Source organism: Streptomyces hazeniae (genome assembly GCF_031845485.1).
Lineage (GTDB): Bacteria > Actinomycetota > Actinomycetes > Streptomycetales > Streptomycetaceae > Streptomyces > Streptomyces hazeniae.
Map to the genome: position 1 here is coordinate 1 of NZ_JAVREQ010000008.1, position 229,855 is coordinate 229,855.

Consider the following 229,855-nt stretch of genomic DNA (forward strand, 5'->3'; position numbering starts at 1 on the left):
AACGAGCGAAGCGAGAAGACGAAAGCCCGGCCACGGGGCGGCAGCAGCCCGACACGGCACCCCGGAAAGAGACCAACCGCCAAGATCGGCGCTGGCCCGCCACGTCAGAGAGGTGTGGACGCCAGCCCACCACCCCACCCGTCACCAGCGCCCTGAACGCGCCTGCCACCCCCCGCCCCCCTCCCGTAGCCCGCCTCTACACCCGCACCACCCCCAAACCCGCCACCCGGCACGACACCCACACCACGACTCACTGAAGCCTAAAAACATGCAAGCACGCTTGATTCTTTCCGGGTCGCCTGCCACGCTGAAGCTCCGACCCCTTCCTGGAGAGGTGCGTGGTGGCAGGAGCAGCCGATCAGGTGCTCGCGGATCTGCGGGCCGAGGGCGAGGAGCTGGACGCCCTGGTCGCGGACGCCTCCGCCGCACAGTGGTCCGCGCCGACGCCCGCGTCCGGCTGGACGGTCGCGCACCAGATCGCCCACCTGGCCTGGACGGACCGGCGCGCGCTGCTCGCCGCACGGGACGAGGCCGCGTTCCGGCAGGAGGTGGAGGAGGCGCTCGCCGCGCTGCCGGACGGTGGCTCGCTGACCGATTTCGTCGACGAGGGCGCCGCGCAGGGCGCCGCCGAAGCGCCGCACGCCCTGCTGGCGCGCTGGCGCGTCGGGCGTCTGGAGCTGGCTCGCGCACTGGCCGAACTGCCCAGGCCGCACCGTATTCCGTGGTACGGCCCGCCGATGGGCGTCGCCGGCATGGCCACCGCACGGCTGATGGAGACCTGGGCGCACGGCGAGGACGTGGCCGCCGCCCTCGGGGTGCGCCGGGAGCCGACCGTGCGGCTGCGGCACGTCGCCTGGCTGGGCGTGCGCACCCGCGACTTCGCGTACGCGGTGCGGGGGCTGGAGCCGCCGGGGGAGCCGTTCCGCGTCGAGCTGGGCTTCCCCGGGCCCGGCGGCGACGAGACGGCCTGGGCGTACGGCCCGGAGGACGCGGCGCAGCGAGTGACCGGTCCGGCGCCGGACTTCTGCCTGCTCGTCACCCAACGCGTCCACCGTGGCGACACCGCCCTTCGCGCCGAAGGCGCGGACGCGGAGCGCTGGCTGGACATCGCCCAGGCGTTCGCCGGGCCGCCCGGAGCAGGACGCAGGCCGACGACCGGAGGTGCACGGTGAACGCAGGTGATCCCCACGCAGGTGATCCCCACGCAGGTGATCCCCACGCACGTGATCCCCGCCCAGGCGATCCCCGCCCACGCGATCCGGAGGTGCTGCGTGTCGGCAACGCCTCCGGCTTCTACGGCGACCGGTTCGACGCGCTGCGCGAGATGCTCACCGGCGGCCCGCTGGACGTGCTGACCGGCGACTACCTGGCCGAACTGACCATGCTCATCCTCGGGCGCGACCGGATGAAGGACCCCTCGCGGGGCTACGCCCGCACCTTTCTGCGGCAGTTGGAGGAAGGGCTCGGGCTGGCCCGTGAGCGGGGTGTCGCCCTGGTCGCGAACGCGGGCGGCCTCAACCCCGCCGGACTGGCCGACGCCGTACGGGAGTTGGCCGACCGCGTCGGGGTCCCGGCGCGGGTGGCGCACGTGGAGGGCGACGACCTGCGGGCGCGGGGAGGCTGGGGCGAGGGGGTGCTCACCGCCAACGCCTACCTGGGCGGCGGCGGCATCGCCGCCTGCCTGCGCGCGGGCGCGGACGTGGTGGTGACGGGCCGGGTCACGGACGCGGCGCTGGTCGGCGGCGCGGCCGCCGCCCACTTCGGCTGGGCGGAGGACGACCTGGACGCCCTGGCCGGGGCGGTCGTCGCCGGGCACGTGCTGGAGTGCGGGGCGCAGGCCACCGGCGGCAACTACGCGTTGTTCGCCCGCGAGGGTGTCGACGTGCGCCGGCCGGGCTTCCCGCTGGCGGAGATACGGCGCGACGGGTCGTCCGTCGTCACCAAGCACCCCGGCACGGGCGGCGCCGTCACCGTCGGCACGGTCACCGCGCAGCTCCTCTACGAGACCGACCGGCCCCGCTACGCCGGGCCGGATGTCACCGCGCGGCTGGACACCGTACGGCTGGCGCCGGACGGGCCGGACCGGGTGCGGATCGAGGGGGTGCGGGGCGAGGCGCCGCCGCCCACGCTGAAGGTCGGGCTGACCCGGCTGGGCGGACACCGCAACGAGGTGGTGTTCGTCCTCACCGGCCTCGACGTGGCGGCGAAGGCGGCGCTGGTGCGGGAGCAGATGGAGGCGCACTTCGCCGCCGCACCCGAGGGCCGCCCGCGTGAGGTGCGCTGGACGCTCGCCCGCACGGACCGGGTGGACGCCGACGTGCAGGAGGAGGCGAGCGCGCTGCTGCGGCTCGTCGTCCGCGACCCCGACGAGGCGCGGGTCGGGCGTGGGGTGAGCGGCGCCGCCGTCGAGCTGGCGCTGGCGAGCTACCCCGGCTTCCACGTCACCGCACCGCCCGGGAAGGGCGCGCCGTACGGCGTGTTCGAGGCCGCGTACGTGCCGGCGGGCGACGTGCCGCACACCGCGGTGCTGCCGGACGGCCGCCGCGAGGAGGTCCCGGCCCCGCGGCGGACCCGGGAGCCGGCCGAGCTGCCGGAGCCGCCGCTGCCGGAGCCGTACGTGTCCCGCGGGCGGACCCGGCGGGCGCCGCTCGGCGCACTGGTCGGAGCGCGCAGCGGCGACAAGGGCGGCAGCGCGAACATCGGGGTGTGGGTCCCGGACGGCGCACGGGCGGAGGAGGTGTGGCGCCTCCTGGTGCACGAGCTGACCGCCGACCGGCTGCGCGCCCTGCTCCCCGAGGTCGCCGACCTGCCGGTGACGCGGTACGTGCTGCCGAACCTGCGGGCGCTGAACTTCCGCCTCGACGGCGTCCTCGGCGAGGGCGTCGCCGCACAGGCCCGCTTCGACCCGCAGGGCAAGGCGCTGGGGGAGTGGCTGCGCGCCCGGCACGTCGAGATACCCGAGGAGTTGCTGTGACCGCGCTGCGTTCCACGCTGGACGTCACCGGGGCGGACTACGCCGCGAACCGGGAGGCCATGCTGGAGAAGCTGGCCGCGCTGGAGACCGAGCACGCGGGCGCGGTCGCCGGCGGGGGCGAGAAGTACGTCGCACGGCACCGGGAGCGCGGCAAGCTGCTCGCCCGGGAGCGCATCGAGCTGCTGCTCGACCCGGACACCCCGTTCCTGGAACTGTCGCCGCTGGCCGGCTGGGGCAGCGACTACACCGTGGGCGCCTCGCTGGTGACGGGCGTCGGCGTGGTCGCGGGCGTCGAGTGTGTGATCAGCGCCAACGACCCCACGGTGCGCGGCGGGGCCAGCAATCCGTGGACGTTGCGGAAGGCGCTGCGGGCGCACGAGATCGCGCGCGCCAACCGGCTGCCGGTGATCAGCCTGGTGGAGAGCGGCGGCGCGGACCTGCCCAGCCAGAAGGAGATCTTCATCCCCGGCGGCGCGCTGTTCCGCGATCTGACCAGGCTGAGCGAGGCCGGAATCCCCACCGTGGCCGTGGTGTTCGGCAACTCCACCGCCGGCGGTGCGTACGTGCCGGGCATGTCGGACCACGTGATCATGGTCAAGGAGCGGGCGAAGGTCTTCCTCGGCGGTCCGCCGCTGGTGAAGATGGCCACCGGGGAGGAGTCCGGCGACGAGGAACTGGGCGGCGCCGACATGCACGCCCGCGTCTCCGGGCTCGCCGACCACTTCGCCGTCGACGAGCCGGACGCGCTGCGGCAGGCACGCCGCGTCGTCGCCCGCCTCCACCACCGCAAGGCGCAGCCCGACCCGCCGCCGGACGCCGTACGGCCGCCGCGGTACGACGCGGACGAACTGCTCGGCGTGGTGCCCGGTGACCTGAAGGTGCCGTTCGACCCGCGGGAGGTGATCGCCCGTCTCGTCGACGACTCCGACTTCGACGCGTTCAAACCGCTGTACGGGACGAGCCTGACGACCGGCTGGGCCCGGCTGCACGGCTACCCGGTCGGCATCCTCGCGAACGCGCGCGGCGTGCTCTTCAGCGAGGAGTCGCAGAAGGCCACCCAGTTCATCCAGCTCGCCAACCAGCGGGACGTGCCGCTGGTCTTCCTGCACAACACCACCGGCTACATGGTGGGCCGGGAGTACGAGCAGGGCGGCATCATCAAGCACGGCGCGATGATGATCAACGCGGTGTCCAACTCGAAGGTGCCGCACCTGTCGGTGCTGATGGGCGCCAGCTACGGCGCCGGCCACTACGGCATGTGCGGCCGGGCGTACGAGCCGCGCTTCCTCTTCGCCTGGCCCAGCGCCAAGTCCGCGGTGATGGGTCCGCAGCAGCTCGCCGGGGTGCTGTCCCTCGTGATGCGCGAGTCCGCGGCGGCGAAGGGCAAGCCGTACGACGAGGAGAACGACGCGGCGCTGCGCGCCATGGTGGAGGAGCAGATCGAGTCCGAGTCGCTGCCGATGTTCCTCTCCGGTCGGCTCTACGACGACGGCGTCATCGACCCCCGCGACACGCGGACGGTCCTCGGCCTGTGCCTGTCGGCCGTGCACAACGCCCCGGTGGCGGGCGCGCGCGGCGGCTTCGGCGTCTTCCGGATGTGAGGCGGGATGACTGCAGAGATCACCAGTGTGCTGGTCGCCAACCGGGGTGAGATCGCCCGGCGGGTCTTCCGCACCTGCCGCGAACGGGGCCTGGCCACCGTCGCCGTGTACGGCGACCCGGACGCCGACGCGCCCCACGTACGGGAGGCCGACGCCGCCGTACGACTGCCGGGCGACGCGCCCGCCGACACCTACCTGCGCGGCGACCTGCTGGTGAAGGCGGCGCTGGCCGCGGGCGCGGACGCCGTCCACCCGGGGTACGGATTCCTCTCCGAGAACGCCGGCTTCGCGCGGGCCGTGCGGGACGCCGGGCTGGTGTGGATCGGGCCGCCCCCGGAGGCGATCGAGGCGATGGCCTCCAAGACGCGGGCCAAGCGGGTCATGGCGGAGGCCGGGGTGCCGCTGCTGGCCGCGCTGGACCCGGAGGACGCGACGCCGGACGACCTTCCGCTGCTGGTCAAGGCCGCGGCGGGCGGCGGCGGACGCGGGATGCGGGTGGTGCGCGAACTCGGCGCCCTGGACGGCGAGATCCGCGCCGCCTCGACGGAGGCGGCGTCCGCCTTCGGCGACGGCGAGGTGTTCGTCGAGCCGTACGTCGAGCGCGGCCGGCACGTCGAGGTGCAGGTGCTCGCGGACGCGCACGGCCGCGTGTGGGTGCTCGGCACGCGGGACTGCTCGCTCCAGCGCCGGCACCAGAAGGTGATCGAGGAGGCGCCGGCGCCGGGGCTGGGCGAGGAGACCCGGGACGCGCTGCACCGGGCCGCCGAGGCCGCTGCGCGGGCGGTGGCCTACGAGGGCGCGGGAACCGTCGAGTTCCTCGTGGCGGACGACGGGCGGGCGTACTTCCTGGAGATGAACACCCGCCTCCAGGTCGAGCATCCCGTCACCGAGCGCGTGTACGGGCTGGACCTGGTGGCGCTGCAACTCCACGTCGCGGAGGGCGCCCCGCTGCCGGAGGAGGGCCCGCCGGTACCGCGCGGACACGCCGTCGAGGTCCGCCTGTACGCGGAGGACCCGGCGCGCGGCTGGCAGCCGCAAACCGGGCGGCTGCACCGCCTGCACGTGCCGGGCGCGCTGCCGTTCGGCGGCCGGGGCCGCGACGGCGAGGGGCGTGACGGCGAGGGGCGTGACGGCGAGGGGCGTGACGGCGAGGGCGCGGGCGGACCCTCCTCCGGCAGCAGCGGCAGCGGCGCCGGGCTGCGGCTGGACGCGGGCCTCGCCGACGGCGACCTGGTCACCGTCCACTACGACCCGATGCTCGCGAAGGCCGTCGCCTGGGCGCCGACGCGGCGGGAGGCCGTACGGCGTCTGGCGGGTGCGCTGGAACGGGCGCGCGTGCACGGGCCGGTGACCAACCGCGACCTGCTCGTCCGCTCGCTGCGGCACCCGGACTTCGCCGCCGGCCGTGTGGACACCGGCTTCTACGACCGGCACCTTCCGGACCTGGTCGCCGCCGGGGACGACCCGCGCGCGGCACGGCTCGCCGCACTGGCCGCCGCACTGGCCGACGCGGCCGCGCGGACCGCCGCGCCCGGCGCCGGAACGGCGGCGCGGATGGGCGGCTGGCGCAACGTGCCCTCCCGGCCGCACCGGAAGGCGTACCGCGCCGTTCCCGGGCCGGGAGGCGGCGACGCTGACGCCGGCGATCCGGACGGCGGCGACCTGGAGATCCGCTACCACTGGTCGGGCGGCCGGCCGGCCCCGCCGGCCGAGGACTTCCCCGGCGTACGGGTGACCCGGCCGCCCACCCCGGAGCGCGTCGTACTCGAAGCCGACGGCGTGGAGCGGGCGTTCGACGTCGCCCGGTACGACGACGGCCAGGTCTGCGTCGACGCGTCCCCCGGGGCCTGGACGTTCACCGCCCGGCCGGCGTTCCCCGACCCCGAGGACCGTACGGAGCCGGGCTCGCTCCTCGCCGAGACGCCCGGCACGGTGGTGCGGCTGGCCGAGGGGATCGAGGTGGGCGCCGAAGTGGCCGCCGGGCAGGCGCTGTTGTGGCTGGAGGCGATGAAGATGGAGCACCGCGTCACCGCTCCCGCCGCAGGCATCCTCCGCTCCCTCCCCGTCGCCCCCGGCGACCAGGTCCAGCCCGGCACCACTCTCGCCGTCGTCACCCCACCGGACACCGCGCAGTGAGCCACTCCGAGGAGAGGACCCGCTCATGACCACGCAACCCGCCGTCGCCGGCGGCCTGCTGGAGACCGAGGAGCAGCGCGCCCTGCGCGACGCCGTCGCCGCGTTCGGCAGGCGGTACGGGCGCCCGTACTTCGAGGAGGCGCTCCGCGCCGGCCGGCACACCCACGAGCTGTGGCAGGAGGCCGGCAAGCTCGGCTACCTCTCCGTCAGCCTTCCCGAGGCGTACGGCGGCGGGGGCCAGGGCATCACGGAGCTGTCCGTCGTCCTGGAGGAACTGGGCGCGGCGGGCTCGCCGCTGCTGATGCTGATCGTCACCCCGGCCATCACCGGCACCGTGATAGCCCGCTTCGGCACGCACGCGCAGAAGCGCGCCTGGCTGCCCGGTCTCGGCGACGGCACGCGGAAGATGGCGTTCGGCATCACCGAGCCGGACGCCGGCTCCAACGCGCACCGCATCACCACCACCGCCCGCCGGGACGGGACGGACTGGGTGCTCAACGGCCGCAAGGTGTTCGTCTCCGGGGTCGACATCAGCGACGCCACGCTCATCGTCAGCCGCACCGAGGACGCCCGCACCGGCAGGCTCAAGCCCTGCCTGTTCGTCGTGCCGCGCGACACCCCGGGCTTCTCCCGCCACCTCATCGACATGGAACTCGCGGCGCCGGAGAAGCAGTTCGAGCTGGTGCTGGACGAGGTGCGGCTGCCCGCCGACGCACTGGTCGGCGACGAGGACGCGGGCCTCCTCCAGCTCTTCGCCGGGCTCAACCCGGAGCGCATCATGACGGCCGCGTTCGCGCTCGGCATGGCCCGTTTCGCGCTCGACCGGGCGCTGGACTACGCGCGCACCCGCCAGGTGTGGAAGGAACCGATCGGCGCCCACCAGGCCATCGCCCACCCGCTCGCGCAGGCGCACATCGAGATCGAGCTGGCCCGCCTGATGATGCGGAAGGCGGCCGTCCTCTACGACGCCGGGGACGACACGGGCGCGGGCGAGGCGGCCAACATGGCGAAGTACGCGGCCGCCGAGGCGTGCGTGAAGGCCGTCGACCAGGCCGTGCACACCCTCGGCGGCAACGGCCTCACCCGCGAGTACGGTCTCGCCTCCCTGGTCACGGCCGCCCGCGTGGCCCGGATCGCCCCGGTGAGCCGGGAGATGATCCTCAACTACGTCTCGCACCAGAACCTCGGCCTGCCCAAGTCCTACTGATCCCGTCCGCCGCGCCGGTCCCCCCTTGTCCCGTCCGCCGCGTCCCCCCGGAGAAGACACCGTGAACGCCACCCCGAACCCGGACGAACCCCTGGTCCGCACCACGCGCACCGGCGGCATCGCCACCCTCACCCTCGACTCGCCGCACAACCGCAACGCGCTGTCCCGGCGCCTGGTCGCCGAGCTGTACGAGGCGCTGGCCGCCGCGGAGACGGACGACGCGGTCCGCGCCGTCGTCCTCACGCACACCGGCGGTACGTTCTGCGCGGGCGCCGACCTCGCCGAGGCGGGCCGTGCGGAGGGGCCGACGGACGCCCCGCTGGGCCTGGCCCGGCTGCTGCGGACCCTCGTCGCGTTCCCCAAGCCGGTCGTCGCCCGGGTCGCCGGCCACGTCCGCGCCGGCGGCACCGGCCTGGTCGCCGCCTGCGACATCGCCGTGGCGGGGCCGGGCGCGAGCTTCGCCTTCACCGAGGCGCGGCTCGGCCTGGCCCCGGCCGTCATCTCCCTGCCCCTGCTGCCGCGCGTCGACCCACGTGCCGTGGGGCGCTACTTCCTCACCGGCGAACGCTTCGACGCGCCCGAAGCCGCACGCATCGGGCTGGTGACGGCCGCCGCGCAGGACGTGGACGAGGCGCTGCAACCCGTACTGGACGGGCTGCGTCGCGGCTCCCCCCAAGGGCTCGCGGAGTCGAAACGGCTGGCCACGGCCGAGGTGCTGCGGGCCTTCGACCGCGACACCGATAGCCTCGCAGAACTCTCCGCGCGGCTCTTCGCCTCCGACGAGGCGCGGGAGGGCATGACCGCCTTCCTCGAACGACGGGACCCGGGATGGGTGCACTGACCGACGGCCCCAAGCAGGACCGCAGCCGCGTCACCCGCCGTCGGCTGCTGGAGTCCGCCGTGACCTGCCTCGCCGAGCACGGCTGGTCGGGCAGCACGGTCACGGTCGTCGCCGAGCACGCCGGCGTCTCGCGCGGCGCCGCCCAGCACCACTTCCCCACCCGCGAGGACCTGTTCACCGCCGCCGTCGAGTACGTCGCGGAGGAACGCTCGGCGATCCTGCGGGACCTCCCGTCCCCGGCCACCACGCGGGCGGCCGTGGAGACGGTCGTCGGCCTCTACACCGGGCCGCTGTTCCGGGCCGCCCTGCAGCTGTGGGTCGCGGCCTCCAATGAGCCGCAGCTCGGCCCCAGGGTCACCGCGCTGGAGGCGCGGATCGGGCGGGAGACGCACCGCATGGCGGTGGAGCTGCTCGGCGCGGACGAGAGCGTGCCGGGCGTACGGGAGACGGTGCAGGGGCTGCTCGACATGGCGCGCGGGCTGGGTCTCGCGAACCTGCTCACCGACGACAGCGCCCGCCGCGCCCGTGTCGTCGCCCAATGGGCCGCCCTGCTCGACACCGCGCTGTCCCGCCCGGTGAGCTGACCGTCCGTCCGGACCCCGGCCCACCCCGGCCCGGACGGACGGGCGGGCCGGGGTCCGGTGCGGGGGCGCCGGTCAGTGCGCGGCGGCGCCGTATCCCGGCACGTCGTGCGGGCTGCGGGCCTCGGGCCCGACGTACCGCGCCGACGGCCGCACCAGGCGGCCCGTCCGCTTCTGCTCCAGGACGTGCGCCGACCAGCCGGCCGTCCGGGCGCAGGTGAACATGGAGGTGAACATGTGCGCCGGCACCTCCGCGAAGTCCAGGACGATCGCCGCCCAGAACTCCACGTTGGTCTCCAGCACCCGGTCCGGGCGCCGGGCGCGCAGCTCCGCGAGGGCGGCCCTCTCCAGCGCCTCCGCGACCTCGAAGCGGGGCGCGGCCAGCTCCTTCGCCGTGCGGCGCAGCACCCGCGCCCGCGGGTCCTCCGCGCGGTAGACGCGGTGGCCGAAGCCCATCAGCCGCTCGCCGCGGTCCAGCTGCCGCTTCACGTACGCGGTGGCGTCGCCCTCGCGCTCGATCTCCTCGATCATGCCCAGCACGCGGGACGGCGCACCGCCGTGCAGCGGCCCGGACATGGCGCCGACGGCGCCCGAGAGCGAGGCCGCGACGTCCGCGCCGGTGGAGGCGATGACGCGCGCCGTGAACGTGGAGGCGTTCATGCCGTGCTCCGCCGCCGACGTCCAGTACGCGTCGACCGCGGCCACGTGCTTCGGGTCCGGCTCGCCGCGCCAGCGCTTCATGAAGCGCTCGACGACGGTGTCGGCCTTGTCGATCTCCTTCTGCGGCACCATCGGCAGGCCCTGTCCGCGTGCGGACTGGGCCACGTAGGAGAGGGCCATGACGGCCGCGCGGGCCAGGTCGTCGCGGGCCTGCCGCTCGTCGATGTCGAGCAGCGGCCTCAGCCCCCACACGGGGGCGAGCATGGCGAGCGCCGACTGCACGTCGACCCGGATGTCCCCCGAGTGCACCGGGATGGGGAACGGCTCGGCGGGCGGCAGGCCGGGGCTGAAGTCCCCGTCCACCAGCAGTCCCCACACGTTGCCGAAGGAGACGTGGCCGACCAGGTCCTCGATGTCCACGCCTCGGTAGCGGAGGGCTCCGCCTTCCTTGTCGGGTTCGGCGATCTCCGTCTCGAACGCGACGACTCCCTCGAGTCCGGGTACGAAGTCGGACATCAGGCGGCTCCTCGTGGTCGTGCCGGCGGGTGTGGCCGGCAGGTCGACGGCGACTGGTGACCAGGCGGGTGGTGCCGGCGGACCGGGAGTCCGCGCGTGCCGGACGTACCGCGTCGGTACGCGAGCCCTGTCGGACCGCGTGCCTCGTGCGCGCCGTACGGACCGCGGTCCCTGCCGTTCGCCCGGTCGGGTGCCGGGCGGTCGCCCGCCCGCTGCGGGTTCCCGGCGGACCACGTCCCGGAGGCTCCCCGGTCGTGCCCCGTGCGGCTGGAGGTCACCCAGCTCTGCCGGACGGCACACGATAGCCCCGTCTGTCGAAAGGCCACAGTGTCCCGCGGAGCGATTTTGAGGGACCCGACAGCTGTGAGGGAAGGGTGAGAAGCGGCACACTGCTCGATCATCGATCACAGGTGTATCCGCGGCAACGCGAGGGAACACGCGCCGCCCCGTCCCCTGACGTCCGCGTCCCGGCCCCTGACACCCCCGTCCCGGCCCGGCGACTTCCGCCTTCCCGGAACCGGAACTCCGCCGCGTGCGGTCCGGTGGGCGGGCCGCCCCGGCCGGGGCGGCGATGGGCCAAGATGGGGGCGTGCCACACGCCGACGACGCCTCCGCCCAGGCCCGGGCCCACGCCGGGCGCCCCACGCTCGACCCGGCCGCGATGCGCGCCCTGTACCGGGCGGAAGGACTCAGCGAGGACGATCTCGCGGCGGATCCGTACGAGCAGTTCGCGCTCTGGTTCGGGCAGGCGGCGGAGAGCGGGCTGCACGAGCCGAACGCGATGGTCGTCTCCACCGCCGACGCGGACGGCCGCCCCAGCTCGCGCACCGTGCTGCTGAAGCGGTACGACGCCCGCGGCTTCGTCTTCTTCACCCACCACGGTTCCCGCAAGGGCCGGGAGATCGCGGAGAACCCGCACGTGGCGCTGCTCTTCCCGTGGCACGGGATCGCCCGCCAGGTGATCGTCGGCGGCACGGCGCAGCGCATCGGCCGCGACGAGACGGCCGCCTACTTCCGCACCCGGCCCCACGGCTCGCAGCTGGGGGCCTGGGCCAGTGAGCAGTCCTCGCGCGTCGCCTCGCGAGCCGAACTGGACCGCACGTACGCCGAGCTGGCCGCCCGCTACCCGGAGGGCGAGGACGTGCCGGCGCCGCCGCACTGGGGCGGCTACCGCGTCGCCGCGGAGACGGTGGAGTTCTGGCAGGGCCGGGAGAACCGGCTGCACGACCGGCTGCGGTACGTGCGCACCGCAGCGGGCTGGGCCGTCGAGCGCCTCTGCCCGTAGGACGGGACGTCCGCTCGGGTGGGTCCGGGGGTCCGGGCATGGCCCGAGCGTGTCCGGGCGTCTCCGGGCAAGGGAACGGCCCGCGGGCGACTCCCTCCGCCGCGAGGGCGGAAGGGCGTCGGTCGGACGAGTCCGACGAGCCCGCGGGCCGGGTGACTGCTCGGGATTGGCCGGCGGTGCCGGCGTCACACTGTGACGTACGGCCCCTAGGCCGCAGCCACCTCACGCGTCCGGATCTCACTCACTACCGAACCACCTCCCTTCTCGTGTGCCCCACACGGTAGGAGGCGGTTCCCGGCACGGGCAAGCCGTTTTCCCGGCGGCGACGAATTTCGGGGCGGCAACGATTTACGCGCAGGCGGTGTGCCCCCGGTCACGTTTCGAGTTGAATGATCGGTGCGTGCCGCAGGTCGCGCAGCGCAGGCAGCGTCCAGCTGGGGGTGCCAGGTGACTGCTCAGTCAGAGACCCACTCCGACCACTCCGCCGCAGGTGGCGGGGGGAGTGGCGCCGTGGGGAAGAGTCGCGCCGAGCACGTCGGCGCCGACCCCGGCGGTGCCGCGGGCGGGGGCGGCACCGCCGGCTCCCCGGACGACGAGCTGCTGCTCGCCGCGCTCCTCGACGGCATGGACGCCGCGCTGTGCGCCTTCGACGCGGACGGCGTCGTCACCCACTGGAACCGCGAGGCCGAACGCATCCTCGGCTGGACCGCCGAGGAGGCCGTCGGGCGCCGCGGGCTGGCCGGCTGGGCCGTCCGCAGCGCCGACGCCGCCCACGTCGAGCCCCGGCTGCTGGGCGCCATGGACACCCCCGGACGCCAGGTCCACGAGTTCGCCCTCGTCACCAAGGACGGCGGGCGCGTGCTGGTGCGCACCCAGTCCTCCGGCGTCGCCGGTGCCGACGGCAGACCGACCGGCGTCTACTGCGCCTTCAGCGAGGTGCACGCCCAGATCGACCTGGAGCGGTCCATCGCACTGAGCGAGGCGCTCTTCGAGGACGCCGCATGGGGCGTCGTCCTGGTCGACGCCGACCTGCGGCCCGCCGTCGTCAACACGCACGCCGCGCGGGCCCTGCGCCTGACCTCCCGCACCGCCGTCCTGGGACGGCCGCTCGGCGAACTCCTCGACCACGGCCTGGACGAACTGGAGAGCGCCCTGCAGCACGTGCTCGCGCAGGGTGCGCCGCCCGCCCCGGCCGAGATCTGGGTGTCGCTGCGGCGCGAGGCCGAGCGCGGCGAGGAGGACGGCGAGACCGGCAGCCAGGCACCCGCCGCGGGAGCCTCCGGCGACGGGCGCCGGGGTCGCTGCTGGCGCAGCGGCTTCCTCCGCCTCGCCTCTCCGCTCGCGGAGGAGCCCGTCCCGCTCGGCGTGGCCTGGTTGTTCCGCGACGTCACCGACGAGAAGCGGGCGGCGCAGGACGTCTCCCGGCTCCGCTTCCGGGACAACCAGCTGCACCGCGCGGCGCGGGCCGCCGCAGAGTGCGAGAACCCGATGGAGGCGGCCGCCGTCCACCTCGACTTCTCCCTCGCGGGCTTCGCCGACCACGCGCTGCTGGACCTGCTCCCGGTGGGCGGCCCGGCGTCCCCGGAGGGCGGCCCGGCGTCCTCGGAGGGCGCCGGTGGCGCGCCGGTGCCGCTGGTGCGGGCGGCGGCCACCCCGGCCTCGTCTCACGGGCACGGTCCCGTCGTGGAGGCGGGCCTGGCCAGCGGCATCCCCGTCGGCTACGGGCCCACCCACCCGGCGGTCCAGGCGTACGACCGCGGCACGACCGTGCGCACCAGCGTCGGCGGTGCGGCCGTGCCCGGCTGGGCGCAGGGGCGCAAATGGCCCGACGGCACGGTGCACGGTCTCTGCGCCGTGCTCCGCAGCCGCGGCCGCACCCTGGGCGTCGTCACGTTCCTGCGCGGCTCCAGCCGCCGCGGCTTCGACCGCGCGGACGCCTCCTACGCCGAGGACATCGCCGTCCGCCTCGCCTCCGCGGTCGACCTCGCCCGCACCCTCCGCGGCTGACCGCGGCCCGGCCTCACGTACGCGTACGGCGTTCCGGCGCGGCGCTCAGGAGTGGAAGATGCGGTCGCCGTACTCGGCGAGCACGCGGGCGTTCCACGCGTGCCCGCCGTCGACGTTGCCGGACCGCAGGAGCGGCGGCTCGATGCCGCGCGCCGCCAGCGACCGTGCCGCCGTCGCGACGACGGCCTGCATCAGCGCGCTGGTCACCACCGTCGACGCGGGCGCGAACGGCGCGGGCACCCCCGGCGCGGTGAGCGTCGCGTCGCCGACCGGCACCCGGCTGTCGACGACCACGTCGCAGTGGTCCTTGAGGAAGGTGCCGGACGCGTGGCGCGACGTCGTCCGCGTCGCGTACTCCACGGAGGTCACGCCGACGACCCGCACGCCGCGGGCCCGCGCGTCCCGCGCCATCTCCACCGGCAGCGCGTTGCGCCCGCTGAGGGAGACCACGATCAGCGTGTCCCCCTCGCGCAGCGGCGAGGCGTCGAGGACCGTGCCGGCCAGCCCGGACACGCGTTCCAGCGCGCTGCCGAGCGTCGCCGGGTGCACGTCGACGCCGACGACCCCGGGGACGGCCAGCAGGTTCACGACCGCGAGCCCGCCCGCCCGGTAGACTACGTCCTGTGCGGCCAGCGACGAGTGGCCGGCGCCGAAGGCGAAGAGCCGTCCGCCTTCCGCGACGGTGTCCGCCAGCAGTTCGCCCGCCGCCGCGACGTTCCCCGCCTCGGTCTCCGCCACCTCGCGCAGCAGTCCGATCGCCGCCGCGAAGAAGTCCGCGGCCGCCGTACCCTCGCCCGTCCCCACAGCCCGCTCCGTCCTCGAGTGCCGCCCGTCTCGGCGGAAGATCACGGTGAGGTCTGGACCACTGCCCTGTCAACACCGCCGCACCACGGCGGACGGAGTGCGACCCCCCGCGCGGGCACGGTCGGCCCGCGGATGCGTCAGAATTGAGGCCAGGGCCACCGCACGAGTCGACGAGGGGCACGGATGTCCGGACTGATCGACACCACGGAGATGTATCTCCGCACGATCCTGGAGCTTGAAGAAGAAGGCGTCGTCCCCATGCGTGCCCGGATCGCGGAGCGGCTCGACCAGAGCGGCCCCACGGTCAGCCAGACGGTGGCGCGCATGGAGCGGGACGGCCTGGTCCAGGTCGCGGGCGACCGGCATCTGGAGCTGACCGAGGAAGGCCGGCGGCTCGCCACCCGCGTGATGCGCAAGCACCGGCTCGCCGAGTGCCTGCTGGTCGACGTGATCGGCCTGGAGTGGGAGCAGGTGCACGCGGAGGCGTGCCGCTGGGAGCACGTGATGAGCGAGGCGGTGGAGCGCCGGGTGCTGGAGCTGCTGCGGCACCCCACCGAGTCGCCCTACGGCAACCCGATCCCGGGCCTGGAGGAGCTGGGCGAGGACGCCGAGGCGGAGTCGTTCCTGGACGACGGCATGGTCAGCCTCTCCGACCTGCGGCCGGGCACGGACGCGAAGACGGTGGTCGTGCGCCGCATCGGGGAGCCGATCCAGATGGACGCGCAGCTGATGCACACCCTGCGCCGCGCCGGTGTCCAGCCGGGCGCCGTGGTCAGCGTGACCGCGGGCCCGGGCGGCGGGGTGCACGTCGCCAGCAGCGGCGAGTCGGCGGAGCTGGAGAGCAGCATCGCCTCGCACGTGTTCGTCGCCAAGCGCTGACCCGATCCGGCGCAGGCCGCGCCGGACGCCGGTCCTTCCCGCGGGGTGGGGCGCGTGCAGGACTGCCGCACGCCCCACCCCGCGGCTGCTTTTCGTGCGCAAGTTGGCGGAAACCGCCCCTACCCGGTCGCGGCGTGTCACCCTGTCGCTACGCGGATTCCGCCACGTGGCGGAGACGGGCGGGCGGAGGGAGGCCGGGCGATGCACCGATCCGGCGTGCCGTGCGTCCTTCCGGGATGTGAGGAGCCGAAAGCCGATGTGGGCAAGGCGGGCCCCGGCGCCGATGGCGGCGGCCGGGGCCCGTCCTCCCCAATGTCCCCCCGACCACGACCCGGAGCCCCGAGCCCCCAAGGTCGTTCTCCCTCCCGCTCACTGTCTCCCCCGGGCCGTGGCGATCAACCGCGGCCGGGTGTCACTCGAACGAGGGGTCTTGTCGCGCAGAGCCCCGTGTTCGAATAGAAGTTCGATAGCGTGTGGGAGTCGTCCGAGTCGTCAGCGCGTTCAGACGGAGTGGGGGTGCCGAAGCGCATGGTGAGACGTATCGACGTGACGGGAGCGGAGGGGGTCCGGCTCGCGGCCTGGGAGTTCGCGGATCCGCTGAAGGAGACGCAGCGCTCCGGCGGGCCGGAGGGGCCCGATCCGGCTCCGCCCCCGTACGGCGTGCTGCTGCTGCACGGCCTGATGGGCCGCGCGGGCCACTGGGCGGACACCGCCCGCTGGCTGTCCGCGCGGTACCGCGCGGTCGGACTCGACCAGCGGGGTCACGGCCGGAGCGACGGGCCGCAGGAGGACGCCTTCGGCCGGGAGGAGTTCGTCGCGGACGCCGAAGCGGCCATCGAGCAGCTGGGCCTGGCGCCCGTGGCCCTGGTGGGCCACGCGATGGGCGCCCTGACGGCCTGGCAGCTGGCCGCGCGCCGCCCCGACCTGGTGCGCGCCCTGGTCATCTGCGACATGCGGGCCTCCGCCCTCGGCGAGCGCTCGCAGCGCGAGTGGGAGGAGTGGTACGCGTCCTGGCCGGTGCCGTTCGCGACCCTGGCGGACGTGAGGAAGTGGTTCGGGGAGGACGACCCGACGCTGGAGCGCCCGCGGGCCTCCCGCGGGGACTTCTTCGCCGAGGTGATGGCGGAGAGCCCGGACGGCTGGCGTCCGGTGTTCTGCCGCGAGCAGATGCTCCGCGTCCGCGAGACCTGGGTGCACGACGCGCACTGGGAGGAGCTGGCCCAGGTGCAGTGCCCCACGCTGGTGGTGCGCGGGCTGGACGGCGAACTCGGGCGGGCCGAGGCGCAGGAGATGGTGCGGGTGCTGCCGCGCGGCATCTACGCCGAGGTGCCCGACGCCGGTCACCTCGTCCACTACGACCAGCCCGCCGGCTGGCGCCGCGTCGTCGAGCCCTTCCTCCAGGCCGCACTCGCCGACCACTCCTGAGCCCGCCCAGTCGCCGACCACTCCTGAGCCCGCCCGGGCGGGCCCGCCGCGGGAGGCGTCAGCGGGACACAGCGCCGAGGATCTCCGGCAGGCGGGCGGCGGCCCGGGGAGCCGTCAGGCGGAGGGAGAGGGCGCAGAGGGCCAGACCGTAGGCGACGCCCAGAGGGAGAAGCAGCCAGAGGAAGCCGTGCCAGGCGGCGAGGTGCAGCCAGACCGTGAGGGCGAGCAGAGGCATGCACAGCACCGCGCCGATCAGCATGCCGCCGAGGATGCTCAGGTAGGCCAGCGACCCCTGCCCGGGTGCGACGTTCTTGGCGCTGTCCTGCGGGATCGAGTAGGGGAAGTACGTCGAGGACCACACGCCCGTCGCCAGGAGCGCGCCCAGCAGGGCCAGGGCCAGCCCGAGCACTTCGGCGAGCGCGGCCCAGTCGTCCAGGAGGGCGGCCGAGCCGATGCACACCAGGGCGACGTACGGCACGCCGACGAGCGCGATGGCCGACATCCGCGCCCGCAGCTCGACGCGCGCGTCGTGCGCGGACGCGGTGGTGGCGGCGACCAGCCAGAAGGCGGAGTAGTCCTGGCCGAACTGGTTGTACATCTGCAGGCCCAGCAGGCCGGCCGCGAAGCAGGCGTTGTACACGTTCCCGTTGCCCTGCACGAGGAACACGATCGGCAGCAGGATGCCGATGCCCAGCGAGGAGGCCCAGGCGACCTTGGCCTTGGGGTCCCGCCAGGCGTACCGCAGGGTGCGGAGCATCACCGCGCCCGTGCGGCCTCCGGGGAGCCAGGCGGCGAGCCCCGCCGAACGGCCGCCGGTGCGGTCGGCGGAGTCCGTGGAGGCGGCCTGGAGGGTGGAGGAGTCGGGGGAGGTCATCAGATGGGTCAGGCTGCGACGCCACCAGCGGAGCAGCGCGACCAGGCCGGCGGCCGTGAGCGCCAGCTGCACGGCGGCGGACGCGTAGGCACCGTCGGACGCGGACTGGACCGCCGCGACGGCGGAAGCCGGCGGAAGCCAGCCCAGGACGGCTGCGGCCGGCTCCAGCGCGGACAGCCCGCCCGGCTGTGACAGCTTCTGCACGCCGAGGTTGAGGAACTGCGCGCCGATCGCCAGCACGATGCCGCTCAGCAGCGCGAGGTCCCGGCCCTTGCGGCTGGTCAGCAGCCGCACGTTCGCCGCCGCCACGGCGCGGGCCAGCGCGACGCAGGTCAGCAGCATCAGCGGAACGGCGAGAACGGCCGCGACCGTTGCGGGGCCGCCGTGGGTCACCGCGAGTGCCGCGCCGAGCACCAGGGTGAGTGTGAACACCGGGCCGATGCCGATCAGCGAGGCGCCCAGCAGCGCGGTCACCAGCCGCTCGGGCCGCAGCGGGAGCATGACGAGCCTGCTGGGGTCCAGCGTCTCGTCGCCGCTGGGGAAGAACAGCGGCATCACCGCCCAGCCCAGGGCGACCAGCGCGGTGAGCGGCACGACGACCGCGTCGGCGTGGGCGTTGCCGCGCAGCACGATCAGGCCGAGCAGCTGGAAGGCGGCGAGGAGCAGCGCCAGGACGATCGAGGTGACGAACGCGGCCGTGCGGCCCGTCGACTGGCGCAGGCCGTTCCGCAGCAGGGACAGCTTCAGGCGCAGGAACGTCGGGGTGACGGAGGGGGCGGGCGCCGTCGCGGCGGGTGCGGCGGACGTCGGCGTCGTGGCGGTCACCGGCCGCCGTCCTTCCGCGGGGTGGAGTCCGCGCCGTTTGCGGTGCCCGTTCCGGTGTCCGTGTTCGTGGCTGCGCCGCCGCCGAGCCAGTCCAGGCTGTCCCCGGCGGCCGCCCGTTCGCCGGCGCCCACCAGTTCGAGGAACGCCTCGTGCAGTGTCGGAGCGTCGCCTCGGACCTCGGCCAGCGGCCCGTGCGCACGGATGCGGCCGGTGGCCATGACCGCGACCCAGTCGCACAGCGACTCCACCAGCTCCATCACGTGGCTGGAGAAGACCACGGTGGCGCCGGAATCGGTGTAGCGCTCCAGCACGCCGCGGATGGTCTGCGCGGACACCGGGTCGACGCCCTCGAAGGGCTCGTCGAGGAACAGCACTTCGGGGTTGTGCAGCAGCGCGGCGGCGAGGCCGATCTTCTTCCGCATGCCCGTGGAGTAGTCCACGACCAGCTTGTTCTGCGCGCCGGCCAGGTCGAGTACGTCGAGGAGCTGGGCGGCGCGGCGTTCGGCCTCCGCAGTGGGGATGCCGCGCAGCGCGCCGAGGTAGCAGAGGAGTTCGCGACCGGAGAGCCGTTCGAAGAGGCGGAGACCTTCGGGCAGCACACCGATCCGGGCCTTCACGGCGACGGGGTCGCGCCACACGTCGTGCCCGACGATCTCGACCGACCCGGAGTCCGGCCGCAGCAGCCCGGTGATCATGGACAGGGTGGTCGTCTTGCCGGCGCCGTTCGGGCCGACCAGTCCCACGAACCGGCCCGCGGGCACGTCGAGGTCGATGCCGTCGACGGCCGCCTGGTCGCCGAAGGTCTTGCGCAGTGCGCGGACGCGGACGGCTGCCGCGGGCGCGTCGGGGGCCATGGCGGCGACGGCACCGGCGGAACGGTTCTCCGGGCGGTCCTCCAGCCGGGCGCCGGGCTGCGGCGCGATCGGGTCGGGGCCGGTGCCGCGCGGGTGATCCCGCCGGGGCCCCTGCCCCGGTCCGCCGAAGGTCGGCACGGCGCCGTCCTTGCCCTGCACGCCCTGGGGCGGGCGGGCGGCGGGGCCGCCGTCTCGGTTCTGGTGGTCGCCGGCCATGTTCTGGTCACCCTTCGTCCCCGTGCGTGCGCCGCGTACCGGGCGCACGCCGAACGGGCTGTTCGTGCGCCCTTCGCGGCGCCCACGATACGTCCCGGCTCCCTCAGGCGGGAGGCCCCGCCCGGCCCCTGCCCGCCCGCGGCGAGGCGCCGCCGTGCAGCAGGAGCGTGCGCCGTACTCCGCGGCCCCCGCGCGCCGCCCTGCCCTGCGTCGCGTCCTGGAGGGTGGGCCCTGCTGGCCTCCGCCACCCGTGCCGGGGCGCGCCTTCCACCGTGGTGACGCCCCGCGGCTGCCGACGGACGGCCGTGGAGCGCGAGGGCCCGCCCCCGGCGGGGCGGGAGGCGGCGGGTGTCCCGACGCGTGCTCCGGCCGGGTCAGGAGGCGCGGGCGGTGGCCGCCTCGCGGCCGGCGGCGTAGGCGAGGGGCGCGACGATCTCTTCGACGTCGGGCAGCCAGCGGTTCGCCGCCGTCGGTGCGCACGCCCACTGCACCGACCCCTTCGTGCCCATGCGGGTCGGCGGAGCCGCGATCCAGCCGCCCTCGCCGCGCGTCGCGAGGTCCAGCGCGCCCGGCGACCAGCCCAGGCCGCGCACCAGGGCGGGAACCTTCTTCGCCGCCCCCGGCAGCACGAGGAACAGCATCCGCCCGTCCGGGGTGGAGGTGACCGGACCCAGGGGGAGCGCGAGCCGTTCCATGCGGGCCAGCGCCAGGCAACCCGCCGTCTCCGGGACGTCGACGGCGTCGAAGGTGCGGCCGGTCGGCAGCAGCACGGACGCGTGCGGCACCTTGGCCCACATCCGGCGGGCGGCCGTGGCGCTGCCCGTCGCGTCGCCGGACCAGCGCCCGTCCAGCGGGTGGGCGCCGGGCGCCTCGCAGCGCGCGTCGCCGCAGCTGCACCGCAGCACGGGGGAGCCGTCGACCCGTTCCAGCCAGGTGCCGGGGAAGACGTCCCAGTGGCGTTCCTCCGCGTACCGCGCCGCGTACTCGGCCATCGGCGCCGGCTGCGGTGCGCCGCGCCGGTGCGGTACCCGCGGGTCCGGTACGCCGCGCCCGGCGCCTTCGCGGGGCGCGGACGGCGCGGACAGTGCGGTGGCCGGACGGGCGGCGGCTGAGGTGACTGCGATGGTCTCTTCCACGCCTGTCACAACTTCCCCGGTGGGCAACGGTTACGGGCCCCGCGGCGCCTGCCCCGCCGCAACGTTCCTCCGCCGCGAGTCCGTCCGGAGTCCGTCCCGAGGCCGCCGGAGCACGTCCGGCCGCGCGGGGCGCACGGGTGCACGACCGGGGGCGCGCGACGGGGTGAAGGGTTGTGCGTGGGTAAGGGTGTTCACGGCGATTACGTCCGGAACAGTCGATTTTCCGGCATATGCGCTGGGCAGTGATCGTGATCATCCGGAACCCGCCGCCCGGGCGGGCCCGTGGATCCGTTTCCGCTGAGGGGGCACGATGGCCGCCAGGCCACTGGTCGCACGGCAGCCCAACGACAGGCTGCAGGCACTCATCCAGGAAGCCGGTTGTTCCCACGCCGGTCTCGCCCGCCGCGTCAACGTGTGCGGTGGCGAGCAGGGTTGCGACTTCCGCTACGACAAGACGTCCGTCGCCCGCTGGCTGCGTGGTCAGCAGCCGCGGGGGAGGGCACCGGCGGTCATCGCGCAGGCGCTGGGCCGCAAGCTGGGCCGCACGGTGACGCTCGACGAGATCGGCATGGCGAACGGAAGGCATCTGGCCGCCGGTGTGGGCCTCCAGTTCGCACCCACGGTCACGACCGCGGTCGAGCAGGCGGGCGAACTGTGGCGCAGCGACGTGGGCCGGCGCGACCTGCTGGCGGGCGGATCGACGGTCGCCGCCGCCGCGCTCGTGGAGCCCAGCCGCGACTGGCTGATCACGCCGCCCGACGCCCAGGTGGCCCGGGCCGGCGGGGCGCGCGTCGGCCCTGCGGACGTCGAGGCGGTGCGGGCCACCACGGCCGCATTCTCCGACCTGGACCACCGCTACGGCAGCGGACACGTGCGCGCGGTCGTCGTCCACTACCTCAACAGCGTGGTCTCCGGCCTGCTCGGTGGCTCCTACCGCGAGGAGGTGGGCCGGGAACTGTTCGCCGCCGCCGCCCGGTTGTCCGAGCTCGCCGGGTACATGGCCGTCGACACCGGCCAGTCCGGCCTGGCGCAGCGCTACTACATCCAGGCGCTGCGGCTCGCGCAGGCGGCCGGGGACCGGGCGTACGGCGGCTACGTGCTCGCCGCGGGGATGAGCCATCTCGCGGCCTCGCTCGGGAACGCCCGCGAGATCGCCCAGCTGGCCCGCGCGGCGCAGGAGGGCGCGCGCGGCCGGGCCACGCCGCGGGCGCAGGCCCTGTTCCTCGCCGCCGAGGCGCGCGGGCACGCCCAGCTCGGCGACTCCCGTACCTGCGAGGCCGTCGCGGGCCGTGCCGTGGAGGCGATGGAGCGTGCCGAGGCGGAGCGCGACCGGGGGGACGACCCCGTGTGGATCGGGCACTTCGACGGCGCCTACCTCGCGGACGAGCTGGCGCACTGCCACCGGGACCTGGGACGCCCGCGCGAGACCGTCCGGTATGCCGAGGAGTCCCTGGCCGGTCACCCGGAGCGGCGGACGCGGCGGCGGGCGATCGGACTGCTCCTGCTCGCGGAGGGCCATCTCCAGGCACGTGAGGTCGAACACGCCTGCCATAGCGGGACGAAAGCGGTGGAAATGCTCGGCGGTCTGCGGTCGGAACGCGGAGCGGAATATCTGGAGGGCTTCCGCCAGCGGCTGGAGCCGTTCGTGAACGAGCCGGTCGCACGGGAATTCGTGGCGCATGCGGAGTGCGCGGCGAGGAGCTGACACGGCAATTCGTCCTGACAGATGCCCTTTTCTTCCGTTGTGCCCGGGCGGAGGAGGGGGTGCGGCACCGCCCCGTTTCGCGGGCGTGGTCGAGAGTTCGAGCGAACCGGTAGCGTGAGTCGTCGACTTCGGCAGTCAGACGGCGTACGAGGAGTTCCGGTGACAGCGCACAGCGGACGCGGACAGGGCGGCGACCTCCCTTACGAGGGCGTCGTGCTGCCGGCGAACGGCGAGCCGTGGACGCCCGAACAGCAGCGCGAGGCCGACGCGGCGGGTAGCTCGCCGCAGCCCGCCGAGGGGCGTCCCTGGGGCGAGCCCTGGGGGCCGGACGTCCCGTCGCCGCCCACGGCCCCGCCGGCCCTCGAGTACCGGGAGGCGCTGCCCCACCAGACCGGTGCCGCAGCGCTCCCGCCCGCGGACGGCCCGTACCCCGCCGCCTCGCCGTACCCGGAGAACGCGGACTACACCGCCGGTGGCCACGGGCAGCCCGGGGCGCCCTGGGCGCCACCACCGCCCGCCGCCCCGCCGGCCGACCCCTACGGCCAGGGTCACGCGGGCCACGGCGGCTACGGAGGTTCGGGCGGCTACGGCGGTCACGGCGGCCACGGTGACGCGGACGCCACGCAGATGCTCCCGCCTCAGCAGCCACCTCAGCACCAGCCGACGCAGACCGGGCAGCAGGGCCCGTACGGTGACATCGGCGAGCCCTGGCCGCCGCCTGCCCCGGGTGACGCGGACGCCACGCAGATGCTCCCGCCCCAGCAGGCCGCGGAACCGCCCGCACCCGGCGGTCCGGGCGTTCCCTGGCCCCCGCCTGCCCCGGGTGACGCGGACGCGACGCAGATGCTCCCGCCCCAGGACGGCCACGGCGCTGCCGACGCCACGCAGATGCTGCCGCCGCAGGGTCATCCCGGCGCGCTGCCGCCCGAGGGGGCGTACGGAAGGCAGCACGCCCCTGCGGACCCGGGGTCGCCGCCGGGCGGTGCGCCGTACGGCATACCTCCCGGCACGCCCGGCGAACGGCAGCCGCCGTCCGAGTTCGACAGCCTCTTCCGCAGCGCCTCGACCACACCGTCCGCACCCGGGCCTTACCCGCCCGCGGCCGCGGGTGCACCGGACACCGCACCGGGCGGCGCGTACGGCGGTCCTCCGGGACGGCGGACCGTCGCCGCGGAGGAACGGGAGCCCGGCCGCCGCAGACTGTCGCCTCCGGTGCTGGCGGGTATCGGCCTGGTGGTGGTGCTGGCACTCGGGCTCGGTGTCGGCGCGCTCACCGGCGGCGGCGGCGAGGAGGACCCGAAGGCCGGGCCCGGCGGACCCACGGAGCCCGCGGGCGACCCGTCCCAGGAGCCGGGCGACTCCGCCGAGAAGCAGGCGGAGACGCTGGACAAGCTGCTGGAGAAGAGCAACAACAGCCGCAACTCCGTCATCCGGGCCGTGCAGAACATCAAGACGTGCCAGAAGCTCGGGCAGGCCGCGGCGGACCTGCGGGCCGCCGCCGACCAGCGCAACGGCCTGGTGACCCGCCTCTCCGAGATCGAGACCGGCGCGCTCCCGCAGAGCCAGCAGCTCAACGCGGCGCTCACCGAGGCGTGGAAGGCCTCGGCGAAGGCCGACGACGCCTATGCCGCGTGGGCCGACCAGGTCGCGGGCCGCAAGGGCTGCCAGAAGGGCAAGGCCCGCACCACCCAGAAGACGGCCCTCGGCAACCGGGCCAGCGGCGAGGCCACGGCGGCGAAGAAGAAGGCGGCGGGGCTGTGGAACCCGACCGCCCAGGAGTACGGCCTCCCGGAACGGCAGTACACGCAGCTCTAACCGATGCGCGCGTCCCGCCCTGTCCTGTCCTGTCCCGACCCGGACGGGACAGGACAGGACAGGACAGGACGGCGGGAGTCAGCCCAGGTCGTCGTCGGCCTGGAGGGACTTCTCCACGTCCACGAATCCGTCGTGCACGGAGACCAGCCGCCCGTCCCGCACGCGCTGGTAGGTCACCGAGGTGTTGACGATGCGCGGGAAGTCGGCGGCCGACAGCAGGTCGTCGTACTGCCAGCGCAGCTTCGGTGTCAGTCCGCCGGTGGAGAAGGCCGGGCCCTCGTCGAGGACCGCGCGCAGCGAGCGGGCGGTGACCGGGGTGTCGGGGCCGATCTCCTCCAGTGCGGCGCGCAGCACGGTGTAGGCGATCCAGGTCGTACGGACGCCGGGGTCGTCGGGGTCGATCCGGTCGTCGCCGAAGGCGTGCTCGCGCACCACCCGCCGCATCGGGCCCCAGCGGGGGTCGTCGGCGGTCGGGTACCAGCCGGTGGCGTACGCGCCCTCCAGTGAACTGGCGGCGCCGCCGGTGCTGTCCACGAGGTTCTGCCGGATGCTGCCCAGCACCGAGGCGGTGGCGACGCCCGCGTCCTCGGGCGCGAGCCGTCGGAAGGAGTCGAAGAAGGTGTCCGTACGGCCGCCCAGGACGGCCGTGACACACGGCGTTCCCGCGCCGGAGGCGGTGGCCGCCTCCGCGCCGTCCAGGGCGCGCCGGGCGGACGGCAGGTAGGACGTCGCGTCCTCCGGCGCGGCGACGTCCCGGACCGGCGCGGCCGCGCCGGCGCCGCCGTCGCGCAGCCCCGCGTCGAGCAGCGGGACGAGCTGGTCCCCGCCGACGGTGTCGGGGCGGACCAGGGTGACGTCGGTGCAGCCGCCCGCGGCGAGCTGCCGCCCGTTGCCGGCGGCGAGGACCGGCAGGCCGCCGTTGACGGGGTAGGAGAGCGGGCTCTCGAACTCGTCGTCGGCGACCCCGAATCCGCCGAGGTAGGGGATGCCGGCGCCCTCCAGCGGCGGCATGAAGGTGTGCCCGTGCCTGCTGTACGAGCCGACGACGGCGACCACGTCCTCGTCGGCCGCCCGGTCGGCGCACCGCGCGGCCGCCAGGCGGTCGTTGCGCTCGTCGCAGGTCAGCACCTCCAGGCGGCGCCCGGCGACACCGCCGGAGGCGTTGATCCAGCGGGCGTACGCCTGGGCCATGGCCGTCATGCCGGCCATGTCGGCGGCGTGGGTGTCCTGCGGGGCCCAGGTCATCACCTTCACCGCCTCGTCGTCGGCGCGGGCCTCGCCGGGAAGGAGCCCGCAGCCGGAGAGCAGCGGCCCGCTCAGGGCGGCGGTGGCGGCGAGGGCGGTGTACCGGCGGAGGCGGACGCGGAGCGGGTGGCGCGGAGAGCGGGGGGCGGCGCTGCACGGACGTCGGGGGTGGAAGCGGCGGAAACGGCTCCGAGCGGTCATGTCGGGTCACGATGCCCCGCGTCCGTAACGCGACGGTGGCCCTCGGTCGACCGGCGGTGACCGGCTGGTGAATTCCGGGGGGCAAACCGGTGGCGGCGACGGGCGGACATAGGCTCGGGTGCCATGCAGCACGCGCACCAAGCACCGGAGAAGTCTTCCCGCCGCGGACGTCGTTCCCCCACCATGGGCGGCATGCCCGTACACGACATGCCCTGGTGGCGCTGGCGCAGCAACGTCCGCTCCGCGCTGCACATGCTCTCCGACCCCGCCTTCCAGCAGGAGTGCTGGGCGACGGGGCGCCCCGGCTACGGCGACGTCACCGACGCGGTGTACCGCCTCGTCGAGGACACCTGGCTGGACAACTGGTCGGCCGAGAAGTACGTCGGGACGATATTCCGCGACTCGCAGGAGGCCGCGCTCGTGGACACCGCGGTCCTGCGGGTGCTGCGGATCATGCACCAGGTCGGCGCGGACGCGCCCGTCGCCGCGTACCTGGAGCACCACGCCTGGCCCGAGGCCGTACGGGCCGCGCGCGACGCGCACCAGCGGCTCGCCGTGAACGACGGGGAGGACCCGGAGGTGCCGCCGCGGTCGCTGGACGCCCTGGCGCAGTCGCTGCGCGCGGTCTGACCGGGCGACCGCGGGACCGGCACGACCGGCCGGACCGCCGGGGCCGGCCCGCCGGAGCGGCCCGCCGGAGCGGCCCGCCCGAGGGGCGGACACCCCCGCCCGGAGCGTGGCCGGTGTGCCACGCTGTGCTCATGAGCGAGCCCGCACCCGAACAGTTCGTCCTGACCCTGTCGTGTCCGGACAGGATGGGCATCGTGCACGCGGTGTCCAGCTACCTCTTCATGACCGGCTGCAACATCGAGGACAGCCAGCAGTTCGGGGACCACGACACCGGGCTCTTCTTCATGCGCGTGCACTTCTCCGCCGAGCCGCCGGTGACGCTGGAGAAGCTGCGGGCCAGCTTCGCCGCCGTCGGCGACTCGTTCCGCATGGACTGGCAACTGCACCTGGCCGAGCAGCGGATGCGGGTGGTGCTGATGGTCAGCCGCTTCGGCCACTGCCTCAACGATCTGCTGTTCCGGGCCCGCATCGGTGCGCTGCCGGTCGAGATCGCGGCGGTCGTCTCCAACCACACCGACTTCGCCGAGCTGGTCGCCTCGCACGACGTGCCCTTCCACCACCTCCCCGTCACGCCGGAGACGAAGCAGCAGGCCGAGGCGGAGCTGCTGCGGCTGGTCGAGCGGGAGGGCGTCGAGCTCGTCGTGCTGGCCCGCTACATGCAGGTGCTGTCCGACGACCTCTGCAAGGCGCTGTCGGGCCGGATCATCAACATCCACCACTCCTTCCTGCCGAGCTTCAAGGGCGCGAAGCCGTACCACCAGGCGCACGCGCGCGGGGTCAAGCTGATCGGCGCGACCGCTCACTACGTGACCGCCGACCTCGACGAGGGGCCGATCATCGAGCAGGAGGTGGAACGGGTGGGCCACGAGGTCTCCCCGGACCAACTGGTCGCCGTCGGCCGGGACGTGGAGTGCCAGGCACTCGCCCGCGCCGTGAAGTGGCACAGCGAGCACCGGGTCCTGCTCAACGGCCACCGCACGGTCGTCTTCGCGTAGCGCACGCCCCTCCCACCCGGTGGAACACCCCGGTCGCCCGAGGCGGTCACATGCGGGACAGGGAGGCCGCGGCGAACAGGACGTCGCGGACGGCCTCACGGTCGCCGTCGTGGCCCGCAGCGGCCTCCTCGGGTGCCACGTGGCCCGCCGCGAGCTGGCAGAACTCCAGCCCGTCAAGCGCCACGTGGGCCACCGCGTGCTCCGGTGAGCCGGCGGCTCCGGGCGAGTCCAGCGGCACGTACCAGTCGCCGCCGCCCGGGCCCTCCACCTCCAGGTGCAGGGAGCGGCCGGGCGCGCCGGCCGCGCCGAGCGTGCGGGCGGGGGAGGCGAGGCCGGCCCGGCGGCGGGCGGCCAGCGAGACGGGGAGCAGCCGCGCGGCGAGATCGAGCATCCGCCACAGGTGCGGCGCGGCCGGAGGGCCGTACGGATAGTCGATGGCGTCGGCGATGTCACCCGCGTGCACCCAGCACTCGAAGGCGCGGTCGAGGAAGGCGTCCCGCATCGGCAGCGAGAAGTCCCCGTAGGGCACCGGCAGTCCGGGGGTGCGGTCGCCGCCGAAGGACACGGTGCGGATCAGTGCGTGGCGCTGGTCGCGCCACCGCCCGCGGGCCCGCCGGTCCACCGGCTCCGTGTGCCAGGACGCCTCCGTGCGCGCGGTGGGGTCGGTGCGCGCGGACGGCCCGGCGTCCGGGCGCACCGCATCCGGGTGCAGCGGGTCGGGCAGCCCGAGCGTGGCCGCCACCGTGCCGTCGACCACGCTCAGGTGTCCGAGCACGCCGCCGACGGTCGTGGTGCGTTCGGCATGCCGGAGGCCGTCGAACCAGCGCAGCCGCACCGGGGCCCGCCATTCCGCCTCGGCCAGGTCGTGCAGGAGCGCGTCCAGCCGCGCGGTCTCCGCGTCGTACGGGGTGGCCCACTCGGGCACGGGTATCCGGGCGGGACGGCGGCTCAGGCAGCCCTCCAGCACCTCGGAGCGCAGCATCGGGTCGAGGTCCAGTCCGTCCTCGGGGTGCAGCAGGCCCACGGCGTCGCGCAGCCGCAGCGCCTCGTCCGCGCAGCCCGTGCAGTCGGTCAGGTGCGCCTCGACGGCGGCGGTCTCCTCGGCCGAGCAGGCGGCGAGCGCCCACGCGCCGAGAAGCGACTTGAGCAGGCCGTGGCTGTAACCGTGCGGCACCGGGCCCGCGTTGAGCGGTGCGAGGCCGGGCGGTGCGGTGCCGGGGGGTACCGGCCTCCCGCTCCGAGGCGCCGGAGGTCCCGGATTCTCCGGACGGGGTGGCGGCAGGGGCGCGGGGTCCGGGGGCCAGGCGCCGTCCTCGGCGGCGGGGCGCGGCGGGGGCACCCGCGGCGGGCCGGAGGAGCCGTCCGGCTCGTGCGGATCCTGGCCGTTCGGCGCGTCGGGGCCGCTCATCCGGCCCGCCCAAGGCCCGGTGCGGCGCCCGGTGGCCCGCCGGACCGGGCCGGGAGGGACCGTGCGGCGGCCGACGAGAGCAGTTGGAGACCGAGCCGGAGCCGGCGGCGCGCCTCGTCCTCCGTGACGCCGAGGCGCTCGGCGGTCTGCCGGTAGTCCCGCCGCTGGAAGTAGGCGAGTTCGAGCGCGGCGCGCAGCGAGGCGGGCATGGAGTTCACGATGTAGTCGGCACGGGCGGCCGCGGAGGCTGTCCGCACCTTCTCCTCGACCTGTTCGGGTGTGCCGTCCCGCTGCCGCTCGCGGAGCACGTCCGCGGCCAGCCGCTGCGTGACGGCGGCGATCCAGGAGCGCAGCGAACCGTCCTGCGGGTTCCACTCGCCGGGGTGTTCCCACAGGTGCAGGAACACGGCGCGGGTGGTGCGGTCGGCGGCCGGCTCGTCGTCCAGCACGCGGTGCGCCAGCCCGTGCACCATCGCGGCGAAACGGTCGTACAGCTCGCCGAGGGCCGCTGCCTCGCCCCGCGCGAGCCGTTGCTGCATCTTCCGGTCCCAGCGCGGTGGTGTGTCCTGTGCCATGTGGTTCCGCTCCCGTGCCGCCGCCCGTCCCCTGCCCCCGCTCGAAAGATCCCCGCTGGCTGTGAACGAATGTAGTGGGGGGCGCTGACAACGTACGCCCCTTTGCGGCAATGTGCGCCGGGACGGGACTGCGGAAGGTGCCGATAACCTCACATTCCGCAGGATTCCGTGATCGAAGTCGGTCTGGAGCGCCCGCATATGCCCGTGAGTCTTGCGATTCTGACCGGAAGTCGGCAGAGCGCGGAGGGGGTCAGGGCTTAGGGTCACAGCAGGCAGACGGTTTTGACGGCCGTCCCCCGGGCAGCCGGAAGCTGAGGAGTATCCGGCGGGAAGGCGCGGGGGAGAACGCTCGGCGACGAAAGGGAAGCGGACACGTGTCGTTGAAGGTGGTGGAGGAGAAGCGAGGTGAGTGGACCGTCCTGCGCGTCTCCGGCGAGATGGACCTGGTGACCTCACCCGCCGTGCGGCAGCACGTCCACGACGCGGTGGCCGACGGGCGGCACAGTCTGGTCCTCGACCTCTCCGACGTCCTCTTCTGCGACTCCAGCGGCGTGGGTGTGCTCATCGCCTCGCGCCGGCTGATGCGCTCCTGCGCCGGGCGGCTGCGGCTGATCCTGCCGGCGCAGGGTGCCGAGGACGGCTCGCACGTCAACCGTGTGCTGGCCGCGCTGGGAGTGCGCCGCCTCTTCGACTGCTATCCGGACCTCGCCGCCGCCACCGGCCGTACGGCAGCCGCGGACCGCCCGCTGTCCGCCTGACCTCCCGCGCGGCGCCGACGCGGCGCGCTCCCGCCCGACGCGCCCGGTGTCCCCCGGGCGTCCGGCGTGCGCAGCGACCAGGCGGCGCCAGAGCCGCTCTCGCCGCCTACCACGCATCCCGGGACGACAGGCGCGGTAAGCGTCGCGTCTACTCCTTTGCGACGGAATATGCCTGAAGCGCTTGTTTCGCCCGCGGTCGGGGAAGCAAGCTGTCGAACGTCCGCGTCACATAACGTGGCGGGGGCGGAACACAGAGTGATTCGTCCGCCGGTTCGGGTGGTGTGAGCGTGCGTGTGATGCAGGTCCGATTGGAGATCGGGGCGGATCCGGCCGAGGTCGGGCGTGCCCGCAGATGGGCCCGTGAACGGCTGGCCGGCTGCGGGCTCGCGGGCTGCGGGCTCGCGGGAGACGACGAGCAGCTCGCGGAGACGGTCGTGCTGCTGGTCTCCGAGCTGGTCACCAATGCCGTGGTGCACACCGGCCGCCCGGCCGAGCTGAGCATGTCCCTCACGGAGGGCGGCCCCGAGCCGGGCGGCGCGAGCGGCCGGCCCGGCGCGGACGCCGCGGGCCCGCACGGCAGCCCGTCCGGGGGCGCGCTGCGGGTCGAGGTCTGCGACGGCAGCCGCACGGCCCCGCTGCCGCGTCACGCCGAGGGCGAGGACACCGGCGGCCGGGGGCTGGAGCTGGTCTCCGGTCTCGCCGACCGCTGGGGCTGGCGGCTCGAGGGGGGCGGGAAGCGCGTCTGGTGCGAGTTCGACCGCGTCCCGGGTCCCGCCCCGGCCGAACGCGCCGACGCGCGTGCGTACGGCTGCGGTCGTACGGCGGACGCGTCCGTGCCGCCCCGGCCGCGCGGTCCGTCAGGCGGGCGCCCCCGCACGGAAGGTGCGCCGGTAGGCGCTGGGTGAGACGCCCAGCGACGCCTGGAGATGCATCCGCAGTGCGGACGCCGAGCCGAAGCCGGCATCGACCGCCACCCTGTCCACCGGCAGGTCGCTGCTCTCCAGCAACCGCCGCGCCCGCTGCACGCGTTGCGCGGTCAGCCACTGCTGCGGGCTCACGCCGGCCTCCTCCCGGAACCGCCGGGTGAAGGTCCGCACGCTCATCGCCTCCGTCGCCGCCAACTCGCGCAGGGACAGCGGCCGGTGCAGATGCTCCAGGGCGAACGCCCGTGCCGTCGCGGTCGTCGCGCGCCGCTCCGGCTCCGGCAGCGGCCGTTCGATGTACTGCGCCTGCCCGCCGTCCCGGTGCGGCGGGACGACGGTGCGCCGGGCCACGGAGTTCGCGACCTCCGAGCCGAAGTCCTCGCGCACCATGTGCAGGCACAGGTCGATACCCGAGGCGACGCCTGCCGAGGTGAGCACCCGGCCCTCCGCCACGTAGAGCACGTCCGGGTCGACCAGCACCTCAGGGAACAACGCGCGGAAACGGGCCGCCTCGCGCCAGTGGGTCGTCGCCCGCCGGCCGTCCAGCAGACCGGCGGCCGCCAGCACGAACGACCCGGTGCAGATGGAGGCGATGCGCGCCTCCGGCCGTATCCGTGCGAGCGCCTCGGCCAGCGCAGGTTCCAGACGGCCCTCCTGCCACGGCAGGTCGTCCTCGTGCGAGGCCGGCACGATCACCGTGTCCGCCTCCTCCAGCGCCTCGGGGCCGTGCGGGACGTTCAGTGTGAAGTCGGCGTCCGTACGCACCTCTCCGGGGGAGACGGCGCAGGTGGCCACCTCGTACAGGCGCTCTTCGCGGGCGTCCCAGGCCCAGCCCATGATGCGGTGCGCGATGCCGAGTTCGATGGGCAGCAGCCCGTGCCGGACCAGCACCGCGACCCGGTGCCTGCCGTCGTGCGCGAAAACGGTCATGGCCCGATCCTCGCACAACATGGCCATCGGGCCACTCGTCCGGTCGGCGGCACCGGGCGACTCTGATCCACGTGACACAGACTCCGACCACCGCACGGAAGCACCCCCGCCGCCGCGACCGCCGCCGGCCCTCCCGCTCCCCGCTCGCCGGCCCGCGCAGGTCGCGCGGAGTGCACCGCGCCTGGTGGGTGGCCGTCGTCGCCTTCGTCGCCCTCGTCGGCGCCGCCGCCTTCCGGGCGACGCCCAGCGTGTTCATCGAGCCGCTGCACGAGGAGTTCGGCTGGTCGCACGCCACCATCTCCGGCGCCGTCTCCGTCAACATCCTGCTCTACGGCCTCACCGCGCCCTTCGCCTCCGCCCTGATGGAGCGCTACGGCGTCCGCCTGATCGTCTCCTGCGCGCTGCTGGTCATCGCCGCGGGCAGCGGGCTGACCGTCTTCCTCTCCGCCTCCTGGCAACTGGTGCTCTGCTGGGGCGTGCTGGTCGGACTCGGCACCGGCTCGATGGCGCTGGCCTTCGCGGCCACCGTCACCAACCGCTGGTTCGTCCACCGTCGCGGCCTGGTCACCGGCATCCTCACGGCGGGCAGCGCCGCGGGCCAGCTCGTCTTCCTGCCGCTCGTCGCGCTGATCGTCGAGGGCTCCGGCTGGCGCACGGCGTCCCTGCTGGTGTCGGGCGCGGCGCTGGCGGTCGTCCCGCTCGTGCTGTGGCTGCTGCGGGACCGCCCCGAGGACGTCGGCCTGCGTCCGTACGGCGCGGACGACGCCTACGTCACGCCGCCCCGCCCGAGCGGCGGTGCGGCGCGCCGCACCCTCGGCGCACTGACCGCCGCCGCCCGCACCCGGGTCTTCTGGCTGCTCGCGGGCACCTTCGCGGTCTGCGGCGCCTCGACGAACGGCCTGGTCGGCACCCACTTCGTGCCGGCGGCGCACGACCACGGGATGGCCGTCCCGGCCGCCGCCTCCCTGCTCGCCGTCATCGGCGTCTTCGACCTGGTCGGCACGGTCGCCTCCGGCTGGTTCACCGACCGCTTCGACGCGCGCCGCCTGCTCGCCGTCTACTACGCGCTGCGCGGGGTCTCCCTGCTGTTCCTGCCGCTGCTGTTCGCCGAGACGGTGCAGCCGCCGATGCTGTTCTTCATCGTCTTCTACGGCCTGGACTGGGTGGCGACGGTGCCGCCGACCATCGCGCTCTGTCGCGAGCACTTCGGTGACGACGGCGCCGTCGTCTTCGGCTGGGTCCTCGCCTCCCACCAGGCCGGGGCCTCCCTGGTCGCCTTCCTCGCGGGCCTCACCCGCGACCTGACCGGCTCCTACGACCTCGCCTGGATCGCGTCCGGTGCCCTGTGCGCCGTCGCGGCGCTCGCGGCCCTCGTCATCCAGCGCCCTTCCGCCCCGGGCCCTTCCGCCCCGGGCCCTTCCGCCCCGGGCCCTTCCGCCCCGGGCCCTTCCGCCCCGGGCACGTCCGTCCCGCGTGAGGCGGACCCGCGGGCCGGACGGCCCACGCCGCCCGCCTGACGGGCCCGCCGTGACGGCGCCGCCCGGAGGGCCGGGACTCGGTCCGGCAGGTGCGCGGGCCCGACAGCGCTCTCGCCGCGCCCCGGCGGCGGGAGGCGGCGGGGCCGGCCGGGGCCCCTCAGGCCGAGCCGTTCGGTCGGGACGGTGCCGGTCCTCCGGCCTCGGACACCGTGGCCGTGTCCGAGGCCGTCGGCACCGTGCCTGCCGTGCCTGCCGTGCCGCGGAAGGTGACGCGGTACGCGCTCGGCGGCACGCCGACCGCGGCCTGGAAGTGCTGCCGCAGGTTCGCGCCCGTGCCGAAACCCGCGTCGGCGGCGACCCGGTCGACGGGCAGAGCCGTCTCCTCCAGGAGCTGCCGTGCGCGTTCCACGCGGCGCTGCGTGAGCCACCGTCCCGGTGTCACGCCGACCTCCTCACGGAAGCGGCGGCTGAACGTCCGGACGCTCATCCCCTCCTGCTCCGCCAGCTCGCGCAGCGCGACCGGCCGGTCCAGGCGGGCCAGCGCCCAGGCCCGTGCCGCGCCGGTGGCGGCGCGCCGTCCGGGATCGGCCACGGGACGGGGCACGTACTGCGCCTGCCCGCCCTCCCGGTGCGGCGGCACCACCGTGGTCCGCGCGACATCGGCGGCCACCGCCGCGCCGTGGTCGCGGCGGATGATGTGCAGGCACAGGTCGATGCCCGCCGCCTCGCCGGCGGAGGTGAGCACGTCGCCGTCGTCGGTGTAGAGCACGTCGGGATCGAGCTGCACCCGCGGGTGCAGCTCCCGGAAGCGGTCCACCGACTTCCAGTGCGTCGCCGCGGGCCGGTCGTCGAGCCGCCCCGCGGCGGCCAGGACGAAGGCGCCGGTGCACACCGACGCCAGCCGAGTGCCCGGCCCGATCCGCGACAGCGCCGCACGCAGCGGCTCGCTCAGCACCCCCGAGACGCCGTCCTCCTCGTGCGAGGCGGGGACGACGACGGTGTCCGCCTCGGTCAGCACCTGCGTTCCGTGCTCCACCAGCACCGGGAAGTCGGCGTCCGTGCGCACCAGCCCGGGTGCGACGGCGCAGGTCAGCACCTCGTACAGGCGGTCACCGGAGCGCGGGTCGCGCGCGGCGCCGAACAGCTGGTGCACCAGGCCCAGCTCCAGCGGCAGCACCCCGTGCCGCACCAGCACCGCGACGCGGTGCCTGCCGTCGTCCGCGAAGACCGTCATGGCCGTATTCTTTCACACCATGGCAGTCCAGCCACTCGTTCCGCCGACCGTACCGGAGCAGCCTCGTACGCATGACCCCGACGCACACGACTCCGACGCACACGACCTCCGCGGCCGTGACCACCATGAACGTGCTGTGGATCTACGCCCATCCCGAGCAGCGCTCGCTGAACGGCGCCCTGCGCGCCGAAGGGCTCCGCGCCCTGGCGGCCGACGGCCACGCGGTACGGGAGTCCGACCTGTACGCGATGGACTTCAAACCGGTCGTCGAGGCGGCCGACTTCCACCGCGCGTCGGGCGAGCGGTTGTTCGTCGGCGCCGAGCAGGAGCGTGCGTACCGCGCCGGCGAGCTCGCCGACGACATCCGGGCGGAACAGGAGAAGCTCGCCTGGGCGGACACGCTGGTCCTCCAGTTCCCGCTGTGGTGGTTCGGGCCGCCGGCGATCCTGAAGGGCTGGTTCGACCGGGTGCTGGTGCAGGGCTTCGCGTTCGGCGTCCGGGACGCGGAAGGCCGTACCCGCCGCTACGGCGACGGCGGCCTGGCGGGCCGGCGGGCACTGGTCGTCACCTCCGTCGGCGCCCGTGCGTCGAGCTTCGGTCCGCGCGGCATCCACGGCGCGCTCGACGAAGTGCTGTGGCCGGTGCTGCACGGCACCCTCTGGTACACCGGGATGGCCCCGCTGCGCCCGTACGTCGTGCACGGCGCGGACCGTGCGACGCCCGCCGAGGCGGATGTCCACGCCGCGGCACTGGCGGACCGCCTCCGCGGCCTGCCCGGCGAGCAGCCCCTCGCCTACCGGCACGAGGCGGGTGCGGACTACGACGCCGACCTGGTCCTGCACGCCGACCGCGCCCCGGGCCGCGTCGGGCTCGGAGCGCATGTCGTGCCGCCGCCGCGCGCATGAGCGAGGGCGGCCGTGCCGGGGATTACAGGTTCCGCTCGGCGAAGACCTCCATCGCCTCGCAGACGAACTGCGCGGTGCCCTCGCCGTGCACGTCGTAGTTCGCGGTGAAGCGCGGGTCGGCGACGTACATCCGGCCGAGACCGGTGAACTGCTCGGCCGTCGGCCACCGACCCTGCCAGCCCCCCGCCACCCAGTCGTAGTGGCGCCGGGTGATGGCCTGGGCCTCCTCCCCGTCGGGCGCGAGGCCCTCGGCGTGCGCACGGGCGTAGTCGCGAGCGATGTCGAGCTGCCGCTGCTTGAAGTCGCCCTTCTCCTCGTCCGAGAGTCCGCGCCACCAGCGGTCGCCCTGCTCGTACGCCTCCTTGCCCCAGCGCTCGGTGACCTCGTCCTTGTACTGCGTGTGGTCGAACCCGTCCAGAACCTCGTCCGGCATGAGTGATTCGCCTCCCTGTGTCTTGGTGAGCGTCGTGCGGACGGACCGGATCTGGCGGTCCAGCCGCTCCCGTTCCTGCTCCAGCAGGCGCAGGTGCGTGCGCAGCGCGCCCTCCGTGTCGCGCTGCCCCGCCAGCACGTCGGCGATCGCCGTCAGGCTCAGCCCCAGCTCTCGCAGGAGCAGGATGCGCTGAAGCCGTACGAGCGCCTCGCCGTCGTAGTGGCGCTGACCGCCGTGCCCGACGCGGGTGGGCTTGAGCAGGCCGATGTCGTCGTAGTGGCGCAGCGCCCGGCTGGTGATCCCCGCCGACCGCGCCACCTCCTGAATGGGCCACTCCATGCCCTGCCTCCGTCCGTCCAGGTGTGTACGCGCCGGTTCGTTCCGGCTTGCGCCGTTCCGTCCGACGTCACCGACGCTATGGCCTTCCGCAACGTCAAGCGCAAGCCACGAAGGCACGCCGAGCCGCCCTGGAACACCCCGCAGCGCCCGTCTCGTTGCCTTCCGGAGCCCTCAAGATCCCCGCCCGGCTCACGGGGTCGCGGTGGTGGACCGGGCCGAGGCGTTCACCTTCGGCACGCGCAGCCTGTGGCGTCTGCGGTTTCGGTGATCGTGCCCTGCTCGGCGCAGCAGACGTCGCTGTCCGGAGCGGGGATGGTGCCGAGCTGGTCGGTGTCGGCCTTGACGACGTAGACCTCCCAGTGCTCCCCGCCCGGGCCGGTCACCCAGACCTTGTCCTGGAGGGCGTAGCAGCAGGACGTGTCGTTCTCCTCGAACGTCGTGAGGTCGGCGTCCTTGAGCCGGGTGGTTGCCGCGGTGACGTCGTCCGTGCTCTCGACCTCGACGCCGAGATGGTCCAGGCGGGTGGCCGCGCCGGGCTCGCCCTCGATGAGGACGAGCTTCAGCGGTGGCGTGGTGACGGCGAAGTTGGCGTATCCGGGCCGCCGCTTGGCGGGTTCCACCCCGAACAGCTTGGAGTAGAAGGCCACCGATGCTTCGAGGTCGGCGACGTTGAGCGCGAGCTGGACACGGGACATGGCCTTCTCCTCATCATTCTGCTTCGATGTCTGTCGATTCAACCTTGCGCCTTGGATCGAAGAACGTCAACATAGAAGCATGTCGAAACAAGAGCCGGCGTCGCCCTTCCAGGACGACCCCGCCGGATGCTGCCCCGGACTGCTGACCGCGCCGCTGGACGCCGACCGGGCGGAGACGCTGGCCAAGGTGTTCAAGGCCCTCGGTGACCCCGTCCGCCTCCGACTGCTGTCGATGATCGCTTCCCGGGCCGGCGGGGAGGTCTGCGTCTGCGACCTCACCCCCGCCTTCGACCTGTCGCAACCGACGATCTCCCACCACCTGAAGCTGCTGAAACAGGCCGGGCTGATCGACTCCGAGCGCCGCGGAACGTGGGTGTACTACCGGTTGCTGCCCCAGATGACCCATCAGCTCGCCGCGATCCTCAGCCGCCCGGCCGGACAGCCGCTGCCCGCCGCCGGGGCCGCCTCGTGAACCCGGACACCGGGAGGCCGGTCGCCGGCCGCCTGTCGCTTCCGGACCGGTTCCTCGCCGTCTGGATCCTCGTGGCGATGGCCGTCGGCCTCGGACTGGGCCGCCTCGTTCCGGGCCTGGGCGATGCGCTCGCCAAGGTGACCGTCACCGGGGTCTCGCTTCCCCTCGGGCTCGGCCTGCTTGTGATGATGTACCCGGTCCTGGCGAAGGTCCGCTACGACCGGCTCGACACCGTCACCCGCGACCGCCGTCTGCTCGTCTCCTCACTGGTGCTGAACTGGATCGTCGGCCCGGCCCTCATGTTCGCTCTCGCCTGGGTCTTCCTGCCCGACCTGCCCGAGTACCGCACCGGCCTGATCATCGTCGGCCTCGCCCGGTGCATCGCCATGGTCATCATCTGGAACGATCTCGCCGGCGGCCACCGCGAGGCCGCCGCCGTCCTCGTCGCCCTGAACTCCCTGTTCCAGGTCCTGGCGTTCAGTCTGCTCGGCTGGTTCTACCTCTCCGTCCTCCCCGGATGGCTGGGTCTCCCACAGGCCGCCCTCGACGTCTCCGTGTGGGAGATCACCCGCTCCGTGCTGCTCTTCCTGGGCATCCCGCTCGTGGCCGGGTTCCTCACCCGCCGCCTCGGCGAAAGGGCCCGGGGTCGCACCTGGTACGAGACGAGACTGGTCCCCCGAATCGGTCCGTTCGCCCTCTACGGACTGCTGTTCACCATCGTCGTTCTGTTCGCCCTCCAGGGCGACGCCATCACCTCGAAGCCGCTGGACGTGGCCCGGATCGCGCTGCCGCTGCTGACGTACTTCGTGCTGATGTGGGCCGGTTCCATGTCGGTCGGGCGAGCGGTCGGCCTCGGCTACCCGAAGGCGACGACGCTCGCGTTCACGGCCGCGGGCAACAACTTCGAACTGGCCATCGCCGTCGCCGTCGCCACCTTCGGCGCCACCTCCGGTCAGGCCCTCGCCGGAGTCGTCGGCCCGCTCATCGAGGTTCCCGTCCTCATCGGCCTGGTCTACGTCGCCCGCGCCGCGCGCCGTCACTTTCCCCACTCCACCCCGGCAGCCCCACCGGCCACCGTTCCGGAAGGATCCGCCCATGTCTGAGACGAAACCGTCCGTGCTGTTCGTGTGCGTCCACAACGCCGGCCGCTCGCAGATGGCCGCCGCCTACCTCACCCACCTCGCGGGCGGGACCGTTGAGGTCCGCTCCGCCGGGTCCGCGCCTGCCGATGCCGTGAACCCGGCCGCCGTGCAGGCCATGGCCGAAGTCGGCATCGACATGTCCGCCGAAACCCCGAAGGTGCTGACCGTCGAGGCCGTGCAGGCGTCCGACGTGGTGATCACCATGGGCTGCGGCGACACCTGTCCCGTCTTCCCCGGCAAGCGCTACCTCGACTGGAAACTCGACGACCCCGCCGGACAGGGCGTCGACGCCATCCGTCCGATCCGCGACGACATCGAACGGCGCATCCGCCGGCTGTTCACCGAGATCACGTCGGCGCACGCCGAACGGCGAGGGCGCTGACACAAACTGAGCACGGCCTGCCCGCCCCCAGTGGCCCATGGGCCGACGTCGGCATGCCGGGGCACCCGGCCCGTCATCTTCCTCGGCTACCGTGCGCCGGGTCGAAGACCTGTAGGAGGGAACGAGCGATGAACACGGCGGGGGCCGCTGCGGGCGGGGGCGGGCTGAAGCGCCGCCTGGGGGTTCTCGACGCCGTGGTGATCGGCTTGGGCTCCATGATCGGGGCCGGGATCTTCGCGGCCCTCGGCCCGGCGGCTGACGCCGCCGGCTCCGGGCTCCTGCTCGCCCTGGCCCTCGCCGCGCTCGTGGCGTACTGCAATGCGCTCTCCTCCGCACGGCTGGCCGCCCTCTACCCGCAGTCCGGTGGCACCTACGTCTACGGCCGAATGCGCCTGGGTGAATTCTGGGGCTACCTGGCCGGCTGGGCGTTCGTCGTCGGCAAGACCGCCTCCTGCGCGGCGATGGCCCTCACCATCGGCGCCTACCTCTGGCCCGACCATGCTCATGCCGTGGGCGTGGTCGCCGTGGTGGCACTGACCGCGGTGAACTACGTCGGCGTGCAGAAGTCCGCCCTCCTCGCCCGCATCATCGTCTCGCTCGTCCTGGCCGTGCTTCTCACCGCAGTCGTCACCGCCCTGACCTCCTACCCCGCGGACCTCACACGGCCGGACATCGGCGCCCACGCCGGCGTCGGCGGGGTGCTCCAGGCCGCGGGACTGCTGTTCTTCGCCTTCGCCGGCTACGCGCGCATCGCCACCCTCGGCGAAGAAGTCCGCGACCCTGCCCACACCATCCCGCGCGCCATCCCGCTCGCCCTCGGCATCACCTTCGCCGTCTATGCCCTCGTCGCCACCGCCACCCTCGCGGTGCTCGGCCCGGCCGGGCTGGCACGCGCCACCGCCCCGCTGTCCGACGCCGCCCAGGCCGCCGGCGCCGACTGGCTCGTTCCCGTCGTCCGGGCAGGTGCCGCTGTCGCCGCGCTCGGCTCCCTGCTCGCGCTGATCCTCGGCGTCTCCCGGACCACGCTGGCCATGTCCCGTGACGGGCACCTGCCCCACACGTTGTCCGCCGTCCACCCCCGCTTCGGCATTCCCCACCACGCCGAAATCGCCGTCGGTGCCCTCGTCGCCCTGCTCGTCGCGACGACCGACGTACGCGGCGCCATCGGCTTCTCCTCCTTCGGAGTCCTGGCCTACTACGCCGTGGCCAACGCCTCCGCGTGGACCCTGACCCCCGAGGAAGGCAGCCCCCGCAGCCTCATTCCCCTCATCGGCCTCACCGGCTGCGCAATCCTTGCCTTCGCCCTGCCCCTCAGCGCCGTCATCTCCGGCGCCGCAGTCCTCGGCCTCGGAGCCCTCATCTACGGCCTGCGAACAGCCGGGACCAAGAACTCCCGACACTGACGTCCCCCTCCTCGTGAATCCGCTGGACCGCGACAGCGACCAACGGTTGGCTCCGAAGAGGCAAGCAGGTCCGCAGACACGCGCCGCGAGCAGTGCGGGCCGATCCTTCACCCAGCTGGGTCACACCCCCGACACGTGCAGCCTCGAACTGCACCGCACACCAACCGCCGCCTGAACCGCAGCCGCCCGCCCTCGCGGAAATCGAAGGCGCTTCGCCGTCCGCGTGAAGCACACTGCAGCGATGAGCGTCGAGGCGGGGCGAGCGTCGCGGGCGGACCGGGCGGTGCGACACGTCGCGGCGCTGTCCGGGGGCGCACCGGCTGCCGCCGCCTGGCGGGTGACGCTGAACTTCCACCCCGACCGGGTGCACGGCGGCGCGGCGATCCTCGACGCACTCGCCGAGGGCGGCCTGTACCGGTCGCAGTTCGTCACGGGCACCAGCAACGGCGGACTTACGGCTCACCCGGGCGGCGACCGCTGGCGCTGGGAGAGCCGCCTCTTCGGGCGCGTCTACGACGACGCTCCGCCCGGCGAACGGCCGGTCTACGGTGCGCTGAACCACCGCGGGCGGTCGTACGGAGGCGCCGCGCGGTTCGGGTCGGCGCACTTCCGGCTGACGGCCAGCGCCCGCGCCCGGGCGACGTTCTGCTACCCGGACAGTTGCACGCACCCCGCGGACCTCGGGGTCACGGACACGGTCGCCCGGCTCGCCGAACTGGCCGATGCGGACGGCCGGGACCCGCTCGACGACTATGTGGAGGCACAGGTCCACGGCGAGGTCCGCCTCGACCGCGACGTGGAGGCCCTGGTCCTCGACCCGTGCTTCCGGGGCACGGAGGTGGCGGCCGCCGCCGACCGGCTGCCGTGCGCGGTCGAGTGGCATCAGGGCTTCCGGCTCTCGGTCGACGAGCTGCGGAGACACCCGGAGTTCCGGGGGCCGGACTACGTCGCGCTGGGCGCGGAGGTCGCCGAGCACGGCCTGCTCGATCCGGCCGTCCTCGGCCGGGCCGTCCGGAGGGGCAGGCACGCTCCGCAGGCACTGAAGAAGGTCTGGCACTACGTCGCCCGCTTCGGTACGGGCGGTACGGGTGGTGGGGGAGGCGGGGCCTGAGGGGGGGTCGGCGGCCGGGGTCCGGCCCGGCCGGCGGTCAGGTCGCTCGGCGGGCGATGGCGCGGGCGATGCGGTCGGCGTCGCGGGAGAGTTCGCGGAGCATGCCGCTGAGCGGGTTGGTGTAGCCGGTGAAGAAGAGGCCGGGGGCGTCGGGGTGGGTGCGGGCGCCGTGGGCGAGGGGGCGGCCGGTGGCGTCCAGTACGCCGAGGTGGCCGACCAGCGGGGTGAGGCCGCGGGTGTAGCCGGTGGCGGCGATGACGACGTCGGGCGTGAGCGAGGCGCCGTCGGCCAGGGTGACCTTGCCGGCGTCGAACGACTCCACGGCGGCGACGACTTCGACGCGCCGCTTGCGTATCGCCTTGATGAGGCCGACGTCCTGGACGGGGATCGCGCCCTCCCGGGCCCGGGTGTAGAGGCCGGCTTCGGGGCGGGGCAGACCGTACGGCTCGAGGTCGGGGAGGGCGAGGCGCGCCATGCGGGCGGCCATCGCGTCGACCATGCCGGTCGGGAGGCGGCGGCAAAGGACGCCGTTCGCCTGTGCCGGCCAGCCCAGTGTGGAACGCCGGACGATGTGCGGCGGGGTGCGCACGGCGAGGCGCACCCGGGCCGCGCCGCCCTCGACGAGGTCGACGGCTATCTCGGCGCCGGTGTTGCCGACGCCCACGACCAGCACGTCCTGTCCCGCGTACGGCGTGGCGTTGCGGTAGCGGGAGGCGTGCAGCAGCTCGCCGGTGAAGGACTGGCGGCCGGGCCACTCGGGGAGCCGGGCCGTGTGGTTGTAGCCGGTGGCCACGACGACGGCGGCGGCGGAGAGCTTGCGCCCGCCGTTGGCGTGCAGCGTCCAGGTGGCGCCGTCCCCGTCGCCGTTCGCGCCGCCCCCGTCCCCGTCGCCGCCGCCGTCGCGGTCGATGCGGTCGACCTCGACGCCGGCCGCGAGTTCGATCCGGTGGTGGTCGGCGTACGCCTCGAGGTACCGCACGAGGTCGTCGCGGGCGACCCAGCGGCCGTACGAGCGGGGGATGGGCAGCCCGGGCAGCGCCGACCAGCGGCGCGTGGTGTGCAGGCGCAGCCGGTCGTAGTGGGAGCGCCAGGAGGCGCCCACCGAGGGGGACTTCTCCAGCACGACGGTGCGTATGCCGCGCCGCTGGAGCGCCGCGGCGGTCGCCAGGCCGCCGGGCCCTGCGCCGACGACGTGGACGGGGTGGGCTTGTCCGGACATGTGCATGCCGATGAGCGTAGTGTGCCGCCGAGGCCACCCCGGACGGCCTCCCGCCCTCCCCTGCCGCCTGGCGAAAGCCGCTGGTCAGGGTGATGTGACGGGTGATCAGCGCCGTCACAGGAGGGGAGAGTTCGGGGTCGACGTGGGGAGGGCGTGAAGCTCGGACAATGGTAACGATCGCGTAACTTCGGGTCGCCGTCCGCGTTCCATAGCGGACATGTACCGTTAGTCCCACATGTGTACGGCTAGAACGGAGCAGTCACCGCACGCCCGACCGAAAGGGCTCGCTCCGTTGCAGCACAAGAAGAGAACCCACAGGAAGTCTCGGATAGTCCTCGTCGGAGCAGCCGCGCTGATGCTGCTCGGCGGCACGGGCGCCCTCGCGGGCGCGCTGGAGCCGACGGACGGGCCGCCCGGCGGCGGGCTCGGCCAGGTGCGCGGGGCCGACGACCCCGGCGCCATCGAGGGCGAGTACATCGTGGTGATGAAGGAGTCCGGCAAGGCTGCCCCGGACGCCTCGCTGCTGAGGTCCACCGAGTCGGTGCGCGGCCTCGCGGAGAACCTGCTGGAGGAGACCGAGGCGCTGGGCGCGAAGGTCGAGCGCACCTACAGCACCGCGTTCAAGGGCTTCTCGGTGCGGGCGGACGAGACCGAGGCGCGTCGTCTCGCGGCTCTCCCGTCCGTCGCCTACGTCGAGCAGAACGGCGTCGAGCGCGGCGACGACATGACGCAGATCAACGCGACCTGGGGCCTGGACCGCGTCGACCAGCGGGACCTGCCGCTGAACGACCAGTACGCCCACATCACCGGTGGCGGGAACGTGCGCGCGTACGTCGTCGACTCGGGCGTCAGTGTGCGCTACCCGGCCTTCACCGGACGGGCCTCGAACGGCTGGGACTTCGTCGAGGACGACGCCGTCGCGCAGGACTGCCACGGCCACGGGACGCACGTCGCGGGCACCGTCGGCGGCGCGGTGTACGGAGTGGCCAAGGAAGTGAAGATCGTCGCGGTGCGCGTGCTGAACTGCGAGAACCGCGGCACCACCGCCGACGTGCTGGCCGGCTACGACTGGGTCGCCGCCAACGCGCAGCTCCCCGCGGTCGCCAATGTGAGCATCGGCGGCAGCGCCAGCGACACCAAGGACGACGCGGTCCGTGGCATGGTCGAGGCGGGTGTGACCGTCGCGGTCTCGGCCGGCAACGACGACCGCGAGGCCTGCCTGCAGTCCCCGGCGCGGGAGCCGGACGTGATCACGGTGGCGGCGACGACCGCCGCCGACGCGCGGTGGGGGAACTCGAACTACGGCGACTGCGTGGACCTCTTCGCCCCCGGTCACCTCATCGAGTCCGCCGACCACGACGACCCGGACGGTACGGCGGTGTGGAGCGGCACCTCGATGGCCGCGCCGCACGTGACCGGTGCCGCCGCGCTCCATCTCGCCGAGCACCCGTCGGCCACGCCCGCCGAGGTCACCGAGGCGCTGCTGGACGGTTCGACGAAGGGTCGCGTCACGGACGCGGGCAGCGGCTCGCCGAACCGTCTGCTGTACACCCGGTTCTGACGACCGGCGCGGAGGGGCGGGCGCGCCCGCCCCTCCGAAGACACGCACACGGCCCGGGTCCCCTCGGAGATCGAGGGGACCCGGGCCGTGTGCGTGCCGTGGCGGGCCGTTGCGCCGTAGCGGGGCCGGGCGTGACGACGGCCTGCGGGGAGGCGTCGTCGCGGGTGCCGCGTGAGGATGCGGCGGGGACAGGAGCCGCCGCACGCGTCCGGCGCCCGGCCGCCCGCGCCCGCCGCCCCGGGCCGGGCGCGGCTGCGGGGCCGACGGTGCGGGCGGCTACCTGGCGGGCTTGCGTCCGGTCACACCGAGGTGCACCAGCTCCACGAGTGTCGGCCGGACGTCGGCCTGCTTCACACTCCAGGTCTGGAACACCTTCTGGTGACCCGCCACCGAGGCGAGGAGGGTGACCAGCGCGCCGGCCATGGCCGCCGGCACCACTTCCTCGTCGACCCGGCCGCGGGCCTGGAGATCCTTGATGGCGTCCGTCAGGGACGCGGTCACGCCGTTGAGAAGCCGTGTGCGGATGCGGGAGAAACGTTTGTCCCCCTCGGCTGCGCCGAGATCGACGACACGCAGCAGCGCGTCGTTGCGGCGCCAGAAGGCGAGGAAGCCGTCGACCAGCTCCTCCGCCGTTCCGCGCCCGGACTTCCCGGCCCAGGAACGGCCTTCGACGATCTCGCCGAGGTTCGCTCCCTCCTTGGCCACCGCGTCCGCGAGCTCCAGAACGGCGCCCTCGACGTCCGGGAAGTACTGGTAGAAGGTCGCGGGGGACGTACCCGCCTTCCGCGCGACGTCGATCACCTTGACGTCGCGGTACGGCGACGAGTTCAGCATCTCGCCGAGGCGGTCGAGCAGCTTCTGCCGCGTCGCCTGGCCCCTCCGGCCGGCGACCCTGCCGTCGACGGTTCGTACCTGTCCTGTCATGCCGTCAGCTTACCGACGGGTGAAGGGCGCGCGATTCGGGCGGTGCAAACGGGTCTGGGACCCGTTTTCAGCGCCATGGAGCGGCGGCGCGCGGCGGGGCCCGCACGAACTGCGAGTGTCGGTGCCGCCCGCTAGCGTTTCTGTCGTACACACGAGGTGCACGGTCGCGCACGCACGGTGGTGCGGGCCGCTGGGAGGTGGAGCGACGATGGCCGGATTCGCGGAGGGCGCGCCCTGCTGGGCGGTCGCCATGCTGCCCGACGTCGCGGCGGGCAGAAGGTTCTACGGTGAGCTGCTGGGCTGGTCCTTCGGGGAGCCGGACCGCGAGCGGGAGGCGTACACGACGGCGACGCTGGGCGGGAAGGCCGTCGCCGGTCTGGTCGCGAAGCCCGACGGGCGGATGCCCACCGACTGGAACGTGCATCTGAGCACCCCGGACATCTCGGCCGCCGCCGGGAGGGTCCGGGAGGCGGGCGGTCAGGTCATCATGGAGCCGTTCCCGCTGGGCGGGGCGGGGTACACGGCGGTGGCGGCAGACCCGGGCGGCGCCGTCTTCCAGCTCTGGCAGCCGGGCACGATGACCGGCTTCGAGGCCCCCGGGGAGCCGGGTGCGTACGCCTGGGCGGAGGTGTACACCAGAGCCGCCGACAAGGAGGCCGTCGACGCCTTCTACGCAGCCGTCTTCGGCTTCGAGACCGGCGACCTCAGCGAGACGCTGGGGGAGGACTTCGTCATGTGGGCGCCGCGCGGCGAGCCGGCCGACCCGGACCATGCGGTGGGCGGCCGCGCCCTGATCGCCGCCGATGCCCCGGAGCACCTGCCGGCGCACTTCCTCCTCTACTTCGCGGTGGGTGACTGCGACGAGGCCGTCCGGACGACCAACCGCCTCGGCGGGCGCACGGTGCGGGAGCCGGCCACCACGCCCTTCGGCCGGTACGCGGTGCTCGTGGACGACCAGGGTGCCTATTTCGCCGTGATCGCCCCGGAAGAGGGGCATTGAGAGAGCGCTGACCGGGGAGTAACGACACGGCCGGGCCGCCCCCCGGGTTCGCAACCGCAGGCCGCGCCAGGAACAATCGGCCCCGACGGACACTTTCGTCCTGCGGGGCGGTGAGATGCTGCACGGGGGCGGTGACGAAGCGAACGCCCCAACGGGGAGGTGGCAGGCACGTGGTGGAGCAGCTGACGCAGCACGATCCGCGAAGGATCGGGCCGTTCGAGGTGCTCGGCCGTCTCGGCTCAGGGGGGATGGGGCTGGTGTATCTCGCCCGCTCCGCCTCCGGCCGCCGGGTGGCGATCAAGACGGTGCGCACGGAGCTCGCCGAGGACCAGCTCTTCCGGGTGCGTTTCACCCGTGAGGTGGAGGCGGCCCGTGCCGTCAGCGGCTTCTACACCGCGGCGGTCGTCGACGCCGACCCGCGCGCCGCCGTGCCGTGGCTGGCCACGGCCTTCGTGCCCGCGCCCTCGCTCGAGGAGATCGTCAACGAGTGCGGCCCGCTGCCCGCTCAGGCCGTGCGCTGGCTGGCCGCGGGCATCGCCGAGGCGCTGCAGTCCATCCACGGTGCCGGGCTGGTCCACCGCGACCTGAAGCCCTCCAACGTGCTGGTGGTCGAGGACGGCCCCCGGGTGATCGACTTCGGTATCGCTTCCGGGGTGTCCAACACACGGCTGACGATGACCAACGTCGCCGTCGGCACCCCGGCGTACATGTCACCCGAACAGGCCCGCGACTCCCGCAGCGTCACCGGCGCCAGCGACATCTTCTCCCTCGCCTCCACTCTGGTCTTCGCCGCCACCGGCCACGCCCCCTTCCACGGCGCGAACCCGGTGGAGACCGTCTTCATGCTGCTGCGCGAGGGTCCCGACCTGGAAGGCATGCCGGACGAACTGCGTCCGCTGATCGACTCCTGCATGCGGATGGCAGCCGAGGAGCGGCCCAGCCCCGCCGATCTCCAGGCCCAGCTCGCGCCGCACCTGTTCTCCTCGGGCAGCGACGACAGCGGCACCGCCTCGGCCTGGCTGCCCGCCGGCGCCGTCGCCCTCATCGAACGCAAGCGGGGCGCCCGCGCCGCCCGGGTCGCCGCGCAGGCCCTCGGCGGCGGGCCCGGCAGGCCCGGCGGACCCGGCGGGCACGGAGCGGGCGGGCACGGCCCGAACGGGGCGCACGGCCCCGGTGCCGCACCGGCAGGCGGTCCCGACCTGGCTGCCATGCCGCCGATGCCCCCGCACGCGGCGCCCGGCGCCTACCCGCAGGCCGAGGGCGGATACCGGCCGCACGCCGGCGCCTACGGCACCGGGGCGGTGCCCGCGGGCCCCGGCGGGCCCTCCGCGGCCGGCCCCGACGCCGCGTACGCCGCGTCCGTCGCCTCGCCCCCCGTCGTCTCCTCGCCACCCGGCGAGGGCTCACCCGTACGGCTGCCCGGGGCCCAGGTCCCCATCGGCCCCGGTCCCCGGCGCGACGATCAGCCGCAGGTCGCGGACTCCGGCATGCCCGGCACCGGCTGGGTGCGCCCGCCAGGCGGGACGGGCCCGGCCGCGGCCGGGCCCGGGGCCCCGCCCCCGCCGCCGCAGGCGCCGCCCGTTCCGCAGGGTTCGCCGGACGGTGCCGCACCCGGCCAGGCGGGCTGGCGTCCCTGGCGCTTCCGCATGTCCAACGACCTGTGGGGCACTCCCGCGGTCGCCGACGACCTGCTGTACGTCACCTCCTTCGAGGTGCACGCCCTGGACGTCGCCACCGGGCGCCGCCAGTTCAAGACTCGCGAGGTCGCCTGGTCCATGGCGGTCTCCGCCGGCCGCGTGCACGCCTCGGACGGCCCCAGCCTCTACGCGCTCGACGCCCGGGACGGCTCCGAGCGGTGGCGGCTGGCGACCGACGGCTGGGTGTACTCCCTGTCCGTCGATCGGGGCACAGTGGTGACCGGCACCCGTGGCGGCGGCGTGCAGGCATGGGAGGCCGCCACCGGCGAGAAGCTCTGGGACCTCACCGGCGCCCAGGCCGACTTCGAGACCCGCGAGGCCGGGCCCCTCGTACGCGGCGGCACCGTCTTCACCTGGGGCGACGGCCGGCTCTACGCACTGGACGCGCGCAGCGGCGGGGAACGCTGGTCGTACCCGGTCGGCGACGCCTCGGCGACCGGGGGCGTGCCGGTGCGGCTCACCCCGGCCGAGGACGGCACGGTCTACGTCTGCGCCGGTTCCCGCGTGTTCGCGCTCGACGCCGCGTCGGGGCGCGAGCGGTGGCGGTTCGACGCGCCGGCGGCGTTCCTCTGCCCGCCCGCGTTCGTGCCCGGACCCGCCGTCACCGGCGGGGGCGTCTACCTCGCCGACTACCTCGGCACGGTGTACGCGATCGACGCCGCGAACGGGCACGACCGCTGGCGCATCGCCACCGAGGCCCGGCACTCCACGGAACCGGTGGTGGTCGCCGACGGTCTGGTCCACCTCGGCAGCGGCGGTGCGCTCTACACGCTCGACGCGGTCAGCGGCACGCCCCGCTGGCGGTTCGCCGCCGGGGGCGACGTCGTCGGAGCGCCGGTCGTCGCGGCCGGACGCGTGCACTTCGGCTCGGCGGACTGCTGCATCTACACGCTGGACGCGGTCGGCGGCCAACTGCGGTGGAAGCTCGCCACCCAGGGGGAGATCACCGGCTCGCCGGTGGTCGTCGGCGGCGTGGTGTACGCGTGCAGCAAGGACCGCTGTGTGTACGCGCTCGACGCGGCGAAGGGCACCGGGCAGTCCCGGCCACCGGCCTGACCGTCCCGTTCCTTCGCCTCCCGTCCCCTCGCCACGACCCGAACCGGCCGGACGACGTACCGGGGGTCACGCTGCGAGCGCCGCCCGGAAGAGGGTGCGCAGCTCGTCGTCGTCGACCCGCTCGGCGTCCTCCGGCCGCAGCCGGATCGTGCCCTTGCCCGTCACCAGGTCGGGGTGCCGCGCGGTGAAGCCGCCGTCGCGGCCCTCCTGCCACCCGTACACGGACAGGCCGTGCTTCCAGGCGCCCAGGTAGAGCCGCCTGCGTCCGACCTTGTAGGACGGAATCTGGTACGAGAGCGTCACCGCCGCGTCGGGGTGTTCGTCGAGGAGCAGCCGGTGCAGCCGGTCGAACAGCGGCCTGTGCTCGGGCGGGATGGCGCGGATGTAGTCGCGCACGGCGGCCGCTGCGGCGGCCGCGTCGGCGTTCCCGGACACGGTGTCGTCTCCCTTCGGGGTCTGCCGGCGGGCGCCCGGTCAGGCCACGTCGCGGTGGTCGCCGCCGCCGCGCGGGCCGTGATGACCGCGGTGCCCGGCGTTCTGCAGCCGGTGCAGCAACCGCTGCGGGAACGGTTCCTTGCCGTGTTCCTTGCCCTGCTCCCCGCGTGCGCGCTCCGCCTCCGGGGCGGTGCCCTTGCGGGCCTCCTCCGGACGCATCGCGTCCGGCCCCTTCTCCGCGCGCAGGTCGCCGCTGCGCGTCGGGCCGCCCGCGCCCGCCCCGGCCAGCGGCCGGGACTCGGAGCGGGGCGGGGCCGGCTCCGCCGGGGCGGGGCCGGGGCCGGCGGCCGTCCTGGGGCCGGGGGAGCGGGGGCCGGTACCCGTACCGCTCCAGTCCGCCCGTTCGTCGCGGGGGAAGGTACCCATCCCCGCGCCCTCGCTCCGCGCGGGTGTCCCGGCGACGGGCTGATCGGTCGCCGGCCCCTCGGCGCCGGGTTCCGTGCCGGGTTCCGCGCTCGCCGAGGGCGCGGCGGCCGTCCCAGCGGTGTGCGGCATCGGGCGGGTGCGCTCCTGCGGACCCTCCGTGGTCTCGCCGGATTCCTCGGACCGGCGCGCCGCGTCGGACCACGCCGCGCCGCCTGCCATCGTCCGGCCGTCCTGACGAGCGGTGTCGACCTCGCCCCGTACCTCGGAGGGTTGCTCCGGCCCGGTCTCGTCCCCGCTGATGTCGGCCTCCTCCTGCTGCGCGGCGGCCATGCCGCCCGTCCCGCCGGGAGCGGGACCGGAGGTGCCCCGGGCGTCGAGCGCGTCGGCCCGTGCGGGCATGCCGGGTGCGGTCGCTCCCGGAGGGGCCTCTTCCTCCGCCCGGGGGGCGGTGGCTTCCCGTTCGGTCTCGGGGGTGTCGTGTCGGGCGGCGGCCATGCCGGCGGCTCCTGCTGTGGCGCCGGCTGCGGCTCCTGCTGCGGCGGGGCCTGCCCGGCCCGGGGTGCTGTCTGTGCTGGTGGCGCCGGTGGGTTCGCGGGTGGGTTCGGGTGTGCGGGTTTCGGCGGCGGGCTGTGTCGCGGCCGTGGTGCGGTCACCGCCCGGTGCCGTTGCTGCGTCCGGCGTTCCGGCGCGGGCGTCGGCGGGGGCGGGGGCCGGTGTCGCGGGGGTCTCCCGTTCGGTCTCGGGGGTGTCGTGTCGGGCGGCGGCCATGCCGGCGGCTCCTGCTGTGGCGCCGGCTGCGGCTCCTGCTGCGGCGGGGCCTGCCCTGCCCGGGGTGCTGTCTGTGCTGGTGGCGCGGGTGGGTTCGGGTGTGCGGGTTTCGGCGGCGGGCTGTGTCGCGGCCGTGGTGCCGGCCCCGGCGGGTGCGGCGCGCCGGCCCTCGTCGTGGGCCGTGGACGCGGCGAGGCCGGCCGTGCCGACTCCCGCGGCCCCGGCGGCCGCCGGGCTGCGGCGGCGCAGGCGGGTGTCCGGGGCGCCGCGGTGGCGGCCCCGGCCGCCCGCACCGCGCCGTCCGGCCATGAACAGCGCGCCGAACAGCAGGATCAGGGCGCCGGCGAAGGCGAGGGCCAGGCCCCAGTCGAGGCCGCCCGAGCCACCGACCGTGAGGCTGCCCTGCGCCACGCCCTGGCGGATCATCCACAGGATCGCGAATCCGAGGACGACCAGCCCGGCGAGCGCCACCAGCAGGCGGGAGCGCAGGAGTACGCCGATGACCGTGAGCAGGGCCGCCACGGCCATCGGCAGGAAGAGCCCGGCGAACAACGCGGGCGACGCTTCCGTGAGGCCGCCCGGGGTGAAGAGGTCGCGGAGGGCGAAGTCCTGCCCTTCGCGGCCGCCGTACCACGGGAGGAAGACGCTCCATACGGCCACGGCCGCTCCCACGAGGGCGATCAGTGAACCGATCGCATTCCTGATCATCGCGCCGCCTCGCTTCCCGTGCGGGTGCTGCGGGTGCGCCGCGCGCGTGCACACGCGCGCTCACGCGTGGTCCGCATTCGACGCTACGCCGGGCGGTACCCCCTCGCCACCGCAGGCGGCGAGGGGGGACGGCGGAGGGACGGCGGGGGTGCGGGAGGCCCGCGTCAGGCGGTGGGGAAGCCCAGGTCGATGCCGCCGTGCGACCCCTCGTGCCAGCGGGAGGTGACGACCTTGCCGCGGGTGTAGAAGTGCACCCCCTCCGTGCCGTGCACGTGGCTGTCGCCGAAGAGGGAGTCCTTCCAGCCGCCGAAGGAGTAGTAGGCCATCGGTACGGGGATCGGCACGTTGATGCCGACCATGCCGACCTCCACCTCGTTCTGGAAGCGCCGGGCCGCCCGCCCGTCGCCGGTGAAGACGGCCGTGCCGTTGCCGTAGGGGTTGGCGTTGATCAGCTCGACGGCCTCGTCGAAGGAGTCGACGCGCAGCACCGACAGCACCGGCCCGAAGATCTCCTCGGTGTAGACGCTCATGTCCGGGGTGACGCGGTCGAAGAGCGTGGGCCCCAGCCAGAAGCCGTCCGGCTCGCCCTCCACGTTCAGCCGCCGCCCGTCGGTGACGAGTTCGGCGCCCGCCGTGACGCCGTCCTCGATGTGCCCGGCGACCTTGTCCCGGTGGGCGCGGGTGATGAGCGGGCCCATCTGGGAGTCGGGAGTCGTGCCGGGGCCGACGTTCAGCCCGGCGATGCGGTCGCGGATGCGGGCCACCAGGTCGTCGGCGACGGGCTCGGCGGCGACCACCGCGGAGATCGCCATGCACCGCTCCCCGGCGGAGCCGAAGCCCGCGTTGACCGCGGCGTCGGCGGCGGCGTCCAGGTCGGCGTCCGGCAGCACCACCATGTGGTTCTTGGCGCCGCCCAGCGCCTGCACCCGCTTGCCGTGCTCGGCGGCCGTGCGGTGCACGTACTTCGCGATGGGCGTGGAGCCGACGAAGCTGACCGCGGCCACGTCGGGGTGGGTGAGCAGCCCGTCCACCGCCGGCTTGTCGCCGTGCAGCACGTTGAACACGCCGTCCGGCAGCCCGGCCTGCTCCCACAGTTCGGCGAGCACGTTCGCCGCCGAGGGGTCCTTCTCGCTGGGCTTGAGCACGAAGGTGTTGCCGCACGCGATGGCCAGCGGGAACATCCACATCGGCACCATGGCCGGGAAGTTGAACGGCGTGATGCCCGCGACGACGCCGAGCGGCTGGCGCAGCGAGTAGCTGTCCACCGCGCTGGACACGTTCTCCGAGTAGCTGCCCTTGAGCAGGTGCGGGATGCCGCAGGCGAACTCGACGACCTCCAGGCCGCGCTGCACCTCCCCGGCCGCGTCGGAGGCCACCTTGCCGTGCTCGGACGTGATCATCGCCGCGATTTCCTTGCGGTGCGAGTCGACCAGGTCGCGGAACGCGAAGAGCACGGAGGTCCGCTGCGACAGCGGGGCGTGCCGCCAGGTCCGGAAGGCTTCCTTGGCGGCGCCGACGGCCGCGTCGACCTCCGCCGGGCCGGCGAAGTCCACCCGCGCGGACAGCCGCCCGGTGGCCGGGTCGTACACCTCGCCCTGCCGGTCGGCGGGGCCGCCCTGCCAGGGCCTGCCGCCGATCCAGTGCGTGACGGTCCTGCTCATACGACAGCCTCCGGTGGCTCGGTGCGGTTCGGTTCGGTCGCGCTGCGGTCGGTGTTCCGCCGTTCACAGCCTGCGTGCCGCTTCCGTCGGCGGCAACAAGCAGACTGTCGGCACCTCCCGGAATTCTGCGACAGTGTGTAAAAGGGCCGGGCTCGACGCGCCGCACCGGACGCGCCGCACCGGACGTGCCGCGCCCGACGCCACCGGGCCGTCCCCCCGGCGGGGCGGAGGCGTCGCGTGCGCCCGGGAGAGGAGGTGAGGGCATGCCCACGTCCGTCGCCGACGTGCTGGCGCTGCCCGCGGTCGCCGAGGGCGCGCCGCAGGTGCTGGCCGGGCACGACCTGCTGGACCGGCCCGTGCGCTGGGTGCACGTCAGCGAGGTGCCGGAGATCGCCGGGCTGCTGCAGGGCGGCGAACTGCTGCTCACCACCGGTGTGGCGCTGCCGGACGCGACCGAACGGCTCGGCGCCTACGTCGACGAACTGGCCGCCGCAGGGGTGAGCGGGCTGGTGCTGGAGCTGGGCCGGCGGTTCGCGGAGGCTCCGCGGCCGCTGGTGCACGCCGCCGCACGGGCCGGGCTGCCGTTGGTGGTACTGCGCCGCGAGGTGCGGTACGTGCAGGTGACACAGGCCGCGCAGGAGCTGATCGCCGGGGAGCAGTTCGCCCGGCTCGCGTTGTCCGAACGCATCCACAACCTGTTCACCACGCTCAGCGTGGAGGGCGCCGGCACGGCCGACGTGCTGCGGCACACCGCGGAGCTGACCGGCATGTCGGTGGTGCTGGAGAACCTCTCGCACCAGGTGCTCGCGCATCACACGACCGGCCGGGAGCGGGCCGCGCTGCTGCGGGACTGGGAACGCCGCTCCCGCGAGGCGGTGGCCGGGGGACGTTCCGGTACGGCCGGGCCCGAGGGCTGGCTGGTCACCCCGGTCGGTGCCCGCGGCGAGGTGTGGGGGCGGCTGATCCTGGCCGGTGAGCGCCCCCGCGCCGACGATCACCTGCTGCTCGTCCTGGAGCGTGCGGCGACGGCGCTGGCCATGAACCGGCTCGCCGAACGCGACCGGGAGAGCCTGGAGTCGCACGCACACCGCACGCTGCTGGCGGACCTGCTGCACGGTGAACTCCCCCCGCCCGAGGACGTCCACGCACAGACCGCCGCGCTGGGCGTGCCGACGGCCCGGCGTGAACTGCTCGCCGTCGTGGTGCGGTTGGAGGCCGGCCCGGGGAGCCTGCGGGCGGGGGAGACGCCGTCGGTGCGGGAACAGGCGCAGGACCGGGAGGACGCGGAGGCCGTCACCAGCGCCGTCCGCGACGCCGGGGTGCGGGCGCTGGTCGCGCCGTTGAGCCGGGCCCGCGTCGGGCTGCTGCTCACCCTCGGGCGGGGGGACGACCCGCACGCCGTGCTCTCCCGTCTCGCGGAGGCCGTGCACGACCGGCTGGCGCGCTGCGCCCGTCCGCGCCGGGGCCGGCTGGGCGTCAGCACGCCGATGGAGGACGTGACCGAGGTGCGGCGGGCGTTCGCGGAGGCGGAGCAGGTCGCGGACGCGGCCGCGGGCTCCTCGCCCGGCAGGGCGTACCACCGGCTGCCGGACGTGCGGGTGCGCGGCCTGCTGTACCTGCTGCGCGCTGACCCGCGCGTACAGGGCTTCGTGGAACGGGAGCTGGCGCCGCTGCTGGCGTACGACGACGCGCACGGGACCGACCTGCTCGGCGTGCTGCGCGCGTATCTGGAGAAAGGCCGGAACAAGTCGGCGGCCGCGGACGCGCTGCACCTGAGCCGGCCGACGTTCTACGGCCGGCTCGCCACGGTCGAGCGGGTGCTCGAAGTCCCCCTGGATGCACCGGAGTCGGCGTTGAGCCTGCACGTCGCGGTGCTGGCGCTGGACGCCGTGCGGGGCCGCGACGGGGCGTGACGCGGCGAGGCGCACGGGATGCACGGGGGCGGACGGGGTGGCGACCCGAGCGGCCGGTGCCGGACGGGGGGCCGCAGAACCCCGCCCGGCACCCTCGGCCGCCCGCCGGTGTCAGGGCGAGTGGCGGTTGTCCTGCGGCTCGTTCGCGGTGGGGCTGCTGCCCGTCGGCGCGGAGACCTGCTGGCCGGAGGGCGGTGCCGGGGTGTGACGCTGGGCGAGCGCCGGGCCGGTCGCGGCGGCGACCAGGCCGAGGGCGAGGGCGCCCACGGTTAGGGCCTGTCCGGCGGATCTTCTCGGGCCCGCGACGACGGCTACGGCACCTCGCTGCGTTGTCGCATCGCGCGAGTACGACGAGTACGAGCTGCGATCCTCCGCCTTGCGATGCACCGCATCCGACGCCGCGGGCTGACCCTCAAAGATCCGCCGCACAGGCCCTAGCAGTTTTCCGGTGCGTATCACGACAACTCCTCTGTACGGGACGGGACTTCCGACTTCCCGGTCCCGACGGTAGGTGCTCGAGAGGGCTACCGGACCGGGACCGGCGGACCGGCGCGTGCCGAAGGGCGGGAATCGGCCCTTCCGCACACGTCGGACCCGGCACCGGCGAGGCCCCCTCTTCGCCGCCGGTGCCGGGCGCCGTGCGTCCCCCGTGGTCGGTGGGCTCAGTCGGCCGGTTCGGCCGGGGTGTGACGGTTCTTCTGCGGACGCGTCCCCGGCTTCCCGGGCTTCGCCGCGCTGGTGGCCGCCTGCTCCGGCGGGTCGGCCGGCGTCCGCGGCGCGTCGGCGTCCGGACGCAGTTCCACCGGGGAGATGGGTGTGTGCCGGTTCATGGTGGTGAGCTCGGTCTCCTCGACCGGCTCCGTGGTCGCGGTGTCGTTGGTGGCCATCTGTCCCCTCCTCGGGCTGGCGGTCCGTGCTGCACCCCGCCCGGCGGCTCCCCCGTCGGCCGCCGGGCGGGTGCAGCGGAGCGCTCACCCTATGCGGGGGCGAGCGCTTCCCCCCTCGGGCCGCCTGTCCCCCGTCGCGGCGCCCCGACAGGAAAGACGATGCCGGGCGGCGATAAACGAATGATGAACGTCCGCTTGTCGGCGTCCTTGCGCTGGTCACGCGGGGGGCGAAGGGCGCGCCGGAGCGCCGGACGGCGACTCCGCCCGCTCCGGGGCGCGTGGGAGGCGCGTGGGGAACCGCTCAGACGGCGACGGCCGTCTCCAGCAGGGCCCGTACTTCGGCCGCCTCGTCGGACCCCGACTCCTCGTAGGTGCCCAGCGCCTCCTCCCAGCAGGCCTGCGCGCGCCGGTTGTGCCCTATGGCGTCGAGACAGCGGCCGAGCACCGTCAGGGCGTCCGCGTGCCGCCAGGAGCCGCCGGTGTGGCGGACGATGGCGAGGGCCTGCTCGGCCCGCTCCGCTCCGGCGGCGTGCTCGCCGTCGGCGAGGTGCAGTTCGGCGAGCCGGAAGTGCGCCATGCCCTCCCACAGCCGCTGGCGGCTCTGCCGGAAGACCTCCAGGGAACGGTCCAGGCTGGTCTTCGCGTCGTCGTACCGGCCGGCGGCGGTGAGGGCCATGCCGAGTGCGTAGAGGCCGTTGCCCAGCCGGGTGGTGACGGCGAGGCTGCTGTAGATGTCGACCGCCTGCCGGCTGAGTTCCACGGCGCTCTCGGTCCGGCCCAGCCCCAGCCTGGCCCGCGCCAGGTTGCACAGCGCGCTGGCCACGGACGGCTCGTTGCGGTCGGCGCGGAAGCAGTCCAGCGCCTGGCTGAGGAACTCCTCGGCGTCCGCGAACCGGTTCTGGCAGTTGGCGACGATGCCGCGGTCGTTGAGCGCGTACGCCTCGGCGATCGGGTCCTGTGCAGCCAGCCCCAGAACTCCGGCGACCCGGGCCTCCTCGTCCGCCTCGTCGAACCGTCCCACGGTCAGGTACAGGCCGGTCAGCACCGAACGGGCCCGCGCCTCCGTCCGCCCGGCACCCGCCCGGCAGGCGGCCTCCCGCAGCGCGAGGGCGGTCTCCTCGTAGGCGCGGATGTTCATCCCCGCCTCGCTGAGCGCCGTGGTGACCATCAGCAGGTCGACGGCCCGCTCCAGCGTCCCGCCGGAGGCGAGCTGCCGCGCGCAGGCCAGGTAGCAGGCCGACTCGGCGAACAGCCAGTCCACCGCGGTCGCCTGGTCCGGGAAGCGGAGCCCGTCGCGGTCCGTCGGCGCCAGGTGGTCGACGAGCCGTTCGCCGGGCTGGTCGAGGGCGTACACCCCGGCCGCGGTGGCCAGGTAGAAGTCCAGGAGCCGGCTCAGCGCCGCGTCCCGTTCGGCGGGGGGTTGTTCGTCCCGCTCGGCGCACTGGCGGGCGTACAGGCGCAGCAGGTCGTGGAAGCGGTAGCGGCCCGGTGCGGCCGACTCCAGCAGAGAGGTGTCGACCAGCGACTCCAGCAGGTCCTCCGCCTCCGCCGGTTCACGGTCCAGCAGCGCGGCCGCGGCGTGCAGCGCGATGTCCGGGCCGTCGGCCAGGCCGAGCAGGCGGAACGCGCGGGCCTGGTCCTTGTCGAGCTGGCTGTAGCCGAGTTCGAAGGTCGCCTTCACCGCCTGGTCGCCTGCCTGGAGTTCGTCCAGCCGGCGCCGTTCGTCGGCGAGCTTCGAGGCGAGCACGTCGACCGTCCAGGTGCGGCGTGCCGCGAGCCGTGCGGCGGCGATGCGGATGGCCAGCGGCAGGAAGCCGCAGGCCGCCACCACGTCCATGGCCGCCTGCCGTTCGGCGTTCACGCGTTCCGCGCCGACGATGCGGGTGAAGAGGGTCATCGCCTCCTCGGGGCTCATCACGTCCAGGTCGACCAGGTGGGCGCCGGCCAGGTCCACCATGCGGGTGCGGCTGGTCACGAGTGCCGCGCAGCCCTCCGCGCCGGGCAGCAGTGGGCGCACCTGCGCGGCGTCCCGGGCGTTGTCCAGCAGCGTCAGCACGCGCCGGCCGGCGAGCCGTGAACGGAACAGCGCCGCACGCTCCTCGACGCCGTCGGGAATGGCCGGATCCGGTGTGCCCAGGGCCCGCAGGAACGCGCCGAGCACGGCCTCCGGGTCCGCCGCCGACGGTCCGGCGCCCTGGAGGTCGACGTAGAGCTGGCCGTCGGGGAAGTGCTCCCGTGCCGCGTGGGCGACATGCACCGCGAGCGTCGTCTTGCCCACGCCGCCGATGCCGGCGACGGCCGACACGGCCATCACTGTGCCTTCGGCCGTGGCCAGTTCGTCGTCCAGCTCGGCGACCAGGCCGGCCCGGCCGGTGAAGTCGGGCACGGTGGCCGGGAGTTGCGCGGGGCGGGCGATCTCCGGTTCCTCGCCGGAGGTCGCCGCGGGGGCGTCGCCGGGGAGCCGCAGGCCGTCGTCGGCCTCCAGAATGCGCCGCTGGAGTTCGGACAGCTCCGGGCGGGGGTCCACGCCGAGTTCGTCCGCCAGCAGGCGGCGGGTGTCGGCGTACACCGCGAGCGCCTCGGCCTGCCGGCCGCTGCGGTAGAGCGCGAGCATCAGCAGTTCGCGCAGCCGCTCCCGCAGCGGGTGGGCCGCGGTGAGCGCGGTCAGTTCGGAGACCGCGTCGGCGTGGCAGCCGACCTGGAGGTCCAGGTCCAGGCCGTGTTCGGCCAGCGTCAGCCGCCACTCCTCCAGCCGGGCCCGCTGCGTCTGCGCGTACGGGCCGGGCACGTGGGCCAGGGACTCACCGGTCCACTGCTGCAGCGCCGCGTCGTACAGCTGCCGGGCGCGCGCGGGGTCGCCGGCGGCCTCCGCCTTCTCCGCCTGCTCGGCGTACTCGGCGGCGACGTCGAGGTCGACGCGCAGGTCCGCGTCGCGCACCCGCAGCGCGTACCCGCCCGATTCGCTCACCAGGTGCTCCGCGTCCGGCCCGAGGGCCTTCCGCAGCCGGGACGCGTACGTGCGCACGGCGGCCTTCGCCTGGTCGGGCGGGTCCTCGCCCCACAGGCCGTCGATGAGGCGCTCGGCGGTGGCCGTACGACCCGCGTGCAGCAACAGGGCGGCCAGCAGCGCCTTCTGCTGGGGCGAGCCGGTCGGCAGCTGGTCCTCTCCCCGCCAGGCGAGCACCGGGCCGAGCACGGTGAAGCGCAGTCTGTCGCGCTGCCCGGGTTCCCGTGTGCTGTGGCCCTCGGCACCCATGCTGCCCCCTGCCGTCCCTCGCCCTCGGCTGGCTTCCCAACCGGCCAGTGTGCCTTGTCCCATGCCTTCCCGTCAGCTCAGTACCAGCCGCGTGCGCGCGCGTCGCCACCGCCGGGCCCGGCTGTCACGGCTGTCACGGCGCTCACGGCGCGGCACGCTTGCGGGCCTCGATCAGGAAGCGGGTGGTGGTGGCGACGAACGGACCGTCGGCCTCGATGCGTTCGTGCAGCGCGCGCAGTTCCTCCCGGTACCGCTCGACGGTGAAGCCGGGCACGATCCAGATCACCTTGCGCAGGAACCACACCACCGCACCCACGTCGTGGAACGCGGTGTGCAGCGACTCCGACCGCAGGTCGGTGACGGTCAGGCCGGCGGCCTCCGCCGCGGCGCGGGCGACGTCCGGATGCCGCCGGCTCCGCGTCCCGGCGGGCTGCGGTCCGAGGAAGTGCTCGGTCACCTCGAACACGCTCGCCGGGCCGACCTGTTGGGAGAAGTACGTGCCGCCGGGGCGCAGTACGCGGGCGATCTCCTCCCACCAGGTGGTCACCGGGTGCCGGCTGACGACCAGGTCGAACGCCTCGTCGGCGAAGGGCAGGGGCGGCTCGTCCGCGTCGGCGACCACGGTCACCCCGCGCGGATGCAGCAGGCGTGTGGCCTTCGCGACGTTCGGCGGCCAGGACTCGGTCGCCACCGTCGGCACGGGCAGCCGCGTCACGCCGGCGAGTACCTCGCCACCGCCGGTCTGGACGTCCAGCGCGGCGGAGGCGCGGGCCATCCGGTCACCCATCATGCGCTGGTAGCCCCAGGAGGGGCGCTGCTCGGTCGCCCGGCCGTCGAGCCAGGAGAAGTCCCAGCCCGCGACGGGTGCGGCTGCGGCCTCGGCCACCAGGTCGTCGAAGGTGCGCGTCATCCCCCGAGGGTTCCAGCCGCGCTCGCGGCGGGCCAGCGGCTTTCGGTCGAACCGTGGGGCGCAACGTCCCTTCAGGCTGTGAAGTCGCCACGGGGATGTACACGTTTACAGTCCGTTGCAGTCGCCGCCATAACGGTACGAAAACCTCATGATGGAACACTTCTTCGCTCTGCCGGGCCCGGGAAGGAAGAGAGTCCGTTCAAGGCATTGCAACGGGTTTTCAGCCGCCCTATGTTCGAGTCCACTCGCAGGGGGCCGACCCTGCGGGACGAGACTGTTCGGAGGCGTGATGGCCGCGACCATCATCGACGTCGCCCGCCGTGCGGGACTGTCGACGGCGACGGTGTCACGGGCGCTGCGCGGGCTGCCGAACGTCTCCGAGAGCGCCCGGGCCCGCGTCCAGCAGGCGGCGGAAGAGCTGTCGTACACCGTCTCGCCCATCGCGTCCCAGCTCAGCTCCGGACGCACCGGCGCGGTCGGCGTCGTCCTGCCCTTCGTCAACCGCTGGTTCTTCGGCCAGGTGGTGTCCGGCATCGACTCGGTGCTGCGCGCCAACGACATGGACCTGCTGCTCTACAACCTGGGCGACACCCGGGTGCACGAGCGGTTCTTCGAGAGGATGCCGGTGCGCCGGCGGGTCGATGCGCTGATCGTGCTGACCCTGCCGCTGTCCGAGGACGAGACCCGCGCGCTCTCCTCGCTGGCGGTGCCGGTCGCCGTGCTGGGCGAGCCCACCCCGCCGTTCTGGAACGTGCGCATCGACAACTCGGTGGCGGCGGCGACGGCCGTACGGCACCTGGTCAACCTCGGGCACCGGCGCATCGGGCTGATCACCGGTGCCGCGCACGACCCGCGGCGGTTCGCCACGCCGATACTGCGCCGCGACGCCTACCGCACGGCGCTGGAGGCGGCGGGCATCCGGTACGACCCCAGGCTGGAGGCGATGGGGCACTTCGGCATCGAGGAGGGCGCCGCGGCCATGGCGCAGCTGCTCACCCTGCCCGAGCCCCCGACCGCGGTCTTCGCCGAATCCGACGAGATGGCGTTCGGCGCGCTGCGCACGCTGCGCCGGATGCGGCTGCGCTGCCCGGAGGACGTCTCCGTCATCGGCTTCGACGACCACGAGACCGCCCACCTGATGGACCTGACGACCATCGCCCAACCGGTGGTGGAGCAGGGTGCCTTACTCGCCCGCCTGGTGCTCAAGGCGCTCGCGGGCTCGCACGAGGAGCCGTCGGACACGGTGCTCCCGACCCGGCTCGTCGTCCGGGGCACGACCGGAGTCGCGCGGCGCGACGCGGCTCCCGGCGTCCCGCCGTCACCCGGCGCCGCCACCGACAACGGAACCGGCGCCCGCGGAGCCCGCTCCCCCGTCCCCTGACCCGGGCGGGCACCGGCCCGCCCGCCGCCTGCACGACCCACATCTCCCCATCGCACCACCCCGGCGCTCCGCACCCCCGGCCGGAGCCGTCGCGATCCGCTGCACCCGCAGCGCGGACATATCACAGAAAGGCGTGACACCATGCTGCCCTCTCAGCGCCCACGCAGGACCGTACGGAAGGCCGCGGCCGCCACATGCGCCGCAGTCACCGCGCTCACCATGGCGGGCTGCGGTTCCGGCGAGAGCGACGACGCGTCCTCCTCGTCCGGTGAGTACTCCGGACGCGGCCCCATCACCTACGTCGCCGGCAAGGACACCAGCGGCTACGTGCAGGACATGCTGGACGTCTGGAACAAGAAGCACCCGGACGAGAAGGTCACCTTCGTCGAGCTGCCCACGGACGCCGACGCGCAGCGGCAGCAGATGATCCAGAACGCCGAGACCGAGTCCGACGCCTACTCCGTGCTCTCCGTGGACGTGGTGTGGAACGCCGAGTTCGCGGCGAACCGCTGGATCGACGAACTGCCGGCCGACGACTTCCCGACCGACAAGATGCTCGACCCGGTCGTGGAGACGGGCAAGTACCGCGACAAGCTGTACTCCATGCCCATGGCGTCCGACGGCGGCCTGCTCTACTACCGCACGGACCTGTTGGAGAAGGCCGGCATCGAGGAGCCGCCGAGCACCTGGGCGCAGATGAAGAAGGACTGCGCGGAGATCAAGAAGCTGCCCGAGGCCAAGGGGATGAGCTGCTACGCGGGCCAGTTCGAGAAGTACGAGGGCCTCACCGTCAACTTCTCCGAGGCCGTCAACTCCGCGGGCGGCGAGATCGTCACCGACGCCGGCAAGCCCAAGGTCGACAGCCCGGAGGCGGCGAAGGGGCTCGACTTCCTCGTGGAGTCCTTCAAGGAGGGCACCGTCCCGAAGAAGGCCATCACCTTCCAGGAGGAGGACGGCCGCCGGGCGTTCCAGGGCGGTGACCTGATCTTCCACCGCAACTGGCCCTACATCCACAACCTCGCCTCCGCCGACGACGGCTCCAGCAAGGTGGCCGGCAAGTTCGACGTGGCCCCGCTCCCCGGCCTCGACGGCCCCGGCACCTCCAGCCTCGGCGGCCACAACCTGGCGCTGTCCTCGCACGCCAAGAACAAGGCGACGGCCGTCGACTTCATCAAGTACTTCACCAGCCACTCCAGCGCCAAGAAGCGCCTGGACATCGCCTCCATCGCCCCGCCGTACGCCGACCTGTACGACGAGAAGGCCATGATCGAGCAGTCCCCGTACCTGCCGGAGCTGAAGGAGTCCATCCTCAACGCCGAACCGCGCCCGCGCGTCGTGAACTACGGCGAGGCCACCCTCGCCATGCAGGAGCAGGCGTACGCCGCCCTCACCGGCAAGAAGAGCACCGGCGAGGCCCTGGCGGCCCTCCAGAAGGAGCTCGGCAAGCTCACCAGCGCCCGCTGACCCGGCACGTCACGTGACCGCGGCAGGGCCGCTGACGCCACGGAGGAACACCATGCTCGACACCACGACGCGAGGGCCGGACGACGACAGCGTCCGCACCCCGCGCACCACCACGCCGAAGAAGGGCCCCGGCAGGCGCACCAAACGCGCCACCGCCGGGGCGGGGCGACTGGCCACGCTGCTCATCTCCCCGACCCTGCTCGTGCTCGGCGTCGTCATCCTCTATCCGACGATCATGGCGATCCACACCTCCCTCTTCGGGGAGAAGGGGATCGACCCGGAGACCGGGTTCGTCAACGAGACGGAGCCGTTCGTCGGACTGGACAACTACGCCGCGATCCTGGGCAGCCGGGCGGACGAGTTCTGGAACGCCTTCTGGAACACCAGCTACTTCACCGTCACCACGGTGGCGCTGGAGACCGTCATCGGCGTCGGCATGGCGTTGATCATGCATCAGGCCCTGAAGGGACGCGCGCTCATCCGGGCGAGCATCCTCATCCCCTGGGCCATCCCCACGGCCGTCAGCGCCCTGCTGTGGCGCTGGGTCTTCAACACCGACGGCGTCGCCAACGCGATGCTGCCCGGGACCACGCTGTGGACGGCGGACGGCGTGCAGGCGCAGTTCGCCGTCATCATCGCCGAGGTGTGGAAGACCGCACCGTTCGTCGGACTGCTCACCCTGGCCGGCCTCCAGCTCATCCCCCGGGAGGTCTACGAGGCCGCCCGGGTGGACGGCGCCGGCGCGGTGGGCCGCTTCTGGCACATCACGCTGCCGCTGGTGAAGCCCGCCCTGCTGGTCGCGGTGCTGTTCCGCACCCTGGACGCGCTGCGGATGTTCGACCTCCCGTACATCCTGATCGGCGCGCAGAAGGACTCCGTCGAGACCCTCTCCATGCTCGCGCAGGCGGAGGCGTCGAACGTCAACTTCGGTCCCGCGTCGGCGTACGCGGTGCTGCTCTTCGTGTACGTCTTCCTCATCGCGCTGGCCTTCATCCGGCTGCTCGGTGCGGACCTGGTCGGCGGCGAGGACGACACCGGGAGCGGCGGCGGGCGCCGCCGGGGACTGCTGAAGTCACTCGCGGGACGCGGCCGTACCGGCGCGCCGTCCCGCCGGAAGGAGGCGGTGGGCGCATGAGCACCGCAGCGAACCCCGCGGCCGGTCACCGGCCCACCGGACCGTCCGACCCCGCGGCGGCCGGCTCCCGGCCGTCCGGTCGGCCGTCCGCCTCCCGGCCGTCCGGGCCGCGGCCGTCCGGGCCGAAGGGACAGCTCGCCCGCAAGGTGCTGCTGACCCTGGGCGTCGGCGCCGTCATCGTGTACTGCCTGGCGCCGTTCTACTGGATGGTCGTCTCCAGCCTGCGGCGCACCTCCGACATCTTCGAGATGTCGGCGCTGCCGTCGCCGCTGTCCTTCGAGAACTACGGCGCGGTGTTCGGCCCGGACCAGGGCTTCGCCCGCGCGCTGGTGAACAGCCTCGTCGTCGCGGGCACCACCACGGTGTGCGCGCTGGTCCTGGCGATCTTCACCGCCTACGCGGTGGCCCGGCTGAGGTTCCGCTTCAAGAAGACGATCCTCAGCACCATCATCGCGATGTCGATGTTCCCCGTCGTCTCCATCGTCGTGCCGCTGCTGCGGCTGTTCACCGACATCGGCTGGATCAACACCTACCAGGCGATGATCCTGCCCAGCATGTCGTTCGCGCTGCCCCTCGCCGTGTGGAACCTGACGGTCTTCTTCCGGCAGCTCCCGGACGACCTGGAGCAGGCCGCGATGATCGACGGCTGCACCCGCGGGCAGGCGTTCCGCAAGATCATGCTGCCGCTCGCCGCGCCGGGCGTCTTCACCACGGCGATCATCACCTTCATCGCGGCGTGGAACGAGTTCCTGATCGCGCTGTCGATGACGAACAAGGCGGAGCTGCAGACCGCCACCGTGGCCATCTCCAAGTTCACCGGGGCGACGGAGTTCGAGACGCCGTTCGGCAGCCAGATGGCGGCGGGTGTGCTCGTGACCATCCCGCTGGTGATCATGGTGGTGATCTTCCAGCGCCGCATCGTCGCCGGTCTCACCGCCGGCGCGGAGAAGTGACCCCGACCCTGCCCGCCCCGACCCGTCCGAGCCCGACGCGTCCCGCCCGGAGACGTCCCACCGCGACACCTCTGTCCGCCACGACACCCCGACCCCCCACGACCCCCTGTACGACACGCTGTCGAAACGGAGTATTCGTGCACAGCACCACCCCACCGGAGACCACCGACACGCCGTGGTGGCGCACGGCCGTCATCTACCAGGTGTACATCCGCAGCTTCGCCGACGGGAACGGCGACGGCATCGGTGACCTCGCCGGTCTCCGCGCGCGCCTGCCCTACCTGCGTGACCTGGGCGTCGACGCCCTGTGGATCAACCCGTGGTACCCCTCGCCGATGGCCGACGGCGGCTACGACGTCGCCGACTACCGCGGCATCGACCCGTCGTTCGGCACCCTCGCCGAGGCCGAGGAGATGATCGCCGAGGCCCACGCACTCGGCCTGCGCATCATCCTCGACATCGTCCCGAACCACACCTCCGACGAGCACCCCTGGTTCGCCGAGGCGCGGGCCGCCGCACCCGGGTCCGCCGCGCGCGAGCGGTACCTCCTGCGCGACGGCAGGGGACCGGACGGCTCGCAGCCGCCCAACGACTGGCGCAGCGTCTTCGGCGGCCGGGCCTGGACCCGCCTCACCGAGCCCGACGGCACACCGGGCCAGTGGTACCTGCACCTCTTCGACCCCAAGCAGCCCGACCTCAACTGGGACAACCCCCAGGTGCGCGCCGAGTTCGAGGACATCCTGCGCTTCTGGTTCGACCGGGGCGTCGACGGCTTCCGCATCGACGTCGCGCACGGCCTCGCCAAGCACCCGGACCTGCCGGACATCGGCATCGACGACGACGCCGTCTTTGCCCCGATGGACCGGTACGAGGGCCACCCCTTCTGGGACCTGGACCCGGTGCACGACATCTACCGCACCTGGCGGGAGATCGCCGACTCCTACGACGGCGACCGGGCGTTCGTCGCCGAGGCGCACGCACGCCACGACCGGCTGCCGCTCTACCTGCGCCCCGACGAGTTGCACACCGCCTTCAACTTCGACTACCTGAAGGCTCCGTGGGACCCGGAGGAGCTGCGGACGATCATCGACCGCAGCATCGCCTCGCACGCGACGGTGGGGGCACCGGCGACCTGGGTGCTGTCCAACCACGACGTGGTCCGGCACGTCACCCGGTACGGGCGGGAGGAGACCGCCGAGCTGCCCAACGTGCCCGGCGACGCGCCCCCCACGGACCTGGAGCTCGGCACCCGCCGCGCCCGCGCGGCCGCCCTGCTGATGCTCGCGCTGCCCGGCGGCGCGTACGTCTACCAGGGGGAGGAGCTGGGGCTCTGGGAGGTCGAGGACATCCCCGGCGAACTGCTCCAGGACCCCACGTGGGAGCGGTCCGGCCACACCGTGCGCGGCCGTGACGGCTGCCGCGTTCCGCTGCCGTGGTCGGGCGTCTCGCCGCCCTTCGGCAACGGCGGCGAGGACGCCGTGCCGTGGCTGCCGCAGCCCGCCGAGTGGAAGTCGTACACGGCCGCGGCGGAGACCGGGGAACCGGCCTCGATGCTGGAGCTCTACCGCGAGGCGCTGCGGCTGCGCCGCGCCGAGCCCGGCTTCGCCGGCAGCGGCCTCACCTGGCTCGACGCACCCGACGGCGCCCTGCACCTGGAACGCGGCGACGGGCTGCGGTGCGTGGTCAACCTGACCGCCGAGGGCTGTGTCCTGCCGGCCGGTGCGCGCCTGCTGCTGACCTCCACGCCGCTGGACGGTGCGCGCGTCCCGCGCGACACCGCCGCCTGGTACCGCGCCGCGGACTGACCACCCGCGGCCTTCCCCGTACGGCCTCGGCCACCCCTCCGGCCGGGGCCGTACGGCTCCCCCCGCCGGGCAGCCGGGCGCCGTCGCGCCCGGGCGTCGTCGCGCGCGTCAGGGCGCGGACGCGTACAGCGCCTCGACCTTCTCCCGCACCCCCGCGCCCGGCTCGTCGAGCACGCAGCGCCCGCCGAGTTCGACGAGCCCGTCCCCGGCCCGCCGGGTCCGGATGACGGCGCCGTGGCGGCCGTGGACGACTTCGAGATCGCGGTCCAGCTTCAGCGTGAGCAGCATCGACGCGCTGCCGCAGGCCTCGTCCTCGCCCTTGCCGATGCGCGGCGCCCACAGACGCGCGCGCACCCGGCCGGCGGGCTCGTCGAGCCAGGCCCAGACCTGGGTGAAATCCTCACCCGCGGGGAGCCCCGTCAGCGCCTCGATCTCCCGGGCGCTCCCCATCTCGTAGTGGCGCCAGGGCTTCGACCACGCGGCCGGGGCGGTGAGCCACACCGTCCCGCCGTCGTCCCGCCGACAGGCCACCGTGCCGGCCGCGGGGGTCAACTTCTCCACCGGCCTGCCGAGCCGGTGCAGCACCTCGGTGGTCGCCAGCAACGGATGCCCGCCGAACCGGATGGGCGTGCCGTACGAGCCGTGGATGTGCACCCTGCCCTGCTCGTCCGCGACGAACACGACCGCCGGGATGCCGAGTGCGTCGGCCAGCGCCTGCCGCTCCGGCTCGCTCGCCCGCCGGTGCTCCGGCTCGACGACGACCAGTGCGGGATTCCCGTGTGCGCCGTCGGCGTCGACGAACGCGCGGGCGAGCTGACATGCGACCATGCGCCTCACGGTACGCGGGCCCCCGCTCAACGCGGGTCGAGCCAGAGGGGGTTGGTCAGGGCGACCATCGGGCCCGGCACGGGTGAACCCTCCGGCGCGGGGCGCCGCACCTCGGCGCGCACATAGGTGGCGAGGGACGCCGTCGTCCGCCACGTCACCACCCCGGACGCCGGCACCGCCGCGGCGTGCAGCTGTCCCTGGTCCGTCATCAGCCGCACCGCCGCGTCCAGCGGAGCCCCGGAGACCTCCAGCCGCACGGTCACCGCCGCCTCGCCGGCCACCCGCAAACGCCCGCCGATCCCGGCGTGTTCGCCGCGCGGCCCGGTCGCCGACAGCGCGACCGACACCGCCGAGGACTCGGCGACGTAGCTGCGCCCGGCCCGGATGCCCTCCAGCAGCGCCTGCCGTGACAGGTCGTCGGCGAGCACCACGGTCTGGGGCAGGCCGACCTCCTGGCCCTCCCGGTGCGCGTCGCTGTTCCCCATCGCGGGAAGCCATCCGTCCGGGCCGCCGTCGACGAGCGTGTTGTCCCACGCGGCCAGCGACACCTCGTCGTCCACCGTCCAGGGGCCGTTCCACACCTCGACCGCGTCGGCGTCCTCCAAGCCGAACTTCCACTGGCAGCCCACGAAGGGGCAGTGCGGGTGCGCGGGCACGACGAGGCCGCCCGCGCGGTGGATGCGCCGCGCGAACCGCTCGTACGCGTCGTCGCGGGCCCGGTACCGCCAGTCCAGATGCGTCCCCGGGTCGGTGCCGAGGGCGAGGAAGTGGCCGTTGCGGGTGGTGATCTCCTCGCCGCACAGCACCAGCAGCTCGCCGTCCGGGTGCGGGCCCCACAGCCCCTCCCACGCGCCGTGGGCGGAGGGCGTGTTGTGCTCGGTGGTGGTGAGGAAGTCCAGGCCCGCCCGCCGTGCCGCCGCGGCCACGTCGGCGGGGGTGTAGCGACCGTCGGAGTGCACGGTGTGCAGGTGGCAGTCGCCCCGGTACCAGGCGCGCCCGCGCCCGCGTCCCCGCTCCGGGGGGTACACCGGCTCGGGCGTCGTGCCCTCCGGGCCGTACCGCAGGGTGAGCGTCACCTCGTAGTCCAGGCCCTGCGGCGCGACCGTGTACGGGCCGAGGGCGACGTGCCACGTCCCGCGCCGCACCGGGCCGGGCAGGTAGCCGGGCGTCGCCCGTTCCGCGCTGATCGCGAACTCCGTCCGGGCCCCGCCCGACCAGCCGCGGAAGCCCCGCCCGCCGAGCCGGGTGCCGCGCTCGTCGAAGATGCCGATGTCCAGCGCGTTGCCGGGCGTCCCCGGCGGCACGTCCGGCTTGTCGTAGGAGTAGGAGACGGCGATCTCCCGCACCCCGCGCGGCACTTCCACCGGCAGGTACACCCAGTCCGGTGCTCCTGTGGGCAGATGGCCGCGCACCGTCCGGGTCTCCTCGCCGTCTCCCGGCGGGCCGTCTCCCGGCGGGCCGTCCGCGGCGCCGGCCGCGTGCGCGAAGGTCACGGAGTCGAGCGTAAGCATCCCGGCGGCTCCCGCGGCCGCCGACATCCTCAGTACGTCACGCCGTTCCATGCGTCCTCCCAGGCCTTCGAGTGTCGGGCGTCACCGTTGTACGGGCGGACGGCCGGAAGGGAAAGACCTCCCGGCAGGGCGGCGAACACTCCGGAGACGCCGGACGGCGAGATCCGGACACGGGCAGTCGGCGTGGTACGGTCGTTTCGTTGCAGTTGTGGTTCCCATGTACTTTTGTGTGCGCCTGCTGGATCCGGTCCGTCAGGCGCACTTTCTGTTTTTCCGGTGTTCATTCTCCGGCGGGGCGATCACCGCTACGACATGCGGGTCCGCAGGTCGCGGATCCACTGTCCAAAGGAGATCAGTTATGGCTACCGGTACCGTGAAGTGGTTCAACGCCGAAAAGGGCTTCGGCTTCATCGCGCAGGACGGCGGCGGCGCCGACGTCTTCGCCCACTACTCCGCGATCAACGCGCAGGGCTTCCGCGAGCTGACCGAAGGCCAGAAGGTGAACTTCGACGTCACGCAGGGCCCCAAGGGCCCGCAGGCCGAGAACATCACCGTCGCCTGACGACGTCCCGCGGCGTGACGCCGCACGGTGTGGGCCCGTACCCAGGTGCGGGCCCACACCGTTGTCCACGTGCTGCGGAGTCGTCCGGTGGCTCCCCACAGCCCTCTCCCCACGGGCCCGGTCCCGTCCCTTCCGACCGGGCTCCTGCGTCCGGCGCCGCCCACCGGCCCCCCGCCCGGCCCGCCCGCGTGCCCGGCTGCCGGACACCCCGGTCGGCCGCCGTTCCACGGTTCGTTCCTGTGGTCTCCCGCAGCGCGCCTCACGCCTGCCGGAACCTCCTCGACACGTGCCGTCCCGAGGAGGTTCTGCATGAACCGCACCACCACCCCCAGCCGTGCCCGCGACGCCCGGCGCAAGCGGCCCACCGCTCCCGCGCCCCCGCCGGTACGTTCCTTCGCCGAGCTGCCCCTGCCCACCGCGCTGCTCGACGCCCTCGCCCGTGAGGGCGTGACCGTGCCGTTCCCGATCCAGGGAGCCACGCTGCCGAGTTCGCTCGACGGCCAGGACGTCCTCGGGCGCGGCCGTACCGGCTCGGGCAAGACCCTCGCCTTCGGCCTCGCTCTCCTCTCCCGTATCAACGGCCGGAGGGCGGAAGCGCACCGGCCCCTGGCGCTCGTCCTCGTGCCGACCCGGGAGCTCGCCCAGCAGGTCACCGACGCCCTCCTGCCGTACGCGCGTCCGCTGCGGCTGCGGCTGGCCACGGTCGTCGGCGGCGCGTCCGTCAACCGGCAGAGCAACGCGCTGCGCAGCGGGGCGGAGGTCGTCGTGGCCACCCCCGGCCGGCTCAAGGACCTCATCGAGCGCGGCGACTGCCGGCTGGACCAGGTGCGCGTGAGTGTGCTGGACGAGGCCGACCAGATGGCCGACATGGGCTTTCTTCCGCAGGTCACCGCCCTGCTGCGGCAGGTGCCCGCCGACGGCCAGCGGATGCTGTTCTCCGCCACCCTCGACCGCAACGTGGACCGGCTCGTCGAGCGGTTCCTGACCGACCCGGTCGTGCACTCGGTCGACCCCTCGGCGGGGGCCGTCACCACGATGGAGCACCACGTGCTGCACGTCGCCGACGAGCACAAGAACGACGTGGTGCTGCACATCGCCTCCCGCGACGGCCGGGTGCTGATGTTCACCGACACCAAACGGGCCGCCGACCGGACGACCAAACGCCTCCTGGCCGGAGGCGTCCTGGCGGGTGCCCTGCACGGAGGCAAGTCGCAGTCCCAGCGCAACCGGGTGCTGGAGGCGTTCCGGACCGGCCGGGTCACTGCGCTGGTGGCCACCAACGTCGCAGCCCGCGGCATTCACATCGACGGCCTCGACCTCGTGGTGAACATCGATCCGCCGAACGACCACAAGGACTACCTCCATCGCGGCGGACGCACCGCCAGGGCGGGGGAGTCCGGCAGCGTCGTCACCCTCGTCCTGCCGCATCAGCGACGGGAGATGAACCGGCTGCTGTCCGTCGCCCGGGTCACGGCGGGACGCCTCACCGCCCGGCCCGGGGAGGAAGAGCTCGCACGGCTCACCGGTGCCCGTACGCCCTCCGGCGTCGCCGTCGTCGTCACCGCCACGGCCCCGGCCGCACCCGCGAAGGCCCGCCCGCAGCAGGCCGCCGGCGACCGGCCCGGACGCCGTTCCGGTGCGTCCCGCCGCGGCCGCCGACCCCGCGGCGGCTCCCGACGCTCCGGCGGCGGCCGTACGAGCCCGTCCCCGAAGTAGCCGGGTAGGGGGTGCGGGGCCGGCTCAGTCGGAGCCGCGCCCTCGGTTCTTCCGTCGCCGGACGGACACCACCCACCACACCACGAGAGCACACAGGATGCCGACCGAGAGCCAGATCTCCCAGGCCGCCATTCTCCCGCCGTCGCTGTAGTCGCTGCCGGTGCCGCCGGTGCCGCGGTATCCGCCGCGCGAACGGCCGCCCGACGCGGCCGCCCGCACGCCGGTGTCCTGACGGGTGGCGGCGGTGCCCGGCGCAGTCGCGGGGCCCTGCGCGGAGACGCTGCCGTGTGCGGTGGCGGGCGCCGCCGCGTGGGCGGCGGGTGCCGGCACCAGGAAGGCGCCGAGCAGCAGTACCAGAGTGGCGAAACGCATGAATCCCCCGGAGCGCAGGGGCGCTTGACGTCACCGCGCCCCACGACGACGCCTCCACCGTAACCGAGGGGCGACGGGGTGTGTGCGACGCCTCAGCGCGGATGGCACCGACCTGTGCGTAAGGTCGGGGCATGACCACCGGAGCCACGGACGGAGTCACCCCGCCGCCCGCCACCTCGCCGGCCACCGCCGCGACGCCGCCGACCGCCAACGCCATGCGCCGCGCGTTGCGCCGCGCACGGGACGGCGTGGCGCTCGACGTCGCCGAGGCGGCCGTGCTGCTCCAGGCGCGCGGCGAGGACCTGGCCGGGCTGACGGCCGCCGCCCGCCGGGTGCGCGACGCCGGCCTGGAGGCCGCCGGGCGGCCGGGCGTGCTGACGTACTCGCAGAGCGTCTTCATCCCGCTCACCCGGCTGTGCCGCGACCGGTGCCACTACTGCACCTTCGTCACCGTGCCGGGGAAGCTGCGCCGTGCGGGCCACGGCATGTTCCTGTCCCCGGACGAGGTGCTGGACATCGCCCGCAAGGGCGCCGCGATGGGCTGCAAGGAGGCGCTGTTCACCCTCGGGGACCGGCCCGAGGACCGGTGGCCGGAGGCCCGCGAGTGGCTGGAGGCGGAGGGCTACGACGACACCCTCTCCTACGTGCGCGCGATGGCCGTCCGCGTCCTGGAGGAGACCGGCCTGCTGCCGCACCTCAACCCCGGGGTGCTGAGCTGGACGGACTTCCAGCGGCTCAAGCCCGTCGCGCCGTCCATGGGCATGATGCTGGAGACCACCGCCGAACGCCTGTGGAGCGAGCCCGGCGGCCCGCACCACGGCTCCCCGGACAAGGAACCGGCGGTGCGGCTGCGCGTCCTGGAGGACGCCGGCCGCTCCAACGTGCCGTTCACCACCGGCATCCTGCTGGGCATCGGCGAGACGCACGAGGAGCGGGCCGACGCCCTGTTCGCGCTGCGCCGCGTGCAGCGGGCCTACCACGGCATCCAGGAAGTCATCGTGCAGAACTTCCGTGCCAAGCCGGACACCGCGATGCGCGGCATGCCGGACGCGGAACTCGACGACCTGATCGCCACCATCGCTGTCGCCCGGCTGATCCTCGGCCCCGGCGCGCGCCTCCAGGCGCCGCCGAACCTGGTGGACGGCGAGTACGGGCGGGTCGTGGACGCGGGCATCGACGACTGGGGCGGCGTCTCGCCGCTGACCATCGACCACGTCAACCCCGAACGCCCCTGGCCGGAGATCGAGCGGCTGGCCGAGCACGCCCGCGCGTCCGGCTTCGAGCTGCGCGAACGACTCGCCGTGTACCCGGAGTTCGTCCGGCGCGGCGAGCCCTGGCTGGACCCGCGGCTGCTGCCGCACGTCGAGGCGCTGCTCGACCCGGAGACCGGGCTCGCCCGCGAGGACGCCGTCGTCGAGGGACGGCCGTGGCAGGAACCGGAGGACGTGTTCGCCGCGCGCGGCCGTACCGACCTGCACCGCACCATCGACACCGACGGCCGTACCGCGGACCGGCGCGACGACTTCGACGAGGTGTACGGCGACTGGGCCGACCTGCGGGAGCGCGCCGCCCCCGGGATGGCGCCGGAGCGGATCGACGGCGACGTGCGCGCGGCGCTCGCCACCGCCGCGGACGACCCCACCCGGCTCACCGACGACGAGGCCCTGGCCCTGCTGCACGCCGACGGGCCCGCCCTGGACGCGCTGTGCGGCATCGCGGACGCGCTGCGGCGGGACGTCGTCGGTGACGACGTCACCTACGTCGTCACCCGCAACATCAACTTCACCAACGTCTGCTACACCGGCTGCCGCTTCTGCGCCTTCGCGCAACGCCGCACCGACGCCGACGCGTACACCCTCTCCCTCGACCAGGTCGCCGACCGGGCCGCGCAGGCGTGGGACGTGGGCGCGGTCGAGGTGTGCATGCAGGGCGGCATCCACCCGGACCTGCCGGGGACGGCCTACTTCGACATCGCGAGGGCGGTCCGGGAACGCGTCCCCGGCATGCACGTGCACGCCTTCTCCCCGATGGAGGTGGTCAACGGCGCCACGCGTACCGGGATGTCGATCCGCGACTGGCTCACCGCCGCCAAGGAGGCCGGTCTGGGCTCGATCCCGGGAACGGCCGCGGAGATCCTCGACGACGAGGTCCGCTGGATTCTCACCAAGGGCAAGCTGCCGACCGCGACCTGGCTGGAGGTGATCGGGACCGCCCACGAGGTGGGCCTGCGCTCCTCCTCCACCATGATGTACGGCCACGTCGACCAGCCCCGCCACTGGCTGGGCCACCTGCGTCTGCTGGCCCGCACGCAGGAACGCACCGGCGGGTTCACCGAGTTCGTGACGCTGCCGTTCATCCACACCAACGCGCCGGTGTACCTGGCCGGGATCGCCCGGCCCGGCCCCACCCGGCGCGACAACCGGGCCGTCACCGCCATGGCCCGCCTGCTGCTCCACCCGCACATCCCGAACATCCAGACCAGCTGGGTCAAGCTCGGCACCGAGGGCGCCGCCGAGATGCTGCGGTCCGGGGCGAACGACCTCGGCGGCACGCTGATGGAGGAGACCATCTCGCGGATGGCCGGGTCGTCCTACGGCTCGTACCGCTCGGTGCGGGACCTGGAGGCGATCGCGGAGGCCGCCGGGCGTCCCGCCCGCCCGCGCACCACGCTGTACGGGGAGGTGCCGGAGGAACGCCTGCGCGCCGCGCGCGAGGCCGACGGACACCTCCCGGAGCTGCTGCCGGTGGTGGACTGAGCGTGCACCGGGCCGCTGCGGCGGCCCGTGCGACTCGGTGCGCCCCCGGCGCACGCCGCGGCCGCCGGACGTGGGACCCGGCCGCCGCGCACGGCTACAGTGCTGACCGGGGACGTGGGGCGAACCGGAGGAGGGCGCGCGCGTGACGACCGGCACCACGGCCATATGGGGCCGCGCCGAGCAGCAGGACTTCCGCAGCCGCGTCCGCGGCTGCCTCCTCGGCGGCGCGATCGGCGACGCCCTCGGCGCGGGCATCGAGTTCGACTCCCTCGCCGCCATCCGCGAGCAGCACGGCTCCGCCGGCGTCACCGACTACGTGCCCGCGTACGGCCGCCGCGGCGCGGTCACCGACGACACGCAGATGACCCTTTTCACCGTCGACGGCCTGATCCGCGCCCACGTCCGCCGCGACACCGGCGCCTGGCACCCGCCGACCGACGTGCACGCCGCGTACCGCCGCTGGGCGGCCACGCAGCGCGACTGGGGGCCGGACGAGCGGAAGAAGGACGACGGCTGGCTCGCCCGCGAGGAGTGGCTGTACGCGCAGCGCGCTCCGGGGAACGCCTGCCTGAGCGGCCTTGCCGACGACCGCATGGGCACCGTCGACGCGCCGAAGAACCCCCAGTCCAAGGGCTGCGGGACGGTGATGCGGTCTGCGCCGTTCGGACTGCTCGTCGGATGGGAGCCGCAGCTCGTCTTCCAGCTCGCCGTCGAGTGCGCGGCCCAGACGCACGGTCACCCCACCGGCTACCTCGCGGCCGGCGCGACGGCCGCCATCGTGCACGCCCTCGCCCGCGGCGAGTCGCTGGACCACGCCGTGCAGCGCGCCCTGGCGCAACTCGCGACCAGACCCGGTCACGAGGAGACCACCGACGCCCTCAAACGCGCCCTGGGAGCCGTCCGCCAGGGCCTGCCGGGCCCCGAACGCGTCGAGTCCCTGGGCGAGGGCTGGGTCGCGGAGGAAGCGCTGGCGATGGCCGTGTACTGCGCCCTGGTCGCCGAGGACGTCCGGCACGGACTGCTGCTCGCGGTCAACCACGGCGGAGACAGCGATTCCACCGGCGCCGTCTGCGGCAACCTGCTGGGCGCCCTCCACGGCGAGACGGCCCTCCCCCCGGCCTGGGTCGCCGAACTCGAGGGGCGGGCGACGATCCTCGAACTCGCCGACGACTTCGCCATGGAGATGACGCAGGGCCCGGCGCTCCACTCGCCGGGCGCTTCGTCCCCGGCCTGGCTCGCCCGCTACCCCCGCGCCTGAGCGGCGCCCCGAGGCCCGGCCGTTCACCGGGCCCGCAGGCTCACCGGGTCAGTGGGCTCACCGGGTCAGTGGCGCCGCGGGGCACACCCGAAGCCGTCCAGGAAGGCGGCCCACGTCTCGGCGGAGAAGGCGACCACCGGCCCTCGGAGGGCCTTCGAGTCCCGCACCTGCACGGGTTCCGGGCCGCCGGCCCGCACCTCGACGCAGTCGCCGTTGACCGCCGAATACGACGACTTGGTCCATGTCGTCAGGTCTGCGCGTCGACGAGTCATGTCACTCCGATCATTGGGGACGCGGGGAGAGCCCCGGGAAGCCCCGTCCGGGGCACTACCGGGGCCGACGCTACGCCGCGCCACCGCCCCCGACCGGAAGCGTTCACTCGTTCGAGTGACTCGAGTCCCGGAGTGCTCCGTCGGCGGCTTCCGGTCTCTACGCTGCGCTCCTGCGGGCGCCCTCCCGTTCGCTCAGGAGGCGTACTCGTCCCGCAGACGTTCGATGAACTCCCGGGACTGTTCGGCGTTCAGGGCCTTCGCCCGGAGGTGTTCGTACATCACGCTGTAGTGCTGCACGTCGTTCGGCTTCTCGAGGTAGAGATCGCTCGTCACCCCCTCGAGGTAGACCACGCTCGCGTCCAGGGTGTCCTGGAACTCCAGGATGGAGAACTTGCCGTACATCCCCGGATGGGCGCCGACCTCGTTCGGCAGCACCTGCAGCGTGATGTGCGCCTCCCGGCTCAGGCGGACCAGGTGGTCGAGCTGGTCGGCCATCACGGCGCGGCTGCCGACCACGCGCCGCAGCAGCGCCTCGTCGATCACCGCCCAGAAGCGCAGGGCCTCGTTCGGATCGCTGAGGCGGTCCTGTCTCTTCAGCCGGACCTGCACCCGCTTGTCCACCTCTGCGGCGGTCGCCTCCGGCCACATGCCGGAGATCACCGCCTGGGCGTAGTCCCGGGTCTGCATGAGCCCGGGCACGATGAGCGACTCGTACACCCGCAGGGACGCCGCGTCGGTCTCCAGGCCGATGTACACGCTGTACGGGATGTCGCCGAAGGCGTGCCACCAACCCTGCTGGCGGGACTCCTTGGCCATCTGCATGAGGGAGTCGACGATCCGGCGGTCCTCGACCTCGTACACGCCGCACAGGTCGCGCACGTCGCGCTGGCTGATACTGCGGCGGCCGTTCTCCAGCCGGCTGATCTTCGACTGGGAGACCAGCAGCCGGTCCGCGACCTCCTCCGCCGTCATGCCCCGGAGTTCGCGCAGCCTGCGCAGCTCCTGGCCCAACCGGCGGCGCCGTACGGTGGGATTGACCTGGGACGCCACAGCGACTGCACCTCCGCGGGTAAGTACGACTACTCACCAGAAGAGTGCCACCACTGTCCGCGTCCGCGCTGGGAAACGGCGACACAGGGTGCGCCGGTGTACGGCACCGGGTGACGGGCGGCCGCCGCCTGGGCGGCCGCCCGTCACCCGCCGGTCGTGGGTCGTGCGGCGTCGGTGTCGGTGTCGCTCAGCGGGCGCCGACGCGGGACATGCGGGACACCGCCGGCGTCCGTCGCGCCTGGTCCGGCACCGTGCGCCCCGCAGCGGGCCGCGGAGCGCGCTGAGCGGGCGGCTGCGCCGCCGTACGCGCGCCGGTGCCGCGCCCGCCCGAGCCGCCTCCGCCGCCGCCCTGGCGGCGCGGGGCTGCGGCTGCGCCGTTCTGCACGTCCATCACGGCGTGCGCGACGAGGCCGCCCATCGGGTCGTGCCGGATCAGGTCCCTCAGCCGGGAGCGGCAGGACCGCCCCTCGTTGCCGGGGTAGAGGTGCTTGCCCAGCCCGACGGCGTGCGCCAGCGCGGCCAGCGCGGCGGTACGCGGGTCCGGCGGTACGCCGGTCCGTATCGCGGCATCGAGACGGGTCCGTATCTCACGGCTGATGGCCGTGTCGGTCGCCTGATAGCGCGTCGTCGGGAGCACCCCGCACATCTGGCCGTTGACGGCATGGACCATGCCGCAGCGCTCCAGGTGCGTGAGGTACGTCTGGCGCAGCCCGAGCCTGGGCCCGCCGATCCAGTGCACGGCCCGGACCGGGCTGCCGCGCCTGCGCAGCAGCTCCAGTGCGGAGTCCAGCGTCGGATCTCCTGTCGGCCGTGGTAGGACCACGGCGATACGGTCCCCGTCTGGGGCTATCCGGCCCGCCAGTGCCAGCTCGACGAGCTGTGCTCCGGCCAGGCCGAGGTCGAGCGACTGCGGCTGTGCAGTGGTACCCGTGGTCGGGTCCAGTGCCAGCAGCAGAAGCTCCTCCGGAATAGTTCTGCGGCTCCTGCCCATCCATGCCTCCCCGCGTGGATGAATGACAGGGTGACCCCTCTCACAATCATCTGTCGAGAGTGCCTGACCGGAATGTGAGGGAACCAGTAGGTATGTCGTTCTCGTCATCCCGGGTGGAAGGCGAGTGGGTCCTCGACGGGGCGTCACCGGCGGGGAACGGTCCGCGACGGTGGGGCCGGTCCGGGGCGGAGTGCCGGATCTCCGGAGAGCGATTCCGGAACCGGATCACTGTTTAACTGGTAGACCGGCGGCGAGAGTGAAGGCGACAGGAGGCATCGGTGGCGGGCGAGTCCCCCGACAAGTCGGAGCGGGAGAGGTCGTCGGGGGAGACGACGGAGGACACCGGTTCGGTTCCCGCGGCGCGACGACAAGACCCCCGTGAGGCGTACGCGGCTGCCGCGGACACCGCCACGGCGGGGGAGCCGGAGGCTGCAGCGGACGCCCCCGAGGGGGCGGACGGCGCGGCGGAACCGGAGAGCGGGGCGGCACCGGAGAGCGCGGCCGCATCGGACGGCGCGGAGCGCGACGGGCCGGGGTCCGGGGACTCGCGGCAGGAGGCGGACGCCGCCGAGCCGGTGAACGACGCGCCCGCGGACGACTCCGGTGACGCGCGGCTGCGCGCGGCGGTCGCCGCGTGGGTCTCCTCGGCCGACGACGACCAGAGCGGTCGGGACGACCAGGACGACCCGGACGCCGGGCCGGGTACGCCCAGCAGCGACGCTCCCGCGGATACGGGCTCCGGCGCGGAAGCACCGGCGGACGACTCCCCGTCAGGGGGCCGCCGCGAGGACGAGCCCGTTGACGGCGCGAGCAGCGACCTGCCGGTACGGCCGCGCGGTGCCGCGACCGAGCCCGGGACGGACTCCGCGGCGAAGCCCGCACCGGACACCGCCACCACGATGTTCGGCGTGCGCCCGGACGTGCTCGAACCGACCGACGAGACATCCGCGGCTGCCAGGGCGGAGCGGATGACTGCGGCGTTCTTCGGTTCGTCCCGCAAGCCAGGTGAGTCGTCCGGCGGCGGGGAGCACTCCGGCGAGAAGGACTCCGTAGCCGAAGAGACCTCCGCAGAGGGCGTCGTGCCCGACTCCGCTGCCGACTCCCCTCTCGACACCTCTGCCGCCGTCGCGCCTGACGAGACGCCGGACGAGACGCCGGACGAGGCGCGTGACGCGACCGGGGAGGCGCCCGCGGCTCCCGACGAGCCGGCGAGCGCACCGGAGGAGCGTGACGACGACGGAGACGCGGGCGACGCCCCGGCGGACGACGAGGAGTCGCCGCGCGACGACACCCCGGCGGCCACCCCGGCGGACACGGCGACGGACACGGCGACGGACACGGCGACGGACTCGGCAACGGATCCCGACCCGGACCTCGACGCGCCCGACGCGGAAGGCGAGGAGCTGCCGGGGAAGGACCGGAGGACCACCGCCTTCGGCGCCGTCGCTGCTTCGGCGGCGAAGACCGACGAGGAGAAGCCGGGCGGACCGGCCGCGCAGCGGGACCACGCGACGACGGCCCTCCGTCTTCCCCGGGAGGACGGGGACGAGGACACCCCGTCCGGAGGGAAGACGGCGGCGGTGACACCGGCGGTGACACCGGCGGAGAAGCCGGCGGAGAAGCCGGCGGACAAGCCGGCGGACAAGGGCGGGGACGAAGACAAGGGCAGGGACGAGGACGCCTCCGACGGCGACAACGGCGGCCCCGGCGAGGGCGGGAGCCGGTTCGTCCCGCTGCGCTCCACCGACGCGCCGCGCACGCCCGACGGAGCCGGAACGCGGCGCCCGCTGCCGGACGCGCAGACCAGCAGCACCGGCACGCCCGCCTCCGTCATCACCGGCGTCGGCGGCGAACAGGAACGCACCAAGCAGCAGCCGGTGCCCGAGCCGCCGCCGCTGGAACTGCTCGCGCAGCTCACCAACACGCCCCCGCCGCCGGAGACTCCGCTGCGCACCGCCGTGCGCCGGGTCAAGATCTGGACGCCGCTGGTGCTCCTGCTGGCGATCGTGTTCGTGATCGTGCAGGCCGTGCGCCCTCTGCCGGAACCGACGCTGACGCTGACCGAGCAGGCCACGTACACCTTCGACGGCGGCGAGCCGTCGCTGCCGTGGCCGACCGAGGGCCAGGCGCACGTGGAGGTCTCCGGGCTCGGTGTGCTCGGCTCGTACGGCGAGCAGAAGGCGGTGCCGATCGGCAGCGTGGCGAAGACCATGACGGCCTACCTCGTGCTGCAGAAGTCCCCGCTGAAGGAGGGCGCGGACGGGCCGAAGATCACCATCGACCAGAAGGCCGAGGACGACGGCAAGCGCGGCGCGGGCAACGGCGACGAGTCCGTGCTGCCCAGCGTCGAGAAGGGCGACAAGATCACCCAGCGGGACGCGCTGTCCGCGTTGATGATCCCCTCCGCGAACAACATCGCCCGTCTGCTGGCCCGTTGGCACAGCGGTTCCGAAGCGGCGTTCGTCGAGAAGATGAACGAGACCGCCGAGGAACTGGGCATGGAGAACACCACCTACACCGATCCCAGCGGCCTGGAGGAGACCACCGTCAGCACCGCGAAGGATCAGGTGCAGCTGGGCAAGAAGGCCATGGAGATCCCGGCACTGGTGGAGATCACCAGGCAGCCGTTCTGGAAGGACCCGTTCTCCGGCGAGCGGATGCGCAACTGGAACACGGTGGTGTCGAGCGCCGGCGCGATCGGCATCAAGACGGGCACCACCACGGTCGCGGGCGGCAACCTGCTCTTCGCCGGTTACGAGGAGATCGGCGACACGCGGCAACTGGTCGTCGGCGCCGTGCTCGGGCAGCACAAGCCGCCCATCATCGACACCGCCAACGCCGTCAGCGACAAGCTGCTGACCGCGGCGGAGGGGACGCTGACCTCGGAGAAGGTCGTGCAGAAGGGCGACGTCGTCGGCTACGTGGACGACGGCCTCGGCGGCCGTACGCCGGTCGTGGCCACGGACGACGTCGCGGCGGTCGGCTGGGGCGGTGTGGAGGTCGACCTCGCGCTGGAGCCCCTGAAGGACATGCCGCACACCGCCCCCACCGGGAAGCGGGTCGGCACGCTGACCGTGGGCGGCGGCCCCGGACAGGTCGAGGTGCCGGTGGCGCTCGAGCAGGACCTGCCCGAACCCGCCTTCGGGGACAAGCTGACGCGCATCCTGTGACGCGCCGGCGGTGACGATCCGTCCGGGGCAGGGCCGGCGCACGCGGCGCCGGTAGCCTGCCCCGGACGCAGAAGCCACGTGGGGGAGACGACAGATGACCACCCTGGGGCCCCCACCACGCACGCGGGAGGCCGAGGCCGAGGACGGCCGGGCCGCGCGTGACGGCGAGGCCGCCGGGCGGATACCCGGCGGCCGTACGGCGCTGCTGCCGCTCCCGCGCCGGCCGCGCGCGGACACGACGTCCGCCGCACGCGCGGCCGTCGCGGCGCCGCCCGCGACCGTCGCCGGGCGGGTGGCGCGGTGGCTGCGGCACCCCGTGGGCGCGGCCCTGCTCTTCGGCTCGGTGCTGCACCTGCTCTGGCTGTGGCTGATCGCGAACGGCGGTGGCGACCTGGCCGCGCAGGACGCGTGGGCCGAGTTCGTCGGACAGCACCCGCTGTCCGCGTACAACCTGGCCTGGTACGGCGGGATGCACCCCGTCTCGTACAGCGTGATCTCGCCGTACCTGATGGCCGTGGTCGGTGTGCGTCCCACGCTGATCGCCTCCGGTGTGCTGTCCGGCGGCCTGCTGGCGTGGCTGCTGATGCGGTCACGCGCGGTGCGCCATCCTCTGGTCCCGGCGCTGTGGGGGGCCTTCGCGTTCGCCTGCAACGCGGCGTCGGGCCGCGTGACGTACGCGCTGGGCACGCTTTTCGCGCTCGGCGCGGTGGCCGTGGTGTGGGCCTGGCCGGCGCGCTGGCGGGACCGGCGTGCGCTGCGCGGCGGGCTGGCGCTGGTGCTGTCGGCGCTGGCGACGGGAGGCAGCCCGGTCGCGGGCCTCTTCCTCGAAGTGGTCGCCGGCGCGCTGCTCCTGCGCGGACGGTGGCGTCCCGCGCTCGCCCTCGGCCTGCCGCTGCCGCTGGTGGTGGGCGTCAGCGCCCTGCTGTTCCCGTTCACGGGCGTGCAGCCCATGCCGTGGGTGTCGGTGGCCTTCCCGCTGGTCACGACGGCGGCCGTACGGCTGCTGGCGCCGCGGGAGTGGCGCACGGTGCGGCGCGGCGCGGAGATCTACTTCGTCGGCATCCTGCTCACCTGGGCGATTCCGTCCCAGGTCGGCTCCAACGTGGAACGGCTCGCGCAGATCTTCGGGGGCGTGGTGCTGCTGGCGCTGCTGCCCCGGTTCCGCACCGGCCGGCCCGCGGTGCGCGGGCGCCGGTTCACCGCGCTGGTCTGCGCGTTCGTGGTGACCGCCGGGTTCCAGATCGGCAAGCCCGTCTGGGACGTCGTGCACACCCGGCCGGAGGCCGCCTGGGCGCACAGCCTCGCGCCGCTGCTGCACCAGCTCCAGCAGGTCGACGCGGACCGGGGCCGCGTGGAGGTGGTGCCGGTGCGCAGCCACCGGGAGGCCTCCGCGCTCGCCCCCTACGTGAACCTGGCGCGCGGCTGGAACCGGCAGGCCGACGCGGAACGGAACCCGCTCTTCTACGAGGAGGGCGCGTTCTCGGCGGACGGCTACCACGACTGGCTGCGGCGCTGGGCCGTCCGCTACGTGGTGCTGCCGCTCTCCGACACCCCGGACGTGGCGGCGCGCGAGGAGGCGCGGCTGGTCCGCTCCGACCCGGCCTTCCTCGAGCCGGTCTGGCAGGACGAGAACTGGCAGCTCTACCGCGTCACCGACCCGCTGCCGCTCGCCTCGCCGCCGGCGACGTCCGCGGAGGCGGGCGCGGGCGAGGTCACGCTGACGGTGCGCGAGCCGGGGCCCGTGCTCGTCCGCATCCCCTGGTCGCCCTGGCTCGGGCTGGTCAACCGGGACGGCGACCGCATCGCGCCGCCGGGCGGCTTCGGCCGCAACGTCAACGGCTGTCTGCGTCCGGCGGATCCGCGGCCCGTGCAGCCGCCCCCGGAGGCGGCGGCGCCCGGCGCGTACGCGCCGGGGCCGGGGTCCGTGCCCGACCGGAAGGCCGCCGGGGACGCGTCGCCCCCGGAGGACGGCGACGCCCTCGGCGTCCTCGCCTCCGGCGAGTACGACGAGCGGCGCACCGACCACTGGACGGTGCTGGAGGCGCCGCGGGCCGGCACGTACCGGGTCGCCGCGCCGTACCGCCTGCCACGCGGCACGCCGTGTCCCGCCTCGTCCGCCGACGCCCCGCGCGACTGAGCCCTCGCCGGCGCCCCCTTCCGCGCTCGGCCCGCACGTCGTTGCGGACGACGCGGTTCAGGGACGCAGCGCGGCGAGGACGGTGTCGATGGTGTCCGCGTCGTCCGGGCGCTTGTCCTCGCGGTAGCGCACGACGCGTGCGAACCGCAGCGTGACGCCCGCCGGGTAGCGCGAGGAGCGCTGCACCCCGTCGTAGGCGATCTCCACCACCAGTTCGGGCCGTACCAGGACGCCCCACGGCTCCTCGCTGACGGTCAGCTCCCGCAGGCGCGTGGTCTGCCACGCCAGCAGCGCGTCGGTGAGGCCCTTGAAGGTCTTGCCCAGCATGGTGAAGGTGCCGTCGGCGCGCCGGGCGCCGAGGTGGAGGTTGGAGAGCCTGCCGGTGCGCCGCCCGTGACCCCACTCGGCGCCGAGGACGACCAGGTCCAGGGTGTGCACGGGTTTCACCTTCAGCCAGGAGGCGCCGCGCCGGCCCGCGCTGTACGCCGAGTCCAGCGCCTTGAGGACGACGCCCTCCTGTCCGCGTGCCAGCGCCTCCTCCGCGAACGCCCGGGCGTGCGCCTGCCCGGACTCCGCGGCGGCGTCCTCGACCGCCGTCCGGCGCACCCGCAGTGCCTCGGGGACGACGCGCGCCAGCTCCGCGTGCCGTTCGCGGACGGGCAGGTCCAGCAGCGAGCGGTCGTCCAGGGAGAGCAGGTCGAAGAAGGCGACCGAGACGGGGAGGGAAGCCTGCGCCCCGGCGACGTCGAGCCGTGACCCGACGCGCCCGGAGGTCTCCTGGAAGGGCCGGGGGCGGCCGTCGGCGTCGCGCGCGACGACCTCGCCGTCCAGCACGGCGCGGGTGACCGGCAAGTCCGCGGCGGCGGCGACGACCTCGGGCAGCCGGTCGGTGATCTCGTCGAGCGTCCGCGTCCAGACCCGCACGACGGGACCCTGCCGGCCCTCGGGGCGCACGCGCACCGGGTGGGCGGGTTCCCGGGGGTCCTCGCCCTCGTGGTCGATGTGGACCTGGACCCGGATGCCGTCGAGTTTCTCCTCGACGGCGCTGGGGCCGAGCCGGTCGAGCGCCTCGTCCACGTCCTTGGCGCTCTGCGCCAGCATGGGCTGGACGGGGCGGCCGACCTCCAGCCGGAAGCCGGCCAGCGCGGCCGGGCCGCCTTCCAGCAGGGCCCGGGCCACGGAGCCGAGCGACCCGCCGAGCATCACCGCGCGGCGCACCTCGGCGGCGTCGGCGCCGACGGCGACGGCGAGTGCCTCGACGGCGAAGGCGTCCAGCGCACCCTGCCGCAGTTCTCCGCCGATGAGGCGGACCAGGAAGTCCTGCTCGGTGGCGGTGGCGCGGCCCAGCAGTTCGCCGAGGAGCCGGCGGCGTTCGTGCTGGGCGCCCTTGCCGGAGACCAGGGCGATGCGGTCCAGCGTGCGGTTGACCTCGCCCAGGGTGAGGGTCGGGGTCCCGGCGGGGGCGGGGCGGTCGACGAGGGTGCGCCAGCCGATGCCCGTGCGGCGCTGGGGGAGGCGTCCGGCGAGGTAGGTGATGGTGACCGGGGCCTCGGCGGGGTCGGCGGTGCGGAACAGCTCGGCGAGCAGCGCGACCTTCTCCGTCCGGGCGGAGGTGGCCGCGACGGCGAGCGAGGTACGGGCGATGTCGGCCAGGAGCATGCGGTCATCCTCGCCCAGCCGTCGCCCCGAGGCGTGGTACGGCGCGCGCGGTCCTGTGCGCGCCTGCCGGCTGTCCGGGGCGACGGAGCCCGGGTGTCAGACGGGGCCGGCCTGGCTCCACGCACGCCGCGGGGCGCCCCTGACGCGGCCGGAGGGGGCCCGTACGGGGTGCGGAGGGGCGCGTTGCACAGACGTGTGCGCCGGTCAAGAGGGCCCGTGCGTTGTGCACTTGACGTGGCGTCAACGCCGGGCCGCGTGCAAAGCTGAGGAGCGCGACCGTCCGACTACGGACAGCGTGCGGTCATCCCGTGCGCGCGCAAGCCTGGCTGAAGGGTGTGAGGTCTGACATGCGGCAGGAGAACCGCACGGTCTTGTCCGAGGTGGACGTCAACGTGCCGAGTGTGGCGCGGATGTACGACTACTACCTTGGCGGCAAGGACAACTACGCGGTGGACCGTGCCGCCGTGGCCGAGCTGGACAAGGTGGTGCCCAGCACCAAACCGCTCGCGATCAACAACCGCCGCTTCCTGCAGCGCGTGGTGCGCGTGCTCGCCGAGGACTACGGCGTCCGCCAGTTCCTGGACCACGGTTCAGGTCTGCCCACGCAGGACAACGTGCACCAGGTCGCGCAGGGCATCGACCCGAAGTCCCGCGTGGTCTACGTGGACGACGACCCGATCGTGCTCGCGCACGGGCGGGCGCTGCTCCAGGAGGACGACCGCACGGTCGTCATCCAGGCGGACATGCGCCGCACCGACCAGATCTTCGCGAACGAGGAGGTCCAGCGGCTGATCGACCTCTCCCAGCCGGTCGCCGCGCTCTTCGTCTCGGTGATGCACTGCATCCCCGACCCGGGGCCGGAGGAACTGGTGAAGCAGATCACCGAACGGCTGCCGTCGGGGAGCTTCGTGGTGATCAACCAGCTGGTCAGCGAGAACAAGGAGACCCGCGACTTCGTCACGAACTTCATGGACGAGTCCACCCAGGGCCACTGGGGGCGGGTGCGCGAGCCGCACGAGGTCGAGCGGTACTTCGACGGCCTGGAGGTCCTCGAGCCCGGGCTGGGCCGGATCAACCACTGGCGGCAGGAGTCGGAGCTGGCCCTCAAGGAGCCGGACACCGGCGACTGGTACGAGTTCGGCGGCGTCGCACGGGTCCCGTGAGCGGGTTCTGAGGGCACGCGCCGCAGACGCAGGTGCCCGGCCCCCACGTGGGGGCCGGGCACCTGCGTCTTCCGTCAGAACTCCTCGCGCAGCTCTCTGAGGAACGCGGTGCTCCTGGTCGGTGTCTCGGCCGTCGCGCAGAGCCGGTCCATGACCACCATGTAGTTCTCCACCTCGTCCTGCTTGTCCAGGTAGAGGGCCGTGGTGAGCTGTTCCAGGTAGACCACGTCGGGCAGGTCGGGCTCGAGGAAGCGGAGTATGGTCACCGGCCCGCCCGCCGCGGAGAGCCCGCCGATGCTGAACGGCGCTATCTGCAGCGTGATGTTGCGCCGGGACCCCATCTTCAACAGGTACTCGATCTGGTCCCGCATCACCTCGGGCTCGCTGCCCAGCGGGCGCCGCAGCGCCGCCTCGTCGACGACCGCCCACAGCTTCGGGCCGAACTCGCTGTCCAGGGCGTTCTGACGCTCCATGCGCAGCCGCACGCGCCGCTCGATGTCGGCCTCGCTCGCGCGGGGGTGGCCGAGCCGGGTGACGGCGCGGGCGTACTCGGGTGTCTGCAGCAGGCCCGGCACGAACTGCACCTCGTAGGTGCGGATGACGGACGCGGCCTCCTCCAGGCCGATCAGCTGCTCGAACCAGGAGGGCAGCACGTCGCTGTACTTGTTCCACCAGCCGGGGACGCTGGCCTGGCGGGCGAGGGCGAGGAAGTTCTCGACCTCCTCGGCGTCGTGCACGCCGTACAGCGCCAGCAGGTCGGCGACGTCCCGGTCCTTGTAGCCGGTGCGGCCGAGTTCGAGCCGGCTGATCTTCGCGTGCGAGCCGCGGATCGCGTCCCCGGCCGCTTCCCGGCTGATGCCGGCGGCCTCGCGCAGCCGGCGCAGCTGCGTGCCGAGCACGATGCGCAGGATCGTCGGCCCGCCCCGCGGGTGGTCGAGGATGCGCCTGATCGACGAACGGCTCTCCGGTTCCGGCTGTGCTGCCATCTCCCTGCCCCTGCTCCCCTGGGTAGTCGTCAGGATGCTCAGTGTCCCACTGTCAAGGCCCGGCGTACAGCCGAACACTGGCCAGGCGCACGTACCGACGGCACGCGCCCGCGCCCGGTGTGGTGGGCGCGGGCGCGAAGGGTGTCGTTCGGCGACTGCTCCGCTGGTCGGGCGGAAGGCCGGTCTCGGACGGCCGGTCGTCCCAGTGGGGTGGGGGTAGGTCGGGGTGTGGGGGTGGTGGTCGGTCTGGTGGCCGGCGCGGTCAGGCGCCGGCGTCGAGCAGGTCGTCGAAGTCGCCGTCCTTGGCGCCCTGGATGAAGGCGGTGATCTCGGCCGGCGTGTAGAGGAGTGCCGGGCCCGCGGGGAAGCGGGAGTTGCGTACGGCCACTCCGCCGTCGGCGAGTTCGGCGAGCTCGACGCAGTTGCCGCTGGGGTTGCTGCGGCGGCTCTTGCGCCAGGTGACGTCACGGAGTCGGGGGTCCTGCATCGCGTGGTCGATGTGCATGGGCATCACCATGCCATCAGGCGAGTGTTCTTGCACCTGTTCTTACAGATGTCCTTGCGGGTGTTCTTGCATCTGTCCTTACGGCCGTTCTTGCAGATGTGCTTGCAGCTCCGTCTCCGGAGGCGGATGATGGAGGCGACCTGTCCGAACCTGTGTCAGCTCGTTTCCAGGTACCGATGACGGCAGTGGAGTTCGTGATGACGCCACCCCCTCTCTGCACCGAGACCGACGCACCGCACTGCGAGTGGGACGACCCGCTCACGCGGCTGCTCCTGCTGCTGGAGATCGCCGACGAGCCGTCCTGGCTGCGGGACGTGGCCGCGGCCCGCGCCGACCGGGAGGTGACCCCGAGGAGCCCTTCCCACGGCCGTGCAGGCGGTCACTGACAGGGGTCCCGACCGGTCAATCCCGGAAAGCTTTGTGCAGGGTGGCGCAACACTGCGAAGCTTGGGCGGTCGGCCGCCCACAAGGCGGCGTTCGTCGATCCGCCGGAGTCACCCTTGGCCGAGCCCTCCCGCATCCACCTCGGTCGGTTGTTGTCGTGGTTGCCGTATGCCGCGATGGCCGCCGTGGCCGTCGTCGACCTCACGGCCGGGCCGGGAGTCGGCTTCCTGCCGCTGATCGCGCTCGGCCCCGCGTTCGCCGGTCTCGCCGGCAGCATGCGGCGCACGGGTGCCATCAGCGTGCTCGCGATGGGCCTGTGCCTCACACTCAGCCTGTACAACGGGCAGTTCGGGGAACGGCGCGGTTCGACGGCGCTGCTCGGCGTCGCCGGGGTCTCGGCCGCCGGCCTGCTCGCCACGGCGGGACGGAAGCGCCGTGAGGCGGAACTGGCCAGCGTCCGCAGCATCGCAGAGGTGGCGCAGCGGGTGCTGCTGCGGCCGGTGCCGCTCAGCGTCGGCCCGCTGCGCATCGCCGTCTCCTACACCTCGGCGGTCGCCGAGGCCCGCATCGGAGGCGATCTGTACGAGGTGGTGACCTCGCCGCGCGGGGTGCGCGTGATCGTCGGGGACGTGCAGGGCAAGGGGCTGGAGGCGGTGGAGACCGCGGCCGTGGTGCTCGGTGCCTTCCGGGAGGCGGCCTACGACGAGGTGGACCTGGTGACCGTCGGCGCCCGCCTGGAGCGTGCCCTGGGCCGGCACCTGTCCGACGAGAAGTTCGTGACCGCCGTGCTGGCCGAACTCTCCGACGACACCGCCACGTTGCTCGACTTCGGTCACCCGCCGCCGTTGCTCGTGCGGCACGACGGGGGCGTCGAGTACGTCGAGGTGCCCGACCCTGCGCCGCCGCTCGGCCTGGGTTCGCTGGCGAAGGAGGAACCGCAGCCGTACGCCCAGCCCTTCGCCCCCGGTGACCAGTTGCTCTTCTACACCGACGGCGTCACCGAGGCGCGAGATCCGGACAACCGCTTCTACCCGCTCGCGGAACGCACCGGACTGCTCAAGGATCCCAACCCGCAGACCGCGCTGGACGCGATACGCGAGGACCTGGTGGCGCACGTGGAGCGCCCGTTGCGGGACGACGCGGCGATGCTGCTGCTCCGCCACCGCACCCGGTGAGATGTGTGCTCCCCGCGTCCGTGACGTGGGGGACGGGGGAGGGCCCGGTGATCGTTCCGGGCAGGCGATACCGAAGCGATACGTGCTGTGATCTGGACGTCACGGTGCGAGTGGGGAAGACTCCCTGCCGCGTCGGGCGTTCACGTTCGCCGTCCGGCATGTGAACGGCCGAAACCGAGCGAGGGCGGTACGGGCAGTGCAGCGACGACGGAAGATCGGCCTGGTCGCGGCCGGGCTGGCGACCAGCCTGCTGGCGACGCTCACCGGCTGCGGTGGCGAGAACCCACTCGGCGGCGAGGTCAGCCTCAAGCTGATGGCGGTCGAGCACGGGGACCGTTCCGGCAACAGCTCCCAGCGCTTCTGGGACAAGCTGATCGGCGAGTTCCGGTTCGAGCACCCCGACATCGACGTGGACGTCGACCTCTACGAGCGCGACGCCATCGACGCCGAGGTGCGCGAGAGGGTGGCGGAGGGCCGGACCCCCGACCTCGCCCAGACCAGCGCCTCGTTCGCCGGCTACGCCCGGCGCGACCTGCTCTACAACGCCCGCGAGGTGCTCTCCACCCACACCCAGGCGTCCATCACGGCGTCCCTGGTCCAGGCGGGCTCGGTCGGCCACGTCCAGTACGGGTTCCCGTTCTCGGCCAGCACCCGAGCGCTCTTCTACAACAAGGACCTCTTCGAGCAGGCAGGCGTCGAGGAGCCGCCCCGCACCTGGGAGGAACTGCTGCGGACGGCTCGTTCCCTGAAGGCGGTCGGGGTGAAGACGCCGTACGGTCTCCCGCTGGGGGAGGAGGAGGCGCAGGCCGAGGCGCTCAACTGGATGCTCGGCAACAGCGGCGGTTATCTCAGCGACGCCGGTTCGTACGACATCGACTCCCCGCAGAACATCGCCACGTTCGAGTTCCTCCGCGACGAACTGGTCGGCCCGGGGCTGACCAACGAGAACCCCGCCACCACCGACCGCCAGGAGGTGTACGCGGCGTTCCTCGAGGGCGAGGTGGCGATGCTCAACGGCCATCCCGGACTGATGCAGCTCGCGCTGGAGAACGGCATCCGCTTCGGTACCTCCCCGCTGCCCGGCCGCACTGCTCCCGCGCGGACCACCACCGGTGTCGCCGACTGGACGATGGCGTTCAAGGAGAACGGTCACGCGGAGGAGATCCGCGCCTTCCTCGACTTCGTCTACCAGGAGCGGTACGTGGTCGAGTACGCCGGCACCCACACCATGCTGCCGGTGACCACCGAGGCCGCGTACACGATGCGGGAGGACGCGGCGCACAAGCCGCTCTGGCCCTTCATCGAGTCGCTGGACGTCGCCCGCTTCTACCCGCTCGGCAAGTCGTCCTGGGGACCGGCCTCGCGGCGGCTGAACGCCACCATCGGCAGCGCGGTCCTGGGGGACGGCGTGCCGCGCACGGTACTGGGGCGGGTGCAGAGCGACGCGGTCGCCGCCGAGGCGGAGGCGGAGACCGAGGCGGCGCCCTGACGCCCGGCGCACCGGACAGGTGAAGACCCCGGACTCCCTGAGGAGTCCGGGGTCTTCGAGGTGTCAGAGGTCCCGGGCGGACGGGTCGGGTTACGCGGCGCGCGTCACCGAGCCCTGCGTGGCACTCATCCAGGCCCGCCGGAGGCGGGCGAGTTCCGCGAGGTCGGCCGGCGTCCACACCCGACGGCCCGCGACGAACTCGCGGATCGCCGTGTTGGCGTCCGCGGCGGCCGTCGAGCCGGAAGGCGTTGGTGTAGACGAAGTGGACATGTGTGCAAGGTTAGGGGAGACGACCGACAATCTCACCCGGTGCGTTCGTACCGGAACGGCCCGGATGCGCCGGCGTGCGCCCCGCCGGGCAGGGGTGCAGATCGGTCCTTCCGGCCTCATGGGGCGGAAAACCGCAGCTCAGGCGCGGCACTCCCGATGCGAGCCGGTGGCATGTGCCCCCGGCCCCTGCCGTCACGGAGCGCCGTCGTACGCCCCCGCTCCGTGGCGCATCTCACGTGCCCGGAGCGTTTCCCGCCCCGTGTCGGGGGGTTGAGCCGTGTGGCCGGGGTCTCATCGGTGTCTCGATGCCGTCGTCGGACTTCACCCCGGGTGCATGTGCCATGCGAACATGGCAGACGCGCCTGACGGGCCGGCGCGTTCCGGCGGCCACCGACGGATGACGGAGTGAACGTGGACACCTCACACACCGTGCGTGACCTGACCGTGAGCGGCGGCGGCTCGGCGAGCCGCCCGGTGGAGCTGTGGCGGCCCGGTCCCACGGTTCCGAGAATGGCGCTCGGCGCCCGCCTGCGCGTACTGCGCGAGGAGAGCGGGCTGACCCACACCGAGGCGGGCGCCGCGATCGGGGTGTCACGGTCGAAGATCAGCCGTCTCGAACACGGCCGCACCGGGAGCAAGCAGCGCGACGTGGAGGCCCTGCTGGCGCTCTACGGCGTGGTCGGCGAGGCGGAGCGCAGCGTGGTGCGCACCCTGGCGGAGCAGGCCAACACCCCCGGCTGGTGGCACCGTTACCTCGACCTCCTGCCCTCCTGGCTGCACGACTACCTCGGTGCCGAGCAGGCTGCGGACGTGATCCGCGGCTACGAGGTGCAGTTCGTGCCCGGCCTGCTCCAGACCCCGGCGTACGCGCGGGAGGTCGTACGGCTCGGGCACCCGGACGCGCCCAAGGACGTACTGGACCGGCACGTGGAGTTCCGGATGCGCCGGCAGGAGGTGCTCGACCGGCCGACTCCGCCGCACCTGTGGGTCGTGGTGGACGAGGCGGTGCTGCGCCGCCCCCTCGGTTCGCGGGCCGTGATGCGCGACCAGCTCGACCACCTCGCCCGGATGGCGCGGCGCCCGCACATCACCGTCCAGCTCCTGCCGTTCGCCTGCGGCGGCCATCCGGCCCTGTGCGGCTCGGTGACGATGCTGCGGCTGCCCGGCGGTCAACTCCCCGACATGGTCTACCTGGAGCAGCTGACGAGCGCCGTGTACCCGGACAAGCCCGCGGACGTGCACCATTACTGGGACGTGCTCAACCGCCTGGTGGTCCAGGCCGAGCGGGCCTCCCGCACCCCCGAGCTGCTGCGCGCCCTCCGCGACGACCTCTGAGCCGGGCCTCCGCCCCGCCCTCCGCCACGACTGCCGGGGCGGCGCGGCCGTCGTGGGGGCCGGGTCTTCCGCCCCGCCCCCGGGGCGGGCATCGTGGGAGCCGGTACGCACCCCCGTGAGGAAGGCCGCACGCCCCATGTCCCCGGAACGCTTCCTGCAGCCGGAGCCCGCCGACGCCGCCGGCCAGGCCCCGGCCTGGCTGTCCGACGCCGTCCTCTACCAGATCTATCCGCAGAGCTTCGCCGACTCCGACGGCGACGGGATCGGCGACTTCGCGGGCATCACCGAGCGCCTGGACCACCTCGCCTGGCTCGGCGTGAACACCGTCTGGCTCAACCCCTGCTTCGCCTCGCCGTTCCGCGACGGCGGCTACGACGTGTCCGACTACCTCACCGTCGCGCCCCGCTACGGCACCGTCGACGACCTCGCCAAGCTCGTCGACGCCGCACGGCGGCGGGGTATCCGGGTGCTGCTCGACCTGGTCGCCGGGCACACCTCCGACCAGCACCCCTGGTTCCGGCACGCGCTGGAGGACCCGGCGGACCACCGTTACGTGTGGACCGAGAGCGACCCGGCGCCGGCGGGCTTCGCCCCCTCGCCGGGCCCGCGGCCCGGCGCGTACCTGCCCAACTTCTTCGTCTCCCAGCCCGCGCTCAACTTCGGCTACGCGCGCACGCACCCGGACGAGCCGTGGCGCCAGCCCGTCGACGCGGAGGGGCCACGCGCGAACCGCGCCGCGCTGCGCGAGATCATGGACCACTGGCTGGGCCTGGGACTCTCCGGGTTCCGCGTCGACATGGCCTCCTCCCTGGTGAAGGACGACCCGGAGCACCGGGAGACCGTGAAGCTGTGGCAGGAACTGCGCGGGTGGCTGGACCGTGCCCACCCGCACGCGGTGATCCTCAGCGAATGGGGCGATCCGTCGGTCTCGGTCCCGGCGGGCTTCCACGGCGACTTCTTCCTCCAGTTCGGCGGCCCGTCCAACGGGCTGCCCATGCGATCGCTGTGGAGCAACGGCGGCGGCACCGTCGACACCGCCTGGGACCCGCTGAGCTGCTACTTCCACGCCGACGGCGAAGGCTCCCCGGACCGGTTCACCCACGCCTGGGAGGACGCGGCCGCCGCCATCGGCGGCGCGGGACACATCGTGCTGCCGACCTCCAACCACGACTTCTCCCGGCTCGCGACCTCGCCGCGCACCCGCGAGGAGCTGCCGGTGGCGTTCGCCTTCCAGATGACGTGGCCGACGCTGCCCGCGATCTACTACGGCGACGAGATCGGCATGCGGTACGTGCCGGGGCTGCCCGACCACGAGGGAAGCGTCCTCGGCCCGCGGTACAACCGGGCGGGCTCCCGTACGCCCATGCAGTGGGACGACGGGGACAACGCCGGCTTCTCCACGGCGCCGGCGGACGACCTGTACCTGCCGCTCGACCCGGACCCGGACCGCCCCACGGTCGCCGGGCAGCGCGCGGACGAGGACTCGCTGCTGCACCTGGTGCGCCGGCTGATCGCGCTGCGCCGGTCCACGCCGGAGCTGGGGCCCTCGGGGGCCGTGCGGGTGCTGAACACCGGCTATCCGCTGGTGTACCTGCGCGGGGAGCGCTACCTCGTGGTGGTCAACCCCCGCCGCGAGCCGGTCCGGATGCCGCTGCCCTGCATGCTGCCGCCGGGCACGACCCCGGCCGCGCTGGAGGCCTCCGGCGCGGCCGTCACCCCCACCACCCTCACCGCGGAGTCCTTCGCCTTCGGTGTCTTCGACCTGGGCGCCGGCACCGGCGTCTGACCGACGCGCACGGCGACGGGCAGCCGACGCACGGCCGGCTGCCCGTCGCCGTCAACGGCGCTTGCCCTTCCGCTTTCCGGAGCCGTACGACGACCAGGCGCCGCGATGCAGGTGGCAGCGTGAGGCGCCCTTCATCGCCGGGTTCCGGCAGTTCCGTCCGTCCTTCGTCCACGCCCTGCACTTCGACTGCGCACCCATACCGACCGCCCTTCTCGTGACCACGACAGGTGTCACATCGTGGGCGCCGGACCCGCTGTGGGGGAGGGCGCAGACCGTGCCGTCGGGGGCGCACCCGGCGCGCGAGCGGCGCCGGACGCGCCCCCGACGGGCGGCCGACCCGTCAGGAGAAGGTGGCGTTCCAGGTGTCCGGGCCGACGATGCCGTCGACGGTCAGACCCTTGCGGCCCTGCAGCGTGCGGCAGGCGCTCTCGGAGGCCGGCCCGTACTGGGAGTCGACGCCCAGGCTGAAGCCGTGGGCGCTGTTCATCTTCGACTGCCAGGTCGCGACGCTCGGGTGGTTGAAGATCGGCGGCTGGGTGAAGTACACGCCCGGCCAGGACGGCGTGCCGCCGCCTCCGCCCGGGTTGAGCGTGCCGTCCAGCACCAGCGGATAGAGGTTGCCGGGGCAGGCGGTGGCCTTGTGGTCCTGGTGGCCGTTGACCGCGCCGGCCGCGCCGCCCTGGTTCCGCAGCCGCGTGATGGCGTGGTGGAAGGCGTCGATCAGACCGCTGGTGATGCTGTCGTAGTTCGACGAGCTGCCCCCGACGAGGCCGCAGACCGCGTACCAGTTCTGGTTGCCGGGAGTGGTGCCGTTGGCGGCGGTGCGGACGTTCTCGCCGCGGCCCTCGAAGACGTAGCCGTGCACGCAGACGAGGTGGCTGTAGGCGATGTCCGACCAGCCGTTGCCGTCCATGTGGTGGTTCTGGTGCCCGCGCACCTGGCCCGCGCACGAACTGTGGCTGGACGCGGCGACCTTGCTGCCGCCCACGTGGTGGACGGTGACGCCGCCGTTCTGGGGGGTGATGTTGCCGCTGGTGCTGCGCGGGGGGCGCGCGCCCCACTGGGCGCGGGTGACGAAGGTGGCCATCAGCGGGTGCTCCGTCCGTGCATTTCGCAGTCGACGCTGGCGTTCAGGGGCTCGGCGTGGGCGCTGCGCCGGTCACCGGAGGCGTAGACCGCCGCCGGGTGGTCGGGGCGGTTCACGACGGGCAGTTCACCTCTGCCGGCCACGGCGTGTGCGGGGCTGGAACAGATGACGGGGACGGCGGCGGCGCCGCCCAGCGCTGCGGCGGCGGCGAGAAAGCCCCGCCGGGTGGGTCGGGTGGTCAACGTGCCTCCTGGGGTGTGGGGGTGCGTACTCACGAGTACTGCGTGAAGAGGCGTTTGTCATGAGCACGGACACCCCTAGGGTGGGGGTAGGGGTTTTTTGCGTATCCGTAGTTCGGCCCACCCGTATAGGTACGCCGCGCATCCGGTCGTACGTTCTCCGTGATCCGCCTCACACCCTGCGGTTCGGGGTGCGAGGTCTGGCGGTTCACCGCGACGGCTGGGAGGCCGGCGTGGAGGTGACCGTTCCCCCACACAAGGAGATTTGACATGCTCGGAACAGTCCGAAGAGTCGCAGGCGCCGCCCTCGCCGCGGCCATGGTGTTCATGCTCCCGGTGACCGCCAACGCGGCCGAGCCCACGGACACCCCGCCCGCCTACTCGGCGACCCTGCTCGGCGAGGAGGGCAACCTCGTCGGCGACACCCACGGGGACCACTCCGACGCCCCGGCGCCGGCCGCCGAAGGCCGCGCCGCCTTCCAGGTCCCGGCCTGGAGCTACCACATCACCGCCTCCTGCAGCGGCTACGAGAGCGCCATCCGCCAGGGCGCCAACTACTGGGGCAGCGGCACCGAGACCTCGTCCAGCGGCACCCCGGTCGAGTGCACCGGCGGCTACATCTCCGGCTGCGGCGGCGGCAACGTGGTCGGCTGCAACTGGGGCCAGGGCCAGCGCATCGCCCTCTCCACCATGGTGAACGACTTCGCCCTGCTCGCCGCGCACGAGTTCGGGCACAACTGGTACGGCCACTCGGCCTCCGGCTGCGCCGACTGGTCCAGCCCCTCGGCGGTGATGCGCACGACCATGTGCTGACCGGTCACCGACCGGAGAGCGCCGGACCCCCCACCGGCATTCGGCACGACGAACGGGCCGGCCGCAGCAGCGGCCGGCCCGTCCGCGTGCCCGGGGACGCCAGCGTCCGGACACCGCCCGTGTGCACGCACCGCGGGGTCACGGCGCCGCTTCCGCGCCTCCACCGGCCACCCGGTGGTGCTCGGCCAGCGCCTGCCGTGAATCGACGCCCAACTTCCGTATCGCACGGGCCACGTGGTGCTCCACGGTGCGCGGCGAGAGATGCAGCGTCGCCGCGATCTCCCGGTTCGTCAGCCCGGTCGCGGCCAGTTCCGCCACCTCCGCCTCACGCGGCGACATGCGCTCCGCGTACGCCGGCCGCCCCGGCCGTCTGCGCTGCGCGGCCGGCTGGTGCGCCCGCAGCACGGCCCGTACCCGCGCCGCGTCCCACGCCGCGCCGAGCCCGGTCAGCAGCTCCACGCACCGGGTCAGTTCCCCGCCCGCCGCCTCCGCCTGCGGACGGTTCCGCCACGCGGCGCACCGCCCGGCGCCCTCGGCGGTGAGGGCCTCGGCGTAGGGATGGGGCAGGCGGGCGAAGGCGGCGCTCGACTCCCGGTACAGGCGGGCGGCCTCCGCCCACGCACCGTGGCCCGGCTCCCGCCCGGCGGCTCCGGCCTCCCCGGCGGAGTACCCGGCGGTGTACCCGGTGGCGTGGCCGACGTCGTGCCCGGCGGCGTGCCCGGCGACCGTCACCGCGTGCGCCACGGCGGCGCCCTCCGCGTCCGCTTCCGCGACCACGGCCCGGCACCAGAGCAGCGCCGCCTCCGCCCACGGCGCGTCCCGCCCGTCCAGGCCCGCCGCGAACTCCGCCACCATCGCCCGCGCCGGCTCCCGGCGCCCCGCTCTCACCTGCGCCTCGACCGCCCAGGGCGCGAACCCCGCGGCCCACACCCACACCCCCTTGCGCCGCAGCCAGTCCCAGGACGTCGTCGCCGCCGCGGACGCGGCCTCCGTCCGCTGCCGCGCCGTCAGCAGCCGGATGCGCGCACCCGCCGCCGTCGCCGCCACCGGCGCCTCGAACACCTCGGACGCGGGCGGGTCGTCGTCCGGCAGCCAGTTCTCCGCCGTGGACCAGTCGCCCTTGGCCAGCGCGAGCAGGGCGAGCACCACCCGTGCGTCGTTGGCGATGCCGTCCTCCGCGACCAGCCCGGTGCAGCGTTCGGCCAGACCCGCCCAGCGCCCCGTGAGCCAGTCGCGGACCAGCCCGGTACCGCGTCCGACGCGCTCCAGGAACGGCGCCCCGCTGTTCCGGGCCAACGCGACGCCCTCGTCGAGCAGTTCGTCGGCCCGCCGGTAGTGGCCCAGGTAGACCGCGCCGTTGGCCGTGTTGCACAGCCCGCGCGCCACCTGCTGCCGGGAGGCCCGGTCGGTGGCGTCCCGGGGAAGCCGGGCCACCAGCGGCCAGGCGGCCGGATCGCCCGCGTTCATCAGCACCGTCGCCCGGCACGCGTCCACCGCCGTCACGGCGCCGTCGTCCGCCGACGCGGCGGCCGCCTCCTCGGCGCGCCGCAGCCAGCCGAGGTTCTCCTCCAGTGAAGCGCCGGGGAAGAACGGATTGGCCAGCGCCGCCATCGCACGTGCCGCCAGCGCCGGACGTTCCGTCAACTCCTCTGCCGCACGACGGAGTTCGACGCGACCCTCATCGAAGCGCCGCTTCCGGTTGTGCAGCAGCAGCCCCAGCTCCAGCCGTATCTCTCCCCGGACGGCCCTCGGCAGCGCCGCGTCCTCCACGATGCCGCGCAGCGCCTGGGCGGTGCCCTCCGACTGCACCCCGAGCATCGCGCCCCGGGCGAGGGTCAGCGCCAGCCGGCCACGCCGCTCCGCGGGGACGCCCTTCTCCGCCAGCGCCTGCTCCAGCAGGGCCAGTGCCGCCGTGTCCTCCCGGACCGCCGCCTCTCCCTCGGCGAGGCGTTCGGCCGCGCGCAGCCAGTCCTCCGTACGACCGCCTCCGCGCCAGTGGCGGGCGACCGCCGCCCACGGCGCGGGCTCGCGGGCCGCCAGCAGCGCCGCCGCCCGGTGATGCAGCCGCTCCCGCACCGGGCCGGGCAGCACCCGGTACACCGCCGAGGCGGCCAGCGGCACGGCGAAGCCGTACCGTCCCTGGCCCGTCTCGTGCAGGGCGGCGCACCCGAGCGCGGCGACCAGCGCCCGGTGTCCCTCCTCGTCACCGAGCCCCGCGACGGCCGTCAGGTCCTGCGCCCCGGCCGGCTCGCCCAGTACCGCGGCCGCCCAGACCACGGGACGGTGCGGCGTGTCCAGCGTGTCGAGCTGCTCGAGCACCGCCTCCGCGAGCCGCACGGGCACGCCCGCCCCGTCCACGTCCTCGGCGGTGAAGTGGTCGCGTACGTCCGCGTGGTCGCGGTCCTCGTCGGCGTCGCGCAGCATCCGCAACAGATCCACCAGCACCTGCGCCACCCCGGCGGAGTCGCGCAGCAGCCGGTTCACGAACTCCTCCGGGCACCGTTCCGCGCCCAGCGCGTCCCCGGCCAGCGCCCGGACCTGCGCCTCGTCCAGCGGCGGCGGCACGTACCGCAGCACCGACAGCCGCGCCGGATAGTCCGCGGCACCACCCAGCGGCAGACCGCGCCGGGGCAGCTGTTCGGGCCGGTAGGTGAGCACGGCGGCGAACCGCGGCGGCGGTTCGCGCAGCAGCCCGCGCAGCAACCGCAGGGAGTCGTCGTCGGCGTGCTGCACGTCCTCCACGACCAGCAGCAGCGGACGCACCGAGGCCAGCGCGGCCTCCAGCGCCAGGCAGGCGGTCGCCGCCCGGTGCTCCGCGGCGGGCGGCTCGGCCACGGCCAGCGCACCGGACGACCGGTAACGGACGGCCAGCCGCGGCACCGTGCGCCCCTGGGGCAGCTCCAGCAGCGCCTCGACCAGGTGGCTCTTGCCCGTCCCCGCGGCCCCCTCGACCAGCAGCAGGGCCGGACTCCCGGCGCCCCCGTCGTCGGCCAGCGCCTCGGTCAGCGCCCGCTCCCACGCCCGCTCGCACATGAGAGCGCTCCTCGCTGTCGTCGGTGGGCACGCCCGGTGCCGTCGCCGCCGCTGGTCCCGATGCCACGCTGCCTATCACGCGCGGGCCCGCGCGGACCAGACGTCGTACCAGGTCACCGTGCTTTCCCCCAGGGGCGACGGACGTATCACGCGGTTCCGCTGGCGGGCCCCGCGCGGCGCCCTTACGTTGTGCGGCATGCAGAGACGCAGACCCCTCCTACGCCTGGCGGCGACGCTCCTGGCAGCCGTGACGGCCGCGAGCCTCACGGCCTGCGGCACGAACGGCGCGGACCCGCAGGCGGAGGGCGATCCGGACGCGTCCGCGACGGCCGCGGCCTCCCCGACCCCGAAGCCGCCCGAGCGGATCTGCGCGGAACTCGTCGGCTACTGGGCCAAGAGGGAACTGAGCGGGGACGGCGGCTACGGCGACTACCAGTCGCGCGGGCTGTCGGACAGCCAGAACAACATCCTGCTCGAGGTCGTCGCCGAGGCGAAGGCGGAGCGGAAGAAGAACGGCGCCGCCGCGGCGGAGAAGTTCGCCGCACGGGAGGCGAAGCGGCGCTGCGTCGTCCTCTACGAGAACGGCGGCCCCACCGGCTCCTCCAACGGCTGGCCCGCGTAGCGCCCTCCGGCGGCGTCCGGCGCACGAAAGGGGCCCGCGCGTGGCGCGGACCCCTTTGCTGCGCCGAGACCCAGCCGGCCGCCCCGGACAGGCCTACGTGCGGGCGCGTGCCGCCGCCGTCCTGCCGGCCAGCAGCGACCCCAGCGCCGCCACCGAGGCGGCGGCCAGGACCGCGGTGTAGCTGAACTCCGCGAGGATGCCGCCCAGCAGCCCGGCCACGCCGACGCCGATGTCGAAGAACGACGTGACCGCCCCCAGCGCGGCACCGCGCTCGTTCTCCGGGGCGGCGTCGATGGTGATGAGGGCCAGCGCCGGGTACAGCAGCGTGAAGCCGCCGCCCGCGATCAGCGCACCCAGCGCCGCGACCCACAGCGAGGGCGCGAACGCGATCAGGGCCAGGCCCGCCGCTTCCACGACGGCCGAGATCAGCACCACCCGCAACGCGCCCACCCGGTCCGGGATGCGCCCGGCGAGCACGCGGACCGTGACGTACGCGGCGCCGAACGCGGACACCAGGACCGAACCGTCGGCGATGTCGCGGGCGGTCATCGCCAGCGCCCCGAAGCTCACCAGCACGCCGTAGCCGAACGAGCCGCACAGCAGGGAGACGCCGGGCAGCACTGCGGCGCGCGGCAGCAGCTTCGCGGACACCTGCGCGCCGCGTGCGATGCGGTCGGTCAGGAGGCACACCACGGCGAACGCGACCGCGGGCAGCACGGCCACCGCGATCCACACCGCCGTGAACGAACCGGCCCGGTAGACCACTTCGCCGAGGATCGGGCCGACGGCGAACCCGGTCCACATGGCGAGGCCGTAGAAGCCGACGATCTGGGCGCGCCGGTCCTGCGGGGCGAGGCCGACCGTCCACAGCGAGCCCGCCATGAACAGCAGGGCCTCGCCGAGACCCAGCAGGAACCTGCCGGTCCACAGTCCGGTCAGCCCCAGCGGCAGCGCGTACACGCCCGCGACGGTCGTGATGACCAGCGCGCCGAGCATCATGACCTTGCGGCAGCCGTACTGCTGCGCGAGCCGGCCGGCGTACGGGCGGACCAGCAGCGCCGTCACGCCGGAGACGGCGAAGGTGACGCCCACCTCGAAGGCGGAGCCGCCGAGTTCGCCGGTGACCAGCCGGGGGACGACCGGGATCACCATGCCGACGGCGGTGAACGTGCACAGCAGTGCGCAGACCAGTCCGACGAAGGTGCCCACCCAGGGCTGCTTCGGGCCCGGCTGCGCGGCGGAGCCCGTACCCGCCGCGCCTGCCGCCGCGCCCGTGCTCTTCGCGGTGTCAGCCATGTCGGACGCCCCCCTCCGGCACGACGTGGAAGAAGTGGGTGGGCAGCTGGACCGCGACGCCCTCGTACACCTCGGCGCACACGGCGGTGCCGGGGCGGTCGAAGGTGCCGGCCGGGGGCTGGGCCACCTTCATCACGGACCGGCCGGACTCCAGCAGCCGGGCGGCCATGGAGAAGTCGCCGACCAGCGCGCAGCCGGGTGCGACGTGCCGGTTGCGGCAGATCTTGACCTTCTCGCGCGCGAGGTCGTCGAGCACGCTGCCGGAGCCGACCAGTTGCCCGTAGTAGTCGGCCGGGTTGACGATCACGGCGTGTCCGGTGCCGCCGGTCTGCTCGATCTCGTCGAACGCGGCGAGCAGCCCGGAGACGTACGAGCCGCGGTAGGGCAGTTCGGCCACGTCGGGGTGGTCCACCACGTCCAGGGTGAGGGCGCGGTTCTCGGCGGTGCCGAGCCGCACCATCAGGCGCCGGTCGATGAACTGGACCAGGCTCTCGGGGTGTTCGGCCAGACCGTCGGGTATCTGCACCCAGCCGGTGATGGGCCGCAGCCGGTACTCGGCGAGGTCGAAGCGGAACGCTGCCTCGCGCAGCGCCGCCGCGGTCCCGGGCTGGTACGGGCGGGTCTCGAACCAGCCGCGGACGGTGTCCCCGGCGACCCGCTGGTGCTTGAAGAGGTTGCGGGTGGTCAGGCGCGGCCGGTCCTCGACGGGCTGGAAGGCGTCGCTGAGCGTGTAGTCGAACCACACCTCAGCCTCCGGGCCGTGGTCGAGGTAGGCGCGGGCGAACCGTTCGCCCGGCGACAGGGCGGTCGCCTTCGGGTCGGTCTCCTGCACGGTGGTCATGTGCGTCGTCCTCACGGTCGTCTCAGGTGGTGGTCAGGGCGTGCTCGACGAGCCGCTCGTAGTAGGGCAGGTGGTGGGCGTGGAAGGCGCGCAGCCGCGGGTCGTCGTGCACGGAGGCCGCGAACTCCTTGACCGGGGCGCGGAAGCCGGAGCTGGCGATGGCGTCGAGGTGCCAGCGGCGGTTCTGTTCCCACTCGGGGCGTTCGCCGGGCTGCCAGTGCATCGCCTCCGGCCGGAACGGCAGTCCGACGTGCGCGCAGTACGCCCGTACGACCGCCGGCGGGTCGGCGAGCAGCGACTCGGCGGTGAACACCAGGGGGCGTTCACCGGTCGTCTTCCACAGGTGGGTGAAGAGCCGCCACTGGTGTTCGTAGCCGATCTCCGCGCAGGCCAGTGAGGGCTTGACGGCGTGGTGCGAGGCGATGGTGCGGGCGGGGTCGCGGACGATGAAGGTGTGCCGGAAGGCGGCCACGTCCTCGGGGTGGTCGAAGAGGTGGGCGTACCGGTACTCCAGGGTGTCCTTGAAGAAAACCGGCCCGTGCGCGCCGAGTTCGGCCAGACGCCGGTACAGCTCGCCGGGCGCCCGCACGGTCGTCGGACCCGCGCCGCCGGGCGGCGCGGGCAGCCGCGTCTCGCCGTGGTCGGTGAGCAGGACCATCGGCTCGTGGACGACCGTGACGTCGCCGCGTTCCATCATCATCCGGACGAACGCGGTGGACACGGCACGCGGGTGCGCCCAGAGAGCGATGACGGTCACATCGACCACGCTGTCGGCTGCCGGTCCCAGCGGTGCGCGCGCAGTTCCTCCCGCAGCGCCGGGTCGAGCGGACGCCCGTCCGAGACGCCGAGGTTGGCGGTGACGTGCGCGGAGCGGCGCATGCCGGGGATGACGGTGGAGACGGCCGGGTGGTCGAGGATGAAGCGCAGCGACAGCTCCGGGAGGCTCATGCCCTCGGGCAGCAGCTTGGCCAGCGCCTCCGCGCGGTCCACGGTCGGGCCGAGGTTCTCCGGGCCGAAGTAGACCGCGCGCCAGTCGTCCTCGGGGAAGACGGTGTCGCGGGAGAGCCTTCCGGTGAGGCCGCCCTCGTCGAAGGGGACGCGGGCGATGATGCCGATGTCGTCGCGCTGCGCCCGGGCGAGCAGTTCGTCCTCGGGGGCCTGGTCGAAGAGGTTGTAGATGACCTGCACGACGTCGACCAGGCCGGTGTCGATCGCGCGCAGGACGTTGGCCGGCTCCCAGCGGTTGACGCTGATCCCGAAGCCGTCGATCAGGCCGTCGGCCTTGAGTTCGGACACGACGCGCTGCCAGCGCTCGTCGTCGGCCCAGCGGTCCTCCCACACGTGGAACTGGAGCAGGTCGATGCGCTCGACGCCCAGGTTCTCCAGGCTCTTGTGGACGTACTCGCGGATGTGGCCGGGCGGGAAGACGTCGTCCAGCGTGTCACCCGGGCGCGGCGGCCACTCGCGGTTGAGCGGCGGCACCTTGGTGGCGATGCGCAGCCGCTCGCCGGGGTGGCGGCGCAGCAGGTCGCCGAGCATCCGCTCGCTGACGCCGCGGCCGTAGACCCAGGCGGTGTCGAAGAACGTGCAGCCCTGTTCCACGGCCTGGTCCAGGCAGGCGGGCGCGGTGTCGTAGTCCCAGCCGGTGAAGCCGCCGGGGCCGCCGCCGATGCCCCACATGCCATAGCCGATCTCGCTGACCTGCCAGCCGAGCCGGCCCATCGTCCTCTGTCGCACGGTCGTTCCTTTCGAGCGGTGGCGTGGCCTCCGGAGGTTCCGGAGGCCGGTGTTTCAGGAGTGGAGGGAAGGGAGTTCGGTGAGGGTACGCACGTAGGCCGCGACCGCCGCGGCCTGCGGCTGCGCACGGAGGCCCCGGGCGTCGCCGGCGCCGTTCCGGGCGGCATCGCCGCGCAAGCCGTGCCGGGCGGCGAGGGCGTCGGCGGCGGCGCTGGTGAACAGCGCGGGGTTGTCCACCAGAAGGCCGGTCAGCAGTCGTTCCGCCTCCGCGTCCGTCGGGGAGCCGGTGGTGTCCTCGCCGGCCAGGTGGCGCCGGGCCGTGAGTATGCCGTGCAGGAGCGGGAGGGGGGAGCCGGGCTCGTCCTCGTCGTCCGCCGCCGCCTCGGCGACCGCGGCGAGGAACGCGCCGGGCGGCACGCTGCGGGCGGGCGCCCCCTCCGCCACCGGCAGCCCGGCGAAGTCCAGGCTCTCGCGCCGGAGGACGTGCAGCGCGCCCGGGCCGGTGCCGGGGTCCTCGCCGAGCGCGGCGATCAGCGTCGCGGCGACCTCGTCCACCGGTGAGTAGTCGGAGCGCATGGGCACCCCGGGCCGCAGCCCGAGGCGGCGGAACGCGGCCAGCAGCAGGTGGGTGAGCGCCTTGGCGTTGGGCGCGCCGTTGTCCGCGGCCGGCATCACCTCGCCCAGCCGGTACACGCGAGCCGGCAGTCCTGCCGCACGCGCGGCCAGCACCAGGCGTTCGGCCACCCATTTGGACCGGCTGTAGCCGCCGGCCGGGCGCAGGGCCGCCGCCGGGTCGAAGTCCTCGGGCAGCGGGGCGCCCTGCCGGGCCGCGTGCCGGTCGAGGACGCCGAGCGTGGAGACGTGGTGGAAGGCCTTGCGGCGCCCGGTGAGGGCGAACCGCAGCGCCTCCACCGTGCCCAGGACGTTGGCGGGGCGGTGCGCGCGGTAGTCGAAGAGGAAGTTCACCAGGGCTCCGACGTGCAGCACGGTGGCGCACTCCGCGGCGTGCGCCTCCCACTCCGCGGTGCGCCAGCCGAAGCGAGGCTCACCCAGGTCGCCCGCCCGCACCTGCAGACGGTGCGCGAACTCCTCGTCCCAGAGGTCGAGTTCGCGCAGCGTGCGGATCAGCCGGTGCCGGGCGGCGGCGTCGTCGGGGGCGCGTACGACGGCCAGCGCGCGGGCGTCGGTGGCGCTCAGCAGGCGGTGCACGGCGCGGGAGCCGACGAACCCGCAGGCGCCGGTGACCAGCACCGTTCCGGGTCCGGCAGGGGACGCGGGCGCGGTGAGCGCGGCCGCCGCCGTGCGTGCCGCGGCGTCGGCGAGGCCGGGCGGCAGCACCGCGTCCCGTTCCATCAGGGCGTGGTCGTCGGCTCCCGGCCCGGCCACCGCGCGGGCACGTTCGGCGAGCGCGTCGGCCAGCGCCTGCGGGGTGCGGTGGGCGTACAGATCGGCCACACCGGCCTGGAGCGCGAGGAGTTCGCGGATCCGCATCACCACCCCGAGTGCGGCCAGCGAGTCGCCGCCGCGGGCCACGAAGTCCTCGTGCACGCCGAAGCCGGGAAGGTCCAGGGCCCGGCCCATCAGGTGGGCGATCCGCTCGGCGGGCGGCACGTCCGCACCCTCCGCCAGGTCCACGTCCCGTACCGACGGGAGGGCGCCGGGGCCGTCGTCCAGCTTCTCCTCCACCAGTGTCCGCAGCGCCGCGAGATCCACCTTGCCGTTGTCGGTCAGCGGCAGCGTCTGCAGCACCAGGCAGTGGTGCGGCACGTGGATGCGGGGGAGCGAGGCGACGAGGTGCGCGCGCAGCGCGTCCGTGGTCGTGCCGTCCTCGCCGGCGACGGCCACGGCGAGCCGGGTGCGGCCGTCGCGGCGCAGGACCAGGGCCTTGGCCTGGATGACGCCGGGGCAGCCCTCGGCGCAGGTCTCGACCTCGCCCAGCTCGACGCGGACGCCTGCCACCTTGGCCTGCCGGTCGCGGCGCCCGGCGAAGCGGAGCAGCCCGTCGCCGGTGAACCGGCCGAGGTCGCCGGTCCGGTACAGCCGCGGCCCCGGCATGTCCTCCAGGGGGTTGTGCACGAACGCCTCGGCGGTGCGGGCCGGGTCGCCCAGGTAGCCGGCGCCGAGACACGCGCCGCCGATGACGATCTCGCCGATGGCGCCGGCCGGGACCGGGCGGAGGTCCTCGTCGACCACGGCGGCGTAGCAGTTGTCGATCGGCGTGCCGAGCGGGATGCGGTCGCCGTCGGCGTCGGTCACCCGGTGGAAGACCATGCCGATGGACGCCTCCGAGGGACCGTAGCCGTTGGTGATCTCCAGGCCGGGGAGCAGGGCGCGCAGGCGGTGCACGGCGTGCGGGATGATCTCCTCGCCGCCCACGACAAGGTGCCGCAGCGAGGCGACGCGCCGCAGCTGCGCGGGATCGGCGTCGAGGAGGGCGACCAGCATGCCGAGCGTCGCCGGGACGAAGTCGGTGACCGTGACCTGCTCGGAGCCGACGGCCTGCACGATGTGCTCCAGGTCCAGGAACTCGCCCTGGTCCGGGATGGCGGTACGGCCGCCGGTGGTCAGCGGCCACAGCAGCTGCCAGATCGCCGAGTCGAAGGTGTGGCGGCTGTTCTGCAGCACCACCTCCTCGCCGGTGGCCGAGAAGTAGGCGGACATGAAGCGGAAGCGGTTCGCGAGCCCGCCGTGCACGTTCAGCGCGCACTTCGGGGTGCCCGTCGAGCCGGAGGTGAACACCCCGTAGGCGGGCAGGTCGGCCGGCAGCGGGACCTCCGGGCGGCGCGGCGTGGGCCGGATCGCGTCCACCGACACCGGCCGGGCGTCGCGTCCGCCGCAGGTCTCGGGCCCGGCGGTGAGCACCGTGCGCGGTTCGAGGGCGGTGAAGATCGTCCGCAGCCGTTCCTCCGGCCATGCCGGGTCGCAGAGCAGGAACGCGGCACCCAGTTTCATCACCGCGACCATGCAGACGGGCAGTTCGAGGCTGTTGCCGAGCACGAGAGGCACCGCGTCGCCGCGGCGCACCCCCGCCGCACGGAGTTCGGCGGCGAGTCCATTGGCCAGGTCGTCGAAGCTCCGGTAGGTCAGGCTGCGGGTCACCGGGCCGAGGTGCGTGACGGCGCGCCGCTCGGGCGTGCGCCGGGCCTGGTCCTCGATCAGGGTGACGACGGACGCGTACGGTCCGTGGTCGACGTGGCGGCCCGCGACGCGGGGAGCGGTGTGGGTGGCGTCCATCCGTCATCTCTCTTGCCAGAGGGGGAACCGAGGGGCGTGCGTGCTGCTGCGGTGGCGCGACGGTCAGCGGACGGGCGCCGCCAGGGACCGGCCGGGCGCGAGCGCGGGGGTCAGCGGAGCCGTCGTGGCCGGCGGGGCGTGCCCGGCGGCCAGCGCGGCGAGCAGTGCGCCGACGGCCGGTGCGGTCTGGATGCCGTAGCCGCCGAGTCCCGCGAGCCAGAAGAACCCGGGTGCGGCGGGGTCCTCGCCGATCACCGGGGTGTCGTCGGCGACGGACGTGCGCAGTCCGGCCCAGGCGTGGCCGACCCCGCGGATGCGCAGGTCCACGGCGGCGTGGAACCGTTCGACGGCGACCGCCACGTCCAGGTCGTCGGCGCGCACCCGCCGCGCCGGGTCCGGTACGGGGGTGCTGTCGCACGGCGAGAGCAGCAGGCCGCCCGCCTCGGGCTTGGCGTAGAAGGTGTCGGCGACGTCGGTGACCATCGGCCAGGCGGACGGCCCGGTATCGCCGGGCGGATCGGGGAGCGTCACCAGCGCGGCCGTGCGACGGGTGCTGCGCAGGCCCGCGGGCGCCACGCCCGCCGTCTGCGCGACCCGGTCCGCCCAGGCCCCGGCCGCGTTCACCAGGACGGGAGCGGCGTACACGGCCTCGTGCGGCCCGCCGGTGCGCACGTGCCAGAGCCCGCCGACGCGTGTCGACTCCCGTACGGGCGCCCGCGTCACGACGCGGCCGCCGCCCGCCCGCAGGCCGCGCAGGAAGAGCTGGTGGGCGGCGTCCACGTCGATGTCGCAGGCACCGGGCTTGTACAGCACCCGGTCGAACGCGTCCCGCCGCAGGACCGGGCAGAGCCGCTGCGCCTCGTCGGGTGTCAGTTCCACCACCGGGCGTTCGGCCAGTGCGCCCGCCGCGTGGGCCTGTGCGAACGCGTCGGCCGTGTCCGGCGATCCGAGCGCGAGGACCCCGCGGGGGCGCAGCAGCGGCGTGGTGTCCGTGCCGTGGGAGGCGTAGAACGCGCGGGAGGCCGTGGTCAGGGTGCGGACCGCCGGGCCGCCGAAGTACTCGGAGTACAGCGCCGCCGAGCGTCCTGTTGCGTGCATGCCAACCGAGGCTTCGGCCTCCAGCAGGGTGACCCGCCCGGAGGCGCTCAGGAAATAGGCGGCCGCCGCCCCGGCGATGCCGCCCCCGACGACCAGGAAGTCGCTGCTGTCACTCACGCCGGCCACCCGGTTCCACCCGTCGCCCAGGCCAACTCCACCTGGGTGCCTGTCAATTGAGCCTGTCAATTGAGCGGGGAGTGTAGGAGAGATGTTCGGGTGTGGCATAGATCTCGCACGCGAGTCCCGGGTTTCTACCGGACGCTCCCGGAAGGGCCCGCGCCCGGGCCCTTCCGTGTGCTGTGCTGACCGGCTCTCCCCGACCTGCCCGGCACGCTCGGCCCTCCCGGGTGCGACGCCGCCCCGCCGGTTGGTCTCCGGGCGTGGAGACGACGCACCGGCCCGCCGCGCGGGTCCTCTGCCTGGACGCGGCCGACGACCTGCTCCTGCTGCGCTGGTGCGACCCGTACGACGGCCGCCTGCTCCGGGAGCCGCCCGGCGGAGGCGTCGAGCCCGGCGACCGGGGCCCATCGGTGCCACGACACCGTCGCCTCGTAACTGGCGGGCAGCCGTACCTTCCGGTGCCGCGCCGTCCTTGGCCATGACGCGCCGGGCGCGCGATGCCCCGGTCACCGGTGGGCCGGCCGGCGGTTGCCGCGCGTTGGTCGTCACTGCGCCTGATCGGAACGGTTCGCTGTAGTCGGGCGGGGACGGGCCGGTGCACGGCAGGGTTGACAAGGAAAGGAGGCCACATGATCTCGGCACTCAACCGGCTGACCGACCTCGTGGAGGATCAGCTCGCCGAGGAGTTCGACATCCACGAACTGGCAGCAGAGCTCGGCACAACCGAGTACCACCTGCGCCGGATGTTTTCCTCGCTGGCGGGCATGCCGCTGTCGGAATACGTGCGCCGGCGGCGCATGACCGTCGCCGCCGGTGACGTCGTGCGATGCGAGGACGATCTGCTGACCATCGCCGTCCGGCACGGCTACGGATCGACCGAGGCGTTCGGCCGCGCGTTCCGCGCCGTCCACGGCGCCACCCTCAGCGACGTACGCCGAGACGGAGGCCCCTTGCGTACCCAGCCCAAGCTCAGGTTCCACCTGACCGTCGAAGGGAGCATCCCCATGGACACCCGCCTCGTCGACCACCCCGCGTTCCGCCTGATCGGACACGCGGCCCGCGTCCCGCTCATCCACGAAGGCGTCAACCCGCACATTCAGGAGCACATCGCCGCCTTGCCGCCCACCGAGCACGCCCGGCTCAAGTCCCTCAGCGAGACCGAACCTGCCGGCCTGCTCCAAATCAGCGACGGTCTGGAGCCAGATGCCACGGAAGGAAGCGAGCTGACCTATCTGCACGGCGTGGCCGTCCACCAGAGCACCCCAGCCCCCGAGGACCTCCATGCCATCGAGCTACCCGCGGGCAAGTGGGCGGTCTTCCGCACCGACGGCCCCCACCCGCAGGCCCTGCAGGCAGCCTGGGCCGCGACCGCCACCGAGTGGTTCCCCTCCAACCCGTGGCGCCTGCGCCCCGGCCCCTCGATTGTTGCGACCCTGGATCGCACCCAGGACTTCAGCACCGCCACGTGTGAGCTGTGGCTCCCGGTCGAGCCGGCCTGACACAGGGGATCGCCATCGGGCCCGGCGCTCCATCGGCGGAGCGCCGGTTCCCACCGGTGCTGGCTGCGATCACGCCGGTACCCATGGCGGAACGGAGGGCACCTGCTCGGGATTCCAACCCGGCGTAAGCCCCAATCGGGCTGGTCAACGAATCCCGTCGGTTGCCCGATCTGCGTCACGAATCCGTCGGTCACTCTGCCAACGGGCGCCAAGTCCCCCCGGTTCCCCGCGATTCCACTCCGAGAATCCGCGAACCCGTCGGCTTGCCACTGGAACGGCCGGCATCACGTCGGCGTGGAGGACTTCTTCCTCGCCCGCTACGCCACCCGGCAGCCGCCGCTCGACCGGACCGGCCTGCTCCCGGACGAACGGGCGAGCCTCCAGGGGCACGCCCGGGTGCCGTGGCGGGACCTGGGCTCCCTGCCCGGTCCCGTCGAGCCACCCGGCCTCGTGGACGTCCTTCGCGCCCTCGCACCGGACGGGCCCTGGAGCACCTGACCGACCGTCGGGACCGGCGGCCGGCGTTCGGTCGGACGCCGTCGGTCGACGCCGTCGGTCACACGCCGTCGGTCACACCCCCGTCGGTCGGCCGGCCGGCGGGCCCGGCCATCTCGCGGGCCGCCGCCAGCGCCAGGTGCCACGGATACTCCTGAGGACGCGCCTCGCCGGGAGCCTTCGGCACGAAGCCGCCCTTCCCGCCGTAGAGCATCCGCACGCCCGCCCCGCGCAGGGTCTCGACGCTGCGCCCGAACTGCGGGTGCGTCGCGTACGCCGCGTTGACGCACGGCAGCACCGCCAGCGGCCACCGCTTGCCGACCGCCTCGGCGACGTACGCGGCCACGAAGTCCGGGGTGAGGCCGAGCGCGTAGGTGTTGACGCCGTTCAGCGTCGCCGGCGCCACCACGGCCACGTCCGCGTCCGGCCACAGCGCCGTCTCGTCCGGGCGGCGCAGCGCGCTGCGCACCGGACGTCCCGTCAGTTCGGCCAGTCCGTCGACCTCGTCCGCCAGCCAGTCCCGCGCCGTCGGCGTCAGCCCGAGGCACACGTCCCACCCGGTGCGCTGTGCCTCCCGCACCACGTCCGCCACACCCAGCACGGGCGGAGCCGCACACCCCAGCAGATACAGCACCTTCGCGTCCATCGGCCCACCCCACCACACCCGAGCAGCGCGCCGAGAACCGTCATGAAAAGCTGACGAACTATGAGTGACTCTCCGCACGTACCCGGTGACGCGGACGACAGAATGCTGCTCGCCCAGTTACGCCTCGACCCCTCCCACGACGACGCGTGGCGTCTCCTCACCGCCACCGCCCGGGACTTCGCCGCCCAGCCACAGGCGGACGGTGACACCTGCTGGGTGCAGAGCACCCGCGGCTCCGACGGCGTCGTGACCGTCGGCTACCCCGAGTACAGCGCCCGCGTGCAGCGCGCCTGCCGGGCCCTCTCCGACGTCGGCGCCGTCACCCCGGCCTACTCCTGGATGCAGCGACGTCCTCCCGCCCTCCCCGACGACGGCACGCCCCCCGGCGCGGCCGACGCCGTCCGCCTCGCCACCACGATCATCCGCGGCGAACGCTTCTGCGACGGCACCATCGGGCAGGCCGTCGAACGCGGCACCCTCCAGGCCGTCCTCACCTCCCTGGCCGCCTGGTACGACGCCCGCCGGTCCGGGTAGGCCACCCGCACGCAGCCGCGGGCGCGGCGGCCCGCCGTCCGGGTCGTGGCAAGTGTCACGCCTTCACCGCTTCCCGCACGGGGGCGCCGCCGGACCCTGGTGAGTCCGGCGGACGCCCCCTAGCCTGCTGCGGCACTCGTCAACCCCCCAACGGGAAGGGCCCCTTCGCATGCGATCCGGCAGATCCGTCCCCCTCGGCGCCACCGTGCTCACCGTGCTGACCGCGTTCCTCCTCGCCCTGCTGCCCGCCACCCGTGCCGACGCCCTCCCGGCCTGGCCGTCCGTCAGCCAGGGCGCCTCCGGCACGGACACCCGGACCGCGCAGTACCTGCTGCGCCACCACGGCCACGGCATCGCCGCCGACGGCCAGTTCGGCCCCAACACCCGGTCGGCCGTCGTCGGCTTCCAGAACGCGCGCGGGCTCACCGCCGACGGCGTGATCGGCTCACAGACCTGGCCGCACCTGATCGTCTCCGTGCGGCAGGGCGCCTCCGGCGACGCGGTGCGCGCCGCCCAGACCCAGCTCAACGCGTACGGCCACGGCATCGCCGTGGACGGCCAGTTCGGCCCGGCCACCGACGCCGCCGTCCGCGCGTACCAGAGCGCCCACGGCCTCGCCGCCGACGGCCTCGTCGGCCCGCAGACCTGGCAGAGCCTCATCGGCGGCGGCGACGGCGGGGGCGACCCGTCCGGCTACGCCCTCCCGCTCGACCGCAGCGCCGCCGGCCGCGCCGACTACGCCGCCTCGCACTGGAACGGCAACCCGGCCGTCGACCTGATCGTGAACTACGTCCCGACGTACGCGATCCGCGGCGGCGTCGTCGACCACTACGACTCCTCGTCCTGCGGCATCGGCATCCGCCTCCTCCAGTCGGACGGCTCCCGCTTCGTCTACTGCCACCTCTCCGCCCGCTCCGTCGGCGACGGTGCCCAGGTCTCCGCCGGGGCCCGGCTCGGCACCACCGGCGACACCGGCAACTCGGGCGCCCCCCACCTGCACGTCGAGATCCGCACCGCGGACGGCGTCGCCCGCTGCCCGCAGACCTACCTCACCGCCATCTACGACGGCCACACCCCGCCGGGGCTCTACACCCTCCCCACCTCCGGCTGCACCGCCTGACCCGCACGACCCGACGGAAAGGGGGTGGGTGGACGCGCGTCCTGCGCGTCCGCCCACCCCCTCGGGTGTCAGCCGTTCCCGGCAGCCGGAAGGGCTACGGGGCGACGACCTTCTCGATCCGCACGCTGCCCGCGCCCGTCGTGGTGCCACGCGCGTTGACCAGCTGCACCTCACCGAAGAAGGTGCGGCCCTCGGGTGCCTCGCCGGCCACCACGACCTCCGCGTCGACGGTGGCGGACTCGCCGTTGCCGAGAGCGACGGCCCGGCTCTCGTCGACCTTCACCTCGCCCAGTGCGGAGGAGAAGTACACGTCGCGGTAGTCGAACGCGGTGCTGCCGGCCGGCACGGCGTACCCGTCCACGGTGATCGTGTACGTGCCCGCCTCCGGACTCAGCAGCGTCACGGACTCCTCCGAATCGCCGTCGGCGTCCGAACCGACGACCTCACCGTCGAGGGAGACGCTCAGGTCCAGGTCGGCGCCGGTGTCGGAGGTGGAACCGATCACGACGTCCACGCGCGAGACGCCCTCGCCGATGACGAGAGTCCTCTCCTGGGACTCGCCATCGGAGATGGTCGGACGCTCCTGCCGGGCGGACCCCAGCTCGCCGCCTCGCAGCGAGCCGTCGACGGCCCCGAACTCGTTCGTGACCTCCCACTCGACCGGAGCAGGTGTCCCCACCTCGGCCTCGGGAAGCGTCTGCACCGCAGGGTCGAAGGTGGTGCCCAGCGCCGTCGCGGTCAGGGTGAACGGGTTGTTCAGCCGCGGCGAGGTGCGCCGTGCCTCGACCTCGAACTCCCAGACGCCCGGCAGCGGTTCCTCGTAGGAGCGCAGGTCGGGCCGGCAGGTGTTGTCCGGGTTGTCGTAGTTGTTGTAGCAGTAGACCGTCGACGTCGGATCGGCCGGCAGACCGTAGGGGTTGATCGCGACCCAACGGGTCTGGCTGTTCTTCCGCAGGCCGCTCATCGCGACCTCGAGCGTCTTCGCGCCCTCGGGCACGGTCACGAAGTACGACTTCGTGCCGTTGCGCTGCACCGACCCGCGCTCCTGCACGGCGTAGGCCGGGGTGACCTGGTCCTCCGCCGCGACGACGGTCGCGAGGATGTGCTTGTCGACGCCCTCGGTGCGCTCGTCGTCCAGGGTGAGGGCGGCGCTGTGGATGCCCGCCCGCTTCGCCTTCGCGCGGAGCTTCACGGAGACCGGCTCGTTCAGCGGCAGTGCGATCTCGTCGTCGCCGACCAGCCGGAACGTGCCGTCGTCGTTGCTCAGGTCGATCTCGTGTTCCACCGGCCGGACAGGACCGCTGGTGCGGGTGATGTCGACGGTGTAGGTGCGGCGTTCGCCGACGGCGAGACCGCCCTCGCGGTCGTAGAGGCCGCTGCCGAAGCCCGGCTCCTTCAGGAAGCCGGACAGCGCCGTGTCCACCGGCGCCTTGACCGTGTACGCGTGAGCCGTGGCGCCGCGCCTGATGGACTTCCAGGCATCCTCGACGTCGATGAGGCCCGCACCCTGCTCGTACGCCTGCCGGCCCTTGATGGTGTCCGCCGTGCTGGTGAGAGCGGTGCGCAGGCTGAGGGGGCTCAGCTCCATGCCGCGCCGCTTCGCCGCCGAGAGCAGCAGCGCCGAGGCGCCTGCCGCCTGCGGGGAGGCCATCGACGTGCCCTGGAACATGCCGTAGCCGGGCGGCAGGTCGTAGCCCGCCTCGGGGACCGGCTGGCCGGGCTGCCAGCTCGGCACGGTGTTGACGGAGGCGCCCGGAGCGGCGATCACCGGGGTGAAGCCACCGTCCTCACGCGGTCCGCGGGAGGAGAAGGGCATCATGTCGTACTTCGTCTTCACCCTGGAGCCGTAGTTGGCGGCCCACGTCTCCTTCGAGACGGACGCACCGACGCTGAGCACCTTGTCCGCGAGCGAGGGGTCGCCGATGGTGTTTGCGCCCGGACCGCTGTTCCCCGCGGAGATCACCAGCTGCACGTCGTAGGTGTCGATGAGCCGGGTGTAGAGCTCGGCGCGTGCGTTGTTGCCGTCGTTCAGCGCGGGCAGACCGCCGATCGACATGTTCACGATGTCGACGCCGCGCTCGGTGACCAGATCGATCATGCCCTCGGTCAGTGCGACGCTCGTGCAGCCGCCACTCCACGAGCAGGCGCGCGAGGAGACGATCTTCGCGCCGGGGGCCGCGCCGTCCATCTCGCCGCCGAACAGGCCGTTGGCCGCCGTGATACCGGCGACGTGGGTGCCGTGCGCGGACTCCACGACGCCGATGTTGACGAAGTCGGCCTTCTTGCCGACCCAGTCGCCCCCGTAGGGGTCCATCGGGACGTCCTTGCGGATCTCCACGACGAACGGGATGCGCTCGGCGATCTCCGTGTTCGGGTCGTCCTCGCCGAACCAGCCGATCTGGAAGCCGTCCTTGTACGGCTTCATCGCCTTCTGGTCGCCGAAGTTCCCGTCGTCGTCGAGGTCGACGCGCACCGTGCCGGTCGCGGGCTCGTACAACACGCCCCAGCGGTCCGTGGTGTCACCGTCCCGGTTGAGGTCACCGGCCATGTCGCCGCCGGTGGTCACCGACTCCGAGAAGCGGCTGACCTGGTACGACCCGGCGGGCGCGGACCACGTGCGGTCCGCGTACTCGAACGTCGGGCCGGAGACCGAGGTGACCATCGGGCGCCAGGTCCCGTCACCGTCGACGATCGGGTCGGTCGCGGTCACCCAGTCGACGATCTTCCGCTCGCCCGTGGTCGTCTTCTGCAGCGCCGGGTGGCCGAGGTCGACGCCCGAGTCGAGAACGCCGATGGTGACGCCGCGTCCGTCCGCCTTGGGGTGGTCCTCGACGAAGTCGACGGCGCCGGTCTCGGCGGCGGGCTGGTACGGGTTGTCGGCGGGGGTGTCCTCGCCCGGGCCGGGCTGGGAACCCCGCTTGCCGTTGTTCGCGCCCTTGGCGCGGTCGGCCTCCGGCGCCGGATCGGGCAGCGGGATCTCCTGAAGCAGGTCGATTCCCACCACGTCCGACAGCTTCTTCGCCCGGTCGATCGCGCCCTCCGCCCGGCCGGTGGGCACGGTGGCACGGACGTACCCGAGCTTGTCGTCGACGCGGCCCACGGAGCCGCCCTTGACGGAGTCCAGCTGGCCGGCGACCTTCTCGGTGGCACCAGGCCGGGTGGCGAGCATCATGGTGACGTTCTTGTCGCCATCGGCCACAGCTTCGGCGAGGAGCTCGGCATCCTGCGAACCGAGCTTGTCGTCTGCCGACTTGGCCGGAGTAGCGGGAACGGGATCACCGTCCGCTGCGACGACGGCAGCCGGGCTGGTCGCGGCGATGGCCACCACCAGCCCGGCTGCCAGAGCCAGACGCGCCGTGCGTCTCACCCCCGAAGAGGCGGGCGCGGGTATCCAGAAGGAAGGCATAGGCATCCTCAGTTCAGAACTTCCCTGTCCGGCGAACCGGAGCCGGATCGCTCGCACTTTCGTCCATAGGACGTATGTGGGGGAAGAAGGCGCCCATACCGTAATGGGGTCGTAACCCGGTGCTGGGGCGTCCAACGCCTGTTCGGCGCCGACCCATTCGGTGACGAGGCTCGGCTGCGTGCAGGCCCCGGCCCGTCCGGATCAAACGGATGGCCGGGGGCGCCCGTGACGCGGCAGGATGCTCCGCATGACGTTGCCCACCCCGAAGCTGCACACCTCCCGGCTGCTGCTGCGGCCGTTCACCGACGCCGACGCGGCGCCGCTCTATGCCCTGCACAGCAACGCCCGCGTGCTGCGTTACTGGGACTCGCCGCCGTGGACCGAACCGGCCCGCGCCCAGCGCTTCCTCGCGACCTGCCGGACGATCGAAGAGGAAGGCACGGGCGCGCGCCTGGCCGTCGACCGCGCCTCCGACGGCGCGTTCATCGGCTGGTGCGGCCTGTTCGACTGGAACCCGGACTTCCGCAGCGCGTCCCTGGGTTACCTCTTCGACGCGGCCGCGTGGGGCCACGGATACGCCACGGAGACCGCCCGGGCCGTCCTGCAGTGGGCGTTCGACGCCCTGGACCTGAACCGCGTGCAGGCCGAGACCGACACCCGCAACGTGGCGTCCGCCCGGGTCCTGGAGAAGCTCGGCTTCGTCCGCGAAGGCACCCTCCGCGAGGACTGCGTCGTCAACGGCGAGGTCTCGGACTCCTGGGTCTTCGGCCTCCTCCGCCGCGAATGGCACCCGACGGCCACGCCGACGGTCGGCCGCTAGGCTTTTCATCCGCGTCTTGCAAGGCTTGTCATACTTCCTGAATGGAGAGGCAAGCCGTGGAGGCGGCACGGCGTTGGCTGGCTGACCAGGGCGTCCGCCAGGTGCACGACGGGTGGGTGAGCGACGAGAGCCCGGACGTGCTCCTCACCGGCAACCACGTGGCACACACCTGGGCCGGCGAGGTGTTCGCCGGAGATCTGGAAGCCGCCGACCAGGTGCGGTTGGCCTTCGGGCTGCTGGACCTCCTCGACGACTACTGGGTCACGTGCGAAATTCGCCTCGCCAACGAACATGCGGAGCGTCCCCTGCCCGCCGACGTGCTGTGGGACGGCTACCGTCAGCGGCTGGAGGCGGACCGGAACGTCGAGGCCGTCACCTACTCGCTGTGGGTGGACTGGTTCGAGGACCCCACCACGTCCGCGGCGGCCTTCGCCGAGGTCCTCGGTAGCGACATCGACCGAGTGGTGGCAGAACGCTCGGAAGCCCTGCTCCGCCGAGCCCGTCGTGTCCTGGAGTGTTCAGGCCCGGTGCGCTGGAAGGTGAAGGAGCCGACGTACCGCGCCGCCGTGGAGCTTCCCGCCCTGCATGCAGCCCTCTTCCGCGCTCTTCGGGCCGGCTTCCACGACGTCTACGGCGACCTGGACCCGGCCGCCGCCCTGGCCCTCCTGGACCAGCTGGCTCTCCCCGCGAACACCCGGCATCGCGCCGCGCTGCGCCACGTACTTGCCGCCGGGCATCAGAACCACTACCGCAGCCCCGGCGCCTGGGACGACGCGGTGCGCTCCTGCTCCTGAGCCGCGGGGCCGGGGCCCCGCAGACGAAGCCGGCAGCCCGTCCACTGACCGTGGGCGGGCAGACCGCCGGGCTGCTCGTCGTTCTCCCGCAGGGACCGCCCATCGAGCGCAACCACCACGCCGGACCGCGTGGCGCCGTGTGCCACACGCCGAGCGGGGCGAGCATGTGCGGGCCCAGTCCCCTCCCCGCACCGAGGCGATGCGATGTCCGATCATGTCCGCCCCGCAGCAGGTCCGACGGGGACCCTTCTGCATCAACGGCCTGAGCGGTGGCTGTTCCGCGGCGTCTACGGACTCGTGCTGGCCAGCGCCATGGTGGCCGCGCTGGACGCGACGGGCGACAAGGCCGACCCCGGCCCGGACGCGCTGTGGATCCTGCTCAGCGCCCTGGCCTCGGGAGCAGCCCACGGCTTCGCCCACGTCATCGCCCAGCGTGCCTCCGCCGACGAGGCAGCCACCCTCAGCCGACTGTGGTCGGTCCTGGCCGAATGGCCTCTGGTCGCCGCAGCCCTGCCGACGGTGGCGTTCCTGCTCGCCGCGCTGGCCGGATGGTGGCCGGAGAACACAGCCGTCGACGCGGCCCTGCTGTTCAACACCGCGGCCCTGCTGGCCCTGGGAACCGCGGCAGCCCGCATCGCCGGCCGCAGCTGGCCGTACTCCTGCCGCGCAGGCAGCCTGGACATGCTGCTCGGCGTAGTGATCATCTCCGCATACGCCCTGCTCGAATAGCCGATCCCCTGCCGAAGACGGCTCCCGCGCTGCCCCACACGACGCGAAGACACCGTCCAGCGCTGGTGCCACTCAGCCGGTCGGGTGCCGCATGCCTGATGCTGCCGGGCTCCTCCGACAGGGCAGCACAGAAGCTCAGAGAGCCGCTGGTCGCCGCATCGGGAGGGGCACCCCGACCGGCGCTGTGTCGGCCTCACTCAGAGCAAGATGACGATGAGCGCGGCCGTCGGCGGAAGGTGCCCAAAGCGCTGAGTTGCCAGTAGGCCCGAACGGCAAGCGAGGTGCGGCGCGCCAGGGGGCGGTTGGTCGCCCAGCAGACCACCAGGTACAGGCCGACGACGGGGCCGGCAACCAGCAGCCAGCCCGCCATGCCGTCGTTCGATCAACGCGGCCATCTCCCGATCACCCTGAACCGCTTTGAGAGCAGGCGTACCGCGTAGCCCTCGCTTGGCTGACCGCGTCCATTGATGTCAGAGCTGGACGTCGAACGCCCCGGAGCTTGATCGCTCCGGGGCGTTTCCGCTGGTGCCCCCGGCAGGATTCGAACCTGCGACACCCGCTTTAGGAGTTTTCCCTGGGTGAGACTCTGACCTGCTGAAATGTTGGCCGTAGAGTGCCTGGCCTGGGAAAACTCCCCTCCGTAGTTCTCAGGTGATCGCGATACTTCTCGTCCCCATGTGTGCTGGATCCGTTCCAGCGCTCGCCGCAACCTCAAACGATGATGCCGCCCTACGGCAGGAGAACCCCCGACTCGCTCGGCCGCTACTCGGTGTCTTTCTCCTCCGCCATACTGTCGAGGAGCCGACGAGCGAGAACGGCGAGCGTCTCTCCGTCCTGGGTCGCCCAGCGGGCGGTGCCCTGGTTCGAGACAGGTCGTCCTTCCCATTCGGCTAGCTCCCACATCCGGGCGATGAGTCCGCTGGGCGAGTACGCGATGCCGTCAGCGGCCCAAACGATCGGACGTGCCCGGTTGGTGTTGGTCCACTTCGCGAGCCCTCGGCGCGGGTTCGCGTCAAGCCATGCGGCCAGCGCTTCCTTCTCGGGTTGCAGGTACAGAGCCAGGTGCAGGGGCGCCCCTTCCTCCAGCACACCGCGGTCGACGATGACATGCACCGCGTTGGGCCTGCGGCGCTTGCGCGGCTTGTTCTCCTGCCGCCGGTACTTTGCGGCGGCGTCCGCGGACGTGCCGCCTTCGAGGCTTGTCAGGACTGCGGTCACGAGGTCGGCGGTCTGCCCAGGGTCGGCACACGCGCGCTGGAGGCCCGTGCGGGTCCCCACCTCCTCGTCCAGGACCTGCACAAGTACCGGGACGATACGCTTGACCAGGTCGGCCACCTGCTCCTTGGCCGCGGCGAGCCATGCGAGCGACTGGTCCGGCTCACCCATCCCGGCGTCCTGGGCGAGCAGCTGTCGGAAAACCAGGTGTGTGATGAGGAACGAGCCATCGTCGATGACGGCGGCCGCGCGCCCCGCGTACTGTTCCCGTTCCGTACGCAGAGCCGTTCGCACCGCCCGCAGGACGTTCACTGCGTTCCAAATCTCGTACACGTTGGGAACGGAGCGGAAGAGGGGGTCGTAAATTCCGCTGCTGCCCCGCTCCCACAGCACATCGGTGGAGCTGGACGCGACCAGCCGGGCTGCGAACCGGCTGGCGATGTGGGCACAGGCCAGTGCGCATGCAGCCTCCACGACGGAGCAGCCCTCGTCGTCCTGCGGTTCGAGTTCGCTGCGCCGCACGCTGTACACCAGGCCGAGCTCGGCGCGGAACTCTTCGATGAGCACCGCCTGGACGGGGTCGAGGGCGATGCGGTCGCGGTCGGTGATGTGGTTCTGCCGGTTGGTGGCCTGAGTGGTGCGGTTGGCGAACTCGGCGTCACCACCCGTGACGATGAAACGGACCGTGACCTGGGCGAGTTCGGCGTCCTCGGTTTGCTGGGCGGCCTCGATGACGGAGCGTACGGTCTGTGCGCCGTTCACCACGCTGGCACCGTGGGCGGTGAGGCGGACAAAGGAGCGCTCGGGAAACTTCTGCGACCCGGGCACCGCTTCCAGAGAGTCGCACAAGACCGTGACGCCGTTGTTGAAGTACCAGAAGTGGGAAGGCTCGTCGGTGAGTGTCTCCACTAGTTCCTTGTTGATGGGAGTCAGCCCCAGCGGGTTACGGATATTGCGGGCGAACAGTTCGTTGCCGTGCTTGGCCCAGCTCGCGACCTCTTCAGCCTGGATGACACCCTCGTACGAGAGATAGGGCGAGGGCACGTTGAACCAGGGGCGAAGTGTAGCCTCCAGCTTGACAGGTTCGCTCCGCTGATCCTCCATGACCAGAGCATGAATCTCCGGAGCGTGTAGGAACTTGTGGTCGACGTAGTCGCCGTGGGAGTTGAACTCCCTCTCGCCGTTCTTGATGACCTGCTTCACGCCAGGCGAAGGCGGCTTGGTTCCCATCAGGGCGATTACTTGCGTGATTCGCGTGGTTTTCTCGCTGATCATTTCGTGTGCCCGCTTGGCGAGTATCTGACCGCGAGGGTTGAACTGAGCCGCTTCTCCAGAGTCTATGAGGGTTAGCCCCGCGAAAAGCCTGTGCACTGCGATCTCGTCCGCCTTGGCCGTCCCCTCCGGGCTCCACTTGGCTTGCACGAGGTAGATGTGTGGTGCGGCCTCATCGATGGCGACGGCGTCGATCCCCTGGTCCTGGCCGCCGTCGATGACGCAGTCGGCGGCCTGCTCGGGGGTCCATCCCGTCATGATGCGCACTGCGTGCGCCGCCAAAGCGCGGGAGCGGAATGCAGGCTTTGCCTTTTCCAGCGGCCGATTGCCGAAGTCGCTCACATCGATCAGGCCTGTGTATGTCTCGTCGAAGGCACGCTGGGTCTGGCGGACCGGTGCGGGGACGACGGGCTGCTGGGAAGTGGCGTTCATGATCTTCCTGTCCGCATGACTGTGGGCGGCGGTGGGGTGACGACGCGGGAGCCTCAGTCGAGGGAGTCCAGTACCACTTGGAAGCTCTTCCGCGCGTCGCCGAGGTGGTCCACGATTGACCGCGCGATATCGCGCGGGTCACCGAAGTCGTCCGGCGCGTCTATGAGGTTGGCCTTAAGGTCGAGGCGGGCATCTGGGCTGTTCAGAATCTTCCGCACGGCGTCGCGGTCGTAGCGCTTGAAGCGTCGCGATTCCGTACGGCCGGAAAACTCCTCCTCTCCAGCCCGGTACGCGTCCAGGAACTCCGCAAAGTCGTCCTCAGTCAGCGGGTTCTCCGTGTTCGTGTGGTGGCGGTCACGGGCGTCGTACACCCACAGCTCATCGGTGGCCGGCTCGCCGGTCGGGCGGGGGACGGACTTGATGAAGAAGAGAACGTTCGACTTGGAACCGGTGTCGTGGAACATGCCGGTCGGCAGTCGCAGCAGGGTGTGCACGTCGCAGTTCCTCAGTAGTGCCCTCCGGATGGTGGCGGCCGCACCGCTATGGAACAGCACGCCGTCGGAGACGAAGACGGCTGCTCTGGCCCCCCGGGGCAGAGTTATGGCTAGGTGCTGGAGGAAATTGGCCGGGAGCGTGGCGTTCTGCGCCCAGAAGTCGTCCCGTTGCTCGGTGTTCGTCTCGACGCTCTTGAACGGCGGGTTGCAGATGGCGACGGTTGCGGCCACGTCCCGCTCGTACCGGCGCACCGCGCGCTCCTTCGCCTTGAGCGAGTCGGCGCGCAGAATCGGCGGTACGTCGTGGAACTGTCGGCCGGTGTTAAGTAGCACGTTCATCGTCGCCAGGCGGCACATCTGTACGTCGATGTCGGCACCGGCGATGGTGGAGGCGTCGACGCGCTCCCCGTGCGCGGCCATCTCACGGTGAGCAGCGATGAGACTGGTGCCGACCCCCACGGCTGCATCGATCACCCGGTCCCGGGGGGTGATCGCAAGCGCCTTAGCTATGACGGCGAGCAGGTGGGGCGGTGTGAGGAACTGGCCCGTCTCCCGCTTGGCCCGGATGTCGTCGCGGCAGTCGGCGATCAACAAGGAGAAGGCGGCACCGAGTTCGTCCCGGTGCACGTCCGACCAGTGGTACGGATCGAACTCTTCGACGATCAGCCGTCCGAGTTCCGCCATCCGGTCCACAGGCCAGGGCCGGGAGTCCTGGAAGACGACGCTTGCGATGGCCCGGCGGGGGTCCTGTGGGTTCGGCCTACCGAGTTCTGCCATGAGCCCGGCAAGGGCACGGTGCAGTTCCTCGCCGCTGGCGAGCACGAGATGCGACCAGTGGTCCGCAGGGGCGATCGGCGGACTGGCGAACATGCCTGTCCGCTGGGCGCGTTCATGGTCGAGCTTGAGAAAGAGCAGATACGCGATGTGCTCGGTGAACTCCAGCCGTGTGAGCGCCTTGGCACTGGTCTTCAGCTCGTAGAACCGCTGCCAGCGTCCGAAGATCTCCTCAGCCTTCCAGCGCCTCTCCGGCCCTCTGACCCCGATGCTGTCGCGCTCCGTCGCCATGCCCCACCCGTTCTCGTACGTCCCGACCCGAGTGATGCGCCGACGGGCCGTCTCCTGCGCAGGCAGACGCCAGCCGTGGCGACGAAGGCTCTGAGAGCACATCGGACCGGGAACACATCGGACCGGCCGATCGGGCCGCAGGCGATCAACTCTCTTCCATCGTAGGCACAACTTCACGCCCGATGCGACGAGATGGGTATTCGGTGACAGTGGATCCGGTCAGACTCCGGACTCTCGCTCAGCTGGAACCCCACGGTGCACCTGCTTGCTGACCGGTATGCCCGCGACTCGCTACCCCCCCGGGGCGAGCAGACCGATCAGGGACAGCCCCCGCTCGGACTCCGCCTCGGGATCGTCCAGCCGTACGCCGCTGAGCACGGACAACGTCAGCCGGTACGGGTCGTGCTGCCGGTCCCGGACACCACGCTTCGCTTGGCCGCCGCTCCCCGCGCGGCTTCCACAGCGACTACTTGTCGTCGTCTGAAGGCGGCGCGTCCTTCTTCAAGGCTCGGGCAACGGCCGTGAACTCGGCCAGCGCAACTTCGAGTTCGTCGACGATCTCTTGGGCAATCGCATCCGGCGACGTGTACTCCGCGGTCGCGGCGGCGGCCGACTTGCGCACCGTGAGGTCCAGGTTGACCTTGTCTCGGGCAATCAGCTCGTCGTAGTCGTAAGCGCGGAAGCGGTCGCTCGGGACGCGCTTGGTGAAGTCCGTGTCGCTGGAGTGGTACGCGGCGACGAACTCGTCCAGGTGCTGGCGGCCCAACTGGCGCTGCTTGAGCGTGAAGCGCTGGTCCGTGCGAAAGTCGTAAACCCAGAGCTTGCGGGTGCCGGGGCGGCCTCCGGTGCGCTGGCCCGTCTTCTCGAAGAACAGGACGTTGGCCTTCACTCCGTTGGCGTAGAAGATGCCGGTGGGCAGGCGCAGGAGGGTGTGGACGTCGCAGAGATTGAGAAGGTTCCTGCGAATGGTCTCGCCGGCGCCGCCTTCGAAGAGCACATTGTCGGGGAGAACGAGGGCAGCTCGACCGTTAGTTTTCAGCAGGTTGTAGATGTGCTGGACGAAGTTGAGCTGCTTGTTGGTGGTCGGTGCCCAGAAGTCGGTACGGAAGGTGTACGACTCGCCGGTCACCGAACCGACCCCGAAGGGCGGGTTGGCGAGCACGATGTCGTAGTGCCGCTTCGGAGGGCGGGCCAGGGAGTCCTGGATGGTGATGAGCGGTTTGGCCTCGGAGCTTCCAATGCCGTGCAGTAGCATGTTCATCAGGGCGAGTCGACCGGTCTCGCGAACGAGTTCGTATCCCGTGATCGCGCCGCTCTGGAGGGCGCGGCCCTTGTCGCCGTAGAGTTCGTCCTCATAGGTTTGGACGAGGTGAGCGTGCGCCGAGATGAGGAAGCCGCCGGTGCCGCAGGCCGGGTCGGTAATCGTCTCGCCGGGCTTCGGCCGGACGCAGTCGACCATTGCGTCGATGAGGGGCCGAGGCGTGAAGTACTGGCCCGCGCCGGTCTTGCGGTCCTCGGCGCCGCGCTGGAGAAGGCCTTCGTAGGCGTCGCCCTTGAGGTCTTGGTTCTCTGTAGTCCAGGTATAAGGGTTAATCAGGTCCTTGATGAGACGTTCGAGAACGGCAGGTTCCTGGATCTTGTTCTGCGCCTTGGTGAAAACCTCGCCGAGCATGGTGCCGACACGCTGACCGAGGTCTTTGAGGATGAACTCGTAGTGGTCGAGAAGCGCTTCGGCGGACCGGGTCATCAGGCTTTGCCAGTCCCGACCCTCGGGTACGAGAGGCTTTTCGGAGGTGTTCCGCCGGAAGACGGCCGGACGGTTGGCGCGCTCGTCAGCCATCTTCAAGAAGAGTAGGTACGTGAGTTGCTCGACGTAGTCGAGGGTGGAGACGCCGGAGTGGCGGAGCAGTTCGCAGTATGACCAGAGGCGGTTGACGAGGGTGGAGGTCGAGGCCGGGGCGGCGGGAGTGGCCTTAGCCCTGACTTCGGTCGTGTGGGGGATGGCTTCACCGGGTGCCGACGAGGTCACCACATCAGCGGAGCTCGCTGGGGACGGCTTTTCGGTGTTGCTGCTCATGATCGTGCTCACAGGGGGAGTGCTTCCTGGGTGCCGGGGGGAACCGGTCGGCCGGAGGTCTGGGCAGCAGCCGGGGGCGTCGTACGCGGCGTGCGCTTGCGCCTGGCCGACTTGGCGTCGACGGCTCGCTGGGCGCGGATCCGGTCAAGGAGAACAGAGGCGGGCTCGTCGTCGGGGTTCTGGGGCACCAGGCATCCGGTGAAGGCGGCGTGGAGGAGGGCATTGCGCAAGTTCATGCCTTGCTCGTGCACCCCCTGGGTCACCTGCTGAGCGGCTTCGGCCTTCGCCAAGCGCCTTTCTATGGACTTGACCAGGTCTGCCTGTACGGATTCTGGTGGAAGGGGGACAGGCATCAGCTTGATTCTTCGGAGGCTGATGGAAGCGAGGTTCACTGTCTGCTTCCCATTGCGGTCACACCAGTTCTTGCCAAATGCGTTGGCATGCCAGGCGAGCAACCGAGGGTCCAGCACATGCCCCGTCACGCGTGCGCGAAAGACGTGGTTCTGATGAATGCAGTTTTTGATTTGCCCTTCCCAGATCCAGCCACGCCCCAGTTTGTCTCGGTCTCCACCTTCGTTGAGAAGGACGTCTCCGGTTTCAAGTTTCAGTGATTGGGCTTTCTTAGGGGGAACCCTGATCTTTTCAACTCGATCAAGTACGATGCGCCCGCGCTGTACATTCGCAACCCGAAGGTACGGAACTTCGATATACTCAGGATCGCTCTGCTTCTTGCTATCTTTCGTGACTCCCCCGACCACATCTGCGATCTCGCCGAGACGCGCCCACCGCCATCCAATCGGAAGATCTGGAAGCTCTCCGTCATCGACATCTGCAGGTTCGAGTGGGCAAGGGAACCGCTCAACTCCATCCAGACCACCGAATGCGCCAACTCCGGTGATCTGGTTCTTAAGGATCGTGGAGGCAACCAGGGCAGCCTTCACCGCGGTCTCTCCCGCCTCAACATGTGCCAACTGATCGTCCAACTTTGCGACGATGCGGTGCTGTTCGGTGATGGGCGGGACCACGATCACCGTATCCAGCAGGGCTTTTCGGGACACGCTCGCCTGATTCACATGGTTGTTCAGGATCGACTTGAAGTATCCAGTTGCCCACATGTGGTGCAATTGTGCAGCCAGGAACTTTCCTTCCAGCCCTTCAGGGCCGCGCAGCCGAGTCATATGGTTCGAGAAAGCGAGCGGCTCGGCGGAACCCACCCATGCCGTTTTCCCAACCAGCGCTGGACTGTTGGTGTTGTTGAAAAGGACGTCGCCCAGTTCCACGCGCCGGTCAGAGTCATCGACGACGTAACGAGCATCAAGGGTGTCCAACACTCCATTGCGAGTGATGTTCATCGGACGAAGATGAAGGATTCCGACGCCATCACGGTTGTGCTTGCCGCTGGCAAACCCCGGTTGCACCTCAACGCCCAATTCGCCAAGGGTCGCCCGTACCCACCCCGACGGCAGCTCGCCGGTGACATTTCCCTCGAAATCCGAACCCTCCAGCTCTGGCCCCACACCCGAGTCGGTCGTCACGCGCTCAGCTCCCTGTCCAGCTCAGTAATGATGTGTTCCGCGCAAGTCCCCCCGAATTCCGCAATGAACCCATCCGTGCCGTTGCGCGAGGAGAAAGGGGCGTAATCGAGGTCAGCGGTATCGAAGCGTACACGCTCGGCCGTCGCCGCTGCGATGCGGTCGAGCCACCAGCGCTGCCGTTCGGTGAAGTCGATGCCCATCTGTTCCTGGCGAGCGATCCAGGCCTGGTAGCGCTCGCGTACCAGTTCCCCGTACGGGCGTGGTGCCGGCGCGCCCCGCTCGGCGCCGCCCGCGAGTTCGTAGCGGAGCAGGGCCAGCAGATCGGAGGCCGTGTGTTTGCGACGGGCCTCGTCGATGACCGCCTCGCCGACGGTCTCGTACGCCTTCCAGAGTCTATCCGGGGTCCAGACCCGCGGCGGCCGGGCGATGCTGCGGGCCACGTCGTTGAGCCTCTTCATCGCAACGCCCGGCGGTATGTCGGAGCCTGCGCTGAACGCGATAGACATCGCCGCTATCTCGTCGCGGTTATCGGCGATGTACCGGCGCCAGTCACGGACCGTTTCCGCCGCGGTGTCCTCGTTGTCGCCGACCGCCCCCGCGTGGAGCAGCTCGTCCGTGCCGTTCTCGTCGTAGAGGATGTCCTTCGCGCGCCGCATCTCCAGCAGGCGGGCGCGCAGCGGCGGCTGGGCGGCGAGCGGCTGAATGGCGTGCTCGATGAGGTCGCGTACCGCGCGCTCGGGGTCGTGGCCGGCATGCTCGGCGGCCTCTCGGGCTTCCAGTTGCCGGTCCGCCGAGACGGCGTCGACCATCTTGTGAACGATCTTCGTCAGTTCGAGCCCGCCACTCAGCCGCTGGATCTCGGCGCGTTCCTCCTCCGTCATCTGGATGTCGAGTTTGGCGAGGCGGGAAGCGAGAGTGGAGACCTCTTCTTCCTCGATGGTGTTCGCGGCGGTTCTGCGGAGCAGCTTTTCCAAGCTGATTTGTTTGTCGGTGTGGCGTTCCAGCGGTGCGGCGTCGACCTTCGGCTTCTTTGTCACGCCGACCGCGTCGACGATCACGAAGCGGGTCTTGGGGCCGACGCCTGGGGTGACCTTCTCGAAGTCTGTGAGGGACAAGGTCCGGGCGCCGCGGCCCTTCATCTGCTCGAAGTAGGCCCAGCTCTTGACGTCCCTGAGGAAGAGCAGGCACTCGAGCGGTTTCACGTCCGTGCCCGTGGCGATCATGTCGACCGTGACGGCGATACGTAGATCCGGAAGGTTGCGGAAGGCCGCGAGGCGCTCGGCGGCGTTGCGTGCCGCGCTCGTGATCTTCGCGCAGAAGTCATTGCCCTTCCCGAAGACGTCGCGGATGACCTCGACGATCTCCTCTGCGTGGTTGTCGTTCTTGGCGAAGACGAGTGTCTTGGGCACGTACATCTCGTCCCACCGCAGGGCCCTCGTGCCCGTGTCGCGTTTGCCTCGCTCTGGGAAGATTTCCGTGAATAGTCGATCGTGGAAAGTCTGGACGACCGTACGCAGCTGGTCCTTGCTGATGACTCCGACACCGACCTGGTTGGCGCCGTACTCGATGTCTTCGTCGATGTCTTCGTATCGCTGGCGGCGCGTGCGGCGGTCACGGACGGGGATGGTGCCCTGCGCGATGACACCGCCCTCGGCGGTTATCCGTGTCTCGATCTCGTAGACGGAGAAGTCGACGTTGACGCGGTCGGCCACCGCCTCCTGATACGAATACTCGCTGACTAGGTTGCCGTTGAAGTAGCCGAAGGTTTGGGCGACGGGGGTGGCGGTAAGGCCGACGATGGGGGCGTCGAAGTATTCGAGGACGGAGCGCCACTTGCCGTAGATGGAACGGTGGCACTCGTCGACGACGATCAGGTCGAAGGCTTCCGGGGGGATGTCCGCGTTGTAGCCGACCTCGATTCCGCCCGGCACATCGACGTCGTAGGCGATGTCCCCGTCCCCCCGTTCGGTGCCCGGCAGGCTCGTGCCGGTGAGCTCCATGTAGAGGCGCTGGACGGTGGAGATAACTACCTTGGAGGAGGCAAACATGCCCTCGGCACCGAGGCGTTGGACGTTGTAGAGGTCGGCGAACTTGCGGTCGGTGTCCGGGGTCTTGAAGTTCTCGAACTCGGCGAAGGCTTGCACACCGAGGTTGTTGCGGTCGACGAGGAAAAGGACGCGCTCGGCACGCGCGTGCTTGAGCATCCGGTACGAGAACGTCACCGCCGTGAAGGTCTTGCCCGCACCGGTGGCCATCTGCACGAGGGAGCGGGACTGCCCCATCCCCTGCTGGCCCTTGCCGAGCGCCACCGAGTTCTCCACGCCCCGCACCGCCTCGATCTGCGCCGGGCGCAGTGGGCGTTCGTCGAGTTCGGGCATACGCCAGCGCAGTCGGGCCCGGTAACTGGGTGCCTGCTCGTCCTCCTCGGCTTGGCGGACCCACCGGGCCAGTGTGCGCGGCTGGTGGAAGGAGAAAATGCGGCGGGTGCGGGAGTCCGGGTCGAGCACGGACCGGAAGCGGGTCTCGCCGCCGTCGCTCACGTACCGGAACGGAAGCGGGGTGCGCCAAGCACTGAGGCGCTGCTGGGCATCGGTTAGGTGGTCGGCGTAATCGTCGGCCTGTGCTTCGGCGGCGGACAGATCTGCGCCCTCTCGCTTGGCCTCGATGACACCGACGAGCTTGCGGTCGACGTAGAGGGCGTAGTCGGCGCGGCCCCGGGCGGTGGTGACCTCGCGGACGGCTACGCCGTTGCCCCGCCGGTCGCCCTGGACGTGGAGGTTGAGGTCCGCGCCGCCGTCTTGGACGTCCCAGCCAGCTGCCGCGAGCATGGCGTCGAGTCGCTTGCGGACCTGCACTTCGGTGAGGGGTTCGCGGGACGCCTGCTCGGCGTTGTCGAGGAGACGGGCACGCTCGGCGACGGCGGCCGACGTGGCGGCCCCGTCGGTGCTATCGGCGCGCCGGCGACTGAGCTGCGTCGCCTCCGCGGCGGCCTGATACTCCTTGAGCTGGTCCTGCATGGCCGTGACCGCGCGAGCCAGTTCCTCCCGCTCGGCGTGGGCCTGGGCGAGCTCGCGCTCGACGGCGGTCCGGGCGGCCTGCTCGGCTTGGGCCTGGGACGCCCGGTCGCGGTAGCTGAGGCGGGCCTCTTCCAGATCCCTGCGGGCCCGGGCGACGTCCTGGAGCAGGCGCTCGTTCTCAGTGGCCGGGGTGTGGTCGGGGCTGGGCGGCACGAACGGCAGCTGCTCGCGTGAGCCTGTGAGGAGCCGGTGGTACCAGGTCCCGAGGCGGAAGCAGGTACGCAAGGCGCGGAAGGCGTCGTCGGCGCTGTCGAGTCCCGAATGGTTCGCCTCGTTGCCGAGGGTGCGCACCTCATGGAAGGCGGTGCCCACGTCGCCGTGGAGGTACCCCTCCCTGTCCAGCGCCCGCAGCCGGTCGAACTGCGTATTGCTTTCCGTCCGGACCCGGCCCCGGCTGACCAGGTCGGCCGCCATGGCCTCAGCGAATTGGCGGGACTTGATGAGCGACGTGTTCGGGTCACTGAAGACATGACTCTCGGCAGCGGTCCCGTACGCGACGAGCAGCGGAAGGTGCGGCAGCAGAAATCCGAAGTTGCGAGACTGCCCGGCCAGGCGTACGAGCCGGGGGTCTGATGCCTGGGACGCCCCGCCTGCGCGGCTCATGGGTGGTACCGCCTCTCTGAAAGCGAAAGGTCGACGCTGCTTGTGCAGGATGATCGCCCATCGAGCCTAACCGGCAGTCGGGCTTCTGCGTCGGTCCTTCGGCAGTACAGCTCAAGCTGGCGCGGCCTGACTCATGCCACCATCGAGTCGCCACGCGCCAGCGCCTCCGCCCCGAAGCGCCGCCGGTGGATTGACGTTGCATCTGGGGAGAGCATCGAGAGGTAGGGCAGCTCATTGCCCAGGTGTGCTGCCGTGCTCCAAGTAGGCGACGTGGCTCTTCGCCCTGGCATTGATGCCAGCGGTGATTCGGCGTGCGAGTCGCGGGATGGTCAGTTCTGGCAGCGCTTCGGCCTGGTGGAAGCCGAAGCCACGAAGCTCTTCCGCCTGGAGCTGGATCCGTTCCCGGTCGCCGGCGCTCAGGGTGCCGCCGTTGAAGAGGAAGAGGACCTTGTCGCCCTCTCCGGGGTTCGGTGCCCAGTCCACGACGAGTAGCCGACTGATCGGGGGCGTGATGCCCAGTTCCTCGCGGACTTCGCGCACGCATGCCTGAAGCGGCGACTCGCCGCGTTCCACGTACCCGCCGGGGATGTCGAGGTAGTTCTTGTAAGTAGGCTCGACGAGTAGGACTCGGTCGGCGTCGTCGAAGAAGAGTGCGCCTGCCGCCATGCGTGGGTGGGCCATGTTGGCTTCGTGCTCGTTGTCGCTCACACCATGGACCCTAGCCACTTCAGACGATGCGGAGCCTGCGGGCCAGGTCCGCGACGGGCTGGGATGGCCGTCCACGGGTGCCGCGTACCCAGCCGATGACCAGCTCGCGGCTCATGTAGTGGTGGCGGACCTGTTCAGGGGCGTCTCGCTCGGCTTCCAGCAGTATCGCCAGGGCTTCGTCGGTGCGGTTCCAGGCGCTCAGTGCGCGAGCGACTTCCAGGCCGTGTCGTACGCGGCGTTCGACCGGCAGTCCACTGGCGTCGATCTGTTGCCCGAGGTCGGCAGCGACCTGAAGGTCGCCGAGTTCGCCGGCTGTGGCCACGCGGTGGATGGCTACATTGGTGGGGCCGAAGGCAGTCCACATGTGGTTGGCGTCGGTTCGGAGTCGCCGCGCGGCTTGGTCGGCCTCCTGGAGGAAGTCCCGTGTCGTTGCCCGGTCCTCAGCCCGTGCTGCTGCCATGGCTCCGGCGAGGAAGAGCGTGCCGTACACCGACAGGTGGCCGGGAGACGCCTTGCCCATGTCGTCCTGCATGGCTTCAGCCGCGTCGGTCACAAGCTGCACTGCCGCTGTGAAGCGGCCGGTGGTCAGCAGGCAGTGCGTCACGGATCGAAAGAGCGATCCTGTGACGACGCTCTGCCCGCTCTGCTGCGCTGCTGCCAGGCCGCGGTCTGCGGCGATCCATGCCAGTTCCGCTTCCCCGACCTTCCCCAGCACCATGGATGCCCCTTGGTAGGCGAGGGCGAGTAGGGCGTGGGCTTCCTCCCGTTCGTGTCCGGAGTACGTGCGTGCGGCGACGAGTGCGTCGGCCAGGAGCAAGGGGAGGCGTCGTGTCGCGAAGCCGTATCGCGATGCTTGGTAGGCGTCGAGTACTTCCGCGACGTTGGCCCGTAGCTCCGGCAGGGCGGGCGGCTCACCATCGGGCGGGGCCCCGAGGAGAGGAGTGAGCTGCCTGTAGTCCATGAGCGCCTCGCGGAGCGCGGGAACCGTGCGGTGGCCGCTGTCTCTGGACCACTCCATGAGGGCCGGTTCGGCGAGGAGATCACCGAGAGACACATCGAGCGCATCGGCCAGCGCCGTGATGACAGACAGGCGGTCGAGGTCGATCCGGTTGTTCTCCGCTTTGCTCAGCCAGTCGGTTGTGCGGCCGACGAGGCCGGCCAGTACCTCCTGAGAGAGGCCGCGTCGGCGCCGGTACCAGGCGACCCGCTCGCCGATGGACAGGTTCTCCGTCATCCCTCGCATGTTCCGAGCATCACCTCACGGTCCGGAAGGACCCCGGAAGGATTTTCCGGGGTGCCGTGGAGAGCTCTGCCTACTGTCGCAGCAGACCGAGAAACGCCGCCCGGCGATGACGTGAAACTCCCCTCGCTGCCGGGCGGTCCAGGTGGACTCTTCCCCAACCAAGGCGCGGGGATTGGGCCATCGCTTACGGCAAGGATCGCTGGAGGTCCGATGATGGACAGCGCCGCACACCACTCCCAGGCACCGGCTGCCCCGCCCGCCGGCCTGCGTCGCACGAGTGTCGATGCGTCCAGTACGGCACCGACCCCCGATTGGTTGAGGGCCGGGGCTCTCGTCCTGGACACCTGCACGGGACGCCGCGGTGAGGTGCAGGAATGGCCTTATCGCGCCTCGGCAGCACCCGTCCGGGCGTGGCTGCGGCCCGTAGGCGGAGGGCTGGAGTGGACGCCGCGTGTCGTTGACCTCCGTCCCGTCGACTCGGGCCAGCGATCGTGAAGCCGCTCGCGTTGTGGGGACGCTTCGAGTGGGCGGTCGGCACGTGCTTCCGCTGCGACCGGATCCGTACGGAGGTCGCGCCGATCGGCACGATCAGCTCGAACGGTGTCGAGGTCGCGATCCGAGCATGCCGAGCGTGTGTGTTCCACCTAGAGCAGCTGCACTGGTGCCTGGCGATGCGGCAAGAGGACAGCCGAGAAGGCTCCACCGATGTGACAAGACCCCGGCCCGGTCCCGTGTGGTCCCCCGACACCGGGACCGGGCCGGCCCTGGGGAAGCAGCGTGCCGGGCCTCGCTCCCCGCACGACGCAGGCCCCGCGCCTCCTGACACCCGGCGGGCTCCGCGGTGGCCGGGTGCCGGTGTCCGGCCTGCGGGGCGGCATCGGCGGCGGTAGGGCTGCCAAGGGGCAGAACGCTCTTTCGGCGCGGGTAACCTCAGGCGGGACGTGCTGAGTACTCGTCATAATCCATTCGCGCAAGCGGAAAGGGAGCCGATGGCTCAGGAACAGGACCCCACGGTGGAGCGCACACTCGTTCTGCTCAAGCCCGACGCGGTGGTACGCGGCTTCGCCGGGAAGATCATCGCTCGCTTCGAAGATGCGGCGCTGAAGATCGTCGGCGTGAAGATGAAGCAGATGGACGAGGAGTTCACCCGCCGCCACTACTTCGATCTCGAGGAGCGGCTGGGGGCACAGGTCTACAACCTCACGGCCTCCTTCATGCAGCAGGGCCCGGTGATCGCCTTCGTGCTGGAGGGCTACGACGCGATCGCCACCGTCCGCAAGATCGTTGGCAGCACCTACCCCAACGAGGCGCCCTCGGGCACGATCCGCGGGGACTTCTCCCACTACGGCAAGACCGCCAGCAAGGCTGCGGGCAAGGCCGTGGCCAACCTCGTCCACGCCTCCGGCAACAAGGAGGAGGCCGACCAAGAGGTGGTCCTGTGGTTCGACAAGGACGAGCTGTACGACTACCGCACGCTCGCCGAGATCTTCACCTACTGACTGGAGCTGACGTCACCCATGGGACGTCCACGCGTTGATCACCATTGGGGTACCACGACCTTAGGAAGGGCAGCATGACCAACTCGACCCGCGTCGCCTCCGCCGAAGAGCTGGAGTCCGTCTTCCAGCAGGAGCTCTCCACGAACCGTTGGGCAGCCGCCGAGAGTGCCTACGCGCTGGCTGTGCGGCACCGCGAGGCCGGTGACTGGGACAAGTCCCGTGAGTGGGTCCACCAGTGCCTGCGGCTGCTGGAGGGCTTCCCCAGCGACACCGAGGAGCAGGTGGCCACCACCCGCGTCTCGGTCGGCGGTGTGGCCCTCCCGAACTACCTGCACGAAGGCGTCGTGCGGGACCGCTTCGGCGAGAACCTCTGACGCCCGCCACCGTGCACACCAGCACGTAGTCGGGACGGTGCGGTCCACGCGCCGACGGGCCGTGCCGTCCCATCCGCCGACAACGTCACACAGCCATCTGACACCAACCGGGCCCCACCCTGACGGGTCTCGGGCGGATCACCCATGCCTTTTCGAAGGGAGAACAGACCATGGCCACGGAGATCGAGATGAGGGCCCGATTCGACCAGGGCGCCCACGACCGGCTCGTTGCACGTCTGGAACGAGACGGTGAGGACCTCGGGCGCGACGACAAGCACATCTACTTCTACGTCCTGCCCGACAAGCTGCTGAAGGTCACGGACAACACCGCCGCCGGCACGGCGAAGATCTCGCTCAAGAACAGCAAGATCGGCCAGGGCGCTGCCTTCCCCGAGACCGACATCGCGATCGCGCGGGAAGACGTCCCCGCAGCCGTACGCGTGTTCAACGCCCTCGGCTTCGACGGACAGATGCACGAGGCGTTCAACCGCCGCCACAACTTCCGCTTCCAGGGCGTCGACATCGCGGTCAAGTGGAGCGAGGCGTGGGGGCACCACGCCGAGTTCGAGGTGCTGCTCGACGACGACGCCAGTCAGGCCGCGCAGGAGGAGGCCGCTGGGCGCATCCAGACCGTTGCCTCCGAGCTCGGGATCGACCTGATGAGCGAGCAGGAGCTCGCCGAATTCACCGCAGCCTTCGAGGCAGCCGAGCAGGAGCGCAAGGCCGCCGCGACCGACCCCACGCCGACCGCTTGAGGCACTCGTCGTACGCCACCGAGGGGAGGCCAGATGAGCACGAACCCGCCGGCCGAATGCCTGGTCGAGCTGGCAGCACGTAAGCAGCTCCCGCACCACCAGTACACCGACCCCGCCACCGTGGAGTGGATCAAGGCCCACCGACCCGACTTCCCGGAAGCCCCACAGCCTCGGCTCCATGCCGCCTCGCAGCGGTTACTCGGGCGCGCGGCGATTCCCCGCGCCTGGCTGGCCGAGCCCCGGCTTTGGCACTCGCTGCACGGAGTCCGGCACGCGATACGCACCGCGGCCCTGGCGGCGATGCTGGCCGAAGCCACCGGTATGGGCGAGGCCGAGACCGCGGTGTTGGTCCTGGCTGCTTCCGTGCACGACTGCCGGCGCCTGCACGACAAGGACGATCCTGGGCACGGCCACCGAGCAGCCACCTGGCTGACCGAGAACTCGGAGGGCGTCTGGGACCACTTCCACCTCCGGACGACTCCACAGGCTGTGGAGCAGGCGGCGACCGCCGTGCGCCTCCACGAGACGCCGTACACCGCCTTCACTGCAGCCGACCGTGCCGACCACTCCCGGGCCGAGCACATCAGCGACCTGCTGAAAGCCGCTGACGCACTCGACCGCTACCGGCTGCCGAAGCTGAGCTGGTGGCCGGACGCCACCCACATCCGGGTCTCCGCCTTCAACGAGCTGCGGGCGACCGCCTTCGATCTCGTGGTACGCAGCGAAACGGCCCACCTCGCGGGCGCCGACAGCGCGGACGCCGTCCTGGAGGCGCTGGAACTACACCGGGTGGTGCGCTGATGGACTTTCTCGACAGCTACCACCTATGGGCCGACGCCCACGCCTTCTACGAGTCCACGCTGGTCCCCGGCCCGGACCCCCACGGCGACCACCTGTCCGCGAAGGACGCGGCCTGGCAAAGCCGTCTCCTGGAGGAAACCCCCAACGGTCGGCTCCTGCGTCAGAATGCCCTCTTCGACGCGCTCAGCGGCGACCGCACACTACACCTGCTGCACGTCACGCACGCCCTGGAGCACATCAACGAACAGGGCGCCCTCTACCCCTCAGGAGGCTGCCTGGTCGGCAGCATCTACTGCGCGCCCCTCACCCCGAGCGGTGACGGCCTGCGGATGCACAACCTCGCCTCCTACGTGCTCCACAAGGAGGCGCCCGCGTTCGTCGGCAAGCTCGGACGGGACGGGAGGACCCCGACACCGCTGATCTTCGAGATCAGCGTCCACCGCCACGCCTACCGTGGGCTGGCCGGCATCGACTACCTGCGTCTCGGCACGATCCACCTGCAGATCTACACCCACTTGGAGTACCTGCTCTCCAAGACCGAACGGCACCACCTACGCGAGGCCGTCGTCAGTCGCGTAAAGAACTCCACAGCCTTCCTCGCGCTCGCCACGGCGATCACGTTCCACGGCGCGCCGGTGGCGGCCGACCAGTTCCTGCGGCTGCTGGACGAAGCGATCCCCCGCCTGCCCATCCTCGGATACATCTACTTCGAGGCCCTGGCGGAGTACCTGATGCTGCACTCGACAAGCGACCGGACCAGGCAGCTCGCCGAACTCGGCGAGTTCAACAACTGGCTGTACAAGGAGATGCTCTTCGCCTCCTTCCCCCAGATGGCCGGCAAGTTCGACCTCGCCAAGTTCCGGCCCGCACCGGACGAACTGGACGCCCTCCTCGCCCAGATCGATCCCACCGTCGACGCGACCCACGCTCGCCGCTACCTCGCGGAACGGATCAGCCACCTGGTCGCCTCCCGCCTCTTCACTCCGGGCCAGGTTCCGGAAGCCTGGCACCACACCCGCTGGGAGTTCGACAGCCTCGCAGCCCAGCTCGGCCCCCTCCTGGGCCACCTCATCCACCGCGAGCTGCGCACCTTCGGCCGCTATCCCGACTTCTACTTCTACTTCGACCAGCACAAGGCGCTCCAGGCGTGGAACTACTGGAACCACATGGACATCGCCACACCGTTCAACGGGACATTCCCCAAGGGTGAAATCGGCATCAACCCGGCTTACCCCGATCTCGACTACCGCATCTGGCGAGCAGAGCCCGACGGCAAGGGCCTTCTCCACCCGGCCGAGCAGCTCGACCTCACCATCGCGCCGCGGCTGGTGGACATCAAGTACACCCTGATGCGCAACAGCCAGTGGGCACAGCCCACCGTCCCCGCCTGAACATCGAACCTCCCCGGCGCGACCACTCCCTACCCGGCCCTGCCCTCATCCCCTCGCGACCGAGCTGCCACGGCACCGCAGACCGTCCTTCACTACCACGAGGAGCCATACGAATGGTCCCGCACCGCACGCTGCCCTCTCCCGACAGTCTCGCCGAACAGATCAACGCCCTCCTCGAAGACCCGGCAACCACCCACGGACTCAGCCGCGCCCTGCGCGCTACCGCCAAGGAAATCGAACTGAACCGCTACCACCGGGCAAGTTCGAAGGCATGGCCCGACGGCCGGATCGACACAACCCCCACTGAGGTTCAGATCGGAGGAGGCGGCCACCACATCGAGGGCTTCTTCAACATCGACGCCGTGCCGCCTGCCGATCTCCTGTGGGACGTCCGCGAAGGCATCCCGCTCCACGACGACACAGTCCAGTTCCTGTTTTCCGAGCACTTCCTGGAGCACATCGACTACCCCCGCTCCGCCAAGCACTACGTGCGCGAAGCCCACCGCGTGCTTGCCACCGGCGGCCGGATCGTCACAGGCGTCCCAGACGCGGCGTACGCGCTGAACAAGTACCCGGCTGGTGTCGAGCAGGCGGACGAGGTGGTCGAGCGGTGGTACGCCAAGCGCGACTGTCTCGGCGACATCAACACCTACCTGGACCTGATCAACTACGTCTTCCGCGACCAGGACGACGACCCCACGTACACGCCACACCACTGGGCCTACGATCACGAGAAGCTGACACAACTGTTCACCGAAGCCGGCTTCCGGTCCGTCGAGCCCTGGCCGTTCGATCCGGCCATCGCCAACCCCAAGCGGCAGTGGGGCAGCGTGTACGTCGTCGCCACCAAATGAAGCGGCAACCCAACCGCCTACAGTAGGGTCGCTACCCGATAGCGAGCAGACCTTGTAAGCCCGACCGTGAGGTCTTGGGGGCTACCAGCGTTCGCGGTCCAGCACGGTGATGCCCTCCACTTTCAGCACCGCCTCCCACCGCTCGGCCAGCGCCCCCGCCCAGGATCGGTCGACGCCTTGCGCGTACCGCAGCAGGCCGTCGACGTGACGGATGAAGCCGCCGAGCGAACTGTAGCGGGCATGCTCCACGTGCGCGGTAAGCCCGAAGGTGGCGGCACCCCGAACGTGGGTTTCTAGCCGTTGCCGCGCTGGCACGGGCATCCGCAGCCTGTCACCATCCACGAGCAGTCCTAGAACAACTTTTCGGGCGCCGGGCGGGATGACGCGAGTCTTCTTGCGGTGCACCCTGAAGTGCGCCCGGTGCACCACCTTGGTGATGTCTGCAATGCAGCGGTTCACTGTGACGCGGCTCAGCTGGCGCAGCGTCGAAAATGTCATGTCGTCCGCGTAGCGGGTGTAGGCGAGGTCGTACCGGTCTGCCACCTCCCACAACCGGTCGTCCAACTCGCGGGCGGCTAGGTTCGCGATAGCCCCGCTCGTCGGGGCACCCTGTGGCAGGAAGCCGGGAGCCCACCCGGGATAGGAGTCGATGGTCGGGTACTTGAACCTAGTGATGGCCCTCGTCTCCCCGCCAGGGAGTCTGGTGCAGACGCGTGCGATCTCGAAAGAGATCAGCTTGTTGTAGCCCACAGTCCGCAGGACGCGGTATACCGCCCGCTCGTCGACAGAGTGGAAGAAGTCGTGGAGGTCGAACTTCAGGAGCCAGGTGGCGCCCAGGTGCCGTTTCGCGCATAGGACAGCTGAGCGTCCCGGCTGGTATGCGTAACTGGCCCGATGTGGGCGGACGCGCTCAAAAACATTGGAGAGCAGCCACCGCTGGAGGTCCATCAGCACTGGACTCGGCGAGGCGATGGTCCGGACCTTTCCCGGCGTGCGCTTTGGTCGTGAGAACACGGTATAGGGGTCGAGCTGTCGCTGCACGATCCTTCGCAGGTATAGGTACTCCGCGCCTGTCAGGTGCGCCAGATGCCGCAGAGTCAGTATCGGTGTGACCGAGTAGCCTTCGGCTCGCCGGATCTGCGTGAGGGCTTCGTCCAAGACCTGTGGATCGATTCGGTGGCCCAAGCCGTGTCTTCGATAGACGTTGGGGGAGTCGATAACAGCCTACCTTTGGTGTATCCCGCTAGGGCCTTGGAACGGGCCACCAGGCCCACGTAGGCACCGGGCGCGTCTCAAGTCCCATGCGGTCGCCAGTTTGCTCACAGCCGTAGCTCATAGCTACAGCCTGACCCACAAACGAGTGGGTCGCTGCCTCGACGAGAACCTCGCCGATATCTCTAGGCGTCACCGACTCCCCTTCAGTCGGCGAGGATAGTAGGGCTCGGTGCTGCCCTGCAACACGCCAACGACCCTCCGGGGCCTAGCCTTTGCGCTACGCAGCTCTTGCCAACCAGCGTCCGTGAGTCGCGTCTGCTCGTCCAGCAGACCCAGGCGCCATGCCCGTAGAGTGATCTCCCTGGCAGCCGGGACAGAGATGCCCAGGACTGCTGCGAGCTGCGCCGGGCTGCGCCGCCCTCCAGCGATATGAGCGAGGATGTCGATGATCCGTGCCAGTTCCGGTCGGTCCATCTTGTGGAGCTGGCTCGCCGCAGCCAGACGCGGCTGCCGGACCGCGCGGAGCCGGCTCTGCCGGTCAAATTCCGGCCGGTAGTCCGCCAGCGACTGCATCAGCTCCTGCGGAGCAGTTCGATGACGGAAGAACGGCACCCATTTGCCGTACGGGGAACGACCTTTAGTCTGATGCACGACCATTGGAAGGTTGTTCGGGATGGTGTGCTCGAACACCACGAGGCCTTCGCTGTCGCTCCACCCGCGGGCGCCACCCACTGAATGTGCGTAGGTGTTGCACAACAGCCTGATGCGGTTGCGCTCGGCCGGTTCCCAGTCGGCAGACGGGAAGTCCATGCCGCAATGGAGAACGTGCACGCCGTCGTAGTAGGGGCTCGCGTCCAGGCGCTTGAGGGCGGTCGTCGACGCGGCGAACAACACCAGGTGTAGCTGCACGAGTTTGAGAGAGCGCCAACTGCGGATTGTTGGGTTGCGCAGCCAGGTCCGCGCGTACTTTAGTGCTTCGTCGCCTGATCCGGCGTAGTCGGACACGAACACCAGGCGCCGAACCCGCCGGTCCTTCAGTAGCTCTAAGGACGACGTCTGGCGTGACACCACGGTGTTGTCGAACGCTCGCTCCGTCGCACGTATGATGTTCTGCACGATCAATTCGCTGCCCCCCGTACTGGGGACCAGCGGCTCTAGGCAGCCAGTGAACATGGTCCCGCTCGCATCGGAGGAGTGGACGCTATAAAGCGCAGCGGGTCGTTGCGCTGGTGTTGCGTGTGTGATTACCGCGTGCAGGTGTTCCGTCAGACCCTGCCGGAACTTCGTCGACGAGAAGAAGTGCAGGCTGTCGATTAGCTGCTGCGCGGTGGGGGCGTCGCCGGGCCTGAAGTTGGACAGCCACGCTACGCCTTGTGACGTCTGACTGGGCCTGCGCCCCTGCCTTTCAGGGCCCGGCGGATGTGTCATCAAGCCCCCGTTCCCGGTCGTCTGGCTGGGCAGAGCATCTTATCGTCCTCAGGGGTCTACTGGCGTCGCCGACGGCGCTCGTCAGGTGTGTTCGCGGGCGCAGCGGCACTTCGTGCCACAGACGACTGAGGGCTGGCATCACCGACAGTTCGTTCGCCAGCGCCTTTTGCCCGCTTGCCGGGGTGTGCGGTGATGCGCCAGGTGAGGACTTCGGCTGGGTGGTGGGCGGTGTCGAGTTCTCGTTGTGCGCCGACGGTGGCCAGGAGGCGGTGCGGGCTGTCCCCAGCGGTTTCGGCGCGGGCGAGGGTTGTGGTCAGGGCGGGCCAGGCGGGGTCGGCCAGGACGTGCTCGGCGTGGTCGGGGAGGGCCGTGCGGAGGGCCTGTTCGAAGCGGCGTGTGGTTGTGGCGCGTGGTGCGCGGCGGGCGAGTTCGGTCAGGGCCGGTCTGGCCGCCTGTTGGTAGCCCGCCTGTAGGTGGTGGAGGGCTTGCTGGGCGGCGGCTGCTTGCTGTTGGTGGCCGTGTTGTTCGTGCCACTTGGCGGCGGCGCGGGCGAGGTGGAGCGCAGAGAAGACGAGGGCGATGGTGAGTCCGCCGGGGGCGTGGGAGGCGTAGAGGAGTTCCCTCGCCGCTTCTCGCAGGGCGCCTGCGGCTTGGTGGTCGGCGCGGATGCTGGAGTGGCGGGCGCGGTCGAACGCCTTGGCTGCTGCTTGTAGTTCGTGGCGGTTTGGGCCGGGTGTGGCGAGGGCGAGGTTGTGGAGGGTGTCGCCGAAGGCGGCGACGTAGCCCTGTGCGGCGGCCTCGTCGCCGGAGCCGAGGACGGTGCGGGCTGTGTCCAGTTCGGTAGCGGCCTGGCGCCACGGCTGGGCAGGGTCCCTTACGTGCTGAGGGCGGTGGGCCAGCTCGTGGTTGGGGAGGCGTTCGCGGAGGCGGTTAATGGAAAGGTCGGGGGCGAGTTTGGAGCCGCCGTACCAGACCGGTTCGCCTGCCGTGTTGGTGTCGCCGGGGGCGGCGAGGCTGTAGCCGATGACGTCGCCGCTGTTGGGGCCGAGGCGTGTCTTGACCTTGATGCCCAGGGACTGCAGCACCGTGAAGTAGTCGGCCTCGGTGCGTACGGCGGCGGCAACTGCGTACGCCTGCTCACGCAGCCACTTACGTGCGGTGGCCTGCTTGCCCTGCCGGCGGGTCTTGGCGTGTTCGGCGCCGGTGGGGGTGCGGGGTGCGGTGTGGTCACCAGATCGCAGGCGTCGCAGCCCGAACTCGGCTTCGATCTTGCGGCATTCGGCTTGGGCGCGTTGGCCGTCGCGGTGGGTGCGGGGGCGGCGGCCGTCGGCGCGGACGGTGGTGGCGAGGATGTGGATGTGGTCCTCGGCGTGCCGCACGGCGATCCACCGGCACGCCTTCTCATCACCGTCGGGGGCGATGCCGGAGGCGGCCACGACCCGGCGGGCGACCTCGGCCCACTCGGCGTCGGTGAGGTAGCGGTCGCCGGGCGCGGTGCGGACCGGGCAGTGCCACACATGCTGGCGTGGCTTTTCGCCGCCGAGTTCTCGGGTGCGGAGATCGAAGTGCTGGTCGAGGCGCTGGGCGAGCTGGGTGTAGGTGGCCTCGGGGTCGCGGCCGGGGTCGGGTGCGCCGGCGGGGTCCCAGGCGGCGACGATGTGGGGGTCGGTGTGCTCGTCACGGCGGCCAGGGCCGAAGAGATAGGCGACCAGGCCACGGGTGTCGGAGCCGGCGGAGACGTCAGGCACCATGCGGGACACCCTCCGCCAGAAGCTGGTCCATCAGCTCATAGCTGCGCCGGACAGCATCGTCGACGCGGTCGAGGACGGCTTCGGCGTGGTCGGGGATGGTGCTGCGATGGATGGCTGCGGTGATCTGGTTGAGGTTCCGCCCTACTCGGTTCAGCGCCACGGTGTGGGCCTCGAGGGCCTCGACGAGCGGGCGGACGGGGTCGTCCTCCGGGCTGCCGACGAGCTGGTCGCCGAGGGCGGCGGCGAGCGCGGCGTCGCCGACGAACCCGGCGAACTTCTGGCCGCGCTGCTCGGCCGCGCGGGCGATGATGCCGGCCGCGGTCGGGGTGAAGCGGATGTTCCTGACCCGGTCGCGCCGCTCGCGGGTGCGCTTGCGGTTCAGCAGAGCGGGCACCGGTGGGTCATCCGAGTTCCGCCATGACGGTTGCTCGATCGGTGTGCGGGCATCGTCGGCAGGCGGTGTCGCGGTGTTCGCGGCGGTCGCCCCGTTCCCTGGCTCGGGCGCCCCCTGGCGCTCGGCCTCCTCCGCCACCCCGGGGCGGAGGTAAGCGCGGACGAAGCCTCGTTTGAGGCTCGTCCGCTCCAGCTTGCTGCTGGTCGGTGGGTCTGGCGGGACTCTCCTTCGGGGGCTCGGGTAGGGCCGGTGCCGGGGAGGGTTTCGGGCACGTGTGCTCCTGCTGTTTGCCGGGTGGTGTTGTGTCGCGTCCGTCGCATCCGTCCCAGTGCTGGTCAGGACAGGTACGGGTTCGGCCGGTGGTACGGATTACTCCGTCCCGGCGAGGAAGTCCGTCCCGGCAGTGACCTGCGTCGGGACGGATGCGACGGACTGAGACGGACCGGTTGTGCCTCGGGTCAGCGGGTGGGCCTGGGGCCGTAGGCGCTGCCAGGCGGGGCCACGGGTAGTGGTCCGGACAGAGGGACGGGCGGCGTGCCCTGCGCACGACGCGCGGGCTCGGGTTCAGGCTCGCCTGTGGGTGCTGGTGGGGCGGTTTCGGGGCAGTAGCGGGCCCAGGCGTCGAGGAACTGGTTGCGGGCGTACGCCTTGGCCTGTCGGCCGTTCTCGAACCGGTGGTTCGCCGGGCGGATCTCGAAATCCCGTAGCAACGCCGACAGGTGGTAGGCGTTCAGGCCCTTGGTGCCGTAATCACCCCAGGGTGCCTCGGCGTCCTGGACGAGGGCGGCGAGCAGGTCATGGCTGCGCAGGACCTCTGTGTTGCCTTCCTGTTCGAAGATGCGGCGGATGTCGCGCAGCAGTCGCGTCTTCAGCGTGGTCTGCTCGTCCTGGACGGCTTCGTGCTGGGTCATGGCCAGGCAGGCGGCGCGGGCGCTGCCTGGCCAGTGTCCGCCGGCCAGGTCGGCGACCAGGACCAGCGGCTCCCAGGTGTCGGCGGCACGGTCCTCGACCGGCATCTTCGGCACCAGACGGGAAGCGGAGTCACGGAGCGGGGTCAGCCAGTCGGTCAGCCGGTCGCGCAGCGCGTTCAGCTCGGGCACGGCGTATCGAGAGCGGAACGGGGTGATGCGCTCGCCGGGCTTGCGCTTCTGCATGCGGAGCACCACGGCCCGGTCCATGATCGTGTCGGGGAGGTCGCCGATCCCGGCCAGCGCGGCCATCGCGAACGTCGGGAACGCCGTGGGCTTGTGCTCGGGGCCAGCGATGCGCCAGGCGGGCCGGTTGCGCTGGTGGCCGGCGTTGAGCAGGCCGCGCAGGTCCTCCTTCTCGCCCGCCTTGGGGCCGAAGATGGTGTCGGCCTCGTCCACCAGCAGCGTCGGCGGGGCCTTGCCGATCACGCGGAAGACCACGGCCGGCGAGGTGTTCACTGTCATCATCGGCCGGTGCACGGTCTCGTGCAGCACGTCCAGGACACGGGACTTGCCGCAGCCCTTGGTCGGCCCCACCACCGCCAGCCGAGGCGCGTGCTGAAGGACCGGCTGGACGTGGGAGGCCGCCACCCACAACGTCACCGCGGTCAGCGCCTCCGGACTTGGCAGCACGGCGTACTTGCCGATGGTCGACCGCAGCTCATCCAGCAACTCGGTCCCGTCCCCGGTCCCCTGAAGGCGGGCACGGTCCCCGGTCCCCGAACCGTCGTCGGGGACCACGGTCCCGCCGCGTCCCGCCCCGGTCCCCACGGGACCGCCGGCGCTCGCGGCACGTTGGGGACCACGGTCCCCTCCGTCTCGGTCCCCAAGCGCACTGTCTACGGCCTGGGGACCGGTCCCCGCCGTGGGGACCATGAGGCGGGGACTCGGCTCTTGGTCCCCTCTCGGGGAGGACGCGGGTCCGCCCGGAACGGCATGGCCTACAGCGTGCGGTGCGGCCTGCAGGCCACTGTCCTGCAGCTCTTCCTCATCAGCGGGCATCTCGTTCGCAGCCCGTACCTGGATGTCGGGCCCGGCGACGCCCTTCGCCTGTTGCCGACCGACACCGAGGTGCTGTTGGTCCCCGGTCCTCCGACCAGGGGACCGGTCCTCGGCGTCCAGTCCTCGGTCCCCGGTCCCGCCGAGGGGACCGGGGACCAACTCCATGTGGGGACCGCCCAATGTCCCCGGGCGTGGGGACCGAGACTCGGCCCGGTCCCCGCTCTCCCACTGAGCCCGCTGGCCCGGGACCGGAGCCACCGGCGGCCAGACGGGCGTGGGCCTCGTCTCGGTGGCGGCGGGCGCCCTCGGGCCATGTGACGACGTCGCGTCCACGTTCGGTGTCCTCTCCGGTGACGGGCAGGACAGGCTGCGCCGATGCCCCTCACCAGGTTGTCTGTTGGGTGGCTCTACCCGTGGGTCAGGATGTGAGGTCGTACGCGGACTGCTGGTCGAGCCAGGCGTCAACCTCGTGCCAGCGGTAACGCAGGTGCCGACCGACCTTGTGAACCTGCGGGCCGATGCCCCGGTACTTCCACTGGTAGAGCGTCTTCACGGGCACACCCAGGTACTCGGCGATCTCGGCGGGAGCGGCGAGCGAGCCACGCATGGCCTCCTTCACGGGGCGAGGAAATCCGTTGGGCAAGGTCAACTCCATCTCGTCTGCGGAAGGCGTGCCTGAGCAGAAGGGCACGCTCTGGAAACCCCGAGCATTCGTCTCGCTTCAACCACGAGGCGACCGGGGAGAACACAACTGTAGGAAGCGATAGCCGGTTGACGAAAAAGTCGCGGCGCCTTCCGCTCTCACTCGAAGAATCTGCCAGGTTCTCAGCAAGACGTCTCCCAGAGGCATCGAGGTCTCGACAGAACCTGAGGAGCGTGAGGTGCTGTGCGGGGTGCGGAAAAGTACATCCCGATTGCCTGCTCGCAAAACTGTCGCGATCACGCTGACTAGGCTGACCGCAAAGTAAGTTTCACCTTTCAGAGTCAACTATTGCCAGGCGAGCCGATTTCGAGCTAAAGCTATCGACCATGGATGCATTTCCCGTCGTTCTTCCACCACTCATGTCCCCGAAGGACCTCTCCACAGGGTGCTCAGCCAGCCCCCAGGTCAACGTTATTGTGGGAGGAGCCTGATGGCACGCGTCTGGATAGAGGACCGCAGCGGGCACACGTCCTACGCGCAAGCTGTGGCAGCGGCCAAGAAGGCAGGCCGTACTCCTCCTGGGCGTTACCGAGTGCGGTGGTACGACCCTGACGGCAAACCGAAGATGAAAACCGTGGCCCGCAAAGTCGATGCCGAAGCCGAGCGGACGAAGGTGGAGACCCGGCTCGCCGACGGTACGTATCGCGACCCCGGCGCGGGGCGGGTGAAGTTCGCCGAGGCGGCGGAGTCCTGGCTGGCCGCTCAAGTGCACCTCAAGAGGTCAACTCGTAACCGCTATCGAGGCGTTCTCGATGTTCACGTGATTCCCAAGTGGGGGACCACGCCGCTCGACCGCATCCGCTTCGAGGACATCGCCGAATGGCTGGCGGACATGCTGTCGGGCGAGGCGGCGGGAGGGAGGAAGCTCAGCGCCCGCTCCGTGCGCAAGGCGTACGTCGTCCTCAGTCGCGTACTGGGCTTCGCCGTCAAGTCCCGTCGTCTGGCGTTCAACCCGGCCGCCGGCGTTCCACTGCCGAAGCCGGCCCCCGCCGACCACGTCTACCTCGACGACCTCCAAGCCGAGGCGCTCGCCGATGCGGCGGACGGGTACCGGGCTTTCATCCTTCTCCTGGCCTACACGGGGCTGCGCTGGGGTGAGGCGTCCGCGCTGAGGGTAGGCCGCGTCGACCTTGATGCCTGCCGGGCGCACCTCGTCCAGGCGTACGTCGAGGACAACGGCAAGCTGTACCTGGACTCGCCGAAGAACCACGAGCGCCGGTCAGTCCCGATCCCTCGATTCCTGGCCGAGGAACTGGGTCCTCACCTCGAAGGAAGGAGGGAGGACGAGCTGCTGTTCGTCGCTCCGCAGGGCGGTCCGCTGCGAGCCCGGAACTTCCGACAGCGCTTCTTCGCCCCGGCTGTTGCGAAGGCGGGCCTCGACCACTTGAAGCTCACGCCGCACAAGCTGCGACACACGGCCGCCTCGCTCGCCATCGCCAGCGGAGCCGACGTCAACGTCGTACAGACGATGCTCGGCCACAAGTCCGCGACGCTGACCCTCGACACCTATGGGCACCTCTTCCCGGACCGGCTCGACGAGGTTTCGAAGAAGATGAACAAGCGGCGCGCGAAGCAGCTGGCGAAGGCGAAGGCCAAGCTGGAGAAGGCGGAGAGGAAGGCTCGCGAGGCGGCCGAGTAGGTCGCCGCGTTGGAGATGACACCGAGTTGATGCGTGCCGAACACGTGCTGGTGGGCAGCGCTGCAAGCGCCCCTCAGTCGTTGTCGTCGACGGGCCTGGGCCGCGGACGGAGGAACTCTTCCATGCGGTCAGCGGCGTTGTTGCTCGCCCGCTCGTAGATCTCCTCGGGGACGTCGCGCTCGTCGATCACGAAGAGCCGGTCGCCCACGAGCCTGGTGGTCGGCTTCCAGCCGAGGCGGCGGCCGGCCTCGCGTGCTGCACGGCGGATGTCGTCCAGCTCGCCCAGTTCCGCCAGCTTGTCCCCGCTGAGGATCAGCTGTCCGTAGTAGCCCTCGTACTCGGGCTTCAGCCCGGCCTTCATCAGTCCCTCAAGGCGATCTACGAGATTCCGGTTGCGGCGCTGAGACAGCTCGTCCTTCTTGGGCATCGGGCACGGCTCCCAAGGGGTGGGAATAGCCAATGTGTGCCGAATGTGTGCTGCACTCCAGAGGCCCCTCCGCCTTCTCGGGCAGAGGGGCCACTGACCTGCTGCTTCGGCGTGCCCCCGGCAGGATTCGAACCTGCGACACCCGCTTTAGGAGAGCGGTGCTCTATCCCCTGAGCTACGGAGGCGGGACGGGGGAGCGGACCGGGGGTCGCGCTCCGGGTGCGTCCGGGAGCCCCGGCGCAGGGCGCCGGGCTCCGGGGACAGCCTAGCGGATGTGATCGAACGGAGCCCGCGTGGCCGCACGGATCAGAAGGGCATCTTGCCGCGGGCGCGGCGGCCGGCGGAGCCGCTGCGGCCCAGGGCGCGGGAGCTGCTGCGGAAGGGCTTGCTGAAGAGGCGGCCCAGGGGGCCGGGGGCCTTGCCCGCGGTGCGGGAGCCTGCGCCGAGGGTCTTGTGTGCGCCCCGCTCCGGGTGTCGTGAGAGGCGGGGGAGGAGGAAGGCGAGGACGAGCAGGAGTACGCATCCGGCGATGATGGCCACGGCCGTCACGGACTTCTCCTTTCGTGAAGTGCCGCCCCTGCTGTCCGGCGGAGTGCGGGGCGGCTCGTGAGGGCCGGGTTCCCGCTGCGGGGGTGGTCATGCGCCGACAGGAGGGGAGGCGGGGGCAAGTCCCCTGCGAGGGCGGGCGGTGCGGGGGCTCCGGGTCGGGCGTGTGCCGGCCGGACGAGGCCTGTGCGGCCCGACGGGTGGAGCACGCGGGTGGCCGGCGGGCGTGGGGGCGGAACGGGGTGTCGGCAAGGTCACGTGCGGACGGCATCGTTGCTTCAGGACAAGTGACCGACCCGGCGGTACGGTGAACGGGAAGGCTCACCACAAACAGAAGGAAGCCGAACGAAGTGGCCGGTATCCCCGCCGTGGAGCGTGCGCTGCGCGATGCCGCCCCGCATCAACTGCTGGACGTCGTCACGGCGGCCATGAAGGACCAGTACGGCGCCACCGGCGTCGAGCTGCGCATCGCCGACTACGGCATGAAGTCGCTCCAGTCCGTCGAGTTCGGCCCGCTGGCCGTGGAGCCGCTGCCCCTGCACGACAGTCCGCAGGGGAGGGTGTTCGGCGCGCAGGAGCCGCTGGTCGTCCGGCAGGCGCCGGGGCTGGTCGCGGTGCACATGCCGGTCACCGTCCGGGGCGACCGGATGGGGGTGCTGTCCGTCACGCTGCCCGAGGAGCAGTACCGCGAGACGGCGCTGCCGGAGATGCAGCACGTCGGCGCGGCCCTCGGTCACGAGATCCTGGTCGCGGAGCGGGACACCGACCTGTTCCAGGTGGCACGCCGCACGTCCCGCCTCACGCTCGCCGCCGAGATGCAGTGGCAGCTGCTGCCCGGCCGCTCCTGTGTCCGCCCGGAGTTCGCGCTCGGCGGCCATCTGGAGCCCGCCTACGCCATCTTCGGCGACAACTTCGACTGGTCGGCGTCGCGGGACCGCCTGACCCTCGTCGTGACCAACGGCATGGGTGACGGCATCGAGGCCGCTCTGCTGTCCAATCTCGCCGTCAACGCGCTGCGCAACGCGCGTCGCGCCGGGCTCGGCGTCGCCGACCAGGCGGCTCTGGCGGACCAGGCGCTGTACGCACAGCACCACGGCGAGCGGTACCTGTCGGTGCTGCTGCTGGAGTTCGACCTGGCCACCGGTGCGGTGACGGCCGTGGACGCGGGCTCGCCCCGGATGTGGCGGCTGCGGGAGGGGAAGGTCGAACGGGTCACGTTCGAGGCGCAGTTGCCGCTGGGCATGTTCGAGGAGACGCCGTACGTCTCCGAGCGCTTCCAGGTGCGGCCGGGGGACCGCCTCCTGATCACCAGCGACGGGGTGTACGACACGCCCTCACCCGGCGGAACGGGCTACGGCGAGCGGGCCCTGGCGCGTTCGCTCGCCGCCACGCGCCTGCTCCCCGCGGACCAGGTGCCGCGTGCGGTGCTGCACGAGCTGACCGATTACCGGGGCCGGGGTCCGCTGGAGGACGACGCACTGGTGGTCTGCCTCGACTGGCACGGGCGGGCCGCCCTGGTGTGAACACGTACGGCCGGGTGGGAGGCGTCGGTGCGGCTGTTCAGGCCGGGCGGGTGTCCCCGGTGCCCGGCCGTTCTCCGGAGTGGGCGTGCTCCCCCCGGGCGGCGAACCGGAAGCTCTCCAGCCCGCGGGTGAGGTCCCGCCGGGCCTGTGCGGGCATCCGGTCGAGCACCTTCAGCAGAGCCTCTTCGCGGCGGGCGCGCAGGTCCGTCAGGTAGGTGCGGGCCTTGCCGGTGAGGTGCAGTTGCAGTTCCCGCCTGCTGACCGGGCTCGGCCTGCGCTCGACGTAGCCCGTGGCCTCCAGGCGGTCGCACAGCCGGCTGACCGACGACGCTCTCGAATCGAGCAGTTCGCCGAGCCGGCGGAGGTTGATGCCCTCTTCGCGGTCCAGGCTGTACAGCACGCGCAGCTGGAACGCGGAGACCGGCGCGGGTGAGGCGGCGTCGAAGCCGCGTTCCCACAGTACCTCGAGCATCTCGATGGCCTCCGCCGCCGCCCGTGCGGCGGCGTGGGACGGCTGCGGCGAGGAAGAAGGCGCGCCCATAACTGTGCCACTCCACGTGATCCGTCGTCCGCCCGCGAGGAGGTCGGCCTCACGGGCCTGCGGGGACGGGGGAGATGCCGCGTCCCGGTCTCTCAGGCCTCCATTTGCCCGCATTCTCCCCCGCCACACGTGCATCCGGCCGGCCGTGGGGCGTGGAAGTCGGTGGCGGCAGGTGTAGACGCCGCCCGGCGGGGCACATTCCCCCATGCCTGATGACAACAGTTGCCTTTCGGAGAGTGTCGAGATGAGCACCGCAGCGCGAGTCCCGTCGGCAGTCGAGGCCGGCACCAGCGTCGCACGTCCGGACGAGGCCGCCGAGGTGGGCCTGCCGCACATCGCCGAACCCGGCGCCGTGGCCCCGCGCGACGCACGCGAGTTGTCCGTTCTGTTCTTCCGGCGCCTCCGGACCCTGGAGGAGGGCACGCCCGAGTACCAGTACGCGCGCAACACCCTCATCGAGATGAACCTGACGCTCGTCCGCTACGCGGCGGGCCGCTTCCGGCACCGCCACCAGCCGGAGGAGGACATCGTCCAGGTCGGCACCATCGGACTGATCAAGGCCATCGACCGGTTCGACCTCGACCGGGGAGTGGAGTTCACCTCGTACGCGGTGCCGTACATCACCGGCGAGATGCGGCGCTTCTTCCGCGACACCACCTGGGCCGTGCACGTGCCGCGCCGGCTCCAGGAGCTGCGCATCCGCCTGGCCATGGCGAACGAGGAACTGCTCGCCGAACTGGGGCGCCCCGCCTCGGCGGAGGAAGTCGCGGGCCACCTCGGCATCACGGTGGAGGAGGTCGTCGAGGGGCAGGTCGCGGCCAACGGGTACTCCGCCGAGTCCCTGGACGGCGCGCTGAGCGACCGCGACGAGGCCGACGGCCACAGCCTGGGCGACCGGCTCGGTGCGTGCGACCCTGCCTTCGACGCAATCGAGGGATTCGAGGCGGTACGCCCGCTGCTCGCCGAACTCGGCGACCGCGACCGCCGGATACTGGAACTGCGCTTCGGCGAGGAGCTCACCCAGTCCCAGATCGGGGAGCGCCTGGGCATCTCGCAGATGCACGTGTCGCGTCTGCTCTCCGCCTGCCTCAAGCGCATCCGTACCGCCGTGAACGAGGACAGCGCCTGACCGCGGGACGGCGCCGCGGAGTCAGGCCGGACGGGCTTCGTCGTCCGGTGCGCTGCGGCGACCGGTGCCGGCCGTGCGGGCGGCGGTGGCGAAGCTCTCCAGTCCGCCGAGCAGCCGCCGCCGTTCCGTGGCGGGCATGCGGCTCAGCACGGCCTCCAGGGCGTCCTCGCGGCGGGTGCGCAAATCGGCCAGATACGTCACCGCGCGCCGGGTCAGGTGCAGTTCGAGTTCGCGCCGGCTGACCGGGCTGGGGTGGCGTTCGAGGAGACCCATGGCCTCCAGCCGGTCGCAGAGCCGGCTGACGGACGGCGGGGCGGAGCCCAGCAGTTCGCCGAGGCCGCGCAGGTTGATGCCGTCCTCCTGCTGGAGCACGTGGAGCACGCGGAGCTGGGACGGCGAGACGGGCTTGGTCGGCACGGCGTTGCGGCCCTGCTCCCAGAGCACCTCGAGGAGTTCGACGACGTCGACGGCGATCCGGGCGGCGGCGGGGGACGTGGAACCGCCCGCGGAACTCGCGCCCATAGCCTGCCACTCCCAAGATCATGTCTCCGGCGCACGCGCTCCTCACGCCGCCGGCCGCCCCCGCACCCTAGCCGACCCTCCGTGCACCGGCCGGTGGGGAGTGGCGCGGCGGCTGCGGAGGCGGGGCGTGCGGTGGCGCCGCGTGCGGAGGCGGGGGTCAGCCGGGGCGGTAACCGTACCTGCGGGCGCTGCGCGCCCAGAGGGAGCCGACCAGGCCGAGGATCAGCACGATCGCGCCGGTGGCCCATTCGAGCCGCGGGGCGCCGACGGCCGCGTTCGGGGGTTCGCCGTAGTTCCACAGGAACGGCGAGACGATCAGCCACGCGCCGAGCAGTGCGATGCCGGCGGAGGCGAAGAGCTGCCGCAGGGGGCGGAGGAAGCGACTGAGCGCGAGGAACAGCAACAGGACGCCGACCACGGACTCGTTGAGGTAGGCCTGGCCGCCCTTCTGCGTCTCGGCATAGCCGACCGCCCAGGCGCCGATGCACAACCAGAACGCCACCGGGACGCACAGCAGGGCGGTGGCCTGGTCGCGCACGGCCAGGTTGTCGAGGCGGCGGGCGCGGTCGATACGCGCGCGGTCGGCGGGGGAGAGGTCGGTGCGTGGGTGGTCGGTGCGGGCGAGGCCGGTCCCGGACGGGCCGTGGCGGTCGGTGACGGTGCGGGCGCGGTGCGCGGCGGTGGCCATGTCGGGTGGCTCCCTTCCCGGCGGTACGGACCGGCGGTACGGTCCGGCTGTGCCGAACCCCGGCTGCACCGATTCCGGTCGTGCCGCGCGGGGCGCGGGGCCCGGGTAGCCTCCGGAATCCGCCCGAAACGGACTGGTGGCCGGGATGCGGAAGGCGGAAGGCGAGGGCTGCGCGCGCCGTGGAGCACGGCGGGCCCGTGCGGGGCGGGTGCGGCGTGGGGCGGTCCCGGGATCAGCTCACGTCGCCGACGGCGGCACCGCAGCGGGGGCACGTGGTGGGCGGTGCGGCGTCGGCGAGGCGGCCGCACGCGGGGCAGACCCGGTCGAGCATGCACGCCGGCTCGCCGCCGAGGTCCTGGTCGGCGGGTTCCCGCGCGCCGGCACGTCGCGGGCGGGGCTCGGGAGCGTCGTCCTGCCGGTCACGGGTCATGGGTGCATTGTGGCGCGACAGGGCGACAGGGCGACAGGGCGACAGGGCGGCTGGGGCGCGACAGGGGTGAGCCCCGGCGCGGGGGGCGCCGGGGCTCACGTCGGGTGGCCGAGGGGGCTCGTCAGTACCGGAGGCCGTGGCCGAAGGGGTAGAGGTCCTGGCCGGGGTCGTCGAGGGTGGGGATGGAGACGGGCAGCTTGCCCCGCGGGTCGAGCTTGCCGAACAGTGCGAGGGCCACCGCGTCCAGCGACGGGGCGCCGTAGGAGTACGTCGCGAGGTACGCGCCCACGTCCGGGAAGCGGCGGATGTCGTACGGGTTCCGCACCGCGACCGCGACGACCGGGGTGCCGGTGGCGCGCAGCGCCTCGACCAGCTTGGCCTGCGCGACGCCGCCCTCGCTGCCGGCTGCGGCCGCGTTGGCGGTGACGACGACCAGGTCGGCGTCCTCCGCCGCGGCGACCGTCTCGGCGATGACCGCGTCGGACGGGCGGGTGCCGGTGTCCTTCGCGGTGGCGGTCTGCCCGGTGTGCCGCGACACGGCCTCCGCGAGCGTCGTGGTCGTCGAGGCGCCCCAGCCGGCCACCAGCACCGAGCGCTGCGTCCTGGTCGACAGCGGCAGCACGCCCTCGTTGCGGACCAGGGTGACGCTGTGGTCCGTGATCTCGCGGGCGGCGGACAGGTGGCGACGGCGTCCGACGACGCGTTCGGCGCGGCCCTCGCTGACGTACGGGTTGCCGAACAGGCCGCGCCGCAGCTTGTGCAGCAGTACCCGGCGCAGCGAGGCGTCGATGCGGTCCTCGGAGATCTCGCCGGACCGTACGGCGTCCAGCACCGCGGCGAAGGCGGTGTCCAGGTCGGGGGCGAGCACCAGTTGGTCGCAGCCGGCCTGGAGGGCGCGCACGGGCGCGACGTCCGGCGGGAAGTCGTCCGAGGCGCCGCGCATGTCGAGCGCGTCGGTGACGATCAGGCCGTCGAAGCCGAGTTCCTCGCGGAGCAGGCCGGTGATGATCGGCTGCGACATGGTCGCCGGTACGCCGCTCGAGTCGAGCGCCGGCACGACGATGTGCGCGGTCATGATGGTGTCCACGCCTCGCCGGATCGCGGCGCGGAACGGCGGCAGGTCGATGCTGTCCAGCTCCGCGCGGGTGTGCGTGATGACCGGCAGGCCGTAGTGCGAGTCGGTGTCGGTGTCGCCGTGGCCCGGGAAGTGCTTGGCGGCGCTGGCGACGTCGCCCCGGTGGTAGCCGCGCACGCCCGCGCCCACCATGTCGGAGCACAGGTCCGGGTCGGAGCCGAACGAGCGGACGCCGATGACCGGGTTCTCCGGGTTGATGTTGACGTCGGCGACCGGCGCGTAGTTCTGCGTGATGCCGACGGCGGCGAGTTCGGTGCCGATCACGCGCGCGGAGTCGTACGCGTCGCCGGTCGAACGGGTCGCGGCCAGCGCCATGTTGCCGGGCATCATCGTCGTCGGCTCGGTGAGGCGGTAGACGACGCTGCCGCCCTCCTGATCGACGGAGATGAGCAGCGGGACGCGGCTGGCGCGCTGGAGGCCGTTGGAGAGGCCGGCGATCTGCCGGGGGTTCTGCACGTTGTCCGGGCCGCGGCGGGCGTCGAAGTAGATGACGCCGCCCGGCCGGTACTTGGCCAGCACCTCGGCGGGCGTGTCGACGCCGTACAGCTCGCGGTTCCTGGGGTGTGCGGTGTCGGCGGTCTGGCCGTAGACCTCGACGACGAAGAGCTGGCCGACCTTCTCCTCCAGCGACATGCGCCGGGTCAGGCCGTGCGCGTGCCGCTGCGCGGCGCGTTCGGCCTCGCTGCCGGTGGGCGCGGCGGTGGCGGTCTGCGCGATGCCGAGGGCGGCCACGGCGCCGGCGGCGCCGGCCAGAGTCTGTCTACGGGAGGGCTGCTGCATCGGAATCGGAACGCTCCTCACATGGGCGGCGGTTGGCCTGACGGCCGGGGACTCGGGGGGTTGGGGTGGTGCGCGGGTCGGGTGGCGAAACGGACTGCGAGGACGGCACATCGTTGCAGCGCCCGGCGGGCGGGTACCAGACGCCGCGCGGACCTTTAGTGGTACAGACCAGTGGCGCGGCCGAGGGCGCATGCATCCCCAAGGCGGGGGTAAGGACTGCCAGACAGCCCCGAAACCCGAGTGGGGGGTGACGGAACGTGCGTGCGTTCCTGTCCCGCATCACGAACACGGAACAGAGCAAACCGAGCAGAGCCGGCGCCGCGAAGGCCCGGGCCGGCGGCGCGAGCGTCACGAAGTCCGCCAAGGGCGGGCGTGCGAAGGCGGGCGGCGGATCGCGCCCGGGCACCAGGACGAGGCCGGGCCGGAAGTCGGGCGCCTCGACAGGCGCGAAGGCCGGCGCGAAGCGCCGTTCGACGTCCGGCGGCACGGCCACGGGGGCGGCCGGGGTGGCCGGCGGGCTCCGTCGCTGGTGGACCGGCCGGGAACACGAGCCGGGGAAGACCGGCGGCGCCGCGCAGCGGACGTCGAAGTGGAGGGCGGAGCGGAAAGCGGAGCGGGAGCAGGGCGCCGCGACGAGCGCGCCCGCGTCGCGCTCCGCCGACGAACGCCGCGGCCCGTCCGGGTTCGTGCGCGTGCTGGCGATGCTGCTGGCGTTCGCCGGGATGGTCGCCTTCGCGGGCGTGCTGTCGCGGCTGACGCTGGAGCCGTCGGCGGCGTCCGCGTCCATCGCGCACACCAACCTCGAACCGGGCTCCTCCATCCAGGCCTACCTCTCGCAGCCGGCGTTCCAGGACACCGTCAAGCAGCTCGGCGGCAACATCGTGCTGGGCATACCCTTCGGTCTGCTGCTGCCGGTGCTGGTCCCGCGTGCGCGCGGTCTCCTGCGCGTCACCCTGGCCACGGCGGTGGTGATGCTGCTCGTCGAACTGGTGCAGGGCGCGCTCATCAACGGGCGGGCGTTCGACGTCGACGACGTGATCCTCAACTGCAGCGGTGCGCTCCTCGGCTACCTGCTGCTCGGCCGCCGGCTGGGCCGGGCCGTTCACCCGCCGCGCCGCCGCTGGTGGCAGCGGATGACGGGGCGTCCGGTCGCGGACTGAGCAACCGGGCGGGGCACGGATCCCGCAGTGCCGTCGCCCGCGTCGCCCGCCGTCTCCTGGCTGCTTCCCGGGTTCGTGCCCCTGCCGCCCCACCCCGGGGCCGATGCGTGTACACCGGGGCGCGCTGCGGCCTACCATGGCGAATGCCGCGCTCGTACGCACCACCGGGAGCCGCCATGAGCCCGATCGCAGGCCCCGCCGGACGCCCGCCCGCGCGCCCCCGCCGCCGTACGGTGCCCGCGGCCCTCGTGACGTTCGCCGTCCTCGTGCTGACCCTCGGGCCGGCTTCCTGCGGCACCGCCGACGGGTCCGCGGACGGCCTCTCGCGAGACGCCGGCGTGGCGGCATGGACCGACGCCCGGACCGGCGTGCTGGCCGTGGAACGGCAGGCGGACGCCCAGTTCGGGGCTGCCGCCGAGGCCGCGCGCACCGGTGCCGCCGACGCCGCCGAACGGGCGGCTGCGGAGCAGGCGCACCGGGCTGCGGCCGAGGCGCAGGGAGGCGCGGGGCAGCCCGCCGCCCGCCCCGGGGGTTCGGCGGCCGACGAACCCGCGCAGTGCACCACCCGGCCCGAGGACCGGGCGGCGTGCACCACGCCGGAGGGCGCCGAGGTCACGCCCGGCGGCGGCGACGTCGACGGCGACGGCGTGTTCGAGCCGCACGAGCCGGTCGGACCCGGATACAAGGACCCGCGCGCCTACGACGGCGGGCCCACGTCCGGCGAGACGCAGTGCCAGTGGGCACGCGAGCAGGGCTACGGCTGCTGACACGACGCGAGCACCGCCCGCGAACGCGGAGCGTTCCACGCCCGCCCGGCCGCACCGGAATGGACCCCTCGCTCGTCAGAGGGCGTGGGCCCGTACGTCGGAGACCGCCTTGCGGGCCGCCACCAGCACCGGGTCCCACACGGGGGAGAACGGCGGCGCGTACCCCAGGTCCAGCCCTGTCATCTGCTCCACCGTCATCCGCGCGGTGAGCGCCACCGCGGCGATGTCGACGCGCTTGCCCGCACCCTCCCGGCCGACGATCTGGACGCCCAGCAGGCGGCCCGTCCGGACCTCCGCGAGCATCTTCACGTGCATGGGCGCGGCGCCGGGGAAGTACCCGGCGCGGCTGGTCGCCTCGACCGTCGTGGAGACCCAGCGCAGGCCGAGCTCGTCCGCCTGCTGTTCCAGCAGGCCCGTACGGGCGATCTCCAGGTCGCACACCTTGCTCACCGCCGTGCCGACCACGCCCGGGAACGTGCCGTAGTCCCCGGCCACGTTGGCGCCGATGATCTGGCCGTGCTTGTTGGCGTGCGTGCCCAGCGCGATGTGCCGGGTGCGGCCGGAGACCAGGTCCAGCACCTCGACGCAGTCGCCGCCGGCCCACACGTCCCCCCGGCCGCGCACCCGCATCGTCGGGTCGGTCAGCAGCCCGCCGGAGTCGCCCAGCGGCAGGCCGGCCGCCTCGGCGAGCGACGTCTCGGGCCGCACACCGAGACCCAGCACGACGACGTCCGCCGGATACTCGCCCTCCTCGGTGGCGACCGCGCGGGCGCGTCCCCGGCCGTCGGTGAGGACGCCGGTGACGGCCTCGCCGGTGCGCACGTCCATGCCCATGCCGCACATGGCCTCGCGCACCAGCGCACCCATGTCGGGGTCGAGCGTCGTCATGGGCTGCTCGGCCCGGTCCAGCACGGTGACGCGGTAGCCGCGGCGCACCAGGGCCTCCGACATCTCGACGCCGATGTACCCGGCGCCGACGACCACGGCCCGGGGCTCCCGCCCGGCCGGTGCCCCGGACTCCTGCTGCTCCAGCGCGTCGAACAGCGCGGCGCCGTCCTCCAGCGACTGCACGCCGTGCACACCGGGAGCGTCGATCCCGTCCAGCGGGGGGCGCAGTGGGCGCGCGCCGGTCGCGAGGACCAGCTTGTCGAAGCCCGTCCACTGCCCGCGCCCGTCCCGGTCGCGGGTACGGACCCGCTGCCCGTCCAGGTCGAGTTCGGTCACCTCGGTGTGCAGCCGCAGGTCGATGCCGCGCTCGCGGTGCTCCTGGGGAGTCCGGGCGATCAGGTCGTCCCGCTCGCCGACGTCGCCGCCGATCCAGTACGGGATGCCGCACGCCGAGTACGAGGTGAAGCGGCCGCGTTCGAAGGCGACGATCTCCAGCTCGTCCGGCTTCCGCAGACGCCGCGCGCGGGATGCGGCGGCCATTCCGGCCGCGTCGCCCCCGACGACGACGAGTCGTTCGGCGGCCATCAGCAGCGGCCCGCGGGCGGGCACGGCCGGGTGGACTCGGGCACGACGCTCATCACCACTCCCGTGCTGGGGATCGTTGCCGACGTGGTCAGCGTACCCAGACCGTCAGCGGCTACGGCTCGCGTACGGGTGGGCGGGTCGCACGTGCCGACCGCCGGTCGTCGTCGCACGGGAGGACCCGGCACCCCCGTGGTGGTGCCGGGTCCTCGGCTGCGGTCGCGGCGCGGGCGTCAGTGCATCGCGGCCAGGACGGGGGCGTCGTCCGGGGAGCCGCCGTCCTTCCGGAGCTCGTCGGAAGAGGTGACGGGCGTACCCTGGCCCCGGGTGGTGACCAGCGTGACGGCGAGTGTCGCGGACGTCAGCAGGATGCCCACCGCCCACCAGATGGCCGTGGTGTAGCCCTCCACCATGCCCTGGAGCCGCACCAGTTGCTGCGCCTGCGGCGAGGAGCCGGCGGCAGCGATGTGGTCGGCGACCCAGGCGGTGGTGGTGCCGGCCGCGATGGTGTTGAGCAGCGCGGTGCCGATGGCTCCGCCGACCTGCTGCGAGGTGTTGACCATCGCGGATGCCACGCCGGAGTCCTGGGCGTGCACCCCGACGGTGGCCAGCGACATGGCCGGCATGAACGCGGTGCCCATGCCGAGGCCCAGCATCAGCTGCGCGGGAAGGATCAGTGCCACGTACGAGCTGTCCGTCTCGAGCTGGGTCAGCAGCAGCATGCCGAGCGAGGCGACGAGGAAGCCCGGGCCCATCAGCAGCCGCGGCCGCACCCGGGTCATCAGCCGGGCGCCGATCTGGGTCGAACCGGTGATCATGCCCGCGATCATCGGCAGGAACGCGACCCCCGTCTCGACCGGCGAGTAGCCCTTGACCACCTGGAGGTAGTAGGTGAGGAACAGGAACAGGCCGAACATCGCGATCACCGCGAGGCCGAGCGAGAGGTACACCCCGCCCCGGTTGCGGTCGGCGACCACGCGCAGCGGCAGCAGCGGTGCACGGACCCGCGACTCGACCCGGGCGAACGTGGAGAGCAGCACGGCCGACGCGACGAAGAGGGCGACGGTCAGGCCGTCGGTCCAGCCGTCCGACTCGGCGCGGGTGAAGCCGTAGACCAGCGAGACCAGACCCAGGGTGGAGAGCAGGACCCCGGGAACGTCCAGCGAGGAGTTGTTCCGGGCGGCGGACGGTTCGCGGATCACGGCCAGCGCGCCGAGGGCGGCGATCGCGGCGAAGGGGATGTTCACGTAGAACGTCCAGCGCCAGTCGAGGTACTCGGTGAGGACCCCGCCGAGAATGAGGCCGATCGCGCCCCCGCCGCCGGCGATGGCGCCGTAGATGCCGAACGCCTTCGCCCGCTCCCGGCCGTCGGTGAACATCACGGCGAGCAGGGACAGCGCGGCCGGTGCCAGCAGGGCGCCGAAGACGCCCTGGAGGGCGCGGGCGCCGAACATCATCGCGGGCGTCACCGCGGCGCCGCCCAGGGCGGACGCGGCGGCGAAACCGATGAGGCCGGTGACGAAGGTGCGCCGACGGCCCCACAGGTCGGCGACGCGGCCACCGAACAGCAGCAGACCGCCGAACGCGAGGGCGTAGGCCGTGATGACCCACTGCCGGCTGCCGGACGAGATGCCGAGGTCCGTCTGGGCGGACGGGAGCGCGATGTTCACGATGGTCGCGTCCAGCACGACCATCAACTGGGCGAGGGCTATGAAGGTGAGCGCTTTCCAGCGCCGGGGATCGGCTGTGCGATCGGCTGTGCCGGGGGAATCAGGCATGGGTGGGCCGCCTCACGGTGCGAGTGAGAAGTGAAGGAAGGCGAAACGGGTGGTGAGAGGGAGTGGTGAGAGGGAGTGGGAGCCGGACGGGCGGGTCGGAGGTCGTGAAGGGCGCAGGGCTACGGACGGGGCCGGGCCGGGGAACTCATCGCCCGGCGCGACGGATCACGTCGCCCGGCCGCATGCGGCACTGCGCAGGTCGTCGAAGGTGGCTGGCGCGCCGGTCAGTCGGGAGCCGGCCGGGGCACGCAGCCCGTCGAGGAAGATCTGCAGGTGGCGGTGGACGAAGCCGCGGATCTCCGGGCAGTTGGTGCCGGGCAGCGGGCGGGCGAGCTGGCTCAGCGCGAGCATGAGGTCGCCGAGACCGACGTCCGGGCGCAGGGTGCCGGCGCGCTGCGCCCGTTCCAGCAGGTGCGAGGCCGCGGTTTCCAGCCGGTCGCGCGCGGCGCGGAGTGCGGGGTCGTCCGGGTCGAGGTGGTCGGTGAGCAGGGGGCAGAGGGCGCCGATGCGTTCCTCTGCCGCGTCGAAGACGAAGCGGCGGAGCGCTTCGAAGGTGTCCGGCTCCGCCGCGAGGGCCGCCGCGCGGTCCGCGATGCGTTCCGTGACGGTGCGGACGACGTGGTGGATCAGCGTGCCGCGGTCGGGGAAGTGCCGGTAGAGCGTGGCGTTTCCCACCCCGGCGTCCCGGGCGATCTCGTCGAGCGGCGCCTCCGGTCCGTAATGGACGAACGCCTCGCGGGCGGCGTCGACGATCCGTTCCCGGTTCCGTACGGCGTCGGCGCGCAGCCGGGTGCCGCCGGTGCCGCGCGTGGCGTGTGCGGGGACTGTCATGGCGGGCTGCGCTCCTTCCTTCCCGGGGCTGGCCGGGAACCGGGGAGGTGTTCCCCGGTTCTGGGTACGCCTGTGTAAACGGGGGCGCGATCCCCGGTTATTTCCGTTGAGTCCTGTGACCTGCTTCACGGCTGCGACGCTCTTCGAGGTCCTTGATGGTCCTTGAGGACCTGAACCGTCCGCAGAGCTTCCTACGCTGGCCGCATGCTGCGACCCACCCTCGCCCAGCGCCGCGCGCTCCTGGCCCGCCGCCACCTGCTCGCCCCCTCCGCCCGCGCCGCGACGACCGAGCAGGTCACCCGGGCCCTGCTCGCCCTGCACGCCACCGACGCCGCCACGGTGACCCTCAGCGCCTACACCCGCCTCGCGGCGCCGGACCTCGCCGACGTGGAGCGTGCGCTCTATGAGGACCGGACGCTGCTGCGGATGCACTGCATGCGCCGCACCCTGTTCGTCGTCCCGGTCGAGGACGTGCCGCTCTACCACTTCTCCACCACCCTCGACGTCGCCCGCCGGGAGCGGGCGTCGCTGCTGCGTCTGCTCCGCGGTGCGGACACGCCGTGGGACGCCGCCCGGCTCGCCGCGGCCGAAGAGGAGGCCGTGGCGGCGCTGCGGCGCCTCGGCGAGGCCGGCGCGACCGAGATCTCGGCTCAGGCGCCCCTGCTCGGCGAGATGATCACGCTTTCGCCCGGCAAGCGGTACGAGGCGCGGCAGCGCGTCGGGGGCTGGGTGCTGCGGCTGCTGGCGATGGACGGCCGCGTCCGCCGCGGGCGTCCCCTGGGCGGCTGGACCTCCGGCCGGTTCCGCTACGGGCTCGCCCCGGAGATGGCCCCGATGGACCCCGCGGAGGCCAGGGCGGAGGTGGTGCGTCGCTGGCTCGCCTCCTTCGGGCCGGGCACCACCGACGACGTGAAGTGGTGGACGGGCTGGACGCTCACCGCCGTACGCCGGGCGCTGGCCGACGTCGGCGCCGTCGAGGTCGCGCTCCCGGAGGGGCAGGGCTGGCTGCTGCCCGAGGACGTCGAGACTCTCGCGGGTGCGGGTGCGGGTGCGGGTGCGGGTGCGGGTGCGGACGAGGTGGAGCCGTGGGCGGCTCTGCTGCCCGGCCTCGACCCGACCACCATGGGCTGGAAGCACCGCGACTGGTACCTCGACCCCGGGCACCGGTCGCTGCACTTCGACACCAACGGCAACGCCGGGCCGACGGTCTGGTGGAACGGTGAGATCGTCGGCGGCTGGGCCTGCCGGCCCGACGGCGAGGTGGTCTGGCGGCTCCTGGCCGACCGGGGTGCCGAGGCCGCCGCCGCGGTCGAGGCCGAGGCCGCCCGACTCCAGGCGTGGCTCGGCGAGGCGCGCTTCGTGCCCGCCTTCCCCACTCCGCTGGCCCGCGAGCTGACCCACGGCTGAGCAGCCCGCCGTGCGCGCTGAACCGGGGCGGTGACCGGCGCGGCGGGGCCTACAGCACCTTCTCGAAGCGCTCCACGTCGTGGTAGCGGCCGAACTTGCGGCCGGCCTCCCGGTAGAGCCCGCACCGTTCGAAGCCGAACCTCCGGTGCAGCCGGACGGACGCCTCGTTGGGCACCGTGATCCCCGCGTACGCCCGGTGCAGGTCCTCGCCCTCCAGCACCTCGAAGAGGTGCCGGTAGAGCAGGGTGCCCAGCCCCCGCCCGCCCGCGTCCGGGGCGACGTAGACCGAGCACTCGACTGAGGTGGCATACGCCGCCTTGGGCTTGAAGGGGCTGCTGTGGGCGTACCCGAGCAGTCGCCCGGGCGCCGCCGGCCTGTCCGGTGCATGACCATCGCGCTGTCGGGCAACCAGGAGACGGTGTGGGCCGTCCTTACGGTGGGACAGCAGCCACGACCGACGTTGCTCGGGGCTGAAGGGCGCGGTGTCGAAGGTGATCGCGGTCTCGCGGACGTAGTGGTTGTACAGGTCCGTGAGCGCTTCGAGGTCGCTCAGGTCCGCCGCCCTGACCAGGATGTCGGAGCCCTGTGTCACCGGATCTCCCTTCTGTGTGGCGAGGCAGGGTACTGCATGATCGGAAAAATGATGCGCGTTGTGGGAATTCTGTCCTGATTCCCGTCGTTGTTTCCCTCGGATGCGGGAACTCGCCCAGGGCCCGGTCCGCCCACTGATCCGCAGTCGAACACGCTAGGGAGCACGCATGGCAACCCGTGCCGTCGCCCGTCGTTCCGCCGCCACCACCGACGTCACCGACACGACCGCCAGGGTCCGCGCCGGAGGCGGCGAGGTGGCGGACCGCGACCTGGTCGGCATGTACCTCGACGAGATCGCCCGCACCCCGCTGCTGGACGCGGAGAAGGAAGTCCAGCTCTCCCTCGACATCGAGGCGGGCGTCTACGCCGGCCGGATACTCGACGGGTTCGAGGACCCGGTGTCCCAGGACGCGCCGAGCGCGACCGCGGACCGGGCCGAACTGGAGGCGCTCGTCGCCCAGGGCGAGCGCGCCAAGGACGTCTTCATCCGCTCCAACCTGCGTCTGGTGGTGGCCGTCGCCCGGCGGTACCCGCGCAGCGGCCTGCCCCTGCTCGACCTGATCCAGGAGGGCAACGCCGGCCTGGTGCGCGCCGTCGAGAAGTTCGACTACCAGAAGGGCTTCAAGTTCTCCACGTACGCGACGTGGTGGATCCGACAGGCCATCACCCGGTCGATCGCCGACCAGTCCCGCACCATCCGGCTGCCCGTGCACCTGGTGGAGGAGCTGGGGCGCATCCGGCGCGTGCAGCGCGAGTTCAACAAGGAGCACGGCCGGGAGGCGGAGCCCGCGGAGGTGGCCGGTGAACTCGGCTCCACACCGGAGCGGGTCGCCGACGTGCTGGACTGGGCCCGCGACCCGGTCAGCCTCAACATGTCCGTGGACGACGAGGGCGAGACCCAGTTCGGCGACCTGCTGGAGGACACCTCCGCGCACTCGCCGGAGGACTCGGTCCTCACCCTGCTCCGCCGCGAGGAGCTGGACGGCCTCATCGGCCGGCTCGACCACCGCACCGCCTCCATCATCAAGGCCCGGTACGGGATGGTCGACGGACGCGAGCGCACCCTGACCGAGGTCGGCAAGCAGCACGGACTGACCCGTGAGCGCATCCGGCAGATCGAGAAGCACGCCCTGCTGGAACTGAAGAAACTCGCCCACGACACGGGCTTCGACGCGGCCGCGTAACGACGCCGTCGCGGAGGCCGGGCGCCCGCCGGGGCGCCCGGAGCACGCGAGGGCTGCGCACGCGGCGTGCAGCTGCGCATGCTGCCGGTCCGCCGTGCAGCAGAGCCCGGAGCTCAGCCCTGGCCGTACAGGTCCGTGTAGGAGGGGAACAACCCGCCCGGACCGTCCACCGTCTCGGCTGCCAGCGCGGCCCGCACCACTGCCCGCGTCACCACGTCCGCCCCCGCGGACAGCACCTCGTTCAACCGGGCCTCCTCCACCTCGTGTTCGCCGGTCGCCAGAGTGAACACGGTGTCCCCGTCGTGCAGCAGGTGCACCGGACGGATCGCCCTCGCCAGGCCGTCGTGCGCCGTGCCGGCCAGCTTCTGCGACTGAGCCCGCGTCAGGCGGGCGTCGGTGCCCACGACCACGAGGGTGGTGTTCAGCGGCGGCCGCACCGAGCCGGCCCAACGCCGCTCGGACTCCTCGCGCGCCGTCTCCATACGCCTCAGCGCCTGCGCATGCAGCTCCGGCGACGGAACGGCGGCGGAGCCCGTCCACAGTTCGCCGTAGAGCACCCCGGACGAAGCGTCCGTCAGGGAGCCGACTGCGTTCACCACGACCAGCGCCCCGACGGTCACACCCGACGGAAGCAGCATGCTCGCGGTGCCGGTGCCGCCCTTCATCCCTCCGGCGACCGCGCCCGTCCCCGCGCCGACATTCCCCTGCTCCGGGGCCTCCGGCCCGGCGGATCCGCCTCCTTCCGGCCGTCCCGTCCGGCTCGCGGCCGCCGCCTCGACCGCCTCCCGCCCCAGCTCCGCGTCCGGCCGGGCCCGCCAGTCGCCGCCTCGGCCCAGGTCGAAAAGACAGGCCGCCGGCACCACCGGAACCACCTGTCCCGGCTCGGGACCGATCCGGAATCCGCGGTCGTGCGCCTCCAGCCAGGACATCACCCCGGACGCGGCGTCGAGCCCGAAGGCGCTGCCACCGGTCAGCACGACCGCCTCGACCCGCTGCACGAGGTTCCGCGGGTCCAGGGCGTCCGTCTCGCGGGTGCCCGGGCCGCCGCCCCGCACATCCACCGCCGCGACCGCGCCGCCCTCGGGCGCCAGCACCACGGTCGTGCCGGTCAGCCGACCACCTCCGGTCCGCCGGGCGTGGCCCACGCGCAGGCCGTTCACATCCGTCAGGGAGTCCATGACCGACCTGGATACCAGCACCGGGGCCCGGCGGCCGTGCCCCGGCCCCCGCCCGGAGTGGCGGGAGCCTCCGGAGCGCCCCGTACCCTGGTGGCATGACGGACAGCGCAGCACGGCCGGACGGGCCGGACGCCCCCCAGCCCCCGACGGCGCTGGTCTTCGACGACCCGCTGGGCCGGACCTCCCAGGACGACGGCGACGTGGGCTGGGGCGACCGCCCCGCCTCCGGCGGCGGAGCCGCGGACCTGGCCCGATTCCTGGACGAGAAGCCGCCCCACCACCTCTGACCGGCCCCGCGGACCGCCGGCGGGGGAGCAGGAGCCCCGTCTCCCGGGCCGGCCCGGGAGACGCCTTCTTCCGGGCCGGCCGCTACTTCTTGTCGGTCGCTACCCCGTCGCCCGAAGCATCGGCGTTGCGCTGCGCGGCGACCTTGCCCGCCGCGTCGTCGGCCGAACCGTCGCGCTGCGCCACCAGCAGGTCCCGGATCTCCTTCAGCACGTCCACCTCGGTCGGGCCTGCCGGGGCCGGGGCGGGAGCCTGGGCCGCCTGCCGTTCCTTGTACCGGTTCATCGGCAGGACCATCAGGAAGTACACGACCGCGGCCGTGATCAGGAAGGTCAGCGCGGCACTGACCACTCCGCCCCAGCTGATCGGGATCCCGGAGATCACGTCGCCGGTCGCCGGGTCCACCTGGCAGTCGCCCTGCAGGCAGATCCGGTACTCGCTCAGGTCCTTGGAGCCGAGCGCGCCCACGACCGGGTTGATGAAGCCCTTCACCACCGAGTCGACGACCTTGGTGAAGGCCGCGCCGATGACGACGGCGACGGCCAGCTCGACCACGTTGCCCCGCATCAGGAAGGTCTTGAACCCGCCCACGACGCCTTGCTTCTCGCTCAACTGACTGCCTCTCCTCGCCCACGCTCACCGACAGGGAACGCCCGACACGGTGCCTGAGCGGCGGTGGCGCTGTCCAGCTGCGGTCACCCCTGGTCAGCATGGTCAGCACAATGTCACCGCCAGGGGTGACACGGCGGCGGCCCCGGCGAGGTCGGTCGCGGTGTCCCGGGACACCTCCAGCACGACCAGGCCGCCGCGCTGCGGCGAGCCGCCGACGGGCGGGCCGGGGTCGGACGGGTCTCTCGCCGGGCGGGGAGGCACCGCCTTGACCAGCGCGCGCCGGGTCACGATCCGGGCGCCGGACACCTCGGTCGCCCCGTCCGCGAGACCTCCGGCACGTACGGCCCCGGTCGCGATCACGTCGACCCGGTCACCGGGCCGCAGCAGCTCCACGGCGGCCGCGTCGGCGATGCGCACGGGCGCCGCGACCGTACGGCCGCCCGGCCCGGGCTGCGGCGCCGGGGCGCCCGGGGCGTCGCGCCGCTCCGCGGCCGCGCCCGCCGGGACGTCCCCGGCACCCGCCCCGGGCGGGGACGGCTCGGTACGCGCCGCCGTCAGAGAGGCGCAGGCGGCCGCCACCGCCAGACCGGCTGCAAGGAGGCGGCGCGGAGGGCGCAGCGTACGCCGCAGCCCCGGGCCACGCCGTCTGCGCCCCCGGCCGGCGAGGACCGGCGGGAAGTCCGCGACGCCGCCGCGTGGCGGCACCGCGGAGTCGGAGCAGCCCGGTGGCGCCATCGACGGGTACGGCCCGGCGAAGTGGGCGGGGAGGGAGGCACAGGATGAGGACATGCGTCACCACCTGACGTGGTCGGCCGTGAGAGGCGTTCGAGGCGTGAAAACCGTGAGAGCCGTACGAAGCCCGGTGCTTCGTACGGCTCTCACGGTGCACGATCACGGCGCGTCCCGCCGGAGGCTGTGGACGACGCGGTACCTGTGGACGACTCCGTCCCCCACAGGAGCGATGCAGCGGCTCACCCGCCGCACGAGCCCCGCTGCCCACCGTCCGGAGCGGATTCGCCCCGGCCGCCTCGGTCGCCTCGGTCGCCTCAGGGCAGCTTGATCCCCGGGTCCATCCCGTCCAGGGAGCGCCCGCACACGCAGTCCTGCTCGGCCGGCAGCAGCCCGACGGCGTCGAACAGCACCTCGCGCAGCCGCCCCACGTTCTCGCCGAAGACGCGCAGCACCTCCTCGTGGGAGACGCCCTCGCCGGTCTCGGCGCCCGCGTCCAGGTCCGTCACCAGGGTCATCGAGGCGTAGCAGAGCCCGAGTTCACGGGCCAGGACGGCTTCCGGATGACCGGTCATGCCGACCACCGACCAGCCCTGGGCCGCATGCCAACGGGACTCGGCGCGGGTGGAGAAGCGCGGCCCTTCGACGACGCAGAGCGTCCCCCCGTCGACGGGCTCCCAGGCGCGTCCGCGCGCGGCGGACAGCGCGGCCTGACGGCCGTGCTCGCAGTAGGGGTCGGCGAATCCGCAGTGCACCACGTTCGGCTGTGAGCCGTCGGGCAGCGGTTCGCCGTCGAAGAACGACTGCACGCGGGTCTTCGTACGGTCGACGAGCTGATCCGGGACCAGCAGCGTTCCGGGCCCGTACTCGGGGCGGAGGCCGCCCACCGCGCACGGGGCCAGTACCTGGCGCACGCCCGCGGACCGCAGCGCCCAGAGGTTCGCGCGGTAGTTGATGCGGTGCGGCGGCAGGTGGTGCTTGCGGCCGTGGCGGGGCAGGAAGGCGACGCTGCGGCCGCTGATCTCCCCGAGGAACAACGAGTCGCTCGGCGGGCCGTAGGGCGTGTCGACGGTGACCTCGGTCACGTCGTCGAGGAAGGAGTAGAACCCGGACCCGCCGATGACGCCGATCTCTGCTTGTGCGGTCATGCGGCTCACCCTACGGTTCCGCCGCGCTCCCGGTCAGGCCGCGGAGGAAGGAGCAGGGGACTTCGCAGAGCTCTTGCCGGAGCCCTTGTCCTTCGAGCCGCTCTTGGCGGAGGAGTCCGCGGAACCGGACGACGTGTCCGAGGAACCGTTCGACGACGAGGACGAGGACGAGGCCGTGGACGACGAGGCCGTGCTGCCCGACGAGGAGCCGCGGCTGTCGTTCCGGTAGAAGCCCGAGCCCTTGAACACGATGCCGACCGCCGAGAACACCTTCTTCAGGCGTCCCTTGCAGCCCGGGCACTCGGTCAGCGAGTCATCGGTGAACTTCTGCACCACCTCGAGGCCATCGCCGCACTCGGTGCACTGGTACTGATACGTCGGCACTTCTTCCTCCTGGCACTCTTCCCTGTGGAGTGCTAACGACGCTCCATCGTGCAGTATTTCCGTCCCGTAGTCCACCGCGCGCGCACCGGACATGGATCACAGAACGGCCGGGCGCGGACGCCGCAGGGGGATGGGGCCACGGGCCGCGATCCCCGGTGGCGCCCTGCCCTGCGCCCGCCGTCAGCGGTCCCCGGCCGCCGTGCTGCCGCCCGTGCCGAGCCAGCCCGCCAGCTTGCCGCCCCGGTTCACCGCGAGCAGCCGCCGCTCCGCCGCGTCCCGCACCGCGTCCGTGGTGACGACCAGCAGGTCGTCGCCGTGCCGCAGCACCGTGGACGGCAGCGGCACGAAGCTCGTGCCCGCCCGCACCACCAGGGTCACCGCCGCGCCGGGAGGCAGCCGCAGCTCCGTGACCTCCACGCCGTGCATGCGCGACGTCTCGCCCACGCTCATCGACAGCATGTGGCCGCGCAGCCGCTCCAGCGGCGCCGACTCGAGGTCGATGTCCGCGGGCCCGCGCGCCTCCTCCATCCGGAGTTTCCGTGCGACCCAGGGCAGTGTCGGGCCCTGGACCAGGGTGAAGATCACGACCAGCACGAAGACGATGTTGAAGATCCGCTCGCTGCTGGGCACCCCGGCCACCATCGGGATGGTGGCCAGCACGATGGGCACCGCGCCGCGCAGCCCGGCCCAGGAGAGCAGCGCCTGGTCCTTCCAGGACCACCGGAACGGCAACAGGCCGACCACCACCGAAAGCGGCCGGGCGACGAGGGTCAGCGCCAGTCCGACGGCGATCGCCGGCAGCACGTCGTCGCCCAGGTCGTGCGGCGTGACCAGCAGCCCGAGCAGCACGAACAGGCTGATCTGCGCCAGCCACGCGACGCCGTCGGCGAAGCCCCGCACGGCCGGGCGGTGCGGGAGGTTGGCGTTCCCCAGCACCAGGGCGGTGATGTAGACGGAGAGGAAGCCGCTGCCGTGCAGCGTGGCGCCGCCCGCGTAGGAGAGGACGCAGAGCGCCATGACGGCGATCGGGTAGAGGCCGGACGCCGGCAGCGCCACGCGGCGCAGCCCGAACGCGCCGAGGCGGCCCACCAGGATGCCGGTGACCGCGCCGATCGCCAGCTCCATGACGATCGTCGCGATCAGTACGTACCAGCTCTGCGGCTCGTGTTCGAGAGCGGAGAGGGCGACGACGAGGATGACCACCGGTGCGTCGTTGAAGCCCGACTCGGCCTCCAGCGTGCCGGTGATCCGCTGCGGCAGCGGTACCCGGCGCAGCACGGAGAAGACGGCCGCGGCGTCGGTGGAGGACACCACGGCGCCGATGATGAGGGCGAGCCGCCACTCCAGCCCGATGAGGTAGTGCGCGGAGACGGCGACCACCCCGACGCTGACCGCGACGCCGACCGTGGCCAGCGTGGCGGCCGCGGGGACCGAGCGCCGGATGTCGCGCCACTTGGTGCCCAGTCCGCCCTCGGCAAGGATCACGACGAGAGCGGCGTAGCCGAGGGTCCGGGTGAGTTCGGCGTCCTCGAATTCGAGGCCGAGCACGTCCTGGCCCATGAGGATGCCGATCCCGAGGTAGACCAGCAGGCTGGGCAGGCCCGTGCGTGCGGACAGGCGCACCGCGGCCATGGCGAGGAGCAGGACGGCGGCGCTGATCAGCATGATCTGGTTGAGCTGCTCGACAGTCAGGGGCCGCTCCTCCCACTCGTTCGTTTGAGTAGCTAACAATTTACCATCGCTTGACCGTCGGCCGGCTGCCGGGGCCGGTGCCCGGACCGCCTCCCGCCGGTCGGGCCCCGAACCGCACGGCACCCTCCTCCAGATCCGCGCGCCCGCGGACACCGTGCGCCCGCTGGCACCGGCACCGGTGGTGCGACGTGCGGCATGCGACGTGCGACCTGCGAACGTCCGGCGCCCGGGGGCTCGGAGCCGGGGTCCCCTCCCATTCTCGGCTCCAGCGCCCCCACACGCGCCCAGACTTGCCCTCTGCGCTGACTCCCTTTCGGAGCCGTCACCGGCTCGGCCTATGGTTGCTCCAGCAGTCGAAGGATCACCCCTGCCCTCGAAGGACAGCGATGCCCGCCAAGAAGCCCCCACGACGCGCCCGCCTGATCGTGATCGCAGTCGTGCTGCTGCTCGTGGCAGGCATCGGTTACGGCACCTACTGGAGCGTCGGCACCGTCCGCAACTCCTTCCCGCAGACGACGGGTTCGCTGGAGATCGACGGCCTCTCCGACCGGGTCACCGTCAAGCGCGGCGAGCACGGCGTTCCGCAGGTCTACGCCGACAGCGCGCACGACCTGTTCATGGCGCAGGGCTTCGTACACGCCCAGGACCGGTTCTGGGAGATGGACGTCCGCCGCCACACCACCTCCGGCCGGCTGTCGGAGCTGTTCGGCGAGAGCCAGGTGCGTACCGACGCCTTCCTGCGCACGCTGGGCTGGCGCGAGGTCGCCGAGCGCGAGTTCGAGAAGCTGGACCCCGACACCAGGGCCTACCTCAAGGCGTACGCCGACGGGGTCAACGCCTACCTCGCGGACAACAAGGGCTCCGAACTCTCCGTCGAGCACGCCGCGCTGAAGCTGGACAACGGCTACGAGCCCGAGTCGTGGGACCCGGTCGACTCGGTCGCCTGGCTCAAGGCCATGGCGTGGGACCTCCGGGCCAACATGGAGGACGAGATCGACCGGGCGCTGATGACCACCCGGCTGTCCCGCGAGGAGATCGAGGACCTCTACCCGACCTACCCGTACGACCGCAACCGCCCCATCGTCGAGGGCGGCACGGTGGGGGAGGCCACCGGAGAGTTCCTGCCCGAGGGCGCCCCCGCCCCGGGCACCGACCCCGGCACCGCCGCGAACCCGGGCACCGACCCCGGCACCGCCGCGAACCCGGGCACCGACCCCGGCACCGCCGCGAACCCGGGTGCCGCGGGCACGCAGCAGGCCGTCCAGGGCGGTCGCGGCGCGCTCGCCTCCGTCGCCGAGGCGCTGGAGAAGGCCCCCTCGCTGCTCGGCCCGAGCGGCAGCGGCATCGGCTCCAACTCCTGGGTCGTCTCCGGTGAGCACACCACCACCGGCAAGCCCCTGCTCGCCAACGACCCCCACCTCGCCCCGCAGCTGCCCTCCGTCTGGACCCAGATGGGGCTGCACTGCCGCAGCGTCACGAAGAAGTGCCCGTTCGACGTCTCCGGCTTCACCTTCTCCGGCATGCCGGGCGTCGTCATCGGCCACAACCAGTCCATCGCCTGGGGCCTGACCAACCTCGGCGCCGACGTCACCGACCTCTACCTCCAGAAGATCGAGGGCGGGAAGTACCTGTACGACGGGAAGCAGGTCCCCTTCACCACCCGGCGCGAGGTCATCAAGGTGGCGGGTGGCGAGGCACGAGAGATCACCGTCCGCGGGACGAACAACGGCCCGATCGTCTCCGACTTCAACACCGAGGCCACCGCCGTCGGCGAGGAGACCCCCGTCGAGGCGTCCGCCCCGGACCGCGGCGACGGCTACGCCGTGTCCCTGCGCTGGACGGCGCTCAAGCCCTCCCGCAGCATGGACGCCGTCTTCGCGCTGAACAAGGCGACGAACTTCGAGGAGTTCCGGGCCGCCGCCCGGCTGCTCACCGTCCCGGCCCAGAACCTGATCTACGCCGACACCGAGGGCAACATCGGCTACCAGGCCCCCGGCCGCATCCCGATACGCGCCGACGGCCACTCCGGCCGCTACCCCGCCCCCGGCTGGGACCCCGACCACCGCTGGACCGGCTACGTGCCGCAGTCCGCGCTGCCGTGGGAGTACAACCCGGACCGCGGCTACATCGTCACCGCCAACCAGGCCGTCGTGGACCAGCGCGACTACCCGTACACGCTGACCCAGGACTGGTCGTACGGCGTGCGCAGCCAGCGCATCGACGACCTCGTCCGCTCCAAGATCGAGGACGGCGGCAAGGTCTCCATGCAGGACATGCAGGAGATGCAGACGGACAACAGCAGCGAGATCGCCAAGCTCCTCGTCCCCTACCTGCTGAAGATCGACGTCGAGGACGCGTACGTGCGCGAGGCGCAGGAACTGCTGCGCGGCTGGGACTACACGCAGGACTCCGACTCTGCCGCGGCGGCGTACTTCAACGCCGTCTGGCGCAACGTCCTGATGCTCGCCTTCGGCGACAAGCTGTCCAAGGAGGTGCGTGTCGAGGGCGACTGCGTGTGGGTACCGCCGGCCGACGAGTCCGCGCCGCTGGAGGACCTGGACGGCGACAGCGAGCTCGTCCGCGAGTGCGGAAAGCGCGACGCCGACTCGGCGCAGCCGGACGGCGGCGGCCGCTGGACCGAGGTCGTGCGCGGCCTGCTGGATCAGCCGGACAGCGCGTGGTGGAAGACCCGCGGCACCGACCGCGACCCGGGTGCGACCGGTCGCGACGAACTTCTCGCCGAAGCCCTCGAGGACGCCCGCTGGGAGCTCACCTCCGAGCTCGGCAAGGACATCGACACCTGGAGCTGGGGCCGCCTGCACCGGCTGATGCTCAAGAACCAGACGATCGGCACCGACGGCCCGGGCTACCTCCAGTGGCTGCTCAACCGCGGCCCGTGGGACCTCGGCGGCGGCGAGGCGACCGTCAACGCCACGGGCTGGAACGCGGCCGGGGGCTACGACGTGAGCTGGGTCCCGTCCATGCGCATGGTCGTCAACCTGGACGACTTCGACGAGTCGAGCTGGATCAATCTCACCGGCGCGTCCGGCCACACCTACCACCCGCACTACGTCGACCAGACCGACCTGTGGGCGGAGGGCGAGCAGCTTCCGTGGGCGTACGGGGACCAGGCGGTGGAGAAGGGCACCGAGGACAAGATGGTCCTCATGCCCTGACCCCGGCCGGGACGGGGGACACACCCCGGCGGGGCGCTCCGCGCTTCGGCGGACCCTCAGCCCCTCAGGGCCCTCCGGCCTCTCACGTGCCTCCGGCCCCTCCGAACCGGTGCACCGCGGTCGGCGTCACCGCCGCCAGCACCGGCCGGTCGTGCGGCTCCGCCGGTACCCGGTCGCGCACCTCCCCGTCGTACAGCAGCACCACCAACGGGGGCCGTGCGCCCGCCGCGGCCAGCCGGGCCAGCACCCGGTCGTAGCTGCCGCCCCCGCGCCCCAGCCGCATGCCCGCGGCGTCCACGGCGAGTCCCGGCAGCAGCACCGCGTCCGCCTCGGTCACCGCCTCGCGCCCCAGGCGGGGACCGGCGGGCTCCAGCAGTCCGCGCCCGGCGCGCGCCAGACCGTCCGCGCCCTCGTACGCCGCCCAGTCCAGGTCGTCGTCCGGCAGCAGCACCGGCAGCAGCACCCGCACCCCGCGCACGCGCAGCGCGTCCAGCAGCGGACGGGTGCCGGGCTCCCGCCCGACCGACACGTACGCCGCGACCGTACGGGCGTCCGCCAGCTCCGGGAGTTCCAGCGCATGCCGTGCCAGCGCGTGCGGCGCCTCCCGCACGTCGTCCGCAGCCAGCGCGGCCCGCGCGTCCAGTACGGCACGCCGCACCGCCCGTTTGCCCTCCGCGACACCGCTCACCACGCGAACCTCGTCTTCCCGTCATCGTCACCCGTTATCGTGCTGCCATGAGTAGCTCACGACCCAGGATCAGCAAGGCTGTCATCCCCGCCGCCGGCCTCGGCACCCGGTTCCTGCCCGCCACCAAGGCGACGCCGAAGGAGATGCTCCCGGTCGTCGACAAGCCCGCGATCCAGTACGTGGTCGAGGAGGCCGTCACCGCCGGCCTCTCCGACGTGCTCATGGTCACCGGCCGCAACAAGCGGCCCCTCGAGGACCACTTCGACCGCAACTACGAGCTGGAGGAGGTCCTGCGCGACAAGGGCGACGCCACCAAGCTCACCCGCGTGCAGGAGTCCAGCGACCTGGCCACGATGCACTACGTGCGCCAGGGCGACCCCAAGGGCCTGGGTCACGCCATTCTCTGCGCCGCCCCGCACGTCGGCGACCAGCCGTTCGCCGTGCTGCTCGGCGACGACCTGATCGACCCGCGCGACCCGCTGCTCGCCCGGATGATGGCCGTGCAGGAGCAGCACGGCGGCAGCGTGGTCGCGCTGATGGAGGTCGAGCCGGAGAGCATCCACCTCTACGGCTGCGCCGCCGCCACCGCCACCGACGAGGACGACGTCGTCCGCGTGTCCGGCCTGGTCGAGAAGCCGTCCGCCGCGGACGCGCCCAGCAACCTCGCCATCATCGGACGCTACGTGCTGGACCCGGCCGTCTTCGAGGTGCTGCGCAAGACCGAGCCGGGGCGCGGCGGCGAGATCCAGATCACCGACGCCCTGCAGACCCTCGCCAACGAGCCGGCCCTCGGCGGCCCGGTGCACGGCGTCGTCTTCCGCGGCCGCCGCTACGACACCGGCGACCGTGCCGACTACCTGCGGGCCATCGTCCGGCTCGCCTGCGAGCGCGAGGACCTGGGGCCGGACTTCCGCGCCTGGCTGCGCGGTTACGTCGCCGAGGAGATGGGCGGCTGAACGGCGGCCCCGCCGCCCGCCGCCGCCCGCCGGTACCGGTACCGGTACCGGGACCGGGAGAGGCGGGACGGCGGGAACGAGGGCGAGCGTACGAGGACGCACGAGGAGTCGCGGTGAGGCACGGTGAGACGCGGTGAGTGAGATCTGGTCCGTCGACGAGCACCTGGCGGACGTGCTGCGCGGCATCCGTCCACTGGAGCCGATCGAGCTGAACCTGCTGGACGCGCAGGGCTGCGTGCTGCTCGACGACGTGGTCGTCCCCGCTTCCCTCCCGCCCTTCGACAACAGCTCGATGGACGGGTACGCGGTCCGTCCCGTGGACGTCGAGGGCTGCACCGAGCAGTACCCGGCCGTGCTCACCGTGCTCGGCGACATCGCCGCCGGCAGCGACGAGCCGCTCACCGTCGGGCCCGGCCAGGCCGCCCGCATCATGACCGGCGCCGCGCTCCCGCCGGGCGCCGAGGCCGTCGTCCCGGTCGAGTGGACCGACGGCGGCACCGGCGGCGGTCCCGCCGACAGCATGACCGCGCACAGCGCCGACCCGGCCGCGGCGAGCGGCGAGGTGCGGGTGCACCGCTCCGTCACGCCCGGCCAGTACGTGCGGCCGCGCGGCAGCGACGTGCAGGCCGGGACCGTCGCACTGAAGGCGGGGACCGTGCTCGGCCCGCCGCAGATCGGGCTGCTCGCCGCCATCGGCCGGGCGTCGGTGACCGTACGGCCGCGGCCGCGGGTCGTGGTGCTGTCCACCGGCAGTGAGCTCGTGCCGCCCGGCCGGGAGCTGGGGCCCGGCCAGATCCACGACTCCAACAGCTACGTGCTGGCCGCGGCCGCCCGCGCGGCCGGTGCCGAGGCGTACCGGGTCGGCGCGGTGACCGACGACGCCGACGTCCTGCGGGCCACCGTCGAGGACCAGTTGATCCGTGCCGACGTCCTGGTGACCAGTGGCGGCGTCAGCGTCGGCGCGTACGACGTGGTGAAGGAGGCGCTCGGCGGCATCGAGGGGCCGGACGGCAGCGTCTCGTTCCGCCGTCTGGCCATGCAGCCCGGCAAGCCGCAGGGCTTCGGCCTGATCGGTGCCGACCGCACGCCCCTGCTCGCACTGCCCGGCAACCCGGTCAGCTCGTACGTCTCCTTCGAGTTGTTCGTCCGCCCGGTGGTGCGCGCGCTGATGGGGCTGGAGCCGGCCTCGCGCACGCCCGTCCGCGCGCGTCTGGCAGGGGAGGAGCCGCTGCGTTCCCCGGCCGGCAAGCGGCAGTTCCTGCGCGGCGCGTACGAGCCGCCGGAGCGTGGGGACGGCGTCGGCACCGTGCGGGCGGTCGGCGGCGCCGGTTCGCACCTGATCGCGGCGCTCGCGCAGGCGGACGCGCTGCTCGTCGTGCCCGAGGACGCCGAGCAGGTCGCCCCCGGCGACTCCGTCGACGTGCTGCTCCTCGACTGAGCGGGGTACCCGGTCCGCCGCCCGAGGGCGGGCTCCGGTCTCCGGGCGGCGCGGGCAGGAGTACCGTGTCAGCCGCACACGACCGGACGGGACCGGACGGAGAACGATGACCAGCCCGGAGCAGCACCACCTCACCCACGTGGACGACGCGGGCGCCGCACGCATGGTCGACGTCTCCGGCAAGGACGTCACCGCCCGTACGGCACGCGCGTCCGGACGGGTGCTGGTCTCGCCGCGGGTCGTGGAACTCCTGCGGGGTGAGGGCGTCCCCAAGGGGGACGCGCTGGCCACCGCACGCATCGCCGGCATCGCCGGCGCCAAACGCACCCCCGACCTGATCCCGCTCTGCCACCCGCTGGCCGTTTCCGGCGTCAAGGTCGACCTGAACGTGGCGGACGACGCGGTGGAGATCACCGCGACGGTGAAGACGACCGACCGCACGGGTGTGGAGATGGAGGCGCTGACGGCCGTGTCGGTCGCCGCGCTCACCGTGGTCGACATGGTGAAGGCCGTCGACAAGGGCGCGGTCGTCACCGACGTGCGGGTGGAGGAGAAGACAGGGGGCAAGTCCGGCGACTGGCACCGCGACGCGCCCGCAGCCGCCGGCGAGCAGGTCGCCGCCGAGGGGCCGACGGGCGCGGCGGCGACGGGCGCGGAGGGGACCGGCGTGGGCGACGGCGACCAGGGCCCGCGGTACCGGGCCCTGGCGGTCACCGCGTCCAACCGTGCCGCCGCCGGGGTCTACGCCGACAAGGGCGGCCCGTTGCTGGCCGAGGGCCTGCGCGCGATGGGCTTCGCCGTCGACGGCCCGCGCGTCGTCCCCGACGGCGAGCCCGTCGCGGACGCGCTCCGCGAGGCGGTCGCCGCGGGCTACGACGTGGTGCTGACGACCGGCGGCACCGGCGTCTCGCCGACCGACCGCACACCCGAGGTCACCCGCGCCCTCCTCGACCACGAGGTCCCCGGCATCACCGAGGCGATCCGCGACGCGGGCCGCGCCAAGGTCCCGACCGCCGCCCTGTCGCGTGGCGTGGCGGGCATCGCGGGGAGCACACTGATCGTGAACCTGCCCGGATCCTCGGGCGGCGTACGCGACGGTCTCGCCGTGCTGGAACGGCTGCTGGTGCACGCCGTCGACCAGATCCACGGCGGCGACCACCCGAGAGGGGACGACCCCCGCTGAACGCGCCCTGGCCGGTAGAACTGGCGGACGGACCGACCGTCCTCCGCCCCATAAGGCTGCGCGATCAGCGGGCGTGGCGGGAGATCAACCAGCGCAACCGCGACTGGCTCCGCCCCTGGGAGGCCACCATCCCGCCGGCTCCGCCCGGTCACGAGCCGCCGCGCCGTCCGAGCTACCGGCAGATGGTCCGGCACCTGCGTGCCGAGGCCCAGGCCGGGCGGATGCTGCCGTTCGTCGTCGAGTACGGGGGCCGGCTCGCCGGGCAGCTCACCGTCGCCGGCATCACCTGGGGGTCGATGTGCTCCGGCCACATCGGCTACTGGGTGGACAAGGCGGTCGCGGGGCGCGGTGTCACGCCCACCGCGGTCGCCCTCGCGACGGATCACTGTTTCCGCACCGTCGGGCTGCATCGCATGGAAGTGTGCATCCGGCCGGAGAACGCGCCCAGCCGCCGCGTGGTGGAGAAACTGGGTTTCCGCGAGGAAGGCATGCGCCCCCGCTATCTGCACATCGACGGTGCATGGCGGGACCATCTGGTGTATGCGCTCACCGTGGAGGAAGTACCGGAAGGCCTGCTCACGCGCTGGCACGGCCGCCGCGTCCCTCCCACGCCGCACAAATAGAATACATTTTCGAATTACGGGCGGCGCGAAAGTGGCGCGAATTCTCCATCGCTCCGGCACATGGGCCGGTCGGGACGGGTGAAATCACGTAAAAGGATCGTGAGATCAGCAAGATCGTGCGACACACCGCGCGATTCTGCAGATGCCCGCCCGCGATCCCCTCTACCGTGTGAGGGTGAGCAGCAGTGGCCTCATCTACGCAGTCATCGTCGGGGCCTGGGCCGCCTACCTGGTGCCCATGTGGCTCCGCCGGCAGGACGAGTTGAACGAGGCGCGTCCGACGGAACGCTTCAGCACCGCCATCCGGCTGCTGTCCGGAAAGGCGGCGATGGAACGCCGTTACGCGAAGGAGGCGGAGCGGCGCGAGGCGGACGTCGCCGAGGTGGCCTCCGACGATGACGACGCGGACGGGAACGACCCGGAGGACGCGACCGGCGAAGCGGTCGACTTCCGGGCCTTCGCCGAACCCAGGACCATGGTCCACGAAGCCCCCGACGCCGCGGACCGCCGCTCCCCGGGGCGCAGCCCGGCCGACCGGAAGGCCGCCCGCCGCGAGACTCGCCCAACCCCCGCGGCCGAGCGCCGTCCTGCCGAGGGCCGCAAGCCCGCCGACGGCCGTACCCCGGCCGGCCGCAAGGCCGCCGAGCGCAGCAAGCGCGCCCAGGTCCTCGCCCGCCGCCGGCGCACCACCATGCTGCTCTTCCTCTGCTTCTCCGTCGGGGCGGTCGTCGCCGCGGTCGGCGGTGTCGCGTTCCTCTGGGCGCCCGCCGCCCCCGCCGCGCTCCTCAGCGCCTACATTGCCCACCTGCGCACCACGGAACGGCGCCGCTTCCACGTCACCATGGACCGACGCCGCGCCGAGCAGGCCGCCGCGCACCTGCGCGAGCAGCGCGGGCGCACCGGCGCCCAGGAGGCACCGCCCGCGGAGCCCGAGCCCACCCGCGTGCACACGGAGCCCGCCCACGCCGCCCACCCGGCCCACCCCGGTCCGGTGTCCGAGGCTCACCGGCCGTCCTCCCAGGTGCCCGGCCCGGAGCGCTCGCCGGCGGCGGACCGGCGCGCCCTGGTGGAGCAGACCGACCACGCCGAGTGGGTCGACCAGGAGCGGGGCCGTGTGCGCGAGCAGCCCGAGGGTGAGGGCTGGGAGCCGGTCCCCGTGCCCCTGCCCACCTACGTCAACGCCCCCGTCGCCCCCCGTACCGCCCGCGGCGTGGACCTCGACACCCCGGACGCCTGGAGCTCCGCCCGCTCCACCACGGCCTCGTCCGCCGGCTCGGGGGCCACCTCGGGCGCGGCAGCGGACGCCGACCAGGCCGCCGCACAGCCGCCGTCGTCCCGCGCCCGCCGGGACCGGACACCGCTGTTCGACCAGATGGCCGACAAGGACCGCCCCCGCGCGGCCAACGAGTGACCCGCCCGCGACCTCGCCCCACCCCCGCCCCACCGGCTCCGGCCTCGGATTTCCACCCGGCCCGGCGGTGATGCTAAGGTTTCACCCGTCGCAAGGGCCTGTAGCGCAGTCCGGTAGCGCATCTCGTTCGCAACGAGGGGGTCAGGGGTTCAAATCCCCTCAGGTCCACCCAGCGTCACGACATGACGATCCCGTCCGATCACCAGATCGGGCGGGATCTTCGTCGTTCCGAGGGCGATGCCTGTTCCGGGAGAGGTTGGCTGATGCACCCCCATGCCGAGGGGTGTGGGGACGGAGGACAGGTCGCGAGCTGGGGCAGGCGGAAGGGATTCGAAATCGGCTGTCAGGCCGGCACGCTGCTGCGTCGGCCCTGTGCGATGTAGCGTCGGAAGCCTTGCGCCAAGGGCTTGAAGCCGCAGGATTCGTAGAACGTGTGGACGTACTCGTCATCGGCCGCCAGCAACTGCACCTTGTAGCAGCCGGCCGATTCGCCCAGGTGCATGGCGGCCTCCATCAGCTGCTGCCCCATGCCTTGCCGCTGACAGGAACCGGCGACCACGACGTTCTCCACGAAGAGGATGGACCGACCGCCACGGGTGAGGTTCGGCAGGACCATGCAGTCCGCGGTGCCGACAACGGCCCCGTCAGCCTCGGCGACCAGCACAGTACGCCCCTGCTGCCCGGAGATGCTCGCCCAGATGGCATCGGCTGATTCCTGGGACAGGGGTGCATCGTCGGGGTTCAACTCACTGTAGAGAGTGAGCAGTGAGGGCAGGTCCGTCTCGACTGCTGACCGCACGGTGATCTTCATGTGCCGAAGCCTAGAACTCTCCTCGACGGTCGTCGCCATGGCCGTGGGCATCCTCACGTCGCTCGGCGGAGCCGACCTGCCGGAAGTCGTTCCGGCAGTCGGAACCGCGTTCCACCATGGGCGCCTGCCTGGTGGCGATCACGCTAAAAGGTCCGACACGACGCCTCCGTACTTCGCAGGTCAGCCCCACTCGTGAACACCGCACCCAGCGCCACGGCACGACGATCCCGTCCGATCACCAGATCGGGCGGGACTTCGTATGGGCGGGGTGCTCCTCGTGTCCCCGGAGGGTGAGGCGGGGACGGTCCCGCCGGGACGTCGCGAACCTCGACGTCACCGGTGCCCTCGGCGGGGCGCCGAGGGCGGACTGCGTCCCAGGCAACGTCCTACGGGCCGGGCGTCAGCGCGGGGAGGATCTGCCGCAGGACGTCGTCGACGTTTGCGTCCTCGTCGTTGCTGAGGATCACGAGGGTGACGTCGAGCTCGGGGAGCCACGCCAGGAGTGCGTGGTATCCGGGATTGTCGCCGGGGTGGAAGCGCGCCGGACGTCCGGCCAGGGTGCCGAGGCAGTAGCCGTACCCGTAGCGGTCGATGACGACGGGACCGTCGGCGCCCGCGTCGCCCGCGGCCGGAACCCCGGCGGCGGTCATCGCCTCGCGCGAGGAGGGGGAGACGACGCGGTCGGCGTTGAACGCGGACGTGTACCGCGCCAGATCGCCCACGGTCGACCATATGTCCCCGGCCCCGGGCATGGCCGCGAACGCTTCCACGTCGATCCGTCGGCCGCGTTGGTAGCCGTGTGCGGCACCTCCCGGCGGGGGCGCGCCGGCGCACGTGGCCTCCATGCCGAGCGGGAGCAGGATGCGCTCGTCGAGGAAGTCCGCATAGCGGCGGCCGCTGACCTGTTCGATGAGCTGCGCCACCAGGAGGTAGCCCGGCGAGCTGTAGTGCCACGTGGTGCCGGGCGGGGTGCGCAGCGGCACCTCCGCGAAGAGGCCGAGGAACTCCTCGGCGGTACCGGGCCTGGTGAGGTCGAAGCCGGTCAGCTCCCACCAGTGCCCCAAGCCCGAGGTGTGGGTGAGGAGCTGGTGCAGCGTCAGTTGCCGCCAACGGCGGGGGCAGCCGGGCAGCCATTCGGCGATCGGCGCGCCCAGCGCCAGGGCCCCCTCTTCGACGAGGAGCATGGCCGCGGCCGCCGTGAACTGCTTGCTCACCGACGCGATCTGGAACCGCGTGTCCGGGGTGCAGACCGTGCCCGCCTCCGTGTCGGCGGCGCCGTTCGACACCTGCAGGACCGTGGCCGAGCCACGCTTCACCAGGAGGGACCCGTTCAGGCCGTCGATGTCCTGCACCCGGGCAACGGTAGTCGCCTGTCGCGCCGCCCCACACCCCCTGGACGGCCGGGCCGATGCCCGGTCCGGCCGGCACGCGTTGTCGGTGGCTCCTGTCAGGATGCCGCCGTCGGACCACGAAGCAGGAGAGATCTATGGGCACTTGGGACGTCGGCCCCTTCGACAACGACACCGCAGCGGATTTCTGCGGCGACGTCGACGAGGCGGCAGCGAGCGAACGGGAGAGCGTCATCCGGGACGCGCTCCAGCGTGTGGTGGACACCGGGGGCTACCTCGAAGCACCGGAGTCCGAGGCCGCCGTGGCCGCGGCGGCCCTCGTCGCGGCCCAGTGCACCGAGGGGGCACCTGCCGATTCGGCCTATGCGCCGGAAGCGCCTCTGCCCGATGTCACCGCGCTGCGCGAACTGGCCCGCTGCGCCCTCGACCGGGTCGTGACCGAGCCCTCGGAGCTGATGGACCTCTGGACCGCATCGGGAGGCGAATCCTGGCGCGCGACGGTCGACCGGCTGCGGACCACGCTCCTGCCGCAACCGCCGGGCGCACGCAGCCGTCCCGACGATCGCCGGTTCCCTCCGGCCCTCGCGGCCGCGATGGCGGTCCCCTTCGACTACGACGAGGGTGAGGGCGTCGACTTCGAACCCTTCAGCGCGTTCCTGCCCGCCGAGGAGACGACCGACTGGTTGCGCGCGTGGACCGGGAATCCCGATCTGCGTGGAGACGACTTCCGCGTGTTCGGCCAGGACGGCACCGGGGGTTACGCCGCGTTCTGGCTCGTCCGCCCCCACCGAAGCCTGGGCGACCAACCGGTCGTCTTCCTCGGTTCCGAGGGAGAGACCGGCGTCGTGGCGCGCAACCTGCCCGACCTTCTGTGGCTCCTCGCCGACGGGCTCGGTCCCGCGGAGGCAGCCACCTCGTACGACCGCGGCGACGACAGGGCTCTGCGCCCCAACCGGCAACTGGCGGCGGTCGCGGAACGGTTCGCGGGGGACAGCCGCAGGTCGGCCGTTCGCGTGGTCGAGTCGGCCTCGCGGGAGTTTCCCGACTTCGACGGCACCCTGAGGAAGCTCTGCCGCTGAGCCCGCACCTCCCGGCGTGAACGGTGGAGGCGGGCCGGGTTCCGCCGTGCGGGTGTCAGTCGGCCAGGGCGGTCAGGACCGCCGTGCGGGCTGAGGAGGCGTCGGGGGCGGTGCGGGCCAGGTGGGCGAGGTGACGGCAGCGGTCCAGCGAGTGGGCGGCGAGGGCGGCGCGCACGGCGGGGAGGCAGCCGGGCGCGGCGGAGAGGCTGGTGACGCCGAGGCCCACCAGGACCAGGGCCAGTGCCGGGTCGGCCGCGGCCTCGCCGCAGACGCCGACGGGGAGGTCCCGCGCGGCGCCCGCCTCGGCCGTCATGGCGACCAGGTCGAGTACGGCCGGCTGCCACGGGTCGAGGAGTTCGGCGAGGTTGCCGAGGGTGCGGTCGGCGGCGAGGGCGTACTGGGCCAGGTCGTTGGTGCCGATGCTGAGGAAGTCGCAGGGTCCGGCGAGGTTCCGGGCGCGCAGCGCGGCGGCGGGGACCTCCACCATGGCGCCGGCCACGGGCAGGCCGTGGGCGCGGACGCGGGCGGTGAAGTCGGCGGCCTCGCGCGGCAGGGACACCATGGGCGCCATCACCCACACCTGTGCGCCGAAGTCCTCGGCGGCCGCCGAGATCGCGGCGAGCTGCGTCTCCAGCAGGTGCGGGTCGCGGGCGGCCGTACGGAGGCCGCGCACGCCGAGGGCCGGGTTGGGCTCGTCCGCAGCGGTGGCGAACGGCAGTGGCTTGTCGGCGCCCGCGTCGAGGGTGCGGACGACGACGCGGCGCCCGGCGAAGGCCGCGAACACCTCGCGGTAGGCGGCCGTCTGCTCCTCCATACCGGGCGCGCGATCGCGGTCCAGGTGGAGGAACTCGGTGCGGAAGAGTCCGACGCCCTCGCTGTCGGCGGCCGCCGCCGCGGGGAGCTCGGCGAGGCCGCCGAGGTTGACCAGCAGCGCGACCGGGTGTCCGTCCGCCGTACGGCCGGGGCCGGCGACCGACTCCGCCGCGCGGCGCGCGCGGTCGTCCCGGTCGGCGGCCGCGGCGACGGCCTCCGGGGACGGGTCGGTCTGTACGGTGCCCGCGGTGCCGTCGACCAGTACCGTGCGGCCGTCGGCCAGTCCGGCCGCCCCGGCGCAGCCGACCACGGCGGGGATGCCGAGGATGCGGGCCAGGATGGCGGTGTGGCTGGTGGGGCCGCCGCGCACGGTGAGCAGGGCCAGGACCGTTGCGGGGTCGAGCAGCGCCGTGTCCGCCGGGGCGAGGTCGTCGGCCACCAGCACGTACGGGTGGCCGGGCTCGGGAAGGCCGGGCATGGGGAGCCCCAGGAAGCGTGCGACGGCCCGGTCCCGCAGGTCGTCCAGGTCCGCGACGCGTTCGGCGAAGACGCCGCCCGCCGCTTCCAGCGCCGCACGGAACGCGCCGAACGCGGCGGTCAGGGCGTGCGGCCCGTCCGAGCCGTCGCGGACGAGGTCCGCCGCCCGGTCGGCGAGCGACGGGTCGCCGGCCATCATGGCCTGTGCGGCGAGCACTTCGGCGGCTTCGCCGGAAGTCGCGGAGGCACGCCGTTCCAGGTCGGCGGTCACCTGTGCGAGCGCCTGTCGTACGGCGTCCGCCTCGGCCGCGACCTCGCCGGACGGGACGGTGCGCGGCGCGGGGATCCCGGGGGGAGGCGTCATCCTGGCCACCGGCCCTGCGGCCGCGCCGCCGCCCACGCCGATTCCCCTCGACACGGCGCCCACGGCTATTCCTTGGCGTCGAGGTCGGACGCGACCAGCCGCGCCAGCTCGTCGACGGCCGCCTCCGCGCCCTCACCCTCGGCCGAGAGGACCACCGCATCCCCGTGCCCGGCTCCCAGCGAGAGGACGGACAGCAGGCTGCGGGCGCTGACCGGCGGCCGGCCGTCCCGGGCGACGTTCACCTGCACGGGCAGGCGGGTGGCGGCCTGGACGAACAGCGCGGCGGGGCGGGCGTGCAGCCCGCTCCGGGCACCCACGACGACGGTGCGCTCGAGCAAGAGGATCACACTCCTGGTGCGGTGACGGTCGGTCGGCGTGCGGGACCGAGGTGCAGGTGCGGGCCACGTCGGGCCACGTCGGGCCACGGCCTCGGTGGAGTCCGCAGCGTATCGCCGAACATCTGGGCGTCTCACCGCACCCCGCCGGGGCCCGCGACCCGCCTTGGCGGGGCGCGCGCAGTGCTCGCCTACAGTGGCCCGACCACCCGCGATTCGCCGTCGGACAGTCCGGAGCCGCCACGTGACTCTCTCCTACGCCGACGTGACCGCCGCCCGCGCGCGGATCGCCGGCCACACCCGGCCGGTGGCGCTGTCCGCGCCGGAACCCCTCGCCTGCGCGGGCGAGGACTCCGGGGGTGGAAAGGCGCGGCTGACCCTCGCGTACGAGTTCGCCCAGCACACCGGCTCGTTCAAGGCCCGCGGCGCCGCCAACTTCGCCGCCGCGCACGCCGAGGCGGGGACGCTGCCGCCGTCCGGCCTGGTCATCGCGAGCGGCGGCAACGCCGGGCTCGCCTGCGCCTGGGCGGCGCGCCGGCACGGCGTGCCCGCCACCGTCTTCCTGCCGGAGACCGCGCCCGCGGTCAAGGTCGCCCGCCTGCACGCGCTCGGCGCCGACGTACGGCAGGTGGGCACCGAGTACGCCGACGCGCTGGAGGCCTCGCGGAAGTTCGCCGCCGAGACCGGCGCCCTGCCCAGCCACGCCTACGACCTGCCGCACATCGCCGCAGGCGCCGGCACGCTGCTGGAGGAGATCCACGACGCACGCCCCGACGTGGACACCGTCGTGGTGGCGGTGGGCGGCGGCGGCCTCTTCGCCGGCGTCACGGCGGCCGCGCACGAGCACGGCATCCGCGTCGTCGCGGCCGAGCCGGAGCACTGCCGGGCGCTGAACGCCGCGCTGGAGGCGGGGTCGCCCGTCGACGTCCCCGTCCGGTCGGTCGCCGCCGACGCCCTCGGCGCGCGCCGGGCCACGGCCATGGCTGTCGACTGGGCACAGCGGGCGGACGTGGTGTCGCTGCTCGTGCCGGACGAGGCGATCGTCGCCGCCCGGCAGGCCCTGTGGGACGAACGGCGTCTCGCCGTGGAGCACGCCGCGGCCACCGCCTGGGCGGCCCTGCGCACCGGGGCCTACCGGCCCGCCCCCGGCGAACACGTCTGCCTCGTGCTCTGCGGCGCCAACACCGACCCCTCCGACCTCACCGGCCCGCGCTGAGGGCGCGGCCGCGGGGGGCCTGCCGTACGGAGTTCGCCGGGTGCGGTGCGCGGGATAGCGTGCGGGGGCACGGATCGAGCGGGGCGGGAGAAGGAGAGCGCGGCACCATGGCCGACTGGCTGTCACCGGAGTCGGTGAGTGAGGTGACCCGGGTGCTGGACCTGGCCGGCGTGTTCGCCAACGGGCTCCTCGGCGGGGTGCTGGCGCGCGGGAGGAAGCTCGACCTGCTCGGCTTCCTGCTGATCGGCGTCGTGTCCGGGCTCGGCGGCGGCGTGATCCGCGACGTGCTGCTCCAGAACGGCCCCCCGGTGGCCCTGACCGACTACGCCTACCTGCCGGTGGCCGTGGCCGGCAGCATGCTGGCGTTCGCCATCGACCTGCGCCAGCAGGTGTCCGGGCTCGTGTTCAACGTCCTGGACGCCGCGGTGCTCAGCTTCTGGGCGGTGGCGGGGGCGCAGATGACGCTCGCGGCGGGCCTGGGCTGGCTGCCCGCCGTGCTGCTCGGCATGACGACGGCCGTCGGCGGCGGCGCCGTGCGCGACCTCCTGCTCGGCACCACCCCGGGCATCCTCCTCAACGGCAGCCCGCTGTACGCGACGGTCGCGCTGCTGGTCAGCGGCGTCATGGTGATCTGCACGGAGCTCGGCGCCGCGACCATCGGGATCGTCGCGGGGGTGGGTGTCGGCACGCTGGTGAGGCTGACCGCGCTGCACCGCGTGTGGGTGCTGCCCGGCGACCGCGACTGGCGGCCGCTGTCGGCGCTGGACCGCCTGCGGCGCCGGGAGGACGAGGTGCGGCGCGAGGACGAGGTCGGGCGCGAGGACGGCGGCGAGACCGAAGCGTGACCGGGCGGCCGTACAACTCGGCCGGGTGTTCGGAGGTCATGCACCGCGGAGCCCGCGCGGTGGGCTCCCCTTGCATGTGAACACCGAACTTCCGAGGAGTACGTGTGCGACGCGACGCGCGCCCCGGCCGGAGACGCAGCGCCCTCGTCGGCCTGACCGTCGCCGGACTGCTGGCCACGACCACCGCCGGTGTGGCCCAGGCCGAGGACACCGACGAACCGGGTGCCACGGTCCCCGTGTCCTTCACCGGCCCCGAGAGCTACGCCCTGTCCCTGCAGGCGCAGGACCCGCCGCCGGGCGAGTCGTCGTTCGAGATCGGGCTGCGCGCCCCCGGTGATCCGGACCCCGACGGGGACGGGACCTCGCGTCCGATCCACCAGGGCGACTGGACCGTCACCATCGACGCGACCGCGCTCGACGGTGTCGCCGACGTCCACCTGCCCTGCGACGCCGAGGGCCTCGTCGCCACCTGCTCCGGCTACGAGATCTACGCGGGCGAGGTCGCCAACCAGGACTGGGGCATCGGCCTCGGTGTGAGCGACGAGAGCGCGGCCGGGGACACGGGAGCCATCGTCGTCACCGGCCAGGGCGAGGGCCTGGAGTTCACCCGCCACACCGTCGACGTGCTGGTGGGCGGACCGGAGTTCCGGATGCGCCGGCCCGCGGAGCCGGACGGGTTCGCCGCAGGTGACGTCTTCAAGGCGCGGATGGCGTTCCGCAACGTCGGCGGGGTCGCCGCCGACGGCGTGGTCCTCCGGTTCACGGGTTCCCGCGGCCTGACCTTCCCGCAGAAGTTCTCCAACTGCGCCTACGCGAAGGAGAACGAGGACAACCTCATCCACATGCGGCACGTGGCGCTCTGCACCTTCGAGGGCACCTTCGAGGCGGGCGCCGCCTACCGCGTCGCCACGCCGGTGAAGGTGAAGGCCGCCGACTTCGCGCTGCGCGACACCTTCGCGTACCGCTTCACCGCCCTCGACCCCGCCGACGCGGGCAACCTGCGCGGCTCGGGCACCTACCAGCAGGGCGGCGGCAAGAAGCTCACCCTGGAGCCGGTGCAGGGCGGCGGCACGTACGTCACCTACGCCGAGGTGGACCTGCCCTCCAGCAACACCTACGACCTCGACCTGGTCGGCGACCGGGTGAAGGGCGCCCAGGGCGACACGGTCCAGGCCACCGTCACGCTGCACAACCGCGGCCCCGCCTGGATCGGAGCCCTCCGCTCCGGCGGTGAGCCGGTCGACTTCACGGTGCAGGTCCCCGAGGGGGCCACCGTCGTGAACACGCCCGCCGACTGCAGCCCGAAGGACCGGGAGAACGGCCGTGTCGTCAGCTTCTGGTGCGGCGGCGACACGCCGTTCCTGGAGAACACCACGCGCGAGTTCACCTTCGGCCTGCGCATCGACGAGGTGGTCGAGGGCGCGCTCGGCGAGGCGTCCTTCCCCGGCTGGGAGGACCCCAACGAGGCGAAGCCCGGCAACGACACCGGGTGGATCGTGCTCAACGGCACCGGGGACGAGGAGACGCCCGGTGACACCGCCGGTACGGGCGGCCCGGACGACGACGGCTCCGGGAACGGCGGCTCCGACGGCTCCGACGACGCCACGACCGACGGCGGCGCCGCGGGCGGCGCCGACGACTCCGGTGCGGACGCCGGCACGGACACCGACGGCGGCAGCCTCGCCCTCACCGGCACCGGCGCGATGACGCTGGGCGGCTTCGCGCTCGCTCTGCTCGCCGCGGGCGCCACCCTGCTCGTGGTCCGCCGGCGCCGCGCCGTCCCGGCCACGGTCCGGACGGACGACGCCGCCGCCTGACCTCGGACGATCCGCGCACGCGTCGAAGCTCCCACCCTGCCCGGGTGGGAGCTTCGACGCGTTCCCGGGGGCCCGCACACTGGTACAAAGCTGCGATGGCTGATCTCTTCGTCACCGGCCCCGAGGGGCCGATACGGCCGCGGGGCGCGGAGCCCGTGGAGCCCGTACGGGCGGTGCTGTTCGACTTCTCCGGCACGCTGTTCCAGATGGCGCCCTATCCGGACCGGGTGCGCGCGGCGCTCGGGCGGCCGGTGGGGGAGGCGGAGATGGACCGCATCCTGGGCGGCCTTGAGGCCGGGCTGACCGACCCGGACGTGGTCGCCGCGCAGCACGCGCGGGACGTCTCCGCGACCCCGCACCGGCACGCGTTCACCACCTGGTACGGCTCGGCGCCGGAGCTGGCGCCCGTTGCGGGGGCGCTGTACGACCAGTTGCGGACGCCGGAGCACTGGGTGCCGTACACGGACACGCGGGAGACGCTCGGCGCACTGGCGGCGGCCGGGATCGGCGTGGGCGTGGTGAGCGACGTCGGCTGGGACCTGCGGCCGACGTTCGCCCACCACGGGCTGGACGGCCCCGTCGGCGCCTGGGTCCACAGCTGCGACCACGGCACCGAGAAGCCGGACCCGGTGCTGTTCCGGCACGCCTGCGACGTGCTCGGCGTGACGCCGGGGCAGGCGCTGATGGTGGGCGACGTCCCGGCGAAGGACGGCGGGGCGGCCGCCGCGGGCATCCGCTCCTACGTGCTGCCCGCGGGGCAGGTGCCGGGGAGCCGGCGCGGGCTGGACGCGGTGCTGCGGCTGGCCGGGTGGCGGCGCAGTCGGTGTCGCCAACAGGTAGCGATGAGAGTGACGCGCATTCGGACACATAGAGTGCCTTCCATGCTCACCGTGACGACCGTGAACGTGAACGGGTTGCGCGCCGCCGCCCGGAAGGGCTACGTGGAGTGGCTGGCGGCCGCCGACGCGGACGTGGTGTGCCTCCAGGAGGTGCGGGCCGAACGTGATCAGCTCGCCGCCGCCGTACGGGAGCCCGACCGATGGCACGCCGTGTACGCGCCGTCGTCGGTGAAGGGGCGCGCGGGCGTGGCCCTCCTCACACGCCGGGAGCCGGAGCGGGTGCGGACCGGGTTCGGTGTGGCCGAGTTCACCGACGCTGGCCGCTACCTCGAGGTGGACCTGCCGGGCGTGACCGTCGCCAGCCTGTACCTGCCCTCAGGCGACGTGGGGACGGAGCGGCAGGAGGAGAAGGAGCGGTTCATGGCCGCGTTCCTGCCGTACCTCCGGGGGCTGCGCGCACGTGCGGCGGCGGACGGCCGCGAGGTGCTGGTCTGTGGCGACTGGAACATCGCGCATCGCGAGGCCGACCTGAAGAACTGGCGCGCCAATCGCAGGAACTCCGGCTTCCTGCCTGAGGAACGCGCTTGGCTGGACCAGGTCCTGGACCCGGCGGACGGCGGCTACACCGACGTCGTGCGTGCGCTGCACCCGGAGGAGACCGGGCCGTACTCTTGGTGGTCGTACCGGGGGCGGGCGTTCGACAACGACAGTGGCTGGCGCATCGACTACGCGATGGCCACGCCGGGGCTCGCCGACCGGGCGGTGAAGGCGTACGTGGAGCGGGCGGCGAGCCACGACGCGCGCTGGTCCGACCACGCCCCGGTCACGGTCGTCTTCAGCGCTTGACAAGAGGTCACGTCGGGGTGCGACTCCAGAAGTGCTTCTTACGGGAATCACCCTCCCCATCGAAGTCGTAGAGACTACGCCTCAACAGTACGGCCGTGCAGACGCACGGCCTTCCGCAACTGAGGCAGTCGAAGGTCTCTTCTCCTACCGGTTCGCGCCAGTACTCAGGCAGGTCCGCGACACGTTGGAACCCAGCCGACTCCAGCACGCCAGTGGAGGAATGGACACCACCGGAGTCCCAGGCGAGCACTACAGCGGTTGAGCAACCGAGTTCCTTCAGCCTCGAGAGTCGACGGTTTATCAGTTGCAAGCCGATACCCTGCCCTCTCCCCCTCGGTACCACGGCAGCCGATTTCAGCAATCCCACCTTGGTGCCCATGAGATTCGGCCTACGGATCCCAGCAGAATGGAGTCTGCGCTCGAGGTCTTCTTTCGCAGGGTCCTCCATCACGTGAGCAGTGCCCACGCCTCTGAGTTGGCCATGCTCATTCTCCGCGACAAGAACCACGCCTTCGGGAGTCAGAGTGAGCTCTTCGGCCTCTGCCATGCTTACGTAGCCCGACCCCAGGGAGTCGTTGAGTAGTGCGACAGCATCAGGAAGGATACTGTCGGACGGAGTGCAGTCTCGAATATGAACTTGCGCCATCTTTCTCCACTTCCATTGCCCAGAGATTATGGAACCGGATTCGGCGCCGTAGCCAGCCCATAGACCCTCGATGTATCCAGACTTGATCAGGTGGAGCGCCATGTAGAAGACGCCGAGGCCTTCATCCTCACGTTGCTCTCCCCGGTAAGTGCCGGCGAGGTACTTTTCGTTGACTATTTGCCCATCGAAATCGAACCGGCGACCGGTTTCCAGGTTCTGGGAGTAGCCACTGAATGTGGCTCCGATTTGATTAATGTAGACCTTGTCGCGGATGGTCCGAGTTACGCCGTCCATTGCATCTGTATAGGTGCTTATGTAAATGCCCCCGATGGGATGCTTCTTGGTGGTTCGCACTCGAAGGCGATGCTTCCGAAAGAGCTCTACCAAGCGGGCGATGATCGCCGCCACAGTGGCACTGATCAGACCGAGTAACACGTTGCGCAGGTCCGAGTCCACTCATCCTCCCCGTCGGAACTCGCGGATGGTTGTCGGGTGAGATGACTGTACCGTCAGCGGCTGGTGCGGGTCTCCAAGTAGCTGCGGTCACAACCATGTTGAGTGTGCCAGCAGGTATGGGAGTGCTCCAAGTGGGCAAGATCGCTCCAGTGCGGGCGCCCGTTGCGAGTCGCGTGCGGTGCTGTTGACTTCGGGCGTAGGGTTTCTGTAGATGCGTAGACGTGCGTCAGTGGCTTAACGGGGTGGGAGCTGATCTGGTGTCAGATGTGGAGATCTCGATGGTTCTCGCTGGGGTGGCGCTGATCGTAATCGAGATCCTCCGCTCGGTCCCAGCTTGGCTGCGTGTTAGACGTACAAGGTCGAGTGATGGTGTGAGCGCCATCAGCGTGGGAGTTTTGGCGGGTACTGGAGTTGGGTGGATCGCTGTTGCTATCACAGTAGAGTCTGTCGCTGCGGCGATTGCCACCGCCCTTTGGTTGTCCTTTCACTTACTGCTGTGGCGCGAAGTCGTCCGAGTGGCACCTTCGATGGCCTCCACCATCTTGCTTACAGCGGGATCAAGTCTTTGCGTGACTGGAGCTGTCGGATTCGTCGGCTACCTTGTCGGTCACTTCGAAACGGTTCTAGGCGCCGTAATTGTAGCGGCCACGGCCTGTTACTCCATCCCTGCCCTATTCAGTGGACTCCGAAGTAAGACGACGACTGGGCTGAGTTTAATTTCCCTCCTCGTCAACTCGCTTGAGGGAACAATATATTTGTATGCCGGGTTGGGGTGGGGGGGCCTGACACCTCCGGGCGAACCGATAGCTTCCTATATCTTCTTCGGTGGGCTTGCCCTGGTGTCCAACACGCCGCGGTTCGCTCGTACCGGGTACCGCCGCATCACGAAAAAGGATCCTGACTCCCTTGGGGATCCTCCTCTATGTGCCGACCAACTCTCCTTCTGTCAACGCAGCCCCGATTGATGGCCATGTCGCTCACGGTTGGAACGTGGATCCGCCACCGAAGGGAACAGAACCTCGCAGCGGCTGGCGCATCGACTACGCGATGGCCACGCCGGGGCTCGCCGACCGGGCGGTGAAGGCGTACGTGGAGCGGGCGGCGAGCCACGACGCGCGCTGGTCCGACCACGCCCCGGTCACGGTCGTGTTCGGCCCCTGACCGGAGCCGTGGCTGCGCCCCTGCGGGCGCGGGAGCGGGGGAACGTAGCGGGACGCTATTCCGGTGGCGGCGGTGCGCCCCGGCGGGCGACACTGAGCGCGTCGGCGGACCGTCGCCGGCCGACGACTCACAAAGGAGTCCCGTTTGCGCAAGCTCGTCTACTGCATAGCGTCCTCGCTGGACGGTTTCGTCGCGGGTCCGGACGGCGCCGATCCGACGGGCCCGGACGGTTTCTGGCCGACCCCGGAGGACTACGTCGCGCACCTCGTCGCGGAGCTGCCGGAGATCCTGCCCGGTGCCGCGCGCGCCGCGCTCGGCGTCACCGCCGAGGGCACGCACTTCGACACGGTGCTGGAGGGCAGGCGGTCGTACGAGGTCGGCCTGAAGGCCGGCGTCACCGATGCCTTCCCCCACCTGCGGCATCTGGTGTTCTCCCGGACGCTGACGGAGAGCCCCGACCCGGCGGTCGAGCTGGTGGCCACCGACCCGGTCGCGCGGGTGCGGGAGCTGAAGCAGGAGCCGGGCAAGGACATCTGGCTGGTCGGGGGCGGCGAACTCGCGGGCGCGCTCTACGCGGAGATCGACAGGCTGATCGTCAAGCTCGGCCCGCTCACTCTCGGCACCGGCATCCCGTTGTTCGGTGCGTCGGCCGGATTCGACCCGCGCACCTGGGAGTTGACGGACCACACCGTGCTGGGGAGCGGCGCCGCGTTCCTCACGTACGACCGGGCGTCCTCGGCCTCCTGACCAGCCCGTCCCGGGGTCCTCCCGTCGCGCCGTCGGCCGTCATGCCCCGGACCTCCCGTCCCGGGTTGTCCCGTCCCGATGCGTCCCGTCCCGGGCCGGTGCGTCGCCTGCCGGGGCGTCCTGTCGCTGCCCGGCGGCGGCGAACCACGTCTCCGCCTCGGCGCGGACGCGGCGGTCCAGGGCGAGGCCCAGTTCGGCCTCGACGACCTGCTTGGCGATGGGGCTCAGCCGCGCCAGGGTGAGCGTGACGCGTTCGGCGTCGGCGGCGGTGAGGTCGCCGGGGAGGATGTAGCGCCGCAGCATCTCGCTGAACACCTCGGAGACGGCGTCGACCTCCTCGCGCAGCCGGCGCCCGGCGGCCAGCACGGCCGACAGCGGCACACCCTCGCGCACCAGGGCCGCGGAGGCGTCCAGCAGGCGGCGGCTGACGTGCACGATCTCGTCGCCCTCGACGGAGACGTAGCCGATCTCCAGGGAGGCCGCCAGGTCCTCGGCGGTGACGTCGCTGCCGAAGTGGTCGGCCAGGTCCTCCGGGGTGAGGCGTACCGGCGTCTCGTCGGAGAAGGTGCTGGTCAACAGCGAGTCCATGCCGAGGAGTCGGGCGGTGGAGCTGCTGGTGCGGCCCTGCTCGAAGGCGTCGATGAGGTCGGCGATGCCGCCGAGGGTGTGGCCGCGGGCGAGCAGCGTGGCGATGGTGCGCAGGCGCGCGAGGTGGTGTTCGTCGTACCAGGCGATGCGGCCTTCGCGCCGGGGTGGCGGCAGCAGGCGGCGCTCGCGGTAGAAGCGCAGGGTGCGCTGGGTGATTCCGGCGGCGCGGGCGAGGTCGGCCGCCCGGTACTCGTGCTTCTCGTCCGGCGGCACCTCCGGGTGCGGGGGTGCCGCCCGGTGCTCTGGGTTCCCCACGCGCCCACCCTATGCCGGGCCCGGTCGCCGCCACTCCGTGCGCGCGTCCCGGAGGGCTCGGCACCCCATGCGTAACCGCCGGTAACTTTTCTGCCCGCACCCCCTACCCATCAGTACGGAACTGCCCTACTCTCCCGGACAGTGCCAGTGATTACTGGCGCGATCTCGCATGAGTGAATCAGTCGCGGCAACGACAGCTTCAGCTGTGGCCGACAGACCGGTAGGAGGCGGCGCGATGGCAGGCGAGCGCGAGCACGAGCACGTACGGGTGGCGGTGATCGGATCCGGATTCGGTGGCCTGGGGGCGGCCGTACGCCTCCGCCGCGCCGGGATCACCGACTTCGTGGTCCTGGAGCGCCGCGACGCGGTCGGCGGGACGTGGCGCGACAACAGCTACCCGGGATGCGCCTGCGACGTCCCGTCGCACCTCTACTCCTTCTCCTTCGCGCCCAACCCGGAGTGGCCGCGCAACTTCTCCGGCCAGCAGCACATCCGCGCCTATCTGGAGCGTGTCACCGACACCTTCGGCCTCCGCCCCCACATCCGCTTCCGGCACGAGGTGGAGCAGATGACGTGGGACACCGACGCGCTGCACTGGGTCGTCGAGACCTCCCGGGGCACCCTCACCGCGGACTTCGTGGTCTCCGCGACCGGCCCGCTCTCCGACCCCAAGATCCCGGACATCCCCGGCCTCGACGGCTTCGAGGGCAAGGTCTTCCACTCCGCCCAGTGGGACCACGACTACGACCTGCGCGGCAAACGCGTCGCCATGATCGGCACCGGGGCCTCGGCGATCCAGATCGTTCCGGCGATCCAGCCCACCGTCGACCGCGTCACCGTCTTCCAGCGGACGGCCCCCTGGGTGATGCCGCGCATGGACCGGGAGATCAGCGGTCCGGAGCGATGGCTGCACACCAAGCTCCCCGCCACCCGCGCGGCGCGCCGGCAACTGCTGTGGTTCGTCCGCGAGTTGCAGGTCGGCGCGTTCACCAAGCACCCCGGCCGGCTCGGGCTGATCGAGAAGCTGGCCGCCGCGCACATGAAGAAGGCGATCAAGGACCCGGAGACGCGGCGCCTGCTGACCCCGGACTACCGGATCGGCTGCAAGCGCATCCTGCTGTCCAACAGCTGGTATCCGGCCCTCGCCCAGCCGAACGTCGACGTGGTGCCGGCCGGGCTGAAGGAGGTGCGCGGCAACACCCTGGTCGCCTCCGACGGCACCGAGACCGAGGTCGATGCCGTCGTCTTCGGCACCGGCTTCCACGTCACCGACATGCCCATCGCCCAGCGCATCAAGGGCGCGAACGGCACCACCCTCGCGGAGGAGTGGACCGGCGGCATGGAGGCCCTGCGCGGCGCGTCGGCCGCCGGTTTCCCCAACTTCATGACCGTCATCGGCCCCAACACCGGTCTCGGCAACAGCTCGATGATCCTCATCATCGAGGCCCAGCTGAACTACATGGTCGACTACCTCCGGCAGCTCGACACCCTCGGCGGCAAGGTCGCCCTGGACGCCCGGCCCTCCGCCGTGCGCGCCTGGAACCGGCACATCCAGGACCGGATGAAGCGCACGGTCTGGAACACCGGCGGCTGCGACAGCTGGTACCTGGACGCCAACGGCCGCAACACCACCGTCTGGCCGGGCACCACGGGCGAGTTCCGCAAGGTGACGCGGCGGGTCGACCTCAACGAGTACGAGGTGCTGCGCGTCCGGCCGTCCGTCGCGCAGCCCGCAGAGGCCGGCGCGGTCGTGGAGAACGCTGAGCCTGCCGAGCCCGCTGCGGCCGAGGCCGCCGACGTCGCCCTGAAGGAGGCCTCGTGACCGCCGCCGTGACCCTTCGGTACGAGCCCCCGGCTCCCCGGCGCACCCTGCGGGCGACCTCCGCGGACGGCGCGGTCCTGCACGTCGAGGAGCACGGCCCGGCCGACGGCCCCGCCGTCGTCCTCGCCCACGGCTGGACGTGCAGCACCGCCTTCTGGGCGCCCGTCGTCCGGTCGCTCACGGCCGGCGGCCACCGCGTCGTCGTCTACGACCAGCGCGGCCACGGCCGTTCGGCGCCCGCCGACCCGTCCGCGTACAGCACCGGGACGCTCGCCGACGACCTGTGCGCGGTGCTCGACACCGTGCTCGGCCCCGGCGAACGGGCCGTCGTCGGCGGCCACTCCATGGGCGCCATGACGCTCATGGCCGCCGCCGGCCGACCCCGTCTCGTGGAGTGCGCGGCCGCCGTACTGCTGTGCAACACCGGCCCGTCGCGGCTGGTCGCCGAGTCCCGGGTGCTGCCGCTCCGGGCGGGACGCCTCCGCACCTTCCTGCACCGCAGGCTGCTCGGCACCGGTGCCCCGCTCGGCCCGGTCACGCCGGTCTCCCGCAGACTCGTCAAGTACGGCACCATGGGCGCCGCTTCGACACCCGAGCAGGTCGAGGCGTGCGCCCGACTCGTGCACGCCTGCCCCCGCACCGTGCGCGCGGCCTGGTCGCACGTGCTGGACACGCTCGACGTCGAGGCGGACCTGGCCCGGCTGAACGTGCCGACCGCCGTCGTCTCCGGCGGCGCCGACCGCCTCACCCCGCCCGTGCACGGCCGCCGCATCGCCGACGCCCTGCCGCAGTGCACCGGGCTCACCGAGCTGCCGGGCCGCGGTCACATGACACCGGTCGAGGACGCGGACGCGGTGGCCGGTGTTCTCGCCGCCCTGGTACGCGACCACCTCGCGCCGGTCCCGTCCGGAGAACCGTCCGCCCGCGTCCCCGGCCCGCGCCCGGCAGCCGAGACCGCAGCCGAGACCGCGCCCGGGACCGCGAACACCCCTGCCCCGCCGCAGCAGCAGATCGAGGAGGAGAGCGCATGAGCCGCAGGAGCATGGAGGGCCAGGTCGTCGTCGTCACCGGGGCCGCCCGGGGCATCGGCGCCCTGCTGGCCCGCAAACTCGCCGCCCGCGGCGCCCGGCTCGCCCTGATCGGTCTCGAACCGGACGAGCTCAAGAAGGTCAGCGAGTCGCTGGACGTCGACTCCGACTGGTGGGAGGCCGACGTCACCGACCACGTCGCCATGGCCCGGGTCGCCGGGGAGGTGGCGGAGCGCTTCGGGAAGGTCGACGTCACCGTCGCCAACGCGGGCGTCGCCGCCGGCGGCCCGTTCATGGACTCCGACCCGGACGCCTGGCGGCGCGTCGTCGAGGTCAACCTCATCGGCGGCGCCGTCACCGGCCGTGCCTTCCTGCCGCTGCTCGCCGCGTCCCGCGGCTACTTCCTCCAGGTCGCCTCGCTGGCCGCCCTCACCCCGGCGCCGATGATGACGGCGTACTGCGCGTCGAAGTCGGGCGTCGAGGCGTTCGCGCACGCGCTGCGCGCCGAGGTCGGCCACAAGGGCGTGCGCGTCGGGGTCGGCTACCTGAGCTGGACCGACACCGACATGGTGCGCGGCGCCGACGAGGACGACGTGATGCGTGAGTTGCGGCAGCGGCTGCCGTGGCCGTCCAACAAGACCTACCCCCTGGGCCCGGCCGTCGACCGCATCGTGGCGGGCATCGAACGCCGCTCCGCGCACGTCTACGCCCAGTGGTGGCTGCGCGGCATGCAGAGCATCCGGGGCTACCTGCCCGGCCTCATCGGCACCGTCGGCCGCCGCGAGATGCGCCGCTTCGAGCCGCGCCTCGCGGCCGGCGGCACGCACCGCGGTCTCGTCGGCGCGGGCGGACAGGCCGACGAGAACGCCCGCACCTCGTCCTGACCTGCTCATGCCTGTGGCCCCGCCTTCGGGTGGGGCCACAGGCACGAGCGGGGGCGGCGAGGCGTTCGCGAGGACGGGCGGGAACGGCGCCTTCCAGTAAGGTGTGGGCCCACAACGACCTCTCCGCATCGAGGGGTTGGGCCGCGCGGCCCGAAGGCCGCCGCCCCGGGGGAGTGACGCATGCTGGGTCAGCTGGGCCTCGGACCCGACGAGGAGACGGTCTACCGCGCGATGCTCGGCGGTCGGGGCAAGGGCCCGGCGGGCCTCGCGGAGCAACTGGGCTGGGCCGACGGACGCGTCCTGGCGGCGCTGGACCGGCTGGCCGCCCTGGCCCTCGTGCGGCCGTCACCGGACGGCGGCGCGGGGCGGGCCGTCGACCCGGAGATCGGGCTCACCTCCCTGCTGATGAACCAGGAGGCCGAACTCCTGGAGCGCCAGCGGCAGATCGGCGTCAGCAGAGTCGCCGTGCACCGCATGCTCGCCGACCTCCGCGCCACCGGCGGCCCCCACACCGCCACCGAGGTGCAGAAGCTCACCTCCCCGGACCGCATCCAGTCCCGGATCGAGTGCCTGGCCGGGACCTGCGTCACCGAGATCGCGGCCTTCGTCACCGGCGGCGCGCAGCAGGAGCGGTATCTCGCGGCGGCCCGGCCCCTGGACGCGGCGGCCCTGGAGCGGGGCGTACGGCTGCGGTACGTCTTCCTCGACGGCTGCCGCAACCGCCCCGACGTCCGGGAGTACGTGACGTGGCTGGGCGAACGGGGCGGCCTGGCACGTACCGTGCCGCGGCTGCCGACGCCGACGCTGCTCTACGACAGGGCCACGGCGCTCGTGCCGGTCGACCCGGCGGCGGCCGACCGGGGCGCCCTCGTGCTGCACGGCACCGGCGCGGTCGCGGCGCTGCTTGCGCTCTTCGACCAGACGTGGCGGCAGGCCCGCCCGTTCACCCTGCCCCGGACACGCGGCGGAGGCCGGGACGGCGATCCGCCGACCCCCCAGGAGCGGGCCGTGCTCGACCTGCTCACCGAGGGGATGACCGACGAGGCCGTCGCACGGCAGCTCGGGGTGTCCGTGCGCACCACCCGGCGCATCACCGCGGAGCTGATGCAGCGCCTGGGCGCCCGAAGCCGCTTCGAGGCGGGCGTCCTGGCGGCGGGCAGGGGCTGGGTCAAGCCGTAGCCGCCCGGGTGCCTGGCCGTCTCCGGAGCGGCCCGGTCGGAGCAGGGGGTTCCACAGACGGTGGTGCAGGTCGGTCCAGCTGCTCACGCTCTCCCTTGGCCGTAATTGGGTGGTCGCCGCGGGTGAACCTCTGGGTATCGTTGCCGCGTACACGTTGACCGCATGTACGCGGGCTCTGGGGGGAGTTGACGGGGGATGGGCTACACGCTGCCCGACTGGGTGGACGAGATTCTCGAGTTCATCGGGATCAACTTCCCGAATGTCGACGAGGACGACTACCGCGAGATGGCGGACGCCCTGCGGGAGTTCGCCGACCGCTTCGAGACCCACGGCGGTGACGCGCATCAGGCGGTCAGCCGGGTGCTGTCCTCCAGCGAGGGCTGGGCGGTGGACTCGCTCCAGGACCACTGGGGGAAGGTCAAATCCTCACATCTCGATCAAGTGCCCGCGGTGGCCCGGTTGTTCGCGACGGCCTGCGACACGGTCGCGGTGATCATCGAAGGGCTGAAACGCAAGGCCGAGATCGAGCTGGGGTACATGGCCGCCTCGCTCGGTATCTCGGTGGGGCTTGCTTTCGTCACGGGCGGTCTGTCGGCGTTCATCGGCGCGGCGCAGATGGCGGCGATGCGGGAGCTGATCCGGCGCCTGATCAAGGAGGCGCAGGAGGAGATCGTCGACCGGCTGATCGCGGAGGTGACGGAACCGGTCACGAACAAGCTGACGGCGATGACGGAGGACATGATCCTCGACATCGCGGAGGACGCGATCGCGCTGCCGCCCGGCGGAGGCGGAGGCGGAGACGCGGACTCGGGCGGCGGAGGTGAGCAGGGCGGCCCGTCGGGGATGAACCTCAACTCGGCCGGCTCGGGCGGTTCCGGTGGCGGCGGTGGCGGTGGCCGCATGAAGATCGACACCGACGAGTTCGACAACGGCGCGAAGAAGATGTCCGGTCACGCCAAGGACCTGGACAGCAACTCCCTCGCCTCGCTGCGGCGGGCGCAGAACGCGTTCGGCCGCACGAAGGGGCGGGACCCCTTCACCCAGGTCTTCGAGTCGATGCTGAGCGGAGCGTTCAGCGGCACCGAGAAGGCGGCGAAGAAGGTCATCAAGCACGTCAAGGACGACGTGCCCAACGGCATCACCGCGATGTCGCGCAACCACAAGCGCAACGAGCAGAACGTCGCCGACGCCCTCAAGGCGATCGACCCCAAGGCCGACGGCAAGAGCCCCGGCGGCCTCACCCCCATGCGTCCCCAGGGTCGCAACGTCCCCGGCACGAACGCCAAGCCACCCTCCCCGGAGCTGTCCCAGAAGGCGCGCCCCGACGAGGCGAAGTGCAAGAACGGCGACCCGATCGACATGGCGACGGGGCAGATGCTCCAGTCGCAGACCGACCTCGTCCTCCCCGGCGTGCTGCCCCTGGCGATCGAACGCACCCACCTCTCCGGTTACGCCCACGGGCGCTTCTTCGGCCCGTCCTGGGCTTCCTCGCTCGATGAACGCCTCGAACTCACCGGCGAGCGAGGGCAGCTCTGGTGGCACCGGGTCGACGGCTCCTCCCTGCAGTACGACCACGCGCCCGACCTGATCGGAGAGCAGGTTCTGCCGCGCGAGGGCCGCCGCATCCCGCTGACGTGCGTCCAGGGCTCCAGCGCCTGGGACCTGGCGGTGACCGACCCGCGTACCGGCCTGACCCGCCGTTTCCTGCCCGCGCCCGAGACGGACGGCGTGTGGTGGCTGACCGAGATCGAGGACCGCAACGGCAATGGCATCAGCATCGACCGCGACGACGACGGCACGCCGACGGCCGTGCGGCACGACGCGGGCTACCACGTCGAGGTGTCGTGCGAGGACGGCCTCGTCGGCGGCATCGCGCTGCGCACTCCGGACGGCCCGACGCAGGTCATGCGGTACGGCTACGACGGTGACCGCAACCTCACCGACGTCGTCAACTCCTCCGGCCTGCCACTGCGCTTCGGCTATGACGACCAGCACCGCATCACGTCGTGGACCGACCGCAACGACTCCATCTACCAGTACGTCTACGACGAGCGCGGCCGGGTGGCCCGGACCGTCGGCCCGGAGGGCTTCCTCTCCTCCCAGGTGCACTACGACGCCGAGAACCGCACCACCCGCTACACGGACTCGACGGGCGCCGTCACCACCTACCACCTGAACCATCTGGGTCAGGTCGTCGCCGAGACGGACCCGCTGGGTCACACGGTCCACAGCGAGTGGGACCGGCACGACAACCTGATCTCCCGCACCGACCCGCTCGGCAACACGACGACGTTCACCTACGACGACGCGGACAACCTCACGGCCGTCGACCGCCCCGACGGCACGCGCGTCACCACGGAGTACAACCGTCTCCACCTCCCCACGGAGGTCACCGCCCCGGGCGGTGCGGTGTGGCGCCAGGAGTACGACGGGCGCGGCAACCGCACAGCCGTGACCGCGCCGGACGGCGCGACCACGCGGTTCACGCACGACTCCGCCGGGGCTGTCAACGGGATCACCGACGCCCTCGGCGCCGAGACGCGCGTGACCAGCAACCCGGCGGGTCTCCCGCTGACCCTCACCGACCCTCTCGGAGCCGAAACCCTCTGCGTGCGCGACGCCTTCGGCCGCCCGATCGCCGTCACGGATGCGACGGGCGCGACCACACGCATGGAATGGACGGTCGAGGGCAAACCCTCGCGGCGCATCGCCCCGGACGGCACGGAGGAGACCTGGACCTGGGACGGCGAGGGCAACTGCCTGACCCACACCGACCCGGCCGGCGGCCGATCCGCCTTCACTACACACACTTCGACCAACTCGTCAGCCGTGCCACGCCCGATGGAGCGAGCTACGCCTTCGCCTACGACACCGAGCTGCGGCTGACACAGGTCACGAACCCCTACGGCCTCACCTGGGACTACACCTACGACCGTGCGGGCAACCTCGTCGCGGAGTCCGACTTCGACGGTCGGCAGGTCTCCTACGACCACGACGCCGCCGGGCGCCTGACCGCGCGCACCACACCTCTCGGCGACACCTTCACCTACACCCACGACGCCGTGGGGCGCACGGTCACCAAGTCCGTCGGGGAGGCGGAGACCCGCTACACGTACGACGAGGCGGGCCATCTTCTGCGCGCCTCCTCGCCCGCGTCCACGCTGGACCTCCGGTACGACCCGGTCGGACGGCTCGTGGCCGAGTCTGTCGACGGCCGCATCACCCACTACACCTACGACCAGCTCGGGCGCCGCACCACCCGTACCACGCCCACCGGCGCGGTCAGCACCTTCACCTACGACCTCGCGGGCAACCGCACCTCGCTGTCGGCGGACGGGCACACGCTCGCCTTCGCGCACGACGCGTTGGGCCGGGAGACCGAGCGGGCCTTCGGTGACTCCGTCACCCTCCACAGCGGATGGGACCCGTTGGGCCGGCTCATACGTCAGGAGCTGGTGACGGCCACCCGCCCGCAGCGGGCCCGTCACTACTCCTACCGGGCCGACAGCTACCTCACCTCCGTCACCGACGAGGTCACCGGCGCCGTCCAGCACATGGACCTCGACCCCGTCGGCCGCCCGCTCACCGTTACCGCCGACGGCTGGTCCGAGACCTACGCCTACGACCGGGCCGGCAACCAGACGAGCGCCCAGTGGCCCGACCGGGCCGGCCGGACCGCGGCACGCGGGCAGCGCAGTTACGAGGGCACGCGCATCGTCTCCGCAGGCGGCGTGCGGTACGAGCACGACGACGCCGGCCGCATGACCCTGCGGCAGAAGACCCGTCTGTCCAGGAAGCCCGACACCTGGCGCTACCACTGGGACGCCGAAGACCGCCTCACCGCGTGCACCACGCCGGACGGCACCCGCTGGACCTACACCTACGACCCACTGGGCCGCCGCACCGCCAAGCACCGCCTCGGGCCGGACGGCGAGCCGGCCGAGACCGTCCACTTCACGTGGGACGGCACGCGCCTCGCCGAACAGTACGACTCCACCACCGGGGTCACCCTGACCTGGGATCACGAAGGTCACCGGCCGCTGACCCAGTACGAGCGCAAGCACCTCACGCAGGAGCAGGTCGACTCACGCTTCTTCGCCGTCGTCACCGACCTGGTCGGCACCCCGACGGAGTTGGTCGACGAGACCGGCGGCATCGCCTGGCACACCCGCTCCACCCTGTGGGGCACCACCACGTGGAACGCCGACGCCACCGCGTACACCCCGCTCCGTTTCCCCGGCCAGTACGCCGACCCGGAAACCGGCCTCCACTACAACTACTTCCGCCACTACGACCCCGACACCGCCCGGTACGCCACCGCTGATCCGCTGGGGCTGGCGCCGACTCCTAATCCACGGACGTACGTTCGCAACCCGTACAGTCAGATCGACCTCCTTGGCCTGGCGCCGGGAGACTGTCCGATCAAGCTGTACCGGGCGCCCAGGGCCGGCCAGAGCGAAGCTGCAAGGCGTGGTCTGGATCCGTCGGAGCACCCCGTCCAGAGGTCTCCCGACGGGCGCATCCATCAAGGGACCGCCTATCTCGGTGATGACGAGGTCGTTGCCGCTCAGTACGCAGGCGAGGGGGGCTTCGAGCCGGGCTTCTGGGAGTACACCATGAAGCCGGAGTTCGCCGACGAGTTCCCAGCGGACCAGTATCGCCAGCCGCATGAGAACAGCCGAGGTCGAGAGGAGTACGAATGGGTAATCAAGACGGAGGACATCCCTCGCTTCAATGAGCTCATCGATGGCGAACCGGTATGGTGGGACTCCATGCACGGGTATTCGCAGCGAAGTGTGTGAGGTCAATGGGGAGGAAGTGGTTAGTCATGTCGAACGCCAACGGGCGCGTCGATGTTCAGGCCGGTGACGTGCGCAAAGGGATTGTCACCGGGTTGCGAGATTTCGGCGTGTTCGTTGATCTCGGTGAAGTCGAAGGAATAATTGACCTCCTGGAGGTTTCCTGGAGGCGTGATGTCGACGCATCGCAGCTATTGTGCGTAGGGCAAGAGGTCTTCGTCCTGGTCCTCGGGACGGAGACGTCGCACGGTCCCGTGCGTTTGTCGCTTCGGGCCCTCGTGCCGGACCCCCTGGTGCAGATCGCTCGGGAAATGATGGGTACGACGGTCTCCGCGCGCGTCTCGCAAACGACCCCGATCGGAGTCTTCGTCGAGGTTTCGGACGGAATTCACGGGCTGTTGCTTTCTCAAGGTTCGAAAGAAGCTGTCCCCTCGCTGCGAGTCGGCGACCGGGTTGATGTGCAAGTCGACGGTGTCAATCTGCAGAAGCGTCAGATGAGCCTTTCCTTGGTGAATGCACATCCTCGCGAGGACTGAAGGTTCTCCGGTGTGGAGTCGAAAGCTACGGCTGGACCTTTAGGTCGCGCTGGTACCAGGTGCCTGGCTTGCCGCTCAGGTCGGCCGGGTCGGCCGGGCCAACCGGGACGAATCCGGCCTTGATAAGTACCTTCTGGGACGCGATATTGCCTCGGGCGGTAGCCGCCCGCAAGGTGTGCAGTTCGTGTCTCGTCACCGCCAGCCGACACAGCTCCCCGACGGTCGCTGTCGCCATGCCGCGGCCGGCGACGTGTTGTGCAACTCGGTAGCCGAGTCTGGCGGTGCCGCCTTCGAGGTCGTACAGGTTGAACCGGCCCAGGACCGAGCCATCGTCAGCGACGAGCAGGTAGAAGGCACAGACATCATCCTCCTGCTCAGTCAGCAAAGCGCTGTACCGTTCGGTGAACCTGTCGAAGAACTCGTCGCCGCGGTCGGGGACCGAGGCAGCAAAATAGGCGCGGTTCGTCAACTCGAACGCCAAGACCGCCTCAGAATGGTCGACGTGAAGTTGTTTCAGCTCGGGCATCGCAAGACTCTATCCACGGGGTGTGCCGAGTTCACCTGAGATTCTGCCAGCGGCAGACAGGCCGCAGAGCTTTGCGAAGCCTTCCCGTCGACCGGGCATCCTGGTACGTGGTGGACGCCCTTCGGTGGATCGGGCTCCTGGATCAGTGGAGGGTGGTGAGGAACGCCCGCCAGGCGGGGGCGGGGAAGAGGGGTGTTCCCGCTGTGGTGGACTTGGAGTCGCGGACGGGGGTGTGGGTGGGGTGGCCGGTGGCGACCTCGACGCAGTTGGCGTCGCTGAGGACGGCCCGTTCCGCCGGTGCTTCGTCGGACACCGGCGGACGTTTCCGGACTTCTGCGTGCCCGGCTTCGACCCATTCGCGGTCGGGGCCTTGGAGGCCACGAGCCAGCCGTTAGCGTGGTGCGGCACGCTTCCGTCGGCCACCGGCGGGGCGGGAGCCGAGATCCGTCCGCGAGGAGCAGCATGCACGCCGACCCCCCTTTCAGAGGCTTTCCCGCGCAGCGCCTTCCCTCCGGGTGGGAGGCTCCCCCGGCCGCGGCTGCGCCCGCCTCCTGGGGGCATGCCGAAGGCGGCTTCCCCGGAGGCGGCTTCTCGGGCGGTGGCCACGGCGACCGGCCCGCGAATCCCGGCGGCGGACAGGCCGGGACGGCCCCGCACAACGGTGCCGAGGGGACGGGAGTGGTGGACCGGGCGGAGGCCGAGGACTTCCTCCGCCTCTTCTACACCGAGCAGCCCGACCAGCCCGTGACGTTCGCCCGCAGGCTCTACCAGATCCGCGCGGAGGTGGAGAGCACCGGCACCTACGCCCACACCTTCGAGGAGCTGGCCTTCGGCGCACGCGTCGCCTGGCGCAACTCGGCCCGCTGCATAGGTCGCCTCTACTGGAACAGTCTCCAGGTCCGCGACCTGCGCCACGTCACGGCACCGGATCACATTTTCGCCGAGCTGTGCGAGCACCTGCGCCTGGCGGCCAACGGCGGCCGGGTGCGCCCGGTGATCTCCGTCTTCGCCCCGGACGCCCCTGGCCGGCCGGGGCCGCGCGTGTGGAACGACCAGCTTGTGCGTTACGCGGGGCACCGCCGTTGGGACGGGGGCGTCGACGGGGACCCGGGCTACACCGCGTTCACCGAACAGCTGCGCCGCATGGGCTGGCAGCCGCAGGGCACCGCGCACGACCTGCTGCCGCTGGTGATCGACACACCCGACGACAAGCCCCAGATGTTCGACGTGCCGCGCGAGGTGGTGCTGGAGATACCGCTCTCGCACCCCGACTACCCGTGGTTCGCCCGACTCGGCCTGCGGTGGTACGCGGTGCCGGCCATCTCCCACATGCGGATGCGGGTCGGCGGGGTGGACTACGGTCTCGCCCCCTTCAACGGCTGGTACATGGGCACCGAGATCGGGGCGCGTAACTTCGTCGACGCCGACCGGTACGACCTGCTGCCCGTCGTCGCGCGGGAGATGGGTCTGGACACCCGCAAGGAGTCCTCCCTGTGGAAGGACCGGGCGCTCGTCGAGATCAACGTCGCGGTGCTGCACTCCTTCGAGGCCGCCGGAGTGAAGATCACCGACCACCACACGGAGTCCCAGCGCTTCCTGACCCACCTCGCCAAGGAGGAGCGCCAGGGACGCACGGTCCCCACCGACTGGAGCTGGATCGTCCCGCCGCTCTCCGGCGGCGTCACCCCCGTCTTCCACCGCTACTACGACGAGGGCGATCTCCGGCCCAACTTCTACCTCGACCCCTCCGCGCGCGCCCGCAGCCGAGGCGAGTGCCCCTTCGGGCACTGATCCGCCGCCCAACGGAGTTGCTCTGACTGTCTGAGTTCAGCGCAACGGCCCCAGCGGCGAGACGAATGAAACTCCACGTCATTTCGGCAATTGGAGCTTGGCTTTCCGCCTCTACGGAGATCCGCATGGTGGTTTCGTAAAAGGCTGCGAATGGAACAAGAAGGCGGGACCCCAAGCCGCGTATACCGGGTATCTGCGCGAGGTTACCCAAAAGCCCGACGGGTATCCCATGGATCTGATGAGACGCCGGCTTCACCGCCACGGATGGACCGCGCCACCCACGAGGACCAGTGCGGGCTGACTGAGGCTCACGCCGGTGATCAGGTGGGGCGCTGGGCCATGAGGACGACGCCGGGGCCGGTGTGCTCGTCGGCGGGGAGGCGGAGTTCGGCGACCGGCCGGAGGCCGGCGCGTTCGAGCAGGGCCGTGAGCTGTTCCGGCTGCCACTTGTACGTCGTCCAGCGAACGGGCACGCCTCCGTACGCTTCGGTGCGCGCCGCGTCTTCGTCGCCGACGTGTGTGGCCGTCAGGAGGTGGCCGCCGGGCTTGAGGGCGCGAGAGAAGTGGGCGAGGACCTGGGGGAGGACGTCGCGGGGGAGGTTGAAGAGGGACCACCAGCCCAGGACGCCGCCGAGGGAGGCCGGTTCGAGGTCGAGGTCGGTGGCGGAGGCGACGCTGAAGCGGCACTGCGGGTAGAGGCGACAGGCGTTCTCGATCATGCGGGGTGACAGGTCGACTCCGGACGCGTCGAGTCCGCGTTCGGCGAGGTAGGCCGTCACGGTGCCGGGCCCGCAGCCGACGTCCAGGACGGGCCCGAGCCCCCGCACGGTGTCGGCGAAGGCGTCGACGGATGCCTTGAGCCAGGGATGGTGACGGATGTCGCCGATTCCCGTCGTGAGCACCATGTGGGCGTAGTTGTCGGCCACCCGGTCATAGGACTCGCGGACCAGGTCGAGGTCTGCCGGGCGGTCGATGTGGTGTGCGCCCATCCGTCAGCGGAGGGTGGTGAGGAACGCCTGCCAGGCGGGGGCGGGGAAGAGGAGGGTGCCCGTGGCGGGGGACGTGGAGTCGCGGACGGGGGTGTGCGTGGGGTGGCCGTCGGCGACCTCGACGCAGTCGCCGCCGTCCTGGTTGCTGTAGCTCGACTTCCGCCAGTGGAGGGTCGGCGCGAGGTCGGCGCTGCGGGGGTCACGCATCGGGGACATCCTTCACGAGGTCGCGGACGAACGCCACGGACTGTGTGGGCGACAGCGCGTGGTCTCTCAAGTGATCGTAGGCGAGTCGGAGTCGTTCGACTTCGGTCGCGTCCTCGGTCAGTTCGCCGGCGTAACCGCTCTCGGTGTAGGCGACCGTGGTGCCGTCGGGCAGCCAGAGCAGGGTGAGCGACGTGCCGACGAGGCAGTGCAGGCCCACCGAGAGCGGGACGACCTGGAGGGTGATGTGGGCGCGCTCGGTGGCGGTGAGAAGGGATTCCAGCTGTTCCCGCCAGGTGGTCGGGTCGCTGGTGGGGCGGCGGAGGACCGACTCGTCGATGAGGGCCCGGAACGGCAGGGGTGACGGGCCCTCGTGGAGCAGGTGTTGGCGGCCGAGCCGGGCGGCGACCTGCTCCTCGACGTCCTGTTCGTCCGTCGGGCGGGCGGAGGTGAGGAGTTCGCGGGCGTAGGACTCGGTCTGGAGAAGGCCGGGGACCGTCGCGGGCGAGTAGGAGTACCGGACGGTGGCCTCGCGTTCGCGTTCCATGAAGCGCTTGTAGCGGTCGCGGAAGGCGTCGTCCTTGGCCAGCTCCCAGAGCAACTGCAGGTGGCGGTCGGTGCCGTAGACACCGTCCAGGGCCGCCATCACCTGCGTGGAGCCGAGCTTCGCGCCGGTCTCCAGCTTGTGCAGGTACGAGCGGTCGAACGTCGTCAGGTCCGCGAGGTCGCCCAGCGAGTGCCCGGCCTCCTCGCGCAGGCGCGCGAGTTCGGAGGCGAGCACCTGGCGGGCCGACGCCTTGGCGGTCGTACGTTCGGGCATTGCTTCTCCCCTGTGGTCCCTGTCCGCTGGGCCACACGTCGGTGCTTCCGGTCCTCCGCGCACGGCGCGAGTCTGTGATCAGTCGAGCACACAGTGCGGTCGAGTCGCAGGAGAAGGGGACGAATCGGTGAACGAAACGACGGACGCGGCGTCGCAGTTGGCGATGCGGGCGGTGCGGGGTGCGCGGGAGGACGCGGTGGGGGAGCGGGTGGATCCGGACGACGCGGTGCGGGCGTTGCGGCTGGCGCTGCACGCGGCGCGGATCACGTTGCCGGACCTTCAGGCGGACGGGTGCGCGTGCGGGCGGCTGGCGACGGCGCCGCTGGTGGAGTTGGGGAACGTGCGGCCCGATGTGGCGTTGCGCCTGGCCGAGGTCGTGTCGGAGGGGGCGATGCACGCGGCCGTGCGGGAGGCGAACGCGCGGTCGCGCGGGGAGCGGCTGTGAACGTGGTGCGGGCCGTGGGGCGGTTCGCGGGGGTGCTGTTCCTGGTGGGGGTGTCGGCGGCGATCGGGGCGGTGGTGACGTTGGCGGTGCTGGGCGCGCCCGAGTGAGGGGGTGAGCTTCGCCGAGGGTGACGGAATGTCCTGGGTTGGTCACATGAGGTGTACTCTGCCGCTGAATGGGTTGCCTCGTGACGGAAACGGGGCGGTCCCCGCCCGGTGGGCCAACACCGGACGAGGCCCTACACCCCGTAGGACTTACAGAAGGAGTCCCCGGAATGCTCCGGCATGTTATCTCCCTGGCGCGCTCGTTCGCGCAGATCCCGAACGGGATCATCCGCTGTCCGCGCCTGTCGTCGGATGCGAAGAACCTGCTCCTCTGGCAGTTGTCGCTCCCGCCCGGGAATCGCGAGTGTCTGAGCGAGACGGCGCGGAAGGCCGGGATCAGGAAGACCGCCTTCCAGCGCGCGAAGCGCGTGCTGCTGGCGGAGGGCTATCTCCACGAGTGGCGGGTGCAGGTGGAGCAGGGGCGGTTCGCGACCGTGCAACTGGTCTCCAACACCGTGCTGACCGCCGAGGAGGCGGCCGCCGTACGGGACGGACGCACGGCGGTCCCGGACGCGGCACGGCTGGTGCGGCCGGGTGCCGGGAATCCGGCGGTCGGTGAGCCGACCGGTCGGGCCGTCGGCGGTCCACCGGAGAAGAAGACGGGGGAGGAAGACCACCCACCCACCCCGTGCGAGGGCGAGGAGTTGCTGCGGTCGCTGGGGCGGGAGCAGCCGAGGCTGGCGATGCCCGCGCGGACGGCGCGGCGCTGGGCGCCGCTGGTGGCGCCGTGGCTGGAGAGCGGCCTGTCGCCCCTGCGCATCCGGCAGGCGCTCACGCAGGGGCTGGCGGACGTACGGTCGCCGCTCGGCGTGCTCAAGTGGCGGCTGGAGCACGCGCTGCCGGACGTGCCCCAGCCCGATCGGCTCGCGGAGGAGCCGGCGGTGGCTCCGCCGCAGCCGCGCGTGGCCGGGATGCGGGAGTGCGCCGGGGTCCACACGCAGCCGCGCCTGTTCCGCCCGGGGGCGGGCGAGACGCTGTGCGCCGAGTGCCGTACGAAGGCCGAAGCGGAACGGGAGCCGGCGCCCGTCGGGGCGGGGTTCGCACGGTTCCTCGCGGCGCGGCAGGCGCGGTGCGTCTGAACACCGGGGGCTTACCCGGGGGCTCACCGGAACGTCGGTCGAAGTGCTGCGTCCCGTGCGGGTGGTGTGGTCTTCTGCCGGGATGCCTGATGAACTCCTGTGTTCCGGAAGCGTCCTGCGCGCGGTCGAGTCGGTGGTGCGCGAGGTCGCGGACGAGGAGATCATGGCGCGTTTCCGGCTGCTGGCCGGGGGCGACGTCGCAAGGAAGTCCGGGCCGCTGGACCTCGTCACCGTCGCCGACCGGCGGGCCGAGGAGCGCTTGACGGAATCCCTGACGGGGTTGCTGCCCGGGTCCGCGGTGGTGGGCGAGGAGGCGGTGGACGCCGACCGCTCGGTGCTCGACGCGCTGCACGGGGAGGGTCCCGTGTGGATCGTGGATCCGCTCGACGGCACGCGCGCGTTCGTGCACGGCGAGGAGGGCTTCTGCATGCTCGTCGCCCTGGTGCAGGGCGGCGAGGTCGTCGCGTCCTGGACGTACCTGCCCGCGCGGGACCGGATGGCCGTCGCCCGCCGGGGCGCGGGCGCCCGGCTGGACGGGCGCGAGCTAAGGGCGGGGACGTCCGCGCCGGGTGCCGTGCTCGGAGTGGCGACCTCCTACTACGTCTACTCCGACGAGGCGCAGAAGGAGGCCCTGCTGCGGCTGCGGTCGCCCGGGTTCGAGACGCGCCCCATCACCTCGGCGGGGTGCGCCTACCTGGACGTGGCGTCCGGCGTGGCGGACGCCGTGGCGTTCGCCTGGGAGAATCCCTGGGACCACGCGGCCGGTCTGCTGCTGGTTCGGGAGGCCGGAGGCGCGGGCACGACCCTGGCGGGGGAGCCGTTCCGGGTCACCGGCGGCAACGCCCTGCCCCTCGCGGCGGCGCGCGACGAGGCGTCGCTCCGGCGGGTGCTGGTCGCGCTGCGGGGCGACCGTTGACGCGCCCCGCCCCAGCCGCCACCCGGAGCCGCGCAGGGACGGCGGGGTGCGGGGGACCTGCGGTCCGGTGAGCAGGGTCGCCCCGCCGTGCGGACTCGTCCACGCCGTCCGTCAGTTCTTCGACGCCCGGTACGAGGGCGCGCTGACGCAGGCCGTCGTGGCGGGGCCGGCCGTCGTCGTGCTGGTCAGCCTGTCCCAGGGAGTGCGCGGCTCGGGGCTCGCGCTTCCGTACACCGACCGCCGGTCCGACCGGAGCCTGAACCTCTGCGCCCCGGCCGCCACGCCGGACAGCACCGGCGGCTGAGGGCGGCCGTCGCGCCGAGGGCCTCCCTCGAAGGAAACGCCGAGAACGGGCGGCTTAGAGTACGTGGGTCACCGCCGCCCCCCTCGGAGCCCGCCCCGCATGGAGCCCACCCCTCCGGATCTCTCGCCGGTTCGCCGTCACCGTGCGGCGCTGCGGTTGTGCTTCGCGATCCCCGGCCTGTCGCTCGCCACCTGGGTGACCCGGACCCCGGACGTCCGTGACCGGCTCGGCGCCTCCACCGCCGAGATGGGCCTCGTGCTCTTCGGCATGTCGATCGGTTCGATGCTCGGCATCCTGGTGGCCGCCGCCCTGGTGGCCCGGTTCTCGACCCGTCCCGTCATCGTCGCCGGCATGGCTCTCGCGTCCGCGAGTGTGGCGACGACGGCCCTGGGCACGGAGATGTCCTCCGCGCCGATGGTGGCCTTCGCCCTGCTGCTCCTCGGTGCCGGTGTCGGGCTCTCGGAGGTCGCCAGCAACGTCGACGGCTCCGTCGTGGAGCGCGAGCTGGGCCGACCCGTCCTGCCGGCCATCCACGGCTGCTACAGCCTCGGCACGGTGGCCGGGGCCGGCTTCGGAGTGGCCGGTGCTGCGGCAGGCGTCCCGGTGCCCTGGCACATGGCGGTCGCGCTGGTGGTCGTGGTCGTACTGTTCGCCTGCGCGGTGCCGGGGTTGCGTCCCGGCATCGGTCGCACCCGGGCCGTGGACGCCGGGCCGGCCGGTGCCGGTGCCGGTGCCAACACGGCCTTCGTCAGCCCGGGAGAGGTCAGGGAACGCCGGCTGTACCGCGATCTGCGGCTGCTGATGATCGGCGGCGTGGTGCTGGGCATGGCGCTGGCCGAGGGGGCCGCCACCGACTGGTTGCCGCTGCTCATGGTCGACGGCCACGGCATGCCCACCGGCCCGGGATCACTCGTGTACGCCGGGTTCGCCGCCGCGATGGCGGTCGGCCGTTTCGCCGGAGGACCCGTGGTGGCCCGGGTCGGCCGGCCCGCGGTGCTCGGCGGGGGTGCACTGCTCACGTCCGTCGGCATCGCTCTCGTGTCCTTCGTCGACTCCCCGGCGGCAGCCGGCTGCGCTGTGCTGCTCTGGGGGCTCGGCACCTCTCTGGGTTTCCCGCTGGCCCTCTCCGCGGCGGGCGAGTCCGGCCCGGACACCACCGGCCGCGTGGCCCTGACCTCGCGGATCGGCTACGTCGCGCTGCTGGCGGGGCCACCGGCGCTCGGTTTCCTCGGTGAACACCACGGATTGCGCGCCGCGATGGTCCCGGTCCTGCTGCTCATGCTCGTCGCGGCGGTGCTCACGCCGGCCACCGCCGCGCGGGCCGTCCGGCCGGGAGCGCGCCACGGGACGTAACCCGGACCACGCGCCGGAACCTCTAGCCGCGCCGGAATCTCTAGCGCGGCGGGAGCTCGGGGCGGCGGCGGTCGGGGACGTGTGCGAGGTCCGGCGGGGTGGCGGCGGGGTGCTGCTCCAGGCGGTCCAGCGCGGTGCGTACGGCGGCGGCCAGCACCGTGTAGCGGCCCTCCGCCCAGTCCAGGGGCGTGCGTTCGACCTCGATGTCGGGCTCGACGCCGTGGTTCTCGACCGACCAGCCGTAGGCGTCGAACCAGGCGGCGTTCATCGGCACCGTGATGACCGTGCCGTCGCCCAGGCGGTGCCGCCCGGTCATGCCGACGACGCCGCCCCACGTGCGGGTGCCGACGACCGGGCCGAGGCCGAGCAGCCGGAACGCGGCGATGATCATGTCGCCGTCGGAGGACGTGGCGCCGTCGGCGAGGGCGACGACGGGACCGCGCGGCGCGTTGCCGGCATAGCTGACGGGCTGGGCGTTGCGGGTGAGGTCCCAGCCGAGGATGACGCGGGTCAGCTTCTCGACGACGAGTTCGCTGATGTGGCCGCCCGCGTTGCCGCGCACGTCGACGATGAGGGCGGGGCGGGCGACCTCCATCCGCCAGTCGCGGTTGAACTGCGCCCAGCCGGAACCGCCCATGTCGGGGATGTGCAGGTAGCCGCACGCGCCGCCGGACAGTTCGCGGACCACCTCGCGCCGCCGCGTCACCCAGTCCTGGTAACGGAGTTGGCGGTCGTTGATCAGCGGCTGGACGGCGATGCGGCGGGGCGGGCGTTCGGGGTCGGTGCGGGAGAACGTCAGCTCGACGGTGGTGCCCCCGGCGGCGGTCAGCAGCGCCCACGGCCCGGCGGTCGGGTCGACGGGACGGCCGTCCACGTGCGTGACGGTGGCGCCCTCGCGGATACCGAGACCGGCCAGCGGCGAACGGGCCTTGGAGTCGGAGGAGTTGCCGGGCAGGATGCGGGAGATCTGCCACTCCCCGGCCTCGGTGCGGGTGAAGTCCGCGCCGAGCAGCCCGATGGGCCGCTGGTAGTGCGGCGGCCCCTCGTCGCGCCGCGCCGCGGCCACGTACGCGTGCGAGGTGCCCAGCTCGCCGAGAAGTTCGCGCAGCAGGTCCGCGAACTCGGCCGGTGAGGCGACGCGTTCGACCAGCGGACGGTACTGGTCCAGTACGGCGTCCCAGTCGATGCCGCACATGTCCGGGTCCCAGAAGTAGGCGCGGATGATGCGGCCCGCCTCCGCGTACGCCTGCCGCCACTCCGCCGCCGGGTCCACCTCGTGCTGGATGCGGCGCAGGTCCACGTGGACCATGGAGTCCAGGTCGGCCGGTTCGGTGGCCGGGACCACCCGCAGGTCGCCCTCGTCGTTGACGACCAGCCGGGAACCGTCGCCGCTGACGGTGAACGCGTCGACCAGGCCGGTGAGTTCGGTGCGCTTCGCCTTGACCAGGTCGAAGTGTTCGAGGGTGGGCCGGCCGGAGGTGTCGGCCGGGTTGACGAAGGTCTCGCCCAGGGCGCCGGAGATCGGATAGCGCAGCCAGACCACGCCGCCGCCGTGCACCGGCCGCAGCGCGGAGTACTTGGAGGCGGCGACCGGGAACGGCGTCACCCGGTCGGGCAGGCCCTCCGCCTCGACCAGCACCGTGCCGTACTCGCCGGACACGCTCTGCGGGTCCAGCCCGCCGGCGGCCGGACGGCCCTCGGGCGTCAGCGCGAACGGCGACAGCGTCGCGGAGGACAGCGGCACCAGGTAGGGGCGGCAGCCGAGGGGGAACGACAGGTCGCCGGTGTGCACGTCGTAGACCGGGTCGAAGCCGCGCCAGGAGAGGAAGGCCAGGTAGCGGCCGTCACGGGTGAAGACCGGCTGCTCGTCCTCGAACCGGCCGTCGGTGACGTCGACGACGGTGCGGGTGCCGCCCAGGCGGCCGATCCTGATCTGGCTGAGCGAGCGTCCGATGCCGGGGTGGGCCCAGGCGATCCAGGAGGAGTCGGGGGAGAAGGACAGGTCGTGGACGGGGCCGTTGACGGAGGCGACCAGCTCGGTGACGGAGTCCCACGCCGGGGGCTCCGGCTCCTCCCCGTCTCCGGTGTCCGCCGCGTTCCCGGCCTCCGGCTCGCCCGCCGGCTCCGCCTCCGCCGCGTCGCTCGCCTCGCCCGCGGCCGCCCCGCGGTCCGCCGCGTCGCTCGCCTCGCCCGCCTCCGGGGCCCACTCCGGGGGCCGTTCGGCGTCCTCCGGGGCGCGGACGTCGACGAGCAGCAGCCGTCCGTCGTGCGAGGCCACGGCGACCGTGCAGCCGTCCGGCGCGGCGGTCAGTTCGCGGACGCGGCCCAGCCGTCCGCCCGCCAGCCGCCACGGGGTGCGGGGGCGGGTGGCACGCGGCAGGTCGGCGATCTCCAGGGCGTCCTCGCCGTCGGCGTCCGTCACGTACGCGACGCGGCCGGTGTCGCCGAGCATCACCGGCAGCCGCACCCGTACGCCGGGGGTGTCGGCCAGGGTGCGGGCCGGGCCGTCCCGGTGGGTCAGCCAGTACAGGCTGCCCCGCACGCCGACGGCGCTGGCGCGGCCGGTGTGGTCGGCGGCGAGCGCGTCCAGATGGGCGGCGGCGGGCACCTGGTACGGGCGCCGCCCGGGGCGCGGGCCGCCCAGCCGAACGGGCAGCCTGCGCGGGCGGCCGCCGGGCGACAGGTCCTCGGCGAGCCACAGTTCGCCGGCGCACTGGTAGACGACGCGCCGCCCGTCGGTGGTGGCGTGGCGGGCGTAGAAGTCGGCGTGGTCGGTGTGGCGGCTCAGGCCGGTGCCGTCGGGCAGGCAGGAGTAGAGGTTCCCGACGCCCTCGTGGTCGGAGAGGAACGCGATGCGGCCCTGCACGAACATCGGGCAGTCCAGGTGGCCGTCGAGGTCGGGGAGCAGGCGCTGCCCGTCGAGCCACAGGCGGCCGGTGGCGCCGCCGCGGTAGCGCTTCCAGGCGGCCGGCTCGTGCGGGGGCGCGCCGGCGAGCAGCAGCGTGTGCAGGCGGTCCGTGCGGCCGGCGGCGATGTGGGCGACGGGACCCCAGGGCAGGCGGGCGCCCGGGCCGCCGCCGGTGCGGACCTGATACGCCCAGGTGAAGTGGGAGAACGGCTGCTCGTGCGAGGAGACGGCCAGCACGTCGCTGCGCCCCTCTCCGTCCGGCGGCGTCCAGCCGCAGACCCGGGTGTCGGGGGAGCCCCAGTAGGTGAGGCGGGTGGTCCCGCCGCCCGTCACGGGCGCGAGGTGGATCTCGGGGTCCAGGCTGCGCCAGGTGGTGAACGCGAGGTGGCGGCCGTCCGGGGAGAAGCGGGGGTGGTCGACACGGGTGCGGTCGACGGTGAGCCGCCAGGCCCGTCCGGGTTCGGCGCCCTCGTCGGCCAGGGGCGTGACCCACAGGTCGTCCTCGGTGATGAAACAGACCAGATCGCCGTGAAGGTCGGGAAACCTCAGATACGCGCCGTTTTCCGTCACCTCTCCCATTCTCCCAAGCGGGCGGACGCGGGCAAGTTGTGATCTGGCCCTCATTTCGTTCGACGGCTCAACCGTGGGGTATGCGAGCCGGCGTCTTTTGGCATGGACTGCCATCACTGTCTCCACCCGGTCGCCGTCCTCCAGGTGAGCGGCCGGTGGGGCCCGAGAACCGGAGAACCACGCCCGTGGCCACATTCCTGTACAAACTCGGCAGGCTCGCCTTCCGGCGCCGCCGTATCGTCGCCCTGCTGTGGGTGGCGCTGCTGGTGGCCGCCGGAGTGGGAGCCTCCACCGCGTCCTCCCCGCCCGACGACGACTTCGCGCTGCCCGGCACCGAGGCCCAGAAGGCCTTCGACCTGCTTGGGGAGCAGTTCCCCGAGGCCAACGCGGACGGCGCGACCGCCCGCCTGGTCTTCCGCGCCGAGGAGGGCGCCAAGATCACCGCCACCGACAACCGCCAGGTCGTCGCCGAGGTCCTCCAGGACGCGAAGAGCGAGCAGACCGTCGCGGTCTCCGACCCCTTCGCGAAGCGGAGCGGCGCCGTCAGCCGGGACGGCGAGACCGCGTACGCCGTGGTCTCGTTCGAGGTCCCGGCGATGGAGCTGACCGACGCCTCCCGCGAGGACCTGGAAGCGGCGGCCCAGACGGGCCGGGACGCCGGGCTCACCGTGGAGACCAGCGGCGACGCCCTCTTCGCCGAGCCCGACATGGGCAACGGCGAGATCATCGGCATCGCCGTCGCCGCGATCGTGCTGATCCTCACCTTCGGCTCGCTGGTCGCGGCCGGGCTGCCGCTGGTCACCGCGCTGATCGGCGTCGGCATCGGCATCTCCTCGATCGCCGCGCTCGGCGCCACGCTCGGCCTCTCGGCCACCACCTCGACGCTCGCCATGATGATCGGCCTGGCGGTCGGCATCGACTACGCCCTGTTCATCGCCTCCCGCTACCGCGCGGAGCTGACGGAGGGCCGGGAACGCGAGGAGGCGGCCGGACGCGCCGTCGGCACGGCCGGCTCGGCGGTGGTCTTCGCCGGCCTCACGGTCGTCATCGCGCTCGCCGGGCTGTCCATCGTCAACATCCCGATCCTCACCAAGATGGGCCTGGCCGCCGCCGCCACCGTGGTGATCGCCGTGCTGGTGGCCATCACGCTGGTGCCGGCCGCACTCGGCATGGTCGGCAAGCGGATCTTCGGCCGCAAGGTGCGCAAGGCCAACCCGGAGACCGGTGCCCCGGCCGCGGAGCACGCCGACGCGCGGCCCAGCGCGGGCGTCCGCTGGGCGCGGTTCGTGCTGCGCCGGCCGATCATGGTGCTGGTGGCGTCCGTCATCGGCCTGGGCGCGCTGGCGATCCCGGTCTCCGGCATGCAGCTCGGCCTTCCGGACGAGGGCGACCAGCCCGCCGAGACCACGCAGCGCAAGGCGTACGACATGCTGTCGGACGCGTTCGGGCCGGGCTTCAACGGGCCGCTGCTGCTGGTCGTGGACGCCCGGGACGCCGAGGACCCGCAGGCCGCGGCCGGGCGGGTCGTCAAGACGGTGCAGGGCGTGGACGGCGTGGTGAACGTGTCGCCGCCGGTCTTCAACGCGGACAAGGACACCGCGACCATCACCGCGATCCCCGAGACCGGGCCGAGCGACCCGGAGACCGAGGACGTCGTGCGCGACATCCGTGACCGGGCGGAGGGCCTCGAGACGAAAACCGGCGCCACCGTCCTGGTGAGCGGTGCGACGGCGGTCGCCATCGACTTCTCGCAGGTCATGAACGACGCGCTGGTGCCCTACCTGTCGCTGGTCGTCGGGCTCGCGTTCGTGCTGCTGATGATCGTCTTCCGCTCGGTGCTGGTGCCGCTGAAGGCGGCGCTCGGCTTCCTGCTGTCCGTGCTGGCGGCACTCGGCACCGTGGTGGCCGTCTTCCAGTGGGGCTGGGGCGCGGAGCTGATCGGCGTCGAGTCGACCGGGCCGATCATGAGCATGATGCCGATCTTCATGGTCGGTGTGATCTTCGGGCTGGCGATGGACTACGAGGTGTTCCTCGTGACCCGCATGCGCGAGGCGTACGTGCACGGGGAGTCCCCCGAACAGGCCGTGGTCTCCGGCTTCAAGCTGGGCGCCCGCGTCGTCACCGCCGCCGCGGTCATCATGATCAGCGTCTTCGCCGGGTTCATCGGCGCCGGCGACTCGATGATCAAGATGATGGGCTTCGGTCTCGCGGTGGCCATCCTCTTCGACGCCTTCATCGTCCGGATGGCCGTGGTGCCGGCGGTGCTCGCGCTGCTGGGACGGCGCGCCTGGTGGGTGCCGCGCCGGCTGGACCGGATCCTGCCGAACGTCGACGTGGAGGGCGAGCGTCTGCGCCGGCAGCTGGCCGAAGGCGGCGAAGCCGCCGGGGCGGTGCCGCAGCAGCGCGCCGCGAAGCCCGAGGACTCGCGGGTCTGACCGTCGCGCCTGCGGCGCGCGTGCGCCTTCGCATGGCGGAGGCCGACCGACGAGGCGGGGCCGGGGAGACTTCCCCGGCCCCGCCTCGCACGTATGCGCGGGCCGCGCGGCTGGGGGCGTCCCGGGCTACGCCCCGACCGCCTCGGCGACGCCCCCGCCTGCCGAGCCGGGCGCCGGTCGAGCCCGGCGCCTCGGCTCGCGGCGGCCCAGCGCATGGCCTCCCAGCGCACGGCGTTTCGGCGCACGGCGTCCCGGACTGCGGGGCCGGGCCCGGTCTGCGAGGGCTCGAACCGACTCCGTCGGCCCGTCCCCGTCGCTTCCGCAGCCGCAGGTCCGCGAGGCGCGGAGGCGCGAGCGCCGGAACAGGTCCGCGAGGCTCCCGCTGACGCGCTCCGGCACCGGGGCCCGACCGTCCGGTGCCGGTCCGGGCCCGACGTGTCGGCGCGGGCGGCGGCACCGGGTGAGCGGCCCGCCACAGGGCGGCTCGTCAGCCGCTACCCCGAGGCCGGAGCCGGAGCCGGGGCCGGCGCGGGCGCGGGATCGGGGTGCGTGGCGCGGAGGGCGAGGAGGGCCATGTCGTCGGCGGGGCGGCCGTCGAGGCGGCGGGCGACATGGGCGCGGACCTCGCGGCGCAGCGTCCGCACGACCGCCTGGGGATCGCCGCCGACGTGACCGCGCAGCCGGGAGACGGGGTCGTAGAACGCGCCGTCCGCGTCGCGGGCCTCGGTGGTGCCGTCGGTGAGCAGCAGCAGTGTCGCGTCCGGTGGGAAGGGGACCGCGAGGGACCATGCGCCGGCCGGGGACAGGTCGCGCAGCCCGAGCGGCGGGCCGGACTCGGCCGGGGCGAGAACATGGACCGCGTCGGGGCGCAGCAGCAGCGGCGCCGGGTGCCCGCGGTTGACCAGCCGCAGCGCGCGGCCGTCGGGGCCGATCTCCGCGACGACGGCGGTGACGAAGTCCTCCGCACCCTCCTCGTCCGTACGCGTGGACGCGTGCCGGCGCACCGCGGCCTCCAGCGCGTCGACCACCGTCTCCAGCGTCGGCGCTTCGGCGGCGACCGTGCCGAACGCGTCCAGCACGGCACGCGCTCCCGCGCCCGCCGCGGCACCCTGGCCGCGGACGTCGCCGATGAGCAGCCGCAGCCCGTACGGGGAGCTGCGCACGGAGTGCAGGTCTCCGCCCATGCTCGTCTCGGCGGTCGCGGGGAACCACTCGGCCCCGGCCGCCCGTACGGCGTCGGTCACGTCGGTCACGTCGGTCACGTTGGTCACACGCCTCGCAGGAGTTCGGCGAGGTCGCGGTCGAGTTCGTGCGACCCGACGCGTTCCGCGCCCTGCGGCACGCAGTCGTAGGCGGCGTCCAGGAAGGCCCGGACACCGGGGGTGTCCACTTCGAGCAGGGCGATGCCCTCCGCCGCGTGCAGGCTGAGGGCCGTGCGGTGCGGGCCCGCGGGCCGCAGGCGGACGTCGCCCTCGCCGGCCGGGAGGCCCAGCCCGGTGGCCAGCAGGTCGCGGGAGAACGTCCAGACGGCCTCGACGCCGTCCAGGCAGGCCGGGGCGGGGAAGGTCACGGAGACCGCGAAGGCGTTCCGCGGGTCGTAGCGCAGCAGGACCCGCAGCGGGCGCGACTCGGGCGCCCGGGTGACCAGTTGGGCCTGCACGGTGTGCTCGATGACGGACACGAATGCTCCTTTCCATCGGCATGTGCCGATGCCCCCTGCAGGGTCAGACGCGCCGCGCCGTCCCGTAGTCACGGCGCCGCACCCGTGAGCTGCGCCACAGTGCATGGCGCCCGCTCGGGGTGGGTATTCCGCAGGGTGCACGCTCTTGCACACCGTTCGCAGGTGCCCACTACCATCGAACGGCTGTCTGCGGGGTCGGTCCGCTCACCGGCCCTCCACCAGCCGTTGCGCACGACGGCCGGTGCACGCCGGCGGAACCACCACCCACCGAGAAGCGGAGCCTTCGCCATGCATGTCCCCGACGGATTCATCAACGCGCCGGTGTCGGTCGCCACCGGCGTCGTCGCCGTGGGCGCGGTCGCCGTCTCGCTGCGCGGCGCGCGCCGTGAGCTGGGCGAGCGCACCGCACCTCTCGCCGGTCTGGTGGCGGCGTTCATCTTCGCGGTGCAGATGCTGAACTTCCCCGTCGGCGCCGGCACCAGCGGGCATCTACTGGGCGGTGCGCTGGCGGCGATCCTCGTCGGGCCGTACACGGGTGTGCTCTGCATATCGGTGGTGCTGCTGATGCAGGCGGTGCTCTTCGCGGACGGCGGCCTCACCGCGCTCGGCACCAACATCACCACGATGGGCGTGGTCGGCGTGGTGGTGGCGTACGGCGTCTTCCGCGGCCTGGTGAAGGTGCTGCCGCGCCGCCGTTCGTCGCTCACCGCCTCGGCGTTCGTGGCCGCGGTGGTGTCGGTGCCGGTCGCGGCCGCCTCCTTCGTCGGCGTCTACGCCCTCGGCGGCACCGCGGACGTGGCGCTCGGCAAGGTGCTCGGCGCCATGGTCGGCGTGCACGTCCTGATCGGCATCGGCGAGGCGATCATCACGGCGCTGACCGTGGGCGCGGTGCTGTCCGTGCGCCCCGACCTGGTGTACGGGGCGCGCGGCCTGACCGCGCCGCTCACCCTGCGCACCGGCGCCGCCCCGGCGGTGCCCGGCACCCCGGCCGCCGCCGAGCAGTCCCTCGCCGCCCGCACCGAGACCACCGCCCCCGCCCCGCAGCCCGGGCCCGCCGCGCACCGCCCGGCCGGCAAGGTGTGGCTGGCCGGCCTGGGCGCCACGCTGGCCTGCGCGGGCGTGATCAGCTTTTACGCCTCCGCGCACCCCGACGGCCTGGAGAAGGTCGCCGCCGAGTTCGGCTTCGAGGAGCAGGCCACCGAACACGACCTCGCGGAGTCCCCGCTGGCCGACTACGGCGTCGCGGACGTGGAGAACGCCCGGATCTCCGGCGGCCTGGCCGGTGTGGTGGGCGTCGGCGCGACCCTCGCCGTGGGCAGCGGCGTCTTCCTCACCGTGCGCCGCCGCCGTTCCGGCTCCGCGGACGCCGCCGACACGACCCCCGCCGACACGACCTCCGCGACCGGCGCGGACCCGGACGGCGGCTCCCTCGCCGCCGGCCCGTCCCCGTCGCGGGAGAACCGGTGACGGCGCACCGCGCGGCCGCGCGTACCGGGGAGGGCTGACATGGGTGCGGGGCACGCGCACCGGCTGTACCGGCACGGGCACACGCCGGTCCACGCGCTGCCGCCGCACTGCAAGCTGGTCGCCGTCCTGTGCTTCGTCCTCGCCGTGGTGGCCACGCCGCGCGAGGTGATGTGGGCGTTCGGCGTGTACGCGGCGCTGCTGGCGGCGGTCGCCGTCGCGGCCCGCGTGCCGCCGGGGCACCTGCTGAAGCGCATGCTGATCGAGGTGCCGTTCGTGGCCTTCGCGGTGCTGATGCCGTTCGTCGCCGAGGGCCCGCGCACCGAGGTGCTGGGCCTGTCGCTCTCCGAGTCCGGCCTGTGGGGCGCGTGGAACATCCTGGCCAAGGGCACCCTCGGCGTCGCCGCGTCCGTGCTGCTGGCCGCCACCACCGAGCTGCGCGAGGTGCTGCTCGGCCTCCAGCGGCTGCGGCTGCCGCCGCTGATGGTGCAGATCGCGTCCTTCATGATCCGCTACGGCGACGTCGTCGCCGACGAGATGCGGCGGATGCGCATCGCCCGCCTCTCTCGCGGCTTCGAGGCGCGCGGCGTCCGGCACTGGGGCGTGCTGGCCAAGTCGGCGGGCGCGCTCTTCATCCGGTCCTACGAACGCGGGGAGCGCGTGCACCTGGCCATGCTCAGCCGGGGGTACGCCGGGTCGATGCCGGTGATCGACGAGGCGACCGCCACCGGCGCCCAGTGGGCCCGCAGCGCCCTGCTTCCGGTATCGGCGCTGGCCGTGTGCCTGGCAGGATGGGTCCTGTCATGACTGCGCGCGACACCGACACCCTTCCCGAGGCGCCCGCCACCGAGCCTCCCTCACTGGAGGTGCACGGCCTGGCGTACGCCTACCCGGACGGGCACCAGGCCCTCTTCGGGGTGGACCTGACCGTCCCGCACGGGGAACGGGTCGCGCTGCTGGGCCCGAACGGCGCCGGCAAGACCACCCTCGTCCTGCACCTGAACGGCATCCTCACCGCGGGCGCCGGCAGCGTCACCGTCGCCGGGCTGCCCGTGGAGGAACGGAACCTCGCGGAGATCCGCCGCCGGGTGGGCATCGTCTTCCAGGACCCGGACGACCAGCTGTTCATGCCGACCGTGCGCGAGGACGTCGCCTTCGGCCCGGCGGCCGCCGGGCTGCGCGGCGACGAGCTGGAGGCGCGGGTGCGGGAGGCGCTGGAGCGGGTCGGCATGGAGGCCTACGCGGACCGGCCGCCGCACCACCTGTCGTTCGGTCAGCGCCGCCGGGTCGCGGTGGCGACGGTGCTCGCCGGGCGCCCGGAGATCCTGGTCCTGGACGAGCCCTCGTCCAACCTCGACCCGGCCTCCCGCCGCGAACTCGCCCACATCCTGCGCGACCTGGACGTCACGGTGCTCATGGTCACGCACGACCTGCCGTACGCGCTGGAGCTGTGCCCGCGCGCGGTCGTGCTGAGCGAAGGGGTCGTGGTCGCCGACGGCGGCACGCAGGACCTGCTGTGCGACGAGACGCTGATGCGCGCGCACCGCCTGGAACTGCCCTTCGGCTTCGACCCCAAGACGCAGGTGCCCCCGCAGGGGCGCTGACCGGCGCCGCCCTGCGCCCCGCGTGGGGCCCGAGCACGCCCGGACAGACGCCCGGACAGACGCCCGGACAGACCTTATGCGCGCAGGGCGTCCAGGCCGTCGAGAAGCTTGTCCGGCGTCGCCGGCAGGTCCCGGACACGGATGCCGGTGGCGTTGAACACCGCGTTGACCACGGCTGCCGGTGAGCCGACGATGCCGATCTCGCCGATGCCGCGGGCGCCCATCGGGTTGGCGTGCGGATCCTCCTCCTCCAGCCAGGTGGCGTCCATGTCGCACACGTCGGCGTGCGCCGCGATGTGGTAGTCGGCGAAGTCCCCGTTCACCACGTGGCCGGTGTGCGGGTCCATGACGGCGTGCTCGTGCAGCGCCATGGACAGGCCCATCGTCATGCCGCCCACGAACTGCGAGCGGGCGGTGCGCGGGTTGACGATGCGGCCCGCGGAGAAGACGCCCAGCATGCGCGGCACGCGGATCTCCCCGGTGTCGGCGTCCACCCGCACCTCGGCGAAGTGCGCGCCGAAGGAGTGCCGGGCGTAGGTCTTGCGGTCCGGGTTCTTCGGCATCCCGGAACGTGCCTCCGCTCCCGGGTCAGGGTCACGGCCGTGCCGCTCGCGGAAGGCGCGGGCCGCGCCGATCACGGTCGAGCCCCAGGACGCCAGGCCCGCCGACCCGCCCGCGACCGTCGCGGCGGGCAGCGCGCTGTCGCCGATCAGCAGCGTCACGTCCTCCGGGGCGGCGTCGAGGGCGTCGGCGGCGATCTGGGTGAGGGTCGTCCAGGTGCCCGTGCCGAGGTCGGCGGCGCCGATCCGCACCGTCCAGCGGCCCTCGCCCTCGTAGCGGATCACCGCCTCCGAGCCGGGCATCTCGTAGTACGGGTAGGTGGCGGAGGCCACGCCCAGGCCGACCAGTTCCCGGCCGCCCGGGCCCTCGCGGCGGGTGCCCGGTGCGGTCGGCCGCCGGTCCCAGCCGAAGAGGCGGGCACCTTCCCGCAGGCACTCCACCAGCCGCCGCCCGGACCACGGCCGGCCCGTCTCCGGGTCCTCGGGCGGGTCGTTGCGCACCCGCAGCTCGATCGGGTCCAGGCCACAGGCGACGGCCAGCTCGTCCATCGCGCACTCCAGCGCGAAGAAGCCCGGGCATTCCCCGGGCGCCCGCATCCAGGACGGCACCGGCACGTCCAGCGAGGCCAGCCGGTGCGAGGTCCGGCGGTTCGGCGCGGCGTACATCATCCGCGTCCCGGTGGCCGTCTGCTCCGCGAACTCCTTGACGGTGGAGCTGCGTTCCACCACCTCGTGCGCGATCGCCGACAGCCGCCCGTCGGCGTCGGCCCCGAGCCGCAGCCGCTGGATCGTCGGCGTGCGGTGCCCGGCCAGGGTGAACATCTGCTGCCGGGTCAGGGCCAGCTTCACCGCCCGGCCCGGCACGGCCTTCGCGCACAGGCCGGCCAGCACGTCGTGCGCGTGCGGCATGCCCTTCGAGCCGAAACCGCCGCCGACGTGCGGCGAAACCACCCGTACCTGGTCCTTCTCCAGCCCGAACAGCGGCGCGAGCGTGGTGCGCACGCCGTGCACGGACTGGGTGGACGCGTACAGCAGCAGCCGCACGTCCCCCTCGGGCTGCCACACCGCGACCGTGGTGTGCGGCTCCATCGGGTTGTTGTGCTCCATCGGCGTCGTGTACACGGCGTCGACGGTCACCGGGGCGCCGGTCATCGCACCGTCCACGTCGCCCTCGTCGCTGTCCGTGGCGTAGGACGGGTTCACGGAGTCCGGCGCGTACAGGTCGTCGCGGTCGGCGCGCAGTTCGACGTCGTGCGGCTCCACCTCGTACGCGATGCGTACCAGGGAGGCGGCGTGCCGTGCGGTCTCCGGCGTCTTGGCGACCACCGCGCCGACGAACTGGCCGCGGAACGCGACCCGTCCGGACTGCAGGACCGCCAGCTCCCGGTCGCCGGTGTCCGCGAGCCGCGGCGCGTCGTGGTGGGTGAGCACGCACGCGACGCCGGGGCACGCCTCGGCGTCCTCGGTGTCCACGGCGCTGACCCGGCCGCGGGCGATCGTGGACTGCAACGGATGCACGTACAGCGGGTTCTCGACGGGCTGCTCGAAGGCGTACCGCGCGGTTCCGGTCACCTTGGCCGGGCCGTCCAGGCGCTCCATCGGCGTGCCGACGGCGCGGGGGCGGAGTGTCGTCATCGCCTTCCCTCCGTGAGGTTCCGCAGGGTCGCCACCATGGTGTTCCGCGCCAGCGGCACCTTGTACGCGTTCCCGTCGCGCGGCTGCGCGGCGGCCAGTTCGGTCTCCGCGGCGCGGCGGAACGCCTCCTCGGTGGCCGGTGCGCCGCGCAGCGCCTCCTCCGCCTGTTCCGCGCGCCAGGGTTTGTGGGCGACGCCGCCCAGCGCGATCCGCACGTCCCGCACGGTGCCGGCGGCCTCGTCCAGGTCCAGCGCGGCGGCGACGGACACCAGCGCGAAGGCGTAGCTGGCCCGTTCGCGCACCTTGCGGTAGGTGGAGCGGCGGGTCAGCGCGTTCGCGGGCGGCAGCTCCACGGCGGTGATCAGCTCGCCGTGCGCCAGTTCGGTGTCCCGCTCCGGCGCGTCGCCGGGCAACCGGTGCAGGCCGGCGAGCGGCAGCGTGCGGGCGCCGTCGGGGCCGAGTACGTGCACCGTGGCGTCCAGCGCGAGCAGGCCGACGGCCATGTCGGAGGGGTGCACGGCGATGCACTGCTCGGAGGCGCCCAGCACGGCGTGCTGCCGGTCCCAGCCGCCGATCGCGGAGCAGCCGGAGCCGGGCTCCCGCTTGTTGCACGGCGTGGTGACGTCCTGGAAGTAGCGGCAGCGGGTGCGCTGGAGCAGGTTGCCGCCGGTGGTCGCGGCGTTGCGGAGCTGGCCGGAGGCGCCGGAGAGCAACGCCCGGGACAGCGCCGGATACCGCTCCCGTACGAGCGGGTGGGCGGCCAGGTCGCTGTTGCGCACCGCCGTGCCGACGCGCAGACCGCCCTCCGGGGTCTCCTCGATCCCGTCCAGCGGCAGCCGGGAGACGTCCACCAGCATGTGCGGCGCGGCGACGCCCAGTTTCATGTGGTCGACCAGGTTGGTGCCGCCCGCCAGGAACACGGCGTGCGGGTGGGCGGCGACGGTGGCCACGGCCTCCTCGGCGTCGGTGGCCCGGTGGTACTCGAAGGGGATCACGACGCCTCCCGGGGGGCCACGGCGGTGCCGCGCAGGGCGGCGACGATGTTGACGTAGGCGCCGCAGCGGCACAGGTTGCCGCTCATCCGCTCGCGGATCTCGTCGTCGTCCAGCGGCGCGGGCACGCCGGGCGTCTCCGGCGGCACGAGGTCGTCGGTGACGTGGCTGGGGTGACCTGCCGCCGCCTCGTCGAGCATGCCGACGGCCGAGCAGACCTGGCCGGGCGTGCAGTAGCCGCACTGGAAGGCGTCCTGTTCGACGAACGCCTGCTGCACCGGGTGCAGGCCGCCGTCCCCGAGCGCCTCGCCCACGCCCTCGGCGGTGATCACCCGGTCGCCGTCGTGCGCGACGGCGAAGGCCAGGCAGCTCAGCTGCCGTCGCCCGTCCAGCAGCACGGTGCAGGCGCCGCACTGGCCGTGGTCGCAGCCCTTCTTGGGGGAGGTCACCCCCAGCCGTTCGCGCAGCGCGTCCAGCAGCGTGGTGCGCGCGTCGACCGTCACGGACCTGTCGCTGCCGTCCACCCGAAGGGTGATCCGGTGTTCCATGTGCCGCCTCCAGCGGGGCGCTCCGGTTACGGTCCCAGCGGGCGGGTACCACGCTGCGCGCCGCGCGACACCGCTCCGCGTGCGGACATTACCGACAAAGGGGTGGGGACGGGGTCCTGGGGATCAGGGCGCGCGTGTCGCGGTGCACCATGGAACCTGCGGCGCGCGGGCGCGTGCCGTGCACGAACAGGGCCTACGGGAGCGAGACGGAGCCGTGGTGGACGTCCAGGGCGCGGTGGCGGACGGATTCGAGCCGGTCCGGGAGGCGTTCGCACGGAACCTCACCGAGCGTGGCGACCCGGGTGCGGCGGTGGCCGTGCACGTGGACGGACGCCGGGTCGTGGACCTCTGGGGCGGCACCCGAAACGATTCTGCGGGCGGCGCCCGGGCCACCGACGGGACGACCGCCGGGACACAGCCCGCTCACGGCGCGGGCGACCCGTGGCAGGCCGGCACCGCCACCGTCGTACGGTCCGCCACGAAGGGCGTCGCCGCGACCGTGCTGCACCTGCTGCACCAGCGCGGACGCCTGGACCTGGACGCCCCCGTCGGCACCTACTGGCCGGAGTTCAAGGCGCACGGCAAGGAGGGCGTCCTGGTGCGGCACCTGCTGTCGCACCGCGCGGGGCTGCCGGTCCTGGACACGCCGCTCACCCCCGCCGAGGCCCTCGACGGCGTCAGCGGCCCCGCCGCGCTCGCCGCCCAGCGCCCCGTGTGGGAGCCCGGCACCGCGCACGGCTACCACGCGCAGACCTACAGCTGGCTGCTCGGCGAACTGGTGATGCGGATGACCGGCCGGTCCATCGGCCGCTGGTTCGCCGAGGAGATCGCCCGGCCGCTCGGCCTCGACCTGTGGATGGGCCTCCCCGACGGCGAGCGGCACCGCGTCGCCACGCTCAGGGACGTCACGGCGCCCCCGCCGCCCGCCGCCGCGGGCCTGCGGGTCCGGGCCAAGAACACCGTCCTCGACGCCTACCGCGACCCGGACTCGCTCACCCGGCGCGCCTTCGGCGCGATCGACCCGCTGCCGGACGAGAACGACCCCGCCTACCGGGCCGCCGAACTCGCCGCCTCCGGCGGCATCGCCACCGCCCGCTCGCTCTCCCGCTTCTACGCCGCACTCATCGGCCACGTCGAGGCCGAGGACGAACACCCCGCCGCCCGCTCCCTGTTCACCGCCGCCACACTGACGCAGGCCCGTTCCCAGGAGTCGCACGGCCCGGACCGGGTGCTCGTCGTCGGCACCCGCTTCGGGCTCGGCTACATGCTGCACAGCCCCTCCTCGCCGATGCTCGGCACCGGCTCCTTCGGCCACCCCGGCCGCGGCGGCTCCCTGGCCCTGGCCGACCCCGAGTCCGGCACCGCCTTCGCCTACGTGACCCGCGGCACGCAGCCCTCCGTCACCTCCGACCCCCGCGCCCAGGCCCTGCTGCGTGCGGTGAAGTCCTGCCTGCGGGGGTGACGGCGCCCAGACGGCTCCGTGGGGGTCGTCACCGCACGAACGGCCCGGCTAACCTCGGGCGATGCGACGATTCGAGGGATACGCGGCCCTGGTCACCGGCGCCGGACGAGGCATCGGCCAGGCGGTCGCACGGCGACTCACGGACGAGGGCGCGCGAGTGATGCTCGCCGACGTGGACGGAGAACGCGCCCGGCGCGCGGCCGCCCCGCTCGACGGCGCGGAGGCGGTCGCCTGCGACGTCGCCGACAGCCGGTCGGTCGAAGCCGCCGTGGCCGCGACCGTCGAACGGTTCGGGCGGCTCGACGTACTGGTCAACAACGCCTACTCCTGCCATCCGGAACCCGCCCGCATCGAGGACCAGGACGACGAGCCCTGGCTGCGCGACCTGGACGTCTCCCTGACCGGGGCGTTCCGCTGCATGCGTGCCGCGATGCCGCACCTCGCCGCGGCGGACGGCAGGGGTGCCGTCGTGAGCATCGGCTCCGTCAACGGCATCGCCGACTTCGGCAACCACGCCTACAGCGCCGCGAAGGCCGGCCTCGGCTCCCTCACCCGCACCCTCGCCGGGGACGCGGCCCCGCGCGGCGTCCGCGTCAACCTGGTCGCGCCGGGCACCGTCCACACCCCCGCCTGGGAAGGACGGGAGGACGTGCTGGAACGCGCCGCCCGCGAGTACCCACTGGGGCGCGTCGGTGTCCCGGACGACATCGCGTCCGCCGTCGCCTTCCTCGCCTCCCGCGACGCGGCCTGGATCACCGGCGTCACCCTGCCCGTCGACGGCGGCCTCCTCAGCGGCAACCAGGGTCTCCAGCGGGCCATGCGGGGCGGCGAGGTCTGACCCGACGGCCGGTGGCCGGCCCCGGCTCCCGCTCCGGCGCCCGAGCGCCCACCGCGCCGCACGCGCGGACAGGCCGCCGCGGCCCGGGGCGCCGGCGTTCCGCACCCCGTCCGGGCGGATGCGTGCATGCGATCCGCGCTCGTGGGATACCCGGCCACACAGCCGTCGCAGAGACGGCCGGACCAGCACCCACAGCCGACGACGCACGAGTGAGGTAGTTCTCCTTGCGTGACGACGAGTTCCTGGCGCACGTCCGCGACCACGGGCAGTACGAGGACCAGAAGGAAGCCCGCACGGTGACGGAGGCGGTTCTGACCGTGCTCGCCGCCCGCGTCACCGCCGACGAGGCGGGAGACGTGGCCGCGCAACTCCCGCCGCCCCTCGACGAACCGCTGCGCACGAGCGCGGGCGGCGAACGGTTCGACCTGGACGAGTTCTACCGCCGGGTGGACGGGATCGTCGGGCCCCGCT

191 protein-coding genes, 2 tRNA genes and 3 pseudogenes (1 of these 196 cut by a window edge) are annotated in these 229,855 nt (G+C 72.7%); 104 read left to right on the top strand and 92 right to left on the bottom strand.

The genetic code is table 11. The features are described 5' to 3' along the window. Positions 1-341 precede the first annotated feature (341 nt). The 7 genes from RM572_RS11000 (at position 342) to RM572_RS11030 (ending at position 9,343) form a co-directional block, all read left to right on the top strand. Complete coding sequence (locus RM572_RS11000; RefSeq protein WP_311673091.1) at positions 342-1,172, top strand: TIGR03084 family metal-binding protein; 831 nt, start codon at positions 342-344, stop codon at positions 1,170-1,172. 152 nt (positions 1,173-1,324) lie between these two features. Beyond that, positions 1,325-2,974, top strand: coding sequence for an acyclic terpene utilization AtuA family protein (locus tag RM572_RS11005; RefSeq protein WP_394813586.1), 1,650 nt, complete (start codon positions 1,325-1,327; stop codon positions 2,972-2,974). Further along, the gene (locus RM572_RS11010; RefSeq protein WP_311673093.1) at positions 2,971-4,575 is read left to right on the top strand and encodes an acyl-CoA carboxylase subunit beta; all 1,605 of its coding nucleotides are present in this window, start codon (positions 2,971-2,973) and stop codon (positions 4,573-4,575) included. Before RM572_RS11005 ends, RM572_RS11010 begins: the two co-directional genes overlap by 4 nt. A gap of 6 nt (positions 4,576-4,581) precedes the next feature. Continuing rightward, on the top strand, positions 4,582-6,711 hold the full coding sequence (locus RM572_RS11015; RefSeq protein ID WP_311673095.1) for an ATP-binding protein: 2,130 nt from the start codon (positions 4,582-4,584) through the stop codon (positions 6,709-6,711). 25 nt (positions 6,712-6,736) lie between these two features. After that, positions 6,737-7,918, top strand: coding sequence for an acyl-CoA dehydrogenase family protein (locus RM572_RS11020; protein ID WP_311673096.1), 1,182 nt, complete (start codon positions 6,737-6,739; stop codon positions 7,916-7,918). 61 nt (positions 7,919-7,979) lie between these two features. Continuing rightward, positions 7,980-8,759, top strand: coding sequence for an enoyl-CoA hydratase family protein (locus tag RM572_RS11025; RefSeq protein ID WP_311673097.1), 780 nt, complete (start codon positions 7,980-7,982; stop codon positions 8,757-8,759). Then, on the top strand, positions 8,747-9,343 hold the full coding sequence (locus RM572_RS11030) for a TetR/AcrR family transcriptional regulator (RefSeq protein WP_311673098.1): 597 nt from the start codon (positions 8,747-8,749) through the stop codon (positions 9,341-9,343). Before RM572_RS11025 ends, RM572_RS11030 begins: the two co-directional genes overlap by 13 nt. A gap of 72 nt (positions 9,344-9,415) precedes the next feature. Here the strand turns inward: RM572_RS11030 and RM572_RS11035 are convergent, their stop codons facing one another. Then, positions 9,416-10,516 (bottom strand): citrate synthase 2, encoded by a 1,101-nt coding sequence (locus RM572_RS11035; protein ID WP_311673099.1) that lies wholly within the window; start codon positions 10,514-10,516, stop codon positions 9,416-9,418. 661 nt (positions 10,517-11,177) lie between these two features. Here RM572_RS11035 and pdxH point away from each other — a divergent pair. Together pdxH and RM572_RS11045 are read left to right on the top strand one after the other, a co-directional pair. Then, positions 11,178-11,801, top strand: coding sequence for a pyridoxamine 5'-phosphate oxidase (gene pdxH / locus RM572_RS11040; RefSeq protein WP_311673280.1), 624 nt, complete (start codon positions 11,178-11,180; stop codon positions 11,799-11,801). A gap of 447 nt (positions 11,802-12,248) precedes the next feature. Continuing rightward, positions 12,249-13,808 (top strand): PAS domain-containing protein, encoded by a 1,560-nt coding sequence (locus RM572_RS11045; protein ID WP_394813580.1) that lies wholly within the window; start codon positions 12,249-12,251, stop codon positions 13,806-13,808. Between the two features lie 45 nt (positions 13,809-13,853). On the opposite strand, the gene RM572_RS11050 is transcribed toward RM572_RS11045, so the two are convergent. Further along, entirely contained in the window at positions 13,854-14,612 is a 759-nt protein-coding gene (locus tag RM572_RS11050) for an SIS domain-containing protein (RefSeq protein WP_311673101.1), read from the bottom strand. 183 nt (positions 14,613-14,795) lie between these two features. Between RM572_RS11050 and RM572_RS11055 the strand changes: the two genes are divergently transcribed. Further along, entirely contained in the window at positions 14,796-15,491 is a 696-nt protein-coding gene (locus tag RM572_RS11055; RefSeq protein WP_027765772.1) for a metal-dependent transcriptional regulator, read from the top strand. A gap of 528 nt (positions 15,492-16,019) precedes the next feature. Next, positions 16,020-16,916: an alpha/beta fold hydrolase gene (locus RM572_RS11060; protein WP_311673102.1), complete on the top strand. Its 897-nt coding sequence runs from the start codon at positions 16,020-16,022 to the stop codon at positions 16,914-16,916. Between the two features lie 58 nt (positions 16,917-16,974). Here the strand turns inward: RM572_RS11060 and RM572_RS11065 are convergent, their stop codons facing one another. The 3 genes from RM572_RS11065 to RM572_RS11075 form a co-directional block, all read right to left on the bottom strand. After that, positions 16,975-18,615: a transporter gene (locus RM572_RS11065; RefSeq protein ID WP_311673104.1), complete on the bottom strand. Its 1,641-nt coding sequence runs from the start codon at positions 18,613-18,615 to the stop codon at positions 16,975-16,977. After that, positions 18,612-19,469: an ABC transporter ATP-binding protein gene (locus RM572_RS11070; RefSeq protein ID WP_311673281.1), complete on the bottom strand. Its 858-nt coding sequence runs from the start codon at positions 19,467-19,469 to the stop codon at positions 18,612-18,614. The genes RM572_RS11065 and RM572_RS11070 overlap by 4 nt, the downstream gene beginning before the upstream one ends. A gap of 590 nt (positions 19,470-20,059) precedes the next feature. After that, on the bottom strand, positions 20,060-20,677 hold the full coding sequence (locus RM572_RS11075; protein ID WP_311673282.1) for a bifunctional DNA primase/polymerase: 618 nt from the start codon (positions 20,675-20,677) through the stop codon (positions 20,060-20,062). A gap of 454 nt (positions 20,678-21,131) precedes the next feature. Here RM572_RS11075 and RM572_RS11080 point away from each other — a divergent pair, with 454 nt between their 5' ends. Further along, positions 21,132-22,526, top strand: coding sequence for a transcriptional regulator (locus RM572_RS11080; RefSeq protein WP_311673105.1), 1,395 nt, complete (start codon positions 21,132-21,134; stop codon positions 22,524-22,526). Between the two features lie 159 nt (positions 22,527-22,685). Beyond that, positions 22,686-24,341, top strand: coding sequence for a hypothetical protein (locus tag RM572_RS11085; RefSeq protein WP_311673106.1), 1,656 nt, complete (start codon positions 22,686-22,688; stop codon positions 24,339-24,341). A gap of 78 nt (positions 24,342-24,419) precedes the next feature. On the opposite strand, the gene RM572_RS11090 is transcribed toward RM572_RS11085, so the two are convergent. Further along, a complete protein-coding gene (locus RM572_RS11090) occupies positions 24,420-25,787 on the bottom strand; it encodes an ABC transporter substrate-binding protein (RefSeq protein WP_311673107.1) in 1,368 nt (455 codons plus the stop codon). A 123-nt stretch (positions 25,788-25,910) separates the two neighbouring features. On the opposite strand from RM572_RS11090, the gene RM572_RS11095 reads away from it, so the two are divergent. Together RM572_RS11095 and purU are read left to right on the top strand one after the other, a co-directional pair. Further along, a complete protein-coding gene (locus RM572_RS11095) occupies positions 25,911-26,417 on the top strand; it encodes an SCO4402 family protein (RefSeq protein WP_311673108.1) in 507 nt (168 codons plus the stop codon). Positions 26,418-26,548: 131 nt separating this feature from the next. Then, positions 26,549-27,412, top strand: a complete 864-nt coding sequence (gene purU / locus RM572_RS11100) for a formyltetrahydrofolate deformylase (protein ID WP_311673109.1) — start codon at positions 26,549-26,551, stop codon at positions 27,410-27,412. A gap of 46 nt (positions 27,413-27,458) precedes the next feature. Here the strand turns inward: purU and RM572_RS11105 are convergent, their stop codons facing one another. Together RM572_RS11105 and RM572_RS11110 are read right to left on the bottom strand one after the other, a co-directional pair. After that, positions 27,459-28,820 carry a zf-HC2 domain-containing protein gene (locus RM572_RS11105; protein WP_311673110.1) on the bottom strand — a complete coding sequence of 454 codons (1,362 nt, stop codon included), beginning with the start codon at positions 28,818-28,820 and terminating at the stop codon, positions 27,459-27,461. After that, complete coding sequence (locus RM572_RS11110; RefSeq protein ID WP_311673111.1) at positions 28,817-29,395, bottom strand: sigma-70 family RNA polymerase sigma factor; 579 nt, start codon at positions 29,393-29,395, stop codon at positions 28,817-28,819. The genes RM572_RS11105 and RM572_RS11110 overlap by 4 nt, the downstream gene beginning before the upstream one ends. A gap of 374 nt (positions 29,396-29,769) precedes the next feature. Between RM572_RS11110 and RM572_RS11115 the strand changes: the two genes are divergently transcribed. After that, a complete protein-coding gene (locus RM572_RS11115; protein ID WP_210732830.1) occupies positions 29,770-30,153 on the top strand; it encodes an STAS domain-containing protein in 384 nt (127 codons plus the stop codon). A gap of 287 nt (positions 30,154-30,440) precedes the next feature. Continuing rightward, positions 30,441-31,058: an ATP-binding protein gene (locus RM572_RS11120; RefSeq protein ID WP_311673112.1), complete on the top strand. Its 618-nt coding sequence runs from the start codon at positions 30,441-30,443 to the stop codon at positions 31,056-31,058. Here RM572_RS11120 and RM572_RS11125 read toward each other — a convergent pair. Beyond that, on the bottom strand, positions 31,011-32,033 hold the full coding sequence (locus RM572_RS11125; RefSeq protein ID WP_311673113.1) for a GlxA family transcriptional regulator: 1,023 nt from the start codon (positions 32,031-32,033) through the stop codon (positions 31,011-31,013). The two genes, RM572_RS11120 and RM572_RS11125, sit on opposite strands and share 48 nt — an antisense overlap. Positions 32,034-32,077: 44 nt before the next feature. Between RM572_RS11125 and RM572_RS11130 the strand changes: the two genes are divergently transcribed. After that, positions 32,078-33,523, top strand: a complete 1,446-nt coding sequence (locus RM572_RS11130) for an MFS transporter (RefSeq protein WP_394813581.1) — start codon at positions 32,078-32,080, stop codon at positions 33,521-33,523. Positions 33,524-33,641: 118 nt separating this feature from the next. On the opposite strand, the gene RM572_RS11135 is transcribed toward RM572_RS11130, so the two are convergent. Beyond that, the gene (locus tag RM572_RS11135) at positions 33,642-34,718 is read right to left on the bottom strand and encodes a GlxA family transcriptional regulator (protein ID WP_311673114.1); all 1,077 of its coding nucleotides are present in this window, start codon (positions 34,716-34,718) and stop codon (positions 33,642-33,644) included. Between the two features lie 125 nt (positions 34,719-34,843). Between RM572_RS11135 and RM572_RS11140 the strand changes: the two genes are divergently transcribed. Beyond that, positions 34,844-35,623 carry an NAD(P)H-dependent oxidoreductase gene (locus RM572_RS11140; RefSeq protein WP_311673284.1) on the top strand — a complete coding sequence of 260 codons (780 nt, stop codon included), beginning with the start codon at positions 34,844-34,846 and terminating at the stop codon, positions 35,621-35,623. 22 nt (positions 35,624-35,645) lie between these two features. Here the strand turns inward: RM572_RS11140 and RM572_RS11145 are convergent, their stop codons facing one another. Both RM572_RS11145 and RM572_RS11150 read right to left on the bottom strand, forming a co-directional pair. Continuing rightward, complete coding sequence (locus RM572_RS11145) at positions 35,646-36,395, bottom strand: MerR family transcriptional regulator (protein WP_311673115.1); 750 nt, start codon at positions 36,393-36,395, stop codon at positions 35,646-35,648. A 224-nt stretch (positions 36,396-36,619) separates the two neighbouring features. Continuing rightward, positions 36,620-37,090, bottom strand: a complete 471-nt coding sequence (locus RM572_RS11150; protein ID WP_311673116.1) for an ArsI/CadI family heavy metal resistance metalloenzyme — start codon at positions 37,088-37,090, stop codon at positions 36,620-36,622. A gap of 79 nt (positions 37,091-37,169) precedes the next feature. Between RM572_RS11150 and RM572_RS11155 the strand changes: the two genes are divergently transcribed. From RM572_RS11155 to RM572_RS11175, 5 genes are all read left to right on the top strand, one after another. Beyond that, positions 37,170-37,562 (top strand): ArsR/SmtB family transcription factor, encoded by a 393-nt coding sequence (locus RM572_RS11155; RefSeq protein WP_311673117.1) that lies wholly within the window; start codon positions 37,170-37,172, stop codon positions 37,560-37,562. Next, positions 37,559-38,665: an ACR3 family arsenite efflux transporter gene (gene arsB / locus RM572_RS11160; protein ID WP_311673118.1), complete on the top strand. Its 1,107-nt coding sequence runs from the start codon at positions 37,559-37,561 to the stop codon at positions 38,663-38,665. The genes RM572_RS11155 and arsB overlap by 4 nt, the downstream gene beginning before the upstream one ends. Beyond that, a complete protein-coding gene (locus RM572_RS11165) occupies positions 38,658-39,086 on the top strand; it encodes an arsenate reductase ArsC (protein WP_311673119.1) in 429 nt (142 codons plus the stop codon). Before arsB ends, RM572_RS11165 begins: the two co-directional genes overlap by 8 nt. Positions 39,087-39,214: 128 nt before the next feature. Beyond that, entirely contained in the window at positions 39,215-40,489 is a 1,275-nt protein-coding gene (locus RM572_RS11170; protein ID WP_311673120.1) for an APC family permease, read from the top strand. A gap of 241 nt (positions 40,490-40,730) precedes the next feature. Further along, complete coding sequence (locus RM572_RS11175) at positions 40,731-41,600, top strand: DUF3626 domain-containing protein (protein WP_311673121.1); 870 nt, start codon at positions 40,731-40,733, stop codon at positions 41,598-41,600. Between the two features lie 37 nt (positions 41,601-41,637). Here the strand turns inward: RM572_RS11175 and RM572_RS11180 are convergent, their stop codons facing one another. Continuing rightward, positions 41,638-42,819 (bottom strand): flavin-containing monooxygenase, encoded by a 1,182-nt coding sequence (locus RM572_RS11180; protein WP_394813587.1) that lies wholly within the window; start codon positions 42,817-42,819, stop codon positions 41,638-41,640. Between the two features lie 355 nt (positions 42,820-43,174). On the opposite strand from RM572_RS11180, the gene RM572_RS11185 reads away from it, so the two are divergent. Next, complete coding sequence (locus RM572_RS11185) at positions 43,175-44,380, top strand: S8 family peptidase (protein WP_311673123.1); 1,206 nt, start codon at positions 43,175-43,177, stop codon at positions 44,378-44,380. Positions 44,381-44,656: 276 nt separating this feature from the next. Here RM572_RS11185 and RM572_RS11190 read toward each other — a convergent pair whose 3' ends face one another. Beyond that, positions 44,657-45,304, bottom strand: coding sequence for a TetR family transcriptional regulator (locus RM572_RS11190; RefSeq protein WP_311673124.1), 648 nt, complete (start codon positions 45,302-45,304; stop codon positions 44,657-44,659). 208 nt (positions 45,305-45,512) lie between these two features. Here RM572_RS11190 and RM572_RS11195 point away from each other — a divergent pair, with 208 nt between their 5' ends. Both RM572_RS11195 and RM572_RS11200 read left to right on the top strand, forming a co-directional pair. After that, positions 45,513-46,304, top strand: coding sequence for a VOC family protein (locus tag RM572_RS11195; RefSeq protein WP_311673125.1), 792 nt, complete (start codon positions 45,513-45,515; stop codon positions 46,302-46,304). A 170-nt stretch (positions 46,305-46,474) separates the two neighbouring features. Beyond that, a complete protein-coding gene (locus RM572_RS11200) occupies positions 46,475-49,057 on the top strand; it encodes an outer membrane protein assembly factor BamB family protein (protein WP_311673126.1) in 2,583 nt (860 codons plus the stop codon). Positions 49,058-49,123: 66 nt separating this feature from the next. Here RM572_RS11200 and RM572_RS11205 read toward each other — a convergent pair whose 3' ends face one another. The 3 genes from RM572_RS11205 to RM572_RS11215 form a co-directional block, all read right to left on the bottom strand. Further along, positions 49,124-49,492: an iron chaperone gene (locus RM572_RS11205; protein ID WP_311673127.1), complete on the bottom strand. Its 369-nt coding sequence runs from the start codon at positions 49,490-49,492 to the stop codon at positions 49,124-49,126. Positions 49,493-49,531: 39 nt separating this feature from the next. Further along, positions 49,532-51,394, bottom strand: coding sequence for a hypothetical protein (locus RM572_RS11210; protein WP_311673128.1), 1,863 nt, complete (start codon positions 51,392-51,394; stop codon positions 49,532-49,534). A 164-nt stretch (positions 51,395-51,558) separates the two neighbouring features. Then, positions 51,559-53,055 (bottom strand): CoA-acylating methylmalonate-semialdehyde dehydrogenase, encoded by a 1,497-nt coding sequence (locus RM572_RS11215; RefSeq protein WP_311673129.1) that lies wholly within the window; start codon positions 53,053-53,055, stop codon positions 51,559-51,561. Positions 53,056-53,318: 263 nt separating this feature from the next. On the opposite strand from RM572_RS11215, the gene RM572_RS11220 reads away from it, so the two are divergent. Next, positions 53,319-54,968 (top strand): PucR family transcriptional regulator, encoded by a 1,650-nt coding sequence (locus RM572_RS11220; RefSeq protein ID WP_311673130.1) that lies wholly within the window; start codon positions 53,319-53,321, stop codon positions 54,966-54,968. A gap of 111 nt (positions 54,969-55,079) precedes the next feature. Here the strand turns inward: RM572_RS11220 and RM572_RS11225 are convergent, their stop codons facing one another. From RM572_RS11225 to RM572_RS11240, 4 genes are all read right to left on the bottom strand, one after another. Then, positions 55,080-55,235: a hypothetical protein gene (locus tag RM572_RS11225; protein WP_311673131.1), complete on the bottom strand. Its 156-nt coding sequence runs from the start codon at positions 55,233-55,235 to the stop codon at positions 55,080-55,082. A gap of 395 nt (positions 55,236-55,630) precedes the next feature. Then, complete coding sequence (locus RM572_RS11230; protein ID WP_311673132.1) at positions 55,631-55,855, bottom strand: hypothetical protein; 225 nt, start codon at positions 55,853-55,855, stop codon at positions 55,631-55,633. Between the two features lie 301 nt (positions 55,856-56,156). Beyond that, entirely contained in the window at positions 56,157-59,111 is a 2,955-nt protein-coding gene (locus RM572_RS11235; RefSeq protein ID WP_311673133.1) for an AfsR/SARP family transcriptional regulator, read from the bottom strand. A gap of 142 nt (positions 59,112-59,253) precedes the next feature. Beyond that, positions 59,254-60,021 carry a class I SAM-dependent methyltransferase gene (locus RM572_RS11240; protein WP_311673134.1) on the bottom strand — a complete coding sequence of 256 codons (768 nt, stop codon included), beginning with the start codon at positions 60,019-60,021 and terminating at the stop codon, positions 59,254-59,256. A gap of 289 nt (positions 60,022-60,310) precedes the next feature. Between RM572_RS11240 and RM572_RS11245 the strand changes: the two genes are divergently transcribed. The 5 genes from RM572_RS11245 (at position 60,311) to RM572_RS11265 (ending at position 66,759) form a co-directional block, all read left to right on the top strand. After that, positions 60,311-61,402 carry a LacI family DNA-binding transcriptional regulator gene (locus RM572_RS11245; protein ID WP_311673135.1) on the top strand — a complete coding sequence of 364 codons (1,092 nt, stop codon included), beginning with the start codon at positions 60,311-60,313 and terminating at the stop codon, positions 61,400-61,402. 141 nt (positions 61,403-61,543) lie between these two features. Then, positions 61,544-62,866, top strand: coding sequence for an ABC transporter substrate-binding protein (locus tag RM572_RS11250; RefSeq protein WP_311673136.1), 1,323 nt, complete (start codon positions 61,544-61,546; stop codon positions 62,864-62,866). A gap of 52 nt (positions 62,867-62,918) precedes the next feature. Further along, positions 62,919-64,001 carry a carbohydrate ABC transporter permease gene (locus RM572_RS11255; RefSeq protein ID WP_311673137.1) on the top strand — a complete coding sequence of 361 codons (1,083 nt, stop codon included), beginning with the start codon at positions 62,919-62,921 and terminating at the stop codon, positions 63,999-64,001. Continuing rightward, entirely contained in the window at positions 63,998-64,954 is a 957-nt protein-coding gene (locus tag RM572_RS11260; protein ID WP_311673138.1) for a carbohydrate ABC transporter permease, read from the top strand. Before RM572_RS11255 ends, RM572_RS11260 begins: the two co-directional genes overlap by 4 nt. A 137-nt stretch (positions 64,955-65,091) precedes the next feature. Continuing rightward, positions 65,092-66,759, top strand: a complete 1,668-nt coding sequence (locus RM572_RS11265; RefSeq protein ID WP_311673139.1) for a glycoside hydrolase family 13 protein — start codon at positions 65,092-65,094, stop codon at positions 66,757-66,759. Between the two features lie 108 nt (positions 66,760-66,867). Here the strand turns inward: RM572_RS11265 and RM572_RS11270 are convergent, their stop codons facing one another. Then, on the bottom strand, positions 66,868-67,587 hold the full coding sequence (locus RM572_RS11270) for a PhzF family phenazine biosynthesis protein (RefSeq protein WP_311673140.1): 720 nt from the start codon (positions 67,585-67,587) through the stop codon (positions 66,868-66,870). A gap of 26 nt (positions 67,588-67,613) precedes the next feature. Beyond that, positions 67,614-69,149, bottom strand: a complete 1,536-nt coding sequence (locus RM572_RS11275) for a CehA/McbA family metallohydrolase (RefSeq protein WP_311673141.1) — start codon at positions 69,147-69,149, stop codon at positions 67,614-67,616. 307 nt (positions 69,150-69,456) lie between these two features. Here RM572_RS11275 and RM572_RS11280 point away from each other — a divergent pair, with 307 nt between their 5' ends. Both RM572_RS11280 and RM572_RS11285 read left to right on the top strand, forming a co-directional pair. Further along, positions 69,457-69,660: a cold-shock protein gene (locus RM572_RS11280; RefSeq protein ID WP_027765800.1), complete on the top strand. Its 204-nt coding sequence runs from the start codon at positions 69,457-69,459 to the stop codon at positions 69,658-69,660. Positions 69,661-69,969: 309 nt separating this feature from the next. Beyond that, positions 69,970-71,376, top strand: coding sequence for a DEAD/DEAH box helicase (locus RM572_RS11285; protein WP_311673142.1), 1,407 nt, complete (start codon positions 69,970-69,972; stop codon positions 71,374-71,376). Positions 71,377-71,400: 24 nt separating this feature from the next. Here RM572_RS11285 and RM572_RS11290 read toward each other — a convergent pair whose 3' ends face one another. After that, on the bottom strand, positions 71,401-71,748 hold the full coding sequence (locus tag RM572_RS11290; protein WP_311673144.1) for a hypothetical protein: 348 nt from the start codon (positions 71,746-71,748) through the stop codon (positions 71,401-71,403). 131 nt (positions 71,749-71,879) lie between these two features. Between RM572_RS11290 and RM572_RS11295 the strand changes: the two genes are divergently transcribed. Next, complete coding sequence (locus RM572_RS11295) at positions 71,880-74,504, top strand: bifunctional FO biosynthesis protein CofGH (protein ID WP_311673145.1); 2,625 nt, start codon at positions 71,880-71,882, stop codon at positions 74,502-74,504. A 142-nt stretch (positions 74,505-74,646) separates the two neighbouring features. After that, positions 74,647-75,762 carry an ADP-ribosylglycohydrolase family protein gene (locus RM572_RS11300; RefSeq protein WP_027765803.1) on the top strand — a complete coding sequence of 372 codons (1,116 nt, stop codon included), beginning with the start codon at positions 74,647-74,649 and terminating at the stop codon, positions 75,760-75,762. A 65-nt stretch (positions 75,763-75,827) separates the two neighbouring features. Here RM572_RS11300 and RM572_RS11305 read toward each other — a convergent pair whose 3' ends face one another. The 3 genes from RM572_RS11305 to RM572_RS11315 all read right to left on the bottom strand — a co-directional run bounded on the left by RM572_RS11305 (position 75,828) and on the right by RM572_RS11315 (position 78,075). After that, on the bottom strand, positions 75,828-76,034 hold the full coding sequence (locus tag RM572_RS11305; protein WP_311673147.1) for a DUF397 domain-containing protein: 207 nt from the start codon (positions 76,032-76,034) through the stop codon (positions 75,828-75,830). Between the two features lie 192 nt (positions 76,035-76,226). After that, on the bottom strand, positions 76,227-77,084 hold the full coding sequence (locus tag RM572_RS11310; protein WP_136183666.1) for a helix-turn-helix domain-containing protein: 858 nt from the start codon (positions 77,082-77,084) through the stop codon (positions 76,227-76,229). Between the two features lie 187 nt (positions 77,085-77,271). Beyond that, complete coding sequence (locus RM572_RS11315; RefSeq protein ID WP_311673148.1) at positions 77,272-78,075, bottom strand: GOLPH3/VPS74 family protein; 804 nt, start codon at positions 78,073-78,075, stop codon at positions 77,272-77,274. 278 nt (positions 78,076-78,353) lie between these two features. Between RM572_RS11315 and RM572_RS11320 the strand changes: the two genes are divergently transcribed. Then, complete coding sequence (locus RM572_RS11320; protein WP_311673149.1) at positions 78,354-81,245, top strand: serine hydrolase; 2,892 nt, start codon at positions 78,354-78,356, stop codon at positions 81,243-81,245. Between the two features lie 94 nt (positions 81,246-81,339). After that, positions 81,340-83,382 (top strand): MFS transporter, encoded by a 2,043-nt coding sequence (locus tag RM572_RS11325; protein WP_311673150.1) that lies wholly within the window; start codon positions 81,340-81,342, stop codon positions 83,380-83,382. 57 nt (positions 83,383-83,439) lie between these two features. Here the strand turns inward: RM572_RS11325 and RM572_RS11330 are convergent, their stop codons facing one another. Further along, positions 83,440-85,041 carry an ATP-dependent DNA ligase gene (locus RM572_RS11330; RefSeq protein ID WP_311673151.1) on the bottom strand — a complete coding sequence of 534 codons (1,602 nt, stop codon included), beginning with the start codon at positions 85,039-85,041 and terminating at the stop codon, positions 83,440-83,442. A gap of 347 nt (positions 85,042-85,388) precedes the next feature. Here RM572_RS11330 and RM572_RS11335 point away from each other — a divergent pair, with 347 nt between their 5' ends. Then, a complete protein-coding gene (locus RM572_RS11335; RefSeq protein ID WP_311673153.1) occupies positions 85,389-86,204 on the top strand; it encodes an SAM-dependent methyltransferase in 816 nt (271 codons plus the stop codon). A gap of 74 nt (positions 86,205-86,278) precedes the next feature. Here the strand turns inward: RM572_RS11335 and RM572_RS11340 are convergent, their stop codons facing one another. Both RM572_RS11340 and RM572_RS11345 read right to left on the bottom strand, forming a co-directional pair. Continuing rightward, the gene (locus RM572_RS11340; RefSeq protein ID WP_311673154.1) at positions 86,279-87,190 is read right to left on the bottom strand and encodes a helix-turn-helix domain-containing protein; all 912 of its coding nucleotides are present in this window, start codon (positions 87,188-87,190) and stop codon (positions 86,279-86,281) included. A gap of 262 nt (positions 87,191-87,452) precedes the next feature. Further along, positions 87,453-87,695, bottom strand: a complete 243-nt coding sequence (locus RM572_RS11345) for a DUF397 domain-containing protein (RefSeq protein ID WP_311673155.1) — start codon at positions 87,693-87,695, stop codon at positions 87,453-87,455. A 197-nt stretch (positions 87,696-87,892) separates the two neighbouring features. On the opposite strand from RM572_RS11345, the gene RM572_RS11350 reads away from it, so the two are divergent. The 3 genes from RM572_RS11350 (at position 87,893) to RM572_RS11360 (ending at position 90,743) form a co-directional block, all read left to right on the top strand. Continuing rightward, positions 87,893-88,081, top strand: a complete 189-nt coding sequence (locus RM572_RS11350) for a hypothetical protein (RefSeq protein WP_311673156.1) — start codon at positions 87,893-87,895, stop codon at positions 88,079-88,081. A gap of 174 nt (positions 88,082-88,255) precedes the next feature. After that, positions 88,256-89,254: a PP2C family protein-serine/threonine phosphatase gene (locus tag RM572_RS11355; protein ID WP_311673285.1), complete on the top strand. Its 999-nt coding sequence runs from the start codon at positions 88,256-88,258 to the stop codon at positions 89,252-89,254. A 196-nt stretch (positions 89,255-89,450) separates the two neighbouring features. Further along, positions 89,451-90,743: an extracellular solute-binding protein gene (locus RM572_RS11360; protein ID WP_311673157.1), complete on the top strand. Its 1,293-nt coding sequence runs from the start codon at positions 89,451-89,453 to the stop codon at positions 90,741-90,743. A gap of 90 nt (positions 90,744-90,833) precedes the next feature. Here RM572_RS11360 and RM572_RS11365 read toward each other — a convergent pair whose 3' ends face one another. Further along, the gene (locus RM572_RS11365; protein WP_027765814.1) at positions 90,834-91,013 is read right to left on the bottom strand and encodes a hypothetical protein; all 180 of its coding nucleotides are present in this window, start codon (positions 91,011-91,013) and stop codon (positions 90,834-90,836) included. A gap of 411 nt (positions 91,014-91,424) precedes the next feature. Between RM572_RS11365 and RM572_RS11370 the strand changes: the two genes are divergently transcribed. Both RM572_RS11370 and RM572_RS11375 read left to right on the top strand, forming a co-directional pair. Beyond that, positions 91,425-92,348: a helix-turn-helix domain-containing protein gene (locus RM572_RS11370; protein ID WP_311673158.1), complete on the top strand. Its 924-nt coding sequence runs from the start codon at positions 91,425-91,427 to the stop codon at positions 92,346-92,348. Between the two features lie 136 nt (positions 92,349-92,484). After that, positions 92,485-94,134 (top strand): alpha-amylase family glycosyl hydrolase, encoded by a 1,650-nt coding sequence (locus RM572_RS11375; protein ID WP_311673159.1) that lies wholly within the window; start codon positions 92,485-92,487, stop codon positions 94,132-94,134. Between the two features lie 51 nt (positions 94,135-94,185). On the opposite strand, the gene RM572_RS11380 is transcribed toward RM572_RS11375, so the two are convergent. The 3 genes from RM572_RS11380 to RM572_RS11390 form a co-directional block, all read right to left on the bottom strand. Then, positions 94,186-94,332 (bottom strand): HGGxSTG domain-containing protein, encoded by a 147-nt coding sequence (locus tag RM572_RS11380; RefSeq protein ID WP_311673160.1) that lies wholly within the window; start codon positions 94,330-94,332, stop codon positions 94,186-94,188. 142 nt (positions 94,333-94,474) lie between these two features. Beyond that, a complete protein-coding gene (locus RM572_RS11385; RefSeq protein ID WP_311673162.1) occupies positions 94,475-95,221 on the bottom strand; it encodes a peptidoglycan-binding domain-containing protein in 747 nt (248 codons plus the stop codon). Next, positions 95,221-95,463 carry a twin-arginine translocation signal domain-containing protein gene (locus RM572_RS11390; RefSeq protein WP_311673163.1) on the bottom strand — a complete coding sequence of 81 codons (243 nt, stop codon included), beginning with the start codon at positions 95,461-95,463 and terminating at the stop codon, positions 95,221-95,223. The genes RM572_RS11385 and RM572_RS11390 overlap by 1 nt, the downstream gene beginning before the upstream one ends. 267 nt (positions 95,464-95,730) lie before the next feature. Between RM572_RS11390 and RM572_RS11395 the strand changes: the two genes are divergently transcribed. Beyond that, complete coding sequence (locus RM572_RS11395) at positions 95,731-96,273, top strand: hypothetical protein (RefSeq protein WP_311673164.1); 543 nt, start codon at positions 95,731-95,733, stop codon at positions 96,271-96,273. 138 nt (positions 96,274-96,411) lie between these two features. On the opposite strand, the gene RM572_RS11400 is transcribed toward RM572_RS11395, so the two are convergent. Beyond that, on the bottom strand, positions 96,412-99,306 hold the full coding sequence (locus RM572_RS11400; RefSeq protein ID WP_311673165.1) for a helix-turn-helix transcriptional regulator: 2,895 nt from the start codon (positions 99,304-99,306) through the stop codon (positions 96,412-96,414). Between the two features lie 196 nt (positions 99,307-99,502). Between RM572_RS11400 and RM572_RS11405 the strand changes: the two genes are divergently transcribed. After that, complete coding sequence (locus RM572_RS11405) at positions 99,503-99,928, top strand: hypothetical protein (RefSeq protein ID WP_311673166.1); 426 nt, start codon at positions 99,503-99,505, stop codon at positions 99,926-99,928. Positions 99,929-100,021: 93 nt separating this feature from the next. Here the strand turns inward: RM572_RS11405 and RM572_RS11410 are convergent, their stop codons facing one another. The 6 genes from RM572_RS11410 to RM572_RS11435 form a co-directional block, all read right to left on the bottom strand. Then, positions 100,022-101,224, bottom strand: a complete 1,203-nt coding sequence (locus RM572_RS11410) for an MFS transporter (RefSeq protein WP_311673167.1) — start codon at positions 101,222-101,224, stop codon at positions 100,022-100,024. After that, positions 101,217-102,065, bottom strand: a complete 849-nt coding sequence (locus tag RM572_RS11415; RefSeq protein ID WP_311673168.1) for a family 3 encapsulin nanocompartment shell protein — start codon at positions 102,063-102,065, stop codon at positions 101,217-101,219. Before RM572_RS11415 ends, RM572_RS11410 begins: the two co-directional genes overlap by 8 nt. Before the next feature lie 22 nt (positions 102,066-102,087). Then, positions 102,088-102,822 (bottom strand): sulfotransferase-like domain-containing protein, encoded by a 735-nt coding sequence (locus RM572_RS11420; protein WP_311673169.1) that lies wholly within the window; start codon positions 102,820-102,822, stop codon positions 102,088-102,090. Continuing rightward, the gene (locus RM572_RS11425; RefSeq protein ID WP_311673170.1) at positions 102,819-103,802 is read right to left on the bottom strand and encodes an aldo/keto reductase; all 984 of its coding nucleotides are present in this window, start codon (positions 103,800-103,802) and stop codon (positions 102,819-102,821) included. Before RM572_RS11425 ends, RM572_RS11420 begins: the two co-directional genes overlap by 4 nt. Positions 103,803-103,856: 54 nt before the next feature. Beyond that, entirely contained in the window at positions 103,857-107,036 is a 3,180-nt protein-coding gene (locus RM572_RS11430) for an amino acid adenylation domain-containing protein (RefSeq protein ID WP_311673171.1), read from the bottom strand. 63 nt (positions 107,037-107,099) lie between these two features. Beyond that, entirely contained in the window at positions 107,100-108,251 is a 1,152-nt protein-coding gene (locus tag RM572_RS11435) for an NAD(P)/FAD-dependent oxidoreductase (protein WP_311673172.1), read from the bottom strand. A gap of 632 nt (positions 108,252-108,883) precedes the next feature. Between RM572_RS11435 and RM572_RS11440 the strand changes: the two genes are divergently transcribed. Then, on the top strand, positions 108,884-109,753 hold the full coding sequence (locus RM572_RS11440) for an AraC family transcriptional regulator (RefSeq protein WP_311673173.1): 870 nt from the start codon (positions 108,884-108,886) through the stop codon (positions 109,751-109,753). A 294-nt stretch (positions 109,754-110,047) separates the two neighbouring features. Beyond that, positions 110,048-110,251: an NUDIX hydrolase gene (locus RM572_RS11445; RefSeq protein WP_311673174.1), complete on the top strand. Its 204-nt coding sequence runs from the start codon at positions 110,048-110,050 to the stop codon at positions 110,249-110,251. Positions 110,252-110,309: 58 nt separating this feature from the next. Here the strand turns inward: RM572_RS11445 and RM572_RS11450 are convergent, their stop codons facing one another. After that, entirely contained in the window at positions 110,310-110,894 is a 585-nt protein-coding gene (locus RM572_RS11450) for a flavoprotein (protein WP_311673175.1), read from the bottom strand. Positions 110,895-110,954: 60 nt separating this feature from the next. Here RM572_RS11450 and RM572_RS11455 point away from each other — a divergent pair, with 60 nt between their 5' ends. Together RM572_RS11455 and RM572_RS11460 are read left to right on the top strand one after the other, a co-directional pair. Continuing rightward, positions 110,955-111,428, top strand: coding sequence for a DUF6508 domain-containing protein (locus RM572_RS11455; RefSeq protein WP_311673176.1), 474 nt, complete (start codon positions 110,955-110,957; stop codon positions 111,426-111,428). Between the two features lie 169 nt (positions 111,429-111,597). Beyond that, entirely contained in the window at positions 111,598-112,548 is a 951-nt protein-coding gene (locus RM572_RS11460) for a peptidoglycan-binding protein (RefSeq protein ID WP_311673177.1), read from the top strand. Positions 112,549-112,642: 94 nt separating this feature from the next. On the opposite strand, the gene RM572_RS11465 is transcribed toward RM572_RS11460, so the two are convergent. Then, positions 112,643-115,954 carry a S8 family serine peptidase gene (locus RM572_RS11465; RefSeq protein ID WP_311673178.1) on the bottom strand — a complete coding sequence of 1,104 codons (3,312 nt, stop codon included), beginning with the start codon at positions 115,952-115,954 and terminating at the stop codon, positions 112,643-112,645. A 247-nt stretch (positions 115,955-116,201) separates the two neighbouring features. Here RM572_RS11465 and RM572_RS11470 point away from each other — a divergent pair, with 247 nt between their 5' ends. The 3 genes from RM572_RS11470 to RM572_RS11480 all read left to right on the top strand — a co-directional run bounded on the left by RM572_RS11470 (position 116,202) and on the right by RM572_RS11480 (position 118,297). Further along, positions 116,202-116,774: a GNAT family N-acetyltransferase gene (locus RM572_RS11470; protein ID WP_311673179.1), complete on the top strand. Its 573-nt coding sequence runs from the start codon at positions 116,202-116,204 to the stop codon at positions 116,772-116,774. A 41-nt stretch (positions 116,775-116,815) separates the two neighbouring features. Then, positions 116,816-117,568, top strand: a complete 753-nt coding sequence (locus tag RM572_RS11475) for a hypothetical protein (RefSeq protein ID WP_311673180.1) — start codon at positions 116,816-116,818, stop codon at positions 117,566-117,568. Between the two features lie 204 nt (positions 117,569-117,772). Beyond that, the gene (locus RM572_RS11480; RefSeq protein ID WP_311673181.1) at positions 117,773-118,297 is read left to right on the top strand and encodes a hypothetical protein; all 525 of its coding nucleotides are present in this window, start codon (positions 117,773-117,775) and stop codon (positions 118,295-118,297) included. A 762-nt stretch (positions 118,298-119,059) separates the two neighbouring features. On the opposite strand, the gene RM572_RS11485 is transcribed toward RM572_RS11480, so the two are convergent. The 7 genes from RM572_RS11485 to RM572_RS11515 form a co-directional block, all read right to left on the bottom strand. Next, the gene (locus tag RM572_RS11485; protein WP_311673182.1) at positions 119,060-121,216 is read right to left on the bottom strand and encodes an AIPR family protein; all 2,157 of its coding nucleotides are present in this window, start codon (positions 121,214-121,216) and stop codon (positions 119,060-119,062) included. 53 nt (positions 121,217-121,269) lie between these two features. Continuing rightward, a complete protein-coding gene (locus tag RM572_RS11490) occupies positions 121,270-122,775 on the bottom strand; it encodes an HsdM family class I SAM-dependent methyltransferase (RefSeq protein WP_311673183.1) in 1,506 nt (501 codons plus the stop codon). Between the two features lie 466 nt (positions 122,776-123,241). Then, positions 123,242-124,864, bottom strand: coding sequence for a class I SAM-dependent DNA methyltransferase (locus tag RM572_RS11495; RefSeq protein WP_311673184.1), 1,623 nt, complete (start codon positions 124,862-124,864; stop codon positions 123,242-123,244). Then, a complete protein-coding gene (locus RM572_RS11500; RefSeq protein WP_311673185.1) occupies positions 124,861-126,387 on the bottom strand; it encodes a restriction endonuclease subunit S in 1,527 nt (508 codons plus the stop codon). The genes RM572_RS11495 and RM572_RS11500 overlap by 4 nt, the downstream gene beginning before the upstream one ends. Continuing rightward, positions 126,384-130,067, bottom strand: a complete 3,684-nt coding sequence (locus RM572_RS11505; RefSeq protein WP_311673186.1) for a DEAD/DEAH box helicase family protein — start codon at positions 130,065-130,067, stop codon at positions 126,384-126,386. Before RM572_RS11505 ends, RM572_RS11500 begins: the two co-directional genes overlap by 4 nt. A 231-nt stretch (positions 130,068-130,298) precedes the next feature. Beyond that, a complete protein-coding gene (locus RM572_RS11510) occupies positions 130,299-130,775 on the bottom strand; it encodes an NUDIX hydrolase (RefSeq protein ID WP_311673187.1) in 477 nt (158 codons plus the stop codon). Positions 130,776-130,794: 19 nt separating this feature from the next. Further along, a complete protein-coding gene (locus tag RM572_RS11515; RefSeq protein WP_311673188.1) occupies positions 130,795-132,009 on the bottom strand; it encodes a helix-turn-helix domain-containing protein in 1,215 nt (404 codons plus the stop codon). A gap of 998 nt (positions 132,010-133,007) precedes the next feature. Between RM572_RS11515 and RM572_RS11520 the strand changes: the two genes are divergently transcribed. From RM572_RS11520 to RM572_RS11545, 6 genes are all read left to right on the top strand, one after another. Beyond that, positions 133,008-133,517 carry a nucleoside-diphosphate kinase gene (locus RM572_RS11520; protein ID WP_311673189.1) on the top strand — a complete coding sequence of 170 codons (510 nt, stop codon included), beginning with the start codon at positions 133,008-133,010 and terminating at the stop codon, positions 133,515-133,517. A 74-nt stretch (positions 133,518-133,591) separates the two neighbouring features. Beyond that, positions 133,592-133,891, top strand: a complete 300-nt coding sequence (locus tag RM572_RS11525; RefSeq protein ID WP_311673191.1) for a hypothetical protein — start codon at positions 133,592-133,594, stop codon at positions 133,889-133,891. Between the two features lie 170 nt (positions 133,892-134,061). Further along, a complete protein-coding gene (locus RM572_RS11530) occupies positions 134,062-134,646 on the top strand; it encodes a hypothetical protein (protein WP_311673193.1) in 585 nt (194 codons plus the stop codon). A gap of 33 nt (positions 134,647-134,679) precedes the next feature. After that, positions 134,680-135,447 (top strand): hypothetical protein, encoded by a 768-nt coding sequence (locus RM572_RS11535; RefSeq protein ID WP_311673194.1) that lies wholly within the window; start codon positions 134,680-134,682, stop codon positions 135,445-135,447. Continuing rightward, positions 135,447-136,838: a hypothetical protein gene (locus RM572_RS11540; protein WP_311673195.1), complete on the top strand. Its 1,392-nt coding sequence runs from the start codon at positions 135,447-135,449 to the stop codon at positions 136,836-136,838. Before RM572_RS11535 ends, RM572_RS11540 begins: the two co-directional genes overlap by 1 nt. A gap of 113 nt (positions 136,839-136,951) precedes the next feature. After that, on the top strand, positions 136,952-137,692 hold the full coding sequence (locus RM572_RS11545; RefSeq protein ID WP_311673196.1) for a class I SAM-dependent methyltransferase: 741 nt from the start codon (positions 136,952-136,954) through the stop codon (positions 137,690-137,692). An 81-nt stretch (positions 137,693-137,773) separates the two neighbouring features. Here the strand turns inward: RM572_RS11545 and RM572_RS11550 are convergent, their stop codons facing one another. The 6 genes from RM572_RS11550 to RM572_RS11575 all read right to left on the bottom strand — a co-directional run bounded on the left by RM572_RS11550 (position 137,774) and on the right by RM572_RS11575 (position 145,057). Continuing rightward, positions 137,774-138,850, bottom strand: a complete 1,077-nt coding sequence (locus RM572_RS11550) for a reverse transcriptase family protein (RefSeq protein WP_311673197.1) — start codon at positions 138,848-138,850, stop codon at positions 137,774-137,776. A gap of 246 nt (positions 138,851-139,096) precedes the next feature. Next, positions 139,097-140,335 carry a phosphoribosyltransferase-like protein gene (locus RM572_RS11555; protein WP_449657213.1) on the bottom strand — a complete coding sequence of 413 codons (1,239 nt, stop codon included), beginning with the start codon at positions 140,333-140,335 and terminating at the stop codon, positions 139,097-139,099. 56 nt (positions 140,336-140,391) lie between these two features. Further along, positions 140,392-142,086, bottom strand: a complete 1,695-nt coding sequence (locus tag RM572_RS11560; RefSeq protein WP_311673201.1) for a relaxase/mobilization nuclease domain-containing protein — start codon at positions 142,084-142,086, stop codon at positions 140,392-140,394. After that, positions 142,076-142,480, bottom strand: a complete 405-nt coding sequence (locus RM572_RS11565; protein WP_311673202.1) for a hypothetical protein — start codon at positions 142,478-142,480, stop codon at positions 142,076-142,078. The genes RM572_RS11560 and RM572_RS11565 overlap by 11 nt, the downstream gene beginning before the upstream one ends. Before the next feature lie 458 nt (positions 142,481-142,938). Next, entirely contained in the window at positions 142,939-144,189 is a 1,251-nt protein-coding gene (locus tag RM572_RS11570) for a DUF3631 domain-containing protein (protein ID WP_311673203.1), read from the bottom strand. Between the two features lie 679 nt (positions 144,190-144,868). Continuing rightward, complete coding sequence (locus RM572_RS11575; RefSeq protein WP_311673204.1) at positions 144,869-145,057, bottom strand: helix-turn-helix transcriptional regulator; 189 nt, start codon at positions 145,055-145,057, stop codon at positions 144,869-144,871. Between the two features lie 661 nt (positions 145,058-145,718). Here RM572_RS11575 and RM572_RS11580 point away from each other — a divergent pair. Then, a complete protein-coding gene (locus RM572_RS11580) occupies positions 145,719-146,792 on the top strand; it encodes a tyrosine-type recombinase/integrase (RefSeq protein ID WP_311673286.1) in 1,074 nt (357 codons plus the stop codon). Between the two features lie 73 nt (positions 146,793-146,865). Here RM572_RS11580 and RM572_RS11585 read toward each other — a convergent pair whose 3' ends face one another. The 3 genes from RM572_RS11585 to RM572_RS11595 form a co-directional block, all read right to left on the bottom strand. Then, the gene (locus RM572_RS11585; RefSeq protein WP_311673205.1) at positions 146,866-147,219 is read right to left on the bottom strand and encodes a hypothetical protein; all 354 of its coding nucleotides are present in this window, start codon (positions 147,217-147,219) and stop codon (positions 146,866-146,868) included. Positions 147,220-147,331: 112 nt separating this feature from the next. Continuing rightward, positions 147,332-147,404 (bottom strand) — tRNA-Arg (locus RM572_RS11590). A 121-nt stretch (positions 147,405-147,525) separates the two neighbouring features. After that, positions 147,526-147,768, bottom strand: a complete 243-nt coding sequence (locus tag RM572_RS11595) for a DUF6411 family protein (RefSeq protein WP_027765834.1) — start codon at positions 147,766-147,768, stop codon at positions 147,526-147,528. Between the two features lie 347 nt (positions 147,769-148,115). Here RM572_RS11595 and RM572_RS11600 point away from each other — a divergent pair, with 347 nt between their 5' ends. Next, complete coding sequence (locus RM572_RS11600; protein WP_311673207.1) at positions 148,116-149,288, top strand: PP2C family protein-serine/threonine phosphatase; 1,173 nt, start codon at positions 148,116-148,118, stop codon at positions 149,286-149,288. Between the two features lie 37 nt (positions 149,289-149,325). Here the strand turns inward: RM572_RS11600 and RM572_RS11605 are convergent, their stop codons facing one another. Further along, the gene (locus RM572_RS11605; protein WP_311673208.1) at positions 149,326-149,829 is read right to left on the bottom strand and encodes a MarR family winged helix-turn-helix transcriptional regulator; all 504 of its coding nucleotides are present in this window, start codon (positions 149,827-149,829) and stop codon (positions 149,326-149,328) included. 244 nt (positions 149,830-150,073) lie between these two features. Between RM572_RS11605 and RM572_RS11610 the strand changes: the two genes are divergently transcribed. Next, positions 150,074-150,958: a SigB/SigF/SigG family RNA polymerase sigma factor gene (locus RM572_RS11610; RefSeq protein ID WP_311673209.1), complete on the top strand. Its 885-nt coding sequence runs from the start codon at positions 150,074-150,076 to the stop codon at positions 150,956-150,958. 21 nt (positions 150,959-150,979) lie between these two features. On the opposite strand, the gene RM572_RS11615 is transcribed toward RM572_RS11610, so the two are convergent. The 4 genes from RM572_RS11615 to RM572_RS11630 all read right to left on the bottom strand — a co-directional run bounded on the left by RM572_RS11615 (position 150,980) and on the right by RM572_RS11630 (position 154,513). Further along, a complete protein-coding gene (locus tag RM572_RS11615; RefSeq protein WP_311673210.1) occupies positions 150,980-151,480 on the bottom strand; it encodes a MarR family winged helix-turn-helix transcriptional regulator in 501 nt (166 codons plus the stop codon). 157 nt (positions 151,481-151,637) lie between these two features. After that, positions 151,638-152,168 carry an SPW repeat domain-containing protein gene (locus RM572_RS11620; protein WP_311673212.1) on the bottom strand — a complete coding sequence of 177 codons (531 nt, stop codon included), beginning with the start codon at positions 152,166-152,168 and terminating at the stop codon, positions 151,638-151,640. 232 nt (positions 152,169-152,400) lie between these two features. Then, positions 152,401-152,598, bottom strand: coding sequence for a hypothetical protein (locus RM572_RS11625; protein WP_311673214.1), 198 nt, complete (start codon positions 152,596-152,598; stop codon positions 152,401-152,403). A 121-nt stretch (positions 152,599-152,719) separates the two neighbouring features. Then, entirely contained in the window at positions 152,720-154,513 is a 1,794-nt protein-coding gene (locus RM572_RS11630; protein ID WP_311673215.1) for a glycoside hydrolase family 3 protein, read from the bottom strand. 257 nt (positions 154,514-154,770) lie between these two features. Between RM572_RS11630 and RM572_RS11635 the strand changes: the two genes are divergently transcribed. Further along, positions 154,771-155,673 (top strand): VanZ family protein, encoded by a 903-nt coding sequence (locus tag RM572_RS11635; protein WP_394813582.1) that lies wholly within the window; start codon positions 154,771-154,773, stop codon positions 155,671-155,673. A 176-nt stretch (positions 155,674-155,849) separates the two neighbouring features. Further along, on the top strand, positions 155,850-156,440 hold the full coding sequence (locus RM572_RS11640; protein ID WP_311673216.1) for a hypothetical protein: 591 nt from the start codon (positions 155,850-155,852) through the stop codon (positions 156,438-156,440). Positions 156,441-156,515: 75 nt separating this feature from the next. On the opposite strand, the gene RM572_RS11645 is transcribed toward RM572_RS11640, so the two are convergent. The 3 genes from RM572_RS11645 to RM572_RS11655 all read right to left on the bottom strand — a co-directional run bounded on the left by RM572_RS11645 (position 156,516) and on the right by RM572_RS11655 (position 160,519). Continuing rightward, positions 156,516-157,913 (bottom strand): FAD-dependent oxidoreductase, encoded by a 1,398-nt coding sequence (locus RM572_RS11645; protein WP_311673288.1) that lies wholly within the window; start codon positions 157,911-157,913, stop codon positions 156,516-156,518. 230 nt (positions 157,914-158,143) lie between these two features. Continuing rightward, the gene (locus RM572_RS11650) at positions 158,144-159,688 is read right to left on the bottom strand and encodes an MFS transporter (protein ID WP_311673217.1); all 1,545 of its coding nucleotides are present in this window, start codon (positions 159,686-159,688) and stop codon (positions 158,144-158,146) included. A gap of 165 nt (positions 159,689-159,853) precedes the next feature. Then, complete coding sequence (locus RM572_RS11655; protein ID WP_311673219.1) at positions 159,854-160,519, bottom strand: TetR/AcrR family transcriptional regulator; 666 nt, start codon at positions 160,517-160,519, stop codon at positions 159,854-159,856. Between the two features lie 204 nt (positions 160,520-160,723). Here RM572_RS11655 and RM572_RS11660 point away from each other — a divergent pair, with 204 nt between their 5' ends. Further along, positions 160,724-161,926 (top strand): winged helix DNA-binding domain-containing protein, encoded by a 1,203-nt coding sequence (locus RM572_RS11660; protein ID WP_311673220.1) that lies wholly within the window; start codon positions 160,724-160,726, stop codon positions 161,924-161,926. A gap of 49 nt (positions 161,927-161,975) precedes the next feature. On the opposite strand, the gene RM572_RS11665 is transcribed toward RM572_RS11660, so the two are convergent. Then, entirely contained in the window at positions 161,976-162,518 is a 543-nt protein-coding gene (locus RM572_RS11665) for a GNAT family N-acetyltransferase (RefSeq protein ID WP_311673221.1), read from the bottom strand. Between the two features lie 166 nt (positions 162,519-162,684). On the opposite strand from RM572_RS11665, the gene RM572_RS11670 reads away from it, so the two are divergent. Next, positions 162,685-163,701: a sigma-70 family RNA polymerase sigma factor gene (locus tag RM572_RS11670; protein WP_311673223.1), complete on the top strand. Its 1,017-nt coding sequence runs from the start codon at positions 162,685-162,687 to the stop codon at positions 163,699-163,701. 113 nt (positions 163,702-163,814) lie between these two features. Here RM572_RS11670 and RM572_RS11675 read toward each other — a convergent pair whose 3' ends face one another. Beyond that, the gene (locus RM572_RS11675; protein ID WP_311673224.1) at positions 163,815-164,879 is read right to left on the bottom strand and encodes a P1 family peptidase; all 1,065 of its coding nucleotides are present in this window, start codon (positions 164,877-164,879) and stop codon (positions 163,815-163,817) included. A gap of 95 nt (positions 164,880-164,974) precedes the next feature. Between RM572_RS11675 and RM572_RS11680 the strand changes: the two genes are divergently transcribed. Then, on the top strand, positions 164,975-165,166 hold the full coding sequence (locus RM572_RS11680; protein ID WP_027765850.1) for a hypothetical protein: 192 nt from the start codon (positions 164,975-164,977) through the stop codon (positions 165,164-165,166). A gap of 82 nt (positions 165,167-165,248) precedes the next feature. Here RM572_RS11680 and mscL read toward each other — a convergent pair whose 3' ends face one another. The 5 genes from mscL to RM572_RS11705 all read right to left on the bottom strand — a co-directional run bounded on the left by mscL (position 165,249) and on the right by RM572_RS11705 (position 169,702). Further along, a complete protein-coding gene (gene mscL, locus RM572_RS11685) occupies positions 165,249-165,776 on the bottom strand; it encodes a large conductance mechanosensitive channel protein MscL (protein WP_311673225.1) in 528 nt (175 codons plus the stop codon). 102 nt (positions 165,777-165,878) lie between these two features. Continuing rightward, on the bottom strand, positions 165,879-166,565 hold the full coding sequence (locus tag RM572_RS11690) for an RcpC/CpaB family pilus assembly protein (RefSeq protein WP_311673226.1): 687 nt from the start codon (positions 166,563-166,565) through the stop codon (positions 165,879-165,881). 257 nt (positions 166,566-166,822) lie between these two features. Beyond that, a complete protein-coding gene (locus RM572_RS11695) occupies positions 166,823-167,653 on the bottom strand; it encodes an S-methyl-5'-thioadenosine phosphorylase (RefSeq protein WP_311673227.1) in 831 nt (276 codons plus the stop codon). A 33-nt stretch (positions 167,654-167,686) separates the two neighbouring features. Beyond that, entirely contained in the window at positions 167,687-168,037 is a 351-nt protein-coding gene (locus RM572_RS11700) for an FmdB family zinc ribbon protein (protein WP_311673228.1), read from the bottom strand. 180 nt (positions 168,038-168,217) lie between these two features. Further along, complete coding sequence (locus RM572_RS11705; RefSeq protein WP_311673229.1) at positions 168,218-169,702, bottom strand: potassium/proton antiporter; 1,485 nt, start codon at positions 169,700-169,702, stop codon at positions 168,218-168,220. Between the two features lie 413 nt (positions 169,703-170,115). On the opposite strand from RM572_RS11705, the gene RM572_RS11710 reads away from it, so the two are divergent. Next, on the top strand, positions 170,116-172,905 hold the full coding sequence (locus RM572_RS11710) for a penicillin acylase family protein (RefSeq protein ID WP_311673230.1): 2,790 nt from the start codon (positions 170,116-170,118) through the stop codon (positions 172,903-172,905). 82 nt (positions 172,906-172,987) lie between these two features. Here RM572_RS11710 and RM572_RS11715 read toward each other — a convergent pair whose 3' ends face one another. After that, positions 172,988-173,593 carry a 5-formyltetrahydrofolate cyclo-ligase gene (locus RM572_RS11715; RefSeq protein WP_311673231.1) on the bottom strand — a complete coding sequence of 202 codons (606 nt, stop codon included), beginning with the start codon at positions 173,591-173,593 and terminating at the stop codon, positions 172,988-172,990. A gap of 47 nt (positions 173,594-173,640) precedes the next feature. Between RM572_RS11715 and galU the strand changes: the two genes are divergently transcribed. From galU to RM572_RS11745, 6 genes are all read left to right on the top strand, one after another. Further along, a complete protein-coding gene (galU, locus tag RM572_RS11720; protein WP_311673232.1) occupies positions 173,641-174,549 on the top strand; it encodes a UTP--glucose-1-phosphate uridylyltransferase GalU in 909 nt (302 codons plus the stop codon). A gap of 133 nt (positions 174,550-174,682) precedes the next feature. Continuing rightward, entirely contained in the window at positions 174,683-175,987 is a 1,305-nt protein-coding gene (glp, locus tag RM572_RS11725; RefSeq protein WP_311673233.1) for a molybdotransferase-like divisome protein Glp, read from the top strand. A gap of 106 nt (positions 175,988-176,093) precedes the next feature. Next, positions 176,094-177,170, top strand: a complete 1,077-nt coding sequence (moaCB, locus tag RM572_RS11730; RefSeq protein ID WP_311673234.1) for a bifunctional molybdenum cofactor biosynthesis protein MoaC/MoaB — start codon at positions 176,094-176,096, stop codon at positions 177,168-177,170. Continuing rightward, on the top strand, positions 177,167-177,793 hold the full coding sequence (locus RM572_RS11735) for a GNAT family N-acetyltransferase (RefSeq protein WP_311673289.1): 627 nt from the start codon (positions 177,167-177,169) through the stop codon (positions 177,791-177,793). The genes moaCB and RM572_RS11735 overlap by 4 nt, the downstream gene beginning before the upstream one ends. A gap of 175 nt (positions 177,794-177,968) precedes the next feature. Then, positions 177,969-179,204, top strand: a complete 1,236-nt coding sequence (locus RM572_RS11740) for a hypothetical protein (RefSeq protein ID WP_449657214.1) — start codon at positions 177,969-177,971, stop codon at positions 179,202-179,204. A gap of 94 nt (positions 179,205-179,298) precedes the next feature. Continuing rightward, a tRNA-Ala gene (locus RM572_RS11745) sits at positions 179,299-179,372 on the top strand. Between the two features lie 175 nt (positions 179,373-179,547). Here the strand turns inward: RM572_RS11745 and RM572_RS11750 are convergent. After that, entirely contained in the window at positions 179,548-180,015 is a 468-nt protein-coding gene (locus RM572_RS11750; RefSeq protein ID WP_311673236.1) for a GNAT family N-acetyltransferase, read from the bottom strand. 386 nt (positions 180,016-180,401) lie between these two features. After that, complete coding sequence (locus RM572_RS11755) at positions 180,402-181,367, bottom strand: serine hydrolase domain-containing protein (RefSeq protein WP_311673237.1); 966 nt, start codon at positions 181,365-181,367, stop codon at positions 180,402-180,404. 134 nt (positions 181,368-181,501) lie between these two features. Here RM572_RS11755 and RM572_RS11760 point away from each other — a divergent pair. After that, positions 181,502-181,906 (top strand): annotated as a pseudogene (locus tag RM572_RS11760) (DUF4259 domain-containing protein); the annotation flags it as partial. A 51-nt stretch (positions 181,907-181,957) separates the two neighbouring features. Further along, positions 181,958-182,443 carry an SMI1/KNR4 family protein gene (locus RM572_RS11765; RefSeq protein WP_311673290.1) on the top strand — a complete coding sequence of 162 codons (486 nt, stop codon included), beginning with the start codon at positions 181,958-181,960 and terminating at the stop codon, positions 182,441-182,443. Between the two features lie 55 nt (positions 182,444-182,498). On the opposite strand, the gene RM572_RS11770 is transcribed toward RM572_RS11765, so the two are convergent. After that, on the bottom strand, positions 182,499-184,160 hold the full coding sequence (locus RM572_RS11770; protein ID WP_394813584.1) for a phosphoenolpyruvate--protein phosphotransferase: 1,662 nt from the start codon (positions 184,158-184,160) through the stop codon (positions 182,499-182,501). A 2-nt stretch (positions 184,161-184,162) separates the two neighbouring features. Beyond that, positions 184,163-184,435, bottom strand: coding sequence for an HPr family phosphocarrier protein (locus tag RM572_RS11775; RefSeq protein WP_311673239.1), 273 nt, complete (start codon positions 184,433-184,435; stop codon positions 184,163-184,165). 241 nt (positions 184,436-184,676) lie between these two features. On the opposite strand from RM572_RS11775, the gene RM572_RS11780 reads away from it, so the two are divergent. The 5 genes and pseudogenes from RM572_RS11780 to RM572_RS11800 all read left to right on the top strand — a co-directional run bounded on the left by RM572_RS11780 (position 184,677) and on the right by RM572_RS11800 (position 189,995). Continuing rightward, positions 184,677-185,648 (top strand): serine/threonine dehydratase, encoded by a 972-nt coding sequence (locus RM572_RS11780; protein ID WP_311673240.1) that lies wholly within the window; start codon positions 184,677-184,679, stop codon positions 185,646-185,648. Between the two features lie 107 nt (positions 185,649-185,755). Beyond that, entirely contained in the window at positions 185,756-186,493 is a 738-nt protein-coding gene (locus tag RM572_RS11785) for a trimeric intracellular cation channel family protein (protein WP_311673241.1), read from the top strand. Between the two features lie 104 nt (positions 186,494-186,597). Continuing rightward, positions 186,598-188,310 (top strand): COG1361 family protein, encoded by a 1,713-nt coding sequence (locus tag RM572_RS11790; RefSeq protein ID WP_311673242.1) that lies wholly within the window; start codon positions 186,598-186,600, stop codon positions 188,308-188,310. A gap of 95 nt (positions 188,311-188,405) precedes the next feature. Next, positions 188,406-189,047: pseudogene (locus RM572_RS11795) on the top strand (HAD family hydrolase); the annotation flags it as partial. Between the two features lie 144 nt (positions 189,048-189,191). Further along, positions 189,192-189,995, top strand: a complete 804-nt coding sequence (locus RM572_RS11800) for an exodeoxyribonuclease III (RefSeq protein WP_311673291.1) — start codon at positions 189,192-189,194, stop codon at positions 189,993-189,995. A 7-nt stretch (positions 189,996-190,002) separates the two neighbouring features. On the opposite strand, the gene RM572_RS11805 is transcribed toward RM572_RS11800, so the two are convergent. After that, the gene (locus RM572_RS11805) at positions 190,003-191,097 is read right to left on the bottom strand and encodes a GNAT family N-acetyltransferase (RefSeq protein ID WP_311673243.1); all 1,095 of its coding nucleotides are present in this window, start codon (positions 191,095-191,097) and stop codon (positions 190,003-190,005) included. A 1,023-nt stretch (positions 191,098-192,120) separates the two neighbouring features. On the opposite strand from RM572_RS11805, the pseudogene RM572_RS11810 reads away from it, so the two are divergent. Next, a pseudogene (locus RM572_RS11810) lies at positions 192,121-192,258 on the top strand (exodeoxyribonuclease III); the annotation flags it as partial. Positions 192,259-192,402: 144 nt separating this feature from the next. Beyond that, on the top strand, positions 192,403-193,005 hold the full coding sequence (locus RM572_RS11815) for a dihydrofolate reductase family protein (RefSeq protein WP_311673244.1): 603 nt from the start codon (positions 192,403-192,405) through the stop codon (positions 193,003-193,005). 39 nt (positions 193,006-193,044) lie between these two features. On the opposite strand, the gene RM572_RS11820 is transcribed toward RM572_RS11815, so the two are convergent. Then, entirely contained in the window at positions 193,045-193,908 is an 864-nt protein-coding gene (locus RM572_RS11820) for a MerR family transcriptional regulator (protein WP_394813585.1), read from the bottom strand. Between the two features lie 235 nt (positions 193,909-194,143). On the opposite strand from RM572_RS11820, the gene RM572_RS11825 reads away from it, so the two are divergent. From RM572_RS11825 to RM572_RS11855, 7 genes are all read left to right on the top strand, one after another. Beyond that, positions 194,144-195,730 carry a flavin-containing monooxygenase gene (locus tag RM572_RS11825; protein ID WP_311673245.1) on the top strand — a complete coding sequence of 529 codons (1,587 nt, stop codon included), beginning with the start codon at positions 194,144-194,146 and terminating at the stop codon, positions 195,728-195,730. Then, the gene (locus tag RM572_RS11830) at positions 195,727-196,761 is read left to right on the top strand and encodes an alpha/beta fold hydrolase (protein WP_311673246.1); all 1,035 of its coding nucleotides are present in this window, start codon (positions 195,727-195,729) and stop codon (positions 196,759-196,761) included. Before RM572_RS11825 ends, RM572_RS11830 begins: the two co-directional genes overlap by 4 nt. Then, entirely contained in the window at positions 196,758-197,642 is an 885-nt protein-coding gene (locus tag RM572_RS11835; RefSeq protein ID WP_311673248.1) for an SDR family oxidoreductase, read from the top strand. Before RM572_RS11830 ends, RM572_RS11835 begins: the two co-directional genes overlap by 4 nt. Before the next feature lie 180 nt (positions 197,643-197,822). Continuing rightward, positions 197,823-198,821, top strand: coding sequence for a helix-turn-helix transcriptional regulator (locus RM572_RS11840; protein ID WP_311673249.1), 999 nt, complete (start codon positions 197,823-197,825; stop codon positions 198,819-198,821). Positions 198,822-199,016: 195 nt separating this feature from the next. Beyond that, complete coding sequence (locus RM572_RS29850) at positions 199,017-201,707, top strand: DUF6531 domain-containing protein (RefSeq protein ID WP_311673250.1); 2,691 nt, start codon at positions 199,017-199,019, stop codon at positions 201,705-201,707. Between the two features lie 875 nt (positions 201,708-202,582). Continuing rightward, the gene (locus RM572_RS29855; protein ID WP_449657215.1) at positions 202,583-203,623 is read left to right on the top strand and encodes an RHS repeat-associated core domain-containing protein; all 1,041 of its coding nucleotides are present in this window, start codon (positions 202,583-202,585) and stop codon (positions 203,621-203,623) included. A 26-nt stretch (positions 203,624-203,649) separates the two neighbouring features. Beyond that, entirely contained in the window at positions 203,650-204,156 is a 507-nt protein-coding gene (locus tag RM572_RS11855) for a S1 RNA-binding domain-containing protein (protein ID WP_311673251.1), read from the top strand. A 25-nt stretch (positions 204,157-204,181) separates the two neighbouring features. Here RM572_RS11855 and RM572_RS11860 read toward each other — a convergent pair whose 3' ends face one another. Together RM572_RS11860 and RM572_RS11865 are read right to left on the bottom strand one after the other, a co-directional pair. Next, entirely contained in the window at positions 204,182-204,682 is a 501-nt protein-coding gene (locus RM572_RS11860; RefSeq protein WP_311673252.1) for a GNAT family N-acetyltransferase, read from the bottom strand. A 142-nt stretch (positions 204,683-204,824) separates the two neighbouring features. Further along, entirely contained in the window at positions 204,825-204,995 is a 171-nt protein-coding gene (locus RM572_RS11865; RefSeq protein ID WP_311673253.1) for a DUF397 domain-containing protein, read from the bottom strand. 149 nt (positions 204,996-205,144) lie between these two features. On the opposite strand from RM572_RS11865, the gene RM572_RS11870 reads away from it, so the two are divergent. Then, positions 205,145-206,473 carry a nitric oxide synthase oxygenase gene (locus tag RM572_RS11870; RefSeq protein WP_311673254.1) on the top strand — a complete coding sequence of 443 codons (1,329 nt, stop codon included), beginning with the start codon at positions 205,145-205,147 and terminating at the stop codon, positions 206,471-206,473. A 320-nt stretch (positions 206,474-206,793) separates the two neighbouring features. On the opposite strand, the gene RM572_RS11875 is transcribed toward RM572_RS11870, so the two are convergent. Genes RM572_RS11875 through RM572_RS11885 form a run of 3 tightly spaced genes read right to left on the bottom strand, consistent with a single transcriptional unit; the run spans position 206,794 to position 208,486 of the window. Next, on the bottom strand, positions 206,794-207,462 hold the full coding sequence (locus RM572_RS11875) for a class I SAM-dependent methyltransferase (RefSeq protein WP_311673255.1): 669 nt from the start codon (positions 207,460-207,462) through the stop codon (positions 206,794-206,796). Positions 207,463-207,465: 3 nt separating this feature from the next. After that, positions 207,466-207,669 (bottom strand): DUF397 domain-containing protein, encoded by a 204-nt coding sequence (locus RM572_RS11880; protein ID WP_311673256.1) that lies wholly within the window; start codon positions 207,667-207,669, stop codon positions 207,466-207,468. Then, a complete protein-coding gene (locus RM572_RS11885; protein WP_311673257.1) occupies positions 207,662-208,486 on the bottom strand; it encodes a helix-turn-helix domain-containing protein in 825 nt (274 codons plus the stop codon). Before RM572_RS11885 ends, RM572_RS11880 begins: the two co-directional genes overlap by 8 nt. A gap of 127 nt (positions 208,487-208,613) precedes the next feature. Between RM572_RS11885 and RM572_RS11890 the strand changes: the two genes are divergently transcribed. From RM572_RS11890 to RM572_RS11910, 5 genes are all read left to right on the top strand, one after another. After that, the gene (locus RM572_RS11890) at positions 208,614-208,931 is read left to right on the top strand and encodes a hypothetical protein (RefSeq protein ID WP_247597707.1); all 318 of its coding nucleotides are present in this window, start codon (positions 208,614-208,616) and stop codon (positions 208,929-208,931) included. Positions 208,932-209,205: 274 nt separating this feature from the next. Then, entirely contained in the window at positions 209,206-210,114 is a 909-nt protein-coding gene (locus tag RM572_RS11895) for a hypothetical protein (RefSeq protein WP_311673258.1), read from the top strand. A gap of 82 nt (positions 210,115-210,196) precedes the next feature. Beyond that, positions 210,197-211,030 (top strand): inositol monophosphatase family protein, encoded by an 834-nt coding sequence (locus tag RM572_RS11900; protein WP_311673259.1) that lies wholly within the window; start codon positions 210,197-210,199, stop codon positions 211,028-211,030. A gap of 67 nt (positions 211,031-211,097) precedes the next feature. Further along, positions 211,098-211,334, top strand: a complete 237-nt coding sequence (locus tag RM572_RS11905; protein WP_311673260.1) for a hypothetical protein — start codon at positions 211,098-211,100, stop codon at positions 211,332-211,334. A 99-nt stretch (positions 211,335-211,433) separates the two neighbouring features. After that, positions 211,434-212,687, top strand: coding sequence for an MFS transporter (locus tag RM572_RS11910; RefSeq protein WP_311673261.1), 1,254 nt, complete (start codon positions 211,434-211,436; stop codon positions 212,685-212,687). 40 nt (positions 212,688-212,727) lie between these two features. Here RM572_RS11910 and RM572_RS11915 read toward each other — a convergent pair whose 3' ends face one another. Then, complete coding sequence (locus RM572_RS11915; RefSeq protein ID WP_311673262.1) at positions 212,728-216,174, bottom strand: S41 family peptidase; 3,447 nt, start codon at positions 216,172-216,174, stop codon at positions 212,728-212,730. Between the two features lie 176 nt (positions 216,175-216,350). On the opposite strand from RM572_RS11915, the gene RM572_RS11920 reads away from it, so the two are divergent. Then, the gene (locus RM572_RS11920; protein WP_311673263.1) at positions 216,351-218,600 is read left to right on the top strand and encodes an MMPL family transporter; all 2,250 of its coding nucleotides are present in this window, start codon (positions 216,351-216,353) and stop codon (positions 218,598-218,600) included. A gap of 494 nt (positions 218,601-219,094) precedes the next feature. Here RM572_RS11920 and RM572_RS11925 read toward each other — a convergent pair whose 3' ends face one another. After that, positions 219,095-219,853 carry a PP2C family protein-serine/threonine phosphatase gene (locus RM572_RS11925; RefSeq protein WP_311673264.1) on the bottom strand — a complete coding sequence of 253 codons (759 nt, stop codon included), beginning with the start codon at positions 219,851-219,853 and terminating at the stop codon, positions 219,095-219,097. Positions 219,854-219,867: 14 nt separating this feature from the next. Beyond that, a complete protein-coding gene (locus tag RM572_RS11930; RefSeq protein ID WP_311673266.1) occupies positions 219,868-220,281 on the bottom strand; it encodes an SsgA family sporulation/cell division regulator in 414 nt (137 codons plus the stop codon). Between the two features lie 288 nt (positions 220,282-220,569). On the opposite strand from RM572_RS11930, the gene RM572_RS11935 reads away from it, so the two are divergent. From RM572_RS11935 to RM572_RS11945, 3 genes are read left to right on the top strand one after another with little or no spacing between them, the layout of a single operon-like run. Beyond that, positions 220,570-221,748 carry an energy-coupling factor ABC transporter permease gene (locus tag RM572_RS11935; RefSeq protein ID WP_311673267.1) on the top strand — a complete coding sequence of 393 codons (1,179 nt, stop codon included), beginning with the start codon at positions 220,570-220,572 and terminating at the stop codon, positions 221,746-221,748. 39 nt (positions 221,749-221,787) lie between these two features. Then, positions 221,788-222,552, top strand: a complete 765-nt coding sequence (gene cbiQ / locus RM572_RS11940) for a cobalt ECF transporter T component CbiQ (RefSeq protein ID WP_311673268.1) — start codon at positions 221,788-221,790, stop codon at positions 222,550-222,552. After that, complete coding sequence (locus RM572_RS11945) at positions 222,549-223,349, top strand: energy-coupling factor ABC transporter ATP-binding protein (RefSeq protein ID WP_311673269.1); 801 nt, start codon at positions 222,549-222,551, stop codon at positions 223,347-223,349. Before cbiQ ends, RM572_RS11945 begins: the two co-directional genes overlap by 4 nt. A gap of 74 nt (positions 223,350-223,423) precedes the next feature. Here RM572_RS11945 and RM572_RS11950 read toward each other — a convergent pair whose 3' ends face one another. Genes RM572_RS11950 through RM572_RS11960 form a run of 3 tightly spaced genes read right to left on the bottom strand, consistent with a single transcriptional unit; the run spans position 223,424 to position 227,084 of the window. Next, the gene (locus tag RM572_RS11950) at positions 223,424-225,544 is read right to left on the bottom strand and encodes a xanthine dehydrogenase family protein molybdopterin-binding subunit (protein WP_311673270.1); all 2,121 of its coding nucleotides are present in this window, start codon (positions 225,542-225,544) and stop codon (positions 223,424-223,426) included. Next, positions 225,541-226,539 carry an FAD binding domain-containing protein gene (locus RM572_RS11955; protein ID WP_311673271.1) on the bottom strand — a complete coding sequence of 333 codons (999 nt, stop codon included), beginning with the start codon at positions 226,537-226,539 and terminating at the stop codon, positions 225,541-225,543. The genes RM572_RS11950 and RM572_RS11955 overlap by 4 nt, the downstream gene beginning before the upstream one ends. Further along, positions 226,536-227,084: a (2Fe-2S)-binding protein gene (locus RM572_RS11960; RefSeq protein ID WP_311673272.1), complete on the bottom strand. Its 549-nt coding sequence runs from the start codon at positions 227,082-227,084 to the stop codon at positions 226,536-226,538. The genes RM572_RS11955 and RM572_RS11960 overlap by 4 nt, the downstream gene beginning before the upstream one ends. A 214-nt stretch (positions 227,085-227,298) precedes the next feature. Between RM572_RS11960 and RM572_RS11965 the strand changes: the two genes are divergently transcribed. The 3 genes from RM572_RS11965 to RM572_RS11975 all read left to right on the top strand — a co-directional run. Further along, positions 227,299-228,546: a serine hydrolase domain-containing protein gene (locus RM572_RS11965; RefSeq protein ID WP_311673273.1), complete on the top strand. Its 1,248-nt coding sequence runs from the start codon at positions 227,299-227,301 to the stop codon at positions 228,544-228,546. A gap of 61 nt (positions 228,547-228,607) precedes the next feature. Next, positions 228,608-229,384: an SDR family NAD(P)-dependent oxidoreductase gene (locus RM572_RS11970; protein ID WP_311673274.1), complete on the top strand. Its 777-nt coding sequence runs from the start codon at positions 228,608-228,610 to the stop codon at positions 229,382-229,384. Positions 229,385-229,608: 224 nt separating this feature from the next. Beyond that, positions 229,609-229,855, top strand: partial view of a DUF2267 domain-containing protein gene (locus tag RM572_RS11975; protein WP_311673275.1) — the 5' portion only. The gene runs 134 nt beyond the window's last position; the window shows 247 of its 381 coding nt (coding positions 1-247); it begins with the start codon at positions 229,609-229,611; its stop codon lies beyond the right edge, outside the window.

Bases quoted from the DNA above. Each gene is read 5' to 3' on its own strand.
- RM572_RS11005 (WP_394813586.1), top strand. From the start codon at position 1,325: ATGCTCACCGGCGGCCCGCTGGACGTGCTGACCGGCGACTACCTGGCC.
- RM572_RS11015 (WP_311673095.1), top strand. From the start codon at position 4,582: ATGACTGCAGAGATCACCAGTGTGCTGGTCGCCAACCGGGGTGAGATC.
- RM572_RS11020 (WP_311673096.1), top strand. From the start codon at position 6,737: ATGACCACGCAACCCGCCGTCGCCGGCGGCCTGCTGGAGACCGAGGAG.
- RM572_RS11030 (WP_311673098.1), top strand. From the start codon at position 8,747: ATGGGTGCACTGACCGACGGCCCCAAGCAGGACCGCAGCCGCGTCACC.
- RM572_RS11035 (WP_311673099.1), bottom strand. From the start codon at position 10,516: ATGTCCGACTTCGTACCCGGACTCGAGGGAGTCGTCGCGTTCGAGACG.
- pdxH (WP_311673280.1), top strand. From the start codon at position 11,178: ATGCGCGCCCTGTACCGGGCGGAAGGACTCAGCGAGGACGATCTCGCG.
- RM572_RS11055 (WP_027765772.1), top strand. From the start codon at position 14,796: ATGTCCGGACTGATCGACACCACGGAGATGTATCTCCGCACGATCCTG.
- RM572_RS11060 (WP_311673102.1), top strand. From the start codon at position 16,020: ATGGTGAGACGTATCGACGTGACGGGAGCGGAGGGGGTCCGGCTCGCG.
- RM572_RS11070 (WP_311673281.1), bottom strand. From the start codon at position 19,469: ATGGCCCCCGACGCGCCCGCGGCAGCCGTCCGCGTCCGCGCACTGCGC.
- RM572_RS11075 (WP_311673282.1), bottom strand. From the start codon at position 20,677: ATGGCCGAGTACGCGGCGCGGTACGCGGAGGAACGCCACTGGGACGTC.
- RM572_RS11080 (WP_311673105.1), top strand. From the start codon at position 21,132: ATGGCCGCCAGGCCACTGGTCGCACGGCAGCCCAACGACAGGCTGCAG.
- RM572_RS11090 (WP_311673107.1), bottom strand. From the start codon at position 25,787: ATGACCGCTCGGAGCCGTTTCCGCCGCTTCCACCCCCGACGTCCGTGC.
- RM572_RS11095 (WP_311673108.1), top strand. From the start codon at position 25,911: ATGCAGCACGCGCACCAAGCACCGGAGAAGTCTTCCCGCCGCGGACGT.
- purU (WP_311673109.1), top strand. From the start codon at position 26,549: ATGAGCGAGCCCGCACCCGAACAGTTCGTCCTGACCCTGTCGTGTCCG.
- RM572_RS11105 (WP_311673110.1), bottom strand. From the start codon at position 28,820: ATGAGCGGCCCCGACGCGCCGAACGGCCAGGATCCGCACGAGCCGGAC.
- RM572_RS11110 (WP_311673111.1), bottom strand. From the start codon at position 29,395: ATGGCACAGGACACACCACCGCGCTGGGACCGGAAGATGCAGCAACGG.
- RM572_RS11125 (WP_311673113.1), bottom strand. From the start codon at position 32,033: ATGGCCATGTTGTGCGAGGATCGGGCCATGACCGTTTTCGCGCACGAC.
- RM572_RS11135 (WP_311673114.1), bottom strand. From the start codon at position 34,718: ATGACGGTCTTCGCGGACGACGGCAGGCACCGCGTCGCGGTGCTGGTG.
- RM572_RS11140 (WP_311673284.1), top strand. From the start codon at position 34,844: ATGAACGTGCTGTGGATCTACGCCCATCCCGAGCAGCGCTCGCTGAAC.
- RM572_RS11145 (WP_311673115.1), bottom strand. From the start codon at position 36,395: ATGGAGTGGCCCATTCAGGAGGTGGCGCGGTCGGCGGGGATCACCAGC.
- RM572_RS11150 (WP_311673116.1), bottom strand. From the start codon at position 37,090: ATGTCCCGTGTCCAGCTCGCGCTCAACGTCGCCGACCTCGAAGCATCG.
- RM572_RS11155 (WP_311673117.1), top strand. From the start codon at position 37,170: ATGTCGAAACAAGAGCCGGCGTCGCCCTTCCAGGACGACCCCGCCGGA.
- RM572_RS11165 (WP_311673119.1), top strand. From the start codon at position 38,658: ATGTCTGAGACGAAACCGTCCGTGCTGTTCGTGTGCGTCCACAACGCC.
- RM572_RS11170 (WP_311673120.1), top strand. From the start codon at position 39,215: ATGAACACGGCGGGGGCCGCTGCGGGCGGGGGCGGGCTGAAGCGCCGC.
- RM572_RS11175 (WP_311673121.1), top strand. From the start codon at position 40,731: ATGAGCGTCGAGGCGGGGCGAGCGTCGCGGGCGGACCGGGCGGTGCGA.
- RM572_RS11180 (WP_394813587.1), bottom strand. From the start codon at position 42,819: ATGTCCGGACAAGCCCACCCCGTCCACGTCGTCGGCGCAGGGCCCGGC.
- RM572_RS11185 (WP_311673123.1), top strand. From the start codon at position 43,175: ATGCTGCTCGGCGGCACGGGCGCCCTCGCGGGCGCGCTGGAGCCGACG.
- RM572_RS11190 (WP_311673124.1), bottom strand. From the start codon at position 45,304: ATGACAGGACAGGTACGAACCGTCGACGGCAGGGTCGCCGGCCGGAGG.
- RM572_RS11195 (WP_311673125.1), top strand. From the start codon at position 45,513: ATGGCCGGATTCGCGGAGGGCGCGCCCTGCTGGGCGGTCGCCATGCTG.
- RM572_RS11210 (WP_311673128.1), bottom strand. From the start codon at position 51,394: ATGATCAGGAATGCGATCGGTTCACTGATCGCCCTCGTGGGAGCGGCC.
- RM572_RS11215 (WP_311673129.1), bottom strand. From the start codon at position 53,055: ATGAGCAGGACCGTCACGCACTGGATCGGCGGCAGGCCCTGGCAGGGC.
- RM572_RS11220 (WP_311673130.1), top strand. From the start codon at position 53,319: ATGCCCACGTCCGTCGCCGACGTGCTGGCGCTGCCCGCGGTCGCCGAG.
- RM572_RS11230 (WP_311673132.1), bottom strand. From the start codon at position 55,855: ATGGCCACCAACGACACCGCGACCACGGAGCCGGTCGAGGAGACCGAG.
- RM572_RS11235 (WP_311673133.1), bottom strand. From the start codon at position 59,111: ATGGGTGCCGAGGGCCACAGCACACGGGAACCCGGGCAGCGCGACAGA.
- RM572_RS11240 (WP_311673134.1), bottom strand. From the start codon at position 60,021: ATGACGCGCACCTTCGACGACCTGGTGGCCGAGGCCGCAGCCGCACCC.
- RM572_RS11245 (WP_311673135.1), top strand. From the start codon at position 60,311: ATGGCCGCGACCATCATCGACGTCGCCCGCCGTGCGGGACTGTCGACG.
- RM572_RS11250 (WP_311673136.1), top strand. From the start codon at position 61,544: ATGCTGCCCTCTCAGCGCCCACGCAGGACCGTACGGAAGGCCGCGGCC.
- RM572_RS11255 (WP_311673137.1), top strand. From the start codon at position 62,919: ATGCTCGACACCACGACGCGAGGGCCGGACGACGACAGCGTCCGCACC.
- RM572_RS11260 (WP_311673138.1), top strand. From the start codon at position 63,998: ATGAGCACCGCAGCGAACCCCGCGGCCGGTCACCGGCCCACCGGACCG.
- RM572_RS11270 (WP_311673140.1), bottom strand. From the start codon at position 67,587: ATGGTCGCATGTCAGCTCGCCCGCGCGTTCGTCGACGCCGACGGCGCA.
- RM572_RS11275 (WP_311673141.1), bottom strand. From the start codon at position 69,149: ATGGAACGGCGTGACGTACTGAGGATGTCGGCGGCCGCGGGAGCCGCC.
- RM572_RS11280 (WP_027765800.1), top strand. From the start codon at position 69,457: ATGGCTACCGGTACCGTGAAGTGGTTCAACGCCGAAAAGGGCTTCGGC.
- RM572_RS11285 (WP_311673142.1), top strand. From the start codon at position 69,970: ATGAACCGCACCACCACCCCCAGCCGTGCCCGCGACGCCCGGCGCAAG.
- RM572_RS11290 (WP_311673144.1), bottom strand. From the start codon at position 71,748: ATGCGTTTCGCCACTCTGGTACTGCTGCTCGGCGCCTTCCTGGTGCCG.
- RM572_RS11295 (WP_311673145.1), top strand. From the start codon at position 71,880: ATGACCACCGGAGCCACGGACGGAGTCACCCCGCCGCCCGCCACCTCG.
- RM572_RS11305 (WP_311673147.1), bottom strand. From the start codon at position 76,034: ATGACTCGTCGACGCGCAGACCTGACGACATGGACCAAGTCGTCGTAT.
- RM572_RS11315 (WP_311673148.1), bottom strand. From the start codon at position 78,075: ATGGGCAGGAGCCGCAGAACTATTCCGGAGGAGCTTCTGCTGCTGGCA.
- RM572_RS11325 (WP_311673150.1), top strand. From the start codon at position 81,340: ATGACCACCCTGGGGCCCCCACCACGCACGCGGGAGGCCGAGGCCGAG.
- RM572_RS11330 (WP_311673151.1), bottom strand. From the start codon at position 85,041: ATGCTCCTGGCCGACATCGCCCGTACCTCGCTCGCCGTCGCGGCCACC.
- RM572_RS11335 (WP_311673153.1), top strand. From the start codon at position 85,389: ATGCGGCAGGAGAACCGCACGGTCTTGTCCGAGGTGGACGTCAACGTG.
- RM572_RS11340 (WP_311673154.1), bottom strand. From the start codon at position 87,190: ATGGCAGCACAGCCGGAACCGGAGAGCCGTTCGTCGATCAGGCGCATC.
- RM572_RS11345 (WP_311673155.1), bottom strand. From the start codon at position 87,695: ATGCACATCGACCACGCGATGCAGGACCCCCGACTCCGTGACGTCACC.
- RM572_RS11350 (WP_311673156.1), top strand. From the start codon at position 87,893: ATGACGCCACCCCCTCTCTGCACCGAGACCGACGCACCGCACTGCGAG.
- RM572_RS11355 (WP_311673285.1), top strand. From the start codon at position 88,256: ATGGCCGCCGTGGCCGTCGTCGACCTCACGGCCGGGCCGGGAGTCGGC.
- RM572_RS11365 (WP_027765814.1), bottom strand. From the start codon at position 91,013: ATGTCCACTTCGTCTACACCAACGCCTTCCGGCTCGACGGCCGCCGCG.
- RM572_RS11375 (WP_311673159.1), top strand. From the start codon at position 92,485: ATGTCCCCGGAACGCTTCCTGCAGCCGGAGCCCGCCGACGCCGCCGGC.
- RM572_RS11380 (WP_311673160.1), bottom strand. From the start codon at position 94,332: ATGGGTGCGCAGTCGAAGTGCAGGGCGTGGACGAAGGACGGACGGAAC.
- RM572_RS11385 (WP_311673162.1), bottom strand. From the start codon at position 95,221: ATGGCCACCTTCGTCACCCGCGCCCAGTGGGGCGCGCGCCCCCCGCGC.
- RM572_RS11395 (WP_311673164.1), top strand. From the start codon at position 95,731: ATGCTCGGAACAGTCCGAAGAGTCGCAGGCGCCGCCCTCGCCGCGGCC.
- RM572_RS11400 (WP_311673165.1), bottom strand. From the start codon at position 99,306: ATGTGCGAGCGGGCGTGGGAGCGGGCGCTGACCGAGGCGCTGGCCGAC.
- RM572_RS11405 (WP_311673166.1), top strand. From the start codon at position 99,503: ATGCAGAGACGCAGACCCCTCCTACGCCTGGCGGCGACGCTCCTGGCA.
- RM572_RS11410 (WP_311673167.1), bottom strand. From the start codon at position 101,224: ATGGCTGACACCGCGAAGAGCACGGGCGCGGCGGCAGGCGCGGCGGGT.
- RM572_RS11415 (WP_311673168.1), bottom strand. From the start codon at position 102,065: ATGACCACCGTGCAGGAGACCGACCCGAAGGCGACCGCCCTGTCGCCG.
- RM572_RS11430 (WP_311673171.1), bottom strand. From the start codon at position 107,036: ATGGACGCCACCCACACCGCTCCCCGCGTCGCGGGCCGCCACGTCGAC.
- RM572_RS11440 (WP_311673173.1), top strand. From the start codon at position 108,884: ATGATCTCGGCACTCAACCGGCTGACCGACCTCGTGGAGGATCAGCTC.
- RM572_RS11450 (WP_311673175.1), bottom strand. From the start codon at position 110,894: ATGGACGCGAAGGTGCTGTATCTGCTGGGGTGTGCGGCTCCGCCCGTG.
- RM572_RS11455 (WP_311673176.1), top strand. From the start codon at position 110,955: ATGAGTGACTCTCCGCACGTACCCGGTGACGCGGACGACAGAATGCTG.
- RM572_RS11460 (WP_311673177.1), top strand. From the start codon at position 111,598: ATGCGATCCGGCAGATCCGTCCCCCTCGGCGCCACCGTGCTCACCGTG.
- RM572_RS11465 (WP_311673178.1), bottom strand. From the start codon at position 115,954: ATGCCTTCCTTCTGGATACCCGCGCCCGCCTCTTCGGGGGTGAGACGC.
- RM572_RS11470 (WP_311673179.1), top strand. From the start codon at position 116,202: ATGACGTTGCCCACCCCGAAGCTGCACACCTCCCGGCTGCTGCTGCGG.
- RM572_RS11475 (WP_311673180.1), top strand. From the start codon at position 116,816: ATGGAGAGGCAAGCCGTGGAGGCGGCACGGCGTTGGCTGGCTGACCAG.
- RM572_RS11480 (WP_311673181.1), top strand. From the start codon at position 117,773: ATGTCCGATCATGTCCGCCCCGCAGCAGGTCCGACGGGGACCCTTCTG.
- RM572_RS11485 (WP_311673182.1), bottom strand. From the start codon at position 121,216: ATGAACGCCACTTCCCAGCAGCCCGTCGTCCCCGCACCGGTCCGCCAG.
- RM572_RS11490 (WP_311673183.1), bottom strand. From the start codon at position 122,775: ATGGCGACGGAGCGCGACAGCATCGGGGTCAGAGGGCCGGAGAGGCGC.
- RM572_RS11505 (WP_311673186.1), bottom strand. From the start codon at position 130,067: ATGAGCCGCGCAGGCGGGGCGTCCCAGGCATCAGACCCCCGGCTCGTA.
- RM572_RS11515 (WP_311673188.1), bottom strand. From the start codon at position 132,009: ATGACGGAGAACCTGTCCATCGGCGAGCGGGTCGCCTGGTACCGGCGC.
- RM572_RS11520 (WP_311673189.1), top strand. From the start codon at position 133,008: ATGGCTCAGGAACAGGACCCCACGGTGGAGCGCACACTCGTTCTGCTC.
- RM572_RS11525 (WP_311673191.1), top strand. From the start codon at position 133,592: ATGACCAACTCGACCCGCGTCGCCTCCGCCGAAGAGCTGGAGTCCGTC.
- RM572_RS11530 (WP_311673193.1), top strand. From the start codon at position 134,062: ATGGCCACGGAGATCGAGATGAGGGCCCGATTCGACCAGGGCGCCCAC.
- RM572_RS11535 (WP_311673194.1), top strand. From the start codon at position 134,680: ATGAGCACGAACCCGCCGGCCGAATGCCTGGTCGAGCTGGCAGCACGT.
- RM572_RS11540 (WP_311673195.1), top strand. From the start codon at position 135,447: ATGGACTTTCTCGACAGCTACCACCTATGGGCCGACGCCCACGCCTTC.
- RM572_RS11545 (WP_311673196.1), top strand. From the start codon at position 136,952: ATGGTCCCGCACCGCACGCTGCCCTCTCCCGACAGTCTCGCCGAACAG.
- RM572_RS11555 (WP_449657213.1), bottom strand. From the start codon at position 140,335: ATGACACATCCGCCGGGCCCTGAAAGGCAGGGGCGCAGGCCCAGTCAG.
- RM572_RS11560 (WP_311673201.1), bottom strand. From the start codon at position 142,086: ATGGTGCCTGACGTCTCCGCCGGCTCCGACACCCGTGGCCTGGTCGCC.
- RM572_RS11575 (WP_311673204.1), bottom strand. From the start codon at position 145,057: ATGCGTGGCTCGCTCGCCGCTCCCGCCGAGATCGCCGAGTACCTGGGT.
- RM572_RS11580 (WP_311673286.1), top strand. From the start codon at position 145,719: ATGAAAACCGTGGCCCGCAAAGTCGATGCCGAAGCCGAGCGGACGAAG.
- RM572_RS11585 (WP_311673205.1), bottom strand. From the start codon at position 147,219: ATGCCCAAGAAGGACGAGCTGTCTCAGCGCCGCAACCGGAATCTCGTA.
- RM572_RS11605 (WP_311673208.1), bottom strand. From the start codon at position 149,829: ATGGGCGCGCCTTCTTCCTCGCCGCAGCCGTCCCACGCCGCCGCACGG.
- RM572_RS11610 (WP_311673209.1), top strand. From the start codon at position 150,074: ATGAGCACCGCAGCGCGAGTCCCGTCGGCAGTCGAGGCCGGCACCAGC.
- RM572_RS11615 (WP_311673210.1), bottom strand. From the start codon at position 151,480: ATGGGCGCGAGTTCCGCGGGCGGTTCCACGTCCCCCGCCGCCGCCCGG.
- RM572_RS11620 (WP_311673212.1), bottom strand. From the start codon at position 152,168: ATGGCCACCGCCGCGCACCGCGCCCGCACCGTCACCGACCGCCACGGC.
- RM572_RS11625 (WP_311673214.1), bottom strand. From the start codon at position 152,598: ATGACCCGTGACCGGCAGGACGACGCTCCCGAGCCCCGCCCGCGACGT.
- RM572_RS11630 (WP_311673215.1), bottom strand. From the start codon at position 154,513: ATGCAGCAGCCCTCCCGTAGACAGACTCTGGCCGGCGCCGCCGGCGCC.
- RM572_RS11640 (WP_311673216.1), top strand. From the start codon at position 155,850: ATGAGCCCGATCGCAGGCCCCGCCGGACGCCCGCCCGCGCGCCCCCGC.
- RM572_RS11645 (WP_311673288.1), bottom strand. From the start codon at position 157,913: ATGGCCGCCGAACGACTCGTCGTCGTCGGGGGCGACGCGGCCGGAATG.
- RM572_RS11650 (WP_311673217.1), bottom strand. From the start codon at position 159,688: ATGCCTGATTCCCCCGGCACAGCCGATCGCACAGCCGATCCCCGGCGC.
- RM572_RS11655 (WP_311673219.1), bottom strand. From the start codon at position 160,519: ATGACAGTCCCCGCACACGCCACGCGCGGCACCGGCGGCACCCGGCTG.
- RM572_RS11660 (WP_311673220.1), top strand. From the start codon at position 160,724: ATGCTGCGACCCACCCTCGCCCAGCGCCGCGCGCTCCTGGCCCGCCGC.
- RM572_RS11670 (WP_311673223.1), top strand. From the start codon at position 162,685: ATGGCAACCCGTGCCGTCGCCCGTCGTTCCGCCGCCACCACCGACGTC.
- RM572_RS11675 (WP_311673224.1), bottom strand. From the start codon at position 164,879: ATGGACTCCCTGACGGATGTGAACGGCCTGCGCGTGGGCCACGCCCGG.
- RM572_RS11680 (WP_027765850.1), top strand. From the start codon at position 164,975: ATGACGGACAGCGCAGCACGGCCGGACGGGCCGGACGCCCCCCAGCCC.
- RM572_RS11690 (WP_311673226.1), bottom strand. From the start codon at position 166,565: ATGTCCTCATCCTGTGCCTCCCTCCCCGCCCACTTCGCCGGGCCGTAC.
- RM572_RS11695 (WP_311673227.1), bottom strand. From the start codon at position 167,653: ATGACCGCACAAGCAGAGATCGGCGTCATCGGCGGGTCCGGGTTCTAC.
- RM572_RS11705 (WP_311673229.1), bottom strand. From the start codon at position 169,702: ATGCTGATCAGCGCCGCCGTCCTGCTCCTCGCCATGGCCGCGGTGCGC.
- RM572_RS11710 (WP_311673230.1), top strand. From the start codon at position 170,116: ATGCCCGCCAAGAAGCCCCCACGACGCGCCCGCCTGATCGTGATCGCA.
- galU (WP_311673232.1), top strand. From the start codon at position 173,641: ATGAGTAGCTCACGACCCAGGATCAGCAAGGCTGTCATCCCCGCCGCC.
- moaCB (WP_311673234.1), top strand. From the start codon at position 176,094: ATGACCAGCCCGGAGCAGCACCACCTCACCCACGTGGACGACGCGGGC.
- RM572_RS11750 (WP_311673236.1), bottom strand. From the start codon at position 180,015: ATGAAGATCACCGTGCGGTCAGCAGTCGAGACGGACCTGCCCTCACTG.
- RM572_RS11765 (WP_311673290.1), top strand. From the start codon at position 181,958: ATGGCGGTCCCCTTCGACTACGACGAGGGTGAGGGCGTCGACTTCGAA.
- RM572_RS11785 (WP_311673241.1), top strand. From the start codon at position 185,756: ATGGCCGACTGGCTGTCACCGGAGTCGGTGAGTGAGGTGACCCGGGTG.
- RM572_RS11800 (WP_311673291.1), top strand. From the start codon at position 189,192: ATGCTCACCGTGACGACCGTGAACGTGAACGGGTTGCGCGCCGCCGCC.
- RM572_RS11825 (WP_311673245.1), top strand. From the start codon at position 194,144: ATGGCAGGCGAGCGCGAGCACGAGCACGTACGGGTGGCGGTGATCGGA.
- RM572_RS11835 (WP_311673248.1), top strand. From the start codon at position 196,758: ATGAGCCGCAGGAGCATGGAGGGCCAGGTCGTCGTCGTCACCGGGGCC.
- RM572_RS11840 (WP_311673249.1), top strand. From the start codon at position 197,823: ATGCTGGGTCAGCTGGGCCTCGGACCCGACGAGGAGACGGTCTACCGC.
- RM572_RS29850 (WP_311673250.1), top strand. From the start codon at position 199,017: ATGGGCTACACGCTGCCCGACTGGGTGGACGAGATTCTCGAGTTCATC.
- RM572_RS29855 (WP_449657215.1), top strand. From the start codon at position 202,583: ATGACCCTGCGGCAGAAGACCCGTCTGTCCAGGAAGCCCGACACCTGG.
- RM572_RS11855 (WP_311673251.1), top strand. From the start codon at position 203,650: ATGTCGAACGCCAACGGGCGCGTCGATGTTCAGGCCGGTGACGTGCGC.
- RM572_RS11860 (WP_311673252.1), bottom strand. From the start codon at position 204,682: ATGCCCGAGCTGAAACAACTTCACGTCGACCATTCTGAGGCGGTCTTG.
- RM572_RS11870 (WP_311673254.1), top strand. From the start codon at position 205,145: ATGCACGCCGACCCCCCTTTCAGAGGCTTTCCCGCGCAGCGCCTTCCC.
- RM572_RS11875 (WP_311673255.1), bottom strand. From the start codon at position 207,462: ATGGGCGCACACCACATCGACCGCCCGGCAGACCTCGACCTGGTCCGC.
- RM572_RS11880 (WP_311673256.1), bottom strand. From the start codon at position 207,669: ATGCGTGACCCCCGCAGCGCCGACCTCGCGCCGACCCTCCACTGGCGG.
- RM572_RS11885 (WP_311673257.1), bottom strand. From the start codon at position 208,486: ATGCCCGAACGTACGACCGCCAAGGCGTCGGCCCGCCAGGTGCTCGCC.
- RM572_RS11895 (WP_311673258.1), top strand. From the start codon at position 209,206: ATGCTCCGGCATGTTATCTCCCTGGCGCGCTCGTTCGCGCAGATCCCG.
- RM572_RS11900 (WP_311673259.1), top strand. From the start codon at position 210,197: ATGCCTGATGAACTCCTGTGTTCCGGAAGCGTCCTGCGCGCGGTCGAG.
- RM572_RS11910 (WP_311673261.1), top strand. From the start codon at position 211,434: ATGGAGCCCACCCCTCCGGATCTCTCGCCGGTTCGCCGTCACCGTGCG.
- RM572_RS11915 (WP_311673262.1), bottom strand. From the start codon at position 216,174: ATGGGAGAGGTGACGGAAAACGGCGCGTATCTGAGGTTTCCCGACCTT.
- RM572_RS11935 (WP_311673267.1), top strand. From the start codon at position 220,570: ATGCATGTCCCCGACGGATTCATCAACGCGCCGGTGTCGGTCGCCACC.
- cbiQ (WP_311673268.1), top strand. From the start codon at position 221,788: ATGGGTGCGGGGCACGCGCACCGGCTGTACCGGCACGGGCACACGCCG.
- RM572_RS11945 (WP_311673269.1), top strand. From the start codon at position 222,549: ATGACTGCGCGCGACACCGACACCCTTCCCGAGGCGCCCGCCACCGAG.
- RM572_RS11950 (WP_311673270.1), bottom strand. From the start codon at position 225,544: ATGACGACACTCCGCCCCCGCGCCGTCGGCACGCCGATGGAGCGCCTG.
- RM572_RS11960 (WP_311673272.1), bottom strand. From the start codon at position 227,084: ATGGAACACCGGATCACCCTTCGGGTGGACGGCAGCGACAGGTCCGTG.
- RM572_RS11970 (WP_311673274.1), top strand. From the start codon at position 228,608: ATGCGACGATTCGAGGGATACGCGGCCCTGGTCACCGGCGCCGGACGA.